At 72.5% G+C, this 223,814-nt stretch carries 233 protein-coding genes, 2 tRNA genes and 7 pseudogenes (2 of these 242 running past the window's edge); 78 read left to right on the forward strand and 164 right to left on the reverse strand.

From position 1 onward, the window contains the following. Both scpA and QE370_RS00895 read right to left on the reverse strand, forming a co-directional pair. Positions 1–1,386, reverse strand: a pseudogene (gene scpA, locus QE370_RS00890) (methylmalonyl-CoA mutase); its annotated part reaches 732 nt to the left of the window's first position; the annotation flags it as partial. 62 nt (positions 1,387–1,448) lie between these two features. Beyond that, positions 1,449–3,317 (reverse strand): methylmalonyl-CoA mutase family protein, encoded by a 1,869-nt coding sequence (locus QE370_RS00895; RefSeq protein ID WP_309633088.1) that lies wholly within the window; start codon positions 3,315–3,317, stop codon positions 1,449–1,451. A 101-nt stretch (positions 3,318–3,418) separates the two neighbouring features. Between QE370_RS00895 and serC the strand changes: the two are divergent. Both serC and QE370_RS00905 read left to right on the forward strand, forming a co-directional pair. Continuing rightward, positions 3,419–4,529 (forward strand): annotated as a pseudogene (gene serC / locus QE370_RS00900) (phosphoserine transaminase). A gap of 132 nt (positions 4,530–4,661) precedes the next feature. Then, positions 4,662–5,183, forward strand: coding sequence for a gamma carbonic anhydrase family protein (locus QE370_RS00905; RefSeq protein ID WP_253027281.1), 522 nt, complete (start codon positions 4,662–4,664; stop codon positions 5,181–5,183). Between the two features lie 93 nt (positions 5,184–5,276). Here QE370_RS00905 and QE370_RS00910 read toward each other — a convergent pair whose 3' ends face one another. Both QE370_RS00910 and QE370_RS00915 read right to left on the reverse strand, forming a co-directional pair. After that, a complete protein-coding gene (locus tag QE370_RS00910) occupies positions 5,277–6,716 on the reverse strand; it encodes an NCS2 family permease (RefSeq protein ID WP_253027282.1) in 1,440 nt (479 codons plus the stop codon). 77 nt (positions 6,717–6,793) lie between these two features. After that, positions 6,794–7,885 carry a hypothetical protein gene (locus QE370_RS00915; RefSeq protein ID WP_309633089.1) on the reverse strand — a complete coding sequence of 364 codons (1,092 nt, stop codon included), beginning with the start codon at positions 7,883–7,885 and terminating at the stop codon, positions 6,794–6,796. Positions 7,886–7,977: 92 nt separating this feature from the next. Here QE370_RS00915 and QE370_RS00920 point away from each other — a divergent pair, with 92 nt between their 5' ends. Then, the gene (locus QE370_RS00920; protein ID WP_236749741.1) at positions 7,978–8,382 is read left to right on the forward strand and encodes a DUF2530 domain-containing protein; all 405 of its coding nucleotides are present in this window, start codon (positions 7,978–7,980) and stop codon (positions 8,380–8,382) included. A gap of 16 nt (positions 8,383–8,398) precedes the next feature. Here the strand turns inward: QE370_RS00920 and QE370_RS00925 are convergent, their stop codons facing one another. Beyond that, complete coding sequence (locus tag QE370_RS00925) at positions 8,399–9,133, reverse strand: DUF3027 domain-containing protein (RefSeq protein WP_253027137.1); 735 nt, start codon at positions 9,131–9,133, stop codon at positions 8,399–8,401. Between the two features lie 103 nt (positions 9,134–9,236). Between QE370_RS00925 and QE370_RS00930 the strand changes: the two genes are divergently transcribed. Next, positions 9,237–10,760, forward strand: coding sequence for an MFS transporter (locus QE370_RS00930; RefSeq protein ID WP_309633090.1), 1,524 nt, complete (start codon positions 9,237–9,239; stop codon positions 10,758–10,760). Between the two features lie 2 nt (positions 10,761–10,762). Here the strand turns inward: QE370_RS00930 and QE370_RS00935 are convergent, their stop codons facing one another. From QE370_RS00935 to QE370_RS00990, 12 genes are all read right to left on the reverse strand, one after another. Next, positions 10,763–11,608, reverse strand: coding sequence for a class III extradiol ring-cleavage dioxygenase (locus QE370_RS00935; RefSeq protein WP_309633091.1), 846 nt, complete (start codon positions 11,606–11,608; stop codon positions 10,763–10,765). 79 nt (positions 11,609–11,687) lie between these two features. Further along, positions 11,688–12,683 carry an IS481 family transposase gene (locus tag QE370_RS00940; RefSeq protein WP_309632998.1) on the reverse strand — a complete coding sequence of 332 codons (996 nt, stop codon included), beginning with the start codon at positions 12,681–12,683 and terminating at the stop codon, positions 11,688–11,690. A 104-nt stretch (positions 12,684–12,787) separates the two neighbouring features. Continuing rightward, complete coding sequence (locus QE370_RS00945) at positions 12,788–13,183, reverse strand: cold-shock protein (RefSeq protein WP_309633092.1); 396 nt, start codon at positions 13,181–13,183, stop codon at positions 12,788–12,790. A 45-nt stretch (positions 13,184–13,228) separates the two neighbouring features. Next, complete coding sequence (locus QE370_RS00950; protein ID WP_253027133.1) at positions 13,229–14,230, reverse strand: YihY/virulence factor BrkB family protein; 1,002 nt, start codon at positions 14,228–14,230, stop codon at positions 13,229–13,231. Further along, positions 14,227–14,610: a type II toxin-antitoxin system PemK/MazF family toxin gene (locus QE370_RS00955; protein WP_309633093.1), complete on the reverse strand. Its 384-nt coding sequence runs from the start codon at positions 14,608–14,610 to the stop codon at positions 14,227–14,229. The genes QE370_RS00950 and QE370_RS00955 overlap by 4 nt, the downstream gene beginning before the upstream one ends. 760 nt (positions 14,611–15,370) lie before the next feature. After that, a complete protein-coding gene (locus tag QE370_RS00960; RefSeq protein ID WP_309633094.1) occupies positions 15,371–16,963 on the reverse strand; it encodes an AMP-binding protein in 1,593 nt (530 codons plus the stop codon). Positions 16,964–17,037: 74 nt separating this feature from the next. Further along, the gene (locus QE370_RS00965; RefSeq protein ID WP_309633095.1) at positions 17,038–18,978 is read right to left on the reverse strand and encodes an exopolysaccharide biosynthesis polyprenyl glycosylphosphotransferase; all 1,941 of its coding nucleotides are present in this window, start codon (positions 18,976–18,978) and stop codon (positions 17,038–17,040) included. Then, on the reverse strand, positions 18,975–19,424 hold the full coding sequence (locus QE370_RS00970; protein ID WP_067859612.1) for a UDP-N-acetylglucosamine--LPS N-acetylglucosamine transferase: 450 nt from the start codon (positions 19,422–19,424) through the stop codon (positions 18,975–18,977). The genes QE370_RS00965 and QE370_RS00970 overlap by 4 nt, the downstream gene beginning before the upstream one ends. Position 19,425: 1 nt before the next feature. Next, positions 19,426–20,385 carry a glycosyltransferase family 2 protein gene (locus QE370_RS00975; RefSeq protein WP_309633096.1) on the reverse strand — a complete coding sequence of 320 codons (960 nt, stop codon included), beginning with the start codon at positions 20,383–20,385 and terminating at the stop codon, positions 19,426–19,428. After that, positions 20,382–20,831 (reverse strand): adenylyltransferase/cytidyltransferase family protein, encoded by a 450-nt coding sequence (locus QE370_RS00980; protein WP_236749743.1) that lies wholly within the window; start codon positions 20,829–20,831, stop codon positions 20,382–20,384. Before QE370_RS00980 ends, QE370_RS00975 begins: the two co-directional genes overlap by 4 nt. A 117-nt stretch (positions 20,832–20,948) precedes the next feature. Then, positions 20,949–21,860, reverse strand: coding sequence for a glycoside hydrolase family 16 protein (locus tag QE370_RS00985; RefSeq protein WP_309633097.1), 912 nt, complete (start codon positions 21,858–21,860; stop codon positions 20,949–20,951). Between the two features lie 17 nt (positions 21,861–21,877). Continuing rightward, positions 21,878–22,645, reverse strand: a complete 768-nt coding sequence (locus QE370_RS00990; RefSeq protein WP_253022707.1) for an RNA polymerase sigma factor — start codon at positions 22,643–22,645, stop codon at positions 21,878–21,880. A gap of 242 nt (positions 22,646–22,887) precedes the next feature. Between QE370_RS00990 and QE370_RS00995 the strand changes: the two genes are divergently transcribed. Further along, positions 22,888–24,132, forward strand: coding sequence for a Wzz/FepE/Etk N-terminal domain-containing protein (locus QE370_RS00995; protein WP_309633098.1), 1,245 nt, complete (start codon positions 22,888–22,890; stop codon positions 24,130–24,132). A gap of 34 nt (positions 24,133–24,166) precedes the next feature. Here QE370_RS00995 and QE370_RS01000 read toward each other — a convergent pair whose 3' ends face one another. The 21 genes from QE370_RS01000 to glmS all read right to left on the reverse strand — a co-directional run bounded on the left by QE370_RS01000 (position 24,167) and on the right by glmS (position 50,254). After that, positions 24,167–25,663 (reverse strand): oligosaccharide flippase family protein, encoded by a 1,497-nt coding sequence (locus tag QE370_RS01000; protein ID WP_309633099.1) that lies wholly within the window; start codon positions 25,661–25,663, stop codon positions 24,167–24,169. Beyond that, positions 25,656–26,975, reverse strand: a complete 1,320-nt coding sequence (locus QE370_RS01005; RefSeq protein WP_309633100.1) for an O-antigen ligase family protein — start codon at positions 26,973–26,975, stop codon at positions 25,656–25,658. Before QE370_RS01005 ends, QE370_RS01000 begins: the two co-directional genes overlap by 8 nt. Continuing rightward, on the reverse strand, positions 26,972–27,676 hold the full coding sequence (locus QE370_RS01010; RefSeq protein WP_253022698.1) for a CDP-alcohol phosphatidyltransferase family protein: 705 nt from the start codon (positions 27,674–27,676) through the stop codon (positions 26,972–26,974). The genes QE370_RS01005 and QE370_RS01010 overlap by 4 nt, the downstream gene beginning before the upstream one ends. Before the next feature lie 10 nt (positions 27,677–27,686). After that, complete coding sequence (locus tag QE370_RS01015) at positions 27,687–30,512, reverse strand: fibrinogen-like YCDxxxxGGGW domain-containing protein (RefSeq protein WP_309633101.1); 2,826 nt, start codon at positions 30,510–30,512, stop codon at positions 27,687–27,689. Positions 30,513–30,673: 161 nt separating this feature from the next. Continuing rightward, entirely contained in the window at positions 30,674–32,992 is a 2,319-nt protein-coding gene (locus tag QE370_RS01020; RefSeq protein WP_309633102.1) for a fibrinogen-like YCDxxxxGGGW domain-containing protein, read from the reverse strand. Positions 32,993–33,105: 113 nt separating this feature from the next. Further along, a complete protein-coding gene (locus tag QE370_RS01025; RefSeq protein ID WP_309633103.1) occupies positions 33,106–33,519 on the reverse strand; it encodes a DUF779 domain-containing protein in 414 nt (137 codons plus the stop codon). A 109-nt stretch (positions 33,520–33,628) separates the two neighbouring features. Next, complete coding sequence (adh, locus tag QE370_RS01030; RefSeq protein ID WP_309633104.1) at positions 33,629–35,152, reverse strand: aldehyde dehydrogenase; 1,524 nt, start codon at positions 35,150–35,152, stop codon at positions 33,629–33,631. Between the two features lie 646 nt (positions 35,153–35,798). Further along, positions 35,799–37,112, reverse strand: coding sequence for a GAF domain-containing protein (locus QE370_RS01035; protein WP_309633105.1), 1,314 nt, complete (start codon positions 37,110–37,112; stop codon positions 35,799–35,801). Positions 37,113–37,179: 67 nt separating this feature from the next. Next, on the reverse strand, positions 37,180–37,998 hold the full coding sequence (locus QE370_RS01040) for an ABC transporter permease (RefSeq protein WP_253022677.1): 819 nt from the start codon (positions 37,996–37,998) through the stop codon (positions 37,180–37,182). Beyond that, positions 37,995–38,942: an ATP-binding cassette domain-containing protein gene (locus QE370_RS01045; protein WP_309633106.1), complete on the reverse strand. Its 948-nt coding sequence runs from the start codon at positions 38,940–38,942 to the stop codon at positions 37,995–37,997. Before QE370_RS01045 ends, QE370_RS01040 begins: the two co-directional genes overlap by 4 nt. 54 nt (positions 38,943–38,996) lie before the next feature. Next, positions 38,997–40,040 carry a tRNA (adenosine(37)-N6)-threonylcarbamoyltransferase complex transferase subunit TsaD gene (gene tsaD, locus QE370_RS01050; RefSeq protein WP_309633107.1) on the reverse strand — a complete coding sequence of 348 codons (1,044 nt, stop codon included), beginning with the start codon at positions 40,038–40,040 and terminating at the stop codon, positions 38,997–38,999. A 42-nt stretch (positions 40,041–40,082) separates the two neighbouring features. Next, on the reverse strand, positions 40,083–40,865 hold the full coding sequence (locus QE370_RS01055) for a lysophospholipid acyltransferase family protein (RefSeq protein ID WP_309633108.1): 783 nt from the start codon (positions 40,863–40,865) through the stop codon (positions 40,083–40,085). Positions 40,866–40,921: 56 nt separating this feature from the next. Further along, positions 40,922–41,398: a DUF5709 domain-containing protein gene (locus QE370_RS01060; RefSeq protein WP_309633109.1), complete on the reverse strand. Its 477-nt coding sequence runs from the start codon at positions 41,396–41,398 to the stop codon at positions 40,922–40,924. Next, on the reverse strand, positions 41,395–41,862 hold the full coding sequence (locus QE370_RS01065) for a DedA family protein (protein ID WP_253022658.1): 468 nt from the start codon (positions 41,860–41,862) through the stop codon (positions 41,395–41,397). The genes QE370_RS01060 and QE370_RS01065 overlap by 4 nt, the downstream gene beginning before the upstream one ends. Continuing rightward, positions 41,859–42,305 (reverse strand): ribosomal protein S18-alanine N-acetyltransferase, encoded by a 447-nt coding sequence (gene rimI, locus QE370_RS01070; protein ID WP_309633110.1) that lies wholly within the window; start codon positions 42,303–42,305, stop codon positions 41,859–41,861. Before rimI ends, QE370_RS01065 begins: the two co-directional genes overlap by 4 nt. After that, positions 42,302–42,943 carry a tRNA (adenosine(37)-N6)-threonylcarbamoyltransferase complex dimerization subunit type 1 TsaB gene (gene tsaB / locus QE370_RS01075; RefSeq protein WP_309633111.1) on the reverse strand — a complete coding sequence of 214 codons (642 nt, stop codon included), beginning with the start codon at positions 42,941–42,943 and terminating at the stop codon, positions 42,302–42,304. The genes rimI and tsaB overlap by 4 nt, the downstream gene beginning before the upstream one ends. Positions 42,944–43,723: 780 nt before the next feature. Beyond that, positions 43,724–44,692, reverse strand: coding sequence for a tRNA (adenosine(37)-N6)-threonylcarbamoyltransferase complex ATPase subunit type 1 TsaE (gene tsaE / locus QE370_RS01080; RefSeq protein WP_253022652.1), 969 nt, complete (start codon positions 44,690–44,692; stop codon positions 43,724–43,726). Then, a complete protein-coding gene (locus QE370_RS01085) occupies positions 44,692–45,720 on the reverse strand; it encodes an alpha/beta fold hydrolase (RefSeq protein ID WP_253022650.1) in 1,029 nt (342 codons plus the stop codon). The genes tsaE and QE370_RS01085 overlap by 1 nt, the downstream gene beginning before the upstream one ends. 31 nt (positions 45,721–45,751) lie before the next feature. After that, positions 45,752–46,867 (reverse strand): alanine racemase, encoded by a 1,116-nt coding sequence (gene alr, locus QE370_RS01090; RefSeq protein WP_309633112.1) that lies wholly within the window; start codon positions 46,865–46,867, stop codon positions 45,752–45,754. Beyond that, positions 46,861–48,279, reverse strand: coding sequence for an NAD(P)H-hydrate epimerase (locus QE370_RS01095; protein ID WP_309633113.1), 1,419 nt, complete (start codon positions 48,277–48,279; stop codon positions 46,861–46,863). The genes alr and QE370_RS01095 overlap by 7 nt, the downstream gene beginning before the upstream one ends. Before the next feature lie 124 nt (positions 48,280–48,403). After that, positions 48,404–50,254, reverse strand: coding sequence for a glutamine--fructose-6-phosphate transaminase (isomerizing) (glmS, locus tag QE370_RS01100; RefSeq protein WP_253022643.1), 1,851 nt, complete (start codon positions 50,252–50,254; stop codon positions 48,404–48,406). 55 nt (positions 50,255–50,309) lie between these two features. On the opposite strand from glmS, the gene coaA reads away from it, so the two are divergent. Further along, entirely contained in the window at positions 50,310–51,251 is a 942-nt protein-coding gene (gene coaA, locus QE370_RS01105; RefSeq protein ID WP_253022641.1) for a type I pantothenate kinase, read from the forward strand. A gap of 689 nt (positions 51,252–51,940) precedes the next feature. On the opposite strand, the gene QE370_RS01110 is transcribed toward coaA, so the two are convergent. From QE370_RS01110 to rplM, 4 genes are read right to left on the reverse strand one after another with little or no spacing between them, the layout of a single operon-like run. Beyond that, positions 51,941–52,906: a GNAT family N-acetyltransferase gene (locus tag QE370_RS01110; RefSeq protein WP_309633114.1), complete on the reverse strand. Its 966-nt coding sequence runs from the start codon at positions 52,904–52,906 to the stop codon at positions 51,941–51,943. Between the two features lie 33 nt (positions 52,907–52,939). Beyond that, entirely contained in the window at positions 52,940–54,283 is a 1,344-nt protein-coding gene (glmM, locus tag QE370_RS01115; protein WP_309633115.1) for a phosphoglucosamine mutase, read from the reverse strand. Between the two features lie 5 nt (positions 54,284–54,288). Beyond that, complete coding sequence (rpsI, locus tag QE370_RS01120; RefSeq protein ID WP_067859705.1) at positions 54,289–54,807, reverse strand: 30S ribosomal protein S9; 519 nt, start codon at positions 54,805–54,807, stop codon at positions 54,289–54,291. Further along, a complete protein-coding gene (gene rplM / locus QE370_RS01125) occupies positions 54,804–55,247 on the reverse strand; it encodes a 50S ribosomal protein L13 (protein WP_067859709.1) in 444 nt (147 codons plus the stop codon). Before rplM ends, rpsI begins: the two co-directional genes overlap by 4 nt. A 319-nt stretch (positions 55,248–55,566) precedes the next feature. On the opposite strand from rplM, the gene QE370_RS01130 reads away from it, so the two are divergent. The 3 genes from QE370_RS01130 (at position 55,567) to QE370_RS01140 (ending at position 59,102) form a co-directional block, all read left to right on the forward strand. After that, positions 55,567–56,859, forward strand: coding sequence for a citrate synthase (locus QE370_RS01130; protein WP_309633116.1), 1,293 nt, complete (start codon positions 55,567–55,569; stop codon positions 56,857–56,859). 171 nt (positions 56,860–57,030) lie between these two features. After that, positions 57,031–57,528, forward strand: coding sequence for a TadE/TadG family type IV pilus assembly protein (locus QE370_RS01135; RefSeq protein ID WP_309633117.1), 498 nt, complete (start codon positions 57,031–57,033; stop codon positions 57,526–57,528). Continuing rightward, positions 57,525–59,102 (forward strand): pilus assembly protein TadG-related protein, encoded by a 1,578-nt coding sequence (locus QE370_RS01140; protein WP_309633118.1) that lies wholly within the window; start codon positions 57,525–57,527, stop codon positions 59,100–59,102. Before QE370_RS01135 ends, QE370_RS01140 begins: the two co-directional genes overlap by 4 nt. A 7-nt stretch (positions 59,103–59,109) precedes the next feature. Here QE370_RS01140 and QE370_RS01145 read toward each other — a convergent pair whose 3' ends face one another. Continuing rightward, positions 59,110–60,393: a metallophosphoesterase family protein gene (locus QE370_RS01145; protein WP_309633119.1), complete on the reverse strand. Its 1,284-nt coding sequence runs from the start codon at positions 60,391–60,393 to the stop codon at positions 59,110–59,112. 29 nt (positions 60,394–60,422) lie between these two features. Between QE370_RS01145 and truA the strand changes: the two genes are divergently transcribed. Genes truA through QE370_RS01160 form a run of 3 tightly spaced genes read left to right on the forward strand, consistent with a single transcriptional unit; the run spans position 60,423 to position 62,710 of the window. Then, positions 60,423–61,244, forward strand: coding sequence for a tRNA pseudouridine(38-40) synthase TruA (gene truA / locus QE370_RS01150; RefSeq protein ID WP_309633120.1), 822 nt, complete (start codon positions 60,423–60,425; stop codon positions 61,242–61,244). A gap of 19 nt (positions 61,245–61,263) precedes the next feature. Then, positions 61,264–62,076, forward strand: coding sequence for an endo alpha-1,4 polygalactosaminidase (locus QE370_RS01155; RefSeq protein ID WP_309633121.1), 813 nt, complete (start codon positions 61,264–61,266; stop codon positions 62,074–62,076). A 25-nt stretch (positions 62,077–62,101) separates the two neighbouring features. Continuing rightward, on the forward strand, positions 62,102–62,710 hold the full coding sequence (locus tag QE370_RS01160) for a class I SAM-dependent methyltransferase (RefSeq protein ID WP_396127786.1): 609 nt from the start codon (positions 62,102–62,104) through the stop codon (positions 62,708–62,710). Positions 62,711–62,719: 9 nt separating this feature from the next. Here the strand turns inward: QE370_RS01160 and QE370_RS01165 are convergent, their stop codons facing one another. From QE370_RS01165 to infA, 8 genes are all read right to left on the reverse strand, one after another. Continuing rightward, positions 62,720–64,870, reverse strand: a complete 2,151-nt coding sequence (locus QE370_RS01165; protein WP_309633123.1) for a S8 family serine peptidase — start codon at positions 64,868–64,870, stop codon at positions 62,720–62,722. Between the two features lie 171 nt (positions 64,871–65,041). Beyond that, positions 65,042–65,635: a 50S ribosomal protein L17 gene (rplQ, locus tag QE370_RS01170; protein ID WP_309633124.1), complete on the reverse strand. Its 594-nt coding sequence runs from the start codon at positions 65,633–65,635 to the stop codon at positions 65,042–65,044. Positions 65,636–65,678: 43 nt separating this feature from the next. Continuing rightward, on the reverse strand, positions 65,679–66,689 hold the full coding sequence (locus QE370_RS01175; RefSeq protein WP_309633125.1) for a DNA-directed RNA polymerase subunit alpha: 1,011 nt from the start codon (positions 66,687–66,689) through the stop codon (positions 65,679–65,681). Between the two features lie 58 nt (positions 66,690–66,747). Further along, positions 66,748–67,356, reverse strand: a complete 609-nt coding sequence (rpsD, locus tag QE370_RS01180) for a 30S ribosomal protein S4 (protein WP_253022618.1) — start codon at positions 67,354–67,356, stop codon at positions 66,748–66,750. Positions 67,357–67,385: 29 nt separating this feature from the next. Beyond that, positions 67,386–67,784, reverse strand: a complete 399-nt coding sequence (gene rpsK, locus QE370_RS01185) for a 30S ribosomal protein S11 (RefSeq protein ID WP_067859747.1) — start codon at positions 67,782–67,784, stop codon at positions 67,386–67,388. A 5-nt stretch (positions 67,785–67,789) separates the two neighbouring features. Beyond that, a complete protein-coding gene (gene rpsM, locus QE370_RS01190; RefSeq protein WP_067859750.1) occupies positions 67,790–68,158 on the reverse strand; it encodes a 30S ribosomal protein S13 in 369 nt (122 codons plus the stop codon). A gap of 182 nt (positions 68,159–68,340) precedes the next feature. Next, a complete protein-coding gene (gene rpmJ / locus QE370_RS01195; protein ID WP_008361054.1) occupies positions 68,341–68,454 on the reverse strand; it encodes a 50S ribosomal protein L36 in 114 nt (37 codons plus the stop codon). Positions 68,455–68,536: 82 nt separating this feature from the next. Continuing rightward, a complete protein-coding gene (gene infA, locus QE370_RS01200) occupies positions 68,537–68,758 on the reverse strand; it encodes a translation initiation factor IF-1 (protein WP_007078610.1) in 222 nt (73 codons plus the stop codon). Positions 68,759–68,977: 219 nt separating this feature from the next. Between infA and QE370_RS01205 the strand changes: the two genes are divergently transcribed. Continuing rightward, positions 68,978–69,709, forward strand: coding sequence for a VOC family protein (locus QE370_RS01205; RefSeq protein WP_309633126.1), 732 nt, complete (start codon positions 68,978–68,980; stop codon positions 69,707–69,709). A 7-nt stretch (positions 69,710–69,716) separates the two neighbouring features. On the opposite strand, the gene QE370_RS01210 is transcribed toward QE370_RS01205, so the two are convergent. Then, entirely contained in the window at positions 69,717–70,157 is a 441-nt protein-coding gene (locus tag QE370_RS01210; protein ID WP_253022602.1) for an Lrp/AsnC family transcriptional regulator, read from the reverse strand. 152 nt (positions 70,158–70,309) lie between these two features. Between QE370_RS01210 and ddaH the strand changes: the two genes are divergently transcribed. Further along, a complete protein-coding gene (gene ddaH, locus QE370_RS01215) occupies positions 70,310–71,197 on the forward strand; it encodes a dimethylargininase (protein WP_309633127.1) in 888 nt (295 codons plus the stop codon). Between the two features lie 36 nt (positions 71,198–71,233). On the opposite strand, the gene QE370_RS01220 is transcribed toward ddaH, so the two are convergent. Beyond that, on the reverse strand, positions 71,234–71,881 hold the full coding sequence (locus QE370_RS01220; protein ID WP_309633128.1) for a biliverdin-producing heme oxygenase: 648 nt from the start codon (positions 71,879–71,881) through the stop codon (positions 71,234–71,236). A gap of 191 nt (positions 71,882–72,072) precedes the next feature. Between QE370_RS01220 and QE370_RS01225 the strand changes: the two genes are divergently transcribed. Beyond that, entirely contained in the window at positions 72,073–73,977 is a 1,905-nt protein-coding gene (locus tag QE370_RS01225; protein WP_309633129.1) for a CHAP domain-containing protein, read from the forward strand. Positions 73,978–73,987: 10 nt separating this feature from the next. On the opposite strand, the gene map is transcribed toward QE370_RS01225, so the two are convergent. The 37 genes from map to QE370_RS01410 form a co-directional block, all read right to left on the reverse strand. Next, positions 73,988–74,827, reverse strand: coding sequence for a type I methionyl aminopeptidase (gene map / locus QE370_RS01230; RefSeq protein ID WP_309633130.1), 840 nt, complete (start codon positions 74,825–74,827; stop codon positions 73,988–73,990). 19 nt (positions 74,828–74,846) lie between these two features. Then, positions 74,847–75,413, reverse strand: coding sequence for an adenylate kinase (locus QE370_RS01235; RefSeq protein WP_308207025.1), 567 nt, complete (start codon positions 75,411–75,413; stop codon positions 74,847–74,849). Then, positions 75,410–76,714 (reverse strand): preprotein translocase subunit SecY, encoded by a 1,305-nt coding sequence (gene secY, locus QE370_RS01240; RefSeq protein WP_067859763.1) that lies wholly within the window; start codon positions 76,712–76,714, stop codon positions 75,410–75,412. The genes QE370_RS01235 and secY overlap by 4 nt, the downstream gene beginning before the upstream one ends. A 212-nt stretch (positions 76,715–76,926) precedes the next feature. Next, positions 76,927–77,367: a 50S ribosomal protein L15 gene (gene rplO / locus QE370_RS01245; RefSeq protein ID WP_253022584.1), complete on the reverse strand. Its 441-nt coding sequence runs from the start codon at positions 77,365–77,367 to the stop codon at positions 76,927–76,929. Position 77,368: 1 nt separating this feature from the next. Next, a complete protein-coding gene (rpmD, locus tag QE370_RS01250; RefSeq protein WP_067859767.1) occupies positions 77,369–77,551 on the reverse strand; it encodes a 50S ribosomal protein L30 in 183 nt (60 codons plus the stop codon). After that, positions 77,551–78,174 carry a 30S ribosomal protein S5 gene (gene rpsE, locus QE370_RS01255; RefSeq protein ID WP_253022582.1) on the reverse strand — a complete coding sequence of 208 codons (624 nt, stop codon included), beginning with the start codon at positions 78,172–78,174 and terminating at the stop codon, positions 77,551–77,553. Before rpsE ends, rpmD begins: the two co-directional genes overlap by 1 nt. 40 nt (positions 78,175–78,214) lie before the next feature. Continuing rightward, a complete protein-coding gene (gene rplR / locus QE370_RS01260) occupies positions 78,215–78,598 on the reverse strand; it encodes a 50S ribosomal protein L18 (RefSeq protein ID WP_253022580.1) in 384 nt (127 codons plus the stop codon). Further along, positions 78,598–79,140: a 50S ribosomal protein L6 gene (rplF, locus tag QE370_RS01265; protein ID WP_067859773.1), complete on the reverse strand. Its 543-nt coding sequence runs from the start codon at positions 79,138–79,140 to the stop codon at positions 78,598–78,600. Before rplF ends, rplR begins: the two co-directional genes overlap by 1 nt. Positions 79,141–79,155: 15 nt before the next feature. After that, positions 79,156–79,563, reverse strand: a complete 408-nt coding sequence (gene rpsH, locus QE370_RS01270; RefSeq protein WP_067859776.1) for a 30S ribosomal protein S8 — start codon at positions 79,561–79,563, stop codon at positions 79,156–79,158. A gap of 126 nt (positions 79,564–79,689) precedes the next feature. Beyond that, a complete protein-coding gene (locus QE370_RS01275) occupies positions 79,690–79,875 on the reverse strand; it encodes a type Z 30S ribosomal protein S14 (protein ID WP_067859778.1) in 186 nt (61 codons plus the stop codon). 1 nt (position 79,876) lies between these two features. Continuing rightward, the gene (rplE, locus tag QE370_RS01280) at positions 79,877–80,437 is read right to left on the reverse strand and encodes a 50S ribosomal protein L5 (protein WP_067859780.1); all 561 of its coding nucleotides are present in this window, start codon (positions 80,435–80,437) and stop codon (positions 79,877–79,879) included. Positions 80,438–80,439: 2 nt separating this feature from the next. Next, positions 80,440–80,811 carry a 50S ribosomal protein L24 gene (gene rplX / locus QE370_RS01285; RefSeq protein ID WP_253022576.1) on the reverse strand — a complete coding sequence of 124 codons (372 nt, stop codon included), beginning with the start codon at positions 80,809–80,811 and terminating at the stop codon, positions 80,440–80,442. A gap of 1 nt (position 80,812) precedes the next feature. Further along, positions 80,813–81,181: a 50S ribosomal protein L14 gene (gene rplN / locus QE370_RS01290; protein ID WP_056209423.1), complete on the reverse strand. Its 369-nt coding sequence runs from the start codon at positions 81,179–81,181 to the stop codon at positions 80,813–80,815. A gap of 7 nt (positions 81,182–81,188) precedes the next feature. Further along, positions 81,189–81,485: a 30S ribosomal protein S17 gene (rpsQ, locus tag QE370_RS01295; RefSeq protein ID WP_253022574.1), complete on the reverse strand. Its 297-nt coding sequence runs from the start codon at positions 81,483–81,485 to the stop codon at positions 81,189–81,191. Further along, the gene (gene rpmC / locus QE370_RS01300; RefSeq protein ID WP_067859792.1) at positions 81,482–81,706 is read right to left on the reverse strand and encodes a 50S ribosomal protein L29; all 225 of its coding nucleotides are present in this window, start codon (positions 81,704–81,706) and stop codon (positions 81,482–81,484) included. The genes rpsQ and rpmC overlap by 4 nt, the downstream gene beginning before the upstream one ends. 2 nt (positions 81,707–81,708) lie before the next feature. Then, complete coding sequence (gene rplP / locus QE370_RS01305; protein WP_067859795.1) at positions 81,709–82,131, reverse strand: 50S ribosomal protein L16; 423 nt, start codon at positions 82,129–82,131, stop codon at positions 81,709–81,711. Next, positions 82,131–82,949 carry a 30S ribosomal protein S3 gene (gene rpsC, locus QE370_RS01310; RefSeq protein ID WP_067859801.1) on the reverse strand — a complete coding sequence of 273 codons (819 nt, stop codon included), beginning with the start codon at positions 82,947–82,949 and terminating at the stop codon, positions 82,131–82,133. The genes rplP and rpsC overlap by 1 nt, the downstream gene beginning before the upstream one ends. A 2-nt stretch (positions 82,950–82,951) precedes the next feature. Then, positions 82,952–83,389, reverse strand: a complete 438-nt coding sequence (rplV, locus tag QE370_RS01315; RefSeq protein ID WP_253023936.1) for a 50S ribosomal protein L22 — start codon at positions 83,387–83,389, stop codon at positions 82,952–82,954. Then, complete coding sequence (gene rpsS, locus QE370_RS01320) at positions 83,386–83,667, reverse strand: 30S ribosomal protein S19 (protein WP_067859804.1); 282 nt, start codon at positions 83,665–83,667, stop codon at positions 83,386–83,388. Before rpsS ends, rplV begins: the two co-directional genes overlap by 4 nt. Positions 83,668–83,700: 33 nt before the next feature. Continuing rightward, positions 83,701–84,528 (reverse strand): 50S ribosomal protein L2, encoded by an 828-nt coding sequence (gene rplB / locus QE370_RS01325; protein ID WP_067859807.1) that lies wholly within the window; start codon positions 84,526–84,528, stop codon positions 83,701–83,703. Positions 84,529–84,541: 13 nt separating this feature from the next. Continuing rightward, entirely contained in the window at positions 84,542–84,844 is a 303-nt protein-coding gene (gene rplW, locus QE370_RS01330) for a 50S ribosomal protein L23 (RefSeq protein ID WP_067859810.1), read from the reverse strand. 4 nt (positions 84,845–84,848) lie between these two features. Then, positions 84,849–85,820 (reverse strand): 50S ribosomal protein L4, encoded by a 972-nt coding sequence (gene rplD / locus QE370_RS01335; RefSeq protein WP_253023934.1) that lies wholly within the window; start codon positions 85,818–85,820, stop codon positions 84,849–84,851. 3 nt (positions 85,821–85,823) lie between these two features. Next, positions 85,824–86,450 (reverse strand): 50S ribosomal protein L3, encoded by a 627-nt coding sequence (rplC, locus tag QE370_RS01340; protein WP_309633131.1) that lies wholly within the window; start codon positions 86,448–86,450, stop codon positions 85,824–85,826. A gap of 72 nt (positions 86,451–86,522) precedes the next feature. Next, positions 86,523–86,831 carry a 30S ribosomal protein S10 gene (gene rpsJ, locus QE370_RS01345; RefSeq protein ID WP_067859819.1) on the reverse strand — a complete coding sequence of 103 codons (309 nt, stop codon included), beginning with the start codon at positions 86,829–86,831 and terminating at the stop codon, positions 86,523–86,525. Positions 86,832–87,274: 443 nt separating this feature from the next. Then, on the reverse strand, positions 87,275–88,246 hold the full coding sequence (locus tag QE370_RS01350) for a type IV toxin-antitoxin system AbiEi family antitoxin domain-containing protein (protein ID WP_309633132.1): 972 nt from the start codon (positions 88,244–88,246) through the stop codon (positions 87,275–87,277). 253 nt (positions 88,247–88,499) lie between these two features. Beyond that, positions 88,500–89,693 (reverse strand): elongation factor Tu, encoded by a 1,194-nt coding sequence (gene tuf, locus QE370_RS01355; RefSeq protein ID WP_067859832.1) that lies wholly within the window; start codon positions 89,691–89,693, stop codon positions 88,500–88,502. 108 nt (positions 89,694–89,801) lie between these two features. Next, entirely contained in the window at positions 89,802–91,913 is a 2,112-nt protein-coding gene (fusA, locus tag QE370_RS01360; protein ID WP_067859834.1) for an elongation factor G, read from the reverse strand. A 44-nt stretch (positions 91,914–91,957) separates the two neighbouring features. Then, positions 91,958–92,428, reverse strand: coding sequence for a 30S ribosomal protein S7 (gene rpsG, locus QE370_RS01365; RefSeq protein WP_067859836.1), 471 nt, complete (start codon positions 92,426–92,428; stop codon positions 91,958–91,960). Then, entirely contained in the window at positions 92,428–92,802 is a 375-nt protein-coding gene (rpsL, locus tag QE370_RS01370; RefSeq protein WP_067859838.1) for a 30S ribosomal protein S12, read from the reverse strand. The genes rpsG and rpsL overlap by 1 nt, the downstream gene beginning before the upstream one ends. Before the next feature lie 854 nt (positions 92,803–93,656). Further along, on the reverse strand, positions 93,657–94,676 hold the full coding sequence (gene fbaA / locus QE370_RS01375; protein WP_309633133.1) for a class II fructose-bisphosphate aldolase: 1,020 nt from the start codon (positions 94,674–94,676) through the stop codon (positions 93,657–93,659). Positions 94,677–94,717: 41 nt separating this feature from the next. After that, positions 94,718–96,094: an FAD-dependent oxidoreductase gene (locus QE370_RS01380; protein WP_253023926.1), complete on the reverse strand. Its 1,377-nt coding sequence runs from the start codon at positions 96,092–96,094 to the stop codon at positions 94,718–94,720. Positions 96,095–96,103: 9 nt separating this feature from the next. Beyond that, the gene (locus QE370_RS01385) at positions 96,104–96,616 is read right to left on the reverse strand and encodes a GNAT family N-acetyltransferase (RefSeq protein WP_309633134.1); all 513 of its coding nucleotides are present in this window, start codon (positions 96,614–96,616) and stop codon (positions 96,104–96,106) included. After that, a complete protein-coding gene (locus QE370_RS01390; RefSeq protein WP_253023922.1) occupies positions 96,613–97,242 on the reverse strand; it encodes a TrmH family RNA methyltransferase in 630 nt (209 codons plus the stop codon). The genes QE370_RS01385 and QE370_RS01390 overlap by 4 nt, the downstream gene beginning before the upstream one ends. Then, positions 97,239–97,880, reverse strand: coding sequence for an orotate phosphoribosyltransferase (gene pyrE, locus QE370_RS01395; RefSeq protein ID WP_309633135.1), 642 nt, complete (start codon positions 97,878–97,880; stop codon positions 97,239–97,241). Before pyrE ends, QE370_RS01390 begins: the two co-directional genes overlap by 4 nt. A gap of 14 nt (positions 97,881–97,894) precedes the next feature. Next, on the reverse strand, positions 97,895–98,599 hold the full coding sequence (locus tag QE370_RS01400) for a class E sortase (protein ID WP_309633136.1): 705 nt from the start codon (positions 98,597–98,599) through the stop codon (positions 97,895–97,897). 197 nt (positions 98,600–98,796) lie between these two features. Then, a complete protein-coding gene (locus QE370_RS01405) occupies positions 98,797–100,050 on the reverse strand; it encodes a DUF1501 domain-containing protein (protein WP_309633137.1) in 1,254 nt (417 codons plus the stop codon). After that, a complete protein-coding gene (locus tag QE370_RS01410) occupies positions 100,047–101,507 on the reverse strand; it encodes a DUF1800 domain-containing protein (protein WP_309633138.1) in 1,461 nt (486 codons plus the stop codon). Before QE370_RS01410 ends, QE370_RS01405 begins: the two co-directional genes overlap by 4 nt. A gap of 226 nt (positions 101,508–101,733) precedes the next feature. Here QE370_RS01410 and QE370_RS01415 point away from each other — a divergent pair. Beyond that, positions 101,734–102,408: pseudogene (locus tag QE370_RS01415) on the forward strand (aminotransferase class I/II-fold pyridoxal phosphate-dependent enzyme); the annotation flags it as partial. Between the two features lie 97 nt (positions 102,409–102,505). Continuing rightward, the gene (locus tag QE370_RS01420) at positions 102,506–102,850 is read left to right on the forward strand and encodes an aminotransferase class I/II-fold pyridoxal phosphate-dependent enzyme (RefSeq protein ID WP_309635220.1); all 345 of its coding nucleotides are present in this window, start codon (positions 102,506–102,508) and stop codon (positions 102,848–102,850) included. A gap of 100 nt (positions 102,851–102,950) precedes the next feature. On the opposite strand, the gene QE370_RS01425 is transcribed toward QE370_RS01420, so the two are convergent. Continuing rightward, positions 102,951–103,436, reverse strand: a complete 486-nt coding sequence (locus QE370_RS01425; protein WP_253023910.1) for an Lrp/AsnC family transcriptional regulator — start codon at positions 103,434–103,436, stop codon at positions 102,951–102,953. A 118-nt stretch (positions 103,437–103,554) separates the two neighbouring features. On the opposite strand from QE370_RS01425, the gene hppD reads away from it, so the two are divergent. From hppD to QE370_RS01465, 8 genes and pseudogenes are all read left to right on the forward strand, one after another. Further along, a complete protein-coding gene (hppD, locus tag QE370_RS01430; RefSeq protein ID WP_309633139.1) occupies positions 103,555–104,847 on the forward strand; it encodes a 4-hydroxyphenylpyruvate dioxygenase in 1,293 nt (430 codons plus the stop codon). Further along, positions 104,847–106,103 (forward strand): homogentisate 1,2-dioxygenase domain-containing protein, encoded by a 1,257-nt coding sequence (locus tag QE370_RS01435; protein WP_309633140.1) that lies wholly within the window; start codon positions 104,847–104,849, stop codon positions 106,101–106,103. Before hppD ends, QE370_RS01435 begins: the two co-directional genes overlap by 1 nt. Further along, positions 106,100–106,903 (forward strand): annotated as a pseudogene (locus QE370_RS01440) (fumarylacetoacetate hydrolase family protein); the annotation flags it as partial. The gene QE370_RS01435 and the pseudogene QE370_RS01440, both read left to right, overlap by 4 nt. A gap of 97 nt (positions 106,904–107,000) precedes the next feature. Further along, entirely contained in the window at positions 107,001–107,270 is a 270-nt protein-coding gene (locus QE370_RS01445; protein ID WP_309633141.1) for a fumarylacetoacetate hydrolase family protein, read from the forward strand. A gap of 104 nt (positions 107,271–107,374) precedes the next feature. Continuing rightward, positions 107,375–108,289 carry an acyl-CoA dehydrogenase gene (locus QE370_RS01450; RefSeq protein ID WP_253027347.1) on the forward strand — a complete coding sequence of 305 codons (915 nt, stop codon included), beginning with the start codon at positions 107,375–107,377 and terminating at the stop codon, positions 108,287–108,289. Next, entirely contained in the window at positions 108,286–108,999 is a 714-nt protein-coding gene (locus QE370_RS01455; RefSeq protein WP_309633142.1) for a PIG-L family deacetylase, read from the forward strand. The genes QE370_RS01450 and QE370_RS01455 overlap by 4 nt, the downstream gene beginning before the upstream one ends. Then, positions 108,996–109,550 (forward strand): bifunctional 2-polyprenyl-6-hydroxyphenol methylase/3-demethylubiquinol 3-O-methyltransferase UbiG, encoded by a 555-nt coding sequence (locus QE370_RS01460; RefSeq protein WP_253027345.1) that lies wholly within the window; start codon positions 108,996–108,998, stop codon positions 109,548–109,550. Before QE370_RS01455 ends, QE370_RS01460 begins: the two co-directional genes overlap by 4 nt. Continuing rightward, complete coding sequence (locus tag QE370_RS01465) at positions 109,543–110,265, forward strand: glycosyltransferase (protein ID WP_309633143.1); 723 nt, start codon at positions 109,543–109,545, stop codon at positions 110,263–110,265. The genes QE370_RS01460 and QE370_RS01465 overlap by 8 nt, the downstream gene beginning before the upstream one ends. Positions 110,266–110,269: 4 nt before the next feature. On the opposite strand, the gene QE370_RS01470 is transcribed toward QE370_RS01465, so the two are convergent. The 7 genes from QE370_RS01470 to QE370_RS01500 are packed head-to-tail and all read right to left on the reverse strand — an operon-like array spanning position 110,270 to position 113,132. Then, a complete protein-coding gene (locus QE370_RS01470) occupies positions 110,270–110,851 on the reverse strand; it encodes a hypothetical protein (protein WP_309633144.1) in 582 nt (193 codons plus the stop codon). Positions 110,852–110,856: 5 nt separating this feature from the next. Further along, on the reverse strand, positions 110,857–111,435 hold the full coding sequence (locus QE370_RS01475; RefSeq protein WP_253025136.1) for a DUF6286 domain-containing protein: 579 nt from the start codon (positions 111,433–111,435) through the stop codon (positions 110,857–110,859). 28 nt (positions 111,436–111,463) lie between these two features. Continuing rightward, complete coding sequence (locus QE370_RS01480; RefSeq protein ID WP_309633145.1) at positions 111,464–111,862, reverse strand: Asp23/Gls24 family envelope stress response protein; 399 nt, start codon at positions 111,860–111,862, stop codon at positions 111,464–111,466. Then, complete coding sequence (locus QE370_RS01485) at positions 111,855–112,034, reverse strand: DUF2273 domain-containing protein (protein ID WP_067859894.1); 180 nt, start codon at positions 112,032–112,034, stop codon at positions 111,855–111,857. Before QE370_RS01485 ends, QE370_RS01480 begins: the two co-directional genes overlap by 8 nt. Positions 112,035–112,075: 41 nt before the next feature. Beyond that, a complete protein-coding gene (locus QE370_RS01490) occupies positions 112,076–112,375 on the reverse strand; it encodes a hypothetical protein (RefSeq protein ID WP_253025132.1) in 300 nt (99 codons plus the stop codon). Continuing rightward, the gene (locus tag QE370_RS01495; RefSeq protein ID WP_253025130.1) at positions 112,372–112,695 is read right to left on the reverse strand and encodes a hypothetical protein; all 324 of its coding nucleotides are present in this window, start codon (positions 112,693–112,695) and stop codon (positions 112,372–112,374) included. Before QE370_RS01495 ends, QE370_RS01490 begins: the two co-directional genes overlap by 4 nt. Then, entirely contained in the window at positions 112,692–113,132 is a 441-nt protein-coding gene (locus QE370_RS01500; RefSeq protein WP_253025128.1) for an Asp23/Gls24 family envelope stress response protein, read from the reverse strand. The genes QE370_RS01495 and QE370_RS01500 overlap by 4 nt, the downstream gene beginning before the upstream one ends. Positions 113,133–113,282: 150 nt before the next feature. Between QE370_RS01500 and QE370_RS01505 the strand changes: the two genes are divergently transcribed. The 3 genes from QE370_RS01505 to QE370_RS01515 are packed head-to-tail and all read left to right on the forward strand — an operon-like array spanning position 113,283 to position 114,798. Then, complete coding sequence (locus QE370_RS01505) at positions 113,283–113,903, forward strand: RNA polymerase sigma factor (RefSeq protein ID WP_253025127.1); 621 nt, start codon at positions 113,283–113,285, stop codon at positions 113,901–113,903. Continuing rightward, entirely contained in the window at positions 113,900–114,418 is a 519-nt protein-coding gene (locus tag QE370_RS01510) for a hypothetical protein (RefSeq protein WP_309633146.1), read from the forward strand. The genes QE370_RS01505 and QE370_RS01510 overlap by 4 nt, the downstream gene beginning before the upstream one ends. Then, positions 114,415–114,798, forward strand: coding sequence for an SRPBCC family protein (locus QE370_RS01515; RefSeq protein ID WP_309633147.1), 384 nt, complete (start codon positions 114,415–114,417; stop codon positions 114,796–114,798). The genes QE370_RS01510 and QE370_RS01515 overlap by 4 nt, the downstream gene beginning before the upstream one ends. Before the next feature lie 37 nt (positions 114,799–114,835). On the opposite strand, the gene QE370_RS01520 is transcribed toward QE370_RS01515, so the two are convergent. Then, the gene (locus QE370_RS01520; RefSeq protein WP_309633148.1) at positions 114,836–115,438 is read right to left on the reverse strand and encodes an NAD(P)H-dependent oxidoreductase; all 603 of its coding nucleotides are present in this window, start codon (positions 115,436–115,438) and stop codon (positions 114,836–114,838) included. Positions 115,439–115,613: 175 nt separating this feature from the next. Here QE370_RS01520 and QE370_RS01525 point away from each other — a divergent pair, with 175 nt between their 5' ends. Both QE370_RS01525 and QE370_RS01530 read left to right on the forward strand, forming a co-directional pair. Next, positions 115,614–116,180, forward strand: coding sequence for a TetR/AcrR family transcriptional regulator (locus QE370_RS01525; RefSeq protein WP_067859913.1), 567 nt, complete (start codon positions 115,614–115,616; stop codon positions 116,178–116,180). A 79-nt stretch (positions 116,181–116,259) separates the two neighbouring features. Continuing rightward, on the forward strand, positions 116,260–117,747 hold the full coding sequence (locus QE370_RS01530; RefSeq protein WP_309633149.1) for an MFS transporter: 1,488 nt from the start codon (positions 116,260–116,262) through the stop codon (positions 117,745–117,747). Here QE370_RS01530 and QE370_RS01535 read toward each other — a convergent pair. Both QE370_RS01535 and QE370_RS01540 read right to left on the reverse strand, forming a co-directional pair. Continuing rightward, positions 117,744–118,739: an IS481 family transposase gene (locus QE370_RS01535; RefSeq protein ID WP_309632998.1), complete on the reverse strand. Its 996-nt coding sequence runs from the start codon at positions 118,737–118,739 to the stop codon at positions 117,744–117,746. The two genes, QE370_RS01530 and QE370_RS01535, sit on opposite strands and share 4 nt — an antisense overlap. A 119-nt stretch (positions 118,740–118,858) precedes the next feature. Further along, positions 118,859–120,031, reverse strand: a complete 1,173-nt coding sequence (locus QE370_RS01540; RefSeq protein ID WP_309633150.1) for a DUF4185 domain-containing protein — start codon at positions 120,029–120,031, stop codon at positions 118,859–118,861. Positions 120,032–120,086: 55 nt separating this feature from the next. Between QE370_RS01540 and QE370_RS01545 the strand changes: the two genes are divergently transcribed. Further along, a complete protein-coding gene (locus tag QE370_RS01545) occupies positions 120,087–121,037 on the forward strand; it encodes a hypothetical protein (RefSeq protein WP_309633151.1) in 951 nt (316 codons plus the stop codon). Between the two features lie 74 nt (positions 121,038–121,111). On the opposite strand, the gene QE370_RS01550 is transcribed toward QE370_RS01545, so the two are convergent. The 4 genes from QE370_RS01550 to QE370_RS01565 all read right to left on the reverse strand — a co-directional run bounded on the left by QE370_RS01550 (position 121,112) and on the right by QE370_RS01565 (position 123,675). Beyond that, positions 121,112–121,519, reverse strand: coding sequence for an ester cyclase (locus QE370_RS01550; RefSeq protein ID WP_309633152.1), 408 nt, complete (start codon positions 121,517–121,519; stop codon positions 121,112–121,114). Position 121,520: 1 nt separating this feature from the next. Beyond that, a complete protein-coding gene (locus QE370_RS01555) occupies positions 121,521–122,843 on the reverse strand; it encodes a glycosyltransferase (RefSeq protein WP_309633153.1) in 1,323 nt (440 codons plus the stop codon). A 46-nt stretch (positions 122,844–122,889) separates the two neighbouring features. Then, positions 122,890–123,522, reverse strand: coding sequence for a helix-turn-helix domain-containing protein (locus QE370_RS01560; RefSeq protein WP_309633154.1), 633 nt, complete (start codon positions 123,520–123,522; stop codon positions 122,890–122,892). Between the two features lie 77 nt (positions 123,523–123,599). Beyond that, a tRNA-Thr gene (locus tag QE370_RS01565) sits at positions 123,600–123,675 on the reverse strand. Positions 123,676–123,764: 89 nt separating this feature from the next. Between QE370_RS01565 and QE370_RS01570 the strand changes: the two genes are divergently transcribed. Then, the gene (locus QE370_RS01570; protein WP_083516457.1) at positions 123,765–124,061 is read left to right on the forward strand and encodes a chorismate mutase; all 297 of its coding nucleotides are present in this window, start codon (positions 123,765–123,767) and stop codon (positions 124,059–124,061) included. A 54-nt stretch (positions 124,062–124,115) separates the two neighbouring features. Here QE370_RS01570 and QE370_RS01575 read toward each other — a convergent pair whose 3' ends face one another. The 6 genes from QE370_RS01575 to QE370_RS01600 all read right to left on the reverse strand — a co-directional run bounded on the left by QE370_RS01575 (position 124,116) and on the right by QE370_RS01600 (position 132,976). After that, positions 124,116–125,657, reverse strand: a complete 1,542-nt coding sequence (locus QE370_RS01575) for an alpha/beta hydrolase (protein ID WP_309633155.1) — start codon at positions 125,655–125,657, stop codon at positions 124,116–124,118. After that, complete coding sequence (locus QE370_RS01580; RefSeq protein WP_253025110.1) at positions 125,654–126,802, reverse strand: DNA polymerase III subunit delta'; 1,149 nt, start codon at positions 126,800–126,802, stop codon at positions 125,654–125,656. The genes QE370_RS01575 and QE370_RS01580 overlap by 4 nt, the downstream gene beginning before the upstream one ends. Beyond that, positions 126,799–127,437, reverse strand: a complete 639-nt coding sequence (tmk, locus tag QE370_RS01585; RefSeq protein ID WP_309633156.1) for a dTMP kinase — start codon at positions 127,435–127,437, stop codon at positions 126,799–126,801. Before tmk ends, QE370_RS01580 begins: the two co-directional genes overlap by 4 nt. Positions 127,438–128,175: 738 nt before the next feature. After that, positions 128,176–130,986 carry a type I DNA topoisomerase gene (gene topA / locus QE370_RS01590; protein WP_309633157.1) on the reverse strand — a complete coding sequence of 937 codons (2,811 nt, stop codon included), beginning with the start codon at positions 130,984–130,986 and terminating at the stop codon, positions 128,176–128,178. A 132-nt stretch (positions 130,987–131,118) separates the two neighbouring features. Then, the gene (locus tag QE370_RS01595; RefSeq protein WP_309633158.1) at positions 131,119–132,585 is read right to left on the reverse strand and encodes a methyltransferase; all 1,467 of its coding nucleotides are present in this window, start codon (positions 132,583–132,585) and stop codon (positions 131,119–131,121) included. Positions 132,586–132,619: 34 nt separating this feature from the next. Next, positions 132,620–132,976: an STAS domain-containing protein gene (locus tag QE370_RS01600; RefSeq protein WP_067859950.1), complete on the reverse strand. Its 357-nt coding sequence runs from the start codon at positions 132,974–132,976 to the stop codon at positions 132,620–132,622. A gap of 97 nt (positions 132,977–133,073) precedes the next feature. Between QE370_RS01600 and QE370_RS01605 the strand changes: the two genes are divergently transcribed. Then, positions 133,074–135,377, forward strand: a complete 2,304-nt coding sequence (locus QE370_RS01605) for a DEAD/DEAH box helicase (RefSeq protein ID WP_309633159.1) — start codon at positions 133,074–133,076, stop codon at positions 135,375–135,377. An 8-nt stretch (positions 135,378–135,385) separates the two neighbouring features. On the opposite strand, the gene QE370_RS01610 is transcribed toward QE370_RS01605, so the two are convergent. The 9 genes from QE370_RS01610 to QE370_RS01650 form a co-directional block, all read right to left on the reverse strand. Then, the gene (locus tag QE370_RS01610) at positions 135,386–135,745 is read right to left on the reverse strand and encodes an Rv3654c family TadE-like protein (RefSeq protein WP_309633160.1); all 360 of its coding nucleotides are present in this window, start codon (positions 135,743–135,745) and stop codon (positions 135,386–135,388) included. Next, entirely contained in the window at positions 135,742–136,101 is a 360-nt protein-coding gene (locus QE370_RS01615) for a TadE family type IV pilus minor pilin (RefSeq protein ID WP_309633161.1), read from the reverse strand. The genes QE370_RS01610 and QE370_RS01615 overlap by 4 nt, the downstream gene beginning before the upstream one ends. Beyond that, positions 136,098–136,364 (reverse strand): DUF4244 domain-containing protein, encoded by a 267-nt coding sequence (locus QE370_RS01620; RefSeq protein ID WP_309633162.1) that lies wholly within the window; start codon positions 136,362–136,364, stop codon positions 136,098–136,100. The genes QE370_RS01615 and QE370_RS01620 overlap by 4 nt, the downstream gene beginning before the upstream one ends. A gap of 75 nt (positions 136,365–136,439) precedes the next feature. Further along, positions 136,440–136,715 carry a DUF4244 domain-containing protein gene (locus QE370_RS01625; RefSeq protein WP_286689866.1) on the reverse strand — a complete coding sequence of 92 codons (276 nt, stop codon included), beginning with the start codon at positions 136,713–136,715 and terminating at the stop codon, positions 136,440–136,442. A 137-nt stretch (positions 136,716–136,852) separates the two neighbouring features. Continuing rightward, a complete protein-coding gene (locus tag QE370_RS01630) occupies positions 136,853–137,566 on the reverse strand; it encodes a type II secretion system F family protein (RefSeq protein WP_309633163.1) in 714 nt (237 codons plus the stop codon). Further along, a complete protein-coding gene (locus QE370_RS01635) occupies positions 137,563–138,420 on the reverse strand; it encodes a type II secretion system F family protein (protein ID WP_309633164.1) in 858 nt (285 codons plus the stop codon). Before QE370_RS01635 ends, QE370_RS01630 begins: the two co-directional genes overlap by 4 nt. Next, positions 138,417–139,577, reverse strand: a complete 1,161-nt coding sequence (locus tag QE370_RS01640; protein WP_309633165.1) for a TadA family conjugal transfer-associated ATPase — start codon at positions 139,575–139,577, stop codon at positions 138,417–138,419. The genes QE370_RS01635 and QE370_RS01640 overlap by 4 nt, the downstream gene beginning before the upstream one ends. Further along, complete coding sequence (ssd, locus tag QE370_RS01645) at positions 139,574–140,470, reverse strand: septum site-determining protein Ssd (RefSeq protein ID WP_309633166.1); 897 nt, start codon at positions 140,468–140,470, stop codon at positions 139,574–139,576. Before ssd ends, QE370_RS01640 begins: the two co-directional genes overlap by 4 nt. After that, entirely contained in the window at positions 140,418–140,621 is a 204-nt protein-coding gene (locus QE370_RS01650) for a hypothetical protein (protein ID WP_309633167.1), read from the reverse strand. The genes ssd and QE370_RS01650 overlap by 53 nt, the downstream gene beginning before the upstream one ends. Before the next feature lie 133 nt (positions 140,622–140,754). Here QE370_RS01650 and QE370_RS01655 point away from each other — a divergent pair, with 133 nt between their 5' ends. Next, positions 140,755–141,579: an HAD-IB family hydrolase gene (locus tag QE370_RS01655; RefSeq protein ID WP_309633168.1), complete on the forward strand. Its 825-nt coding sequence runs from the start codon at positions 140,755–140,757 to the stop codon at positions 141,577–141,579. Positions 141,580–141,865: 286 nt separating this feature from the next. Here QE370_RS01655 and QE370_RS01660 read toward each other — a convergent pair whose 3' ends face one another. Genes QE370_RS01660 through QE370_RS01670 form a run of 3 tightly spaced genes read right to left on the reverse strand, consistent with a single transcriptional unit; the run spans position 141,866 to position 145,504 of the window. Further along, complete coding sequence (locus tag QE370_RS01660) at positions 141,866–142,672, reverse strand: FkbM family methyltransferase (protein ID WP_309633169.1); 807 nt, start codon at positions 142,670–142,672, stop codon at positions 141,866–141,868. Beyond that, positions 142,669–144,036: an O-antigen ligase family protein gene (locus QE370_RS01665; protein WP_309633170.1), complete on the reverse strand. Its 1,368-nt coding sequence runs from the start codon at positions 144,034–144,036 to the stop codon at positions 142,669–142,671. The genes QE370_RS01660 and QE370_RS01665 overlap by 4 nt, the downstream gene beginning before the upstream one ends. Positions 144,037–144,055: 19 nt before the next feature. Then, positions 144,056–145,504: a polysaccharide biosynthesis tyrosine autokinase gene (locus QE370_RS01670; protein WP_309633171.1), complete on the reverse strand. Its 1,449-nt coding sequence runs from the start codon at positions 145,502–145,504 to the stop codon at positions 144,056–144,058. 260 nt (positions 145,505–145,764) lie between these two features. Between QE370_RS01670 and QE370_RS01675 the strand changes: the two genes are divergently transcribed. After that, on the forward strand, positions 145,765–146,730 hold the full coding sequence (locus QE370_RS01675; RefSeq protein ID WP_253027124.1) for an NAD-dependent epimerase/dehydratase family protein: 966 nt from the start codon (positions 145,765–145,767) through the stop codon (positions 146,728–146,730). Positions 146,731–147,390: 660 nt separating this feature from the next. Here the strand turns inward: QE370_RS01675 and QE370_RS01680 are convergent. Beyond that, positions 147,391–148,155 (reverse strand): oxidoreductase, encoded by a 765-nt coding sequence (locus QE370_RS01680; protein ID WP_309633172.1) that lies wholly within the window; start codon positions 148,153–148,155, stop codon positions 147,391–147,393. Positions 148,156–148,203: 48 nt separating this feature from the next. Here QE370_RS01680 and QE370_RS01685 point away from each other — a divergent pair, with 48 nt between their 5' ends. The 7 genes from QE370_RS01685 to QE370_RS01715 are packed head-to-tail and all read left to right on the forward strand — an operon-like array spanning position 148,204 to position 154,723. After that, positions 148,204–148,926 carry a hypothetical protein gene (locus QE370_RS01685; RefSeq protein ID WP_253027327.1) on the forward strand — a complete coding sequence of 241 codons (723 nt, stop codon included), beginning with the start codon at positions 148,204–148,206 and terminating at the stop codon, positions 148,924–148,926. Beyond that, positions 148,923–150,050: a histidine kinase gene (locus QE370_RS01690; RefSeq protein ID WP_309633173.1), complete on the forward strand. Its 1,128-nt coding sequence runs from the start codon at positions 148,923–148,925 to the stop codon at positions 150,048–150,050. The genes QE370_RS01685 and QE370_RS01690 overlap by 4 nt, the downstream gene beginning before the upstream one ends. Before the next feature lie 54 nt (positions 150,051–150,104). Beyond that, complete coding sequence (locus QE370_RS01695; RefSeq protein WP_309633174.1) at positions 150,105–150,896, forward strand: FkbM family methyltransferase; 792 nt, start codon at positions 150,105–150,107, stop codon at positions 150,894–150,896. After that, positions 150,893–152,191: a glycosyltransferase family 61 protein gene (locus QE370_RS01700; RefSeq protein ID WP_309633175.1), complete on the forward strand. Its 1,299-nt coding sequence runs from the start codon at positions 150,893–150,895 to the stop codon at positions 152,189–152,191. The genes QE370_RS01695 and QE370_RS01700 overlap by 4 nt, the downstream gene beginning before the upstream one ends. After that, on the forward strand, positions 152,188–153,219 hold the full coding sequence (gene gmd, locus QE370_RS01705; protein ID WP_309633176.1) for a GDP-mannose 4,6-dehydratase: 1,032 nt from the start codon (positions 152,188–152,190) through the stop codon (positions 153,217–153,219). The genes QE370_RS01700 and gmd overlap by 4 nt, the downstream gene beginning before the upstream one ends. Next, positions 153,216–154,202, forward strand: coding sequence for a GDP-L-fucose synthase (locus tag QE370_RS01710; RefSeq protein ID WP_309633177.1), 987 nt, complete (start codon positions 153,216–153,218; stop codon positions 154,200–154,202). Before gmd ends, QE370_RS01710 begins: the two co-directional genes overlap by 4 nt. Further along, positions 154,199–154,723 (forward strand): DUF4916 domain-containing protein, encoded by a 525-nt coding sequence (locus tag QE370_RS01715; RefSeq protein WP_309633178.1) that lies wholly within the window; start codon positions 154,199–154,201, stop codon positions 154,721–154,723. Before QE370_RS01710 ends, QE370_RS01715 begins: the two co-directional genes overlap by 4 nt. Before the next feature lie 6 nt (positions 154,724–154,729). Here the strand turns inward: QE370_RS01715 and QE370_RS01720 are convergent, their stop codons facing one another. Beyond that, positions 154,730–155,269 carry a hypothetical protein gene (locus QE370_RS01720; RefSeq protein ID WP_309633179.1) on the reverse strand — a complete coding sequence of 180 codons (540 nt, stop codon included), beginning with the start codon at positions 155,267–155,269 and terminating at the stop codon, positions 154,730–154,732. 34 nt (positions 155,270–155,303) lie between these two features. Here QE370_RS01720 and QE370_RS01725 point away from each other — a divergent pair, with 34 nt between their 5' ends. Beyond that, a complete protein-coding gene (locus QE370_RS01725; RefSeq protein WP_309633180.1) occupies positions 155,304–156,113 on the forward strand; it encodes a hypothetical protein in 810 nt (269 codons plus the stop codon). On the opposite strand, the gene QE370_RS01730 is transcribed toward QE370_RS01725, so the two are convergent. Together QE370_RS01730 and QE370_RS01735 are read right to left on the reverse strand one after the other, a co-directional pair. After that, positions 156,091–157,350: an oligosaccharide flippase family protein gene (locus tag QE370_RS01730; protein ID WP_309633181.1), complete on the reverse strand. Its 1,260-nt coding sequence runs from the start codon at positions 157,348–157,350 to the stop codon at positions 156,091–156,093. The two genes, QE370_RS01725 and QE370_RS01730, sit on opposite strands and share 23 nt — an antisense overlap. Further along, positions 157,347–158,480 (reverse strand): hypothetical protein, encoded by a 1,134-nt coding sequence (locus QE370_RS01735; protein ID WP_309633182.1) that lies wholly within the window; start codon positions 158,478–158,480, stop codon positions 157,347–157,349. Before QE370_RS01735 ends, QE370_RS01730 begins: the two co-directional genes overlap by 4 nt. 131 nt (positions 158,481–158,611) lie before the next feature. On the opposite strand from QE370_RS01735, the gene QE370_RS01740 reads away from it, so the two are divergent. The 3 genes from QE370_RS01740 to QE370_RS01750 all read left to right on the forward strand — a co-directional run bounded on the left by QE370_RS01740 (position 158,612) and on the right by QE370_RS01750 (position 161,127). Beyond that, a complete protein-coding gene (locus QE370_RS01740; RefSeq protein ID WP_309633183.1) occupies positions 158,612–159,316 on the forward strand; it encodes an FkbM family methyltransferase in 705 nt (234 codons plus the stop codon). Positions 159,317–159,400: 84 nt separating this feature from the next. Next, a complete protein-coding gene (locus QE370_RS01745) occupies positions 159,401–160,054 on the forward strand; it encodes a methyltransferase domain-containing protein (RefSeq protein WP_309633184.1) in 654 nt (217 codons plus the stop codon). 5 nt (positions 160,055–160,059) lie between these two features. Further along, complete coding sequence (locus QE370_RS01750; protein ID WP_309633185.1) at positions 160,060–161,127, forward strand: glycosyltransferase family 4 protein; 1,068 nt, start codon at positions 160,060–160,062, stop codon at positions 161,125–161,127. Positions 161,128–161,145: 18 nt separating this feature from the next. Here QE370_RS01750 and QE370_RS01755 read toward each other — a convergent pair whose 3' ends face one another. After that, positions 161,146–162,180, reverse strand: coding sequence for a glycosyltransferase family 4 protein (locus QE370_RS01755; RefSeq protein WP_309633186.1), 1,035 nt, complete (start codon positions 162,178–162,180; stop codon positions 161,146–161,148). A 297-nt stretch (positions 162,181–162,477) separates the two neighbouring features. On the opposite strand from QE370_RS01755, the gene QE370_RS01760 reads away from it, so the two are divergent. Both QE370_RS01760 and QE370_RS01765 read left to right on the forward strand, forming a co-directional pair. Next, on the forward strand, positions 162,478–162,969 hold the full coding sequence (locus tag QE370_RS01760) for an acyltransferase (RefSeq protein WP_309633187.1): 492 nt from the start codon (positions 162,478–162,480) through the stop codon (positions 162,967–162,969). Between the two features lie 40 nt (positions 162,970–163,009). Beyond that, entirely contained in the window at positions 163,010–164,467 is a 1,458-nt protein-coding gene (locus QE370_RS01765) for a GuaB1 family IMP dehydrogenase-related protein (RefSeq protein ID WP_309633188.1), read from the forward strand. A gap of 30 nt (positions 164,468–164,497) precedes the next feature. Here the strand turns inward: QE370_RS01765 and QE370_RS01770 are convergent, their stop codons facing one another. Continuing rightward, the gene (locus QE370_RS01770; RefSeq protein WP_067860036.1) at positions 164,498–164,980 is read right to left on the reverse strand and encodes a TetR family transcriptional regulator; all 483 of its coding nucleotides are present in this window, start codon (positions 164,978–164,980) and stop codon (positions 164,498–164,500) included. 90 nt (positions 164,981–165,070) lie between these two features. On the opposite strand from QE370_RS01770, the gene QE370_RS01775 reads away from it, so the two are divergent. From QE370_RS01775 to QE370_RS01815, 9 genes and pseudogenes are all read left to right on the forward strand, one after another. Beyond that, on the forward strand, positions 165,071–165,658 hold the full coding sequence (locus QE370_RS01775; protein ID WP_309633189.1) for a biotin transporter BioY: 588 nt from the start codon (positions 165,071–165,073) through the stop codon (positions 165,656–165,658). A gap of 34 nt (positions 165,659–165,692) precedes the next feature. Further along, positions 165,693–166,388, forward strand: coding sequence for an ABC transporter ATP-binding protein (locus tag QE370_RS01780; protein ID WP_309633190.1), 696 nt, complete (start codon positions 165,693–165,695; stop codon positions 166,386–166,388). 746 nt (positions 166,389–167,134) lie between these two features. Beyond that, positions 167,135–167,887, forward strand: a complete 753-nt coding sequence (locus QE370_RS01785) for a LytTR family DNA-binding domain-containing protein (protein WP_067860048.1) — start codon at positions 167,135–167,137, stop codon at positions 167,885–167,887. 1 nt (position 167,888) lies between these two features. Next, on the forward strand, positions 167,889–168,296 hold the full coding sequence (locus tag QE370_RS01790) for a hypothetical protein (protein ID WP_309633191.1): 408 nt from the start codon (positions 167,889–167,891) through the stop codon (positions 168,294–168,296). Then, a complete protein-coding gene (locus QE370_RS01795) occupies positions 168,293–169,789 on the forward strand; it encodes a cation acetate symporter (RefSeq protein ID WP_253025035.1) in 1,497 nt (498 codons plus the stop codon). Before QE370_RS01790 ends, QE370_RS01795 begins: the two co-directional genes overlap by 4 nt. Before the next feature lie 277 nt (positions 169,790–170,066). Further along, positions 170,067–170,405, forward strand: coding sequence for a DUF485 domain-containing protein (locus QE370_RS01800; protein WP_309633192.1), 339 nt, complete (start codon positions 170,067–170,069; stop codon positions 170,403–170,405). Beyond that, a complete protein-coding gene (locus tag QE370_RS01805) occupies positions 170,402–172,033 on the forward strand; it encodes a cation acetate symporter (protein ID WP_309633193.1) in 1,632 nt (543 codons plus the stop codon). The genes QE370_RS01800 and QE370_RS01805 overlap by 4 nt, the downstream gene beginning before the upstream one ends. Positions 172,034–172,212: 179 nt before the next feature. Further along, positions 172,213–174,217: pseudogene (gene acs / locus QE370_RS01810) on the forward strand (acetate--CoA ligase). Between the two features lie 303 nt (positions 174,218–174,520). Further along, a complete protein-coding gene (locus tag QE370_RS01815) occupies positions 174,521–174,967 on the forward strand; it encodes a phage holin family protein (protein ID WP_253025044.1) in 447 nt (148 codons plus the stop codon). A 143-nt stretch (positions 174,968–175,110) separates the two neighbouring features. On the opposite strand, the gene QE370_RS01820 is transcribed toward QE370_RS01815, so the two are convergent. From QE370_RS01820 to nth, 5 genes are read right to left on the reverse strand one after another with little or no spacing between them, the layout of a single operon-like run. Then, entirely contained in the window at positions 175,111–175,929 is an 819-nt protein-coding gene (locus QE370_RS01820) for a hypothetical protein (RefSeq protein WP_309633194.1), read from the reverse strand. Next, positions 175,929–177,104: a MarP family serine protease gene (locus QE370_RS01825; protein ID WP_309633195.1), complete on the reverse strand. Its 1,176-nt coding sequence runs from the start codon at positions 177,102–177,104 to the stop codon at positions 175,929–175,931. The genes QE370_RS01820 and QE370_RS01825 overlap by 1 nt, the downstream gene beginning before the upstream one ends. Beyond that, positions 177,101–177,796, reverse strand: a complete 696-nt coding sequence (locus QE370_RS01830; RefSeq protein WP_309633196.1) for a CoA pyrophosphatase — start codon at positions 177,794–177,796, stop codon at positions 177,101–177,103. Before QE370_RS01830 ends, QE370_RS01825 begins: the two co-directional genes overlap by 4 nt. Further along, on the reverse strand, positions 177,793–178,422 hold the full coding sequence (locus QE370_RS01835) for a TlpA disulfide reductase family protein (RefSeq protein WP_253024182.1): 630 nt from the start codon (positions 178,420–178,422) through the stop codon (positions 177,793–177,795). The genes QE370_RS01830 and QE370_RS01835 overlap by 4 nt, the downstream gene beginning before the upstream one ends. After that, a complete protein-coding gene (nth, locus tag QE370_RS01840) occupies positions 178,419–179,150 on the reverse strand; it encodes an endonuclease III (protein ID WP_309633197.1) in 732 nt (243 codons plus the stop codon). Before nth ends, QE370_RS01835 begins: the two co-directional genes overlap by 4 nt. Before the next feature lie 95 nt (positions 179,151–179,245). Here nth and QE370_RS01845 point away from each other — a divergent pair, with 95 nt between their 5' ends. Further along, positions 179,246–179,929 (forward strand): Crp/Fnr family transcriptional regulator, encoded by a 684-nt coding sequence (locus QE370_RS01845; protein ID WP_253024178.1) that lies wholly within the window; start codon positions 179,246–179,248, stop codon positions 179,927–179,929. A gap of 667 nt (positions 179,930–180,596) precedes the next feature. On the opposite strand, the gene QE370_RS01850 is transcribed toward QE370_RS01845, so the two are convergent. Beyond that, positions 180,597–181,226 (reverse strand): alpha-ketoglutarate-dependent dioxygenase AlkB, encoded by a 630-nt coding sequence (locus tag QE370_RS01850; RefSeq protein WP_396127788.1) that lies wholly within the window; start codon positions 181,224–181,226, stop codon positions 180,597–180,599. 92 nt (positions 181,227–181,318) lie between these two features. Here QE370_RS01850 and QE370_RS01855 point away from each other — a divergent pair, with 92 nt between their 5' ends. Continuing rightward, positions 181,319–181,627: a hypothetical protein gene (locus QE370_RS01855; RefSeq protein WP_253024174.1), complete on the forward strand. Its 309-nt coding sequence runs from the start codon at positions 181,319–181,321 to the stop codon at positions 181,625–181,627. 94 nt (positions 181,628–181,721) lie between these two features. Here the strand turns inward: QE370_RS01855 and QE370_RS01860 are convergent, their stop codons facing one another. From QE370_RS01860 to QE370_RS01885, 6 genes and pseudogenes are all read right to left on the reverse strand, one after another. Further along, the gene (locus QE370_RS01860; protein WP_309633198.1) at positions 181,722–182,444 is read right to left on the reverse strand and encodes a BCCT family transporter; all 723 of its coding nucleotides are present in this window, start codon (positions 182,442–182,444) and stop codon (positions 181,722–181,724) included. Positions 182,445–182,526: 82 nt separating this feature from the next. Next, positions 182,527–183,411 (reverse strand): annotated as a pseudogene (locus tag QE370_RS01865) (BCCT family transporter); the annotation flags it as partial. 183 nt (positions 183,412–183,594) lie between these two features. After that, positions 183,595–183,858, reverse strand: a complete 264-nt coding sequence (locus QE370_RS01870; protein ID WP_067860083.1) for a DUF2516 family protein — start codon at positions 183,856–183,858, stop codon at positions 183,595–183,597. A gap of 79 nt (positions 183,859–183,937) precedes the next feature. Continuing rightward, on the reverse strand, positions 183,938–184,732 hold the full coding sequence (locus QE370_RS01875) for a hypothetical protein (protein ID WP_309633199.1): 795 nt from the start codon (positions 184,730–184,732) through the stop codon (positions 183,938–183,940). After that, positions 184,729–185,157 carry a helix-turn-helix domain-containing protein gene (locus tag QE370_RS01880; RefSeq protein ID WP_067860087.1) on the reverse strand — a complete coding sequence of 143 codons (429 nt, stop codon included), beginning with the start codon at positions 185,155–185,157 and terminating at the stop codon, positions 184,729–184,731. The genes QE370_RS01875 and QE370_RS01880 overlap by 4 nt, the downstream gene beginning before the upstream one ends. An 87-nt stretch (positions 185,158–185,244) precedes the next feature. Continuing rightward, a complete protein-coding gene (locus QE370_RS01885; protein WP_289017933.1) occupies positions 185,245–186,171 on the reverse strand; it encodes an asparaginase in 927 nt (308 codons plus the stop codon). A 152-nt stretch (positions 186,172–186,323) separates the two neighbouring features. Here QE370_RS01885 and QE370_RS01890 point away from each other — a divergent pair, with 152 nt between their 5' ends. Continuing rightward, positions 186,324–187,409, forward strand: coding sequence for a mannose-1-phosphate guanylyltransferase (locus tag QE370_RS01890; RefSeq protein ID WP_309633200.1), 1,086 nt, complete (start codon positions 186,324–186,326; stop codon positions 187,407–187,409). Between the two features lie 262 nt (positions 187,410–187,671). On the opposite strand, the gene manA is transcribed toward QE370_RS01890, so the two are convergent. Together manA and QE370_RS01900 are read right to left on the reverse strand one after the other, a co-directional pair. Then, the gene (gene manA / locus QE370_RS01895; protein WP_309633201.1) at positions 187,672–188,856 is read right to left on the reverse strand and encodes a mannose-6-phosphate isomerase, class I; all 1,185 of its coding nucleotides are present in this window, start codon (positions 188,854–188,856) and stop codon (positions 187,672–187,674) included. Between the two features lie 26 nt (positions 188,857–188,882). Beyond that, positions 188,883–190,751, reverse strand: a complete 1,869-nt coding sequence (locus QE370_RS01900; RefSeq protein ID WP_309633202.1) for a DEAD/DEAH box helicase — start codon at positions 190,749–190,751, stop codon at positions 188,883–188,885. 198 nt (positions 190,752–190,949) lie between these two features. Between QE370_RS01900 and QE370_RS01905 the strand changes: the two genes are divergently transcribed. Beyond that, a complete protein-coding gene (locus QE370_RS01905; protein ID WP_309633203.1) occupies positions 190,950–192,263 on the forward strand; it encodes a polysaccharide biosynthesis tyrosine autokinase in 1,314 nt (437 codons plus the stop codon). 14 nt (positions 192,264–192,277) lie between these two features. Here QE370_RS01905 and QE370_RS01910 read toward each other — a convergent pair whose 3' ends face one another. Genes QE370_RS01910 through QE370_RS01920 form a run of 3 tightly spaced genes read right to left on the reverse strand, consistent with a single transcriptional unit; the run spans position 192,278 to position 194,346 of the window. Next, the gene (locus QE370_RS01910; RefSeq protein ID WP_309633204.1) at positions 192,278–192,823 is read right to left on the reverse strand and encodes a hypothetical protein; all 546 of its coding nucleotides are present in this window, start codon (positions 192,821–192,823) and stop codon (positions 192,278–192,280) included. A 1-nt stretch (position 192,824) separates the two neighbouring features. After that, the gene (locus QE370_RS01915; RefSeq protein ID WP_309633205.1) at positions 192,825–193,841 is read right to left on the reverse strand and encodes a folate-binding protein; all 1,017 of its coding nucleotides are present in this window, start codon (positions 193,839–193,841) and stop codon (positions 192,825–192,827) included. Beyond that, positions 193,834–194,346 (reverse strand): FABP family protein, encoded by a 513-nt coding sequence (locus QE370_RS01920; protein WP_253024151.1) that lies wholly within the window; start codon positions 194,344–194,346, stop codon positions 193,834–193,836. Before QE370_RS01920 ends, QE370_RS01915 begins: the two co-directional genes overlap by 8 nt. 37 nt (positions 194,347–194,383) lie before the next feature. Here QE370_RS01920 and dtd point away from each other — a divergent pair, with 37 nt between their 5' ends. Beyond that, entirely contained in the window at positions 194,384–194,836 is a 453-nt protein-coding gene (dtd, locus tag QE370_RS01925) for a D-aminoacyl-tRNA deacylase (RefSeq protein WP_309633206.1), read from the forward strand. Between the two features lie 129 nt (positions 194,837–194,965). After that, positions 194,966–196,081 carry an LCP family protein gene (locus QE370_RS01930; RefSeq protein WP_253024147.1) on the forward strand — a complete coding sequence of 372 codons (1,116 nt, stop codon included), beginning with the start codon at positions 194,966–194,968 and terminating at the stop codon, positions 196,079–196,081. A gap of 33 nt (positions 196,082–196,114) precedes the next feature. Here QE370_RS01930 and QE370_RS01935 read toward each other — a convergent pair whose 3' ends face one another. The 7 genes from QE370_RS01935 to QE370_RS01965 form a co-directional block, all read right to left on the reverse strand. Then, positions 196,115–197,899, reverse strand: a complete 1,785-nt coding sequence (locus QE370_RS01935; RefSeq protein ID WP_309633207.1) for a DUF4012 domain-containing protein — start codon at positions 197,897–197,899, stop codon at positions 196,115–196,117. A 7-nt stretch (positions 197,900–197,906) separates the two neighbouring features. Next, positions 197,907–198,620 (reverse strand): LPXTG cell wall anchor domain-containing protein, encoded by a 714-nt coding sequence (locus QE370_RS01940; RefSeq protein ID WP_309633208.1) that lies wholly within the window; start codon positions 198,618–198,620, stop codon positions 197,907–197,909. Positions 198,621–198,784: 164 nt separating this feature from the next. Further along, positions 198,785–199,102, reverse strand: coding sequence for a DUF1416 domain-containing protein (locus QE370_RS01945; protein ID WP_067860108.1), 318 nt, complete (start codon positions 199,100–199,102; stop codon positions 198,785–198,787). 1 nt (position 199,103) lies between these two features. After that, the gene (locus QE370_RS01950; RefSeq protein WP_309633209.1) at positions 199,104–199,952 is read right to left on the reverse strand and encodes a sulfurtransferase; all 849 of its coding nucleotides are present in this window, start codon (positions 199,950–199,952) and stop codon (positions 199,104–199,106) included. A 61-nt stretch (positions 199,953–200,013) separates the two neighbouring features. After that, entirely contained in the window at positions 200,014–200,457 is a 444-nt protein-coding gene (locus QE370_RS01955; RefSeq protein WP_253024138.1) for a DUF4395 domain-containing protein, read from the reverse strand. A 389-nt stretch (positions 200,458–200,846) separates the two neighbouring features. Further along, positions 200,847–201,644, reverse strand: a complete 798-nt coding sequence (locus tag QE370_RS01960) for an alpha/beta fold hydrolase (RefSeq protein WP_309633210.1) — start codon at positions 201,642–201,644, stop codon at positions 200,847–200,849. Between the two features lie 2 nt (positions 201,645–201,646). Continuing rightward, a complete protein-coding gene (locus tag QE370_RS01965; protein WP_253024134.1) occupies positions 201,647–202,174 on the reverse strand; it encodes a phenolic acid decarboxylase in 528 nt (175 codons plus the stop codon). Positions 202,175–202,241: 67 nt separating this feature from the next. Here QE370_RS01965 and QE370_RS01970 point away from each other — a divergent pair, with 67 nt between their 5' ends. Beyond that, positions 202,242–202,739: a MarR family transcriptional regulator gene (locus tag QE370_RS01970; RefSeq protein WP_309633211.1), complete on the forward strand. Its 498-nt coding sequence runs from the start codon at positions 202,242–202,244 to the stop codon at positions 202,737–202,739. A 15-nt stretch (positions 202,740–202,754) separates the two neighbouring features. On the opposite strand, the gene QE370_RS01975 is transcribed toward QE370_RS01970, so the two are convergent. The 3 genes from QE370_RS01975 to QE370_RS01985 all read right to left on the reverse strand — a co-directional run bounded on the left by QE370_RS01975 (position 202,755) and on the right by QE370_RS01985 (position 204,402). Next, entirely contained in the window at positions 202,755–203,237 is a 483-nt protein-coding gene (locus QE370_RS01975) for a thioredoxin family protein (protein ID WP_309633212.1), read from the reverse strand. Between the two features lie 43 nt (positions 203,238–203,280). Then, entirely contained in the window at positions 203,281–204,081 is an 801-nt protein-coding gene (locus tag QE370_RS01980; RefSeq protein ID WP_309633213.1) for a hypothetical protein, read from the reverse strand. A gap of 66 nt (positions 204,082–204,147) precedes the next feature. After that, on the reverse strand, positions 204,148–204,402 hold the full coding sequence (locus QE370_RS01985) for a MoaD/ThiS family protein (protein ID WP_309633214.1): 255 nt from the start codon (positions 204,400–204,402) through the stop codon (positions 204,148–204,150). Between the two features lie 196 nt (positions 204,403–204,598). Between QE370_RS01985 and QE370_RS01990 the strand changes: the two genes are divergently transcribed. From QE370_RS01990 to mshD, 3 genes are read left to right on the forward strand one after another with little or no spacing between them, the layout of a single operon-like run. Then, positions 204,599–205,339 (forward strand): response regulator transcription factor, encoded by a 741-nt coding sequence (locus QE370_RS01990; protein ID WP_253024123.1) that lies wholly within the window; start codon positions 204,599–204,601, stop codon positions 205,337–205,339. A gap of 10 nt (positions 205,340–205,349) precedes the next feature. Continuing rightward, positions 205,350–206,816: a carboxyl transferase domain-containing protein gene (locus tag QE370_RS01995; protein WP_309633215.1), complete on the forward strand. Its 1,467-nt coding sequence runs from the start codon at positions 205,350–205,352 to the stop codon at positions 206,814–206,816. A 9-nt stretch (positions 206,817–206,825) separates the two neighbouring features. Continuing rightward, complete coding sequence (gene mshD / locus QE370_RS02000) at positions 206,826–207,866, forward strand: mycothiol synthase (RefSeq protein ID WP_309633216.1); 1,041 nt, start codon at positions 206,826–206,828, stop codon at positions 207,864–207,866. On the opposite strand, the gene QE370_RS02005 is transcribed toward mshD, so the two are convergent. After that, the gene (locus QE370_RS02005; RefSeq protein ID WP_253027221.1) at positions 207,859–208,905 is read right to left on the reverse strand and encodes an alpha/beta hydrolase; all 1,047 of its coding nucleotides are present in this window, start codon (positions 208,903–208,905) and stop codon (positions 207,859–207,861) included. The genes mshD and QE370_RS02005 overlap by 8 nt on opposite strands. Positions 208,906–209,041: 136 nt before the next feature. Here QE370_RS02005 and QE370_RS02010 point away from each other — a divergent pair, with 136 nt between their 5' ends. Further along, a complete protein-coding gene (locus QE370_RS02010) occupies positions 209,042–211,183 on the forward strand; it encodes an RNA degradosome polyphosphate kinase (RefSeq protein ID WP_309633217.1) in 2,142 nt (713 codons plus the stop codon). Between the two features lie 745 nt (positions 211,184–211,928). Here the strand turns inward: QE370_RS02010 and QE370_RS02015 are convergent. Beyond that, a complete protein-coding gene (locus tag QE370_RS02015) occupies positions 211,929–212,954 on the reverse strand; it encodes a hypothetical protein (RefSeq protein WP_309633218.1) in 1,026 nt (341 codons plus the stop codon). Between the two features lie 64 nt (positions 212,955–213,018). Between QE370_RS02015 and QE370_RS02020 the strand changes: the two genes are divergently transcribed. From QE370_RS02020 to pstB, 5 genes are all read left to right on the forward strand, one after another. Next, entirely contained in the window at positions 213,019–213,930 is a 912-nt protein-coding gene (locus QE370_RS02020; RefSeq protein WP_309633219.1) for an NUDIX hydrolase, read from the forward strand. 127 nt (positions 213,931–214,057) lie between these two features. After that, on the forward strand, positions 214,058–215,155 hold the full coding sequence (gene pstS, locus QE370_RS02025) for a phosphate ABC transporter substrate-binding protein PstS (RefSeq protein ID WP_253024942.1): 1,098 nt from the start codon (positions 214,058–214,060) through the stop codon (positions 215,153–215,155). A 94-nt stretch (positions 215,156–215,249) separates the two neighbouring features. Next, positions 215,250–216,200, forward strand: coding sequence for a phosphate ABC transporter permease subunit PstC (pstC, locus tag QE370_RS02030; protein ID WP_067860135.1), 951 nt, complete (start codon positions 215,250–215,252; stop codon positions 216,198–216,200). Further along, positions 216,200–217,279, forward strand: coding sequence for a phosphate ABC transporter permease PstA (gene pstA / locus QE370_RS02035; RefSeq protein WP_309633220.1), 1,080 nt, complete (start codon positions 216,200–216,202; stop codon positions 217,277–217,279). The genes pstC and pstA overlap by 1 nt, the downstream gene beginning before the upstream one ends. Positions 217,280–217,285: 6 nt before the next feature. Next, positions 217,286–218,065 carry a phosphate ABC transporter ATP-binding protein PstB gene (gene pstB / locus QE370_RS02040; protein ID WP_067860139.1) on the forward strand — a complete coding sequence of 260 codons (780 nt, stop codon included), beginning with the start codon at positions 217,286–217,288 and terminating at the stop codon, positions 218,063–218,065. A 390-nt stretch (positions 218,066–218,455) separates the two neighbouring features. Here pstB and QE370_RS02045 read toward each other — a convergent pair whose 3' ends face one another. From QE370_RS02045 to QE370_RS02055, 3 genes are all read right to left on the reverse strand, one after another. Then, the gene (locus QE370_RS02045) at positions 218,456–219,481 is read right to left on the reverse strand and encodes an inorganic phosphate transporter (RefSeq protein WP_067860141.1); all 1,026 of its coding nucleotides are present in this window, start codon (positions 219,479–219,481) and stop codon (positions 218,456–218,458) included. Between the two features lie 3 nt (positions 219,482–219,484). Continuing rightward, positions 219,485–220,102, reverse strand: a complete 618-nt coding sequence (locus QE370_RS02050; protein ID WP_067860143.1) for a DUF47 domain-containing protein — start codon at positions 220,100–220,102, stop codon at positions 219,485–219,487. Positions 220,103–220,192: 90 nt separating this feature from the next. Continuing rightward, positions 220,193–220,342 (reverse strand): hypothetical protein, encoded by a 150-nt coding sequence (locus QE370_RS02055; protein WP_169795973.1) that lies wholly within the window; start codon positions 220,340–220,342, stop codon positions 220,193–220,195. Between the two features lie 147 nt (positions 220,343–220,489). On the opposite strand from QE370_RS02055, the gene QE370_RS02060 reads away from it, so the two are divergent. Next, positions 220,490–220,562, forward strand: a tRNA-Lys gene (locus QE370_RS02060). A 169-nt stretch (positions 220,563–220,731) separates the two neighbouring features. On the opposite strand, the pseudogene QE370_RS18120 reads toward QE370_RS02060, so the two are convergent. From QE370_RS18120 to QE370_RS02075, 3 genes and pseudogenes are all read right to left on the reverse strand, one after another. Continuing rightward, positions 220,732–221,724: pseudogene (locus QE370_RS18120) on the reverse strand (tyrosine-type recombinase/integrase); the annotation flags it as partial. Continuing rightward, positions 221,724–222,176, reverse strand: coding sequence for an ImmA/IrrE family metallo-endopeptidase (locus QE370_RS02070; protein ID WP_309633222.1), 453 nt, complete (start codon positions 222,174–222,176; stop codon positions 221,724–221,726). The pseudogene QE370_RS18120 and the gene QE370_RS02070, both read right to left, overlap by 1 nt. Further along, on the reverse strand, positions 222,173–222,526 hold the full coding sequence (locus QE370_RS02075; protein WP_309633223.1) for a hypothetical protein: 354 nt from the start codon (positions 222,524–222,526) through the stop codon (positions 222,173–222,175). Before QE370_RS02075 ends, QE370_RS02070 begins: the two co-directional genes overlap by 4 nt. Positions 222,527–222,615: 89 nt before the next feature. Between QE370_RS02075 and QE370_RS02080 the strand changes: the two genes are divergently transcribed. The 4 genes from QE370_RS02080 to QE370_RS02095 all read left to right on the forward strand — a co-directional run. Beyond that, a complete protein-coding gene (locus QE370_RS02080; protein ID WP_309633224.1) occupies positions 222,616–222,876 on the forward strand; it encodes a helix-turn-helix transcriptional regulator in 261 nt (86 codons plus the stop codon). Continuing rightward, positions 222,873–223,070 (forward strand): helix-turn-helix domain-containing protein, encoded by a 198-nt coding sequence (locus QE370_RS02085; RefSeq protein WP_309633225.1) that lies wholly within the window; start codon positions 222,873–222,875, stop codon positions 223,068–223,070. Before QE370_RS02080 ends, QE370_RS02085 begins: the two co-directional genes overlap by 4 nt. Next, entirely contained in the window at positions 223,070–223,438 is a 369-nt protein-coding gene (locus tag QE370_RS02090; protein ID WP_309633226.1) for a hypothetical protein, read from the forward strand. Before QE370_RS02085 ends, QE370_RS02090 begins: the two co-directional genes overlap by 1 nt. A gap of 121 nt (positions 223,439–223,559) precedes the next feature. Beyond that, positions 223,560–223,814 carry the 5' portion of a hypothetical protein gene (locus tag QE370_RS02095; protein WP_309633227.1) on the forward strand. 186 nt of this gene lie beyond the right edge of the window, so only the first 255 of its 441 coding nucleotides appear in the window; it begins with the start codon at positions 223,560–223,562; its stop codon lies beyond the right edge, outside the window.

Below are 223,814 nucleotides of genomic sequence, written 5' to 3' on the forward strand. Positions count from 1 at the left end.
CGAGGCGTTGTCGACCTTGAGCACGTCGAGCGGGTCCTCATCGGCCAGCCGGTAGGTGTTGACGCCGATGACGGCCTGCTGGCCGGAGTCGATCCGTGCCTGGGTGCGGGCGGCCGCCTCCTCGACGCGCATCTTGGGGATGCCCGCCTCGATGGCCTTGGCCATGCCGCCGGCCTTCTCGACCTCCTGGATGTGCGCCCAGGCGCGGTTCGCGAGGTCGTGCGTCAGCTTCTCGACGTAGTAGGAGCCGCCCCACGGGTCGATGACGCCGGTGGTGCCCGACTCCTGCTGCAGCAGCAGCTGCGTGTTGCGGGCGATCCGCGCGCTGAAGTCGGTCGGCAGCGCGATCGCCTCGTCGAGCGCGTTCGTGTGCAGGCTCTGGGTGTGGCCCTGCGTGGCCGCCATCGCCTCGATGCAGGTGCGCTGCACGTTGTTGAACACGTCCTGCGCGGTGAGGCTCCAGCCCGACGTCTGGCTGTGCGTGCGCAGGCTCAGGCTCTTGGGGTTCTTCGGGTCGAAGTCGCGCACGAGCCGGGCCCACAGGGCACGGGCGGCGCGCATCTTCGCGATCTCCATGTAGAAGTTCATGCCGATCGCCCAGAAGAAGCTCAGCCGCGGCGCGAACGCGTCGATGTCGAGGCCGACGTCGAGCCCGGCGCGGATGTACTCCACACCGTCGGCGAGCGTGTAGGCGAGCTCGAGGTCGTTCGTCGCCCCGGCCTCCTGGATGTGGTACCCGGAGATGGAGATGGAGTTGAACCGCGGCATCTTCGCCGCCGTGTACGCGAAGATGTCGGAGATGATCCGCATCGACGGCGCCGGCGGGTAGATGTAGGTGTTGCGGACCATGAACTCCTTGAGGATGTCGTTCTGGATGGTCCCCGAGAGCTGCTCCGGCGTCACCCCCTGCTCCTCGGCCGCGACGATGTAGAGCGCCAGCACGGGCAGCACCGCGCCGTTCATCGTCATCGAGACGCTCATCTCGTCGAGCGGGATGCCGTCGAAGAGCTGGCGGGCGTCGTAGATGGAGTCGATCGCGACGCCGGCCATGCCGACGTCGCCCTTCACACGCGGGTGGTCGGAGTCGTAGCCGCGGTGCGTCGCGAGGTCGAAGGCGACCGAGAGGCCCTTCTGGCCGGCCGCGAGGTTGCGGCGGTAGAACGCGTTCGACTCCTCGGCGGTGGAGAACCCGGCGTACTGACGGATGGTCCACGGCTGGGTCGTGTACATGGCCGGGTAGGGGCCGCGCAGGAACGGCGCGAGGCCCGGGTAGGTGTCGAGGGCGTCGACGTCGGCGAGGTCGTCGGCGGTGTAGAGGTTCTTGACCGCGATGCCCTCGGGGGCGTCCCACGGCTCGGCGCCGTCGACCGCGGCCGCGTACGCGGCGGGGTCGGGCGTGGTGGGCTCGTCGGGGTCCAGCGGCAGTCCGGCGAACGAGGCGGGGATCGTCATGCCGTCACTTCCTCTCGGGTGCGGCGCAGGAAGGCCAGGGCGTCGAGCCCGGCCGCGCAGGAGTCGTCCACGTCGGCGTCGACGCTCTCGGGCTTGCCGGCGAGCACCACGTGGCGCGCGCCGGCCTCGCGCAGGGCCGCGACGAGGTCGCCACCCCACTCGGCGTACAGCGGGTCGGGGCCCGCGAGGCAGACGACGGCGGGGGCGTCGGCCTGCCGATAGGCCTCCACGACGGCCTCGACGCCGTCGGTCGCACCGGCGGTGACGGTGTCGATGCCGCCGGCGGCGAACAGGTTCGCCGCGAACGTCGCGCGCGCGGTGTGCTGCGCGACCCGGCCCAGGGTGGCCAGGAAGACGGGCTGCGCGGCGCGGTCGTCGCGCATGGCCTCGAACTCGCGGGCGTACCGCAGCACCGGCTGGGTGCGACCGTACGGGCGCCGCTGCGGCAGCTCCTCGTGCAGGTTCGGGAACTCCGAGACACCCGTGACGGGGCGCTTGCGTCGGGCGATGTCGAGGGCGCGGTCTGACACCGTCTGCTCGACCTTGGGCCGCAGGGCCTCCAGCGCCGCGACGTGTCCACCGTCGGACGCGGCGGCGTCGAGCTCGCCGAAGAGCTCCCAGGCGGACCGGGCGAGGTCGTCGGTGAGCTTCTCGACGGCGTGCGAGCCGCCGGCGGGGTCGGTCACCCGCGCCACGTGCGACTCGCTGATGAGCAGGCTGGAGGTGTTGCGGGCGATGCGCCGGCTGAACGCCTCGGGCAGGCCGAGCGGCTCGTCGAAGGGCAGCACGGTCACGCTCGTGGCACCGCCGACACCGGCCGCGAACGTCGCCACGCAGGTGCGCAGCATGTTCACGTACGGGTCGTAGGAGGCCATCATCGGCCGCGACGTGACCACGTGCTGACGCTGGCCGCGTCCGGTCTCGGCGACACCGCTCAGCTCGAGCAGCCGGGCCCAGGTGCGCCGGGCGGCGCGCAGCTTCGCGATGGTCGGGAACTGCTCGTCGGTGGCGGCGAGCCGCACGTCGAGCTGGTCGGCGGCGGCGTCGACGTCGAGGCCGGCCTCGACCAGGAGCCGCAGGTAGGCGGCACCGGCGAGCAGGCTGTAGGCCAGCTCCTGCACGTCCGACGCGCCGGCGTCGTGCACGGCGGTGGCGTCGACGACGATGCCGCGCGCGCCACGGCGCTGCGCGAGCTGCGCCACCTCGACGGCCACGGCGGGGTCGGTGACCGCGCCCTCCAGGCCGATGCCCAGCACGGTGCGGGCGTGCGCGCCGAGCGGGTCGGCGCCGTAGCTGGTGCCCGGCGCGGGCGCCACGGCCTTGTCGTCGAGCACGGCGTCGAGCGCCTGGGCGGCCGCGAGCGGGTCGGTCGGGTCCTCCACCACGACGGGCGCGAGGTCGACGAAGACCGGCTCCAGGACGCGGGCGAGCGCGCTGGTCGGGAGGGCGCCGTCGCCCACGCTGAGCCACAGCGAGTTGGCACCGTTCTCGAGGTCGGTGACGACCTGCTCGGCGGTGACGTCGGGGTCGGGGTCGGTGAACCAGGCCCGCACGTCCCAGCCGTCGAGCTCGCGGGTCGCCGCGCTGCCGCGCGTGAAGGGCGCCTGGCCCGGGAGCCCGGTCCCCGGCAGGTCGGCCGTGAGGGCCGGGGTGCCCAGCGGGGTCACGCCGATGCCGTCGAGCGTGCGGCGGGTCAGCAGACCCCACACGTCGGCGTCGGGGGCGTCGTCGGCGAGCTTCTTGGTCTTGCGCAGGACAGCAGCGGTGGCCTTCTCCCAGGCGGCGACGTCGGGGGCGACACCGTCGGCGAGGGGGACAGCGACCGTTGCCTCGGGGCCCACGCCGGAGCCGAGGTCGGATGCCATAGGGGGCATCGTAGGGCGGGCGTGTGAGCCCGGCCACCTCATGTGACGAACCCGACGGTGGGGGGCTGGAGCGACCCTGGGAGGGCTGAGAGGATGGGGTGGTGAAGATCCCCGCCAGGTTGCTGCCCCAGGACGGACGATTCGGCTCGGGCCCCCTCGAAGGTCCGCCCCGAGGCCCTCGCGGCGCTCGCGGCGACGGGGTCGTCGCTGCTCGGCACGTCGCACCGGGCGGCGCCGGTGAAGAACGTCGTCGCCTCCGTGCGACGCGGTCTCGGCGACCTGCTCGAGCTGCCCGACGGCTACGAGGTCGTGCTCGGCCTCGGCGGCTCGCACGCCTTCTTCGACGCCGCCGTGCACGGCTTGGTCGAGCGTCGCAGCCAGCACCTGGTGCACGGCGAGTTCAGCCGCAAGTTCGCGACGGCCGCCGCGCGGGCCCCGTTCCTCCAGGACCCCGACGTGCTCGAGTCGCCGCCGTCGACCCACCCCCTGCCCCGCGCGAACCCCGACGTCGACGTGTACGCCTGGGCCCACAACGAGACCTCCACCGGCGTCATGGTGCCGGTCGAGCGTGTGCCCGACGCCGACCCCGACGCCCTCGTGCTCGTCGACGCGACGTCGGCCGCGGGTGGGCTGTCGGTCGACCTCGCGCAGACCGACGTGTACTACTTCGCACCGCAGAAGTCGTTCGCGTCCGACGGCGGGCTGTGGATCGCGGTCATGTCGCCGGCCGCCGTCGAGCGGGCGGAGCGGATCGCCGCCTCGGGCCGCTACGTGCCCGCCTTCCTCGACCTCCCCACCGCGATCGAGAACTCGCGCAAGGACCAGACCTACAACACGCCCGCCGTGGCCACCCTCGTGCTGCTCGACGAGCAGGTGCGCTGGCTGAACGAGCAGGGCGGCATGGACTTCGCGGCACGGCGCGTCCGCGACTCCAGCGCCCGTCTGTACGAGTGGGCGGAGGCCTCGACCTTCGCGTCGCCGTTCGTGACCGCCCCCACCGAGCGCTCGTTCGTCGTGGGCACGATCGACCTCGACGCGTCGGTCCCCCAGAAGGACCTCACCGGCGTCCTCCGCGAGAACGGCGTCGTCGACCTCGACGGCTACCGCGGCCTCGGCCGCAACCAGCTGCGCGTCGGCATGTTCCCCGCCGTCGAGCCCGACGACGTCTCCGCCCTCACCGCCTGCATCGACTGGGTCGTCGAGCGTCTCTGACGTCCGAGCGGTTTACCACGGTCCCGTGGTGAACGTCGTCCTCCCGCGGCACGCTTCCCGGGGGAGGACGACCCTTGCCGCGGGGAGTCGCCGTACCGCAGGGGTCGACGACGGATCGATTAGTGTCGGCCCATGCTGATCGACCTGGGGGACGGCCGCCGTCCCGACGTCCCCGACTCCGCCTTCGTGGCGCCGAACGCGACGCTGGTCGGATCGGTGGTGCTCGGCGAGGGAGCCAGCGTCTGGTACTCCGCGGTGCTGCGGGCGGACAACGAGCCGATCACGATCGGCGCCCGCTCGAACGTCCAGGACGGGTGCGCGTTCCACGTCGACCGCGGGATGCCTGTGCTGCTGGGCGAGGGGGTCTCCGTGGGCCACAACGCCGTCGTGCACGGCGCGACCGTCGAGGACCACTGCCTCATCGGGATGGGCGCCGTGGTGATGAACGGCGCCGTCATCGGGCGTGAGTCCCTGGTCGCCGCGGGTGCTCTCGTGACGGCGGGTATGGAGGTGCCGCCACGGTCGCTCGTCGCCGGGGTGCCGGCCAAGGTGCGCCGTGAGCTCACCGACGACGAGGTGGAGGGACTTCACCGCAACGCGCGGATCTACGAGGAGCACCGCGAGCTCCACCGTCGCGGTCACGTCGTCGACTGACTGACCTGTCTTCCCTGGGCAGACGCCGTCCTCCCCCGGGAAGCATGCCGTGGGAGGACGACGTTTACCACGGGACCGTGGTAAACCGCCGACTCACGTCAGCCAGCGGGTGATCGGGTCGATGGCGAAGTAGATGACGAACAGCGCCGTCACGACCCACATCAGGGGGTGGATGGACGCGATCCGGCCGCGCGTCACCCGCAGCACCACCCAGGCGATGAAGCCGGCGCCGATGCCTGCGGTGATGGAGTAGGTGAACGGCATGAGGACGATGGTGAGGAAGGCCGGGATGGCGATGTCGGGGTCGTCCCAGCTGATGCCCGTCACCTGCGACATCATGAGGAAGCCGACGAGCACGAGGGCGGGGACGGCCGCCTCGTTCGGGATGTGCTGGACCAGTGGCGCGAAGAACGTGGCCAGCAGGAACAGCGCCCCGGTGACGATGCTCGCCAGACCGGTCCGCGCACCGTCGCCGACGCCGGCCGCGGACTCGATGTAGGACGTGTTCGACGAGACGCCTGCCGCGCCGCCGGCAGCCGCCGCGATGGAGTCGACGACGAGGATCCGCTGGGCGCCCTCGGGCGAGCCGCCCTCGTCGTTCAGGCCGGCCTCGGCGCCGATCGCCGTCATCGTGCCCATGGTGTCGAAGAAGTCGGCGAGCAGGAGGGTGAAGACCAGCAGCGACGCCGCGACGACGCCGACGCGCTCGAACGACCCCAGCAGGGAGAACTGCCCGAGCAGGCTGAAGTCGGGCGTCTGGACGATGGTGTCGGGCAGCGACGGGACGTTGAGGTTCCAGCCCTTGGAGGTGGGGTCGCCACCGCCGCCGGGGGTGTCGGTGATCGCCTGCACGACACCGGCGAGCACGGTGGTCGCGAGGATGCCGATGAGGATCGCGCCGGGCACGCCGCGCGCGTGCAGGGCGATCATGAGCAGCAGGCCGAGGCAGAAGACGAGCACGGGCCAGCCGGCCAGCTCGCCGCCGATGCCCAGCCCGATCGGCGGGGCGGCGTTGCCGGTGGTGCGCACGAACCCGGCGTCGACGAGGCCGATGAGCGTGATGAACAGGCCGATGCCGACGGCGATCGCCGTCTTGAGCTGCGCGGGGACGGCGTCGAAGACCGCCTTCCGGAAGCCCGTCAGCACGAGCAGGAGGATCACGAGACCCTCGATGACGACCAGGCCCATGGCGTCGGCCCACGTCATCTGCGACGCGACGGAGTAGGCGACGAACGCGTTGAGGCCGAGACCCGTGGCGATCGCCAGCGGGAAGTTCGCGACCGCGCCCATGAGGATGCTCAGCACGCCGGCGGCGAGCGCCGTGCACGCGGCGATGGTCGTGAAGCCCGACCCCGGCTCGCTGCCACCGCCGAGGAAGTTGCCGTCGGCGTCCGGGACGCCGGCGAGGATGATCGGGTTCAGCACGATGATGTAGGCCATCGTGAGGAACGTGACGACACCGCCACGCACCTCCCGGCCGACGCTGGAGCCGCGGGCGGCGATCTTGAAGTGGCGCTCGAGCACGGTCGTCATGGCCCGCAGCATGCCAGACCGCGACGTCCGGCCCGGAGCCGTCCCCGTCCCGTGGACGCCCGGTCGTCGGGGTCCGGTCAGTCGTCGTCGCGGCGCGTGATCCACACGCCGAACGCGGCGAGCAGGAGGACCGCGAGACCGCCGACGGCCACCGCGAACCACGGGCGGCCCAACTCGGTCGGCGCCGGGGCGCTCGGCGTGGTCGCGGCCGCGGGCGTCGTCGCCGTGGGGGTCGGCGTGGCCGACGGCACGGCGGCGCCGGCCCGATCCGCGGAGAAGCCGACGCGTTGGATCTGCCAGGGGCTGCCCTCGCTGCCGATGAGGTACGAGGCACCCGACGGCTCGAAGGCGAGCGTCTCGCCCTGGGGCTGCTCGGGCAGCGCCTCGGCGCGCACGAGGGACAGGTCCGAGGCGTCGAGGACGGCGGCGGCGATGTAGTTGCGGACGACGACGAAGCGGCCGTCGGGGCTGGTCGAGGCGTCGGTCGCCATGAGGAGCGTCGGGGCGCCGACGGGCTCGGGCACGTTGGTGCGCTGCGTCGAGAGCGGGTCCGGGAAGCGGAGCACCTGGCCCGACAGCAGGTCCTTCGTCACGAGCAGGAACCGGCCGTCACCGTCGACGGCGAGCGACTCGACGTCGTGCGGGCCGTCGGAGTAGCCCACCGGGTAGCGGGTCGAGCGGGCAGCGTGGGTGCCCGGCCCGGGCTCGTCGATGGCGTAGATCGCGGTGTCGCGGCGCTGGGCGGAGTTGTCGCCGACGTCGCCGATCCAGAGCTTCCCGTCGTGCAGCGTCATGGCCTCGGTGTCGACCCACGGGGTACCGCTGACCGTGGTCGTGCCGACGACCTCGCCCGTGGAGATGCGCACCGCGTAGACGACGTCGGCGTTGCCCGAGTCGTTGATGGTGTAGGCCAGGTCGTCGTGCACGGCGCTGACGGCCAGCCCGCTCGACTCGGAGATGCGAGGGTCGCGCACGGTGCTGACCACCCGGGCCGCCACCGCGGTCTCGTCGTCGGCGCGCGACAGCGTGGCGGGCGCCGGCAGGGCGCCCAGGCTGGAGGGACCCAGCGGGCGGGCGTCGGCGTCGCGCGCGAGCGAGACGACGGCGGCCACGACCAGCAGGACCACGAGGAGGGCCGGGAACAGCAGCCGGCGACGACGGGGGTTCATCGGCTCCATCCTCCCAGCGGCCCGCAGGGGACGCACGGGTGCGGTCCGTCACGGGCCGGCGGGCGCCCGGACGGGAACGCTACCCTGGTCCGGTGAGCGACGAGTCGGAGTGGACGCTGCGCGACGGCGACGGCCCGGAGACGGTCGAGCGCAAGCTCGGGCACCGCGAGCGCGAACGTCTCGAGCGCGCGGCACGCCGCCACGAGCTGGGTCGGCCGGAGGTCACCGAGCTCGAGATCGGCCGCACGACGCACAAGGTCGCCCAGGTCGAGCCGATGGACCTCGACGGCGTCCGCACGATGACGGTCGGCACGATCCTCTGGGGCGTGGTGGCCGTGGCGCTGGTGCCGTTCCTGGGCACGCTCGAGGAGCAGGGTCGCACCTGGTGGCTCTGGACGGCGATCGCCGGCTTCGGCCTCGGGCTGCTCGGCATCGAGTACTGCCGACTGCGTCGCAACGCCCTGCGTCACCAGCCGGGCCGACGCCGCGACGGCTGACGCGCGCGTCGGGCGACTAGAGCTCGTCGACGTCGACGGTGTCCCACACCGGCGGCGGCAGCTTCTGGGGACCGGCGGACCGGCTGAGTCGCGCGCCGGAGTGCGCGCCACAGCCGTGGTCGAGGGCGACGACGCGGCCGTCGTCGTTGGCCGAGCCGTTGGCGCACACGCCGAACCGGTCGGAGAGCGGCCCGGCGAGGCTGACGAGGAAGCCGCAGGAGTCGCACGTGCCCGGGGCCTGCTTGGTCATCGGGTTGTCGGGGCCCTGCTCGCCGTCGTTCCAGCGCTGCGCGGCGAGGTCGCGCCCCTCGAGGGAGAGCACCCAGGCGCGACCCAGGCCGACCTCGCGCGCGAAGGCGCGGTCGACGGTGTCGAGGTGGTCGCCGGCCGACCAGGCGGGCACGAGACGCGCGTCGTCCTCCTCGGGCGGCAGGACGTCGCCGGGGCTGAGGTCGCCCGGCTTGATGCGGTCGCGGTAGGGCGTCCAGGCGGGGGCGACCACGGCGTCGTCGCCGGGCAGCAGCACGACGTCGTTGACGGTGACCGCGTCGTCCTCCACGCCGGCGGACAGGCTGACCGCCCAGGTCCAGCCGCGGTAGCCCGGGCCGGTGCAGGCGAACAGGTGCGTGGCGAGCCGCTCACCGTCGTCGACGACCCTCAGGTGCTCGCCCACGGCCGACTCGTCGGTGGCCTCGAGCAGGGCGGCGCGGGCCACGTCGTGGGCGGCGCCCAGGGCGGGGTGGGTCGTCATGGCTCGATTGTCCCTCATGGGTCCAGCCGGCCGCCAACCCCCGTGCCCGACACGGGACGAGGCTCACCCGGTCGGGCGGGGCGGGGTGGGGCAGGATGTGGTCATGGCCCCGACGAGCGACGGAGACGATCGCACGCCCGGCCCCGACTGGCCGGGCCCTGCCGGCAGTCATGCCACCGGGGCGGCCGGCGACCGGGACACGCTCGACGACCTCGGACCCGACCCGGACGCACCGTCCGGCCCCGGTACCGGCGCGCCTCCGCCCCGACGCGGCGCCAAGGTCGCGTCGGGACTGCGACGCACCGGGCGCACGGTGGCCCGCGGTGGCGCCGGAGCCGTCGCGGGTGCGCGCCGCTTCACCCACGCGGGCGGCGCGGGCGAGTCGGGACTGTCGCGCCTGCTCGAGCTGCACGCCTTCAACACCGCCGGCGACGCGGCCGTCGCGGTCTCGCTGGCGGGCACCCTGTTCTTCACGGTGCCGACGGAGCAGGCGAGCGGCCAGGTGGCGCTCTTCCTCGTGCTGACGATGCTGCCGTTCGCGTTCGTCGCCCCGTTGATCGGCCCGTTCCTCGACCGGTTCCGTCGCGGCCGGCGGTGGGCCATCGGCGGCACGCTCGCGATCCGCGCCTTCTGCTGCTGGGTGCTGGCGGGGGCCGTGGCCGAGGAGTCGCCCGCGTTCTACCTGGCAGCGCTCGGCTGCCTGGTGGCGTCGAAGGCGTACGGCGTGACCCGCGCGTCGGCCGTCCCACGTCTCCTCCCCGAGGAGTTCACGCTGGTCAAGGCCAACTCCAGGATCTCGCTCACCGGAACGGCTGCCGCGGCGATCTCGGCACCGCTCGCGGTGGGTGCCGCAGCGGTCGGCGCCGAGTGGTCGCTGCGGTACGCGTTCGTCCTGTTCGTCGTGGGCACCGTGCTCGCGATCCTGCTGCCCCCGCGCGTCGACTCCAGCGAGGGCGAGGAGCAGGTCGACCTGTCCGACCTCAGTGGTCGGCCCGCCAAGCGCGGGATCACGGTGTCGCGCCACGTCGTCGACGCACTGCGGAGCAACGCCGGGCTGCGGCTCATCACGGGCTTCCTCACCATCTTCATGGCGTTCACGCTGCGCGAGCCTCCCGCCTCGCTGGGGTGGACCGGCAACGCGACGATCCTCATGGGCCTGGTGATCGGTGCGGCCGGCGCCGGCAACACCCTCGGCGTGGTCATCGGCTCGTGGACCCGCTCCCGCAGCCCTCACCGGGTGGTGCTGGCCGTGCTGCTCGTCGACATCGTGGCCCTGGCCGTGGCGGCGGCGTTCTTCCGCTGGCCCGTGGCCGCGCTGCTGGGCCTGACCGTCGGGCTCTGCCAGTCGCTCGGCAAGCTCAGCCTCGACGCCCTCATCCAGCGCGACATCGGCGAGGAGGTGCGCACGAGCATGTTCGCGCGCTCCGAGACGCTGCTGCAGCTGTCGTGGGTGATCGGCGGTCTCATCGGCATCGGCCTGTTCACCGTCGACGCCGACGTGGCGGTCGCGATGTTCGTGACGGCCGGCGTCGTGGTGGCGTGGGGCGTGTTCGTGCTGCGCCAGGCGCACCTGGCGCGAGGCCTTCCCACCGAGCCCGTGGGCCCGGTGCCGCCGCCTGCGCCCTGACCTCAGACGGTGACGAAGCTGCGCATCCCGATCGAGCCCATGTCGATGGAGGCGTTGAAGAAGCGGACCTCCTCCTCCGGGTGGAGCAGGCTGAGCGCCGCGACCATCGGCCGGTAGTGCTCGTCGGTGGGCACGGCGATCCGTGCCTCCCGCCAGGTCCCGTAGGGGTCGAGCAGCTGGTCGAGGCGTCTCTCGGTCAGTGCGGCGGCCGTGTCGGCGTCGAACTGCTCCGCCCAGTCCCAGGCCGGCGCCTCGGGCTCCCAGCGGGCGCGGCCGAGCGCGTGCACGATGTTGCCGCTGCCGATGAAGAGCACGCCCTGGTCGCGCAAGCGACGCAGCCGGCCGTACAGCTCGTGCAGCCGCGGCAGCGGCAGGGTGTCGTCGATGCTGATCTGCAGGACGGGGACCTGCGGTGCGGGCGCGAGGTACTTCAGCACCGACCAGGTGCCGTGGTCCAGGCCCCACTGGCTGTCGAGGGCGGCCTCGTACTCCGCGAGGCGGTGGGCAAGCACGCGGGCGACCTCGTGGTCGCCGACCGTGTCGTACTGGACGCGCGAGAGCTCCTCCGGGAAGCCGCCGAAGTCGTAGATGACGCGGTTGCGCGGTGCGTCGGTCACGTGCGTGCGGCCGGGCGTCAGCCAGTGCGCGCTCACGACGACGATCGCCTGGGGCTCCGGCAGTCGCTGCCCCTCCGCCGTCCAGGTGTGGGTGTAGTGGTTCTCGCGGATGGCGTGCATCGGGTTGCCGTGGCCCACGAAGAGCACGGGCATGCGCTCGCTGGGACGCAGCCGCTGCTCGAGGTCGCTCAGGCTGTGCTCGGCCCGCGGGCCCGAGGGAATGGTGGTCACGCGGTGCTCCCGTGCTCAGGTAGTAGATGCTTCAACTACCAGGGTACGCGGCGCGAGCCCCTCGCACCAGGGCCCGGGACTAGCTGTGATGTCCAGGCAGGTTGTTGATCCTGCTGATGGGCGGGCCGCCGATGGCGGAGTGGGTCCGGTGGTGATTGTAGGAGTGGATCCAGTGCGGGAGGGCTGAGCGGCGTTCGGTCTCGCTGGAGTAGTGCCGGGCGTAGGCCCAGCCGTCGGCGAGGGTGCGGTGGAAGCGTTCGATCTTGCCGTTGGTCTGGGGTCGGTAGGGCCGGGTCCGTTTGGGGGTGATCGCGAGGTCGGTGCAGGCCTGGGTCCAGGCGTGGGCGCGGTAGCAGCTGCCGTTGTCGGACAAGACGCGTTCGACGGTGACGCCGTGGTCGGCGAACCAGGCCACGGCCCGTTGCAGGACTCCGATCGCGGTGGCGGCTTTCTCGTCGGCGTGGATCTCGGCGTAGGCCAGGCGGGAGTAGTCATCGATGACGGTGTGCACGAACGCGGTGCCGATGACCGGGCGGTAGGTCGGGCTCCGCTCACCGGTTCTGGTCGCGGTGGCGATGGCGTTGACCCGCCCTTGCTGTCGCCCGACGAAGCGGTGGCCTCCGCCGTCGGGGATGTTCGCGAACTTGGTGACGTCGACGTGGATCATCGATCCTGGATGTGGGTGTTCGTAGCGGCGGATCGGTTCACCGGTGACCCGGTCGATGTGACGCAGCCGGTTGAGCCGACAACGCACCAGAACAGCGTGGACGGTCGACGGTGCCAGACCGAGCTGCCCGCCGATCTGCACCGGCCCGAGACGCTGACGCCACCGCAGAGCGACGATCTGGCGCTTCACCGCCTCGGACGTGCGATGTGGGCACGAGCGCGGCCGGCTCGAGCGGTCGACCATCCCGGCAGGCCCTTCCGTGCGGAACCTGCTCGCCCACTTGCGGGCGGTCGGGACAGAGACCATGAACATCTTCGCCGCCGCAGTCACGGGCCAGTCGTCCTCGACGATCAGTTTCGCGAGCCTCAACCGGGCGCGTGGGGTCAGAGCAGCGTTAGCGTGGGACACGAAGGCCTCCTGGTGCGTGAAGCGGTTCCTAGACAGCTCCACTCTCACCACAGGAGGCCTTCACCCTTCACCCAGGTCGACAACAACGTCCCTGGACATCACAACTAGCCGTCGAGCTCGGTGGCCAGCGCGCGCAGCAGCTGGGCCACCGGCTTGGCGGAGCGTGCGTCGGGGTGACGGCCGTGGCGGTACCCCTCCCCCAGTCCGTCGAGCAGGCGGATGAGGTCCTCCACGATCGTCACCATCTCCTCGGGCTTCTTGCGCCGGGCGCGCGCCTGCGTGCGCGAGACGGGTGCCGATGCCTCGAGCACGCGTACCTGGAGCGCCTGGTCGCCGCGACGGCCCTGCGCCACCCCGAACTCGACGCGCGTGCCCGACTTCAGGGCGGTGACGTCGGCGGGCAGCGCGTCGGAGCGGACGTAGACGTCGCCGCCCTCGTCGCTGCTGATGAAGCCGAAGCCCTTCTCGGTGTCGTACCACTTGACCTTGCCCGTGGGCATGCGCGTGTCCTTCTGTCGGGGGGATCGGAGAGGTGTGGGACCAGCCTAGGGCGTGGTGCCCTGCGGTTCGTCCTCGTCCTTCTCGAAACGAGCCTCGATCACCTGGAAGCCCTTGTGCCGCTGCGCCTTGGCGTAGGCCGTGTACGCGCGCTCGTCGGCCTCGGTGAGCTCGACGTTGTCGGTGAACGGCGTCAGCAGCGCCCGGGGGTAGAGGTGGCGGCGCAGCACCACGTTGACCTCGAGCGCCATGACGACGAGCACCGCCGCGACGAAGATGAACGCGAGCAGCCCGAGGACCAGCGCGAAGGTCTGGTTGACCGTCTGGCTCGCGCGGTTGATCACGCGCGTCACGTAGGAGTTGCCGGCCAGCTGCAGGAGCTGCCAGCCGACGGCGGCGAAGATCGCGCCGGGCAGCACCGAGCGGGTGTGCGCCCGTCCCGCGCTGACCAGGCGGAAGAGGCCGACGAAGATCGCGGCGGTGAGCACGAAGCCGGTACCGCGCACGATCCAGCCGGTGGCGGGCCCCACGAGTCCCCCGAACGCGTCGGGGTTGGCCAGCACCGACGTCGCGACGGCGAGCACGAGGATGCCGATGCCGGCGATGGCGAGGAAGATCAGGCTCCGCAGCCGCATGAGGAACGGGTTGGCGCGACTGTTGCGCGGAACCGACCACGCGATGTTCGCGGCGTTCTGCGCGGCCTGGCCGAGCCCCATCGCACCGTAGAGGGCCGCGATCGAACCCACGACGATCGCCGTCGTGCTGCCTTGCAGACCCTGCTCGCTGCCGAGCTGGTCGCCGACGATCGGGAACTGGCTCAGCGCCGTGTTCAGCAGGCTCTCGCGCAGCTGCGGGTCGCCCTGCAGCACGAAGCCCAGGATCGACGTCGAGATGAGCAGCAGCGGGAACACCGCGACGAACGCGTAGTACGTGACGATCGCCGCCAGGTAGGGGCCCTGGTCGTCGAAGTACTTGTAGACCACCGCCAGCGGCAGCCCGACGAACCGGTGCCGACGTTGGAAGCGGTCGACCTTGTCGACGACGCTCATGCCAGCTCGAGGTGCTCTGCCGCGGCCGCCAGCACGGCCGCGAAACGGGGCTCGTCGAGGACGGCCCCCTCGCGCCGCACCGCGTCGGGGTCGACGTCGACGAGCCGGTTCACGCGCACCTCGCTGGGCCGGCCCTGCGCGTCCCACGGCCCGGAGCCGATGTCGAGCCAGAAGCGACCGTCACGCGCCTCCTGGGCTGCGTCGCGGTCGTGGTCCTTCGAGGTGAGCATCAGTCCGACGAGCCGCGCGCCGTCGCGTCCGACGACCAGGACCGGGCGGTCCTTGCCCTGCGCGGGGTCGTCCTCGTACGGGACCCAGGTCCACACGATCTCCCCCGGGTCGGGCCGTCCGTCGGGCTTCGGCGCATACGTCAGGTCCACGGCGACAGCCTCCCACACGCCTGCACCACGGGCCGGGTGACGCGATCGGCGCGACGGTTCCCGCTGGTCGAGTAGCGGGACGCGCGACGAAGGAGCGCCGTACCGCGATGGAGCCGTCGCAACGGGCGTAGCCGCGACGGAGCGAGACCACCCGGCAACGACCCAGCGCGGACCAACCCCCAGCGACCGCCTGGAGCGGTCTCGACCTCCGCCAGCTCCTCCGTCGCGGCGTCGACGACTCGACCAGCGACACGTCCCGTTGGTCGAGTAGTCAGGACGAGCTTGCGAAGTCCTGACGTATCGAGACCACCCGGCAACAGCCCAGCGCGAGCCGACCCCCAGCGACCGCTTGGAGTGGTCTCGATACACCTCCCCTCGCTGGCGCTCGTGGAGGCACTCGACCAGCGGCATCGCTGGTCGAGTAGTCAGGACGGCGAGCGCCAGCGAGCACGTGCTGACGTATCGAGACCACCCGGCAACAGCCCAGCGCGAGCCGACCCCCAGGGACCGCTTGGAGTGGTCTCGATACACCTCCCCTCGCTGGCGCTCGTGGAGGCACTCGACCAGCGGCATCGCTGGTCGAGTAGTCAGGACGGCGAGCGCCAGCGAGCACGTGCTGACGTATCGAGACCACCCGGCAACAGCCCAGCGCGAGCGGACCCCCGGCGTCCGCCCGGCAGGTCTCGACACAGCGGGACCGGCTTCGCCGGTGCACCACTCGACCCGGCTGGACCGCTCGGCCGCTGGCGATCGCTCGGGTTCAGTCGAACTCGGGTAGCTCGCGCTTCATGACCTTGCCCGTGGGGTTGCGGGGCAGCTCGTCGAGGAACTTGGTCCGACGCGGCACGGCGAAGCGGGCGACCCGCTCCTTGGCGTAGGAGACGACCTCGTCCTCGTCGAGCGACGCGCCGTCCTTGACCACCACGTAGGCCGCCAGGCAGTGGCCCCAGTCGGGGTCGGGCACGCCGACGACCACGACGTCGGTGATGGAGGGGTGGCCGATGAGCGCGTCCTCCAGCTCACGGGGGAACACGTTCTCGCCGCCGGAGATGACCATGTCGTCGTCACGGCCGGCCACGAACAGTCGACCGTCCTCGTCGAAGTAGCCGAGGTCGCCCGTGTGCATGAGCCCGTCGCGGAAGTCCTTGGTGTTGCCGTCGGTGTAGCCACCGAACTGCATCTCGTTGCCGACGTAGATGACGCCCGTCTCGCCCGGCGGCAGCTCGTTGCCGTCGTTGTCGAGGATCTTCGCGACCGTGCGCCACGGCACCCGGCCCGCGGTGCCGGGCGCCGCGCGCAGATCCTCCGGCGAGGCGATGGACACCCAGCCGGTCTCGGTGGCGCCGTAGAAGTTGTAGACCGAGTCGGTGAAGCGGTCCATGAAGTCGATCGCCAGGTCACCGGCGAGCGCCGAGCCGCTCGACGCGGTGATGCGCAGGCTGGAGACGTCGTAGCGGTCGGCCACCTCGCGGTCGAGGTTCACCAGACGCTGCATCATGAGCGGCACGACGACGAGCACCTCGGCCTTGTACCGGTCGATGTCCTCGAGGACCTGCGCGGGATCGAACTTGCGGCGCAGCACGTAGGTGGGGACGGTCGAGAGGCCGAACCCGAAGTTGATGAGGCCCCACGAGTGGAACAGCGGCGCGGCCAGGACGACCGTGGAGTTGCCGTGGTACGGGATGGACCCGAAGAAGGTGAGGAGCGGGTCGAGGTTCTCCGGCTCCTTGCGGTTCGCGCCCTTCGGCAGGCCGGTGGTGCCCGAGGTGAAGATGACGATGCCGCCGGGCTTGGACGGCTTCTTGTGGTCGTCGGTCGGCTGACCCTGCGCAAGGCCCGACAGGGTCGGCAGGCCGTGGGAGTCGTCGTCGGACCACGCCACGACGACGAGGTCGCGGTCGATCTCGGACGTGACCTTGAGGAACTCCTGGTCGACGATGGCGAACTTGGCGCCCTCGCGTCGCGTGAGCTCGCCGAGCTGGGAGGCGCTGGCCATCGTGTTGAGCAGCAGCACCTTCGCGCCGATCTGCATGATCGAGACCATGGAGACCACCATCCAGCGGTGGTTGCGTCCCATGAGCGCGACGGCGTCGCCGACCTGCACCCCGCGGGCCTTCAGCGCGGCCGTCGTCTGGTTGATCTCGTCGCGCAGCTCGGCCCACGTGATCTCGCCGGCGTCGTCGATGATCGCGGTCTGGTGCGGGAAGCGAGCGGCCGCGGCCGCCACCGCCGACGGGAAGCCGGGGCCCCAGGTGGCGAGCTTGATGCCCGCCTTGAGGAGCCGGTGGGGCGGCTGGACCTTGAGGAGGCCGATCTGTCGCAGGACCTTCAGCTTGTAGGCGATGTCACTCATGCGGTCCGGCGGCTCCTCGGTCTCGTCACGTCAGGAAACGTCACAGTAACAGTGGGTGACACCGAGTGGCGGGTTCAGAGAGCGCCGTCACGTACGAGCACGGCGCGCACGGTGCGCAGCAGGATCCGGGCGTCGAGGCGCAGGCTCCAGGTGTTGACGTACTGCAGGTCGAGCCGGATCGACTCCTCCCAGCTGAGCTGCGACCGTCCGCTGACCTGCCACAGGCCCGTGAGCCCGGGGCGCACGTGCAGCCGTCGCCAGACCCACTGGCTGTACTGCGCCGTCTCGCGCGGCAGGGCGGGCCGGGGGCCGACGAGCGACATGTGGCCGAGCAGCACGTTGACCAGCTGCGGGAGCTCGTCGAGCGACGTGCGACGCAGGACGCGTCCGACGGACGTGACCCGGGGGTCGTCGTCGAGCTTGAACAGCGGACCGGCTCCCTCGTTGCGGACGACGAGCTCGTCGAGCCGCTCCTCGGCGTCGACGACCATGGTGCGGAACTTCAGCATCGTGAACGGTGTCCCGTCGCGTCCGGTGCGCTCCTGGCGGAAGATCACCGGTCCGGCCGACGTGAGCCGCACCGCGAGGGCGACGACGAGCATCACCGGCGACAGGACCACCAGGCCGAGGAGCGCGGCCGTGCGGTCGACGACCGACTTCACCGCGACCGAGACCAGGTGCTCGTTGGGAGGCCGCATGGTCAGCGCGAGCTGGTCGGCCACCATGCGCGGGCGCATGTACTCGACGTGGTCCTCCATGTCGGCGAGCACCAGGCACTCGACGTCGGCGCGCTGCAGCGCCCAGGCCAGGTGACGCAGCGCGGGGGTGGTGAGCGCGTGGTCGGAGGCGATGACGACGGACCGGGCGCGCTGGCGGTAGACGGTCGCCATGACGTCGGGCACGATCCGCGACAGCGACCCCGGCGAGCCGAGCGGCACGGACTCCGCGTCGCCGCGCCAGACGCACGAGGCCACGACGTCGACGTCGTGCCGACCGGACCACTGGTCCGTCAGCCGACGGACGCGACGCTCCTCGCCCACGAGGACGGTGGGCGTGCGCCGTCGGACGACGCGGTGCGCGACGCCGTAGCCGACGAACACGAGAGCGGCGGCCAGCACCGCGAGCAGGCCGCGACGCAGGTCGGGCGTGCTCTGGACGCCGAGCAGCAGACCGGCCACGACTGCGGCACCGACGACGCCGAGCAGACGGACGACGGGGGTGAGCGAGCTGGCCCGCTCGGCGGCGGGCTGCGCGAGCCAGCTGTAGACGAGCCACGCACCGACGCCGGCCACGACGGCGCGGCCGACGTCGCCGTCCAGCCCGAAGTGGACGGCGAGCGCGAGGGCCGTCGCGAAGGTCAGGAGGTAGCCGACCAGTCCTTGCCGCACGGCGTCGGCGACGGCCCGGACGACACCGCTGCGACGACGTTGGGCGCGGGCGGCCAGGAACTCCTCGCCGGCGGGGGCGCGGGTGCTGCGTGGGACGCCCAGGCGCGTGCGTCCCTCGGCGTCGCGGCGGGCCTCGGGCAGGTCGCCGAGCAGTCGGGTGGCCTCCAGCACGCCGGCCGTCGGCTGCAGCTCCTCCGACCGGGTGCGCAGGGTGCCGGCAGCGACCTCGTCGAGCAGCCGGTGCAGCTGCTCGCGCGACTCCGCGACGTGCACGAGCCCCATCTCGGCCAGCCGGCGGCTGAGCACGACCTGGTGGTCGTCGACGACCTCGTCGTCGACGGGCACGCGGGGCACGACGATCGGGATGCGACCGGCGCGGCGGGCGTCCATGACGCCGCCGGCACCGCCCTGGAGCACCACGACGTCGGCGCGCCGGTAGTGCTCGAGCAGCTCGTCCGGCGCCATCATGGTGCGGTTGTCGGCCCTCTCCAGCGGCCGGGTCGAGCCGTGCTGGAAGACCACGGCGGCCTCCTGCGCGTCGGCCCAGGGCTCGAGCCAGTCGACGAAGCGGTCGAACGGGTGGTGGTAGGTGCCGACGCTCGCGACGACGCTGAGCGGCTCGGTCACAGCACCAGGCCGACGGTCTGCGCGCGCGGCAGCTTCTCGGTGAGCTGGTCCCACTGCGTCAGGTACTCGTCGACGAACGGGTAGACCAGCCGGCCGGTCAGCGACGGCTTGTCGATGCGGTCGATCGTCTCCAGGAAGATCGACCGGGCGCCGACCCGGCGCGCCTGGCGCAGGAACGGCACGGCGACGGCGGCGCCGGTGCTGAAGACCACGTCGGGACGCCACTCGTCGATGACCCGGCGGGCCAGCACCATGTTGCGGGCCAGGTTCGGCAGGTTGCGCTGCGTCGGCCACGCGCACTCGATGACGCGCTCGTCGCGCAGCTTCAGCCGGGCGTCCTCGGTGGGACCGGTGACCCAGAGCCGCTCGTGCTCGCCCCACCAGGGCTCGAGGGCGAGGGCCTGGGCGAGGTGGCCGCCGGAGGAGCAGGCGATGAGGATGCGCATGTCAGATGCCCTTTCCGAAGCGTCGCGCGACGGTGACGACGGCGCCGGGCGTCAGCAGACGCAGACCGACGGCGAGCGCCAGCCAGGCGCGCAGGGTGGTCGGTCGCAGCCCCAGGGCCTGCCGGGCGTGCCGGCGGCCGGCCCGACGCTGGCCGGAGGAGACCTCGCCGAACGCGATCTGCGAGAGCATCCGCGCGTGCGCGGCGTCGTCGTCGGCGAACTGCGGGTGCTTGTGGAGGAGGTAGGTGAGCGCCGCGGCGTAGTCGGCCCAGCGCCCGAAGAAGTAGGACTGGCCCTGCCAGCGCACCCGCACGAGCGGCTCGTTCACGAGCCGCACGGGCGCGAGGCGCGAGGCCGCCAGGAGCACGTCGGTGTCCTCGGCGTAGCCGCGCGGCAGGTCCTCGTCGATCATGCCGATCTCGTCGACGAGCGCGTCGCGCCGGAACACGAAGCTGCTGGAGTGCAGGCCCCCGAACCGCTCGCGCACGAGCTCGGCGTGGGAGACGACGTCGGCGGGGACGAGCCGGTCGGTGAGGCGCTCGCCGTCGTCGACCTGCATCGCGGTGGCCACGAGCCGGGCGTCCGGGTGGTCGTGGAAGAGCGGCATCTGGGCGGCCAGCTTGCCCGGCAGCCAGGTGTCGTCGTCGTCCAGGAAGGCGACGAACGGGTGGCTCGCGGCCAGGATGCCGGTGTTGCGGGCGCCGGCGAGGCCGCGGACGCGGTCGTTGACCACGGCGCGCAGGCTCTGGCCCGGCAGCAGCGCGACGTCGGGCAGCACCGGCTCGCAGGCGTCGAAGACCACGACGACCTCGACCGGCCCGGCGTACTCCTGCAGCAGGACGCTGCGGACGGCCTCGGCCATGAGCGTCGGACGGTCGTGGGTGGGCACGACGACGGTGACGGGCGGCGCGTACGGGGTCGTGGCGGTGCCGACCACCTCGACCGCGCTGTCGACGCTCACGCGAGCCCCTCCAGCTCGGCACCGGTGAGGTGGGCACGCAGCATGGTGCTCGACGTCTGCCGCGTGTACGGGTAGTAGACGACGTCGACGCCGATCTCGCCCATCGTGCGCTCGAGCCGGTAGCCCTTGGGGGTGCCCTGCCAGTCGTCGCCCTTGAAGATCACGTCGAAGGGCCGCTGCTCCCACACCATGCGCTTGTCCTCGGAGCGGTCGATGACCACCTCGTCGACGATGCCGAGCGCGGAGATGATGTCGATGCGCTCGTCGCACGGGACGACGGGCTGGCGACCCTTGAGGATCTCGACGTACTCGTCGCTCGCGACCCCGACCACGAGGTGGCGGCACCGGTGCCGTGCCCGGCGGAGCAGGTTGAGGTGGCCGACGTGGAACATGTCGAACACGCCGCTGGCGTATCCCACCCCGTAGGTCGTGCGCGTGATGCTCACCGGTTCTCCGATCCCCTGGACGTTCGTGCATGCCTGGAGAGCGGAGGAGCGTGGACGCGTGACGCAGGACGAGGCCGAATCGGGCGTGTCTCAAGTCACGAACGCGAAGTCAGGACTTCAGTCCCGGGAAAGTCGAGGGCGGAAGACCCGGACGTGGTCGATCTCGAAGGTCGCCGGCAGCCGGGTGGTGCTCGGACGGTCGGGATCGAGGCGCCCCCAGTAGCTGCTGCCGACCTGCAGGTTGAGCCGGATGTCGACCGGACCGTCCAGTGCTCGGCGCAGGCGGGGCTCGCGGTCGAGGTCGACGAACCCGGTCGTGCGACCGTCGAGCGAGAACCGCAGGCAGCCGGGCGTCCAGTCGACGGCGTAGGTGTGGAAGCCGTCGGCGAGCGGCTCCGCGGCCCGTCCCCAGCCGCCGACCCGCCGGTACCCGGGTGGTGCGGTGGTGTCCTCATGGACGGTCCAGGCGTACTGCTCGGCCATCGCGGGGCGCTGGCGGGAGGTGGGGGTGCCCCACGCCTCGACGACGTCGATCTCGCCGGGCAGGTCGGAGGCCCGCAGCCAGAAGGCCGGCCAGAGCGCCCGCGAGCGGCCGGGCTCGACGGGGAGCCGGGCCCGCACCTCCCACCGTCCGTGCTGCTGGGCGAAGTGGCCGATCGTGTCGAGGTAGCCGGTGGTGACGGGACGCTCGCCGGCCGGGTCGGCGCGCGCGGTGATGCGCAGGCGCCCGCCGCGCACCTCGACGGCGTCGGCCCGGATGCGGGCCTGGTCGAAGGACAGCGTCGTGTCGTCGCGGACCGTCCAGCGGCCGGGGTCGACGCGGGCGCCGGAGAACTCGTCGTGCCACGCGAGCCGACCCTGGGCCGGGTCGGAGAGGTCGAGCCGGTCGACGTCACCGGCCCGGCACGGCACCGCGTCGGCGCTCGGTCCGTCGGCGCGGTCGCCTCCCCGCACGACCAGCCGCACCGTCACGAGGAGACCCGCCACGACGGCGACCCCCACGACGACGAGCAGGACCCTGCGACGCACCCCGCGGCCTGCGGACGTCAGGCGCGGACGCCGGCGACGGCCTGCTGCGGGGCGACGACGCGGGCGTTGACGTCCTCGAGCTCGAGGTAGCTGGCCATGCAGGACGGGCAGGCCTCGAGGTGCACGTGGATGCGCTTCTGCTCGCGCATGCCGACGGTGCGCCGCACGAGCGAGGCGAGTCGGGGGCGCAGCTGACGGCACTCGTCGCTGGCCTCGACACCGTCGGCGGCGACGTGCTGGGCGAGGTACGCCTCGCGGAGCCCGGCCCGGGCGCGGTAGACGAGCGCGGAGACGCCGTTGGCCGTGAGACCGAGCCGGTCGCTGACCTCGTGCGGCTTGAGTCCTTCGACGTCGAGGTACCAGAGCACGGTGCGCCAGCGCTCGGGCAGCGACGCGAACGCCGAGCGGACGAGGTCGCGCTCGAAGGTGTCGAGCTGGCCGTGGCCGAACGGCACCGCGGTGTCGATCGTCGCGAGGTCGTCGGTCGGCTGGACGCGCTGCCGCAGCCGCCCGCGCCGAGCGGCCTCGTGCCGCACCGAGGTCAGCACGTACGCGCGGAAGGCCCGGTCGGGACCGAGACCTCGACGGAGCTGGCCGAGCACCTGGGCGAAGGCCTCGGAGACGGTGTCCTCGGCCTCGCTCGGGGCGCCGAGGCGCCGCGCGAGGCGCAGGGCGACGGGCCGGTACCGGCGGAACAGCTCGGCGTAGGCGTCGTCGTCGCCGTCCCGCGCGAGGGACAGCAGGTGCGCGTCGTCCAGCTCTACGCCGGTCGTGCGCGCAGGCATGCGCGATTCATCGATGGACATCTGAACTTTCCCCTGGATCGTTCCCAGCCCTCCACCGTGGTGACGGTCTCCGGCCGGGCTGCCCGCATTCGTGACACAGGCAGTTGCAACTCGGCCATAGTAACCGGGTGAGACAGCGGGTCAATGGCCCAACTCACAGGCACGGACGCCGTCTCGCGGCGTCATGAACGAGGCCGTCGTCGCTCCCAGTGCATGACGTCCCGCACCCGAGGAGCTCCTGCATGCAGTCCGCACCACCCCAGCCCGCCCAGCTCAGCGAGCTCGCCGGCACCCTGCGCCGTCGCTGGCGCGTGCTCGCGCTGGGTGCCGTGGTGGGCCTCCTGCTCGGCGTGCTCGCCTGGGTGCTCCTCCCCGTCACCTACACGGCCACCACGTCGGTGCGGGTCGCGCCGGTCGACGTCAGCCCCTCCAGCGGGTCGAGCCCGACGCTCGACGTCGCCACCGACGCCCAGCTCGTCACGTCCGGCGACGTGCTGTCGGCCGCTGCCGACGACCTCGACACGTCGGCGGGCGCGCTGAGGAGCGGGGTGTCGGTGACGAACCCGCCCGACACGGCCGTCCTCGACATCGCCTACACGGCGTCGTCGCCGCGCGCCGCGGCGGCCGGGTCGCGCGCGGTGGCCGAGGCGTTCCTCACCGTGCGCGGCGAGGCCGCGGCGAAGACGGTGCAGGAGCTGCAGGAGGCCACCTGGGACCGCATCGACATGCTCGAGGACTCGGCGGACCGCTACCCGGACGACTCCCCCGCCCGCGAGTCGATCCTCACCGAGGCGAAGACGCTGGGCACCCGCGCCGCGGAGCTGGCCACGGTCGACACGTCACCGGGCCGGGTGCTCGGTGCACCGGCCACCCCGTCCGCGCCGTCGTCGCTGGGCGTGCTGCCTCTCGGGGTGGCCGGCCTCGCGCTCGGTCTCCTCGTCGCCGTCCCGGTGGCGCTGACCCGCAGGGACCGGGCGCCCGACCCCGGCATCATCGCCGGCCCGCAGGACCTCGGGTCGGGGCAGGGCTCGGCGGTGCTGGACGGCACGGCCGACGCCAGCCCGCACGACACCTGGGACGTCGCCGCCCTCATGCTCGACCTCCCGGCGACCGCCCCGGCCGACGGGCCCGTGACCCTGCTCGTCGACGGGTCCGTCGGCACCGAGTCGGGAGCGGGCCTCGCCGAGGCACTGCGACGCCGCGGCCTGCCGGTGCGGCACGTCGACGCGTCGGCCCTGCTCGAGAGCAAGATCGCCCGTGGTTGGCCGACGGACCGCAAGAAGGCGACCTGGGCGGGCGAGCTCGTCGTCATCGACTCCTCCGCGCTGGCCTCCGACGCCCTCGTCGCCACCCTCGGCACCCGTGTCGACCACGTGGTGCTGGCGCGGTCGGTCGACGACGACGCGGTAGCGGCACGTCGCGTGCGCAGCCTGCTGGCCGTGCAGGGCGTCGACGTCGCCCTCACGGTCCTGCTCCCGCGTCGCTGAGGAGCGCCGGCGGAGCCGGCAGCGCGGGGTGGCCTCAGACGGCTCGGAGCCGGGCGAGGGCGACGAGGCCGAGCCGCTCGCGCGCCGCGACCCCCACGACGACGTGGACGAGCGCGACCACGGCGGTCGTGGCGACGGCCACCGTCCACGACGTGCCCCACAGCAGCAGCGCGAACGCGCTCGGGACGAGGACGAGGACGACGGGCAGGGCGGCCGCCCACAGGATGGGTCGCCAGGGCGGACGCACGCCCATCAGCACCTGCACCTGGTAGCCCACGACGAGGGTGTCGACGACGATGGTCACCGCCCAGGCGACGGCCGCGCCCTCGATGCCCCACTGCGGGACGAGCAGCGCCAGCAGGACGAGGTCGAGCACGAGCGCCCCGGTCTTGTCGGCGAGCTGCCAGCTGCTGCGCCCGGCCATGAGCAGCACGCTCTGGACGGCGCCGGCGGCGGTGGCCACCGCCATCGCGACCGCCAGGACGCGCAGCGACGTCGCGCCCGCGGTGAAGTCGGGGCCGAAGATCGAGAGCACGGGCTCGGCGAACACCGCCAGCACGGCGTAGAACGGCCAGGCCGCCCACACCATGGCGGCGGTCACGACGCCGTACAGGCGCCCGACGAGCTCGGTGTCGCCGCGCGCCGACGCGCTGCTGATCGCCGGTCCGACCGCGATGCGCGCCGCCTGCTGCACGACCTCGCCCGCACGGGCGCAGCGCGTGACCACGGCGTACACGCCCGCCTCGGCCGGCGACGCGAGGACGCCGACGACCACGACGTCGGCCCACTCGAGGACGACCTCGACGCACGCCGTCGCGCCCCGTGCCGCGCTGAACCCCCAGAAGCCCGGGTAGCCGCGCCGCGGCGTCGGCCTCCGTGGCACGTGCCGCAGGGCGAGCGCGACGGCGACCACGAGCACGAGCGGCACGGGCAGCAACCAGGCCGCGACGACCTCGCTGACCCCCCAGCCGGCCAGCACGGCCACCCCGACCGCGACCACGCGCCCGGCGGGCAGCAGGACGTTCTGCAGCAGCGGGTAGGTCAGCGTGTCGCCGGCACCGCGGGAGACGCCGAGGGCGAGGGCCGTCAGCGAGGCCAGGACGGCGAGCGGGACGGCGGCGACGACCACCGCGGGGGCGAGGCCGTCGGGTGCGGCCGCGAGCGCGAGGGGGACCCCCACCAGCACGACGAGCCCACCGCCCACCAGCACGGGTCCGACGGCGGTGCGTACGACCCAGCCGGTGTCCTCCGGTCGGCCCCGGGCCCGGGTCGCCGCGACGAACCGGACGAGTCCGGTGTCGGCGCCGAGCTCGGCCGTGTTGGCCACGACGACGAACACCGCGACCACCAGGAAGTACACGCCCGACCCCTCGACGCCGAGGTGTCGGCCGACGAGGGCGGCGAGCACGAGGTTCACGACGGCGCCCAGCGCACCGCCCACCAGGTTGGCGACGGCTGCGGCGCCGAGCCCGGACCGCGCACGCACCGGCGCGACCCCTGTCGCGGACCGGCCGGCGATCGGCTCAGTCATCGGCGTCGAGACCGTAGCGCCGGCGCAGGAGGACGGCGGCGACGAGGGCGATCGCGAGCAGCTGCACGATGTCGAGGCCGTAGACCACGATCGCCAGGCTCGAGACGACGAGCGTGGCGTGCAGGGCCACGTCGACGTCGTCGCGGCAGGTGCGGGTGCGCCACGTCGAGCCCCAGAGGAACAGCAGGAACAGGCCGAGCCCCACGAAGCCGAAGCTGAACATGAGGGTCCACACGTACCCCTGGGTGCCGACCGAGAGCGCCTGCTCGGCCGACGGCCTGGGTGCTCCGTAGCCGAGCAGCGGGGACTGCAGCGTCCGCTGGACGGTCTCGGCGTACAGGGTGAACCGGGCGCCATTGGACTGGCCGTACTCCTGCCGGACCTCGAACTGCGTGAGGAGGCCCTGCCACAGGAGCACCGCGCCGGCGAGCAGCCCGAGCACGGCGAGGGCGAGCACGGGTGCCGCCCGGTCGCGCAGGGCGTACCGGACGAGCACGTAGGCCCCGGCGAGCGCGAGGGCCGCGAACATGCCGCGGTTCGACGTCGCCATGGCCGGCACGACCATGACGCCCGCGCCCACGAGGATCGCGGCGCGCAGCAGCAGCGACCGGGTGGAGAGGAAGCAGGCCAGGGCGACCGGGGTGAGGACGAGGATCGCGACCCCCCAGCTGTTCGCGTACGGGAACGGCGCGGACGGGCGGACGAAGGCCTCGGGGGCGCCCCACGGGTGCTGCACCTCGGCGAACGGCGGGAAGAAGAGGTCGCGGACGTAGGAGTTCTCGGCGATCGACCCGGGCAGCAGCATCCCCACCGGTGTCGTGAGGCGGGTCTCGGGCAGCAGCATGCCGAGCAGCCCGCCGACGATGACGAAGAACCACAGGAACGTCAGTCCGTCGACGATCCTCGCCCGGGTGAGCCGCGTGCGCGCCGCGAGGGCGTAGACGAAGGCGATCGCGACGAAGGCCATGATCGCGAGGCGGAACGCGAAGCCGAGCAGACGCGGGCCGGTGTCGATCATGACCGACGAGGCCAGCATCCAGAGGCAGAGTCCGACGATCGCGCCGACACCGTGGACCCAGATCGCGCACCGGCGGGTCAGCAGGAACCCGAGCATCACGAGCGCCAGGGTGACCGCCCCGGGCACGACGGTGACGCCGAGCAGCCACATGACGGGGAAGCCCCAGAGCATGGTCAGCAGCGGCCAGGCAGGGAGCGGGTCGGGCGGCAGCCGCGGCGCGCGGACGGCGTCGGGCAGGCTGCTCGGTGCGGCGCCGGCCGGTCCGTCGACGGGCGGGGCCGCCGGGCCGGTCACAGCGTCCGCAGCGCCCGGAGGCGCCGCTGCAACGTCATGACCATCAGCAGCAGGTTGGCCGCGGCCAGGAGGCCGTAGCCGAGCAGGAAGAGGGGGGTGACCGGCCACAGCAGGAACACCAGGTTCTGCACGCCGACGTCGGCGGGGAGCTGCACCACCGACGACCAGCGCCCGGCCGCCGCGGCACGGGCGCCCCGGTCGGGCACGAGCTGCTCGGCCAGGATCTGCGCGAAGAACCGCACCGACGCGACGAACGCGTAGCCGAGCGGCAGCAGGGCCCACGCGGGGTCGAGGTCGGTGTGCCGCAGGAGCGCCACGGCCACCACGAGGTGGACGGCGAGGGTGCGGGCCGCGTCCACGGTGTGGTCGAGCCACTCCCCCGCCCGCGACCCGCCGCCACGCAGCCGGGCCAGCTGGCCGTCGGCAGCGTCGAAGGCGAACGCGGCCTGCAGCAGCACCACCACGAGCACGGCCGACAGGAGCGTGGGCGCAGCTGCCACCAGCACCACGAGGGCAGCGGCCACGAGGCCCGCGCTCACGGCGGTGACCTGGTCGGGCGTGGCACCGACGCGGTGCGCGAGGGCCGCGACCCCGCGGCCGAGCCTGCGGTTGACCACCCGCATGTAGAAGGGCACGCCGGCACCGTCCTTCTGGGCCGCGGCGAGGCGGTCCCAGGAGGTGCGGACGTCGAGAGCGGTCACGGCGCGGACCTCAGCGCGACGCCACGACGGACGCGTCGAGGCTCGCGTTCGGCGTGGACCGGTAGTTGGAGTGGACCTCGACGGTGACGATGTTGGTCCCGTCGCGCAGCACCGAGAGCGGCAGGTCGACGCGTACGGGCGAGGCCGTCGCCGCCGTGGTGCTGGGCGCGGAGGTCGCGTAGGTGGTCGACGTCAGCGCGCCGCTGGGGAGGTTGACCCGCGCCACCTCCACGCCGTTCACGCGCACCAGCACGCCGTCGTCGGCGCGGGTGGTGAGCACGTAACGGGTGAACGCGTCGACGTCGGCGAGGTCGAAGCCGGTCCGGTAGTAGGCCGTGACCGCCCGCCGGGTGCCCGCGGGGACGTCGACGTCGGTCGCGATCGAGCTGCCGCCCCAGCCGAGCGGCGCGGGTCCGCGACGCCAGCCGGAGCTGTCGAAGCCGTCGCTCGTCCACGCCGGGTCGACGGCGTTCGCGTCGTCGAGCCAGTAGGCCCACGTGGAGCCGGCGGGCAGCACGGTGCTGCTCGCCGTCGGACGCACCACCGTCGTCGAGGCGGACCAGTTGCCCTGTCCGTCGCTCGCGCGCACGAAGAACCGGTCGTCGACGTCGGAGCCGGGCACCTGGACGGAGGTCGACGACGTCACGGCGACCACCCGGTCGTCGCGCAGGACCTCGTAGCGCACCCCGGTCGTGGAGGACGGCGACCACGAGACCGTCGCCGTCGAGCCCTCCAGCGAGACCGCCGGGCTCGACGGAGCGACAGGCGCCGTCGACGGTCGCTGCGCGAATCGGGCGAAACCGCCGGAGAACTGGTTGGAGCCGTTCTCGCGGACGCTCGTCTGGATCGACCCGCCGGCCCACAGGGTGCCGTCGCTGGCCACCTCGACGGCCCAGACGCCGTAGCCGCCGCGCGACTTCCACTGCGGGGCGAACGTGCTCACGAAGGCGCCCGACGCGGCGTCCCACGCCCCGAGCAGCGAGATCTTGCCCGCCTGGCGCCAGGGGACGGGGTTCTGCCCCACGCCCCAGGTGTCCCAGCTCGACGTGCCCTCGAACACCCAGTCGCCGCAGTGGCACCCGCCGTAGACCACCCGGCCGTTGCTGCCGATCGCCTGCAGGTCACCGCCGGACTTCGTGATGTTCGTGTCCTGCAGCGCCAGGGTGGAGCGGTCGTAGGAGAACATGCTGTGCTGCGAGCCGCCCAGCCACACCTTCGAGCCCACCTGCTCCACGGCCTGCTGGTACGTGGCTCCGGACGTGCTGAACGTCGGGTTCCACGCCGGGTCGGTGACGGGCGCCCCGGCTGCGGTGCTGATCGCGACCCCGTTCTTGACGGCCGTGGAGCCCGAGGCGGTCATGTACCCGGCGAGGTAGACGCGGCTGCCGTCGTCGTCGACGTCGAGCGACGCGACCGCGCCGTTGAGGTTGGGGTTCCACTGCCCGTCGCCGTTGCCGGTCGACAGGGCGATGCGTCCGGCGTTGCGCGCGAACCACGACGAGGTGCCCTTGACGAGGTGCGTGAAGCTGCCGCCGACGTAGAGCCGCCCGTCGGAGACGTCGAGGCTGCGCACGCTGACCTTCCCCGAGCTGCCACGGTTCTCGACGACGGTGCTCCAGGACGAGGAGAGCGCGCCGGCGGTGTCGAGCACGGCGAGGCCGGTGCGTTGCTGGCCGTTGACGGTGGTGAAGTCGCCGCCGACGGCGAGCCGGCCGTCCGGGAGAGCCTTCAGCGCGCGCACCTGGTTGTCGAAGGTCGGCCGGAACGAGGAGATCCATGCGCCGGTCGAGACGTCGAAGGCGGCGAGGTAGGACTGCGCCGCGCTCTGGGACCCGTCCTGGTTGCGCACGGTGGTGAAGTTGCCGCCCACGTACATGACGTTGCCGACCTGGGCGAAGGCCTGCACCTCGGTGGCCAGCTCGCCGGTGCCGGCGGCGCCGGTCCCGGTGACGCCCCACGGCTGGGCCAGGGAGCCGCTGCGGGCCACCGGCAGCGCCGTGACGGCCGCCGTCCCGCCGTCGGGCACCGCCGCGAACGACAGGTCGGCCTGGCGCAGCCGCGGCCGCAGGTAGACCTGCGTGAACGGCGTCGCGTCGCCCGTGCCCTTGGAGTACAGGTAGCTCGACGCGTCGGTGGTGCCCTGGACCGCAGAGTTGTAGTTGAAGCCGCGGACCCAGCCGTTGCCGCTGTACTCGTTCGTCCAGACCCGGCGGAAGTTCTGGCGGCCGCCGTCGTTCGTGCCGAAGTCGCGCGTGGTCTGGCCCGAGAACGGGACCCCGTCGAACGACGAGCCGGTCAGCGGGTGGCCGGCACCGAACGCCCACGACCACGCGGGGAGCGAGCGCAGGGAGAAGCGGACCTCCTGCCACGCGGTGCCCTGCGCGTCCTTGGCCCGTCGCAGACGGACGCCGTCGGGCAGCGCGTCGACGGCTCCACCTCCCAGGAGGGCGTCGATGGTGGCCGACGAGAGCCGGCGCGGCCGGAAGGCGGCCTGGCCGGTGACCGGCGAGGCGACCTGCGCGGTCGTCCCCTGCGCGTCACCGTCCCAGCTCCACCCGTCACGACCACGACCCACCAGCACCCAGCCGCCACCGTCCGTCGTCATGTCGCAGTAGAACTGCGTCGGCGTCCGCAGCTGCGGCGTCAACAACCAGTAGAGCCCGTCAGGAGACGACGGAGCCACCTGCTTGACCTCCCAGCACGACGCCGCCGCCGACCCAGCACTCGAGCCGTCCGGCACCACCGACGCCGCACTCGCCGCCGACGGCACCCCCACCAGGCTCGCGACGGTGGTGGCGGAGACGACCAGGGCCGTCAGGGAGGTCTTGAGGTGCACGACTGTCCTCGTGGGATCGAAGGGGGGACGAGAGGGCGTGGGCCGCAGGCTCACGGGGAGGGAGAGTGCGCGGGGCCTGCCTCATGACGCGGCACGGCCGACCGGTCGCGGTGGGTCGCCTCACACGCCGTGCCGGGCAGGTCGGGTCAGGACAGGACGGGTCAGGACCGGACGGCGCGCACCACACGGGTGGAGGCCGACCAGTTGCCCTGGCCGTCGCTCGCGCGCACGAAGAACCGGTCGTCGGGGCCCGAGTCGGGCACGCGCACCGAGGTCGTCCAGGAGACGGCCACGACCCGGTCGCCGCGCAGGACCTCGTACCGGACGCCGTCGCCCGCCGAGCCCGACCACGAGACCGTGGCCGTCGAGCCCTGCAGGGACACCGCCGGCGCCGTGGGGGCTGCCGGGGCCCGGGAGGGCCGGGCCGCGAACCGAGCGAAGCCGCCGGAGAACTGGTTGGAGCCGCCCTCGCGGATGCTCGTCTGGATCGACCCGCCGGCCCACAGGGTGCCGTCCTTGGCCACCTCGACGGCCCAGACGCCGTAGCCGCCGCGCGACTTCCACTGTGGTGCGAACGTGCTCACGAACGCACCCGACGCGGCGTCCCACGCCCCGAGCAGGGAGATCTTGCCGGCTTGACGCCAGGGCACCGGGTTCTGCCCGGTGGACCACGAGTCCCAGCTCGACGTGCCCTCGAACACCCAGTCGCCGCAGTGGCACCCGCCGTAGACCACCCGGCCGTTGCTGCCGATCGCCTGCAGGTCGCCGCCGGCCTTGGTGATGCTGGGGCTGCGCAGCGCGAGCGTGCGGACGTCGTAGGCGAACATGCTGTGCTGCGAGCCGCCGAGCCACACGAGCGACCCGACCTGCTGGACCGCCTGCTGGTAGGTCGCGGAGCCCTTGGTGCTGAACGTCGGGCTCCACGCCGGTGAGACGAGGCGCGCCGCCGAGGTCGTGACCGCCACCGCGTTGCGCACGGTCGCGCCGCCCTTGCGCGTCATGTAGCCGGCCAGGTAGACGCGCTGACCGTCGGTGGACACGTCGAGGTCGGCCACGGTGCCGTTCAGGTGCGGCTGCCACTGGCTGTCGCCACGCCCGCTCGGCAGCACGACCCGTGCGGCGTACGGAAGCGCCGCGGCACCCGTGCCACGCACGACGTGCGAGAAGCGTCCGCCCAGGTAGAGCCGCCCGCCGGCGACGTCGAGCGTGCGCACCGAGGCCCGACGGTCGCCGCCACGTCGCTCGACCCCGGTGGTCCACGTGCGGTCGAGGGTCCGCTTCGCGGTGAGGACGGCCAGGCCGGTGCGACGCTGACCGTCGACGCGCGTGAAGTCGCCGCCGACCGCGAGCCGGCCGTCGGGCAGCGCCTTCAACGCGCGCACCTGGCCGTTGAGCTTCGGCCTGAACGAGGAGATCCACTCGCCCGTCGAGGCCCGGAACGCGGCGAGGTAGGCCTGGGCGACCTTGCGCGACCCGTCCTGGTTGCGGACGGTGGTGAAGTTGCCGCCCACGTACATGACGTCGCCGACCTGGGCGAAGGCCTGCACCTCGGTGGCCAGCTCGCCCGTACCGCCCGCACCCGTGCCCGTCACGCCCCACGCCTGCGGCAGCGACCTGCTGCGGGCCACGGGCAGTGCCGTGACGGCCGCCGTCCCGCTGTCGGGCACCCCCGCGAACGACAGGTCGGCCTGGCGCAGCCGCGGCCGCACGAAGACCTGCGTGAACGGCGTCGCGTAGCCCGAGCGGGTCGCGTAGAGCGCGCTGCTCGACGAGGTCGAGCCCGTCACCGCGCTCCCGTAGCCGAAACCGCGCACCCAGCCGTTGTCGGCGGACTCGAAGGTCCACACGCGGCGCAGCCGCTCGGCCGCGGCCGTCGACGTCGTGCCGGCGTCGCGGGTGGTCTGGCCCGAGAACGGGACCCCGTCGAACGAGGAGCCGGTCAGCGGGTGGCCCGCACCGAACGCCCACGACCACGACCCCATCGACCGCAGCCGCCACCGCACTTCCTGCCACGCCGTGCCGCCGGTGTCCTTCGCGCGCCGCAGCCGCACCCCGTCCGTGAGCTGGTCGACCCGACCACCGCCCAGCAGCGCGTCGATGGTCGCCGAGGACAGCTTGCGCGGCGAGAACGCGGCCTGGCCGATGACCGGCGAGGCGACCTGCGCGGTCGTCCCCTGCGCGTCACCGTCCCAGCTCCACCCGTCGCGACCACGACCCACCAGCACCCAGCCGCCACCGTCGGTCGTCATGTCGCAGTAGAACTGCGTCGGCGTCCGCAGCTGCGGCGTCAACAACCAGTAGAGCCCGTCAGCAGACGACGGAGCCACCTGCTTGACCTCCCAGCACGACGCCGCCGCCGACCCAGCACTCGAGCCGTCCGGCACCACCGACGCCGCACTCGCCGCCGACGGCGCAGCCACCAGGCTGGCGACGACGAGGGTGCAGGTGAGCAGGGCTGAGCACGTGCGGGGGCGACGCATGGGGGTCCTCTCCGGCGGCACGGTCGTCGGGGGGGTGGGGGGACCGCGCTCCACGGGGGAGGAACCTCGAGCGCGTCGATCATGACGCGGGTGCGGACGTTCGTGCGTCGCGCTCAGTCGACGGGCGCGAGCGCGGCGGTCTCCTCCTCCGTGAACACCCGCGACCGGATGATGAAGCGGTGCCCCGTGGGGCCCTCCAGCGAGAAGCCAGCGCCGCGCCCCGGGACGACGTCGATGGTGATGTGCGTGTGCGACCAGTACCGGAACTGCTCGCGCGAGATCCACACCGGCACGAGACCGTCGGGGTCGACGTCGCTCGCGCCGATGTCGAGGTCGCCGAGGTGCACGTCGGACGGTCCCGTCAGGAAGAACCCCTGGGCGTAGCACATCGGCGCCGACCCGTCGCAGCACCCGCCGGACTGGTGGAACATGAGCGGCTTCGCCTGCTCGGCGCGGAGGGTGCGCAGCAGTGCGGCAGCGTCGGGGCTGACGTCGACGCGGGTGGCCGCGGTCGGGCGCTCGGTCATGGTGGTCACCTCTCGGGCGGGGCGGGCGGGGCGGGGGGCGGGCGCCGAGGCGGGAACGCCGGGAGCCCGACCCCTCGTGGAGGGGCCGGGCCGCGACGTCACCGTGGGCTCAGAAGAAGCCCTGGGCGTTCTGCGAGTACGAGACGAGCAGGTTCTTCGTCTGCTGGTAGTGGTCGAGCATCATCGAGTGGTTCTCGCGGCCGATGCCGGACGACTTGTACCCGCCGAACGCGGCGTGGGCCGGGTACGCGTGGTAGCAGTTGGTCCAGACGCGGCCCGCCTGGATGTCACGGCCCGCACGGTAGGCCGTGTTCGTGTCGCGCGACCACACGCCGGCACCGAGCCCGTAGAGCGTGTCGTTGGCGATGCTCATGGCGTCGTCGTAGTCCTCGAACCCGGTGACCGAGACCACCGGACCGAAGATCTCCTCCTGGAAGATCCGCATCTTGTTGTGGCCCTGGAAGATCGTCGGCGCCACGTAGTAGCCGCCCGAGAGGTCGCCGCCGAGGTCGACCCGCTCGCCGCCGGTGATCACGCGCGCACCCTCCTGCACGCCGATGTCGATGTAGGACAGGATCTTCTCGAGCTGGTCGTTGCTGGCCTGGGCACCGATCATCGTCTCGGTGTCGAGCGGGTTGCCCTGCTTGACCAGCTTGGTGCGCTCGGTCGCGGCGGGCAGGAACTGCTCGAGGATGGAGTTCTGGATGAGCGCGCGGCTCGGGCACGTGCACACCTCGCCCTGGTTGAGCGCGAACATCGTGAAGCCCTCGAGGGCCTTGTCGTAGAAGGCGTCGTCGGTGCGGGCGACGTCCTCGAAGAAGATGTTGGGGCTCTTGCCGCCGAGCTCGAGCGTGACGGGGATGAGGTTCTGGCTGGCCATCTGCATGATGAGCCGGCCCGTGGTCGTCTCGCCGGTGAACGCGATCTTGCGGATGCGGCTGCTGGACGCCAGCGGCGCGCCGGCCTCGGCACCGAAGCCGTTGACGACGTTGACGACGCCGGCCGGCAGCAGGTCGGCGACCAGCTCCATCAGCAGCATGATCGAGGCGGGCGTCTGCTCGGCGGGCTTCAGGACGACGGCGTTGCCGGCGGCCAGCGCCGGGGCGAGCTTCCACACGGCCATGAGCAGCGGGAAGTTCCACGGGATGATCTGGCCGACGACGCCCAGCGGCTCGTGGAAGTGGTAGGCGACGGTGTCGTCGTCGATCTGCGACAGGTGCCCCTCCTGCGCACGGATCGCGCCGGCGAAGTAGCGGAAGTGGTCGACGGCGAGGGGCAGGTCGGCCGCCAGGGTCTCGCGGACCGGCTTGCCGTTGTCCCAGGTCTCGCCGACGGCGAGCATCTCGAGGTTCTGCTCGATCCGGTCGGCGATCTTGTTGAGGATGTTGGCGCGCTCGGCGACCGACGTCTTGCCCCACGCGGGGGCGGCGGCGTGCGCGGCGTCGAGCGCCTTCTCGATGTCCTCGGCGTTGCCGCGCGCGATCTCGGTGAAGACCTTCCCGTTCACGGGCGAGACGTTCTCGAAGTACTGGCCGCTGGACGGGGCGACGTACTCGCCGCCGATCCAGTGGTCGTAGCGGGGCTTGTAGGAGACGACGGAACCGTCGGTCCCGGGCTGGGCGAACACGCTCATGGAAGTGACTCCTCGCGGGGTGGGATCTGGTGCGAGTGACGCTAGTCACAGCTTCGTTGCAACGACGTTGTCCCGACGTTGCAGCCGTTGCAACGTCGTCGGCACCGCTGGTCGCGCAGTCCGAGCGAGCGCGCGAGGTCCCTGCGCATCGAGACCACCCGGCAACAGCCCAGCGCGAGCCGGTCCCCAGCGACCGCTCAGAGTGGTCTCGCTCCGTCGCGGCTACGCCCCCCTGCGACGGCTCCAGCACCTCCCCTCGCTGGCGCTCGTGGAGGCACTCGACCAGCGAAACCTCCCGCTGGTCGAGTAGCGGCACGCGCGACGAAGGAGCGTCGTGCCGCGTATCGAGACCACCCGGCAGCGGCCCAGCGCGGGCCGACCCCCAGCGACTGCTTGGAGTGGTCTCGATACACCTCCCCTCGCTGGCGCTCGTGGAGGCACTCGACCAGCGGAACCCATCGCTGGTCGAGTAGTCCGAGCGAGCTTGCGAGGCTCGGACGTATCGAGACCACTCGGCAACGGCTCAGCGCGGCCCGGCTCCCAGCGTCTGCCCGCAGTGGTCTCGATACACCTCCCCTCGCTGGCGCTCGTGGAGGCACTCGACCAGCGGCACCTTCGGCTGCTCGAACAGCGGAACGCCGCGGGTTCAGCCGAAGGCGCGGTCGAGCTTCTCGACGTGGGCCGCGACCTGGGCGTGGCGGGGGGAGGAGACCGGGAGGATCTCGAGCGCCCGCGACCAGACGCCGAGGTCCTCGCGACCGTGCGGCGTGTCCGCGAACGACAGCAGCGCGTCGGCGTCGTCGCAGGCCAGGAGGGCGGAGACGAGCTCGAGGTGCAGGTCGTCGCGCAGCTCCTCGACGGCGGGCGCGGACGACGACGGCAGCACGGGGCCACGGTAGGCGGCGACGGCGCTGCGCAGACGTCCGTCCCGCAGCAGGTCGCGGACCTCGTCGACGTCGGTGCGCACCGCGCTGCGCAGGCGGTACGGCCGCGACGCGAGCTCGAGCGGCCCGAGCACCCCACGCAGCCTCGACAGCTCCGCGCGGATCGTCACGGGCGCTTGGTCGTCGTCGCTGAGCGCCACGCCCAGCTCCGCGGCCGTCATGCCGTCAGGGGCCCGCGACAGCAGCAGGAGGAGCTCGCTGTGCCGGCGGCTCAGCCGTGACGTGAGCGGACCGACCTGCAGCGTCGCGCCGTGCACGCCGAGGACGTCGAGGCGCGGTGCCGACCACCCGCTCGTCACGTGCAGCGGGGCTGTCGCCGGCTGCAGGCGGGCGATGCGCAGCTCGGCCTCGACCGCGGCCGCGGTCGCCCGCACGAACCCGAGTCCCTGCGCCGTCGCGACCTCGGGTCCGCCGGTCACGTCGAGGACGCCGAGCACGGCGCCGGTGTCGGGGTCGTGGATGGGCGCCGCCGAGCAGCTCCACGGCGTCACCTGGCGGCCGAGGTGCTCCGGGCCGAAGATCTGCACGGGTCGGTCGATCGCCAGGGCCGTGCCGGGGGCGTTCGTCCCGGCGCTCGTCTCGCTCCAGTCGGCACCCGGCACGAAGTGCATCGACTCGGCCCGCGAGCGCAGCGACGCCGCGCCCTCCACCCACAGCAGCTGGCCGGCGGCGTCGCTGACGGCGACGAGCAGGCCCGCCTCCCCCGCCGACTCGACCAGGAGCCGTCGGATGACCGGGAGGCCCGCGGCGAGGGGGTGGTGCTCGCGGATCTCGCGCAGGGCGTCGTCGTCGAGCGTGATGCGCGGCAGGTCGGTCTCGGGGTCGAGACCGTCGGCGAGGCTGCGCTCCCACGACTCCCGCACGACGTCGCGCAGCGGTGCGTCGGTGGCGCCGGAGGCCAGGAACTCCTCGTGGGCCCGCCGCAGCCGCCGCGAGAGGGCGTCGGGGTCCGAGCCCGGCGGCATCGCGAGGTCACGTCCGTGGTGCCTCGCGCGCGGCTCGGAGGTGCGTGCCATGCCGCGAGTGTACGTGACGCGGCTCACGCCCAGAAGGGTCGACGACGTGCGCCGGCCGACCAGGCCCTCAGGCGTCGCGGCGCTGGAAGGCCGCGGTGGCCAGGACGAGGAGCACGACGACGAACACGGCCATCGTGATGCCTCCCCCGACCGCGCCGAACGGCTTGTAGCCGAACACCTGGAACGCGTCGTTCAGCGAGACGCGCGTGTACATCTGTCCGCCTGCGTCGTACGGGAGGAACTTGAGGATGTCGACGATGCCGCCGCGGCTCGTCGGGTCGCCCGACGACGCCTTGATGGCCAGCACGACTGCCTTGACCAGGCCCTCGACGAGCGACGGGACGAGCAGGAGCAGCGCGACGGCGGCGGTCTGGTTGCGGGTGAGGGTCGCGAACGCCAGGCCGGAGAGCGAGAACAGCGTGGTGTAGAGGACGGTGCCGACGGTGATGTCGCGGAGCCCACCGACGCTCGGCAGCCCGACGCCGAAGGACACGGCGCTGAGCAACGCGATGCCGACGCAGACCAGGGCGGCCACGAGCGAGAGGACGGCCGTCGTGAGCACCTTGGCGAGCATGACGTGCAGACGGCTGGGCAGGGCGGTCAGCGTCGCACGGATCATGCCGTGGCGGTACTCGTGCCCCATGGAGAAGACGCCGAGCAGGCCGATCACGTAGGCGATGAACAGCGGCGCCACGCCGAGGGTGGCGCCGACGGTCACGAGGATCGCGAAGGTCTGGTCTCCCCCGGACAGCGGCCCCGTCTCGGGCAGGTTCCAGGCGATGAGCACGGTCAGCAGGAGCTGGAACCCGAAGGCGACGCCGAGGATCCAGTAGGTGGACCGGATGGTGCGCAGTCGGGTGATCTCGTAGCGGAGCGCGTCGGTCATCGGGCACCGCCCGTCTCCCCGGCCGGGCGGTCGGCGGTGATCGCCCCGCGGTACTCCTCGTCGAGGCCGGTGGCGTTGAGGAACGCCTCCTCGAGGGTGGCGCGTCGGACCGACAGCTCGTGCACCCGGGCGCCGTGCTCGTGCGCGAGGTCGCCCACGCGGGCGGCGTCGAGGCCCGTGACGCGCTGCAGACCGTCCGCGTCGGGGGTGAGGGTCCCGCCCGCGGCGACGATGGCCGGCGCGAGGACGCCGAGGTCGGGCGTGCGCAGCAGCACCTCGGCGGTGCCGCCGTGCTCGACGAAGTCCTTCACGGGGCCGCTCGTGAGGAGGCGCCCGCGGCCCACGACGACGACCTCGTCGGCGAGCTGCGCCATCTCCTGGAGCAGGTGGCTCGAGACGAACACCGAGCGGCCCTCCCCCGCGAGGTGGCGGAGCAGCTGACGCAGCCAGGTGATGCCCTGCGGGTCGAGCCCGTTGCTGGGCTCGTCGAGGATCAGCGTGTGCGGGTCGCCGAGGAGGGCGGCCGCGATGCCCAGCCGCTGGCCCATGCCGAGGCTGAACTTGCGCGGGCGGCCCTTCGCCTGGGCGGAGAGACCGACGAGCTCCAGCACCTCGTCGACGCGGCGCCGCTCGATGCGGTTGGCCACGGCGAGCATCTGCAGGTGGTGACGTGCCTGGCGCGTCGGGTGGAAGGGCTTGGCCTCCAGCAGCGCCCCGACGTGGCGCATCGGCTGCTCGAGCTCGGCGAACGTGCGTCCGTCGAACGTCGTACGACCGTCGCCGCGGTCGAGACCCAGCATGAGCCGCATGGTGGTGGACTTGCCCGACCCGTTGGGCCCGAGGAAGCCCGTGACGCTCCCCGGGTGCACCGTGAAGCTCAGGTCGTCGACCGCTCGCCGGGTGCCGTAGCTCTTGCCGAGCCCTCGTGCCTCGATGACTGCCACGGGCTCAGCCTGCCAGACGGCGGGGCGCGACGGCAGCGTTGCGCGCGCGTCGGGTCAGGCGACGATGCGGGTGACGGGCAGGCTGGAGTCGACGGGCAGGTCGAGCGACGACGGGGCCACGCCCCGCGCGACGACCTCGGCGCCCAGCGCCGCGACCATGGCGCCGTTGTCGGTGCAGAGGCCGGGTCGGGGGATGCGCACCTCGATGCCCGCCGCCTCGGCCCGGGCGAGCACCATCTCGCGCAGTCGTCCGTTGGCGGCCACGCCGCCGCCCACGACGAGCGTGTCGACGTCGTGGTCGCGGCAGGCCTGGACGGTCTTGCGGGTGAGCACGTCGACGACGGCGTCCTGGAAGGAGGCGGCGACGTCGGCGACGTCGACGTGGCGTCCCATGCGCTGCTCGTGCTGCACGTGCCGCGAGACGGCGCTCTTGAGGCCCGAGAAGGAGAAGTCGTAGCGGTAGCGCTCCGCGTCCTTCGCCGCGGTGAGGCCGCGTGGGAACGCGATGGCGGTGCCGTCGCCCTCGCGCGCCACCCGGTCGATGTGCGGACCACCCGGATAGGGCAGGCCGAGCAGGCGGGCGACCTTGTCGAACGCCTCGCCGGCGGCGTCGTCGATCGTGGTGCCGAGCATCGTGATGTCGGAGGCGATGTCGTCGACGAGGAGGATCTCGGTGTGGCCGCCGCTGACCAGCAGTGCGGCGACGCGACGGTCGAAGCGGCCGTGCTCCAGCTGGTCGACCGCCACGTGGGCGGCCAGGTGGTTGAGGCCGTAGAGCGGCTTGTCGTGCGCGACCGCGAGCGCCTTGGCCGCGGCGACGCCGACCAGGAGGGCACCGCTGAGACCCGGTCCGCAGGTGACCGCGATCGCGTCGACGTCGCGCACGTCGAGGCCGGCCTGCGCGTACGCCTGCTCGAGCGTGGGCACCATGGCCTCGAGGTGGGCCCGGCTGGCCACCTCGGGCACGACACCCCCGAAGCGCACGTGCTCCTCGACGCTGGACGCCACGGCGTGCGCGAGGAGCTCGGTGCCGCGGACGATGCCGACGCCCGTCTCGTCGCAGGACGACTCGATGCCGAGGACGAGGGGTTCGCTCACCGGCCCAGTGTCCCAGACCGGTCGACGCCGACGGCCCGCGGCTCAGGCCTGCGGGTCGGTCCCACGCTCGGCTGCACGGGCCGCGCGACGGGCCGCCTTTGCGGCCTTCTCCTCGGCGTCGAGGCGGGCGGCCTCCTCGGGCGTCGGCGCGAGACCGCCGTACCGCGCCGGTGCCCACCACTGCCCCTCCGGCGGCGTCGGGTACTCGCGGATGGCCTTGTCGAGCAGGGCCGTCATGGCCTCGCGCAGCTGCTGGGTCTCGGCGACCGGGTCCTCGCCCGTCACGGGGATCGGCTCGCCCACGTGCAGCGCGATGGTCTTGCCGCGGCCCCAGATGTCGGAGTCGTGGTCCTTCGTCTTGAGCAGCTGCGTGCCCCACGTGACCATGGGGATCAGGGGCACGCCCGCCTCGGCGGCCATCCGGACGGCGCCGGTCTTGAGCTCCTTGATCTCCATGGAGCGGCTGATGGTGGCCTCGGGGAAGATGCCGACGATCTCGCCGGAGCGCGCGTACTCGACGGCCTTGTCGTAGGACGCCTGGCCTGCGTCGCGGTCGACCTCGATGTGGTGGAACGAGCGCATCAGCGGCCCACCGATCGCGTGGTCGAAGGCCTCCTTCTTCGCCATGAAGCGCACGAGCCGCCCCGACGGCTGCGCGGCGAGGCCGTCGAAGACGAAGTCGACGTAGCCGATGTGGTTGGCGGCGAGGATGGCCCCGCCCTCGCGGGGGATGTGCTCCGTCCCCGACGTCTGGAACTTCATGCCGAGCACCTTGAACAGGGTCTTGGCGGTGACGATCACCGTCGGGTACGTGTAGTCGCGCATCGGTCCAGGGTAGTGCACAGGTGTGCACCCAGGGGGTCCGTGGACGGGGCCGTCGCTCAGAGGTCGGGCGTGCCGGCGCTGATGTCGTCGGGGTCGTCCTCGACGACGTGCACGGCGGCCTCCTCGGCGCTGGCGGCAGCGCCGTCGATGCCCACCTCGTCGCCGACGAGGGCCTTCTCGGTGTCCTCGGCCAGACCCTCGTCGGGCGCGACGAGACGGCCGGACCGGTCGTCGCCGATCTCGGGGTCGCCCAGCTCGTTGGCGTTGCCCTCGGGGTCGACGTCGGCGTACGGGTCGACGTCGGGCTCCTCCTGGGCCACGCGCTGGTCGAGCGTCTCGCCCTCCAGGGCCTCGTCCGCGGTGGTGCCGAAGCCCTCGCCGGGGCTCCACTTCTCGGCCGGCGAGTAGCCCTCGTCGAGCACGTCGTCGACACCGCGGTCGACGAGCGTGTCGTCGGGCTGCAGCTGGTCGAGCACCTCCGAGTCGTCGCGGTTCTCCTGGGTGTCGTCAAACTCGAGGGGTCCGTCAGTCATGCGTCCAGCCTTCCACGGCGTCGACGCGACGCAACCGCTGCGACGACCGCGACGAGCACGACCGCCGCGACGGCGACGGCGACGGCCTGGCCGCGGTCGGTGCCGCTGCGCAGCGCCGCGAGGAAGACACCCGCCCCGACGGTGCTCCACACCGTCGCCCAGAGGGCGGCGCCGGGCACGAGGCCGACGAGGTAGCGGGGCAGGGACATCCGAGCCAGGCCCGCACCGGCGTTGACGACCGTCTGCGCCCCGACGGTGAGGAAGCTCGCCGTGACGACCGGCGGCCCCCAACGCTCGACGCGGTCGACGGCGGCCTGGAGGCGCGGGCCGGGTGGTCGGCGACGCACGACGCCGGCGGCCACCAGACGACCGATCCCGTAGGTGGCGCCCGCGCGCAGCAGCACGATGACGAAGAGCGTCAGCCAGGCCCACGCCCATGGCCAGGAGCGGATCTGCTCGGTCATGCCCGCTCCCCCGTCAGCCCGACCTGCAGCACGAGGGCGTCGCGGCCGCCGGCGTAGTAGCCGCGGCGTCGGGACAGCTGCTCGAACCCGTGCGCCGCGTAGAGCGCGAGGGCGGCGGCGTTGTCGGCTGCCACCTCCAGCAGCATGCGGTCGGCACCGCGCTCGCGGGCGGCGTCGCGGCCGGCCTCGACGAGCTGCGACGCGAGGCCACGTCGGCGGTGCGTCGGCGCGACGGCCACGCGGTGCAGGTCGGCGACGTCGGCCACCACGCCGACGTCGACGTACCCGACCACGGTGGCGTCGCTCTCGACCACGAGCACCGTGCGACCGGGGTGGGCGATCTCCGCGCGCAGGGTCGGCTCGGACCAGGCGTCGGCCGCGAAGGCCTGCCCCTCCAGCGCGAGCAGGACGGGCAGGTCGGTCTCCAGCGCCGGCCGGATCACCGCACCGGGGCGGCGGGCTGCGCGTCGGGGCGGCGCAGGTAGAGCGGCTCGAGCCCCAGCACCTCGACGTGGCCCCGCACCACGCCCTCGGCGAGCGCGGCGGCGGAAGGGTCGAGCGGCCCGTCGGCGGCGTCGAGCACGTCGGCGTAGAGGGTGGCGCCGCGTCCGACGACGGGCAGGTCGGGGTGGAGCCGCGCGAGCTCGGCAGGCTTGTCGACGTGCGGTCCGTCGACCCGGCGCGCGACGCCGTCGGCGTCGGGCACGTAGCGCGCCCAGTAGACCTCCTTGCGCCGTGCGTCGATGGCGACGAGGTGCTCGCGGCCGAGGCCGGCGTCGAGGGCGAGGGCGTCGAGCGAGCAGACGCCGTGGCTCGTGAGGCCCAGCGTCGCGGCGAGGGTGCGGGCGGTGACGATCCCGACCCGCAGCCCGGTGAAGGGTCCGGGACCCACTCCGACGGCGACGTCGGTGAGGTCGGCGGCGCTGTGCCCGGCGTCGGCGAGGGCGTCGCGCACCGCCGGCGCAAGCAGCTCGCCGTGCGCCATCGTCCCCTCGCCCTGCGCCGTCCCGACGACCTGGTCACCGTCGTGCACGGCGACGCTCACCGCGGGTCCGGACGTGTCGATCGCGAGCAGCAGCACACGAGTGAGCCTACCCTCACCTCACGACGCGTCACGGGGGTCGGTGCGAGGACTCGCCGCTGCGTGGGTCTCGTTCGACTCGTCCTGCGGCTGCGTGGGTCTTGGTCGACTCGTCCTGCGGCTGCGTGCGCGCACGTTCTCGTCGACGCGGCGCTGCGCTGCCTCTGCCGTCGCTGGGGGTGGTCTCCGAAAGGGCTTCGACCGGGCCGCTGGGTGGCGCGCTGGGCTGGGGTCTCGGGCTGTGGCTCGCGCTGGACGCAAGGATCTGCGTTCGTGCGTCGGAGGGCCAAGGCTTCTGCGTTTGCTACGGGATCCCGTCGTGAACGCAGAAGCGTTCGGCCTCGCACGCGTGAATGAAGAATCTTGGGTGCACTTTGCGTTGGGGTGACGAGCGATTCTTCCTTGGTGTGGACCGTTCCACGCGAAGGACGAATCGTTCCGCCGCTCAGCCCGCCCTCGGTGGATCTGCAACCGCAGGAGCGCTCGTGCGGTTGCAGATCCACCGATAGGACGCGCAAACGCAGAACCTTGGCCCCTGAACGCAGAAACGAAGAATCGTGGATCCAAGGGCGGGCCCAGACCAGACCCCGAGACCCCAAGCCGCCTCCAGGCTCGCCGCCGGTCGAGGCCCTTGCGGAGACCAGACACAGCGAGAGCCGAGGCAGCGCACCAGCAAGGTCACGACGACCGCAGGCAGCTCAGCAGCAAGCCCCGACCCCCTGCGGCAGCGCACCCCAAGGTCACGCCCGCATACCACCACGCAGCGACGCGACCAGCCCCTCAGCCGAGGAGCGTGGAGCGCAACGGCACGTCGACCCAGCGGGGACCGTTCGGCTTGATGGTGACGACGCGCGGCTCGGCCTCGTCGGGGTGGTCGCCGTCGTGCTCGGTGCCGAGGGGGTCGATGGGGCGGGCGCCGCGGACCTCGATGCTCACCGAGAGCCAGCTGTCGTTGAGCTGCTCGGCCATCCCCTCGCCCCACTCGACCACGGTGACGGCCTCGTCGGAGGCGGTGTCGAGGTCGAGGTCGTCGACCTCCGCGGCGCTGCCGAGGCGGTAGGCGTCGACGTGGACGAGGGCGGGACCGTCGACGAGCGACGGGTGCGTGCGGGCGAGCACGAACGTCGGCGAGGTGACGGGTCCGCGCACCTGCAGCGCGTCGCCCAGGCCCTGGGTGAACGTCGTCTTGCCGGCGCCGAGGTCGCCCGAGAGGACCAGCAGGTCACCGGGACGCACCAGCTCGGCCACGCGCCCGGCGAGGTGCTGCATCGCGTCGGGCGTCGGCACCTCGCGGGCGAGCCACAAGGTCTTGCCGAGCACCAGCAGCGGCCCCTCCTGGCCCACCGGGTGGTACTTGCGGCGGGTCCAGAACCGCACCGTGTCCGGCAGCTCCTCGCGCACGTGGAGCCAGATGCCGTCCTTGCCGCGCTCCTCGGCCGTGTCCTCCGCGACGCCGACCATGGCCGACGCGACCCCGCGGGCCTGGATCTCCGGATCGACCGACACGCGACGCAGGCCGAGCTTGCCCGGCCGCGACTCGTCGAACAGCAGCGCGCCCATCGGCACGCCGCGACGTTCCACGAGCAGCCCGCCGGCCGTCGCGAGCACCTCCGAGACCGACTCGACGGTCTCGTCGAGGGCGGTCGACGGCGGGTCGAGGTCGGGCCGGACGCTGAACGAGCGGTGGATGATGTCGACGATCGCCTCGGCGTGCTCAGGGCCGGCGTCGAGGACGTCGAGCGCCCTCATCACCGGTCGCCCTCGCGCACGGGGTGCCCGATCCGGTCGAGCAGGTCCTCGATGATCCGGGTGACGGCCACGTTCTCCTCGAAGGGCACCATGTGCCCGGCGCCGCCGAGCGTCACGAGACGCGCGTCCTCGATGGTGCGCGCGAGGCGGCGGGCGTGCTTGATGGGCGTGAGCAGGTCGTGGTCGCCGCACGCGACGACGACGGGCACCCGACCCAGGCCTTCCGCGCCGCTGCGGACGTCGAGGTCCACGAACGCGGGGTAGAAGTCGAGCAGCACGTGCGTCTGGGCGCGCAGGATCATCTCGTCGGACATGTCGGCGTACTTGCGGGGCGCGTCGGGCCCGACCGCCCACCGTCGGATGACGCTGTAGCTGTTGAAGGTCCGGCCCCAGTCGAGCAGGGGCGCGCCGGCGCGCAGGAACGGCAGGATGCGGCGCAGGGCCGGGCTCTGCCGCACGAGCCGGTTGTCGCTGGTCGACAGCAGCACCGCACCCACGACCCTGTCGCCGAACAGCTCCGGCGACTCCGCCGCGAGCTGCTGCACCGTGATGCCGCCCATCGAGTGGCCGACGAGCACGACGGGCCCCTCGGGCACGACCTCGTCGAGGACGGTCCGCAGGTCGTCGGCGAGCTGGCTGAAGCTCGACCCCTGACGCGTCGAGCGACCGGAGCCACCGTGGGAGCGCTGGTCGTAGAACACCATCCGCACGAGTCCGCGCAGCGCGAGACGCTGGTAGTGCCAGGTGTCGAGCGTGCACACCCAGCCGTGCACGAAGACGACGGTGGGCGCCGCGCTGCCCGCGTGCACCTCGTCGGCCTCGTCGACCTCGACGTTGAGCGGGACGCCGTCGGAGGCGACGACGGTGCGGGCGGGGCTGTGCACGCTGCCGAACGGGACCTCCTCGCCGCGCTGCTCGCGCCGGTGCTCACGACGTCGGGTGTCGACGACCTTGGCGGTCACGCCGGCGGCCACGAAGGCTCCGGCGGTCGCGGCGAGTGCTGCCAGGCGGGAGGGGGCGGGGCTCATCACTGTCCTCGGTGGCGGGGCTCGGACGCCCTCAGCCTCGGTGGGTACGCACGACGCGGTCGCCGAGACGGGTGACGACCTCGTAGGCGATCGTACCGGCGGCGCTCGCCCAGTCCTGGGCGGTGGGGGCACCGGGGGCGGCGCCGAACAGGGTGACGACGTCGCCGCGTCGCGCCGGGCGGTCTCCGAGGTCGACGACCAGCTGGTCCATGCAGATGCGGCCGACGACCGGCACCCGCTCGCCGTCGTGGGCGGCCTCGGCGCGGCCGGACGCGGAGCGCAGGACACCGTCGCCGTACCCCAGCGGCACGAGGCCGAGGGTGGTCTCGCGGTCGGTGGTCCACGTGTGGCCGTAGGACACGGCGGTGCCGGCGGGGACCCGCTTGACCTGCGCGAGCCGGCCGCGCAGCGTCATGACCGGACGCAGGTCGACGATGCCCGCCACCGCGGGGTCGGGGTCGATGCCGTACGTGGCGATGCCCGGACGGACGAGGTCGAAGTGCGCGCTGGGGCGGGTCAGGAGGGCGGCGGAGTTGGCGAGGTGACGCCACTGCGGGTCGAGCCCGGCCGCGCCGGCGACGTCGAGCGCGGCCCGGAACACGGTCTCCTGCTGGTCGTTGGCGGGATGGTCCGGCTCGTCGGCGCACGCCAGGTGCGACCACACGCCGGTGACCTCGACCCGCCCTGCGGCCTGCGCTCGTCCGGCGGCGGCGACGAGCTCGTCCCACGCCGGACCGCGCGCACCGTTGCGCGAGAGGCCCGTGTCGACCTTGAGCTGCAGGCGGGGTCGTCGACCCGTCGGTGCGTCGTGGAGGATCTCGTCGAGCTGCTCGACGGACGACGCCGTCAGCTCGACGTCGTGCTCGACCGCGGCGCCGTAGGCGGCACCGGGTGCCGCGAGCCAGCACAGGACCGGCCCGGTGTCGCCGGCCTGGCGCAGCGCGAGCGCCTCCTCGACGGTGACGACGCCGAGCCACGACGCTCCCGCGTCGCGTGCGGCGCGTGCCACCGGTCGCAGTCCGTGGCCGTACGCGTCGGCCTTGACGACGGACATCAGCGCGGCACCGGGCGCGTGCGCCGCGAGGGTGGCCACGTTGTGCCGGTACGCCTCGAGGTCGACGACGGCCTCGGCCTGGGGGCTCACCACGCGCGCACCTGATCCAGCGAGCCGGCGAGGAACGCGGCCAGGGTCTGCGGGAGGGCGGCGGCGACGTCGGACGCCACGAACGGTCCGCCCGGGTTCGCGCGGACGCCCGCGACGCCGTGCAGGAACGCTGCGTGCCGGCCCGCGTCGAACGGGTCGAGCCCACCGGCGAGGAGCGACGCCGCGAACCCGGCGAGGACGTCGCCCGAGCCTGCGGTGCCGAGCCACGGGGTGCCGGACAGGTTGACGGCCACGCGTCCGTCAGGAGCCACGACGACCGTGCGGGCGCCCTTGAGCAGCACGGTCGCGTCCCAGTGCGCGGCGGCCCGCCGCGCGTGCTCCAGCGGGTCGGCCTCCACGGTCTCGCGCTCGACGTCGAGCAGCCGGGCGAGCTCTCCGGCGTGCGGCGTCAGGAGCGCGGGCACGCCGACGGGACGCGGCAGGTGCTCGAGCGCGCCGGCGTCGACGACGAGCGGCACGTCGTCGTCGAGGCAGGCGGCCAGCTGGTCGGCCACGTCGTCACCGGCGCCGGGTCCGACGACCCAGGCCTGCACCCGTCCGCGACCGTGCACGACCTCCGGGGCGCGGTCGACCACCCGCGCCGCGAGGGTGTCGCTGCCGACGAATCGCACCATCCCGGCCAGGCCCGACTGCGCGCCCGCGACGCACAGGTGGGCGGCACCGGCGTAGGCGTCGGAGCCGGCGTCGACCCCGACCACGCCGCGCGCGTACTTGTGCGAGGCGGCGCCGGGCACGTGCCGACGGAGGAGGTCGGCGTCGGTCGCCTCGAGCGACGTCACCGTCGGCGCGTCGAGGTGGGGGCCGAGACCGATGTCGACGAGCGTCGGCGGCTCCCCGCCACCGGCGTCGGCGGCGGGCCCGACGATCGAGCAGACCTTGAGGGTGCCGAACGTGACGGTGCGGTCGGCGCGGACGTGGCGGCCCGGCGTCGCGCCCGTGTCGACGGCCACGCCCGACGGGACGTCGACCGCGACGACGTGGGCATCGGTGTCGTGGGTCCAGTCCGCCCACTCCCCCGCTCGGCCCTCGAGGCCAGGACGCGCGCCGATGCCGAACAGCGCGTCGAGGCACCACCGCTGGTCGCCCGGCGACGACACGCGTCGGGCCCCGGCCGCCTCGGCCGCCGCCAGTCCCTCGGGGTGGACGGCATCGGGGTCGAGCAGCGCGAGGTCGACGGCGACGCCACGCGCTAGCAGGTGGGTGGCGGCGAAGAGCGCGTCGCCACCGTTGTTGCCGGGGCCGACCAGGACGAGGACCGTCTCGTCGGCCGGCACGGCGGCGAGGGCGTCGGCGAGACCGCGGGCGGCGCGCTGCATCAGCGCGTCCCAGCCGGTCTCGGCGGCCAGACGCTCCTCGGCGGCACGGACCTGGGCGACGGTGTGGGCGTTCAGCACGGGCTCAAGCCTCCGCCACGACGGGCGTCGTCGCCACCGACGTGTCGTGCGCCGACGCCCCGTGGACCCGCTCCCCTGCCACCGGGCGCACGTGCGCGCCGCCCCTGGTGCCGGCCACGACGGCCTACTCGACCGTGACGGACTTGGCGAGGTTCCGCGGCTGGTCGACGTCGTGGCCGAGCAGGCCGGCCAGCTCGCACGCGAAGATCTGCAGCGGCACCGTGGCGACGAGCGGCTGCAGCAGCGTCGGCACCTTCGGCAGCCGGATCAGGTGGTCGGCGTACGGCACGACGTCGTCGTCGCCGTCCTCCGCGAGGACGATGGTGAGCGCGCCCCGGGCCCGGATCTCCTGGATGTTGCTGACGATCTTCTCCTGCAGCTGGTCGCGAGCCTTCGGCGGCACGACGACGAACACCGGGATGCCGTCCTCGATGAGCGCGATCGGGCCGTGCTTCAGCTCGCCGGCCGCGAACCCCTCGGCGTGCAGGTACGCGAGCTCCTTGAGCTTCAGCGCACCCTCGAGCGCCACCGGGTAGCCGACGTGGCGGCCGAGGAACAGCACGGACCGCGTGTCGACGAGCTCGGCCGCGAGCTTGCGGACCTGCTCGCCCTCGTCGAGCATCCGCTGGATGCCGGCCGGCAGCTTCTCGAGCGCGGCCATGATGGCGTCGATCTCGTCGCCGTACTTCACGCCGCGCACCTGTGCCAGGTACAGGCCGAGCAGGTAGCAGGCGACGATCTGCGACAGGAAGCCCTTGGTCGACGCGACCGCCACCTCGGGGCCGGCGTGCGTGTAGATGACCGCGTCGGACTCGCGCGGGATCGTGGAGCCGTTGGTGTTGCAGATGCTGAGCACCCGCGCCCGCTGCTGCCGGGCGTAGCGGATCGCCATGAGCGTGTCCATCGTCTCGCCCGACTGGCTGATCGCCACGACGAGCGTCGACCGGTCGATGATCGGGTCGCGGTAGCGGAACTCCGACGCCAGCTCGACCTCGCACGGGATGCGCGTCCAGTGCTCGATCGCGTACTTGGCGACCAGACCGGCGTACGACGCGGTGCCGCAGGCGATGATGATGATCTTGTCGACGTCGCGCAGCTCGTCGTCGCTGAGGCGCATCTCGTCGAGCTGCAGGCGACCGGACCGGCCGTAGCGCCCGAGCAGCGTCTCCGCGACGGCCTGCGGCTGCTCGTCGATCTCCTTGAGCATGAACCAGTCGTAGCCGCCCTTCTCGGCGGCGGACACGTCCCAGTCGACGTGGTAGCTGGTCGTCTCGGCGGGCGCGCCGTCGAAGTCGGTGACCGTCATGGAGTCGCGCGTGATGGCGACGACCTGGTCCTGGCCGAGCTCGACGGCCTCGCGCGTGAACTCGATGAAGGCCGACACGTCGGAGCCGAGGAAGTTCTCACCGTCGCCGCGACCCACCACCAGCGGGGAGTTGCGTCGCGCGCCGACCACGACCTCGGGCTGCTGGGCGTCGGTGAAGACGAGGGTGAACGCGCCCTCCAGCCGCTGGCAGACGGCGCGGACGGCGTCGTCGAGGGCGGGGGTGCGCTGCAGCTCGTCGGAGAGCAGGTGCACGACCACCTCGGTGTCGGTCTCGGACTGCAGCTCGTGCCCGGCGGCCTCCAGCTCGGCCCGCAGCACCGCGAAGTTCTCGATGATGCCGTTGTGCACGACGGCCAGGCGACCGTCCTCGCTCAGGTGCGGGTGGGCGTTCCGGTCGTTCGGCGCACCGTGCGTCGCCCACCGGGTGTGGCCGATGCCGGTCGTCGTCTCCGGCATCGTCGTCTCGGCCAGGACGCCGTCGAGGTTGGCCAGCTTGCCGGCCTTCTTCGCCCAGGCGATCCGCCCGGTCGAGGGGTCGGGCAGGGCGACACCACCGGAGTCGTACCCGCGGTACTCGAGCCGTCGCAACCCGCCCATGACGACGTCGAGGGCGTTGCGGTGCCCGACGTATCCCACGATTCCGCACATGCGCTCCAGGGTACCCAGGAGCGCCCGTGGGCCCCGGTACCGGCAGGATGGCGTCATGGCCCGTGAGCTCTCGCCGTACGTCGAGATCGAGCGGTCGGCATGGGCCGACCTCGCCGACGACGTCCCCCAGCCCCTCACCGAGGACGACGTCCAACGTCTCAAGGGCCTCGGCGAGGAGCTCGACATCGACGAGGTGCGGCAGGTGTACCTGCCGCTGACCGAGCTGATCAGCCTGCGCGTGCGCGCAGCGACCCGCCTCTGGGAGGCCACCGAGTCGTTCCTGCGCGAGCCGCAGCCGCAGCGCACGCCGTTCGTCATCGGCGTCGCCGGGTCGGTCGCGGTCGGCAAGTCGACCACCGCCCGCCTGCTCCGCGAGCTGCTGTCGACGTCGCCCGAGCACCCGAACGTGAAGCTGGTGACCACCGACGGCTTCCTGTGGCCGAACGCCGAGCTGGAGCGCCGCGGGATCCTGCAGCGCAAGGGCTTCCCGGAGTCGTACGACCGCAAGGCGCTGCTGCGGTTCGTCATCGACGTGAAGTCGGGCGTCGAGCAGGTGACCGCCCCCGTCTACTCGCACCTGACCTACGACCGCACCGATGAGACGGTGGTCGTGGAGCGGCCCGACATCGTCATCGTCGAGGGTCTCAACGTGCTCGCCCCCGCGAAGGACCGCGGCGACGGCTCCCCCGGCCTGTCGGTCAGCGACTACTTCGACTTCTCGATCTACGTCGACGCGTCGAGCAAGGACATCCGCCGCTGGTACGTCGACCGATTCCTCGCCCTGCGCCGCACCGCCTTCGCCGACCCCGCCTCCTACTTCCACCGCTACAGCAGCCTCACCGACGACGAGGCCGTCGCCCGCGCCGAGGAGCTGTGGGACACCATCAACTGGCCGAACCTGCGCGAGAACATCCAGTCCACCCGCGGCCGCGCCGACCTCGTCCTCCGCAAGGGCAGCGACCACTCCGTCAAGTGGGTGCGGTTCCGCAAGATGTGACGTCGCGGGGGTTCTGCTGGGCGTCGTCCGGCGGCTGCGCTGCCGCAGGGGGTCCTCGATTGCTGGTGCGCTGCCTGCGGGAGTCTTGCCGTGCTCATGCGTCGCCGCAGGGGGTCTGGGGTTGCCGATGCGCTGCCTCGGCGTTCGCTGGGGTGGCCTCCGCAAGGGCCTCGACCGGGCGGCTGGGTGCCGCGCTGGGTGGGGTTCTCGGGCTGTGGCCTTCGTTGGACGCAAGACGCTGCGTTCGCGCGTCGGAGAGCCCAGGATGCTGCGTTTGCTCCGGGATCCCGTCACCAACGCAGAAGCGTTCGACCTCGAACGCGCAGATGAAGAATCGTGGGTGCCCTTGGGGATGGGGTGGGCAGCGCTTTCCCCTTCTCGTGGACCGTGCCACGAGAAGGGAGAAGCACTGCCACCTCTGACCCGCCCAGCGGTTGACCTGCCACCTGTCGAGCGTTGCGAAGGGTGGCAGACCCACCGCCGACGGCGATGCGGTGGCAGACCCACCGCTCAGCGGGCGGCAACGCAGAACATCGCGCCCCATGCGGCCCACAGCCCGAGAACCCGAGCCGCCGCCGCTCCCAACCGCCCGGTCGAAGCCCTTTCGGAGACCATCCCCACGACGAGCCGCGCCAACGCAGGCCCACCCGACCACGAAGCCGCGCCAGCGCAGCCGCAGGTCGAAACCCTCAGCGACCCAACGGCTTGACCAGCTCCGCCGCCCACGCCACCTGCCGGTAGCCGAGGGCCTCGTTGACCGCGATCATCGGCGTGTTCGAGGCGGCGTTCCAGGTGGTCACGCGGGCGCGGCCGGAGAGGAGGTCGGCGGCCTCGCCGAGGGCGGCGGTCTTCATCGCGAGGCCGAGGCCGTGGCCGCGGTGGGCTGGGAGGACGAGCGTGTCCCACTGGTAGGCGGTGTCGCCGTGGTCGGGCACCACGAGCTGCGTGTGGCCGGCGAGGGTGCCGTCGGGCGCGACGGCGGCGACCGTCTGCCCGACCCGGCCCTGCTCGGCCCAGCGGGCCTCCTCGTGACGCACCCGTTCCGCGTCGAAGTGCTCGGGCTCCAGCCCCACCTCCCCCGACGGCGCCTCCGCGAGGATCAGCGCCCGCAGGACGGCGTACTGGTCGAGCCACTCGTCGGGGCAGCGACGCCAGGCCACCGACGTGTACCCGTCGCGCCACACCGGCGGTGCGACCTCGGCGGGCAGCGGGAGTGCGCGGATCGCGTCGAGCAGGTCGACGGCGTACCCGTGCGCCAGCGCGAACGCCGACCCCGGCCCCTCGGACTGCTCCACCGGCCACGACGCCTCCGCGAACACGTTCGCCCGACCGCGCTCTGCCGCGAGCCGCTCGACCTCGCGCAGCAGCAGGCTCCCGTACCCGTGACGACGCTCCTCGGGCACGACGAAGACGTGCACGTACGCGAGCGTCCGGTTGTCCTGCTGCGGGAAGGACACCCACGCTCCCCCGACGACCTCGCCCTCGACCTCACCCGCCACGACGACGTGCTCGGCGTACGCGTCGCTCGTCAGGTTGGTGCGCTTCTCGGCGAACCCCCACGGCTCGTCGAAGCGCTCCGTGTGGGCGCGTGCGTAGACCGCGTGGAAGGCCGTGTAGGCAGCGTCGTCCCTCAGGTCGACCTCGGCGAGGCGCATGGCGACACCGTAACGAGGTCGCCGCGGACGTCCTCAGCCCAGCGTGCGACGCACGACGCCGGCGAGGTGCTCGGCCACCGACGTGGCCTCCTCGAGCGTCGGGGCCTCGACCATGACGCGGACCAGCGGCTCGGTGCCGGACGGGCGGAGCAGGATCCGGCCACGGCCCTCGAGGGCGCCGTTCGCGGCCACCAGCTCTCCCTGCAGCACCGGGTCGGCGTCGACCCGGCCCTTGTCGACGTCGGGCACGTTCACGAGCACCTGCGGGAGCCGTCGCATGACGCCGGCGAGGTCGGCGAGCGTGCGGCCGGTCTCGCTCATCCGGGCCGCGAGGTGCAGGGCGGTCAGCACCCCGTCGCCGGTGGTCGCGTGGTCGGCCATGATCACGTGCCCCGACTGCTCGCCACCGAGCGTGAAGCCCCCGGCACGCATGGCCTCGAGCACGTAGCGGTCGCCCACCGCGGTCTGCAGCACCGTGATCCCGGCGGCCTCCATGGCCTGCACGAACCCGAGGTTGCTCATGACCGTCGCGACGACCGTGTCGGCGTGCAGCAGGCCGCGCTCGAGCCGGGCGAGGGCGAGCACGGCGAGGATCTGGTCGCCGTCGACCACCTGACCCGACGCGTCGACCGCGAGGCACCGGTCGGCGTCGCCGTCGAACGCGAATCCGGCGTCGGCACCGTGACGCACGACGGCCGCCTGCAGGTCGTCGAGGTGGGTCGAGCCGCACGCCTCGTTGATGTTCAGGCCGTCGGGCTCGTCGTGGATCGCAACGACCTCGGCGCCGAGGCGTCGGAACGCCGCCGGCCCCACGTGGTACGCCGCGCCGTTCGCGCAGTCGAGCACGACCTTCAGGCCGGTGAGCGGTCCCGGCACGGTGCCGACGAGGTGCTTCACGTAGGCGTCGACGCCCACGTGGCTGTCGCCGACGCGACCGACGCCGATGCCGGTCGGCCGGTCCCACGGCTCACGCAGTCGCTGCTCGATGGCCACCTCGACGGCGTCGTCGAGCTTGTGGCCGCCGCGGGCGAGGAACTTGATGCCGTTGTCGGGCATCGCGTTGTGGCTGGCGGAGATCATCACGCCCATGTCGGCGTCGAGCTCGGCCGTCAGGTACGCCGCACCGGGCGTCGGGACGACGCCGAGCAGGTGGACGTCGACCCCGGCCGACGCCAGGCCGGCGACGATCGCGGCCTCGAGGAACTCCCCCGAAGCACGCGGGTCGCGGGCGACGACGGCCGTGGGCCGGCTGTCGGCGAACGCACCGGCCTCGCCCAGCACGTGGGCAGCAGCGACCGACAGGTCGAGCGCGAGCTCGGCCGTGAGGTCGCGGTTGGCGAGGCCGCGTACGCCGTCGGTGCCGAAGATCCGGCCCAACGGAGTCAGCGCTTGCTGTACTGAGGAGCCTTACGGGCCTTCTTGAGGCCGGCCTTCTTGCGCTCCTTGATGCGGGCGTCGCGGGTCAGCAGTCCGGCCTTCTTGAGGATCGGACGGTTGACCTCCTCGTCGACGCCGTTCAGGGCACGGGCGACGCCGAGGCGCAGCGCACCGGCCTGGCCGGTCATGCCACCGCCGGTGACACGGGCGACGACGTCGAAGCTGCCCTCGAGGCCGGTGGCCGCCAGGGCCTCCTTCGCGATCTGCTGGTGCAGCTTGTTCGGGAGGAACTCCTCGAGCGGCTTGCCGTTGACGGTCCACACGCCGGTGCCGGGCACGATGCGCACGCGGGCGACGGCCTCCTTGCGACGGCCGGTGGCCGCGCCGGGGGCGATGACCGAGTTGCTGGTCGCGATCTCCGAGGAGGGCGAGGTCTCGGTCGTGTAGACGCCGTCGGTGCTGGTGGGGACGTCGGTCTCGGTGGTGTCGGCCACGGTGCTCGTCTCTTCTGCTCGGGTGCTCACTGGGAGATCTGCTTGATCTCGTACGGCTGGGGCTGCTGCGCGGCGTGCGGGTGCTCCGGGCCGGCGTAGACCTTCAGCTTCTTGATGATCTGACGTCCGAGGCGGTTCTTCGGCAGCATGCCGGCCACGGACTTCTCGACGGCCTTGCGGGCGTCCTTGTCGAGGAGGTCGCCGTAGGCGATCGTCTTCAGGCCGCCCGGGTAGCCGCTGTGGCGGTAGACGTCCTTGTCGGAGCGCTTGTTGCCCGTCAGCGCGACCTTCTCGGCGTTGATGATGACGACGAAGTCACCACCGTCGACGTGCGGGGCGAACGTCGCCTTGTGCTTGCCGCGCAGCAGGTGCGCGGCCGAGACGGCGAGACGCCCGAGGACGACGTCCTGGGCATCGATGACGTGCCACTGACGGCTGATGTCAGCAGGCTTCGGGCTGTACGTGGGCACGGCGTGACCTTCTCGTTGTCGTTCTTGGCGTCGGTGTCGTTGCGCGGTCCCGTGCCGCGAGGTGGCGGCGTGAGGGACGTGGTTTCCCGCGTCGGCGCCGGACCGCCGGAGGGCGATCGCGCACGCAGGGCACAACGACGTCCAAGAGTAACCGGCCCGCCCCAGCCGGGTCAAAACGGGGTGCGGAGCACGACGTCGGGCCCCGCCGTGGGTCCGGTCCCCGAGACCCAGCCTCGCGCACCGCGGGGGGCCGCACTAGGTTGGAAGTGAGTCCGGGACCACATCAACGACCCGTACAGCACGTCACAGGAGACCCATCGTGACCGACCAGACCCTGACCGTCCGCGACAACCGCACGGGCGAGGAGTACGAGCTCGAGATCACGGACGGCACCGTCCGCGCCTCCGACCTCGGCAAGATCGGCAGGACCGAGGACGAGCCCGGCATCGCCGTGTACGACCCCGGCTTCACCAACACCGCGTCCACGCGCAGCTCGATCACCTACATCGACGGCGACAAGGGCATCCTCGAGTACCGCGGGTACCCGATCGAGCAGCTGGCCGAGTCCTCGACCTTCCTCGAGGTGGCCTACCTGCTCATCCACGGCGAGCTGCCGACGAAGGACCAGCACGACGCGTGGGTGCACGAGATCACCTTCCACACCTTCGTGCACGAGAACCTCAAGAGCCTCATGCAGGGCTTCCGCTACGACGCGCACCCCATGGGCATGCTGCTGTCGAGCGTCGGCGCGCTGTCGACCTTCTACCCCGAGGCCCGGGCGATCACCGACGAGAAGGTGCGTCACGACCAGGTCGTGCGCCTCATCGCCAAGATGCCGACGCTCGGCGCGTGGGCGTTCCGCCACGCCCAGGGCAAGCCGTACGTCTACCCCGACAACGACCTCTCCTACACGGAGAACTTCCTGTCGATGCTGTTCAAGATGAGCGAGCAGAAGTACGACCCCGACCCGCGGCTGTCGAAGGCGCTCGAGGTGCTGTTCATCCTGCACGCCGACCACGAGCAGAACTGCTCGACGAACGCGGTCCGCTCGGTCGGCTCCAGCGACGTCGACCCGTACTCGGCGGTCAGCGCGGGCATCGCGGCCCTGTACGGTCCGCTGCACGGTGGCGCCAACGAGGCCGTCCTGCGCATGCTGAAGCGGATCGGCAGCAAGGACAACATCCCCAGCTTCATCGAGGGCGTGAAGAAGGGCGAGGAGCGCCTGATGGGCTTCGGCCACCGGGTCTACAAGAACTACGACCCGCGCGCGAGGATCATCAAGAAGGCCGTCGACGACGTCTTCGAGGTCACGGGCGTCAACCCGCTGCTGGAGATCGCGCAGGAGCTGGAGCGGATCGCCCTGGAGGACGAGTACTTCGTGCAGCGCAAGCTGTACCCGAACGTCGACTTCTACTCGGGCCTCATCTACGAGGCGCTGCAGTTCCCGCCGGAGATGTTCACGGTGCTGTTCGCCATCCCCCGCACCGCCGGCTGGCTGGCGCAGTGGATCGAGCTCGTGGACGACAAGGAGCAGAAGATCGCCCGCCCGAAGCAGATCTACACCGGGGCGCGCACGCTCGACTTCGTCCCGGCGGAGCAGCGCTGGGCCTGACCCCCGCACCGCTCGACGGCCCTCTGTCCTGGTTCCACGGACAGGGGGCCGTTTTCGCGCTATGTTGCGGGACGAAAGACCTTTCCGGTGTGGGAGCGCCGGAGGGGAGGGAGCTTTCACGCCGGCTCTGCACACGGCAGAACCGACGGTCACGACTGAGGGAGCATCGTGATGGTCGGACGACGACACCGACGCGTCCAGGGACGCACCACGCACCAGCGCCGCCGTGAGGACGGTGCGGCAGCCGTCGAGTTCGCGCTCGTGCTGCCCATCTTCGTGGCGCTGCTGTTCGGCATCATCAGCTACGGCTGGATGCTGAGCTACCGGCAGGGGATCAGCCAGGCCGCGGCCGAGGGGGCGCGGGTGCTCGCGGTCGCACCCAGTGGCTCGACGACGTCGCTGTCCGACGCCCGCGCGGCCGTCAACCGGTCGCTCGGCTCCTACGGCGTCACGTGCACGTCCGCGGGCACGCTCACCCGCGGCAGCGAGGTGGTCGGCACCTGCGTCATCACGCCGTCGATGACCTGCACCGGCTCGACGTCGAAGTGCGCGAAGGTCGCGATCTCCCACCTCTACCGCGACCACCCCCTGCTGCCGTCGTTCCCGGGGCTCGGGGTGGTCCTGCCGTCCAAGGTCTCCTACGAGACGACGGCGGAGATCAGCTCGTGACCGGGCGGTGGGCGCGTCTCGCGCTGCGGGGCGACGGCCGCCGGCCCTCGCGTCGGCGCGACGAGCGCGGCTCGATCCTGCCGCTGACCATCCTCACGATGACGATCCTGCTGGGCTTCACGGCGTTCGCGGCCGACCTCGGCCTCCAGCGGGTGGCGGTCCGCGACATGCAGTCGGTCGCCGACGTCGTCGCGCTCGACGCCGCGCGCAAGCTCCCGACCTGCGACGCCACGGCGCTCACCACCGCGGCGAACGCGAGCCTCGCCCGCCAGAACCGTCGCATCGGCCGGACGTCGCCGCTCGTGGTGACGCCGGGCCACCTCGACACGGTGACGAAGACGTTCGTGGCGGGTGCGGCCAACGGCGTCTGCGACGCGGTGAAGGTCGAGTCCAGCACCACGGTCGACTTCGCCTTCGCGCCGGTCATCGGTCGCAGCTCGGGCAGCGCGGCACGCAGCGCCGTCGGCGCCCGCGCCCAACCCGCCGTCTGCTTCTCCGCCGGCACCAAGTCGCTCGTGCTCAACTCCTCGCAGAGCGCCCTGAGCCCGCTGCTCGACCGGATCCTCCGGGTGAACCTGGGGCTCGTGGGCTACTCCGGCATCGTCGACCTCAAGACGCTCTCCGTCCGACTGGGTGACGTGGCCGCCGAGCTCGGCGTCGGCACGACGCAGCAGCTCGCGACCGCGACGGTGACGCTGCGCCAGCTGATGGTGGCGACCGCGACGGTCCTGCAGCGCCAGGGCAACACGGCCCAGGCGACCCTGCTGAACACCATCGGCGGGCAGGTCGGCGCGCTGAACGTGGACCTCGGACGCTTCCTGTCGGTCGGCACGGGTGGGGAGTCCGGTCTGGACGCCCAGCTGAACGCCCTCGACCTCATCGGCACCGCCGCCGTCTCCGCCGCGGTCGCGAACGGCAAGAACGCGGTCGCGATCGGCACCGACCTCGGCGTGCCGCTGGACCTCGTCACCGCGAACACGCAGCTGACGATCATCGAACCGCCGGTCATCGCCTGCGGCGGCGTGGGGGCGCAGGCACGCACCGCCCAGGTCCGCCTCGACGTCAAGACCGGGGTGAGCGTCCTCGGGATCGCCGGCATCGGCAACATCTCGCTGGGCGTGCAGGTCGGCAAGGGCACCGCCACGCTGACCAGCGTCACGTGCGCGTCCAGCGGTGTGCAGGCCTCCACGACCGTGCGCGGCGACACCTCGCTCGCGACGCTCAGCGGGCCCGGCGGCACGGGCAGCGCCACGGTCACCCCGCTGTCGCTGCTGGGGATCCCGCTCGCCGGCGTCGTGCGGATCACCGGGACGGTCGGCGCGAAGACCACCACCCAGCAGTTCCCCTACCCACCCGCACCTGATCTCACGCAGATCTACGGCGGCGGCGAACGGATCGTCCTGAGCAGCGTCGACAGCACCACGAACTCCGTGCTCGACGCCATCAACAAGCTCACCGGCACGCTCGACCTGCTGGTCCAGCCGCTGCTGAAGATGCTCGGCATCCAGCTCGGGATCATGGAGGTCCGCATGCTGGGCACGCCGTCCTGCTCGGCGACCCGGCTCGCCGGCTGACGACAGGTCAGCGGCGGGTGACGGTCTTCGTCCCCCGTGCGTCCTTGCGGATCGTCACGTCGTCGAGGACGGTCCCCGGTCGCAGCCGCGGCTGCGCGGCGGCACCGTTGGCGGCGACGACCGCCCGGTAGTGCAGCGCGTCGGGCCCGACGTCGACGACCTGGTAGGTGCTCACCTGCTTCGCCCAGCGCGTGCGCGTGGCCCCTCGACGGGTCCAGTCCTCCCCGGAGATCTGGTAGTACTTCGGCCCGGAGTCCGAGACCGCGAAGACCGTGCCGTCCGGGTCGCCGTGGTAGCCGCTCGTGTAGACGTGGTCGTGGCCGTTGAGGAAGAGGTCGACGTCGTGCTTCTCCACCACCGGCAGGATCGTCGAGAACACCTCGGTGTTCGTGCGGTACACGCGCGACGCGAACGGCCCCGCGTGCATGAGCACGACGCTCCACCGGTCCGGGTTGTCCGCGAGCCGCTCGTCGAGGAAGCGGGCCTGGGCCTCGAGGTCCGTGCCGAAGGAGTCGAGCACGACGAACCGGACGCCCTGCTGGTCGAAGCTGTACCAGGTCGGCTGCTGGCCGTCGACGTCGTTGCTGGGGTCGGTGAAGTAGGTGCGGAAGCCCTCGGCTCCACCGGAACGGCACCCCCGCACGAGGATGCACCGCTCGTGGTTGCCGATCGACACCGCGAGGTTGCGGCTGGTCCGCACGGGCGCGAGCGCCTTCATCAGGTCGACCCACTCGCCGTGCCGCCACGGCTCGTTGACGACGTCGCCGGCGTGCAGGACGAGGTTGGCCTCGGGGTGCTCGTCGACGGCCTCGCGCACGATCCGTGCGGGGACGTCGGCGTTGTCGACCTGGGTGTCGCCGAGGGCGAGGAACGTCCACGGGGCGTCGTCGTCGCGGGGCGTGCGGAACGTGTACGGGCCGGCCGTGCCGCCGGCGTTCTCGACGCGGTAGCGGTAGCGCGTGCCGGGCTGCAGCCCGCGCAGGGTGGCCGTGTAGGCGGGCAGCGCCGAGCCGCTGTCGCGCACGCTCGTCGCCGCCTTGCGGGTCGCGTCGGCGCGGACCTGCGGGCCGCCGCCGACGGGACGCGCGACGACCCGTTGGTCGTCGAACGCCTCCCGCGACCGCCAGGTGACGGTCTGCGACGTCGCGGGGTCGGGGGTCGGGTTGAGGACGACGAACGTCGGCGTCGTCCCCGTGCCCTTCTCCGGCGGAGCGGTCTCCTGCGGGGTGCTCGGGGAGCACGCCGCGAGGACGAGGGCTGCACAGGTGGAGGCCACGAGTCCGCGCTTCACGGGACCAGCGTAGGGACTACCGTGTCGGGGTGCGCCTGCGACTCGACCTCTCCTACGACGGGGCCGGCTTCCGGGGATGGGCGACGCAGCCGGGACTGCGCAGCGTGCAGGAGACCGTCGAGCAGGCCATCGCCACCGTGCTGCGCCTGGAGGAGCGGCCGGGCCTGACCTGCGCCGGCCGCACCGATGCCGGCGTGCACGCCCGCGGCCAGGTGGCGCACGTCGACCTCGACGTCGACGTCGACCCCGAGGTGCTGGCCCGGCGGCTGCGCCGACTGCTGCCCGACGACGTCGTCGTCCACCGGGTCCGCCTCGCACCCGAGGGGTTCGACGCGCGCTTCGCTGCGCTGGAGCGTCGCTACGCGTACCGGATCCAGGACGACCCGGCCCGCGTCGACCCGCTGCACCGCAGCACCGTGGTCGCCTGGCCGCGGGCGCTCGACGCGGCGGCGATGTCCGCGGCTGGTGGCCTGCTCGTGGGCGAGCACGACTTCGCGGCCTTCTGCCGGCGACGTCAGGGCGCGACGACCATCCGCACACTCCTCGAGCTCAGCACGGTCCGCTCCCCCGCCGACGGGCTGCTCGTCACCGCGGTGCGGGCCGACGCCTTCTGCCACTCCATGGTGCGGGCGCTCATGGGCGCGCTGGTCGCGGTCGGCGAGGGACGGCACCCGGCGTCGTGGGCGCGGGAGGTCCTGCTGGCCGGTGCCCGCGACCCTCGCGTCAAGGTGATGCCGGCACACGGCCTGGTCCTGGAGGAGGTCGTGTACCCCGACGACGCCGGGCTCGCCACCAGGGTCGGCCAGGCGCGACGACGTCGTGACGAGGGGCCCGGCACCCGCACGCCGTAGCCTGGGGCGGTGACGTCCCGTGCGCGCGCCCTGCGGCTCTGCCTCCTGCTCGTCGCGGCCGTCCTCGTCGCGTCGGCCTGCTCCGCGGCCGCCGACCAGGCCCCGCCCGAGGTACGGCCGTTCCCGACCGACGCCGTCGCCGACTACCAGCTGGGCGGCGCCTACCGCCCGGCGGACGACGTCACCGTCGTCGTCCGCGACCGGACGGCTCCGGCAGACCCGGACGCGGTACTCGGTCTGCTACGTCAACGCCTTCCAGACGCAGCCAGGCGACCTCGGCTGGTGGAAGAAGCACCACCCCACGCTGCTGCTGCGGCAGGGTGGACGTCTGGTGCGCGATCCCGGCTGGCCGGACGAGGTGCTGCTGGACCAGCGCACCGCGGCACGTCGGGCCGCCGTCGTCGCCGTCGTGGCGCGCTGGTTCCGCGCGTGTGCCCGCGACGGCTACGCCGCGGTCGAGCCCGACAACCTCGATGCCTGGACACGGTCGAGGGGCCTGATGACGCGCCGCCAGACGGAGGCGACGGCCCGTGCCCTCGTGCGCGCCGCGCACGACGCCGGGCTCGCGATCGCACAGAAGAACACCCCCGAGCTGGACGGCAGGGCGCTCGGCTTCGACTTCGCGGTGGCCGAGGAGTGCGAGGTCTACCGCGAGTGCGCTGCCTACACCGACGTGTACGGCTCGGCCGTCGTGGAGGTCGAGTACACCGACAACGGCCGCCGGGCCTACGCCCGCGCCTGCAAGGAGCGAGCCGGCGAGCACCCCATCCAGCTGCGTGACCGCGACGTGCTGCCGCGCGGTGCCCGCGGGCACGTCTCACGACACTGCTGAGCCGCTCCCCCGAGCCGCTGGGAGGATGGTGCGCGTGAGCGGCCACTACTTCGACGACCGTCCCGACGGATCCGACCAGCGCCGCACCGTCGCGGTCGAGGCCTGGGGACACCGGCTCACCTGCACCACGAGCACGGGCGTGTTCTCCGGCGACCACCTCGACCACGCCACGCGGGTCCTGCTGGAGTCCGCCGACCCTCCCACGGGCACGGTCCTCGACCTCGGGTGCGGCTGGGGCCCGATCGCCTGCGCGGTCGCGGCCGCGTCACCCGCTGCGCGGGTGTGGGCCGTCGACGTGAACGAGCGGGCGCGCGAGCTGACCCGGCTCAACGCCGACGCGCTGCCGGCGGACGGCGGGGCGCGGGTCCAGGTCGCCGCACCGGACGACGTGCCCGACGACGTGAGGTTCGACGCGATCTGGTCGAACCCCCCGATCCGGATCGGCAAGGACGCCCTGCACGCGCTGCTCCTGCACTGGCTCGACCGGCTCGCCGACGACGGCCACGCCCGGCTGGTCGTCGGCAAGAACCTGGGCGCCGACAGCCTGCAGCGTTGGCTGGTCGGGCAGGGCTGGCCGACCGAGCGCACGGCCAGCAGCAAGGGCTTCCGCGTGCTGACCGTGCGCCGGGGCTGAGGGCCCGACCTACTTCGACGTGATCGTCCGGGCGCGGGACGAGCCCTTGAGCAGCGAGCTCCCCGAGTAAACGGCCTTGATGGTGTGCCGGCCCTTCGAGAGTCGCGGCAGCAGCACCGTCGCCCGGCCGCGCGCGAGGGTCACGGTGGTCACGCGGCGGCGGCCGTCGTAGACCTGCACGGTGCCCGTCGCGCCCACGGGTCCGGAGACCCGCACCTTCAACGTCGCGCGCTTGGTCCGCGAGACCGACGTCCCGAGCGCCGTGGAGGTGGTGCTGGTCGACTTGCCGACGGTGGGCGTGCCGACGATCGTGTCGCCCTGGCCGGGCACCGTGACCTTGACGGCCAGCGAACGGCCCAGTGCCGAGGTGGGCACGGTGAAGGTGCGGCCGCGGCCGAGGACCTGCGTGGGGTCGCCCATGAACCACTCGTAGGCGACGTCGCTGCGGCTGGTCTGCCAGCCCTCGAAGGAGACCGTCCGCCCGACGGTGGCGGTGCCAGCGGTCCGGGGCGCGAACCGCTCGAGGTTCAGCATCCCGGTGCCGCAGCGCGACGTCGTGCAGTTCAGGTCGAACAGCCGGTAGTTCTTCCGCCCGTCGCTGACCACGACCGACGCGTACCGCTTGTCGCGGGCCGGGAAGCGGCTGACGGACCGCTCGAGCGTCTCCTCGACCTTGGCGGGCGACGTCGCGCCCTGGGAGTAGAGCAGCGCCGCGGCCGCGGCGACGTGGGGAGCCGCCATGCTGGTGCCCTCGTACTGACGAGCGACGTAGCCGGTGTTCGGGCGGGTCGTGGCGGTGATCACGCTGGACCAGATGCCGCCGTGGCCCCGCCCGTCGCTCTCGTCGCTCCGGGCGTCCATGATCGTGTCACCCCCGGGTGCCGAGAGGTCGACGGTGGAGCCGGCCTGGGAGTAGTACGACCGGTGCCCCGTGCGGCTGGTCGCGCCCACCGAGATCACCCCGGGGCACGCCGCCGGGACCGAGAGGTTGGCGCTGACGTTCTTGGTGAAGCTGTCGTTGCCCGCCGCCGCGACCACGGTGGCTCCCCGGGACCGCGCGAACGCCAGCGGCTTCGCGTAGGCCTTGCAGGCCTGGCGACGCTGCGCCTCCGTGCGCATCGTGCTGCCGAGCGACATGTTCAGCACCTTCGCCGGCGTCGGGTTCACCGGCGTGCCGGCGAACTCCTTGTCCTCGACCGTGCCGAGGTCCGCGCCGGCTGCCCAGTAGATGCCGTGCATGATGCCCCAGGTGTCGCCTCCGCAGTGGCCGAGGACGCGCACGGGCTGCACCCGGACGCCGGGGGCGACGCCGGCGGTGCCGCGTCCGTTGTCCGCCTTGGCCGCGACGATGCCGGCCACGTGGGTGCCGTGCCACGAGCTGGCGTAGCTCGTCCCCTTCGGCGCGCCACACTTCTTCGCCCACGTCGCGTCCATCCAGTCACCCGGGTCGGACGGGTCGGGGTCGAGGGCGTCGCCGTCGTCGGCGTTGGTGAACGTCCCGCGCGTGCTGCACACCTGCGAGCCCGACGGGCAGACGTACTCGTCGGTCACCAGGTCGTAGCCCGGGACCAGCTGTCCTGCGAGGTCGGCGTGGTTCGCCACGATGCCGGTGTCGAGCACGGCCACCACGGTGTCGCTGCTGCCGCGCGTGGTCTGCCAGAAGGACGGGGCGCGCACGCTGTAGCCGCCCCGCGAGCGGGAGCGGTCCCAGAGGTTGTGCTGGTCGCCGAAGAACGTGTCGTCGGTCGACACGGGCGGCGTGGAGAAGGCACGGACCCGGTAGTTCGGGGTCGCGAACGTGACGTCGCTGCGCTGCTCGATCGCGTCGGCGACCTCGCTGGCCGTGTCGCCCTCGAGCGTCCCGTCGAGCTCCACGAGCGACAGGCCGCCGGCGCCGTCGACCGTGTCACGCACCGCGACGTCGGACGGGAGCGCGTCGTCGACCGCGGCCTCGACCCTCTGCGGCGACGCGGTGCTCTGCACGATGATGCCCACGGCCTCGGGCTCGACCGACGGCGCCTGCGCCTCGGCCAGCGCGGCAGTGGCGACGGGTGCCGGGTCGGTGGTCGCGGTCGGGGTCGGGGCGGCGACCGCCGCGGCCGGGAGCAGTGCTGCGAGCACCGCTCCGGTGGTGAGCATGACGACTCCGGACCTGACCACGACGACTCCTCGGTGCAGACGACGAGCGCCCCCGAGTGACACGCCCGGGCCGACCCTATCGGCCCTCGGCCGCCGGCCCGACCAGTATCGGGAATCTCGTCCCGTTCCGGGACGCACGCACGAGGGCCCCCACCGCTGGTGCGGTGGGGGCCCTCGTGACGGGACCTGGGGTCAGGCCTTGGTGGTGTCCTCGTCGGTCGCACCCTCGACGGCCTCGGCCGCTGCCTCGACGTCGGCCTCGGTGGCCGGCTCGGTCTCGACCTCCGTGGCGGGCGCACCCGCGACGACGTCGGTCTCGACCTCGGCGGAGTCGTCGGCCGCGTTCACCGCGGGCGTCTCCTCGGCCGTCGGCTCCTCGACGGGAGCCGCGCTGCTCGTCGCCGGAGCGGTCGCCTGCGCCGTGAAGGACTTCTCCTCGACGATCTCGATGACGGCCATGGGGGCGTTGTCGCCCTTGCGCGGACCGATCTTCGTGATGCGCGTGTACCCGCCGGGACGGCTCGCCATGGCGGGGCCGATCTCGGTGAACAGCGTGTGCAGGACGCTCTTGTCACGCACGACCTTCACGACCTGGCGGCGGTTCGCCACCGTGTCGGTCTTGGCCTTCGTGATGAGCTGCTCGGCGTAGGGCCGCAGACGGCGGGCCTTGGCCTCGGTGGTGGTGATGCGGCCGTGCTCGAACAGCGCCGTCGCGAGGTTCGCCAGGATCAGGCGCTGGTGCGACGGGCTGCCGCCGAGGCGGGCTCCCTTGGTGGGCGTGGGCATGTGTCTGTCTCCAGGTCAGTAATACGGTCGATGAGCGAGCAGCTCAGTACTGCTCGTCCTCGGCGAAGCTGGCGTCGTCGTCGTAGGAGTCGAGGACGGCCGACGGGTCGAAACCGGCCGGGCTGTCCTTGAGGGCCAGGCCCATCTCGGCCAGCTTGGCCTTGACCTCGTCGATCGACTTCGAGCCGAAGTTGCGGATGTCGAGCAGGTCCTGCTCCGAGCGCGTGATGAGCTCACCCACGGAGTGGATGCCCTCGCGCTTGAGGCAGTTGTACGAGCGGACCGTGAAGTTGAGCTCCTCGATCGGCAGGGCGAGGTCGGCGGCGAGCTGCTCGTCGACCGGCGACGGGCCGATGTCGATGCCCTCGGCCTCGACGTTGAGCTCACGGGCCAGGCCGAAGAGCTCGACGAGGGTCGAACCGGCCGACGCGATCGCGTCACGCGGCAGGATCGAGGACTTCGTCTCGACGTCGATGATCAGCTTGTCGAAGTCGGTGCGCTGCTCGACTCGGGTGGCCTCGACCTTGTACGTGACCTTGAGGACCGGGCTGTAGATCGAGTCGACCGGCATGCGCCCGATCTCCTCGTCGCCGGTCTTGTTCTGCACCGCCGAGACGTAGCCGCGGCCGCGCTCGACGACGAGCTCGATCTCCAGGCTGCCCTTCTCGTTCAGCGTGGCGATGTGCAGGTCCTTGTTGTAGACCTCGACGCCCGCGGGGGCCTCGATGTCGCCCGCGGTGGCGACACCGGGGCCCTGCGCGCGCAGGTACATGACGAACGGCTCGTCGTGCTCGGAGGAGACGACGAGGCTCTTCAGGTTGAGGATGATCTCGGTGACGTCCTCGGTCACGCCGGGGACGGTCGAGAACTCGTGCTGGATGCCGTCGATCTTGATCGACGTGACCGACGCGCCCGGGATGGAGCTGAGGAGCGTGCGGCGCAGCGAGTTGCCGAGGGTGTACCCGAAGCCGGGCTCGAGGGGCTCGATGACGAACCGCGAACGGTTGTCGGCGACGACCTCTTCGGTCAGGACGGGGCGCTGTGCGATGAGCATGGAACTTCCTTTCCGGCCCTCCCGCTATTTGAAGGGCCGGCTCGGTGGAACAGGACGATCAGATCTTGGAGTAGTACTCCACGATCAGCTGCTCCTGGATGGGGACGGTGATCTGCTCGCGGACCGGGCGCTGGTGCACCAGGATGCGGCCGCGGTCGGCGTCGACGTCGATCCAGCCGGGGACGGTGTCCCGGTCGTGGGTCTCGCGCGCGACGATGAACGGCGTCGTCTCCAGGCTCTTCTGCTTGACATCGATGATGTCGTGCTTGCTGATCTGGAAGGACGGGATGTTCGTCTTCACGCCGTTGACGACGAAGTGACCGTGCGTCACGAGCTGACGCGCGTGGCGGCGCGTGCGGGCGAGGCCGGCACGGTAGACCACGTTGTCGAGACGGCTCTCGAGCAGGATGAGCAGGTTGTCACCCGTCTTGCCCGGCTTGCGGTGAGCGGTCTCGTAGTACTTGCGGAACTGCTTCTCGAGGACGCCGTAGGTGTAGCGCGCCTTCTGCTTCTCCTGCAGCTGGGTGCGGTACTCCGACTCCTTGATGCGGGCACGACCGTGCATGCCCGGGGGGTACGGACGACGCTCGAACGCGGCGTCGCCACCGACGAGGTCGACGCCGAGGCGGCGCGACTTCTTGGTGAGAGGTCCGGTGTAACGGGCCATGATTCAGACTCCTGAGTTCTTCCCGTCCGTCACAGACGACGGTGCTTGGGCGGGCGGCAGCCGTTGTGCGGGCTGGGGGTGACGTCGGAGATGGTGCCGACCTCGATGCCGACGCCGCTCAGCGACCGGATCGCCGTCTCGCGACCCGAGCCCGGGCCCTTCACGAAGACGTCGACCTTCTTCATCCCGTGCTCCATCGCCTGGCGACCGGCGGCCTCGGCCGCCATGCCCGCCGCGAAGGGCGTGGACTTGCGCGAGCCCTTGAAGCCGACGGTTCCGCCGGAGGCCCACGCGATCACGGCGCCCGAGGGGTCCGTGATCGTCACGTGCGTGTTGTTGAACGTGCTCTTGATGTGGGCCTGGCCCTGAACGACGTTCTTCTTCTCCTTGCGGCGCACCTTCTTGGCGCCCGTGTTCTTCGGAGGCATCTAGATCACTTCTTCTTTCCGGCGACGGTGCGCTTCGGACCCTTGCGGGTGCGCGCGTTGGTCTTCGTGCGCTGGCCGCGGACGGGCAGGTGCGCACGGTGGCGACGGCCCTGGTACGAACCGATCTCCATCTTGCGACGGATGTCGGCCGTGACCTCACGGCGCAGGTCGCCCTCGACCTGGTAGTTGGCCTCGATGTGGTCACGCAGCGCGACGAGGTGGTCGTCGGTCAGCTCGTGGACCCGCAGGTCGGGGCTGATGCCGGTGGCGGCGAGGGTGTCGGTGGCGCGGGTGCGCCCGACGCCGAAGATGTAGGTGAGTGCGATCTCGATGCGCTTGTCGCGCGGGAGATCGACTCCGACGAGGCGTGCCATGGTGGCAGTTCCTTCCGGTACGGCAGAGGTGTCGTCACCTGAGGCGCCCCGGCTGCCTCCAGGACCCGTTCCTTGGGGGGTCCTGAGCCGGGCCCCGGCCTCTGCGCCGGGGGTGACCCGCCGCCCTGGTGGGCGACGGGAGCCGTCAGATGTTCAGTGTGGTCGCGGTGAAGAGGGTGCGATCAGCCCTGGCGCTGCTTGTGCCGGGGGTTCTCGCAGATCACCATGACGCGGCCGTGGCGACGGATCACCTTGCACTTGTCACAGATCTTCTTCACGCTCGGGTTGACCTTCATCGAGAAGCTCTCTCTTCTTCAGTCTGAACGTGTTCGGTGTGCAGTTGTGGCGTGCTCGACGGTGTCGTTCCCGACGTGTCGATCACTTGTAGCGGTAGACGATCCGTCCACGGCTGAGGTCGTACGGCGACAGCTCCACCACGACCCGGTCCTCGGGGAGGATGCGGATGTAGTGCTGGCGCATCTTGCCGCTGATGTGCGCCAGGACCTTGTGGCCGTTGGCCAGCTCGACCCGGAACATCGCGTTCGGGAGTGCCTCGACGACAGCACCCTCCATCTCGATGACGCCTTCTTTTTTCGCCATGGACCTCAGCTTCTCGGTTGATCGTCAGGGACGGCCCGGGCACGCGCGAGGACCCGCGACTCCGAGGAGCCGCTTCCGACGAGGGGTGAACCACGAGGGCAGGGGTCGATGCGCCCGACATAGGCCGACAGGGAAGTCTACGTCGGTCGGGGCACTCGTTTCAAATCGAGGGTCGGCGGGCTCTGGCACCGCACCGCCGACACGCGCCAGGATGGGCCGATGAGGCTGGAGAACGTCGTCTGGGCGTGCCGCGACCCACACGCCCTGGGGCGGTTCTGGGCGGCCGCGCTGGACGCCGAGGTGCTCGTGGAGTCCGACGACCAGCTCGAGGCGCGCGTGCTGTTCGGAGCCGACGTGTTCCTCGACGTCTGCTTCGGCCCGCCCAGCGACCCGCCTCGAGGCCCGCAGCGCCTGCACCTCGACCTGCGCGGCGGTCGGGCCCAGGAGGCCGTGGTGCGGCGGCTGCTCTCGCTCGGCGCGCGCCGTGCCGACATCGGACAGGGCGACGTCCCGTGGGTGGTGCTCGCCGATCCTGCCGGCAACGCGTTCTGCGTCATGGAGGACCGCGCCGCCTACGCGACGGGCACGGGCCCCGTGGCCGCGCTTCCGCTCGACAGCGCCGACCCCGACCGCGACGCGGTCTTCTGGGCCGCGATCACCGGCTGGGTCCCGACGACCGACGACCCGCACGCGCTGCAGCACCCGTCGGGAGCCGGGCCGCTCCTCGAGCTCTGCCCGGAGCCCGAGCCCCGGCGCACGCCGTCGGTGCTGCACCTCGACGTCCGACCGGACCCCGCCGACGTCGCTGCGTCGCCGACCGCGCCGCTCGACCTGGTGCGCGACCTCGGCGGCTCCGTCGTGGAGCAGCCCGCAGCAGGGCTGCCGTGGACGGTCTGCGCCGACCCGTCGGGGAACGCCGTCTGCGTGCTCGGCGTCCGGCCGCCGACGTGAACGGCGCTCAGCCGGTGTAGCGGTCGATCAGGCGCGAGAGCACGATCGCGGTGTCGGTGTGGTCGACGTTGTCGACCTCGGTGCGCACCCGCTCGAGCGCTCGCTCCAGGTCGCGCACGTCGCGTGCGACGATCCGCAGGATCGCGTCCGCCTGGCCCGACACGGTCGCCGCCGCGTGGATCTCGGGGACCTTCGCGAAGGCGGACCCGAGGGCCTCGGGCGTGATCGTGCCTCGACAGTGGACCTCCACGTACGCCTCGACCGCCCATCCCATGAGGTCGGGGTCGACCACTGCGGTGAACCCCTTCACCACGCCGTCGGCGACGAGCCGGTCGACCCGGCGCTTGACCGCCGGGGCCGAGAGGCCGACGTCGGCGGCGATCCGGGCGTAGCCGGCCCGGCCGTCGCGCACGAGGTGGTCGATGATGCGGCGGTCGAGGTCGTCCATGCACCCATCGTGCAACGAATCGCCGCCCATGGCGCCAGAACGCCAGGATCCTGCGCGAGCACGTGCAGTTTCGAACTCTCGGTCCGCGTGGAGGGCGAACTACGATGGATTCGTTGCGTCGCAGGGGTGACGCCACTGACCAGGAGGTCGCCGTGACCGTGCTCGAGACCCGTCCCGCCACCCACGTCCCGGTGAGTCCCTCGCCCGCACGGCAGGTGACCCGGTCCGCCCGGACCCGTACGTACCTCATGTGCGCGCCGACCCACTTCGACGTCACCTACGCGATCAACGCGTGGATGCGACCCGGGGTGGCCGTCGACCGCCAGCGCGCCCTCGTCCAGTGGGAGGTGCTGCGCCAGACGTACAGCGCGCTGGGCCACCGGGTGCACGTGCTCGACGGGGTGCCCGGCCTGCCCGACATGGTGTTCGCCGCCAACGGCGCGACCGTCGTCGGCGGCCGCGCCTACGGCGCTCGGTTCCGCCACCCCGAGCGCGCCGCCGAGGCCGTCGAGCACGCCGCCTGGCTCCGGGGGCAGGGCGTCGCCGTCACCGACCCCACGCAGACCAACGAGGGCGAGGGCGACTTCCTCGTGCTCGGTTCCATGATCCTGGCAGGAACGGGCTTCCGGACGAGCCTGCACGCGCACGTCGAGGCGGCTCGCGTGCTCGACCGTCCGGTCGTCAGCCTGCAGCTCGTCGACCCGCGCTTCTACCACCTCGACACCGCCCTGGCCGTGCTCGACGACGGCAACGGCGACGCCCCGGCCGACATCGCCTACCTGCCGTCGGCGTTCTCCGAGCACAGCCGTCGCACGCTGCGCGAGCTGTTCCCGGACGCGGTGGAGTGCACCGAGGACGACGCCCTCGTGCTCGGGCTCAACGCCGTGAGCGACGGACGCCACGTCGTCGTGCCCGTGCAGGCGCGCACCCTGACCCGTCAGCTCGAGGAGCGGGGCTACGTCCCGGTCCCCGTTGACGTGAGCGAGCTGCTCAAGGCCGGCGGCAGCGTCAAGTGCTGCACCCAGGAGCACCACTCCTGAGCACGGGACACGCGACACCTCCCGTCGGCGGCGCCGTCAGGGGCGGTAGGCGTCGAGGTCGGCGGACAGCTCGGCGAACAGGGCCTCGTTGAGCCCGAAGACGAGACGCACCTCGGCGAGGACGTCCAGCCGCTCCTGCGTGGTGAGGTCGAGCGCGTCGAGGCGTTCGCGGTAGGCGTCCTTGTACGGCTTCGGCTTCGGCACGTCGACGAACGCGTAGAAGGCGAGACCGTCGTGGTCGAGGTCGAAGGTCCGAGCCAGCACCCGGCCGATCGCACGCCCGCCCGAGAGGTCGCCCAGGTACCGCGTGTAGTGGTGCGCCACGAACCGCGCAGGGTGGTCACGGGTGGTCTCGATCCGCGCGACGTAGGCGTCGGTCGCCGGCGTCGCGGCGTCGCCGGTCCCCCAGTGCGCCACGTCGTCGAGGATCGCCGACGACCGCTCCAGGGCGGGGTCGAGGACCGCGTCGACCGCCGGGTGCCCGGCGAGCGTCCGTCCTGCGGCCTCCAGCGCCGCGTACACCCGCTGCAGCCGCGCCAGGTAGTCCGCGTACCCACGGGGCGACACCCGGCCGGCGAGCAGCTCGCTCATGAAGGCCGATCCTTCCGCGGACTCGTGCTCACGTCGGGAGCCGTCGCGCAGCAGGCGCGACAACGAGGAGGTGTCCGGCTCGATGATCGTCATGTCTGCCTCTCGTCCGCCCCGACCGTCCGGGTCGGCCGACCCGTGCTCAGAGCATAGGCTAGGCAACCCTAAGCAGTCCACGGGGGTCCACGGCGTGGTCGCTCTACCTCCGCCCCTTCGACGGGGTCCGAGAGCGACCACTTCGGTCACACAGGTCCCACGCGCCCCCGAAATCCCGTACGCTGCTCGGCGTGTCGCGTTCTCGGGTGCTCTCAGCGCTGCTATCTTCCCTCGCCGCCGTCCTGGTGGCCGGGACGCTGGTCGCTGCGCCCAGCGCGCAGGCCGCCTCCACCCTGCTGTGCTCGGGCTACGCGAACTGCCTGCGCGCCGGGTACGACCACCACGGCTACGAGCAGAACCAGCGCACCAGCTACTGGAACATGTACGGCGGCACGAACTGCACGAACTACGTCGCGTACCGCCTCGTCACCACCAACGGCATGGCGAACCGACGTCCGGCCTCCGGCGTCGGCAACGCCCGCGACTGGGGCACGACGATGGCGTCCATCACCGACACCACGCCCGCGGTCGGCTCGGTCGCCTGGTGGGGCCGCACCGGCAACCACGTCGCGTACGTCGAGCGGGTCGCCTCCCCCACCGAGATCATCGTCTCGGAGTCGAACTGGGGTCGCGACTTCGACCACCGGCGGATCACGAAGTCCGGGTCCGGCTGGCCGGACGGCTTCATCCACTTCGCCGACCCGGACGTCACCCCCCGCTTCACCTCGGCCCCACGACCGACGTTCGCCGGTGCCGAGAAGGTCGGCAGCCTGCTGACCGCGCGTGCGGGCTCCTGGTCGCCGACGGCCACCCTGAGCTACCAGTGGGTCGCCGACGGGACGCCGATCCGCGGCGCCACCGCGTCGACGTACCGGTTGACCGCGGCCGAGCGCGGCCGCAAGGTCCACGTCGTCGTCACCGGACGGCGCGCCGGGTACCCGGCGACGGCCTCCACGTCGGCGCGCACGTCCAAGCCGATCGCGGCAGGCGACTTCGGCACGACCGCACGCCCGACGCTGACGGGCACCGAGCGCGTGGGCGCCCAGCTCGTCGCGTCCGCACCCACCTGGAAGCCTGCGGCCACGCTCGACTACCAGTGGTACGCCGACGACGAGATCATCCCCGGAGCCACGAGCAGCACCCTTCCGCTCGACGCCGACCTGCTCGGCCAGCGCATCGGCGTGGTCGCCACGGGCTCACGCCCGGGCTACAACACGCAGGTGCTGGAGTCCGCGACCGTGACCGACCCCGTCGCCCCAGGCGTCTTCGACCTCGCGCCGGCGCCGGTCGTCGCGGGCACGTCCGCGGTCGGGTCGGTCCTCACCGCGAGCACGGCCGCGTGGTCGCCGACGGCCACGCTCGCCTACCAGTGGTTCTCCGACGACACCCCCATCGCCGGCGCCACCACGGCGCGCTACACCGTGACCCCGGACGACCGAGGGCACCGGCTGCACGTCGTCGTCACCGGCTCCCGCACGGCCTACACGACGACGCAGGTCGCGTCCCAGCCGACGGACGCCGTCGCGCCCGGGCAGTTCACGACGACGGCGCGACCGGTGCTGTCCGGCGCGGCCCAGGTCGGCACCACGCTGCAGGTCCGCACCGACGCCTGGTCGCCGGTCGCCACCTTCACCTACCAGTGGTTCGCCGACGGGCGGCCGATCCCCGGCGCCACGGGCACCAGCTACCGCCTGACGTCGGCGGACCGCGGCAAGCGCATCCGCGTCGGCGTCACGGGCACGCGCGACGGCTACGTCACCCGCACCCTGTCGTCGAGCCGCACCACGCCCCCCGTCCAGGCGGAACCCGTGGCGTTCAGGACGGTGCACCGGCCGGTCCTCTCCGGTGCGGCCCAGGTGGGCACGGTCCTGCGGGCGAGCACGCCAGCCTGGTCGCCCGTCGCGACCTTCGGCTACCGCTGGTACGCCGACGGCCGGCTCATCGCCGGCGCGACCGGCAGCGCCTACCGACCGGTGGCCGCCGACCGTGGCAAGCGGATCCACGTGACGGTCACGGGCAGCCGCAGCGGGTACGTCGCCCGCACGATCGCCTCGACCCGCACGACCGCGCCGGTCGCCGCCGCGCCACGTCGCTGAACCTCGACGGCTACGACGCGTCGTCGCCCGCGTACGGCACGCCGAGCTCGGCGAGCCGCGCACGCCCGCCGTCGAGCGCCGTCAGCACCCAGGCGCCGTCGGCCGTCCAGGTGACCGTGTGCTCCCAGTGGGCCGCCCAGGACCCGTCGTCGGACACGACCGTCCAGTGGTCGTCGAGGGTGCGGGTGTCGGGCGAGCCGAGCGTGACCATCGGCTCGACGGCCAGCACGAGGCCGGGCACGATGCGCGGGCCCTTGCCGGCTCGCCCCACGTTCGGCACGTCGGGCGCCTGGTGCATGGCCGTGCCGATGCCGTGTCCCGTGTAGCCGTCGGCGATCCCGTAGTCACCGGACGAGCGCACGCTGCGCTCGATCGCCTGGCTCACGTCGCCGACCCGCCGGCCGACGCCGCCGGCCGCGATACCGGCCCAGAGGGCCCGCTCGGTGTCGTCGACGAGCTGCTGCACCTCGGGGGCGACCTCCCCGACCGTGACCGTCACGGCCGCGTCGCCGTGCCATCCGTCGACGATCGCGCCGCAGTCGATGGAGACCACGTCGCCCTCGCGCAGCTCGCGGGACCCGGGGATGCCGTGCACGACCTCGTCGTTGACCGACGCGCAGATGACGCCGGGGAAGCCGGGCACACCGGGTTCGGCACCGTAGTGCAGGAAGTTCGACGTCGCCCCGTGCGCGCGGATCGTGTCGTGCGCGACCGCGTCGAGCTCGGCCGTCGTCACCCCTGGCGCGACGGTCTCGCGGACCGCCTCGAGGGCGTGCGCGACGACGAGACCGGCGCGGCGCATGAGCGCCACCTGCTCGGGTGTCTTGATCTCGATGCCGCGACCGAACACGGTCTCCCCCGGCCTCCGGTCAGAGGCCGAGTGCGGCGTCGATGCGCGCCTCGACCTCGTCGACCGTGCCCATGCCGTCGACCTCGCGCAGCAGGCCACGCTCGCGGTACACCGGCAGCAACGGCGCCGTCTCCGCGATGTAGACCTCCTGGCGGTGCCGGATGACGTCCTCGGTGTCGTCGGCGCGGCCGCTGGTCTCGGCCCGCTTCAGCAGCCGGGCGATCAGCTCCTCGTGGTCGACCGTCAGCACGAGCACGTGGTCGAGCTCGGAGCCGAGGTCGGCGAGGATCCGGTCGAGCGTCGAGACCTGCTCGAGCGTGCGCGGGTACCCGTCGAGGATGAAGGACTCGCGGGCGTCCTCCTGGGCGAGGCGGTCCTGCACCATCGCGTTCGTGACCTCGTCGGGCACGTACTCGCCCGCGTCCATGTAGCGCTGCGCGGTCCGGCCGAGCTCGGTCTGCTGCTGGACGTTGGCCCGGAAGATGTCGCCGGTCGAGACGTGCGCGCCCTCGATCCGCTGCGCGAGCGTCGCCGCCTGCGTGCCCTTGCCGGCACCGGGCGGACCCATGATGAGGAGACGAGTCACCGCAGGAACCCTTCGTAGTTGCGCTGCTGGAGCTGGCTCTCGATCTGCTTCACCGTGTCGAGGCCGACGCCCACGATGATGAGGATCGAGGTGCCGCCGAACGGGAAGTTCTGGCTGGCGCCGAGCAGCGCCACGGCCACCATCGGGATGAGGGCGATGAAGCCCAGGTACACGGCGCCCGGAGCCGTGATGCGGCTCAGGACGTACGCCAGGTAGTCCTGCGTCGGACGGCCGGCACGGATGCCCGGGATGAAGCCGCCGTACTTGCGCATGTTGTCGGCGACCTCCTCCGGGTTGAAGGTGATCGCCACGTAGAAGTAGGCGAAGAACACGATCAGCGCGAAGTACGTGATCATGTAGTACGGGTGGTCACCACGCACGAAGTGGTCGGTGATGAACACCGCGCCCGGTCCGTCGGGCCGGAACTGCGCGTACAGCGCCGGCAGGTAGAGCAGGCTCGAGGCGAAGATGACCGGGATGATGCCGGCCTGGTTGACCTTGAGCGGGATGTAGGTCGAGGAGCCGCCGAACATCCGGCGCCCGACCATGCGCTTGGCGTACTGGACCGGGATCCGGCGCTGCGCCTGCTCGATGAGGATGACGGCCGCGACGATGACGAGACCGACGAGCACCACGACGGAGAACGTCGCCCAGCCCTTCTGCTCCTTGATCAGCCACATGGCGCCGGGGAACGTCGCGACGACCTGCGTGAAGATCAGGATCGACATGCCGTTGCCGACGCCGCGGTCGGTCACGAGCTCGCCGAGCCACATGATGACGGCGGTGCCGGCGACCATGGTGAGGACGATCAGCAGGAAGGCGGGGATGCTGTCGGGGCGGTAGAGCAGCTGGCCGCAGTCGACGCCGCCGAACAGCTGGCCGCTGCGCGCGAGCGCCACGATGCCGGTCGCCTGCAGGACGGCGAGCCCGAGCGTCAGGTAGCGGGTGTACTGCGTGATCTTCGCCTGGCCGGACTGACCCTCCTTCTTGAGGGCCTCCAGCCGCGGGATGACGACGACGAGCAGCTGCAGGATGATGCTCGCGGTGATGTAGGGCATGATGCCCAGCGCGAACACGGTCAGCTGCAGGAGCGCACCGCCGGAGAAGACGTTGATGAGCGCGAAGAGGCTGCTGTTCTCGCCCTGCGAGGCGAGGTCGACGCAGCGCTGGACGTTGCTCACGTTGATGCCGGGGGCCGGCAGGGTCGAGCCGAACCGGAACAGCACGATCACGGCGAGCACGAACAGCAGCTTGCGTCGAAGGTCAGGCGTCTTGAACGCGTTGACGAAGGCGCTGAGCACCGGGTGTCCTCCTCGATCGTGGGCCCCTGGCGGGACCTCGGCGACTCTAACAGTCAGTTCTCGCAGATCGGCCGTTGCCCGGTCGTTGCACCCCGCACGTGGGGCGGGCGCCCGGGACGGGCCTCGGCCTGCGAGGGCCGGACGACGAACGACGGCGAGGTCCGGTGGCCGCTAGGGCCACGAACCTCGCCGTCGTCTCGTCAGAGCGTCATTCAGAGCTCGGTCACGCTGCCACCGGCGGCCTCGATCTTGCTGCGGGCCGAGCCGGAGAACTTGTGGGCGGTCACCTGGACGGCCACGGAGAGGTCACCCTCGCCGAGCACCTTGACCAGCTGGCCCTTGCGGACCGCGCCCTTCGCGACCAGCGCGTCGACGTCGATGGCGCCACCCTCGGGGAAGAGGGTGCCGATGCGCTCGACGTTGACGACCTGGTACTCCTCACGGAACGGGTTCTTGAACCCCTTCAGCTTGGGCAGACGCATGTGGAGCGGGATCTGTCCACCCTCGAAGCCGGCGGACACCTGGTAGCGGGCCTTGGTGCCCTTGGTGCCGCGACCGGCGGTCTTGCCCTTGGAGCCCTCACCGCGACCCACGCGGGTCTTCGCGGTCTTGGCACCGGGGGCGGGGCGCAGGTGGTGAAGCTTCAGCGCCATGTCAGTCAACCTCCTTGACGGCCACGAGGTGCGGGATGGTGTTCGCCATGCCGCGGATCTCGGGGCGGTCCTCCTTGACGACGACGTCGCCGATGCGCTTCAGACCCAGCGACCGCAGCGTGTGGTGCTGGTTCTGCGGGCGACCGATCGCCGAACGAACCTGGGTGATCTCGAGGCGCGCCATCAGACACCCACCTCGGCGGGCGCGTTCTGCGCCTCCTTGATGCCCTCGGCCTGAGCCTTGAGCAGGGCCGACGGGGCGACGTCCTCGACCGCGAGGCCGCGACGCTGCGCGACCGCCTCGGGCGACTCCAGGCCCTTGAGGGCCTCCACCGTCGCGTGGACGATGTTGATGGAGTTCGACGAGCCGAGCGACTTGCTCAGGACGTCGTGGACACCGGCGGCCTCGAGCACTGCACGCACCGGGCCACCGGCGATGACGCCGGTACCGGGCGACGCGGGACGCAGGAAGACGACACCGGCCGCCTTCTCGCCCTGCACCGGGTGCGGGATGGTGCCCTGGATGCGCGGGACGCGGAAGAAGTTCTTCTTCGCCTCCTCGACACCCTTGGAGATCGCCGTGGGGACCTCCTTGGCCTTGCCGTAGCCGATACCGACCTGGCCGTCACCGTCGCCGACGATCACGAGGGCGGTGAAGCTGAAGCGACGACCACCCTTCACGACCTTGGCGACACGGTTGATCGTGACGACCTTCTCGATGTAGTTGGACTTGTCGCCGCCGCGGTCGCCTCGACCACCGCGACGGTCTCCGCCTCCGCGGCGGTTACCACTCTGCTGGGCGCTCATGCGGCACTCCCCATGTCGTAGTTGTTCGTCTTGGTGGACATCAGAACTCCAGCCCACCCTCGCGCGCGCCGTCGGCCAGGGCGGCCACGCGACCCGCGTAACGGTTGCCCGCGCGGTCGAAGACGACGGCCTCGATGCCGGCGGCCTTCGCCCGGTCGGCGACGAGCTCGCCGACCTTCTTCGCCTTGGCGGTCTTGTCGCCGTCGAAGGCGCGCAGGTCGGCCTCGAGGGTCGAGGCCGAGGCCAGCGTGTGTCCCTCGAGGTCGTTCACGACCTGGGCCACGATGTGCTTGCTGGAGCGGGTCACGACGAGACGAGGACGCTCGGGCGAGCCGTGCAGCTTCTTGCGACCACGGATCTGGCGACGCGCGCGCGACGTGGCGCGGGCGGAGCGACCCTTGGACTGCTTGATGGAGACGGCCATCACTTACCAGCCTTTCCAGCCTTGCGCAGCACGCGCTCGCCGGCGTAACGGACACCCTTGCCCTTGTAGGGCTCGGGCTTGCGGATCTTGCGGATGTTCGCGGCGACCTCGCCGACCGACTGCTTGTCGATGCCGATGACCGAGAACTTGGTGGGAGCCTCCACGTTGAACGTGATGCCCTCGGGGGCCTTGACGATCACGGGGTGGCTGAAGCCGAGCGCGAACTCGAGCTCCGTCGGGCCCTTGGACAGGACGCGGTAGCCGACGCCCACGATCTCGAGCTTCTTCTCGTAGCCGTCGGTGACGCCGACGACCATGTTGCTGATGAGCGTGCGGCTCAGGCCGTGGAGGGCCTTGCTGCGACGCTCGTCGTCGGGACGCTGGACCTCGAGGCTGCCGTCCTCACCACGGTTGACCGTGATGGGCTCGGCGACGCGGTGCGAGAGCTCGCCCTTGGGGCCCTTGACGCGGACGTCCTGACCTTCGATGGTGACCTCGACGCCGTTCGGGACGGCGACGGGAAGCTTGCCGATGCGCGACATGTGTGTGCTCCTCCCTCACCAGACGTAGGCGAGGACTTCTCCGCCTACACCCTTGGTCGTGGCCTGACGATCGGTCAGCAGGCCCTGGCTGGTCGAGATGATGGCGACGCCCAGTCCACCGAGCACCTTCGGGAGGTTCGTGGACTTGGCGTACACCCGCAGGCCCGGCTTGCTGATGCGGCGGATGCCGGCGATCGAGCGCTCGCGCTGGGGGCCGTACTTGAGGGTCACGTGGAGGGACTTGCCCACCTCGCCCTCGGCGGGCTCGACGACCTTGTAGTCGGTGATGTACCCCTCCTGCTTCAGCAGGGCGAGCACGCCCTCCTTCAGCTTGGAGTAGGGCGCCGACACGTCGTCGTGGTACGCCTGGTTGCCGTTGCGGATCCGCGTGAGCAGGTCCGCGATCGGGTCGGTCATGGTCATGTGGTGTTTCCGTTCCTGCCGTGGTTTCGCATCCCGTCCCCGGGCCCGGGGTTCCGGACGGGTGAGGGAGGACCTGCGACGGTCGTGGTGGAAGGGGTGGTGGTCAGCGGCACGAGGCCGACGAGGTCACCAGGAGGACTTGGTCACTCCGGGCAGCTCGCCGCGGTGGGCCATCTCGCGCAGGCAGATCCGGCACAGGCCGAACTTGCGGTACACGGACTTCGGACGGCCGCAGCGCTGGCAGCGCGTGTAGCCACGGACCGCGAACTTGGGCTTGCGGGCCGCCTTGATCTTGAGGCCGGTCTTCGCCATGTCAGTTCTCCTTGAAGGGGAAGCCCAGCTGCTTCAGCAGCGCGCGACCCTCGTCGTCGTTGGTGGCGGTGGTGACGATGGTGATGTCCATGCCCCGCGACCGGTCGATCTTGTCCTGGTCGATCTCGTGGAACATGACCTGCTCGGTCAGACCGAACGTGTAGTTGCCGCGGCCGTCGAACTGCTTGCCGTTGAGACCGCGGAAGTCGCGAATACGGGGCAGCGCCAGCGTGAGCAGACGGTCGAGGAACTCCCACATGCGGTCGCCGCGCAGCGTGACGTGCGCACCGATCGGCATGCCCTCGCGCAGCTTGAACTGCGCGATGGACTTGCGAGCCTTGGTGACCTGCGGCTTCTGGCCGGTGATCGCCGTGAGGTCGCGGATGGCGCCCTCGATGAGCTTGCCGTCGCGGGCAGCCTCGCCGACACCCATGTTGACGACGATCTTCGTCAGTCCGGGCACCTGCATGACGTTCGCGTGGTCGAACTCCTCGCGCAGCGCCGGGAGGATCTCCTCGCGGTACTTGGCCTTCAGCCGCGGAGCGGTGGTCGTCTCGGCCATGCTCAGATCTCCTTTCCGGTCTTGGAGGACACGCGCACGGAACGCTGCGCCTCGTAGCTGGAACCGTCGGGACGGTTCTTGGTGACGTCGTCGCGGCGGTGCGAGACGCGCGTCGTGGTCTTGTCGCCGTCGACGTCGACGACGAGCATCACGTTGGAGACGTGGATGGGGGCCTCACGCGTGATGATGCCGCCCTGCGTGCCGTCGGCACCGGCGCGGGTGTGGCGCTTGATGCGGTTCACGCCCTCGACGATGACGCGCTCACGCTCGGCGAGCACCTCGATGACCTTGCCCTCGACGCCCTTGTCGGCACCCGCGATGACCTTGACCTGGTCACCCTTGCGGATCGACAGCGTTCGCTTGTTGCTGGTCATGTCAGAGCACCTCCGGGGCGAGCGAGATGATCCGCATGAACTTCTTGTCGCGCAGCTCGCGGCCCACGGGGCCGAAGATGCGCGTTCCACGCGGGTCGCCGTCGGCCTTGAGGATGACGGCGGCGTTCTCGTCGAACTTGATGTACGAGCCGTCCGGACGGCGGCGCTCCTTGACGGTGCGCACGACCACGGCCTTGACGACGTCGCCCTTCTTGACGTTGCCGCCGGGGATGGCGTCCTTGACGGTGGCGACGATGGTGTCGCCGATACCGGCGTAGCGTCGACCCGAGCCGCCGAGCACGCGGATGCAGAGGATCTCCTTCGCACCGGTGTTGTCGGCGACCTTGAGTCGCGACTCCTGCTGAATCATCTGTCTCTCACTTCGCCTTCTCGAGGATCTCCACGACGCGCCAGCGCTTGGTGGCCGACAGCGGGCGGGTCTCCTGGATGAGCACACGGTCGCCGATGCCGGCCGCGTTGGCCTCGTCGTGCGCCTTGAGCTTCACGTTGCGTCGCAGCACCTTGCCGTACAGCGGGTGCTTCACGCGGTCCTCGACAATGACGACGACGGTCTTGTCCATCTTGTCGCTCGTGACGAGGCCCTCGCGCACCTTGCGGTAGTTGCGGGTGGTGTCGGTGTTCGTGGTCACGGTGTCCTTCTCGCTGGTGCTCATGCCTCGACCGCCTCGATGATGCCCAGCTCGCGCTCGGTCAGCACCGTGTAGATGCGGGCGATCTCGCGGCGGACCGTCTTCAGACGAGCCGTGTTGTCGAGCTGTCCCGTGGCGTTCTGGAAGCGCAGGTTGAACAGCTCTTCCTTGGCCTCGCGCAGCTTGGTCTCCAGAGCCTCGGCATCGAGGCCGCGCAGCTCTGCGGCAGTGGTCTTCGCAGCCATGCTCAGAACCCTCCCTCGGTGTCGCGGGTGATGAAGCGCGCCTTCATGGGCAGCTTGTGGATGGCGCGACGCATCGCCTCGCGCGCGACGTCCTCGGAGACACCCGAGAGCTCGAACATGACGCGTCCGGGCTTGACGTTCGCGACCCACCACTCGGGCGAGCCCTTGCCGGAGCCCATGCGGGTCTCGGCCGGCTTCTTGGTCAGCGGGCGGTCGGGGTAGATGTTGATCCACACCTTGCCGCCACGCTTGATGTGACGCGTCATGGCGATACGAGCGGACTCAATCTGACGGTTGGTCACGTAGTGACCCTCGACCGCCTGGATGCCGAAGTCGCCGAACGCCAGCTCCGTGCCGCCCTTCGCCATGCCGCGGCGCTTGGGGTGGTGCTGCTTGCGGTACTTGACCCTACGAGGCATCAACATCAGGACTGCCCTCCTTCGGTGGCAGCGCCGGCGCCGGCCGTGGCGGGAGCCTCGGCGGCGGGAGCGGCCTGCTCGGCCTGGGGAGCACCCTGGCCGGCCTGGTCGTCACGAGCGGGACGGCGCCCGCGCTGGGGGCGACGGCTGCCGGGGGCGGCGGCGCGACGCGCGGCCTCGGCCTCGCGCTCGGCGCGCGTGCCCGCGACCTCGCCCTTGTAGATCCACACCTTGACGCCGATGCGACCGAAGGTGGTCTTGGCCTCGTAGAAGCCGTAGTCGACGTCGGCGCGGAGCGTGTGCAGGGGCACGCGGCCCTCGCGGTAGAACTCCGAGCGGCTCATCTCGGCACCGCCGAGACGGCCCGAGCACTGGATGCGGATGCCCTTGGCGCCGGAGCGCATGGTCGTCTGCATCGCCTTGCGCATCGCGCGACGGAACTGCACGCGACCGCTCAGCTGCTCGGCCACGCCCTGCGCGACGAGCTGTGCGTCGAGCTCGGGCTGCTTGACCTCGAGGATGTTGAGCTGCACCTGCTTGCCGGTGAGCTTCTCCAGCTCGCCGCGGATGCGGTCGGCCTCGGCGCCACGGCGACCGATGACGATGCCCGGACGCGCGGTGTGGATGTCGACGCGGACGCGGTCACGCGTGCGCTCGATCTCCACGCGGCTGATGCCGGCGCGGTCCATGCCCTTGGTCAGGAGCTTGCGGATCTTGACGTCCTCGCCGACGTAGCTGCTGTACAGCTTGTCGGCGTACCAGCGGCTCTTGTGGTCGGTGGAGATGCCCAGGCGGAAGCCGTGCGGGTTGATCTTCTGGCCCATGGTCAGCGACCGCCCTTCTTCGTGTTCTTGCGCGACTGCGGCACGTCGGCGGACGGCTGCACGACGACGGTGAGGTGGCTGGTGCGCTTGAGGATGCGGTTGGCCGCACCCTTCGCGCGCGGACGCCACCGCTTCATCGTCGGGCCCTCCTCGACGAGCACCGTGGAGATCACGAGGTCGGACGCGTCCAGACCCTCGGTGGTCACGGCGTTCGCGACGGCGGACTCGACCAGCTTGTAGAAGTTGGACGCGACGGCCTGCGGGGCGAACTGCAGGATGGCGAGCGCCTCCTGCGTGTCCATGCCGCGGACCAGGTCGCCGACGCGGCGCGCCTTCTGCGGGGTGACCCGCACGAAGCGGGCCACGGCGAACGCGCCCGCGGCGTCGCCGAGCAGGCGCTCGCGGCGCGCGCTGACGTTCTCTCGGGTAGCTGCACTCATCGCCTCTTGGCCTTTCGGTCGTCCTTCTCGTGACCGCGGAAGGTGCGGGTGGGGGCGAACTCGCCCAGCTTGTGCCCGACCATCGCGTCGGTGATGAACACCGGGACGTGCTTGCGGCCGTCGTGCACGGCGATCGTGTGTCCGATGAAGGACGGCAGGATCATCGAGCGACGCGACCAGGTCTTGATCACGGTGTGGGTTCCGGCATCGTTCTGAGCGTCCACCTTCTTCTCGAGGTGGCCGTCGACGAAGGGACCCTTCTTCAAACTACGGGGCATTCTCTACTCCTGGATTCCTGAGCTCGTCGAGGCTCAGCGGCCGGACTTGCGGCGGCGGACGATCATCTGGTCACTGGCCTTGCGCTTGCGCGTACGGCCCTCGGGCTTGCCCCAGGGCGAGACCGGGTGGCGACCACCCGAGGTCTTGCCCTCACCGCCACCGTGCGGGTGGTCGATCGGGTTCATGGCCACACCACGGACGGTCGGGCGCTTGCCCTTCCAGCGGTTGCGACCGGCCTTGCCCCAGTTGATGTTGGACTGCTCGGCGTTGCCGACCTCGCCGATGGTGGCGCGGCAGCGGACGTCGACGTAGCGCATCTCGCCGGAGGGCAGACGCAGCTGGGCGCGCGAGCCCTCCTTGGCGACGAGCTGCACGCGCACACCGGCGGAGCGGCCCATCTTGGCGCCACCACCCGGACGCAGCTCGACGGCGTGGATCTGCGTGCCGACGGGGATGTTGCGCAGCGGCAGGTTGTTGCCGACCTTGATGTCCGCGGTCGGGCCGGCCTCGATGGCCTGGCCCTGGCGGATGCCGTCGGGCGCGATGATGTAGCGCTTCTCGCCGTCGGCGTAGTGCAGGAGCGCGATGCGCGCCGTGCGGTTGGGGTCGTACTCGATGTGAGCGACCTTGGCCGGCACGCCGTCCTTGTCGTAGCGCTTGAAGTCGATCACGCGGTAGGCGCGCTTGTGACCGCCACCCTGGTGACGCGTGGTGATGCGACCCTGGTTGTTGCGGCCACCCTTCTTGGGCAGCGGCTCGACGAGGGACTTCTCCGGCGTGGTCCGGGTGATCTCGGCGAAGTCGGCGACGCTGGAGCCACGACGGCCCGGCGTGGTCGGCTTGTACTTACGGATAGCCATGTCTGATCAGTCCTCAGCTCGGGCTCGAGAAGATGTCGATGCTCTGGCCGGCGGCGACGCTCACGATGGCCCGCTTGGTGTCCTTGCGCTTGCCGAGCCCGTTGCGGGTGCGGCGCGTCTTGCCCTTGCGGTTCAGCGTGTTCACGGCCGTCACCTTGACGCCGAACACGTTCTCGACGGCGATCTTGATCTCCGTCTTGTTCGCGTCGGGGTGAACCAGGAACGTGTACTTGTTGTCGTCGATGAGCGCGTACGTCTTCTCGGAGACGACGGGCGCGATCAGGACGTCGCGGTGGTCCTTGTGCAGGGTGCTCATGCGGTCACTCACCAGCCTTCTCGAAACCGGCGGCCTGCGCGGTCTCCTCGGTGTCGAACCAGACCTCGGCGACCGTCTGGTCGTACCAGGGGCTGTCCGGCGTGTGGAACTTCATCGAGTCGACGTTGCCCTTGATCTCGTGACCCTTGGGCGCGTTGCCGCTCTTGAGCGGGGCCTTGGAGCCGGGGCCGTAGGGCTGCGTCTTGGTCGCGCCCTCCGCGCCGGACTCCTCGGTCGCCGGGGCGGCCTCGGCCTGCGCCGGAGCCTCCTGGGCGGCCGGAGCCTTCTTCGCGGACGCCTTCTTCGCCGGCTTCGCGGCGGGCTTGGCGTCGGCCTCGACGACGGCCGCGCTGAGCGCGATCGTCTCGGCACCCTCGGTGGAGCGCGCCTCGACGAAGGCCTCGAAGGCCTCCTGCGTGAAGATCACGTCGTCGCTGAGCACGACGTCGTAGGTGTTCAGCTGGTCGAAGGTCAGCACGACGAGGTCGGTGACGTTGCGCAGGCTGAGGGCCGTGACGGCGTCCTCACGACGCACGACGACGAGCACCCGGCGACGCGTGGTCAGCTCCGCGATCGCGGCGACGGCGGCCTTGGTGGAGGGCGCCTCGCCCGTGACGAGCGACTCGACGACGTGCAGGCGACCCGAGCGGGCCCGGTCCGAGAGGGCTCCGCGCAGGGCGGCGGCCTTCATCTTCTTGGGCGTGCGCTGGTCGTAGCTGCGCGGCGTCGGGCCGTGCACGACACCACCGCCGGTGTAGTGCGGGGCGCGGATCGAGCCCTGGCGGGCGCGGCCGGTGCCCTTCTGGCGGTACGGCTTCTTGCCACCGCCGCGGACCTCGCCGCGCGACTTGACGTCGTGCGTGCCCTGACGGGCGGCGGCGAGCTGCGCGGTGACGACCTGGTGGATCAGGGGGATGTTCGTCTGCACGCCGAAGATGTCGACGGGCAGCGCGGCATCGATGGTCTTGACAGCCATGGATCAGGCTCCCTTCGCGCCGGTGCTGGAGGCGGACTTGGCCGCGGAGCGGACCACGACGAGTCCACCCTTCGGGCCGGGGACCGCACCCTTCACGAGGATGACGCCCTTGGCGGCATCCACGGCGTGGACGGTCAGGTTCTGGGTGGTGACGGTCTCGGCGCCCATGTGGCCGGCCATGCGCAGACCCTTGAAGACGCGACCCGGGGTGGCGCAGCCACCGATCGAGCCGGGCTTGCGGTGGTTGCGGTGCGCGCCGTGCGAGGCGGAGACACCGGCGAAGCCGTGACGCTTCATGACGCCGGCGAAGCCCTTGCCCTTGCTGGTGGCGGTCACGTCGATCTCGTCGCCGGCGGCGAAGATCTCCGGGGAGATCTCCTGGCCGAGCGTGTAGTCACCGATCGCCTCGGTGCGGATCTCGACGACGTGACGACGCGGCGTGACGCCGGCCTTCGCGAAGTGGCCGGCCTGCGGCTTGGTGATCTTGCGGCCATCGATCTCGCCGAAGCCGATCTGGACGGCGGTGTAGCCGTCGGTCTCGGCGGTGCGGATCTGCGTGACCACGTTCGTCTCGGCGGCGAGGACGGTGACGGGCACGATCTTGCCCTCGTCGTCCCAGACCTGCGTCATGCCGAGCTTGCGGCCGAGGAGGGCCGCGCGCGTTGACGGTGGAGGAGGTGCTCATGGTGTTCTCGTCCTCCCTCAGAGCTTGATCTCGATGTCGACACCGGCCGGCAGGTCGAGTCGCATGAGCGAGTCGACGGTCTTCGGCGTCGGGTCGATGATGTCGATGAGCCGCTTGTGCGTACGCATCTCGAAGTGCTCGCGGCTGTCCTTGTACTTGTGCGGCGACCGGATCACGCAGAACACGTTCTTCTCGGTCGGCAGGGGCACGGGGCCGGCCACGGAGGCTCCGGTGCGCGTGACCGTGTCGACGATCTTGCGCGCCGAGGTGTCGATCACCTCGTGGTCATAGGCCTTGAGCCGGATACGGATCTTCTGTCCCGCCATGCTCTGGTCGTCCTTACTCTTCGTCAGCTTGGTGTGCCCCTGGGGCTTGTTCTCCCTGGAGGGGATCGCTCCCCTCCGCCCCCCGAGGTCGGGCGTGTCGCGGTGGTGACCACGAGCGTGCGCGAACCTTCTGGAGTTGGGTGGTTGGACTTCCGGTCGCGGGCCGCGGCCTCCAGGGAGTCCGCGTCACGTCGCTTCCAGCAGTCAGGCCGGACACCGTGCAGCGCGCTCGTCGACCCCGGCGTGAGTTCCGGGCGGGCACGCCCCAGCGATCCGGCCGGAGCAACCGCACTAGTCTGACAGACTCCCCCGCCGGAACACAAATCGGCCCCTGGCGCGGACCTGCGGTTTACCACGGGACCGTGGTAAACGTCGTCCGCCCACGGCAAACTTCCCGCGGGACGACGACCGTTGCCGCGGGAAGTGGGCGCTCGCGCCGTCGCTCAGCGGGCGGCGAGAGGCACGTAGAGCCGTCTCGACTGCGCGAGACCCTCGAGGATCATGCGCGCGGTCGCCGCGCGTCGGGCCGGACCCAGGTCGACCCATCCCCACCTCGACATGCCCCACCGCCTGTCCCTCACGGCGTCCTCGCGCTGCTTCTCCTGGACGAGCGCGCGCACGTCGCCGTCCCCGAACGGGTTGAGCCTGCCGAGCTTGACCATCCCGTCGAACTCGCCGCAGTGCCGACTCTCCTCCCACAGGAAGTCGAGCCGCGCCGAGCGACCGTCCCTCAGGACCAGCGTGCGCTGCAGCTCGGGGCGCGGCAGGTCGAAGCGCCACATGAGGTACAACGAGCGCACCTCGCCCACCGTCTCGGCGCGCCCGTCGCTCATCCGCAACGACAGCCGAGCGTGCCGGGCACCCGGCCAGTGCCCGATCTCCTCCAGACGCGGCTCGAGCTCGACGTCGACGACGGCCGAGCGGAGTCCGCTCGACGCGATCACCATGCCCTCCTCGATGCCGACCGTGCAGGCGCACTCGAGCACGGTGCGCGTCGGAGCCGTGACCAGCCGGCCGTCCACCTCCACGACGTCGGCGTCCTCGAGCCGGTTCTCATGGAACACCACACCGGCCTCCCGTCGCCCGCCTCCCCCGTCGACGCGCGTCAGGTGGACGAGTCCGAGGTCCACGTTCCAGACGTCGAGCCCGTGGAGGACGGCGGCCGTCACGTGGGACGCGGCGACGGTCGGCCCGAGCTTGTCGAGCACCGCCTTGGCGACGATGGCATGCCTCTCGACGGCGTCCGCGAGCTGCCAGAGGTCGTAGGGGACGTAGGTGCCGTGCCGCACCCGTGCGAGGAGACGGCTCGCGCAGGCCTGCCGGATCTGGGCGTCGGAGACACCTGAAGCGTTGAGCTGGTGCCGGAACAGGTACCCACCCTGAGCGGTCGCGATGGTCACGAGGTCGTCGAGCATGGTTCGACACTCGTCGACCTGGCCACGTCAGGACAGCACCCGACGCCGGCCTGTGCACGAACGCGGGGCGAGGCGCTGGTCCGAGGCAGGCCTGTGGACACGCTTCCCTGGGCAAAGGTCGTCCTCCCGCGGCAAGCATGCCGCGGGAGGACGACGTTCACCACGGTCCCGTGGTAAACCGCAGAACACGACGAAGCCCCTCGGACCCGAAGGTCCGAGGGGCTTCGCTCAGCAGTGCTGGTGTGTCGTCAGATCACTTGTTGATCTTGGTGACACGGCCGGCGCCGACGGTACGGCCGCCCTCGCGGATGGCGAAGCGCAGGCCCTCCTCCATGGCGATCGGCTGGATGAGCTGGACGCTCATCTCGGTGTTGTCGCCGGGCATGACCATCTCGGTGCCCTCGGGCAGCGTGACGACGCCGGTGACGTCCGTGGTCCGGAAGTAGAACTGCGGACGGTAGTTGTTGAAGAACGGCGTGTGACGGCCACCCTCCTCCTTGGACAGGATGTAGACCTGGCCCTCGAACTCCGTGTGCGGGGTGGTCGAGCCGGGGGCGATGATGACCATGCCGCGCTCGACGTCCTCGCGCTTCGTACCACGGAGCAGGAGGCCGACGTTCTCGCCCGCCTGGCCCTCGTCGAGGAGCTTGCGGAACATCTCGATGCCGGTGACCGTCGTGGTCTGCTTGGTCTCACGGATGCCGACGATGTCGACGGTCTCGTTGACCTTGATGATGCCGCGCTCGATACGACCGGTGATGACGGTGCCACGACCGGTGATCGTGAAGACGTCCTCGACCGGCATGAGGAACGGCTTGTCCGTCTCACGCGGGGGCAGCGGGATGTACTCGTCGACCGCGTTCATGAGCTCGAGGATCGACTCGCCCCACTTGGCGTCACCCTGCAGCGCGGGGTGGGCCGCGACCTTGACGACGGGGACGTTGTCGCCGTCGAACTCCTGGTCGGAGAGCAGCTCACGGACCTCGAGCTCGACGAGCTCCAGGATCTCCTCGTCGTCGACCATGTCGCACTTGTTGAGCGCGACGACCATGGCCGGGACGCCGACCTGGCGGGCCAGGAGGACGTGCTCACGCGTCTGCGGCATGGGGCCGTCGGTGGCGGCGACCACGAGGATCGCGCCGTCCATCTGCGCCGCACCCGTGATCATGTTCTTCACGTAGTCGGCGTGGCCGGGGCAGTCGACGTGGGCGTAGTGACGGTTCTCCGTCTGGTACTCCACGTGCGCGATCGAGATCGTGATGCCGCGCTGACGCTCCTCGGGAGCCTTGTCGATCTGGTCGAAGGCCGAGGCCTCGTTCAGGTCGGGGTACTTGTCGTGCAGCACCTTGGTGATCGCCGCCGTGAGCGTCGTCTTACCGTGGTCGATGTGACCGATGGTGCCGATGTTCATGTGCGGCTTGGTCCGCTCGAACTTCGCCTTAGCCACTGTGGGCTCCTCCTGGGTTGAGTGTTGCGCTGTCTGATGTGGTGCTGGGTCTGAAAGCCGTCGGGTCCCGCTGGGAGACCTAGGCCACCTTACCGATGACGCCGTTGGTTACTCGCCGCGGGCCTTCTTGATGATCTCCTCCGCGACGGCCTTGGGGACCTCGGCATAGGAGTCGAACTGCATCGAGTACGACGCGCGGCCGGAGGTCTTGGACCTCAGGTCGCCCACGTAGCCGAACATCTCCGAGAGCGGGACCAGGGCCTTGATGACCTTGGCTCCGCCGTAGCCCTCCTCCATCGCCTGGACCTGTCCACGGCGGGAGTTGAGGTCGCCGATCACGTCGCCCATGTAGTCCTCGGGCGTCGTGACCTCGACGGCGAACATCGGCTCGAGCAGGGCCGGGTCGGCCTTGCGCGCGGCCTCCTTGAAGGCCATGTTGCCGGCCAGCTTGAACGCCAGCTCGCTGGAGTCGACGTCGTGGTAGGCGCCGTCCTCGAGGGTGAACTTGACGTCGACCATCGGGTAGCCGGCGAGGACGCCGAACTCCATGGCCGCCTGTCCACCGGCGTCGACCGAGGGGATGTACTCCTTCGGCACGCGGCCACCGGTGACCTCGTTGACGAACTCGTAGCCGCCCTCGCCACCGGCGTCGGGGCCGTTGGGGGCCACGCCGATGACGACCTTGGCGAACTGGCCCGAACCACCGGTCTGCTTCTTGTGCGTGTAGCTGTGACCCGTGACGGCGCGCTTGATGGTCTCGCGGTACGCGACCTGCGGCTTGCCGACGTTGGCCTCGACCTTGAACTCGCGCTTCATGCGGTCGACCAGGATGTCGAGGTGCAGCTCGCCCATGCCGGCGATGATCGTCTGACCGGTCTCCTCGTCGGTGTGGACCTGGAACGTCGGGTCCTCCTCGGCGAGCTTCTGGATCGCGACGCCGAGCTTCTCCTGGTCGCTCTTCGTCTTCGGCTCGATGGCGACCTGGATGACCGGGTCGGGGAACGTCATCGACTCGAGGACGATCGGGCTCGCCGAGTCCGCCAGGGTCTCGCCCGTGGTGGTGTCCTTGAGGCCCATGACGGCCACGATCTGGCCGGCGCCGACCGACGCGATCTCCTCACGCTTGTTGGCGTGCATCTGGTAGACCTTGCCGATCCGCTCCTTGCGGCCCTTGGTGACGTTCAGCACCTGGGTGCCCGCCTCCAGACGACCGGAGTAGACGCGCACGAAGGTCAGCTTGCCCAGGTGCGGGTCGGTCGCGATCTTGAACGCCAGACCGGCGAACGGCGCGTCCTCCGACGGCGGACGGGTGGCCTCGACCGACTCGTCCTTCGCGTCGTGGCCCTTGACGTCACCGACGTCGATGGGCGACGGCAGGAAGTCGACGACGGCGTCGAGCAGGGGCTGGACGCCCTTGTTCTTGAACGCCGTGCCGCACAGGACCGGGTTGAGCTGTGCCGCGAGCGTCGCGCGACGGATGGCCGCCTTCAGCTCCTCGACGGAGATGTCCTCGCCCTCGAGGTACTTCTCGGCGATCTCGTCGTCGACGTCGGACAGCGTCTCCAGCAGGGCCTCGCGACCCTCGGCGGCGGCGTCGGCCAGGTCGGCGGGGATGTCCTCGACGGTGTAGTCCTCACCGATCGTGGTCTCGCCGCGCCAGGTGAGCGCGCGCATGCCGACGAGGTCGACGACACCGAGGAAGTCGCTCTCGGCGCCGATCGGGATCTGCAGCACCAGCGGCGTGGCGCCGAGGCGCTCGCGGATGGTCTTGACGCAGAAGTCGAACGAGGCGCCCGTGCGGTCGAGCTTGTTGACGAAGCACATGCGCGGCACGCCGTACTTGTCGGCCTGACGCCACACGGTCTCGGACTGGGGCTCGACACCGGCGACACCGTCGAAGACGGCGACGGCACCGTCGAGGACGCGCAGCGAGCGCTCGACCTCGACCGTGAAGTCGACGTGCCCGGGGGTGTCGATGATGTTGATCTGGTGGTCCTTCCACCAGCAGGTGGTGGCGGCGGACGTGATCGTGATGCCGCGCTCCTGCTCCTGCTCCATCCAGTCCATGGTGGCGCCACCGTCGTGGACCTCACCGATCTTGTACGTGATCCCGGTGTAGAAGAGGATCCGCTCGGTGGTGGTGGTCTTGCCGGCATCGATGTGCGCCATGATGCCGATGTTGCGGACGCGGGTGAGGTCCGTCGTGATGTCGGTTGCCACGGTGAGCTACCAGTTCCTTACGTCGAAGATGGATGCTGCTGGAATCACCAGCGGTAGTGGGCGAAGGCGCGGTTGGCCTCGGCCATCTTGTGCGTGTCCTCGCGCTTCTTGACGCTGCCGCCGAGGCCGTTGCTGGCGTCGAGGAGCTCGTTCATGAGGCGCTCGGCCATGGTCTTCTCGCGACGCTCGCCGGCGTACTTGACCAGCCAGCGCAGCGCGAGGGTGGTCTGACGCGCGGGGCGCACCTCGATCGGGACCTGGTAGGTCGCACCGCCGACACGACGGGACTTGACCTCCAGGGCCGGCTTGACGTTGTCGAGCGCACGCTTGAGCGTGACGACCGGGTCGGTGCCGGACTTGTCGCGGGTGCCCTCGAGCGCGGTGTAGACGATGCGCTGCGCGGTCTGCTTCTTGCCGTCCACGAGGATCTTGTTGATCAGCTGCGTGACGAGCTGGTTGTTGTAGACCGGGTCGGTCTCGGGAATCCGCTTCGGCGCGGGGCCCTTGCGAGGCATCAGCTCTTCTCCTTCTTCGCGCCGTAACGGCTGCGAGCCTGCTTGCGGCCCTTGACACCCTGGGTGTCGAGGGAGCCGCGGACGATCTTGTAGCGCACACCCGGGAGGTCCTTCACACGACCACCACGCACGAGCACGATGGAGTGCTCCTGGAGGTTGTGACCCTCACCGGGGATGTAGGCCGTGACCTCGGTGCCCGAGGACAGGCGCACGCGAGCAACCTTGCGCAGCGCGGAGTTCGGCTTCTTCGGCGTGGTGGTGTACACGCGGGTGCACACACCGCGGCGCTGCGGCGAGCCCTTGAGGGCCGGCGTGCTGGTCTTGGTCACCTTGCTCTGGCGACCCTTGCGGACCAACTGGTTGATCGTGGGCACTACGAACTTCTTTCTTCAGGCGAGAAGGACTCTGAGTCGTGCTGCACTCGCCGCCGGAACTGGTGCGAGGTGGCGGGATGCGCGCAGCGTCCTGGACAATCCAGGCACAGCACTCAACAGTACCTCCCGGCACCAGCCCGGGCAAATTCCGGGGTGCGCGGTCGCCGTCGTCGTGCTGGTGGGCTCGGGCTGTGGTGGGGGTGGGCTGCGGGCGCCTCGGGCTGGCTGAGCGCTCGGCTGCGGCTGCGTCGGTGCGGTTTCCCTCTCGGGTGGGGCTGCGTCGGCACGGCTCGTCGTGGCGGCGGGTTCCGCAAGGGCCTCGACCGGGCGGCTGGCGACCGCGCTGGTCTGGGGTCTCGGGCTGCCGGTTTGTGCCGGGGTGGACGCAGGAACCTGCGTTGGCGCGTCCCATCGGTGGACCTGCCACCTTCTGAGCGCCCTTCAGGTGGTGGATCCACCGCTGAGCGGGTCGGACGGGGCAGTGCTTCTCCCTTCTCGTGGACCGTGCCACGAGAAGGGAGAAGCGCTGCCCACCCCACCCCGAGCGCACCCACGATTCTTCCTTCGTGCGCTGAAGCCCGGATGCTTCTGCGACTGCTACGGGATCCCGGAGCAATCGCAGCATCCTTGGCCCTCCCGCACACGAACGCCGAATCCTGCGTCCACAGCACGGGCCACAGCCCGAGGACCCAGCCCACGGGCCCGCCCGGCCGCCCGGTCGAGGCCCTTGCGGAGGCCACCCCCAGCGCCAGCCGAGGCAGCGCACCAGCAAGTCCGGACGTCCTGCGGCGGCGCACCCCCCGACGTACCGCAGCCCCGACCTCGGCGAGGTCGGGGCTGCGGTGCGGGGTGGCTCAGAGGGTGGTGCCGGCGGAGCGGAGGTTCTGGCAGGCCTCGACGACGCGGGCGGCCATGCCGGCCTCGGCGGCCTTGCCCCAGGCGCGCGGGTCGTAGGCCTTCTTGTTGCCGACCTCGCCGTCGACCTTGAGCACGCCGTCGTAGTTGCTGAACATGTGGTCGGCGACGGGGCGCGTGAACGCGTACTGGGTGTCGGTGTCGACGTTCATCTTGACGACGCCGTAGTCGACGGCGGCGGAGATCTCCTCGGGCAGGGAGCCGGAGCCGCCGTGGAAGACGAAGTCGAACGCGTCCTCCTTGCCGTACTTGGCGGCGACGGCCTCCTGCGCGGCCTTCAGCACCTCGGGGCGCAGCTTGACGTTGCCGGGCTTGTACACGCCGTGCACGTTGCCGAACGTGAGCGCGGTCAGGTAGCGGCCCTTCTCGCCGAGGCCGAGCGCCTCGACCGTGGCCAGGGCGTCCTCGGGGGTCGTGTAGAGGTGCTCGCCCATCCCGCCCTCGACGCCGTCCTCCTCGCCGCCGACGACACCGATCTCGACCTCGAGGATGATGTGCGCGGCAGCGGCCTTGGCGAGCAGCTCCTGCGCGATGACGAGGTTCTCGTCGAGCGGCACGGCCGAGCCGTCCCACATGTGCGACTGGAAGTACGGCAGGCCGCCGCCCTTCACGCGCTCCGTGGAGGCCTCGATGAGCGGGCGGACGAAGCCGTCGAGCTTGTCCTTCGGGCAGTGGTCGGTGTGCAGGGCGACATTGATCGGGTACTTCTTGGCGACCTCGTGCGCGAACGCCGCGAACCCGAGCGAGCCGGAGACCATGTTCTTGACCGTGGGGCCCGAGAAGTAGTCGGCGCCGCCGGTGGAGACCTGGATGATGCCGTCGGACTCGGCCTCGGCGAAGCCGGCGAGGGCGGCGTTGAGCGTCTGCGACGACGACACGTTGATGGCCGGGAAGGCGAACGACTCGCTCTTGGCCTTGTCGAGCATCGCGGCGTAGGTCTCGGGGGTGGCGACGGGCATGGAGTCTCCTTGCAGGGCGGCCGGACGGCGGTGCGCCCAGCCTACTGGTCGAGCTGCTTCACGAGCGCACGGGCGAGGACCTGCACCTGGCTCCACACCGACGAGAACGGCGGCGCGTACGACAGGTCGGTCATGACGAGCTCGTCGACGGTCATCCCCGACCAGAGGGCCATCGCGGCGGTGTCGATGCGCACCGCTCCCCCGCGACCGACGAGCTGCACGCCGAGCAGCCGCCGGGTGCCGCGCTCGGCGAGACCCCAGAGGGTCATCGGCTCCGCGCCGGGGTAGTAGCCGGCGACGGTCGTCGTCTCGACGTCGGCGCTCACGGTGTCCAGGCCCGCGTCGTCGGCCTGGGCGCGGCCGAGGCCGGCGCGGGCGATCTCGAGGTCGCAGAACTTGGTGATGGCGGTCTGCACGACGCCGGGGAAGGTCCGCCCCGACCAGTCCGCACCGAGCGACGCGGCGATCGACTCGCCGGCGACCATGCCCTGCTTGTTCGCGTGCGTGCCGAGGGGCAGGTGGATCAGGGACGACGTGAGCCGGTCGTGGGTGACGACGCAGTCACCCGCCGACCACACGTCGGCGACGAGCGAGCCGTCGGGCGCGAGCACGCGCTGCTGGTCGTCGGTGACGATGCCGTCCTTCGTGCCGAGGTCGGCGACGTCGGCGAGCAGCTCGCTGCGGGGGACGACGCCGAAGGCCGCCACGACGAGGTCGGCCGCGAACGTGTCCTCGTCGGTGCGCACGGCGGTCACCGCACCGTCGTCGCCGACGTCGAAGCCGGTGACCGCGGCCTCGGTGACCATGTGCGCACCCTTCTCGCGCATCGCGTCGGCGATGACCTCGCCGATCTCGTCCTCGACGATGGGCAGCGGTGTCGACTCGCGCTCGACGACCGTCACGTCGAGTCCTCGTGCCAGGCAGGCCTCGGCCATCTCGATGCCGATGTAGCCGCTGCCGACGACGACGGCCCGCCGGGCGCCGGCGTGGATGCGGTCGATGACCTGCTGGCCGTCGACGAGGTCCTTGACGCTCATGACGCCGGGCGCGTGGACGCCCGGGAGGTCCGGCCGGATCGAGCCGGCCCCCGTCGCGACGAGCAGGCGGTCGTAGCCGAGCGTGTGCTCGCCCGCCAGGTCGCGGTAGCGCACCTCGTGGGCGTCGACGTCGACCGCCACCACCTCGCTGCCGAGGCGCACGTCGATGCCGCGCTCGCGGTGCTCCTCGGGCGAGCGGGCCACGAGGCCGTCCGGTCCGTCGATCTCGCCGGCCACCCAGTAGGGCACGCCGCACGCGGAGTAGGACGTGTGGTGGCCCCGCTCGAGGACGACGACCTCGACGTCCGGGAGGAGGCGGTGGACGGCGGACGCGCCGGTCATCCCGGCCGCGTCACCCCCGACGACGACGACGCGAGTCATGGCTCGAGCCTAAAGTCGGTCCGCGTCGTCCGCAGTCCCGAACGCCTTCTCGAACCAGTGCCGGGCGTGGGGGTTGTCGTTGTAGCGCTCGATCTCCGCGTACCCGGCGGAGCGGTACAGGGTCAGGGCGGCGACGAGCTGGTCGTTGGTGTCGAGCCGCACGCGCCGGTAGCCGAGGGCGCGGGCGTGCTCCTCGAGCCTCGCCAGCAGCCGACGCCCCAGGCCGGTGCCGCGCGCCCGCGCGTCGACCCACATGCGCTTCACCTCGGCCGACCCGTCGCCGAGGTCGCGCAGCGCCCCGCAGCCGAGCACCTCGCCGTCGAGCTCGCCGCCCCCGGCCGTGGCGAGCAGGAAGACGCCCGTCGGCTCGCGGTAGGGGTCGAGGTCGTCGGGCCCCGGCGCGTAGCCGTCCGCGAGGGTGGCGTCGACCTCGCCCAGGTACGACGTCAGCGCGGCGTGGGCGCGCGGGTCGTCGGGGTCGACGACGTCGAGGCGGACGGACGGGACGGTGGGGGCGGTCAAGGCGACTCCTCGGCGTGCTCACGGATCCAGGCGTGCATGGCGATGGCGGCGGCCGCTCCGGCGTTGATCGAGCGGGTCGAGCCGAACTGGGCGATGGAGAGGGTGGTGGCGCAGGCCTCGCGGGCAGCGTCGCTCAGGCCGGGGCCCTCCTGGCCGAAGAGCAGGACGCAGGCACGCGGCAGCGAGGTCGTCTCGAGCGGCACCGCACCGGGCAGGTTGTCGACGCCCAGCAGCGGCAGGCCACGCGTCGCCGCCCAGGAGGCGAGGTCGGCTGCGTCGGCGTGGTGCTCGACGTGCAGGTAGCGGTCGGTGACCATCGCGCCCCGACGGTTCCACCGACGCCGGCCGACGACGTGGACGGCCGCGACGTTGAACGCGTTCGCCGTGCGCACGACGGAGCCGATGTTGAAGTCGTGCTGCCAGTTCTCGACGGCCACGTGCAACGGGTGACGACGGGTGTCGAGGTCGGCGACGATCGCGTCGACGGTCCAGTAGCGGTAGCGGTCGACCACGTTGCGGCGGTCGCCGTCGGCGAGCAGCGCAGGGTCGAGGCGTGGGTCGTCGGGGACGGGTCCCACCCAGGGGCCGACGCCGACCTCGTCGCTGCGCTCGTGCTGCTCGCTCACGCGCCGTACTGGTCGCGGTACGCCCGGGCCGCCTGCAGGTGCTCGGCGTGCCGGCCGGACTCCTCGAGGTACTCGATGACGTGGTCGAAGGTCACGATCGCCTCGACCGGGACGCCGAGGTCGCGGCGCACCTCGTCGACCGCCGACAGCTCGCCCGTGCCGCGCTCCTGGCGGTCGACGGCGACGACGATGCCGGCCAGCTCGGCGCCGGCGGCCTCCACGATCGGCACGACCTCGCGGATCGCCTTGCCCGAGGTGATGACGTCGTCGACGAGCAGCACCCGGCCGCGCAGCGGGGCGCCGACCACGACACCGCCCTCCCCGTGGTCCTTCGCCTCCTTGCGGTTGAAGCTCCAGGGGACGTCGCGGTCGTGCGCCTCGGCGAGCTGCACGGCCGTGGCCGCCGCGATCGGGATGCCCTTGTAGGCGGGGCCGAGCAGGACGTCGAACGCCGGGGCACGCTCGGTGATCGCCGCGGCGTAGAAGCGTCCGAGACCCGCGAGCCGGGCGCCGGTGTCGAAGCCGCCGGCGTTGAAGAAGTAGGGCGACGTGCGGCCGGACTTCAGCGTGAACGAGCCGAAGCGCAGGACGTCGTGACCGATCGCGAACTCGACGAACGCGCGCTGGTAGTCGTGCATCGGGGCAGGGGCTCCTAGGCGCTGGGAAGCGGGATCTTGCGCTCCGGGTCCGACTTGTCGACGATCCGGACGAGGTCGCCGACCACGACGTTGCGGTTGTCGGTGTGGAACAGCTCCGAGCAGGTGAGCATGGTCAGGACGTTCTTGGTGGGCGGCTCGCCGCGCAGCGCCGGGTCGGGCACCTGCTGCAGCGGCCAGCCCTCGGTGAAGTCGACCGTGATCGAGTCGCCCGCGTTGCGCAGGACGTAGGTGAAGACGGCCGTGCGCGTCTCGACGTACACGCGGTCGCCCTTGCGCAGCTTGAGGAAGTCGCGGAACGGCTCGCCGTGCGTGACCCGGTGGCCGGCGATGGCGAAGTTGCCGAGCTCGCCCGGCAGGTCGCCCTTGGGGTAGAAGCCGACGCCCTTCGCGAGCGAGCCGGGGTCGAAGCCCTTGACGATGGGGACCTCGTAGTCCTTGCCGAAGCGGGGCACGCGCAGCAGACCGATGTTCTTGCCGTCGGTGCCGTTCTTCCAGTCCTCGGAGATCGCCTCGCGCACCTGGGCCTGCTGCTGCTTGGAGACGATGTTGGTGCCCCAGTACTGCCAGGCGACGTAGCCGAGCACGCTCAGCCCGGCGAGCACGAGGACGAGGCCGATCGCCCCGACGACCGAGAACCGGCGCCGCGGACCCCGACGTCCACCGCCGGGGGCGGGGCGCGGAGGGGCCACGGTGCTCATGTCGGAGATTGTGTCATCCCCTGCCTGATGCCCCGACCGATCGTCGATGTGACCCACATCTCAGCCCGCGAGCGGACATTTCTGGCCGTTCCGGTGGAGACGCTCGCGGCGCGTGCCTATAGTGAAGTCGCTGCCCCGCCGTTTCACCCCCCGAGAACGGCGGGGCAGCTTCATGCCTCCACGCCTCGACGCTGCCCTCAGGCCATGATGCCGAGCGGCCGCTGCACCAGCCCCGGGAAGACCGCGGAGACGTCGACCTCCGGGAAGCGCGAGCGCAGCACCTCGGCCACGACGTCGCGGTAGTCGGTGGTGACGGCCAGGTCGCCGTCGACCTGCTGCTCCGTGCCGAGCCCGGGCCACCGGGCGTGCACGCGACCGCCCCTGACTCCCGCGCCCATGAGCAGGGCGCAGCTGCCGTACCCGTGGTCGACGCCGTTGGCGCCGTTCTCGCGCAGCCGACGTCCGAACTCGCTCATCGTCACGAGCGTGACGCGGTCGGCCGCCGGCCCGAGGTCGGTGAAGAACGCGGCCAGGTTCGTGGCGAGCTCCTCGATGCGGGCCGCCACGTTCCAGCGCAGACCGATGTGGTGGTCCCACCCGCCGGCGTCGATGGCGATGGCGCGCACGCCGAGGCCCGATGTGACGAGGCCGGCGGCGTGCGTCATGGCGCGGCCCGTGTCGCCGGAGGCGTAGCGCGCACCGTTGGCGGGCGGTCTCCGCGCGGCGTCGGCGATGCTGCGGGTGCGTCGGGACAGGGTGTAGGCGTCGAGTCCCGCGGAGCCGACGACGCCGCCACGGCGGCCGTAGGTCGTCTGCAGGAAGCTGCCCAGGGCGCCGCTCAGCCGCGCGTCGTCGGCGAACGGCAGACCGAGGTCGTCGACCGTCTCGGTGGCGACGGCCGGCGCGGGACCGAGCAGCGACGTCGGCATGGTCGTGCTGCCGAGCTGCATCGCGTCGAGCACGTCGGGCTGCGTGCCGAGCCCGGTGATCATGCGGTTGATCCAGCCCACGCGGGCGCTGCTGCCGGGGTCGGCGTCCTCGAGCTCCTCCATCGCCTCGAAGTGGCTGCGGTTGGGGGCCGGGAGCCCGACGGCGTGCACCGCGGCGAGGCTGCCGGCCTGCCACCAGCGCGACAGCGGCGCGAACTTCGGGTGCAGGCCGAACGTGGCGTCGGCGTGCAGCAGCTCGGTGGCCTTGAGCGCCGTGGTCGGGCGGGCGGCGTGGTAGGCCGCCTCCGCGTGCGGCACCACCATCGACAGGCCGTCGGCCCCACCGCGCAGCGACAGCACGACGAGGACGTTCCCGCCGGTGGCGCCGTAGACGGCCGACGTCAGGACGTCGCCGACCATCGACGTGACGACCCCGCCGAGCCCGAGGGCCGCGCCGGAGGCGAGGAGCGAGCGTCGGGTGAGGCCGTAGTCGACGCACCCGCAGTCGTCGGTGCCGGTCATCGCAGCATCCCCTCCGGGGTGTTGAGCACGGTGCCGCGGATGAGGGTCAGGTGCCAGCCCGACACGTCGGCCACGGTCTTGTAGACCGACCCCGAGGCACGGTTGAGCATGGTCGCGACCGCGGCCTGGGTGGTGGCGTCGGCGGGTCGGCCCACGAGCAGCCGCGACTGGTGGTCGACGATCTCCGCGAGCGTGCGCGGGAAGGCGGTCGGGAGCACCGAGGCGGGGGCGGGGAACGCCTGTCCGTCGGCGGAGTTCCAGCGCCCCGCCAGGCTGTAGTGCTGGTTCCAGGCGCCGAGCATGCGCGACGGCGAGGCCCACCTCGTGGACCCTTCCGGGTAGCCGTCGGGGCGCGGCCAGCCGTACGGCTCCTGGCCGAGGCGGCCCGCGGCCCACACGAGGTTGGCGGGGAACGCGTCCTTGCCCCGGAAGCGGACCGGGCGGATGCCGAGCGCCCGCACCGACGCCACGACGTCCTCGACCGGCGCCCGCAGCGTGCGGCGCCGGGCCGCGAGGAACTCCGGGTGGGTCCGGAGCGCCTTGAGCGTCGCGCGGACGTCGCTGCGCGAGGCCCGGTAGGCGGCGGTCACGCTGCGCACGAGCGACGGCGACGGGTCGTCGCCGACGAGCCGGACGCACAGCCGGCGCGCCACCCGCTCGGCGGTGGCGGGGTGCAGCGCCAGGTGGTCGAGGTAGGCCGCCAGGGCCGGTCGACCGTCGGCGGCGGCGTTCGCGTGGGTGAAGCCGAGCACGCGCACGCGACCCGTCCAGTGGTCCTCCGGCGCGTAGGAGGCCGCGAAGGTGTCGAACACCTTGACCTTGTGACCCGTGAGCAGACGGGCGGAGTCCTTCACGTCGTCCTCGGTGTAGCCCGACGCGCGCCCGACCGTGTACAGCTCGAGGAGCTCACGGCCGAGGTTCTCGTTGATGCCGCGCTTGGTGTTGAGGTCGTTGTTGAGCCAGCCCGACATGGCCGGGTGCACGACCGCCGCGCGCAGCAGCTGCCGGTAGCTCGTCAGGGCGAGGCCGCGCAGGGTCTGGTCGTAGTGGAAGCGCCACGGGAAGCTGCGGTCGTGGCCGACCGGCACGTACAGCAGGTTCGACCACACGTCGTGCAGCACCTCCTGCAGCTGCCGGCGCGTGAGGATCTTCTGCACCATCGAGTACTGCGCGAGGTCGAAGCCGTACTGCCAGGCGCCCGACCGTCCGGACTTGACCTCGGCCCAGGCCTTCGCGGGCGTGTGCCCGAGCCGCGGCCACCAGGTGTGCACGGTGGCGGACGGGTCGGCGACCGACGTCGGGGTCAGCTGCGTCGCGAACCAGCGCTCGGCGCCCCCGGCCGCGCGCACCGCGGCGGTGAGCTGCTCGTCGACGCCGAAGGAGAAGCGGGTCACGAGGTGACGGTCGCGCTCGGTCAGCGTGTACGGCCGCACCGACGCGGAGATGCGCGTGGCCATGGTCCCCCTCTCCCTCGGACGTCGAGGACGTCCGACCCGGACCGGCTCCCCCCGGTCCGCGGGCCGCTCCCTCGACCCACGCACCATCATGGGACCAAAGTCCCTGGTCGTCAGGGAAACGCGTCAAATGGTGCCCGGCTCGCCGTCCCGCGGGCGCGTAGGGTCGCGAGGGATGAGGACGCAGAGCAGCCGGATCGACGGCCTGGGCACCACGATCTTCGCGCGGATGAGCGCGCTCGCCGCCGCGACGGGCGCCGTGAACCTCGGTCAGGGCTTCCCCGACACCGACGGGCCCGACGTCGTGCGCGAGGCAGCGGTCGAGGCGCTGCGCGGCGGCGCGAACCAGTACGCGCCCGGGGTCGGCGTGCCCGCCCTGCGCGAGGCCGTCGCCGAGCACCAGCGCCGCTGGTACGGCCTCGACGTCGATCCCGACACCGAGGTCGTCGTGACGACCGGCGCCACCGAGGCGATCGCCGCCGCGGTGCTGGGCATCGTCGAGCCCGGCGACGAGGTCGTCGTGCTCGAGCCGTACTACGACTCCTACGTCGCGGTGCTCCAGATGGCCGGCGCGGTGCGTCGACCCGTGACGCTGCGCGCGCCCGACTTCCGGCTCCCGCTCGAGCAGCTGCGCGCCGCCGTGACGCCACGGACGACCGCGATCCTGCTGAACACGCCGCACAACCCGACCGGCACCGTGCTGACCCCGGACGAGCTCGCGGCCGTCGCGCAGGTGGCGCGCGAGCACGACCTCGTCGTCATCAGCGACGAGGTGTACGAGCACCTCACCTTCGACGTCCCCCACGTGCCGATCGCGACGCTGCCGGGCATGTGGGAGCGGACGCTCACGATCTCCAGCGGCGGCAAGACGTTCTCCTTCACCGGCTGGAAGGTCGGGTGGGCGAGCGGGCCGGCGCCCCTCGTCGCGTCGGTGCTCGGCGCCAAGCAGTTCCTCACCTTCACGTCGGGGGTCGCCGCTGCAGCCCGCCGTCGCCGCGGCCCTGCGGCTCGACGACGACTACTTCGCGGACTTCCGCGCGGGGATGCGCGCACGTCGCGACCGGCTCTGCGCGGGGCTGGCCGACGTCGGCCTCGGCGTCGTCGTGCCCGACGGCACGTACTTCGCCACCACCGACATCCGCCCGCTCGGGTTCGAGGACGGCCTCGACTTCTGCCTGCGCCTGCCCGAGCTGGCCGGGGTCGTCGCCGTCCCCCACCAGGTGTTCCACGACCCCGACACCCCCCTCGAGGACAACCCCGGCCGCCCCTACGTCCGGTGGGCGTTCTGCAAGCGTCCCGAGGTGATCGACGAGGCCGTGCGTCGGCTCGGGTCGCTGCGGGTCTGACGGTGTACCACGGTCCCGTGGTGAACGTCGTCCTCCCTCGGGAAGCTTGCCTCGGGGGGACGGGGTCTACCACGGGACCGTGGTAAACCGCGCCGGGCGGTCAGCGGTAGCGGGGGGCGCGGCCGCCAGCCTGGACGTCGCGGGCGAGGACGGGGAGGACGCGGGGGGCGACGAGCTCGCTGAGCACGACGATGCTGGTGGAGCGGACGATCGAGCCCGAGGTGCTCATGTGGAGGAGCACGTCCTGCAGGTCGGCGTGCGACGACGCGGCGATCTTGCAGACCACGTCGGCGGTGCCGCTCGTGACGTAGGCCTCGAGCACGTTCGGCAGCGACTCGAGCTCGGCGCGCACGTCGTCGAGGCGGCCCTGCGCGATCTCCAGCGTCGCGAAGGCAAGGACGGTGTGGCCGGCGGCGGCGAGGTCGACGTCGGGGCCGTAGCCCGTGATGACGCCCGACGCCTCCATCTTCGCCAGCCGCGACTGCACGGTCGCGCGGGCGACGCCGACGACCCGCGACAGCTCGAGGTCACCGGCGCGCGGGTGCTCACGCAGCGCCTCGACGAGGGCGAGGTCGAGAGCATCCACGGCGACTCCTGGGCAGATCGACTAGTCCACAGCCAGCCTACTCGGCAGAGGTGGCCGACCTGACCAGGACGAGACGGGCAGGTTGCCAAGACGCGACCCAGCAGGTGACCTGGGGCACATGACGACCACGCCGACGCACGCCCCGACGACCGACCAGACCGCCGCCCTCACCGGCAGCGAGCGGCTCGCCCAGCTCGACCTCGACCAGCTCCGCCAGCTCGTGGGCCTCGTCGAGTACGACGCCTCGCACGACCCGTTCCCCGTCACCGGCTGGGACGCGGTCGTGTGGGCGGTCGGCAACGCGACGCAGGCCGCCGGCTACTACGAGAACGTCTACGGCATGGAGGTCGTCGCCTACTCGGGCCCGGAGACCGGCAACCGCGACCACCACGCCTACGTGCTCCAGGGCGGCGCCGTCCGGTTCGTGCTGTGCGGTGCCGTCGACCCCGACTCGACGATCGCCGACCACCACCGCGCGCACGGCGACGGCGTCGTCGACATCGCCCTCGAGGTGCCCGACGTCGACCGCTGCGTCGAGCACGCCCGCGCGCAGGGCGCCACGGTGCTCGAGGAGCCGCACGACGTGACCGACGAGCACGGCACCGTCCGCCGGGCGGCGATCGCGACGTACGGCGACACGCGCCACTCCCTCGTCGACCGCAGCAGGTACTCCGGTCCGTACCTGCCCGGCTTCGTCGAGCGCCGCACCACCGCGCGCCCCGCCACGGCGGGGGTGCCGGGCCACGGGCGGCAGGACAGCACGGCGGGGGTGCCGGGCCACGGGCGGCAGAACGACGCCGTGTTCCAGGCGCTCGACCACGTCGTCGGCAACGTCGAGCTGGGTCACATGGACGAGTGGGTCGACTTCTACCACCGGGTCATGGGCTTCACGAACATGGCCGAGTTCATCGGCGACGACATCGCGACCGACTACTCGGCGCTGATGAGCAAGGTCGTGGCCAGCGGCAACCACCGGGTGAAGTTCCCGCTCAACGAGCCGGCGGTCGCGAGGAAGAAGTCGCAGATCGACGAGTACCTGGAGTTCTACCGCGGGCCCGGCGCGCAGCACCTCGCGCTCGCGACGGCCGACATCCTGGCCGCCGTCGACGTCCTCCGCGAGCGCGGCGTGGAGTTCCTGGCGACCCCCGACAGCTACTACACCGACCCGGAGCTGCGGGCCCGCATCGGCGAGGTGCGGGTGCCGATCGAGGAGCTGCAGCGTCGCGGCATCCTGGTCGACCGCGACGAGGACGGCTACCTGCTGCAGATCTTCACCAAGCCCGTGGGCGACCGTCCGACCGTGTTCTTCGAGCTGATCGAGCGGCACGGCTCGCTCGGGTTCGGCAAGGGCAACTTCCAGGCGCTGTTCGAGGCCATCGAGCGCGAGCAGGCCAAGCGCGGGAACTTCTGATGGCCCACTACCGGCGCGCCGGGTCGGTGCCGCCGAAGCGCCACACCCAGCACCGCTCCCCCGACGGCCGGCTCTACCGCGAGGAGCTGATGGGCGAGGAGGGCTTCAGCTCCGACTCCTCGCTGCTCTACCACGTGGGCGTGCCGTCGGCGGTGCTCGAGGCGCGCCGGTGGGAGCTGCCCGACCAGTCGACGACGCCCAACGAGCCGCTGCTCCCCCGGCACCTGCGGCTGCACGACCTCTTCACCGACGACCCGGCCGGCGCCGCCGACGGGGGTGCCGGGCCGTGGGCGGCGAAGGAATCGAACCCGGTCGAGCACCGACGGCTGGTGCTGGCCAACGGGGACGTGCGGATCTCCTACGTGGTGGCGGGCGCGGCGTCGCCGCTGTACCGCAACGCCACGGGCGACGAGATCGTGTTCGTCGAGGCCGGCACGGGCGTGCTCGAGACCGTCTTCGGCCACCTGACCTACGGGCCGGGCGACTACCTGGTCGTGCCCCGCGCGACGACGCACCGCTACGTCCCGGACTCGTCGCGCCGCCCAGGGCCCGGCACCCCTGCCGCGGAGCCGTCGCGCCTGTACTGCATCGAGGCGAACGGCCACGTGGCCCCGCCGAGGCGCTACCTGTCGCGCTACGGCCAGCTGCTGGAGCACGCGCCCTACTGCGAGCGCGACCTGCGCGGCCCGGGCGAGCCCGAGGTCCGCCAGGAGACCGAGGTCGAGGTGCTCGTGAAGCACCGCGGCAGCGGACCCGGAGGCCTCGCAGGCACCGTGCACGTGGTGCCGGAGCACCCGTTCGACGTGGTCGGCTGGGACGGCTGCCTGTACCCCTACGCGCTCAGCGTGCACGACTTCGAGCCGATCACGGGCCGCATCCACCAGCCGCCGCCGGTGCACCAGGTCTTCGAGGGGAACAGCTTCGTGGTCTGCAACTTCGTGCCCCGCAAGGTCGACTACCACCCCCTCGCGATCCCCGTGCCGTACTACCACGCGAACGTCGACAGCGACGAGATCATGTTCTACGTGGACGGCGACTACGAGGCCCGCAAGGGCTCCGGCATCGGCAGGGGCTCGGTCAGCGTGCACCCCGGCGGGCACTCGCACGGTCCGGTCCCCGCGGCGATCGAGGCGAGCCTCGGCGCGGAGTCCTTCGACGAGCTGGCCGTCATGGTCGACACGTTCCGGCCGCTCGAGCTGGGCGAGGGCGGGCGCGCGGTCGACGACGGCGTCTACCACCGCTCCTGGTCGCGATGACGTCGGCGGCGCCGGACTGGGGCACGACGACGTTGCCCTGGTGCTCGTTCAGCGTCGACGACGGCCCGCGCCGGGTCGGCGTCGGCGTGGGCCGCTCGGTGCTCGACGTCGGCGCGGCGCTGCCGTGGCTCGCCGACGAGGTGGCCGACGGCACGCTCGACGCGCTGCTGGCACACGGCCCCGACCGCCGCGACGAGGTACGTCGGGAGGTCGCCGACCTGGTGGGCACGCGGACCGACGACCTCCCTCTCGTGCCGGTGGCCGACGCGACCCTGCACCTGCCGTGGACGGTGCGCGACTACGTCGACTTCTACGCGTCCGAGCACCACGCCGCCGCGGTCGGCCGGCTCTTCCGCCCCGGCGCCGATCCGCTGCCGGCGGCCTGGAAGCACCTGCCGATCGGCTACCACGGGCGTGCGGGCACCGTCGTCGTCTCGGGCACCGACGTCCGTCGTCCGAGCGGCCAGCGTCGCGAGCCCGACGGCGCCGTGACGTTCGGCCCCTCGACGCGGCTCGACCTGGAGGCCGAGGTCGGGTTCGTCGTCGCCGGGCCGGCCACCCGAGGCCCGCTCACGCTGGCCGAGGCCGAGGACCGGCTGTTCGGCGTGGTGCTGGTGAACGACTGGTCGGCGCGCGACCTGCAGGCGTGGGAGTACGTGCCGCTCGGACCGTTCCTGGGCAAGTCGTTCGCGACGTCGGTCTCGGCCTGGGTCGTCCCGATGCAGGCGCTGCGGCACGCCCGGACCGCACCACCACCGCGCGACGTCCCGCTGCTGCCCTACCTCGACGACACGTCGGTGCCGGCGGGCGCGCTCGATCTCGCGCTCGAGGTGCGGATCGACGACGAGGTCGTGTCGCGGCCGCCGTACCCGCGCGATGTACTGGACCCCGGCCCAGATGCTGGCGCACCTGTGCGTCAACGGTGCGTCGGTGCGCCCGGGCGACCTGTTCGCGTCGGGCACCGTGAGCGGACCGGCACGCGGGGAGAGCGGCGCGCTCATCGAGCTCACCGCGAACGGTGCCGAGCCGGTCGTGCTGCGTGACGGCTCCACCCGCGCGTTCCTGCACGACGGCGACGAGGTCACCGTCAGCGCGACGGCACCGGGGCCGGACGGCGGGCGGGTGCCGCTCGGCGAGGTGCGCGGCCGCGTCGTCGCCGGCTCCTGACACCACCCGTCGTCCGCCGGGTGGGAGCGGACGTTTGGCGGGGTCGGGACGGGGTACGGGGACCGCGCGGCCGCCCGGCCGCGACGCCCGACCCGAGGACGGCGATGCACCTCACGGCCGACGTGCTGCGCGAGCGGACCCGAGGGGCCCTGCCGCTGCCCGGGTCCGGCCGGACGCAGGAGCGGCTCGACGCCCTCCGCGAGCTGGGCCGCGAGGACCTCGCCCTGGCCAAGCTGGTCGAGCCCCACCACGACGCGCTCGCGATCGCCGCGGAGCTCGACCACGCCGTCGACCACGACGGCGTGTGGGCGGTCTGGGCCGCGGAGCCGCCCTTCGCCCAGGTGCGGGCAGCGGCGGGCGGTGGACGCTGGCGGCTGCAGGGGCGCAAGGCCTTCTGCTCCGGCGCCGACCTCGTGACGCACGCCCTCGTGACCGCGGACGACGACGGGCGCCCGAGGCTGTTCGCGGTCGACCTCGACCAGCCGGGCCTCTCCCCCGACCCGGACGGCCCGGCGTGGGTGGGCCCGGGGATGGCGGGAGCGCGCACCACGACGCTGCGGCTCGACGACGTCGAGGCTGAGCCCGTCGGCGAGGCGGGCGCCTACGTGGACCGTCCTGGCTTCTGGCACGGCGGCGTCGGGATCGCCGCGGTCTGGGCCGGCGGCGCCGACCGCGTCGCCGAGACGCTCGAGCGGTCGTCGCGGCTCGACGACCACGGCCTGGCCCACCGCGGCCACGTCCGCGTGGCTCTCGCCGGGCTGACCGCCCTCCTGGCGGAGGCGGCGGCCGCCTTCGACGCCGAGCCAGGACGTCGCGACGAGCACCGCGCCCTCGTCGTGCGCGCCGCCGCGGCCCGCGCGGTCGACGACGTCGTCGCCCACGTGGGCCGCGCGACCGGTCCGGGCCCCCTCGCCTTCGACGCGGCGCACGCCCAGCACGTCGCCGACCTGCAGGTCTTCGTGCGCCAGCACCACGCCGAGCGCGACCTCGCCCGCCTCGGCTCACTCGGGGCGACATGACCGCCTCCACGTCGCCGGCCCGCTGGGACGCCACCCTGCGCGACGCGGCGCTGCCCACCGTCGACGACCCGGGCGGCCCGGTCGTCGTGCTCTCCGCGCACCCGGACGACGAGGTCCTCGGCGTCGGGGCGTGGCTCGCCGGACAGGTCGGCCGCCGTCTGCACCTCGTCGTCGCGACCGACGGCGAGCAGTCCCACCCCGGGAGCCCGACGGTCACGCCCGACCAGCTGCGCACCGTGCGGCGCAGGGAGCTGGCCGAGGCACTCGCGGTGCTCGGGCACCCGCAGGTGCGCACGACCCACCTCGGGCTGCGCGACGCCGCCCTGCCCGACGACCGCGAGCCGCTCGTCCGTCTCCTGCGCCCGCTGCTGCGGGCCTCGGCCATCGTGCTCGCGCCGTACGAGCACGACGGGCACGGCGACCACGACGTGCTGGGTGCGGTGGCGCGCGAGCTGGTCCCCGCCGGGACGACGCTGTGGCGCTACCCGGTCTGGCGGTGGACGCGCAGCACGCCCGACGCCGGCGCGGACTGGCTGGAGGGTGCCGCGCTGCTGCCCTCGCCCCCCGGCGCGGCGGAGCGGAAGGCGGCCGCCCTGCGCGCCTTCCGGTCGCAGCTGGAGCCGTGGTCGGACCATCCCGCCGACCAGGTCGTCGTCACCCCGGCGCTGCTCGAGCACGCGCTCACGGCCCCGGAGGTGGTGCTCACGTGACCGACCCGGCCTACTTCGAGGACCTCTACCGGACCGACCCGGACCCCTGGCGCCTCGACACCGCACCCTACGAGGAGCGCAAGCGGGCCCTGACGCTCGCGAGCCTGCCGCGCCCCCGCTACGCCCGCGCGTTCGAGCCCGCGTGCGCGCGGGGCCAGATCACCGCCCTGCTGGCAGAGCGCTGCGACGAGGTCGTCGCGCTCGACCCCGTCGAGGCGGCCCTGGAGCGGGTGCGTGAGCGCGGGCTCACCGGGGTGGGCGTGCAGCGCGGGACGATCCCGGACGACTGGCCCGCCGGGACCTTCGACCTCGTCGTCCTCTCGGAGGTGCTCTACTTCCTCACCGAGGAGCAGCGCGCCAGGTGCGCGGAGCTGACGGTCGCCGGCCTGCGTCCCGGTGGCCACGTCGTCGCCGTCCACTGGCGCCACTCCTTCACCGAGGCGGCGTCGGTGCCCGACGAGGCGCACGTCGACCTGCACACCCCGGCACTGCGCCCGGTGTCCGGCTACCTCGACGACGACGTCCGGCTCGAGGTGCTCGAACGTGCGTGACCCGGACGTCGACGGCGTGGGCGTCGTCGTCCCTGCGCGCGACGAGGAGGACTCGCTGGCGCGGTGCCTGGCCGCGCTGGGCCGGGCCGCCGGCGCCGTCGCCGTCCCCGTGGAGATCGTCGTGGCGGTCAACGCGACGCGGGACCGCAGCGCCGACGTCGCGCGGGCCTGGGGCGCCATCGTCGTCGAGCTGCCGCTGCCCGGGGTGGGCGCCGCCCGCGCCGCGGGGGCGTCGAGGCTGCTCCAGGGCCGCGACGCCGCCCGCACGTGGCTGGCGACGACCGACGCCGACTCCGTGGTGCCGCCGGGCTGGCTGGCCCACCACCTCGCCCTGGCGGCCGACGGCGCGGACGCGGTGGTCGGGACGATCCGTCTCGACGACGCGGAGCTGGGCCACCACACGACCTGGTGGCGGCGCTACCGGGGCGGGCTGGCCAGGACACCGCACGCCCACGTGCACGGGGCCAACCTCGCGGTCCGCGGCAGCCTCTACCTGCAGGTCGGTGGCTTCGCGGCCGTGCCGGCACACGAGGACCGCGACCTGGTGACCCGCCTGGACACCGCGACCGACCGCGTCGTCCGCACGGTCGCGGAGCCGGTGCTGACCTCCGGGCGGACAGAGGGACGGACGCCGAGCGGCGTCGCGCACGACCTGCGCGCAGCCCGTGCGGCCCCTCCGGCGGTGCCGTCGACGCCGTGCCCCGTGGAGGGCTGAGCCCTCAGTGCACGCGTGACAGGCTGCGTCCGCGGGCGGCGACCCGCAGTCGGACGGCGGCCCGCAGGTCGTCGCGTCCGAGCACGTCGTGCAGCTGCGCCGACACCTCGTCGGCGCGCTGCGCCACGTGCGTCAGGTCGGCCTCCGGCTCGATCGTGGCATCGATCCGGGCCACGAGCTCACCGCGGTCGCGGACGACGGACCCACGGGCCGAGCGCACGCCCTCCGTCGCGGCGAACGCGTCGGCGGCAGCGGAGAGGACCTTGCCGGCGAGCGCCTCGCTGCGTCCGTCGTCGCCGCTGCCCTCCAGCCGGAGTCGCGAGACGGTCGGGCGGGTCAGGTGGGCGAGGATCCAGCGCAGCGCCACCAGCGCGACGACGACCGCGACGGCTGCGGTCCCCCACGCCACCGCGGGGTTCTCGAGAGCGTCGGCGACGCGCGCGGTGCTGCTGGTCTCGGGGAGCGTGCTGCCCGAGACCTCGCGGCCGGACCACCACCACAGGCCGGCGAGGCCGGCGACCGCCAGCAGCGCGACGAGCACGAGGGTGGCGAGTCGGTCGACGAGGAGCGTGGTGCGACTGACCATGGTGCTCAGCCCTTCTCGGGTCGGATGGTGACGTCGACCCGCGGGGTGGGGTCGACGGCGGAGCAGACCCGCTCCGCGCGGGCACGGACGGCGCCCTCGAGCTCGCTCTCCCGGTCGGCGGTGGCGACGGACCGAGCCACCACCTTCACGCGCCGGCGCCGGACCGAGACGTCGGCCTCGGTGACGCCGTCGGTGCCGTCGATGGCGGCGCGGACGACCCGCACGAGGTCCTGGCGACGCAGGTGCACGCCGCTGCTGGCGCGCAGCGCCAGGGTGCGGCGCGGGCGGGGCTTGAGCGCCACCGGCAGCAGCAGCACCGCGACGACGAGGGCGACGACGGCAGCGGCGAGCACCGCCGAGGTGCGACCGTCGATCCCGTCGGCCGCGTCGACGACCGTCAGCAGCCACGAGCTGCCCGACACCGAGCCGAGCTGCACGAGGAGGTGCTGGACGGCGACGACGGCCAGGCCGACGAGGGCGAGGGCGATCAGCTGGGCGACGAGCGGCGACGCGCCCGTGCCGGCGGGCGACTTCGCCGCCGCGAGCGGGCGGGTGCCCGTCGAGGGGGTGGTCTCGGAGGTCATGCGGGGTCCTTCGGTCGGGTGGGAGGGGTCAGACGACGCGGCGGGCGGGGGCGTCGAGGTGCACGACGTCGGCGACCGTGACGTCGACACGGCTCACGGTGACGCCGACGAGGGTGTCGACGCGCTCGGTGACGTGCGCGCGGACCCGCTCGACGAGCGGCGCGAGCGGCGTCGGCCACGTCGCCGCGACCTCCACTCTGATCGACGACGTCTCGCCGGCGACCGTGGCCTCGGCGTGCGGCAGGCCCTTGCGGACGAGCTTCGTCCAGCCCTTGCGGGTGTCGACGACGGCCTCGACCTCCGACGCCGCGATCGACGCCACGCGGCTCACGACGCCGTCGGCGATGGTCGTGCGTCCGCGGTCCTCGGGGGCGGGCAGCGGCACCCGCTCTGGCGCGACAGGGGCGAGGGTGGCCGTGTCAGCCACGGTCGCGCCGTCCGAGCAGGCCGGACAGGTCGACCTCCCCGTCGACGTGACCGCCGACGAGGTACCCCGCCCCGCCCAGGACGAGGGCGAGCAGGAAGCCGAGGAAGCCGCCGGTCGCGATGGCGATGGCGAGCAGGAGGCCGGCGATGAGGCCGACGGTGGAGGTGGTCATGGGGTGTCTCCTTGGTGCCGGGATGGGGGTCGTGCGAGGGGTCAGAGGTCGATGTAGCGGCGACGGCGCAGGCGCCGCGCCGGGCGCCGCAACGCCGAGCGGATCCGCGTCAGGGGCGACCGGGGCGGGGGACCCGCGGGTCGGCCCGTCCGCTCCAGGAAGACGTACCGACGGTCCAGCGCCGCGAGCCGGTCCTGCAGCTGCTCGGCGTCGCCGCCGGCGTCGGGGTGGTGGCGACGCACCAGGGCGCGACGTTCCCGACGCCACTGCTCGCGCAGTGCGGCGTCGGCCGGACCCGTGAAGGGGGGTCCGGTCGGTCGCGCCCCGGTGCTGCCGCTCACGACGCGGCCGTGCCGTCCGGGACGACGTCCTCGACGACGACGCGCACGGGCGTGTCGACGAGGGGCGACACCGCCGCGCGGACGGAGTCGGCGAGGTCGCGCAGCCGGGTGCCCATCGTCGCGACGACGTGCACCTCGGTGTCGCCGTCGCGCAGCCGGACCCCGGTGACGCGACGCCCGGGCAGGTAGGTCGCCACCTCGCCGAACGATCCGGCGTGCAGCCCCGCGACCCCGGGCACGCCCAGGGTCGCGGACGCCACCTGCTCGGCCACCGTCGTTGCGGTGTCGGCGGGCTCGGGCGTGTCGGCGGGGGTGGTCACTGGACCCGCGGCTCGCTGGCGGTGTCGTCGGCGCCCTCGTCGGACTCGATGTGGATGTCCTGCACCTCGATGTTCACCTCGACGACGTTGAGGCCGACCATGCGCTCGACCGCGTTGATCACGTTGGTGCGGATGCCGTTGGCGAGGTCGGCGATCGAGACGCCGTACTCCGCGACGAGCTGGATGTCGATGGCGGCCTCCTTCTCGCCCACCTCGACCGAGATGCCCTGCGAGTGGTTGGTGGAGGAGCCCGGGATGCGCTCGCGGATGGCGCCGACGGCGCGGGCGGTGTTGCCACCCAGCGCGTACACGCCGGAGACCTCGCGGGTCGCGATGCCGGCGATCTTCGACACGACGGTGTCGGCGATGGAGGTGCGACCCTGCGTGCTGTCCAGGTCGCTGGAGGTGGTGGTCTTGGCGACGGCCTTCTCGCTCACGTCATCAGTCCTGTTCTGTGTGGTGGGGTGGATCGATCGAACAACCGTGAGAGTCCACCCGCACGCCGAACGTCACGGTGACGTGACCGACGTCACAGTGCGAGCCAGTTCGAGGTGCGCACCCTCCCACCCGGTGGCACGGTCGGAGCGATGACCAGGGGGACGGACGACGAGCAGGTGCCGGGCACCGACGACGGGGGCGCCCGTCCGTCCGACAACGCCCTCGCCCGCCGCGCCGGCCTGGGCGACCGGGCAGCGTTCGAGGAGCTCTTCGCCCGGCTCTTCCCCGCGACGCTGCGCTACGCGACACGTCTGCTCGACGGCGACGAGCGGTCCGCGGAGGACGCCGTGCAGGACGCGTGGATCACCGCGTGGCGCGCGCTGCCGGACTTCGAGGGTCGCTCGAAGGTGCAGACGTGGCTGTTCACGATCGTGCAGCGCGAGGTCTACCGACGCCGTCGCCGCACCCGCCCCCTGGCGGTCGACGACCGCATCCTCGAGCCTCTCGGCCGCGACGACGCCGACCGGCTCGGCGCCGCACGTCGTATCGACCCCGAGCAGGAGGCCGAGCTCGGCGACCTCTGGCGCACGCTGGACCTGGCCCTGGGGGAGCTACCGTGGACCCAGCGCGCGGCATGGGCCCTCCGTGAGCTGGAGGGCTTCTCCTACGCGGAGATCGCCCAGGTGCTCGACACGACTCCGACCGTGGTCCGCGGACAGCTGCACCGCGCCCGACGAAGTCTCGCGATCCGGATGGAGCAGTGGCGATGACGAACCCCGACGTGCCCGACCTCGACCGCTCGAGCGGCGAGCGTGCCCTCGACGTGGCGACCGACCAGCTCCGCCACCAGCCGGCCAGCCCGCACGTCGCGCAGGCTGCCGGCCGCGTCCTCGCCCGGGCCCTCGCCGCCCCCCGACGGGCGACCACGATCGAGACCGCCGACCCGCTGCTGCAGGTCTCCTCGGTCGCGCTCGTGGCGCTGCTGCGTTCGGCGCTCGCCGACGAGGTGGCCGATGCGGCGGTGCGCCGCATCCGGCTCGACGTCCGCGACCGCGGCCGCCTGCACGCCGTGCACCTGGAGCTCGTGGCGCGCTACGGGACGTCGGTCCCGGAGTCCACCGAGGCGACGCACGCGGTGACCCGCCGCGTCCTGGCCCGGACGCTCGGGACGGGGCCGGCGCCGGGCGCCGACGACGTCACCCGCCACGTGCACGTCAGCGACGTCACCCACGGCGACCCGCACCTGGCGGAGCCGCTCGACGAGGACCAGGTGGGCGACGCGTGAGACAGCTGACCGTGCACCGCCACGTCGACGCCGAGCCCGACGTCGTGTGGTCGCTGCTCGTCGACCTCGACGCGTGGCCTCGCTGGGGCCCGTCGGTGCAGCACGCGACCCTCGACGACGAGGCGCCGCTCGGCCTCGGCAGCACGGGCCACGTCCGCACGGCCGTGGGTCTCTCGCTCCCCTTCGCGATCACGTCGTTCGAGCCGGGACGCGCCTGGGCCTGGGCGGTGGCCGGCGTGCCCGCGACGACGCACGCGGTGCGCCCGGAGCCCGACGGCTGCCGACTGTCGATGGGTGCCCCGCTGTGGGCGCCCGCGTACCTGCCCGTGCTGGCCGCGGCGCTCGTGCGGATCGACCGACTCGCCACCACCCTGCGCTGACCAGGGCTCAGCGGGGCACCCCTCGGACGCTCGGGCGTCAGGCGGGGTACGGCTCGCGGGAGAGCAGCCGGGCGAGGTGCGCGGCGTTCGCGGCCGCCGTGCGCAGCGTGCTGAGCGTGGCCTCGGGGGTCTCGTCGAGGTCGCGGTAGTCGACCGTGTGCATGGCCTCGCCGTTCCAGTACGTGCCGCCCTGCGCGGGGATCGTCAGGCCGCAGTCGTCGAGCGCCTGGTACAGGTCGGCCGTGATCTTGTGCGCACCGTCCTCGTTGCCGACGACCCCCACCAGCGCGACCTTGCCGTAGAGGATCGGGTTCCCGTCGTCGCGTGTCTCGGACAGCTCGGCGTCCAGCCGCTCGAGGACCCGGTTCGTGACGCTCGACATCTGCCCCACCCACGTCGGCGTGACCACGACGAGCACGTCGGCGTCGAGCAGCTGTCGACGGATCGCCGGCCACTCGTCGCCGTCGCCCATGTCGGTCTCGACACCTGGCTTGACGTCGAGGTCGACGACCCGCACGGCGGTGCCGACGACGTCGTGCTCGGCGAGGGCGTCGAGGTACTGCTGTGCCATCAGGGCACTGCTCGACGGCGCGTCGCCGGGCTTGAGGGTGCAGTTCAGTGCGAGGGCGGTGAGGGGCACGGGGACTCCATCGGTCGAGGGAGCCGACGTCAAGCCGGCTCCCTCCCGACGTACCCGCCCCGTGCGGGACGAACCGTCACGGGACGGCCGACCCTCGCACCCGGCCGCCCCCGCGGGGTGAGACATTGTGGTCTCATGTGAGACACTACTGTCTCACGACGACCCGGGGAGTGCGATGACACCCGACGAGATCCTGGCTGTCGCCCAACGGCAGCTCAACGCCGACCCCACGTCGTCGATGGCCGACATCGCCCGAGCCGCCCACATCGGCCGCGCGACGCTGCACCGCTACTTCGCCGGACGCGACGAGCTGCTCCTCGAGATCGGCACTCGCTCCCTCGACCGCTGGGAGCAGCGTCTCGACGAGGCAGCGGTCGAGGACGTGGCCGCCGGCGGCGACGGCGGCCTCATCCGGAGCACCGTCGAGCAGCTGCTCGAGCGCTTCACCGACGACTCCGACGACTTCGGCTTCGCCCTCACCGACCACTTCCTGACCGTCGAGCCGGGACTCGCCGCCCGCGCCGAGGCCCTCCACCGGCGCGAGGTCGTGCTCTTCGCCGCCGGACAACGGGCGGGCGTGCTGCGCGACGACGTCAGCGCCGCCTGGCTGTCGACCGCCGGCTACGGCCTTCTCGTCGCCGCGCGCGAGGCCATCCGGGTCGGCGACGTGCCGCGACGCGGCCTTGGCGCCCTCGTCTCCTCCTTCTTCCTCGACGGAGCCTCTGCCCGTCAGCACGACTGAGGCTCCGCACTCCCCACCACGAAGCCTCCGCACTCCGCCACCACGAAGCCTCCGGCTTCGGGAAAGCCTCGGTGACACCGTGACCACCTCTCCCTCCCCCACGACCCCCGCCGTCGACCACCCGCGCCGCTGGGCCGGTCTGGCCGTGCTCGCCGCCAGCCTCCTCGTGGTGGTCATGGACATGACGATCCTCAACGTCGCGCTGCCGGACCTGGCCGCCGAGACCGGCGCCAGCGCTCTGCAGCAGCTGTGGATCGTCGACGCGTACGCCCTCGTCCTGGCCGGCCTGCTCGTGCCCGTCACCGCCCTTGCCGACCGCGTCGGTCGCAAGCGCATGCTGCTCACCGGCTTCACGATCTTCGCCGTCGCCTCCACGGCCGTGCTCTGGGTCGACGACGCATCGGCCGTCATCGCGCTGCGTGTGGCCCTCGGCCTGGGCGGCGCCATGATCATGCCGTCGACCCTGTCGCTCATCCGCACGCTCTTCACCGACCCGCGCGAACGCGCCTACGCGCTCGGCATCTGGGCCGCGATGGCCTCCCTGGGAGCGGCCGTCGGCCCGGTCGTCGGAGGCGCGCTGCTCCAGGCGTGGAGCTGGCACGCGGCCTTCCTCGTGAACGTGCCCGTCATGGTCCTCGGCGTCGCGTTCGGCGTGTGGCTGCTGCCGGAGAGCCGCTCGGCGCGACCCGGCCGCATCGACCCGTTCGGCGTGGTCCTCACGGTCGCCGGCATGGTCACGATGGTCTACGGCGTCAAGGAGCTCGGCAAGGACGGGTTCAGTGGAGTCACCCTGGTCTGCGTCGTCGCGGGCATGACGATGCTGGCCCTCTTCGTGCGACGCAGCCTGCGCCAGGACGCCCCCATGCTCGCGGTCTCGCTGTTCCGCAGTCGCACCTTCCGCGGCGGGGTGGTCGCCGCGCTGGCGAGCAGCATCGCCATGATGGCGCTGCTCTTCGTCGGCTCGCAGTGGCTCCAGCTCGTGGAGGGCCACGGTCCGCTCCTGGCGGGCGTCGCGCTGCTGCCGCTCGCCGTCGGCGGCCTGGTCGCCTCCCCGCTCGCCCCGCGGATCGCCGCCCGCATCGGCGCCCGACGGGCGGTGGTGCTGGGCATGGTCCTGCTCGGCGCAGGACCGCTCCTCATCTTCGCGGCGCCGCAACCGCTCTCCTACGTCGTGGTCGGCCCGGCACTGCTCGTGGTCGGCGTGGGGACGGGTGCGCTCGCGCTAGCCTCGGCCCTCATCATCGGCAGCGCACCACGCGACCAGGTCGGCTCGGCGTCCGCCGTCGAGGAGATCTGCTACGAGTTCGGCGCGGTCATCAGCATCAGCGTGCTCGGCGGCCTCGTCGCCGCGCTCTACCGCAGCGGGCTGCCCGGCGACTCCACCGACGCGACCCGCGAGTCGCTCGCCCTCGCGCTCGACACGCCGGTCGCCGCAGCCGCCCGGGCCTCCTACGCCGAGGCGTTCGGCTGGGTCGGCCTCGCCGCCGGGCTCGTCATGCTCGCGGCAGCGTGGCTCGTGCACCGGCTGCTCCCCGCCGACCTCGACCTCGACGCGCTCGAGCACTAGCTGTGATGTCCAGGCAGGTTGTTGATCCTGCTGATGGGCGGGCCGCCGATGGCGGAGTGGGTCCGGTGGTGATTGTAGGAGTGGATCCAGTGCGGGAGGGCTGAGCGGCGTTCGGTCTCGCTGGAGTAGTGCCGGGCGTAGGCCCAGCCGTCGGCGAGGGTGCGGTGGAAGCGTTCGATCTTGCCGTTGGTCTGGGGTCGGTAGGGCCGGGTCCGTTTGGGGGTGATCGCGAGGTCGGTGCAGGCCTGGGTCCAGGCGTGGGCGCGGTAGCAGCTGCCGTTGTCGGACAAGACGCGTTCGACGGTGACGCCGTGGTCGGCGAACCAGGCCACGGCCCGTTGCAGGACTCCGATCGCGGTGGCGGCTTTCTCGTCGGCGTGGATCTCGGCGTAGGCCAGGCGGGAGTAGTCATCGATGACGGTGTGCACGAACGCGGTGCCGATGACCGGGCGGTAGGTCGGGCTCCGCTCACCGGTTCTGGTCGCGGTGGCGATGGCGTTGACCCGCCCTTGCTGTCGCCCGACGAAGCGGTGGCCTCCGCCGTCGGGGATGTTCGCGAACTTGGTGACGTCGACGTGGATCATCGATCCTGGATGTGGGTGTTCGTAGCGGCGGATCGGTTCACCGGTGACCCGGTCGATGTGACGCAGCCGGTTGAGCCGACAACGCACCAGAACAGCGTGGACGGTCGACGGTGCCAGACCGAGCTGCCCGCCGATCTGCACCGGCCCGAGACGCTGACGCCACCGCAGAGCGACGATCTGGCGCTTCACCGCCTCGGACGTGCGATGTGGGCACGAGCGCGGCCGGCTCGAGCGGTCGACCATCCCGGCAGGCCCTTCCGTGCGGAACCTGCTCGCCCACTTGCGGGCGGTCGGGACAGAGACCATGAACATCTTCGCCGCCGCAGTCACGGGCCAGTCGTCCTCGACGATCAGTTTCGCGAGCCTCAACCGGGCGCGTGGGGTCAGAGCAGCGTTAGCGTGGGACACGAAGGCCTCCTGGTGCGTGAAGCGGTTCCTAGACAGCTCCACTCTCACCACAGGAGGCCTTCACCCTTCACCCAGGTCGACAACAACGTCCCTGGACATCACAACTAGCGGGGCGGACGTCAGCGCGGCAGCGGGATCCGCAGGAACCGCGGGCGGTAGACGAACGGGTCGCGCGCGACCTCCGCGAGGTCGGTGTCGTTCTGGCTGTAGGAGACGACGACCGACCCTCGCTCGGGCAGCAGGTCGGGGTGGGCCAGCGGCATGTACCGCAGGCGCCCGTCGGGCTCGCTGGGGATCTGGGCGACCGGGGCGCTCGGGGTGAACGGCCCTGTCGGCCGCGACGCCGACCACACGACGAGGTCCTTGCCGAGGAACTCGTCGCGCTTGCTCACCGCGTACCAGCGGCCGTCCCGCTCGAAGACGCTGAGCGTCTGCGAGACCCCGCCCTCGGCGGGGATCAGGGTGGCCAGGTCGGAGGCGTCGCGGGTCCACGCCCGACCGTTCCAGTAGCGGTAGCGGTCGGGGCGCAACACGTCGTCGGGCCGCACCCGCGCCACGTGCAGGCTGAACCCGAACACCAGGCCGCGACCGGGACGCGCCGTCCCGTAGAGGTAGACCCAGCCGTCGGACACGGCCGTCGCGGCGCCCCACGTCGGACGACGGGGGTCGTCGTCGTCCGGGCCGACGTCGCGCACCCCGAGCAGCTGGGGCGTCCGCCCGCGCTCCACGACGAACAGCGCGAGCGCGGGCCCCAGGTTGTCGAACGCGAGCGGGCCGTCGGGAGCGTCGGCGCCCTTGACGCGCTGCGCCGACACACCCACCAGGTCGTAGCCCGGTCGCTCGATCTTGGCGACCGACATCGGCCAGTAGCCGACGCCGTCGGCCCGGTCGGGGATGAGCGCGCCGTGGTCGGCGGGCAGCACGACCTGCGCGCAGCCCGGCTCGAACACGAGCATCGAGTTGCGCACGAAGCGCTGGCCGTCGAAGTCAACCGACCGGAGGGTGTCGCCGAAGAGCCAGAGCCGCCGCCCGTCCTGCAGGGTCACGTCGGCGCCGACGTCGGCGCCCTGGAACGCCCCCGAGCCACGGACCTGCGTGACGAGCCGGTTGAGGTCGGGTACCGAGCGGACAGGCTCGATCGGCAGGCAGCGGGTCTCGCTCGCCTCGGGCACCGTCGGCGCCGACGGCGGGTCGGCCCGGCCCGAGAAGGCGACGAGGGACAGCATGAGCAGGAGCGCCGGCCCGGTGACGGCCGCCACCCGGATCCGCCACGGCACGCGCTGCACTCCCACGGCACCACGATGTCACGGCGACGGGGCGGGCCCTGGCGTGACCTACAGTCGGCGCGTGAGGGGTCGCGTCTGGGTGCCGCTGGTGGTCGCCGTCGCCGTGCAGCTGGCCGGCGTGGTCGCGGTCTTCGCCTGGGTCGCGGGCGACGACCTGCACGAGGCGCCGCTCGGCGTGGTCGCCCCGGCCGTGGTCGGCCAGACGCTCGCCGACCGCGCTGCCGCCGATCCCGACAGCCCGTTCACGGTCGTGCGACCGCCGTCGGCCGCAGCAGCCCGTGGGCTCGTCGACGACGGCACGCTGGTGGGCGCTGCGGTGGTCGACCTCGCTCGCTCCGACGACGTCCTGCTCCTGCCACGGCGGGCCTCGCCGGACCAGCGGGCGGCGGTCGAGGCAGCCGTCCGGGTCACGTCGGCGCGGCTGGGTCGGGGCGTGGAGGTCGAGCTGGTCGGGCCGTCGCTGTCGGCGGGCGGACGCGCCGCCGTCACCTGGCTCCCGGTCCTGGCCGTGGGCGCTGGCATCGTCACCTCCGGCGTGCTCACGGTCCGCTCCGGCCGGTTGCCGCGGACGTGGCCGGGCGCCCTGCGACGTCTGCGCGTGATCGGGGCGGTGGCGGTGCTGGTCGGCGGCGTCGGCGGCCTGGTCGGCGCACTGCTCGCGACGGGACCGGTGCTCCTGTGGTGGCCGGCGCTCTCCCTGCTGGTGCTGACCGGCGCGCTCGTGTCGCAGGCGCTCGAGCACCTGATGGACGCGTGGGGCTGGGGGCTCGCCGTCACCCTCCTCGTCCTCACGGCGCTACCCGACCTCGCCGGCACGGGCACCTGGATGCAGCCGGTCGTGTGGCGCGAGGTCACGACGCTGCTGCCGCACGCGGCCGGCATCGAGATCCTGCAGCAGCTCACCGGCGGCACGGCCGGCGCGCTCTGGCGCCCGTGGGCGGTGCTCGCCGTCTGGTGTGCCGTGGGTGGCGCCACGTCGACGCTCGCCCGGCGCGAGCGCTCGGCTGGCTGAGCAGACCGCCCTGCCGACCGCAGGCACCAGGCCGCCGTGCCCGTCGTAAATCAGTCGGCGGATCAGCCAGCGGATCAGTCGGCGAGCGCGCCGACCTGCGACAGCAGCTCGACCTGGTCGAAGTACAGGTGCTCCGACCGCAGTCGGCTGCCGTCGACCTCGTAGACGGCGGCCCACCGGAAGGACACCTCGCGCCCGGTCGGCGCGAGGCTGCCGCCGGCACCGCGCAGGGTGCCTGTGTGCGTGCCGACGAAGCGGCCCTCCGCCGCCACGCGTGACCCGCTTCCGAGCACGGAGATCAGCTCGAGGCGGCCGTCCGGGAAGCCGTCGTGGAAGACCCGGAGGAAGGCGAGCACGGCCTCCCGGCCCGAGGCCGACGCCCCGGGCGCGATGATCTCCGCGTCCTCGGACCAGGGCTCGGCGGCCTCGTCGCGGGCGTTGAACGCGTCGACGTGACGTCGGACGACCTCGTGGCTCGACATCTCACGACTCCTTCGTCAGGGGCGGGTGGGGAACCTGCTGGAGGACCAGGGCCTCCACGTCGTCGACCAGCCCGACCACCCCGCTGGACCGGGCGATCGCGACGCCGACCTCGTGCGCTCGGCGGGCGTACGCACCGTCGTCGAGCACCGCCCGCACGGCACGCCCCACGGCGGCCGGGGTCGGGCGGCCGGTCCGCAGGTTGATGCCGACCCCGGCGTGCTGCACGCGGGTCGACGTCTCGACCTTGTCCTCGGAGTCCCCGGCGATGACGATCGGGACACCGTGGCGCATCGCGTGGTGCAGCCCACCGTAGCCACCGTTCGTGACGAGCACGTCGGTGCGGGCCAGCAGCTCGTCGTAGGGCAGGTAGCTGGCGACGAAGACGTTCGCGGGCAGCGGGCCGAGGTCGTCCAGCGCGGACGTCGGGCGACCGCCGGTCGTCACGGCGACCTGCACGTCACGGTCCGCCAGGGCCTCGACGGTCGGCCCGACGACCTCGGTGAAGTCGGTGTTGGCGACCGTCCCTTGGGTCACGTGCACGAGCGGGAGGTGCGGGTCGAGGTCGTCGAACCAAGCGGGTGTCGCGACGTCGGCGACCTCGGCTGCCGGCGGGACCATCGGGCCGTAGAAGCGCAGGCCTGCCGGCGCGTCGGAGCGTGCGTACTCGAACTCGGGGACGGTGAACTGGGCGAGCAGGTCGCTGCGGTCGAGTACGTCCATGAAGAAGGCGCCGTCGAGCCCCGGCGCGCCGACGTCGGCGAGGAAGCGGTCGAGGCTGCGGTGGACGGGCCGGAGCACCACGCGCGACGTGCGGTACAGCAGGCGGTTGCGGAGCCGGTTCGGCACCGTCCGTCGCCACGGCACGAGTCCGAGTCCGTAGGGCGCGGTGTCGACGCTGCTGAACCCGGCCGGACCGATCCCGCACAGCACGGTCGCGGGACGCTGGTCACGGGGGCGCGAGAAGAGCGTCTGCACACCCAGGAAGGTCATGTCGTGGAGGACGACGTCGGCGGGCTCGTCGGCGAGCATCTGCTCGAGTGCCTGTCCGGCCGGCGCAGCTGGGGCGACGAAGGCCTGTTCCACGCCGTGGTTGATGGTGGCGAGGCCACGGGTGCGCTCCCCCGCCCCGATGGAGTCGAGCGTGTCGGCCTCGGCCGGCAGCGCCACGAACTCCGCTCCGCTCGCGCGCACGGGAGCCTCGTAGCCAGCTCCCGTGAGCATCCTCACCCGCCATCCGCGGCGGACGAGCTCGCCGGCCACCACGGACAGCGGTCCGACGTGTCCGGTCGCCGGCATGCTGCACAGCACCGCGCTGCGGCTCATGGGCGTCTCCCTCAATTGACTAGAGTGAGACTAACCCCAATATGGGTCACCCGTCGAGCGCCGCCCCCAGCTCGTCCAGCTGGCGACGCAGCCACACGCCGTAGCGCGTCGGCGTCCACCCTCTCTCGCGGACGAGGTGGATCCACGGCTCGGGGCCGACGACCAGCCCGAGCAGGTCGGCCGCCTCGGACGCCTGCTCGGCGCGGAGCCGTCCGCGCCCGACGAACCACCCGGCGGCGATGGTCATGTCGCGGTGCCGGCGCTCCTCCAGGTCCTGCACCGCGGAACGCACCCGCGCGTCGGCGCCCGCGGCGGACACCATGGCGTGCACGAGCGCCGCGGACCTCAGGTTCGCCCGCACGAGGAAGTCGACGTACCGCTGGATCGCCACGTCCGTGTCGGGCTCGGACATGATGTCGACCAGCTCTGGCCGCTCGGCGAGCGGGTGTCGACCTTCGTCGCCGGCCAGCGTCAGCTCGTGCGCCGCGACGAGCAGTGCGTGCTTGGGGCCGTGCGCGTGCACCGTCTGCACCGACGTGCCCGCCTCCGCCGCGATCGCCTGCATGGACGTCGCCGCGTAGCCGTCGCGCACGAAGAGCCTCCCCGCCGCCTCGACGATCCTGCGGCGCGTGGCCGCGGCGACGGCGTCGCGGGTCGGTGAGCGGTACGCACGCGGCATGCCTCGCACCGTAGCGGACCTGTCGGGCACCTTCAGCACGACGAGGGCCCGGTCCGCTGCTGCGTGACCGGGCCTGGTGGAGCCGCCTGTCGGAATCGAACCGACGACCTTTTCATTACGAGTGAAACGCTCTACCGACTGAGCTAAGGCGGCGAAGGTCCCGCGAGGATCGCCCGCAGAACCTCGTACAGCCTACCCCTGCCCCTCCAGAACGACACACGGGCCCCCCTAGACTCGACCCCGTGACCGGGACAGAGGACGTGCGGGCCGAGCTGGACGACATGCGCTCCAGCATCGACAACATCGACGCCGCCCTCGTGCACCTGCTGGCAGAGCGGTTCAAGTGCACCCAGCGGGTGGGCCGGCTGAAGGCGACGCACGACCTGCCGGCCTCCGACCCCGACCGCGAGGCACGCCAGATCGAGCGGCTCCGCTCGCTCGCCGTCGAGTCCGACCTCGACCCCGCGTTCGCCGAGAAGTTCCTGACCTTCATCATCGACGAGGTCATCCGCCACCACGAGGCCATCCGCTCGGCCTGACCCCACCCCGTCGGTCCGCACCGCCGGGCGGTGCGAGGCCGGACTGCTGACGGACTACTCGTCGGGGCAGGTCGTGCCGTCGCGCGGGACGGTGCCGTCGACGAGGTAGGCGTCGACCGCCTTGACGATGCAGCGGTTGCCGGAGCTGTAGGCCGTGTGGCCGTCGCCCTCACGGGTGAGCAGCACGCCCTCGCGGTCGCCCAGCTGGTCGGCCAGCGCCTTGGCGTTCTCGTACGGCGTCGCCGGGTCGCGGGTGGTGCCGATGACGACGATCGGCGAGGCGCCCTCGGCGTCGATCTCCACCTGCGGACGCTCGGCGGGCTCGGGCCAGTCGGTGCAGCCGAGGGTGCCCCAGCCGAGCGCGGCACCGAAGACCGGCGACACCTTCTCGAAGCGTGGCAGCTCGGCCTCCACCTCGGCGACGCTCGGCCGCTCGCGGTTGTCGAGGCAGTTGACTGCGATGTTGGCCCAGCCGATGTTGCCGTCGTAGCTGCCGTTGCTCTGCCGGGAGAAGTAGAGGTCGTTCAGGCGCAGCAGCAGCGACCCGTCACCCTGCAGGGCGGCGGTGAGCGCCTGCGACAGGACGGGCCACGCCGCCTTGTCGTAGAGGGTGACAGCCACGCCGTAGAACGCACGTCCCTTGGTCAGCTCGCGGTCGGTGCCGGTGGGCAGCGGCCGGTCCTCGAGCCGCGACATGAACGTCGCTAGCGCACGGTTGGCCGCGTTGGGATCCTGGCCGAGCGGGCACGACTCGAGCTTCGCGCACGCGTCGAGGTAGGCGTCGAGCGCGCGCTGGAAGCCGGTGGCCTGCCCGAAGGCGGACCCGAACACGTCCTGCGCGGGGTCGACGGCACCGTCGAGCACCATGGCGCCGACCTTCTGCGGGAACAGCGTCGCGTACGTGGCGCCGAGCTGGGTGCCGTACGACGCGCCGAACCAGTCGAGCTTCTGCTGGCCCATCGCGGCACGTGCGACGTCCATGTCGCGGGCAGCCTCCTCGGTGGAGACGTGCCCGGCGAGCTCGCCGGAGTTCTTGGCGCACGCCTCGCCGAGCTCGCGGACGCCGGCGCGCAGCTCGCGCACCTCGGCCGGAGTGCTCGGGTCGGGGTCGCTCGCGGCATAGGCGTCGAACTGGGCGTCGGGCAGGCACGTCAGGGGCGAGCTCTCGCCCACGCCGCGCGGGTCGATGCCGACGATCGTGAAGGCGTCGCGCACGGTCGGCGCCATGCTGCCCGCCAGGCTCGCGGCGAAGTCGATCGCCGACCCGCCCGGACCGCCGGGGTTGACGAACAGCACGCGCGTGCCGTCGCCGGTGCTCAGGTAGCGCGCGGCCTTGAGCGTCGTGGTGGCACCGTCGGGCTCGTCGTAGTCGATGGGGACGGTGATCGTGGCGCACTCGGAGTCGCCGCCGCAGCCCTTCCAGGTCAGCTTCTGGTCGTAGAAGCGCTGCAGGCCGTCGGGAGCCTGCTCGCCGGTGGGCTGGATCGCCTGGGCGGCGGGCGAGTCGTCGGACGCGCCGTCGCCGTCGCGGACCACGAGCAGGACGCCCGCGACCACAGCGGCCACCGCGGCGAGGGCGATCAGAGGTCGTTTCATCGGCTCCGGAATCCCATCATCATGCGTTCGAGGGTGAGCAGCGGTGCTGCGTTCGCGGTGAGCGCCTCGCGCGCCTCGACGATCGCACCGATCCGGCTCAGCGTCGACTCGGGCGTCCACAGACGGGCCGCCTCACGCACCTCGTCGGCGACGTCGGCGTTCACGAGGGGCGCACCGGGCGCGGTCTGCACGGCGACGACGTCGCGGCAGAACGACAGCAGGTCGAGCAGCACCCCGTCGATGGAGTCGCGCGCCAGCCGGGTGCGGCGTCGCTTCTGGTCCTTCTCGAGCGAGGAGACCGCGCCGGCGTAGCCGGCAGGGCGACGGCCGCGGTCCTCCACGCCCCACGACTGCTTGAGGTCGGCGCTCTCGCGCTCGTCGGCGACGTCGGCGATCACGGCGGCACGTGCGGTGGCCTCGTCGTTGATGCGCTGCGCCGCCACCAGGCAGTCGCCGAGGGACCGCAGCGACGTGGGCAGCGACAGGATCTCGCGGCGCCGCTCCCGCGCCTGGGGGTCGCGCGCGAGGCCACGAGCGCGACCGATGTGGCCCTGCGACGCGGCCGCCACCTCGTGCGCCAGCTGCGGCTCCACCCCGTCGCGCTCGACGAGCAGCCGGGCGATGGCGTCGACCGGTGGCGTGCGCAGCAGCACCGGCCGGCACCGCGAGCGGATCGTGACGATCACGTCCTCCGTGGCCGGCGCGCACAGCATCCACACGGTGAACGGCGACGGCTCCTCCACCGCCTTCAGCAGCGCGTTGGCGGCCTGCTCGGTGAGCCGGTCGGCGTCCTCGACGACGAGCACCTGCCAGCGCCCGAGGGCCGGGCTGAGCGCGGACTTGCGGACGTACTCGCGGGCGACGTCGGTGCCGATCGAGAGCCCGTCGGTGCGGATGACGGTGATGTCGGGGTGGCTGCCCGCCGCCGCCGTGGTGCACGAGCGGCACTCGCCGCAGCCGCCACGCTCGCACTGCAGCGCAGCGGCGAACGCCTTCGCCGCGTTCGAGCGTCCCGAGCCCGGTGGGCCCGTGAACAGCCAGGCGTGGGTCATCGAGCGACCGTCGCCGCCGGCCGACCGGACCGCGGCCGACAACGTGTCGACGACCGGGGCCTGTCCGACGAGCTCGTCCCAGACGCTGGTCACCGCGCCTGCCCCAGCCACGGCTCGACCGCGGCCCGCACGGCGGCGTGGACGACGTCCGGCGACTGGTCGGCGTCGACGACGAGGTAGTGCGCGGGGTCGGCGGCGGCCAGCGCCAGGAAGTGGCCCCGGACCCGCTGGTGGAAGTCGAGCGGCTCGGCCTCGATGCGGTCGGGCTCCCCCGCCCGCGCGAGCCCGACGACGGGGTCGAGGTCGAGCACGACGGTCAGGTGCGGACGCAGGTCGGCCGTCGCCCACCGTGCCACGTGCTCCAGCTCGGCGGCGTCGAGGGCACGTCCGGCGCCCTGGTAGGCCAGCGTCGAGTCGACGTAGCGGTCGGTGACGACCACCTCGCCGCGGGCCAGCGCCGGGAGGACGACGGCGTCGACGTGCTCGGCCTTGTCGGCGGCGTAGACCAGCGCCTCCGTGCGCGGCGACAGGTGGCCCGTGGCGGGATCGAGCACGATGCCCCGCAACCGCGCCCCCACCTCCGTGCCACCGGGCTCACGCGTGAGCAGCACCTCGTGGCCGGCTGCCCCGAGCCAGTCGGCGAGGAGCCGCGCCTGCGTCGACTTCCCGCCCCCCTCACCGCCCTCCAGCGCGACGAAGACGCCCGAGTCGGTGTAGCGCGGCTGCATGGGGCCGATCCTAGGGGGCGGGTACGACGGGGTGGGGTGCTGGTTGTGGGGGGCGTGTGGTTGCCGGGGTGCTGCAGGTGACCGTCGCGACTTGGCAGGTGCGCTGCCGCAGGACACCGGTGCTTGCTGGTGCGCTGCCGCAGGACACCGGTGCTTGCTGGTGCGCTGCCGCAGGAGGTCTGTGCTTGCCGGTGCGCTGCCTCGGCTGGCGCTGTGTCTGGTCTCCGAAATGGCCTCGACCGGCAGCGGGTCTGAGGGCGGCTTCGGGTCTCGGGGTCTGGTCTGGGCCCGTGAGTGACGCACGATTCGTCGTTTCAGCGTTCTCGGGCCAAGGTTCTGCGTTCGCGCGGCCTATCGGTGGATCAGCAACCGCAGGAGCGCTCCTGCGGTTGCCGATCCACCGATGGAGGGCTGAGCGGCGGAAGGATTCTGCGTTTGCGACGGGATCCCGTCGCAAACGCAGAAGCGTTGGCCGCCAGTGCACCAACGCAGAATCTTGAGCCCACCCTCAGCACCAACCCACAGCCCGAGACCCCAGACCAGCGCCGCCGCCAACCGCCCGGTCGAGGCCCTTTCGGAGACCACCCCCAGCGCGAGCCGAGGCAGCGCACCAGCAACCCAAGACCCCCACGGCAGCGCAGCACCAGGACGAGACCCCCTGCGGCAACGCACCAGCAAGGTCACGACGACCCCAGCCGGCGAACCAGCCAGGTCACGCCGAACGAAGCCCGAAGGACCTCAGCTCTTCTTCGCTGCCGACGACTTCGTCGCCGTCGCCGTCTTCTTGGCCGCCGTCTTCGCCGCCGTCTTCTTCGCAGCGGTCTTCTTGGCAGCCGTCTTCTTGGTGGCCGTCTTCTTGGTGGCCGTCTTCTTCGCAGCGGTCTTCTTCGTCGTGGTCTTCTTCGCCGTGGTCTTCTTGGCGCTCTTCTTCGCCGTCTTCTTGACCGGACCACGGGCGCGACGCTCGGCGAGGAGCTCCTGGGCACGCTCCTCGGTGAGGGTCTCGAGGTCGTCGTCCTTGCGCAGCGAGGCGTTGGTCTCGCCGTCGGTCACGTAGACGCCGAACCGGCCGTCCTTCGCGACGATCGGCTTCTCGCTGACCGGGTCGACGCCGAGCTCCTTGAGCGGGGGCTTGGCGGTGCCGCGGCGACCGTAGGTCTTCGGCTGCGCGTAGATGGCGCGCGCCTGCTCCTCGGTGAGCGTGAACAGCTGGTCCTCGGACTCGAGCGAGCGCGAGTCGGTGCCCTTCTTGAGGTAGGGGCCGTAGCGACCGTTCTGGGCGGTGATCTCGGTGCCGTCGACGTCGGTGCCGACGACGCGCGGGAGAGTGAGGAGCTGCACGGCGTCGTCGATGCCGATCGCGTCCATGCTCATCGTGCGGAAGAGGCTCGCGGTGCGCGGCTTCTCGCCCTTCGGGGCGTCCTCCGGCAGCAGCTCCTGCACGTAGGGACCGAAGCGACCGTTCTTCACGACGAGGTCGAGCCCCGTCTCCGGGTGGGTGCCGAGCATCTTCTCGGCTCCGGCCGGGTTCGCCAGCAGCTCCTTCGCCTTCTCGAGCGTCAGCTCGTCCGGCGGCAGGTCCTCGGGCACGTTGCCGCGCGTCGGGACGTCGACGCCGTCCTTGCCGGGGACCATCGGCGGGCCCTCGACGTACGGCCCGTACCGCCCGACGCGCACCGCGACGCCGTCACCGAGCTCGAACGTGGCGAGACCGCGGGCGTCGATGTCGGGGAGGTTCTCGATGAGCCGCTTGAGGCCGGTGTCCTTCTCGCCGCTGCCGGCCCAGAACCCTTCCAGCACGCGCTGACGCTCCTCGCGTCCGTGCGACACCTGGTCGAGGACGTCCTCCAGCTCGGCGGTGAAGGAGTAGTCGACCAGACGGGGGAAGTGCTGCTCCATCAGCCGCACCACGCTGAACGCGATCCACGCCGGCACCAGCGCGGTGCCCTTCTTGAACACGTACCCGCGGTTCTGGATGGTGCCGATGATCGACGCGTACGTCGACGGGCGACCGATCTCCCGGTCCTCCAGCTCCTTGATGAGCGAGGCCTCGGTGTAGCGGGCGGGTGGCTTCGTCTCGTGGCCGGCGGGCGTCAGCTCGTGCGCCGTCACGGTGTCGCCCTGGGCGAGCGCCGGGAGCTTCGTCTGCTGGTCGTCGCCCTGGCCGTTGTCCTCGCGGGACTCCACGTACGCCTTCAGGAAGCCGTGGAACGTGATGGTGCGGCCCGAGGCGGTCAGCTCGACCGGTGCGCCCGCGTCGGCACCCGCCGCGTCGGAGGCGGTGGCGGTCAGGCGGATCGACACCTGCTCGCCGCGGGCGTCCTTCATCTGCGACGCGAGCGTGCGCTTCCAGATCAGTTCGTACAGCCGGAGCTCGTCGCCGCGCAGGCCCGTGGCCTGCGGCGTCTTGAACGTCTCCCCCGCGGGCCGGATCGCCTCGTGCGCCTCCTGGGCGTTCTTGACCTTGCCGGCGTAGGTGCGGGGCTTGTCGGGCAGGTACTCCGCGCCGTACAGCTCCTTCACCTGGGCGCGCGAGGCGTTCAGCGCGGTCTGCGACAGCGTGATCGAGTCGGTGCGCATGTAGGTGATGTGCCCGCCCTCGTACAGGCGCTGCGCGACCTGCATCGTGCGGGCGGCGCCGAAGCCGAACTTGCGCGAGGCCTCCTGCTGCATCGTCGTGGTGCGGAACGGGGCGTACGGCTTGCGGGTGTAGGGCTTCGCGTCGACGCCGGCGACCGTGAACGTCTCGTCGCGCAGACCCGCCGCGAGGGCGGTCACACGAGCCTCGTCGAGGTGCGCGACGTCGGCGTTCTTGAGGGTGCCGTCGTCGGCGAAGGCCGACCCGTTCGCCACGCGCTTGCCGCCGACCGTCACCAGACGGGCCGGGAACAGGCGCGCGTCCTCGTGCTGCTCGCCGGCGTCGAAGGTGGCGTCGAGGTCCCAGTAGGACGCGGAGCGGAACGCCATGCGCTCCCGCTCGCGCTCGACCACGAGGCGCGTCGCGACCGACTGCACGCGGCCCGCGGACAGGCCCGACATGACCTTCTTCCACAGGACGGGGCTGACCTCGTACCCGTACAGACGGTCGAGGATGCGGCGGGTCTCCTGCGCGTCGACGAGGTCCATGTCGATGTCGCGCGGGTTCTCGACCGCCCGCGTGATCGCTTCCTTGGTGATCTCGTTGAAGACGATGCGCTTGACGGGCACCTTCGGCTTCAGCTCGTCGAAGAGGTGCCAGGCGATGGCCTCGCCCTCGCGGTCCTCATCGGTCGCGAGCACGAGCTCGTCGGCCTCCTTGAGGAGCTTCTTGAGCTTGGTGATCTGCGGCTTCTTCTCGGCGGCGACGACGTAGACGGGGTCGAAGCCGTTCTCGATGTCGACGCCCAGGCGCGCCCAGGGCAGCCCCTTGTACTTGGCGGGGACCTGGTCGGCACCCTTCGGGAGGTCGCGGATGTGGCCCACGCTGGAGTCGACGACGTACCCGTCACCCAGGTACGACTGGATGCTGCGCACCTTGTTCGGCGACTCGACGATGACGAGCGTGGTCACGGTGTTACTCCCTCGTGGACGGTCCGGGCGCTCGGACAGCGGGCCGGACGCGGCATACGCTAACGCGCCTTGTCAAGGAACATCGTGCCCCGGGCCCGCAGGTGGCGCGCGCCACACGGCCCCGGCCGATGGTCAGGGAACGAGCAGGCCGTCGGCGACGAGCTCGTGGACGACGGGACGGTACTGCTCGCGCAGGGCTCCGGGATCGCGCTCCAGCAGACGGGCGAGCGCGTCGAGCACCTGCCCGGCCGTCAGGTCGCCGTCGAGTGCGCCGACGAGCCCCGCCTGGACGGTGTCGACCTGCGCGGCCCGGCGCAGGCCCTCCCCCAGGCGCAGCACGATCGCCTCCGGGTCCTCCTCGCCGGCGCGGCCGAACGTCTCCTGCGTCAGCGTGGGCGCCTGGCGCCACCGGACGTCGAGCACGTCGTCGGCCGCGGCCAGGGCGTCGACGCGCTCGCCCCAGGACAGGACCGCCGCGCCGACGGGCGGCACGACCTCGTGGCGCCACTCCTCCAGCCGCAGCACCGGCACGTCGCGGTGCGCCGCACGCAGGCTGATCCAGCCGAACGCCATGGCCTGGACGCCCTGGTCGTCGAACCAGTCGAGCCAGGCGTCGTAGCGAGCCGTGTAGTCGGGCCGGTGCCGGACGCCCGCGTCGGCGAGCCACATCTCGACGTACGCCGACAGGTCGACGACCTCGCGCTGGACCACCCACGCGTCGAGCCCGGTGGCGCCGACCCACCCGCCCAGGCGGTCCTGCCACGGCTCGTCGGTGTGCACCCAGCTGCCGAGCACCTGGCACCACCCGCCGGGCACGAGGTGGTCGGCCGCGCCGGCCACGACGGTGCGGACGACGCCGTCGGTCTCGAGGGACCCCTCGCGGTAGACGAGCCGGTCGCCGGTGGGCGGGGAGACGACGAACGGCGGGTTCGTGGCGATGGTGTCGAAGCGCTCGCCCGCGACCGGATCCCAGAAGGAGCCGTCGCGCACGTCGACGTCGACGCCGTTGAGCTCCGCCGTGAGCCGTGCCGCCCAGAGGGCACGGGGGTTGACGTCGGTCGCGACGACGCGGTCGTGCCCCTGCGCGAGGTGCAGGGCCTGCACGCCGCACCCCGTCCCGAGGTCGAGCGCGCGCGTCGACCCGCCGCCGGGCAGGAGGCGTGAGGAGGGGACGGTGAGCTGGGCGAGCGAGGAGGACGCCTCGCTGATGCCGAGGACGTGCTCGGGCCCGACCTCGATCGGGCGCGTGTCGAGCCCGGGCGTCAGGTCGCAGACCACCCACCAGTCGTGCGTCTCGTCGCCGTACGGGCGGACGTCGACCACGGCTCGCACCGCGTCACCGTCCCGGGCGAGCACACCCCGGCCCACGAGGTCGTCCACCTGCCCCGGCAGCGCGGCCTCGACCGCCGCCGCGGGCTCGGGTCGCTGCAGGGAGAAGAGCCGCACCAGGGTCGAGAGGGGCGAGCCGTCGCGGGTCGCGCGCTCCGCCGGGGTCGTCTCGTTGCGCAGCAGCGCGCCCTGGGCCTCGGGCCCCAGCAGGGCCTGCACCCGCTCGACGGTGAAGCCGACGTCGGTCAGGCGGGCGCGTAGTCGTTCCATGGCGTCAGCGTGTCACGCCGACGTCGGGCCGGCGTCAGGCGAGGCCGGCGGTGTCGTGCGCGGCGCGCGCCGCCTCGACGGAGTCGTGCAGGCCGAAGACCTTGTCGAGGCCCGTGATCTCGAAGATCTTGAGCAGCCGCGGGTGCGTGCAGACGATGTCGAGCGAGCCCCCGCCCGCCCGGACCTTCTTGAGGGCGCCGACGAGGACGCCCAGACCGGTCGAGTCGAGGAAGTCGACACGCTGCACGTCGACGACGAGGCGCAGGTGACCGGCGTCGATCGCCTCCACGATCGCCTCCCGCAGCCGCGGGGCGGTGTACACGTCGATCTCGCCGCCGACCTCGATGATCTCGAAGGGCTCGTCGGTGCGGGTGGTCAGCAGGAGCTCCATCAACATCCTTCCTCGGAGGTACGCCAAGTCAACCACGCCGGACGCCTCGACGCCCCGTCGTCCGCGCCCCCGACGGGGGCCCTGGGATGATGGCACCGTGGAACCGGACCGAGTGCTGACGCGCTACGCCGACCGGATCCTGCACCTGCACGAGGTCCCCGCCCGCGACGCCGTCGTGGAGCCCTGGCCGGAGTGGGTGGACCCGCGCGTGCGCACGGCCTTCGCGGCGCAGGGCGTCACCCACCTCTGGGCGCACCAGGCCGAGGCGCTCGCGCACGTGCACGCGGGTCGGCACGTCGTCGTGTCCACGGGCACGGCCTCGGGGAAGTCGCTGACCTACCAGGTCCCTGCGCTCGACGCGCTCGTCCGGGGTCGGGCGGGCGACGCGATCCGTGGGCACCGCGCCCCCACCGCGCTCTACCTGGCGCCCACGAAGGCGCTCGCCGCCGACCAGCTGCGCCGTCTGCCCCGCGACGAGGACGGCGCACCGCTCGTCCGGGCGACCACCGTCGACGGCGACAGCTCGCTCGACGAGAGGTCGTGGGCGCGCGACCACGCGCAGCTCGTGCTCACCAACCCGGACACGGTGCACCACACGCTCCTGCCCGGCCACGAGCGCTGGGCACGGCTGTTCGCAGGACTGCGGATCGTCGTCGTGGACGAGTGCCACCACTACCGGGGCGTGTTCGGCGCGCACGTCGCGCACGTGCTGCGCCGGCTGCTGCGCGTGTGCGCGCACCACGGGTCGCAGCCCGTCGTGGTGCTCTCGTCGGCCACGGTGAGCGAGCCGGAGGCGTCGGCGCGGCGGCTCACCGGGCTCGACGTGGTGGCCGTGACCGACGACGCCTCGCCGCACGGGCCGCGGACGATCGCGCTCTGGGAGCCGCCGCTCGTCGGCGCCGCGCACCCGTCGCAGCCGCCGAGCCGGCGGTCCGCGGGCCGGGAGGCGGCCGACGTGCTCACCGACCTGGTGCTGGACCGCACCCGCACCCTCGTCTTCTCCCGGTCCAGGCGTGGGGCCGAGTCCATCGCCCGGGGAGCGCAGGAGCGCCTCGGCGAGGTCGCGCCCGAGCTGCCCGCCCGGGTGGCCACCTACCGCGGCGGGTACCTGCCCGAGGAACGGCGGGCCTTGGAGGACCGGCTCCGCTCGGGCGACCTGCTCGGCCTGGCCGCGACGAACGCGCTCGAGCTGGGTGTCGACGTCAGCGGGCTCGACGCCGTCGTCAGCGTGGGCTTCCCCGGCACGCGGGCGGCGTTCTGGCAGCAGGTGGGACGCGCCGGTCGCGACGGCCAGCCGTCGCTCGGCGTGCTCGTGGCGCGCGACGAGCCGATCGACACCTTCCTCGTGCACCACCCCGACGCCTGGCTCGGCGCGCCCGTGGAGGCGACGGTGTTCGACCCGGACAACCCGTACGTGCTGGGTCCGCACCTGGCCGCCGCGGCGCAGGAGCTGCCGCTGACGGAGGCCGACCTGGAGCTGTTCGGACCACGCGCCCGCGAGGGGGTCGACGCCCTGGAGGCGGCGGGCTGGCTGCGTCGCAGGACGGCGGGCTGGTTCTGGACCCGCCGCGACCGCGCCGCAGCGCTGGCCGACCTGCGCGGCAGCGGTGGCGCGCCCGTGCAGATCGTCGACGGGCCGACCGGGCGGCTGGTGGGCACCGTCGACGCCGGCTCCGCCGACGGCGAGGTGCACGAGGGTGCGGTGTACGTGCACCAGGGCCAGGTGCACGTGGTCGACGAGTACGACGTGGACGACGGCGTCGCGGTGGTGCACGCCGAGGACCCCGGCTGGTCGACGTCGGCGCGCTCGACCACGGAGGTCTCGATCGTCTCGACGCGGCGCACGCGACGCTGGGGTGCCACGACCGTCCACCTCGGCGAGGTCGACGTGACGAGCCAGGTGGTCTCGTTCAGCCGTCGACGCCACGACGGGAGCCTGGTCGGCGAGGAGCCGCTCGACCTGCCGTCGCGCACGCTCCGCACCGTCGCGACCTGGTGGACGCTCCCGCCGGACGTGGTGGAGCGGGTGCTGGAGCGCACCGACGTGCCCGGCGCGGCGCACGCGGCGGAGCACGCCGCCATCGGCCTGCTGCCGCTGCTGGCCACGTGCGACCGCTGGGACCTCGGCGGGCTCTCCACCGCCGTCCACGCCGACACGGGGACGCTGACGATCTTCGTGCACGACGGGCACCCGGGCGGGGCCGGCTTCGCCGAGCGCGGCTACGAGGTGGTCGAGCGGTGGCTGAGGGTCACCCGCGCCACGATCGACGACTGCGAGTGCCGCGACGGGTGCCCCTCGTGCGTGGTCTCGCCGAAGTGCGGGAACTTCAACGAGCCGCTCGACAAGGCCGGCGCCGTGCGGCTGCTCGACGCGCTGCTCGACGGCGCGCCGGAGGACTGAGCCGCCCCTCACCGCTCGTACCAGGCCGGGGCCGCCCGCGCCTGCACGCGAGCCCTCCAGGTGCCGCCCCACCACGGCCTGGCCGCCGCGGTGGCGGTGACCGTGACGACGTCGAGGTCGGCACGGCACCGCTCGAGCGTGGCGTCGTTGCGGCGCGCCACCTGCCGAGCCGCGGTGCACGGGTCGGCACCCTCGGTGGCCGCGCGGCTGCCGGCCAGCGCAGCCAGGTCGGCAGCGGCCGACACACGGTGGCGCAGGGCGACGAGCGCGGTCACCTGGAGGCCGAGGGCGACGACGGTCACGAGGGCGGCGCCCACCCATAGGGCGTGCACCGTGACCGAGCCCCGCTCCACCGGTGGCGCGCTCACGGCACCTCCACGGCCGCCACCGCGCTCGCGTCGAGCTGGACGGAGCCCACCGTGGACGCGAAGCCGAGGGGTGCTCGTGCACGCACCCGCACCGTGACCGCGACGGTCCCGTCGGCGCCCTCGGCGACGTCGACCATGGATCCGGCTGGAGCCAGCCGCCGCACGACGGCGACCGCGTCGGCCTCGGGCTCGCCGCGCGCGACCAGGCGGGCCCCCTCCCGCGCCGCGTCGACGAGCCGCACCTGCGTCAGGCCGAGCGACGCGACCCAGACCAGCAGCACGACCAGCACGAGCGCGAACGGCGCGAGGACGGCCAGCTCGGCCGTGGCCGTGCCCTGCTCGCCGCGTCGTCTCATCGCAGCGGCGCGAACGGGCGGCCGTGCCACAGCAGCTCCAGGAGCGAGCGCGGCTCCAACGCCCGCCGCAGCAGCGCGGCGACGTGATCGAGGAACCAGCCGTCGGCGCCGAGCCGCAGCAGCACGGCCGCGCAGGTGACGGCGCCGAGGGTGCCGACGGCGTACTCGGCCGTCGTGGCGCCGCGGTCGACGCGCGGACGGACGCGCCGCCGGACGTCCGGCGTGGCGGTGGAGCGGACGTCGGGACGGGTCGGACGCGGCACGGTGACCTCCTCGGGTCGGGTCCGGGCCGGCTGCCCGCGCGGGACGGAACGTCCGCCCGGGCAGCCGGCGCCTGGTCAGAACAGGTTCGGCAGGACGTTCGGGATGTTGTCGATGACGTCCTTGACCAGGTCGCCGAACCACTCCGACTGGCCGATCTTCACGAGCACGCCACCGACGGTGCAGGCGCCGAGCGTGCCGACGGCGTACTCCGCCGTGGTCATGCCGTCCTGCCGCCGGCCGCGGCGGGACGCGCGGGCGACGAGCGAGGCGCCCCGCGGGCGGGTCGTGGAGGGGTCCGTCCGGGAGGAGGAGCGACGAGACGAGGCGGGACGGGAGGTGGAGAGGTGCATGGTTGTCCTTTCGTGGAACGGGCTGACACCGAGGAGATGGCGTCGGCGGTGGGCCGGACGCCCACCTGTCCGCGCGATGTGGACGCAGGGACTCGCCCGACCGGGCAGCAGGGCTGCTTGTGGACGGCGACGGGGCCTCAGCCCGCGAGGAGGTCGAGACCCGACGCCACGCCCAGCAGCGAGGGCACGATGCCGACCAGGAGGAACGCGGGCAGGAAGCAGAGGCCGAGCGGGGCCGCGGTCCGGACCGCCACCGCACGGGCCCGCTCGCGCGACCTCGCCGCCGCGTCGCGGCGCACGTCGGCCGCCGTGGCAGCCAGGACGGCAGCCACGGGGGCGCCCGACTGCTCGGCGCGGCGGAAGGCCCGGGCCAGCACGCCGAGCGTGGCGTGGCCGAGCAGCACGTCCCACACGGCGCCGGCGTCGGCGCCGGAGCGCAGCCGACCCACCACCTCCTGGAGCTCCTGCTGCAACGGCGTGGGGACGGCACCGGCCACCACGTCGAGCGCGACCACGACCGGCCGGCCCGACGCCAGCACCGCCACGAGGAGGTCGAGCGCAGCGGGCAGCTGCAACGCCGCCAGCTCGCGACGACGACGCTCGGCTGCGGACACCCGGGTGGCGACCGCGGCGCGCGCGACCGGGGTCGCCACGAGCGCGACGACCGCGCCCGGCGCGGGACCGAGCACGACGAGGCTGGCCACGGGCACGAGGACCGTGACCGCCAGCCGAGGCGACGGTCGTCGTCGCGACGGCGGAGCACCGATCAGCGCGCGGTGCCGGTCCAGCGCAGGTGCGGGCAGCACCAGCCACATGGCCACTGCGGCGCACAGGCACGCGGCAAGGTTCACGTCCGGGCCTCGGCGGTGGCGACGATCCGCTCGACCCAGGCGAGCCCGAGAAGCGCCAGGGCGCAGCCGGCGGCAAGACAGGTCGCGCCGGGCAAGGTCGCCGTGAGCACGTGCACCGGCTCGCCGCCGAGCCCCGACCCCAGCCCCAGTCCGAGCACGGGGAGCACCGCGAGCAGACGGGCGGTCGCCCGCGACGAGGCGACCTCGGCCCGCACCTCGCGGCCGAGGTCGCGCTCGGAGCGCACCGCGTCGACCACGCGGTCGAGGACGTCGGCGACGGGCGCACCGGACCGCTCCGCCACGCGCCAGGCCGCCGCGACCTGCACGAGGTCGTCAGCCCCGGGACGCCGCGCGACGATGTCGAGCGCGGCCGCCACGTCGCCACCGCGCCGTGCAGCGTCGGCGACGCGCCGGAGCTCGGGCAGGTCGTCGCCGGCGTTCCGCAAGGCCTCGACGGGCAGGACGCCGGCGCGGAGCTCGGCGGCGAGCAGCTCGAGCGTCGCCGCCACGCGCGTGCCCAGCTCGGCCGCGACGCGACGTCCGCGGGCCTGCGCGACGAGCCGCCACCCGGCGAGGGCGCAGCCGGCCGCGGTCGCGAGGAGGACGGCGGGCACGGGCGACGTCGCGACCCAGGGCGCCACCGCGCCGGCGAGCACGACGGGGAGCCAGCCGCCCCAGCCCGAGCGCAGCCGACGCCCGGCCCCCGCGGCGAGCCGGCGCACCGTGTCGCCGTCGACGACCGCATCCGGTCCGAGGCGTGCGGCCAGCAGCCATCGCGCGGGCGGCCACCAGAGCAGCACCGCTCCGGCGGCGCACCCGGCGCTCAGCAACGGCAGGCCGGTCGTCAGGGTCACGCCCCGCCCTCGACGAGGCCGACCCAGCGCTCGTGCGCGGGGCCCGCGACCCAGCGTCCGTCGACGAGGCCGGCCGCGCGCACGCAGCCCACCCGCCCGGACGCACCGTCCGCGAGGAGGACGCCGACCTCGTGGACCCGACGCACGCCGTCGCGCCCTCGCCTCAGGTGCACGACGGCCTGCACCCCGGCCGCCAGCTGGCTGTGCACCGCGTCGCGGGCCAGCCCGCCGGCGACACCCAAGGCCTCGAACCGGGCCGGCACGTCGGCCGCGGAGTTGGCGTGCAGCGTGCCGCAGCCGCCCTCGTGGCCGGTGTTCAGCGCGGCCAGCAGGTCGACGACCTCACCGCCGCGCACCTCGCCCACCACCAGGCGGTCCGGCCGCATCCGCAGCGCCTGGCGCACGAGGTCGCGCAACGTCACGCGACCCGCACCCTCGACGTTGGCCGGACGCGCCTCGAGCGCCACGACGTGCGGGTGCTCCGGCACCAGCTCGGCCGCGTCCTCGACGAGCACGAGCCGCTCCTGCCGTGGGACCAGGCCGAGGAGCGTCGACAGCAGCGTCGTCTTGCCGGTCCCGGTGCCGCCGCTGACGACGAAGGCCGCCCGTGCCGCGACGAGGCGGCGCAGGACCTCCGCCGCCTCGGGATGCACCCCGCCCGCAGCCACGAGCGCCTCGAGCGTGAAGGAGCGGCGGGCCGGGACGCGCAGGCTGATGCTCGTCCCCGGCCGCACCAAAGGAGCGAGCACGGCGTGCAGCCGGGTGCCGTCGGGCAGCCGGGCGTCGACCCAGGGACTGGCGTCGTCGAGCCGCCGGCCGGCCTGGGTCGCGAGACGTCGGGCCAGCCGCTGGACCGCGACGTCGTCGGCGAAGTCGAGGTCGACGCGCTCGAGACCGTGGCCGCGGTCGACGTGCACCGCGTGCGGCCCGTTGACGACGACGTCGGTGACCTGCGGGTCGTCGAGCAGCGGCTGGAGCTCACCGGCCCCGCGACGCTCGCGCTGCAAGGCGTCGACGACACCGAGCACGGTGGCGCTGCCCCGCAGCCCCGCCTCGAGGCCCAGCGCCTCCGCCACGGCCTGCGGCGTGGGTTCGCGGACCTCGACGGCCAGCCGCGCGCGCACCCGCGCGACGAGAGCGGCGTCGACGTCGGTCATGCCACCGTTCCCAGCCCGAGCAGGTCGAGCACCTGGCCCGACGCGCGACGCAGGGTCCGGGAACGGCCCGGGCCCCGCCCGTGGTCGACGTCGCCGCGCAGCCGCCGGTCGTGGCCGAGCCGTGCGACCACCGGGAGCCGCAGCGCCTCCGCCACCGGGCCGGAGCCGAGCCCGCCCGGTCGACGGACGGTCACGAGCAGGACCCGCGGCACGTGCGCCCGGACCCGGGCCAGCGCGATCCGGCCGGCGGCCACGCAGCGGACGTCCTCGGGCACCACCAGGACCGCTCCCTCGCAACGCTGCAGCGCCGCGGTGCCGAGCCCGTCGAGGTGTCGGGGCACGTCAGCGACGACGACGTCGTAGGCACGGGCCGCGGCGGCGAGCACGTCGGGCGCGACGTCGGCGGGCACCGCGGCACCGTCGCGCGGGCAGGCCAGCACCGCGACCCCGCGGTGCTCGGGCAGCAGCCGAGAGAGGCGGGTGGCGCCGACGTGCCCGTCGGCGCCACCCAGGGCGGACCAGCGCACGCCCTCGACCCGTTCGGCGCCGAGGACGAGGTCGACGCCGGCTCCCCTGGTGTCGGCGTCGACCAGCACCGGCCGATGACCACGACGTGCCGCCTCGAGCGCGACTGCGGTGGCCAGCGTCGACGCACCCGCTCCGCCCACCGCTCCGACGACGGCGAGGCTGGCTGCCTCGCCGTCGCCGTCGAGCAGCGCACCGAGCCGGTCGAGCACGACCGGCTCGTCGCGCGCGTCGAGGACGGCCTCCGCGCCGAGCGCCACCGCGTGGCGCCACACCGACCCCTCGGCCGTCCCCGGATCCACCAGCAGCACGCCCTCACGACGCGGGGGCGCCGTGCCGGCGAGCGGGCCGGCGAGGTCGGCGGCCACGACGCACCGCCCGGGCCGCCGACCAGGACCTCCGCGCCGCCACGGCGTCCGACGCGACCTCGGGGGTGACGCCCACGGCCGCGCACCAGCGCAGCGCGTCGTCCAGCGCGTCGGGGTCGGCCGTGGCCACGAGCAGGGGCGCGGTGTCCATGACGGCCACGCAACCAGGAGGCGCCGGCCGGCGGAAGCGTGCTCCGCCGGCCTGTGGACGGACGGACCCCGCGCGACCCACCGGCGTGCGCACCTGTGGACGCCGGTTCCGCGAGCGGGCCTATCCTGGCCGGGTGAGCCCCCGTTCGGCCGCGTTCTTCGACCTGGACAAGACGATCATCGCCCGGTCCAGCGCCCTGGCCTTCAGCAAGCCGTTCTTCGAGGGCGGGCTGCTGACCCGGCGCGCCGTGCTCCGCAGCGCCTACGCGAACTTCATGTTCGGGCTCAACGGCGCCGACCACGACCAGCTGGAGAAGATGCGCCAGCAGATGACGTCGCTCATCGCCGGGTGGGACGTGGAGGTCGTCCGCGACGCCGTGCGCCGCACGCTCCGCGACGTCATCGACCCGATCGTGTACGCCGAGGCCGTCGACCTCGTCCAGCACCACCAGCGGGCCGGGCGCGACGTCGTCATCGTCTCCGCGTCGGGCTCGGAGGTCGTCGGTCCGGTCGGCGAGCTGCTGGGCGTGCACGACGTCATCGCCACCCGGTTGGTCGAGCGCGACGGTCGCTACACCGGCGAGGTCGACTTCTACGCCTACGGCCCGCACAAGGCGACGGCCATGCGCCGGCTCGCCGAGGAGCGCGGCTACGACCTCGACGCCTGCTTCGCGTACTCCGACTCCGAGACCGACGTGCCGATGCTCGAGGCCGTCGGCCACCCGTTCGCCGTCAACCCCGACAAGGCGCTGCGGCGGATCGCAGCCGAGCGCGAGTGGCCGGTGCTGGTGTTCGACCGTCCGGTGGCGCTGCGCAGCCGTCTGGGCCTGCACAGCACGACGGGCCGCGCGTTCTGGGCGCTGGTCGGTGCCGGCGCCGCTGCGGGCACCGCGCTGCTCGTGCAGCGAGGCCTGCGCGCCCGGCGCACGCCCGGTCGGCGCCTGCTCGTGCGCTCGTGAAACCGGGCACGTGAGGTTACGTCCGCGTAGGGGTTCCGTCGTCCCGTCGGCGGGCGTACAAAGGGAAGCAGCAGGACAACTCCACAGACGGCCCAGCACCCAGTACCCACGCGGCGATCACCCGTCCCACTGGGTTGTCGAGACTCCGGGACACCCGTCACCGCCGGCGGACCCGGGCCGACGATACGAGGAAGTGCACGCCTGGTAGCTGATGCGTTGCTGGACCCCCTGGACGGCGCCACCCACCCCGGTGGCGCCGTCCTCCTGCGTCGGGAGCCGACGCGGCTCAGCCGGCGGCGGGCAGCGGGTCGCGCGAGAACCACGCGAGTCCGAATCCCGGTCCGCCGGTCTCGTGACGCACGAGGGCGAGCCCGGCGGCCTCGAGGAAGGTCCGCAGCTCGCCGAAGTCGTGGTTGTCGGAGTGGTGGTACTCCATGACGACGCGACGGACCCCGGACCAGAGCGCCGGGTCGGACTCGAGCACGATGCCGTACTCGGCGCCCTCGGCGTCCATCTTGAGCAGGTCGACGCGACCGCCGGAGGCCGCGAAGGCGTCGGCGATGCTCTCGCACACCACCTCGATCTCCGTGGCGCCCGACTCGCCCAGGTGCAGCACGCCGTTGTGGCCGCTGCCGGGTCCGTTGTCGGCCATGACGAGCGTGCCCGCGCGCGCACCCACGGCTGCGCGGTGGACCGTGATGCGGTCGCCGAGGCGGTTGGACTCCACGTTGCGGACCGTGTAGGCGCCCGTGGAGGGGGTCGGCTCGTAGGAGTGCACCGACGCGCCCGGGAACCGTCGCACCAGGTCGGTGGAGAAGCAGCCGATGTGCGCGCCGATGTCGACCACGTGCACGTCGGCGGGCAGCCCCTGCGCGAACCAGTCGAGCGAGTACTCGTCCTCGGCGAACACCTCGTAGACGGGCACCCGGGCCCCGGGTGCGTTCGGGCAGTGGATCGTCAGGCCGTCGACCTCGAAGGCCAGCTCGTCGGCACCGGTCGCCATGTGGCGCAGCACCGTCCAGCCGTTGTCGAACACCGAGACCGTCTGACGGGTGCGGCGGGCCACCCACGTGGCGCGGTCGAGGACGGTCATGGGGCCTCCGGTGATGTCGGGATGGGGAGGGGATCGTTCGACGCGACGTCCGCGTCGGCGACGGCCCGGTCGGTGGCGAACGCCGCCGACGCGAGGAACGGGAGGGCGAGGACCGCCCAGACGTAACGGTCCCAGAGGATCGTCGTCATGAAGCCGATCATCAGGTAGCCCAGGCAGGGCAGGACGAGGAGCCAGCCGACGCGGTCGAGGCTGAGCGAGCGGACCACCGTGGAGCCCAGCATCACGACGAAGAACGCGAAGCCGACGATGCCCACGGCCGCCGCGACCTGCAGGTAGATGTTGTGCGCCTTGAGCACGTCGGACAGGCCGTTGCCGAGGATCGGGTGGCTGAGGAAGACCTCCCACGCCTCGCGGGCGATCACCTCGCGCTCGGCGTTGGAGCCCTGCGACGAGCCGCCGCCGAGCAGCCGCCCGAGCGCGTTGTCGCTGGCGGCGAGGTTCGAGATGTTCACGCCGACGTAGTACAGCGGCACCAGGCCCAGCCCGAAGAGGGTCAGCGCGACGGTGACCGAGCGGCTGACCAGCACCCAGAGCACGAGCACCGCCCCCGCCGCCACGAGCGCCGCACGGCTCCCGCTGATCCACACGCCCCAGGCGCAGACGGCCGTCGCGGCCACGACCACCGGGCGCCACCCGCGGGGCACCGCGGCCAGCAGGAACGGCAGCAGGGCGATCGCGAGCATCGCGCACAAACCCATGACGTTCGGGTGCGTCGAGTACCCGATGCGACGACCACCGTCGCCGACACCGCCGACCGTGTAGGCGGCGACGACGTTCGCGACGTTGCCGGCGACGTAGGCCAGCGCGAGCGAGACGACCACGCCACGCGGGGGCCGCCAGGCCATGTAGAAGATCGGCAGCAGCAGCGCCCCGACCACCAGGCGCAGCAGGTTGTTCAGGCTCGTCCCGGGGTCGGCCGCCAGGGCCGACGTGAACAGGCCCACCACGACGAACGCCGCGCCGGCCCCGAGGAAGAGCGGGTCGATGACGAGCCGCCGACCGATGAGCACCGGCACGAGGGCGAACACGCCGAGCAGCAGGATGATGTCGGACGTCGACGCGAACGCCAGGGCCGCGACGGGGCGGAGGTTGTCCAGCGGTGACAGCGCCGTGCCGAGCACCAGGAAGCCGATGGCGGCGCCCTCGAAGCCCACGACGGCCAGTACCGCCACGCCGGTCAGGACGAGCAGGAGCACGACGCCGACCACGACCGACGATGCCGCTCGCGGCACGAGCAGCACGAGGGCGAGCCCCGTGACGATGGCGGGCACGGCCGACCGGACCTGCTCCACCCACTCGGGGCGCAGCGTCCCGTTCGACCGCTGCCGCGTCACGCCGCTCATGCCGGGGTGCCCACCCTGCTCACCGCCGGACGCGTCGTCCGCGCGTCGTGAGGCCGCGGAGCTTCTCCTCGACCACGGTGGCACGCGGCTCGGGCTCGGGGTCGGGCTGCGGGGAGTACCCGTACCCGTACCCGTGGCCGTACCCGTAGCCGTAGCCGTCCGCGTCGCCCGAACGGCGCGGGGTGCGGTTCAGGACCGTGCCGAAGAGACGACCACCGATCGTCTGGATGCGGCCGACGGCGAGGCGCAGCTGCTCGCGGGTCGTGGAGCCGTGGCGGACCAGCAGCAGCACACCGTCGACCTCCGGGAGCAGGATCGAGGCGTCGGCGACCGGCAGCATCGGCGGCGCGTCGATGATGACCGCGTCGTACTGCTCACGGACCCGCGTGAGGAGGTCGCGCATGGCCTGCGTGTCGAGCACCTCCGCCGGGTTCGGCGGCGCGGGGCCGGTGCCCATGAAGCTGATGCCGCTGACGTGCGGCTGCGTGGCCTCCTCCAGCGACGTGCGGCCGACGAGGACCGTGACGACCCCGACGGAGTTCTCGAGCCCCAGCAGCTCGGCGACGTTGGGGTTGCGCATGTCGGCGTCGATGAGCAGCACCGAGCGGCCCGACTGCGCCATCGACAGCGCCAGGTTGGTGGCGACCAGGGTCTTGCCCTCGTTCGGCAGCGCGCTGGAGACGAGGATCGCGTGGCTCTCGCCGTCGATGTCGGAGAACTGCAGGTTCGTGCGCAGCACCCGGAACGCCTCGGCCAGGCTGCCGCCGGTCTCGGTCATGAGCGGCGTGCGCTTGACGAGCGGGTCGAAGGGCAGCGTCGCGAGGACGGCCTGCTCGCTGATGCGCTCGACGTCCTGGCGCGACTTGACCGTGCGGTCGAAGAGGTCGCGCAGCAGTGCCCCGACGATCGCCAGGAACAGGCTCACGAGCAGGCCGATGCCGATGTTGAGGGGGATGTTCGGCGACACCGGGACGTCGCTGATGCTCGGCTCGGCGGCGATGCGTGCGGCGATGGCGGGCGCCTCGTCGCGGATCGAGGGGCGCTCCAGCTGCTCGACGAGGTCGACGAGCTGGTCGGCCGTGGCACCGGCGATGCGCTGCGCACCCTCGGGCGTGTCGGCCGTGACCTGCAGGTCGATGGTCTGCGTGTTCGTGATGACCGTCGCCGACACGTGCTTCTCGAGGTCCTCGACCGACTCGTCGAGGTTCAGGTCGTCGACGACGCGCTGCAGCAGCGACGGGTCCGTCGCGAGCTCGGCGTACGAGGCGACGCGCTGGGTGACGATGAACGAGGCTGCGTACTCGGCGGAGCCGCCCGACGGCGTCGAGATGAAGACCTTCACGGACGAGCCGTACTGCGGCGAGGACAGCAGCACCACGGCGACCGTGATGATCGCCCCCACCACGAACGTGACGGTGCTGAAGATCCAGCGCGCGCGCAGGGCGCCGACGAACTGCCGCAGGTCCACGGCTCTCCCTCCTGCTCCCGCCCTCGGCGGGTCGATGCGAAGTCTAGGCCAGCGACCATCTCTCCCTCGGCCCTTCTCGCGTTCCAACGACGCGGGGGCGTCCGGGTCACGGCGCGGGCCACTGCACACGTCGGGGAGCCTGTCTGCGGCGTCCGTCACGCCCGCACCCGTAACGTCCTCGCGCCCGGTCGTTGTACAGGCGTACGGACACACGCCGCGGCCGACGTCGCGGGCGACTTCCCACGGAGGGCGGACGAGGCATGACGGTTCTGGTGACGGGTGCGGGCGGCTTCATCGGCGGACATCTCGCCGCCGACCTGCTGGCGCAGGGCCTGCAGGTCCGCGCGGTCGACAAGAAGCCGGTCGAGGAGTGGTACCAGGTCCACGCCGACGCCGAGAACGTCGTCGCCGACTGCTCCGACATGGGCGACGCGCACAAGATGGCCGTGGGCACCCAGGCGATCTACAACCTCGCCGCCGACATGGGCGGCATGGGCTTCATCGAGAACAACAAGGCCGAGTGCATGCTGTCGGTGCTGACCAGCACGAACATGCTCGTCGCCGCGCGCGACGCCGGCACGGAGCAGTTCTTCTACAGCAGCTCGGCCTGCGTCTACAACGGCACCAAGCAGACCGACCCCGACGTCACCGCCCTCACGGAGTCCGACGCCTACCCGGCGGACCCCGAGGACGGCTACGGCTGGGAGAAGCTGTTCAGCGAGCGCATGGCGCGCCACTTCCGCGAGGACTTCGGCCTGCACACCCGCGTCGCCCGCTACCACAACGTCTACGGCCCCGAGGGCACGTTCGAGGGCGGCCGCGAGAAGGCCCCCGCGGCACTGTCGCGCAAGATCGCGTGGGCCAAGCTCACCGGCGAGCACACGATCGACGTGTGGGGCGACGGCGAGCAGAGCCGCAGCTTCATGTACATCGACGACTGCGTCCGCGGCACCCAGGAGATCCTCGCCGGCGAGAACGTCGAGCCGGTCAACCTGGGCTCGTCCGAGCTCGTCACCATCAACCAGATGATCGGCATCCTCGAGGACATCGCCGGCATCACCGTGCAGAAGCAGCACGACCTGACCGCGCCGCAGGGCGTCCGCGGCCGCAACAGCGACAACACGATGTTCCACGAGCTGTACGGCTGGGAGCCGTCGATCTCCCTGCGCGACGGCCTGGAGAAGACGTACGCCTGGATCTACGACCAGCTGGCTCCGCGGGTCTGACGGGCTTCTCGTCGACCTGCGGGTGCGCTGGCGGGGGTCCTCGTCGACCTGCGGCTGCGCTGGCGCGGTTCTCGTTCGGGTGGGGCTGCGTCGGCGCGGCTTGCTGCTCGGGTGGGGCTGCGTCGGCGCGGCTTCGCGCTCGGGTGGGGCTGCGTCCGCGCGGCTCAGTGTGGGTGTGGTCTCCGAAAGGGCCTCGACCGGGCGGCTGGCGGGCGCGCTGGTCTGGGGTCTCGGGCTGTGGCCTCCGTTGGACGCAAGAATCTGCGTTCGTGCGCTGGGACTCCAAGGCTGCTGCGTTTCCTACGGGATCCCGTCGCCAACGCAGAAGCGTTCGATCCCGGGCGCGTGAATGGCGAATCGTGGGTGCCCTTGAGGGTGGGGTGGGCACCGCTCGACCCTCAACACCAACCCGCAGCCCGAGATCCCGGACCAGTGCGCCACCCAGCCGCCCGGTCGAGGCCCTTGCGGAGCGCAGGACGAGTCGAAGCCGCGCCAGCGCAGCCCCACCCGTGCAGAGAGCCGCGCCGACGCAGCCGCAGGACACCAAGAAGCCGCGCCGGCGCAGCCGCAGGACACCAAGAAGCCGCGCCGGCGCAGCCGCAGGTCACCAAGAAGCCGCGCCGACGCAGCCCCAGGACAAGGACAGCAGCAGGCAGAGCCTTAGCGCCGACCCTGCGCGACGGGGGACGCCTCGGCGCCCCGCGCCTGGGCCTGGGAGGCGTACTGGAGCCACTGCTGGATGCCGGTGGCGTCGCCGCGGGCGTAGGCGGTGAGGGCGGCGGCGTAGCCGGCGGGCTCGGCGGCGTGGCCGGCCTCGGGGACGACGACGGAGGCGGGGTCGACGCCCTTCACGACGAGCACGAGACGCTCGGCCGCGCGCGCGACCATGCCGCCGTGCGCGGCGAACGCGCCCGACGTGGCCACCTCGGCGTGCACGAGGGCGGCGACGACGAGTCCAGGGGCCTCCGTGGGGCGGGCGGCGAGCCGCGCCAGCTCCGCCAGCCGCGCCGCGCCGCCGGCGTCGGCGGGGCGACCCAGCTCGTCGTCCGGCACGCTCCCCGACGCGGCCAGGGCGTGCAGACGGGCGAGCGCCTGCAACGGGGAACGACTCCACACCGGCACGAGACCCAGCAGCTCGACGTTCAGGCGCACCGCCGAGCGCGCCACGACGTCGCCTCCCCCGCCGGCGAGCAGCTCCACCGCGGGGTCGTCGCCGTCGTCGGCGACCGGCGGCAGCTCGCTGCCCTCCAGCCGCGCCGTGGCGACCGCGCCGAGCAGCAGCGAGCGCGCCGTGTCCTCCGGCGTCGTCCGACGCAGGCCCCGGTCGCGCAGCAGGGCGTCGATGCCGTCACGCGTCGCCGCGAACGCCGAGGGCACCCCCTCGAGGGACGCCGCGGGCAGGAACGGGTCGACGGGCTCTGACACGCCCCGAAGCGTACCGAGCGGACGTCCGCGGACCGGTAGCCTGCGGGTGTGAGCGAGCTGTTCGACCAGGCGGCACGGTCCGCCCCCGGCACCGACGAGGCGCACGACCGCCTCGTCAAGTGGCTGGTGGGCGACCGACTCGCGTGCGTGCTGCTGCTCGAGGACTCCTCGCTCGCCTTCCGGCTCGCCGAGCAGGGCCACGAGGTCGTCGTCGCGGGCGAGGACGTGCGCACCGTCCGGTCGCCCGACGTGCTCTACGTGCGGACCGTCGGCCCCCGCCTGCCGTTCGTGGCCGACGCGTTCGACGCGGTCGTCACGCCGCAGCTGCACGACGACCAGACCGTGCTGGCCGAGCAGGCCCGCGTGCTGCGCGCGGGTGGCGTGCTCTCGAGCCTCGCGCGCGACCACGACGAGACGCTGCCGTGGGTCCGACGCCTGCGCGAGGTCGCAGGACGTCGTCCGACGCCACCCGCACCGGCCACCGGCACCGTCGAGGCCTCCGGGCTCTTCCACCCCCTCGAGACGACCGAGCACGCCACGTGGGAGGAGCTCGACCTCCCTGCGCTGCTGCAGTACGCCCGCGAGACCGGACGCCAGCCCGTCGAGGACGCGACACTGTCGCGCGTGCGGGAGCTGTTCGACCAGAACACCGCGCAGAGCGGCAGCCTGCGGCTGCGTCACCTGCTGCGCGGCACCCGGGCCCGCGTGCGCAAGGAGCCGCGCTCGCAGGGACCCCAGCCGCCGGACACGCTGCTGCTCGAGCTGCGGTGAGCCCCCTCCTCGCGGCCCTGCTCGGCGTCCTGCTGGGCGGGCTCGGCCACGCCGTGCTGCGTCGACGCCGGCTGCGCGGCACCCCGCTCGGGTCGCCCGAGGAGCGCGCCACCTACGAGGCGCTGCACCGCACCGCCCTGGCGGCACCGGCCCTGCGGCAGGGGCTCGACCGCTCCAGCGCCCTCGAGACCCTGCCCCACGTGCGCGCCCTGCTCGGCACGCCGACGGTGGGTCTGACCGACACCACCACGCACCTCGCCTGGGACGGACCCCACGACCCGACCGACCCGGGTCTGGCCGACGTCGTCGCGGCGACGTTGCGCACCGGCCGCACCCAGGCCGCCGGGCCGGCCGTCGCCGCGCCCCTCGTGGTCGACGAGCGGGTCATCGGCGCGCTCGTGGTGGTGGCCGAGCAGCCGTCGGCCGGGCTGCTGCGGGCGACCGCCGAGGTCGCGGCGTGGATGTCGGGCCAGCTCGAGCTGGCCGAGCTCGACAAGTCCCGCACCGCGCTCATGGCGGCCGAGCTGCGGGCGCTGCGCGCGCAGATCTCGCCGCACTTCGTCTACAACTCCCTCGGCGCGATCGCGTCGTTCGTGCGCACCGACCCCGAGCGGGCGCGCGAGCTGCTGCTGGAGTTCGCCGACTTCACGCGCTACTCCTTCCGCCAGCACGGCGACTTCACCACGCTGGCGGAGGAGCTGCGCTCGATCGAGCGCTACCTGGTGCTCGAGAAGGCCCGCTTCGGCGACCGGCTGCGCGTGGTCACGCGGGTGGCGCCGGAGGTGCTCAACGTCCGGCTGCCGTTCCTGGCGGTCCAGCCGTTGGTCGAGAACGCCGTGCGGCACGGGCTGGAGGGTCAGCAGGGCGCCGGCACCGTCACCCTCGTGGCCCTCGACGAGGGCGCCGACTGCGTCATCTCCATCGAGGACGACGGCGTCGGCAGCGATCCGGAGACCGTCCGGGCCGTGCTGTCGGGCGACACGTCGTCGGCGTCCGTGGGCCTCGCGAACGTCGACGAGCGGCTGCGCACGGTCTACGGCAACGACCGGGGCATCGTGGTCGAGACGGCTCCGGGGCTGGGCACGAAGGTCACGCTGCGGATCCCCAAGTTCGCACCCCCGTGACCTTCGGCGTCCACGACGGTTGATGGGGTCGAAGGTCCACGTGGGAGGAGCAACATGGCAGTGCGCGGTGCGGGGTACGCGGTCCGGCGGGTGCGTCAGTCGTTCACGCACTTCCGCAACGGGCCCCAGCTGCTGCTGGCGATGGCCCGAGGCGGCGAGGTGACGTTCCGGACCCGCTCGGGCCTGACCATCCACACGCCGAACTCCCCCGGCGCCCGGTTCCCCGTCTACGAGATCACGGCCGACGACGTGTACCGCGTCGACGAGCTGCTGGTCGGGCTCCGTCCGGACTTCGTCGCGATCGACGTCGGCGCCCACATCGGCAGCTTCTCGACGGCGGTCTGCGCCCGCGCCCCCCGCGCGACCGTGCACGCGTACGAGGCGTCGCCCTCGACGGCGGCCTGGACGCGCCGCAACGCCGAGGCCAACGGCTTCGCCGACCGGCTGCACGTGCACGCCGAGGCGGTCTCCGACCACCGCGGCACGCTGCGCTTCGTCGACAACGGCGAGGCCAGCGCGCACAACGGCATGACCGCGCCCGACGGGCTCGGGGGCGAGGTCGAGGTGCCGTGCGTGACGTTCGCCGACGCCCACGCGGCGGCCGGCGGGCGGGTCGACCTGCTCAAGAGCGACGCGGAGGGTGCCGAGTACGGCTACATCCTCGGCAGCGACCCCGCCCTCTGGGCCGACGTGCAGCGGGTCGTCATGGAGTACCACCCCGTCGACGGCTACGCCCTGGCCGACCTCGTCACCTACCTCGCGGGCGTCGGGCTCGACCTCGTGCGGGACGAGCCGTCACCGGACAAGCCCGGCCTCGGGAACGCCTGGTTCGCCCGCGCCGCATGACCCGGCTCCCCCCGGCCCTGATGCCGCTGTGGCCCGTGGCCAAGCGGGCCCACCGCGCCGCGACCCGCACGGTCGGCGTGGCGGCCCGTGCCGTCGGCGACGGCGGTCCGCGGTCGGTGCCCGCGCGCGTCAGCCCGACGTCGCGCGCCACGGCCACGGCCGAGCCCGACCGCGTCCGCCTGCACGCCCTCGGCCCCCCGCTGGACCTGCTGCGCCCCCTCCCCGCCGGCCGACCGGGCGGCCTGCGCTTCTGGGACGACGTGCGCGTCCTGCGCCGGCCCCCGCGCTCGGTGCTCGAGGTCGAGGACGGACGTCTGGTCGGCGAGGCCGCCGCGACGGTCACGCCCGCGGGCACGCTGGACCGGGAGACGAGCCCGTACTTCGGCATCCGCCGTCCCACCGAGCACCCGGTGCACCTGCGGCTGCGCTATCCCGAGCCGGAGCACGTGGCCGGCACGGTCGTCTCGCTCGCGTCGCACGCCTCGGCGCGCAACTACTACCACTCGCTGATGGACGCCCTGCCCCGATGGGGGCTCCTGCAGGAGCTGTTCCCCGACGAGCGCCCCGACCGCGTCGTCGTCGGGCACACCACCCGCTGGGACCGTCAGCTCGTCGCCATGGTCGGGCTCGACGCCCTGCCGCTCGTGGAGCCGACCCACGCCCTCCACCTGCGCGCCGACCGGCTCCTCGTGCCGGCGATCGACAACCAGACGACGCTCGCGCCCCCGTGGGTGACCGCGTGGCTGCGCGCGCACCTGCCGGCCCGCGACGTCCGCGACAAGCCGCGTCGGCTGTACGTCACGCGGGGCGACCGCCCGAACACCCGCCGCTACGTGCAGGAGGAGGCGCTGCTGCCGCATCTCGAGCGCCAGGGCTTCGTGCGGGTCGACCCCGGAACGATGACCGTGCAGGAGCAGATCGACCACTTCGCGGCCGCGGAGGTCGTCGTCGCCCCGCACGGCGCCGGGCTCGTGAACCTGACGTTCGCCCCGCCCGGGGTCCGCGTGCTCGAGCTGTTCGCGCCGCGCTACCTCAACCCCGGCTACTGGGCGATCGTCGACAACGTCCCCGACTCGCGCTACCGCTACGTCGTGGCGGAGCCGGTCGACCGGCTGCGGTCCGAGCGCGCCATGCAGGGCGTGCAGGACGACGTCGACCTTCCCCCCGCCGTGGTGCTGGAGGAGCTCGAGCACCTGCTGGCGCAGGGCGACGACGGACAGGAGGCCCCGGGTCGCACCGACGCCGGGCAGGATGGGGCCGAGCACCCTCGGTCCCCGGAGAGAGGCACCCCGTGACGAAGCGCGCGCTGATCACCGGCATCACCGGTCAGGACGGGTCGTACCTGGCTGAGCTGCTGCTGGGCAAGGGCTATGAGGTCCATGGCCTGATCCGTCGGGCGTCGACGTTCAACACGTCGCGCATCGACCACCTGTACCAGGACCCGCACGTGGACGGCACGAGGCTGTTCCTGCACTACGGGGACCAGTCCGACGGGGCCCGGCTGGTGTCGTTGATGTACGAGATCGCGCCTGATGAGGTGTACAACCTCGCGGCGCAGTCGCACGTGCGGGTCTCCTTCGACGAGCCCGAGCACACCGCCGACACCACCGGCACGGGCACGGTGCGGCTGCTGGAGGCGGTCCGCGCGGCCGGGATCCGTCCGCGGTTCTACCAGGCCTCGAGCAGCGAGCTGTACGGCGCGACCCCGCCGCCGCAGGATGAGGACACGCCCTTCTACCCACGCTCCCCGTACGCGGCGGCGAAGCTGTACTCGTACTGGATCACCAAGAACTACCGCGAGGCCTACGACATGTTCGCGGTCAACGGGATCCTGTTCAACCACGAGTCGCCCCGCCGCGGCGAGACGTTCGTGACCCGCAAGATCACCCGCGCCGTCGCGGCGATCAAGGCCGGCAAGCAGGACCTGCTCTACATGGGCAACCTCGACGCGGTGCGCGACTGGGGCTACGCCGCGGAGTACGTCGAGGGCATGTGGCGCATGCTGCAGGCCGACCAGCCCGAGGACTTCGTCCTGGCCACCGGCGTCGGGATCACCGTGCGCGACTTCCTGCAGATCTCCTTCGAGCACGCCGGCCTCGACTGGGAGAAGCACGTCCGCTTCGACGAGCGCTACCTGCGCCCCACCGAGGTCGACGCGCTCATCGGCGACCCCGCCAAGGCCGCCACGAAGCTCGACTGGGTCCCCACCGTCGACGGCCGCGAGCTCGCCCGCCTCATGGTCGACGCCGACGTCGAGGCCCTCACCCACGAGGGCACCCCCTGGCACGACGAGGTCCGGCTCGCCTCCTGGGGCACCGCATGAGCCTGCGCACCAGCGACGACGTCGACTACACCCCCGGCCCCCTGGACCGCGACGCCACCTTCTACGTCGCCGGGCACGCCGGCATGGTCGGCTCCGCGCTCGTGCGACGACTCCACGCCGCCGGCTTCACCGACGTCGTCGGCCGCACCTCCGCCGAGCTCGACCTCACCGACCGCGCCGCCGTCCACGCCTTCTTCGAGACCACCCGCCCCACCTACGTCGCCCTCGCCGCGGCCAAGGTCGGCGGCATCCTCGCCAACGACACCTACCCCGTGGACTTCCTCAGCGTGAACCTGCAGATCCAGGTCAACGTCATGGACGCCGCGCTCGCCACCGGCGTCCAGCGCCTGGTCTTCCTCGGCTCCTCCTGCATCTACCCCAAGCACGCCCCCCAACCCATCACCGAGGACGCCCTGCTCACCGGCCACCTCGAACCCACCAACGACGCCTACGCCATCGCCAAGATCGCCGGCATCCTGCACGTGCAGTCCGTGCGCCGCCAGCACGGCCTGCCCTGGATCTCCGCGATGCCCACCAACCTCTACGGACCGAACGACAACTTCTCCCCCACCGGCTCCCACGTCCTGCCCGCCCTCATCCGCCGCTACCACCAAGCCACCCGCGACGGCGCCACCGAGGTCACCAACTGGGGCACCGGCACCCCCCGCCGCGAGCTCCTGCACGTCGACGACCTCGCCGACGCCCTCCTGCACCTCCTGGAGCACCACGACGGACCCCAGCAGGTCAACGTCGGCACCGGCACCGACGTCACCATCGCCGAGATCGCCGCCACCGTCGCCGAGGTCACCGGCTACACCGGCACCACCACCTGGGACACCACCAAGCCCGACGGCACCCCCCAGAAGCTCCTCGACGTCACCCAGCTCGCCCACGCCGGCTGGACCGCCCGCACCAGCCTGCGCGACGGCCTCGCCGCCACCTACGACTGGTACCTCCAGAACGCCGACCACCTCCGCTCATGACCTCCTTGCCCGACGACCTCTGGGCCACGGTGCAGGCGTCCGTGCCGGTGCTGTGCGTCGACGTCGTCCCGGTGCGGGGCGATGGCGACCGGCTCGAGGTCGGGCTGATCCGCCGCCGGTTCGCGGACACCGGCGCCCCCGTGTGGTGCCACCTCGGCGGGCGCGTCCGGCACGGCGAGACGACCGACGAGGCCGTCGCCCGCCACGTGCACGACACGCTCGTGGGCGCGGACCTGGACCTGCCCACCGACCCGCAGCCCCACCACGTCGTGCAGTGGTTCCCTCCGGACGTGCGCACGGGTGACACGTTCGGTCGCGACCCGCGCAAGCACGCCGTCAGCCTGTGCTGGGCGCTGCCGCTCGGCCCCGACGTCACCGCACGCCAGGGCGGCGAGGGCTCCGAGCTGCGCTGGTTCGGCCACGACCTCGCGGACCTCGCGGACGACGGGCTCTGGCCAGGGACCCGTCACCTGGTCGCCGCCACCCTCCGCGGCGCGGGGCTGCCCGGACGGGGAGCCTGACGTGGTTCAGCCGACGGGACGTGCGGGCGTGCCCATCACGGTGGCGCCAGGAGCCACGTCGTCGAGCACGAGCGAGTGGGCCGCGACCACGGCGCCGTCGCCGACCGTCACGGCACCCAGGACCGAGGCCCGCGCACCGATGAACACGCCGTCACCCACCACGGGGAAGTCGGCCGCCGACGTCGCGAGCGAGTGGCGCACCCCGAGGGTCACGCCCTGCGCGACCGAGACGCCCGACCCCAGCACCACGCCGCTGCCGATCACGACGCCCACCGGGTGCTCGAACCACACCCCGGGGCCGATCTGTGCGCCGGCGTCGACGTCGACGCCCACGGTCACGACGCCGATCCCGCGCAGCATGCTCGCGGCGCGCACGTGGCCCCGCGCGCGCAGCCGCTGCTGGGCCCGCACGACGAGGGTCGCCCACAGCCCCGGACGGCTGAAGCCGCGCGGTATCGCGGTCCACCAGCGTCCCGGACGGCCGGTGTAGCGTGCGACGTCGGACGAGACCAGGGCCCCGAACGTGGGCTCGGCGGCAGCAGGCATGGGGGTCATCGTAGTGGCATCGGAGGAGGACGAGATGGACCACGGCGTGCTGCCCATCCGCATCCTGTACAAGGGCGCGTCGACCGTCATGTGGCAGTCGCACGGCGACCGCCGCGCGCCCGGTCTCCTGCCCTACCCGAGGGTGGTCGAGCAGGAGCTCCGTGCCCGCGGGCACGACGTGCACACCAGCGTGGACGCGATGTCGGCGCAGCGCGTCTACGACCTCATGGACCGCTGGGAGCGGCAGGCGACGAGCGAGTTCCCGGACGTCGTCGTGCTCCACCACGGTCACATGGAGACCGTCCACGCCCTCATCCCCCGCTTCGTCGAACGCCACGCACGGGCCGGTCGCGAACGGCCGGGCCCGGTGCGCCGCCGCTACCGCTCGGTCCTGGTGCGACCGCTGTGGAAGGGGCTGGCCGTCCTGCAGCAGCGCGTCGACCGGGCGCTCCCGGCACCGCTGGCCCGCGCCCTGGCCCGACGTCGCGCACGCCGCACCGTCGCCCACCTCGAGCAGTACCTGTTCTGCATCGACCGGCTCTCGAGCCCCCTGGTCGTGGTGGTCGGCCTGCTGTCGTCCGGCCGCGTCTACGCGGACTGGTTCCCCGGCTCGGTGCTGCGCACCGAGGTGATCGACCGCGCGCTGCGCGACATGGTGGCCCGACGCGCGTCACCGCGACTGCGCTACCTCGACCTGTGGGACGAGGGTGCGGCGTGGGACGCCCGCGGCGAGGATCCCCGACCGGACGGCGCGCACTACACCGAGGCGTTCCACCGCCGGGTGGGCGAGCTGCTGGCCGGGACGATCGAGGACTGGGCCGCTACCCAGCCGCACCTGCGCTGACGGTCGTCCGTCGCGACGGGGCCGTCCGGCGCAGCGCCACGGCCAGCGAGGTCACGCTCGCCACGGCCGTCGCGAGCATGGCCATGCCGACGGCCTCGACGGCGTCGGCGCGGGCGGCGAGCACGATGGCGACCACCAGCACGGGGGTCAGCGCCAGCTCGATCCACGAGGCCACGGCGCCGCGGTCGCGACCCTGCAGCACGGCCACCAATACCCGGCGCAGCCCCAGCAGCCCGCTGGCGGCCACGAGCCAGTGCGCGACGGCGACCGCCGACTCGAACTCGCGTCCGAACGCGAGCACGATGATCCAGTCGGCCGCGAGCACGAGGACGGCGGTGAGCACGCCGAGCACCAGGACCGCCCCGCCGATCCAGCGCCGGACGACCTGTCGCTCCAGGACCGGGTCGGACTGGGCGGCGGCGACGCGCGGCAGCAGGACGGCGGCGACACCGGTGCCCATCATCGCCGGCAGCGACGCGAGCGCGGCGGCCGCGGAGTACAGGCCGAGCGCGACCGTGCCCATGATCGCGCCGACGAGCGTGCGGTCGAGCGCCAGGCCGTCGATCGGGCCGATGCTGCCGACGTAGGTGGCGCGGGTGAGCCGCCAGAGGTCGCGACCCTCGAGCCGCCCGCGCGCGTCGCCCGGTCGGGCGAGCAGGCCGACGGAGACGACCATGCCGACGGCGAAGGACACGATCATGACGAGCGACAGCACGAGCGGGGTCGTGCTGTCGACGACGACGAAGAGCCCCACCATCACGAGGGTCACCAGGGTCTGCGGCAGGAGGGTAGCCACGGCGATGCGCGGCATCGGCGCGCCCTCCCCGAGCAGCCCGCCGAGCACCAGGCGGTAGCCCATGTTGAGCAGGGCCAGGGCGACGACCGCGGCAGCCAGGTACCAGACGCCCGGGTCGCCGACCTCGCCGTGCAGCACGGCGAAGAGCACGCCGAACGGCAGCGCGACGGCCACGGCGAGCGCCGTCCACGGACGCACGAGGTGGCCCACCCCGTCCCGCGCGGTGAGCCGCTGCGCTGCCAGACGTGCGGTGAGCGCGTTCGGGAGGCTGCCGCCCAGGGTCAGCTGCGCGGCCATCGCCGACAGCGCCACCACGAGCGCCAGCTCGCCGCGCCCCTCCACGCCGAGCAGCCGTGCGGAGATGACCCCCGTGATCGTCAGCAGGCCCTGGACGACGAAGCCGCCGCCGACGACGAAGAGCGCCGCGATGCGCTGCGTCACGGACGCTCTCCGAGCAGCGTGCGGCAGTAGCGCTCGACGGCGTCCCAACGGTCGGCCGTGCCCGTCCGCAGCACGACCTCGCCCGCGAGGACCGTCCGCATCGCCTCGGCGAGCGCGGGCACGCTCAGCTCGCACGCCAGGCCGCCGCCGAGCGCCTCCACCTCGCGGGCCCGCACCGTCGAGCCGGCCGTCACGACCGCGACGCCGGCGGCCTCGGCCTTGCCCATGATGCCGCTGGGGCCGTTGTTGGTCAGGGGCACGGGGATGACGTCGACGGCCGCGACGAGCTGGTCGAGCGTGTCGTTGTCGAGGTAGGTGTCGCGCGCGAGCACCCGGGCGCGGCGCTCGGGCTCCAGGCCGTCGACCCAGGCGCGCACCTCCGGCGAGAACGCGCCAGCGACCACGAGCCGGGCGTCGATCCCGCCCGTCTCGAGCGCCTCCAGCACCATCGGGGCGTTGCGTCGCTCGGAGATGAGGCCGAACACCCCCACGAGCGCCTCGTCGCGGGGCAGGTCGTGCTGCTCGCGCCAGCGGTCGCGGTCGCGCGCGTGCGCCGTGCAGAACTCCGGGTCGTTGACCCGGGTGACGACCCAGCCGCGCTGGGTGTCGCCACGGCCCTTGTAGCCGACGACGCGCTGGAGGGCGCCCGTGAGCCGCCCGGCCACCACGAGCAGCGCCTTGGAGACGCGCAGCCGCCAGCCCGTGCGGTCGAGCAGCGGCACGCGCGCCGGGTAGCGCGTCAGCATGAACACCACGCGCGGCCGGACGGGCAGGCGGCGCAGCGCCGGTGGCGCGGCGTACCACCAGCGCTTGAGCGCCTGGTCGCCGTCGAGGTGCACGACGGTGCGCACCGGGACCGTCTGCTCGGCGCGGCAGCGCGCCTCGACCTCGCGGACGAGGTCGGCCGTGCTCGGGCTCGAGCCGTCGAAGACCTCCGCGACGGCGAGACGTCCGGCCGCGAGGTCGTCGCCCAGGTACTCCGCGTAGGCGGGGTCGTCGGACGCACCGCGGCGGGTCAGCAGGACGACCGGTCCCGAAGGCGCCAGGTGACGGGTCAGCCACGACACCGACTGCAGGTGGTGCCCGTCGCTGCTCGGGTCGACCAGCAACGTCGTGGAGCGCTCGCCCACCGTGCATCACTCCCGTCGCGCGCCGCCTGACCACCGGTCCGTCCACCGGGGAAACGACGAGCGCCAGCCTAGGTCACGCGCCACGCGCGGAACCGTCCCCGAGCCGTTCCCGACCGCGGTACGGTTCCCCCGTGTCAGGGATCAGCCACGTGGTGATGCGCCAGCTGGCGCGCCGGGGACTCGTCGTGCGCCGCCACCCCGCGGCCCGGCGGCAGCGTCTGCTCGTCGACCGCGGCGTCGACCTCGTGCTCGACGTGGGAGCGGCGCGCGGCGGCTATGCCACCGAGCTGCGCGAGTTCGGGTACACCGGCCGCATCGTGTCGTTCGAGCCCCTCGCGGCCGCGCACGCCGACCTGGTCCGCGTCGCCGCGTCCGACCCGCGGTGGGAGACCCGGCACACGGCGCTCGGCGACACCACCGGCCGCCAGGAGATCCACGTCGCCTCCAACAGCGACAGCAGCTCGCTGCTGCCCATGGCCGACCAGCACCGCGCCTCGAGCCCGGACATCCAGATGGTCGGCACCGAGACGATCGAGGTCAGCCGGCTCGACGACGTCGCCGCTGACGTGCTGGGCGAGGCCCGCACGCCGTTCCTCAAGATCGACACGCAGGGCTTCGAGCGCGCCGTCCTCGAGGGTGCCGAGACCACCGTGCCCCGCCTCGTCGGCCTCCAGCTGGAGCTCTCGTTCGTCACGCTCTACGAGGGCGGGATGCTCGCGGACGAGGCCATCTCGTGGGCCTACGACCACGGCTTCGTGCTGGTCGGGCTCGACCAGGGCTTCACCGACCCGGGCGGCGCCGTGCTCCAGGCCGACGGAGTCTTCCTGAGGCCGTGACCCGCACCACCGTCCGGTCGTTGTGGCAGCTGACCAGCCCTTCCCCGCTCCTCCTCCCCGAGCCCTAGCCCCGAGAGGCGTGACGTGAACCGTCGTCTGAAGGCCGCGATCCGACCCGCGGTCCTCGCCGCCAACACCCCCGTCGCACGCCGTCGCGCCCTGAAGGAGCTGGCAGACGCACCGCGGCCGCTGCGGCTCGAGCTGGGCGGCAACGCGCCGCGGGAGGGCTGGGTCGTCACCAACGTCGGCCCCACGACCCGCCTGTACATGGACGCGACGGAACCCTGGCCGCTCGGCGACGGCGAGGTCGAGGCGATCTACTCCGACAACGTCATCGAGCACATCCCGCTCCACCCGGCCCGCACCCTCTTCGCCGAGGCGTACCGGTGCCTGCAGCCCGGCGGCGCGATCCGCTTCGTCACGCCCGACCTTCGGGCGCACGTCGAGCGCTACCTCGCAGGCAGCGCGCCCAAGGGCGACCCCGAGGCGAAGGTCTACGAGGACTGCGGCCTCGTGGTCGAGCACCCGGTCGACTGGGTGCAGATCCCGATCGCCTCCTTCGAGCACCACCTCGGCTACGTCTACGACTTCGAGACGCTCGAGGCGGAGCTGCGCCGCGCGGGCTTCTCCGAGGTGCACCGGCGCGAGCTGAACGAGAGCCCCGTGCCGCACCTCGCCGGCCTCGACCTGCGCGCCGCCGAGGGTGGCGCGCAGATGGCCGTCGAGGCCGTGCGCTGACGTCGATGCGCGTCGCCATCCTCGCCACCGGCTGGGCCGGCTTCAACGACGCCGCCTGCCGCGAGCTCGCCGCCCGCGGCGTCGAGCTGCTGGTGGTCACCGAGAGCGAGACGTCCGACACCGCGTACACGTCGCACCGCTTCCGCGAGTACGCCCAGGTCCACCTGTGGCACGAGGCCCCGGCCGACGGGGAGGTGCGCGACGTGGTGCGCGCCTTCGCCCCCGACGCCGTGCTCATGCACTCCTGGCACTACGGCCCCTACCGTGAGGCCGTCAAGGCACTGCCGCCCGGGACCCTGCGGGTGCTCTGGATGGACAACGTCTGGCGCAACATCCCCAAGCAGTGGCTCGGCCGCGCGGTCGCGCCCTGGTGGGTGCGCTCCCTCTTCGACTGCGTGATGGTCCCGAGCGACCGCACCGAGTTCTTCGCCCGCCGGCTCGGCTTCGGCGAGGGCGACGTGATCCGCGGGTCGCTCAGCGCGGACACCACTGTGTTCGGCTCGCCCGCCCGCTCGGGCGAGGAGGTCGCCGGACGTCGCCGGTTCCTCGCGGCGCTCCGCCTGGTGCACCACAAGGGCGCCGACGTGCTCGCGGAGGCCTACCGCCTCTACCGCAGTCGCTCGGAGGATCCGTGGGACCTCGACGTCGCCGGCATCGGACCGCTCGCCGGGGCGTTCGACGGTCTCGAGGGCGTCACCCTGCTCGGCTTCCAGCAGCCCGCCGAGGTGGCCGAGCACATGCGTGCCTCGTCGTGCCTGGTCGTGCCCTCGAGGGAGGAGCCGTACGGGGTCACGCTGCACGAGGGCGCGCTCAGCGGGCTCCCGATCATCACCACCTACTTCGTGGGCGCGGCGCCGCCGTTCGTGCAGGACGGGCAGAACGGCTGGACCGTGCCCGGCGGCGACGCCGAGGCCCTGGCGGAGCGGATGCTGCAGGTGGCCTCGCTCGACCCGTGGCGGCTCGAGCAGATGTCGGCCGTCAGCGTCGGCCTCGGCATGCGCACCAGCTCCAGGGGCTGGGCCGTCAACCTGCACGAGGAGCTGCAGCGGCGCCACCGGGCGCTCAGCCGCTGAGCGAGCCCCGCAGGACGCTCAACCGCCGAGCAGGTGCTCCACGACGGCGGCGCGCACCTCGAGGGCGCGCTCGCGGCGGGCGGTGAACCGCTGCTGCACGTCGACACCGTCGGGCAGCCCCCGCCGCAGCACGTCGAGCACCACCGCCCCGACGTCGCCCTCGAGGGGGACCAGGAGCGACGCCGGAACGAGCTCGGCGAGGCAGCCGACGTCGACGGCGACCGAGGGCACGCCGTGGCGCATCGCGTCGAGCACGACGAGCGGCTCGGCCTCGTTGCGGTAGCGGCTGGGGAACACGAACAGGTCGACGTCGGCGTAGAAGCGCTCGACACCGTCCTGGTCGAGCGGGCCCGTGACCACGAGGGCGTCGCCGAGGCGCTCCCGTGCGGACGCGACCACCGCGGCGGCCGCCTCGTCCGCGCACGGGCCGGCGAGCACGAGCGTGCAGTCGAGCCCCGCGTCGCGCGCCCGGACCGCCGCGTCGACGACGTCCTGCAGCCCCTTCTCGAGCGTGAGGTTGCTCAGGTGGCCGAGCACGACCCTGCCGTGCGGGGGGTGCGGCGGCCCGTCGACCGGGGCGAGGAGCGCGGCGTTGGAGCAGACCACGACGTCCTGCGCGAGCGGGTAGGTGCGCCGCAGCCGCTCGGCCATGACGTCGCCGAGCACGACGTGGCGCACTGCGGCGCCGCCCCAGCGCACCAGTCGATCCATCGCCGGCACGGGCTGGTCCAGGTAGCTGGAGTTGTGGTGGTGGAAGACGACGCGCAGCCCTCGCCGACGGGCGAGCCCCACCACGAGGGCCTGGTAGTGCAGCAGCTCCCCGCCCGCGCCGCCCACATACACGGACCCACGCCGCGCCACGCAGAGGCGCAGCAGGCCCCGCACCAGCCGACCGACGCGACGCAGCGGGCCGACCGCGTCGTTGGAGTCGTTCAGCTCCAGCCGGGCGCCGCGGGAGCGCAGCTCTGCGGCCATCAGGTCCGTCACCCGTGCCGCGCCGGTCACGGGCGGGGGCAGGGGGCCGTGCACGCGGACACGGGCCGTGCTCGCCATCGCTGCTCCGATCCTGGGGTCGGGCCCGAGGATACGACGGCCCGGCGCCGCTCGGCGGATCCGCCTCCGGCCACCTCGCCGATGTCCTAGGGTGGGCGGGCCAGACCCCCGCCCGCCCGGGCCACCGGAAGGACGTCCGCCATCCGCTCCACCGTCCTCGGCCTGCTCGTCGGCCCCTTCCGCGCGTCCCTGGTCCGCACGCTGCGCGCGACGCTGCGTCACCGCACCCCCGTCGTCGTCGGAGGTCGCTTCCGCATCGTCGGCGCCTCGCGGCTCACCGTCCGGCGCGGCTCCCGCGTGTTCCTCGGCGCCGGTTTCTACGGCTTCCTGCACGGTCGGGAGCGGTCGGTCCTGCGGCTGCGCGGGCGCCTGACGTTCGAGGGCAACGCCGCGATCGCAGCAGGCAACCGGTGGGACGTCGGGCCCGACGCGGTGGTCACGGTCGGGCCGCGCACCTACGTCTCCCCCGACTGCACGGTCGTCAGCACCCAGGGCGTGAGCATCGGGGCGGACTGCGCGATCGGCTGGGGCGTGCAGATCGTCGACGACGACTTCCACCGCCACGGCAGCGGCGGCGGCCACGTGCCCGACGGTCCGTCCGGCGCACCGATCACGATCGGCGACCACGTGTGGGTCGGCAGCCGCGCGATGATCTTCAAGGGCGTGACGATCGCCGACGGCTGCATCGTCGCGGGCGGGGCCGTCGTCACCCGCTCGGTCGAGGAGCCGCGGTCGATGGTCGCGGGCTCCCCGGCCCGCGTGGTGCGCTCGGACGTCGACTGGACCTGAGCGGCGAACCGCCCGCGAGCCCGCCCGTACACTTCGGGGAGTGGAGTTCCTGAACGGCCTGCAGCCGACGCACGACCTGACGTACAACGACGTGTTCATGGTGCCGCGGCACTCGGCGGTGACCTCGCGGTTCGACGTCGACCTCTCGACGAGCGACGGCACGGGCACGACCGTCCCGCTCGTGGTGGCGAACATGACCGCCGTGTCGGGGCGGCGCATGGCCGAGACGATCGCGCGCCGCGGCGGCATCGCGATCATCCCGCAGGACATCCCCGCCGACGTCGTCGCCTCGACCGTCGCCCGGGTCAAGGCCGCCCACACCCTCTACGACACGCCGGTCACGGTCCCGCCGAGCACCACCGTCGGCGAGGCGCTGAGCCTGCTCCCCAAGCGCTCGCACGGCGCGGTGGTCGTGGTCGAGGACGGCAAGCCGCTCGGCGTCGTCACCGAGCGCGACGGCGCCGAGGTCGACCGGTTCGCGCAGGTGCACGAGATCATGTCGACCGACGTCCGCACGGTCGAGGCCGGGCTCGAGGCGCGCGAGTACTTCGACGTCCTCGCCGGCAACCACCTCTCGCTGGCCCCCGTGCTGGACGGTGGCGAGCTCGTCGGCGTCGTCACGCGCAAGGGCGCGCTGCGCTCCACCATCTACACGCCGGCCGTCGACCCGGACGGACGTCTGGTCGTCGGCGCGGCCGTCGGCATCAACGGCGACGTGCGCGCCAAGACCGAGGCGCTGCTCGCGACGGGCGTCGACGTGCTCGTCGTCGACACCGCGCACGGCCACCAGCAGAAGATGCTCGACGCCCTGCCCCTCGTCCGGGCCGCCCGCGACGCCCACGAGGCCGCGACCGGCCGACGTGTCCCGATCGCGGCCGGCAACGTCGTCTCGGCCGACGGCGTGCGCGACCTCGCCGCGGCGGGTGCCGACATCCTCAAGGTCGGCGTCGGGCCGGGCGCCATGTGCACCACCCGGATGATGACCGGCGTCGGACGCCCGCAGCTCTCGGCCGTGCTCGAGTGCGCGGCGGCCGCGGCCCAGGTCGGCGCCCACGTGTGGGCCGACGGCGGCGTGCGCTACCCGCGCGACGTCGCGCTCGCGCTCGCGGCCGGCGCCGCGAGCGTCATGATCGGCTCCTGGTTCGCGGGCACGCACGAGAGCCCGGGCGACCTGCGCCACGACGCCGACGGACGCGCCTACAAGGAGTCCTTCGGCATGGCCAGCTCGCGCGCCGTCGCGAACCGCACCCGCGACGCCGCCGGCTTCGAGAAGGCGCGCATGGCGTTGTTCGAGGAGGGCATCTCGACGTCGCGCATGTACCTCGACCCGGAGCGTCCCGGCGTGGAGGACCTCGTCGACGGCATCACCGCCGGGGTGCGCTCGAGCTTCACCTACGCCGGCGCCCGCAGCCTGGCCGAGTTCGCCGAGCGGGCCGTCGTCGGCCTGCAGAGCACCGCCGGGTACGACGAGGGACGCCCGCTGCACCGCTCCTGGTGACGTCCCTCCTCCGCCGGAGGTGCTGACCGCTCAGCGCAGGATGATCGCGAGGCCGCGCTCGAAGGAGGCGTCGAGATCGGGGTCGGCCTCGACGATCCCGACGGCGGCGGCCTGGCGGTGCAGCTGTGTGGCCTGCGTGTGCCCGACGACGTAGAGCAGCAGCGTGCGCGCGACGTCGCGGTCGCTGTGGTCGGCCAGCGCGGTCTCGAGCGCGAACTGGCCGAGCCGGAAGGCCGCCGTCGTGGCCACGACCTCCGCGCCGTCGCGGACGGCGAGCATGGCGGTGCGCAGTCGCTGCGACGTGGCGGCGAGGTCGGCGTCGACCTCGACCGGCGCCACGACACGGTCGGCCATGAGGCCGAGCAGGGTCTGCTTGTCGGCGACGTGGTGGTACAGCGCGCTGGGCTGCACGCCGAGCTCGCCGGCCACGCGGCGCATCGTGCAGTACTCCAGGCCGTAGGCGTCGAGCACCCGCAGCGCGCCGGACACGACGTCGTCCAGGCTGTTCGCCACGTGGTTCCCCTCCCGCTCGGTCGACCGGTGTGCCACACTACCGAACGGCGTTCACCTGAACGTCGTTCAGGAACGAAGGACCGTCCCTCCATGAGCAGCACCACGACCGCGCGCCGCCGCGGCCTCACCACCACCGACCTCGCCCTCGTCGCGGTGTTCGCCGCGCTCGTCGCGGTGTGCTCCGTCGTCGCGGCGCTGCCGTTCGGCGTCAACGGGGTGCCCGTCACGCTGCAGCTCTTCGGCGTCTTCCTCGCCGGCGCCGTGCTCGGACCGGTGCGCGGCTTCCTCGCCGTCGCCCTCTACCTCGCGGTCGGGGCGGTCGGCGTGCCCGTCTTCGCCGGACCGGTCGGCGGCCTTGCCCCGTTCGCCGGACCGACGGCCGGCTACCTGGTCTCCTTCCCTCTCGTCGCCCTCGTCGTCGGGCTCGCGGTGCAGCGCGCCCGCGCCGCAGGACTCGCCGTGACGACGGCGGTCGTGCTGGTCGGCGGGCTCGTGGGCGAGGTCGTCTGCTGGCTCGTCGGCGCCCTCGGCATCGCCCTCTACAGCGACACGCCCTACCTGCCCACCGTCAAGGCGACCGCCGTCTACGTCCCGGCCGACCTCGTGAAGCTGGTGCTGGCCGCCGTCGTCGCGGCTGCCGTGCACCGCGCGTTCCCGCAGCTGCTGACCCGTCGCTGAGCGGCCCCGCCCCAGGGTGGGCGAGACTGGCGCCATGGCGACCATCGAGCTCGACGACGTCACCGTCTCCGCCCCGACGGCGGACGGCGAGGTCGTGCTCCTGCGCGACGTCACCGCGCGCCTGACGGAGCGTCGCGTCGTCGTCGTGGGCGCCAACGGCTCGGGCAAGTCGACGCTCGCCCGGCTGGTCAACGGGCTCGTCGCCGCGGCGTCGGGCACGGTCCGCGTCGACGGCCTCGACGTCGCGACCGACGGCCCCGCGGTGCGCCGCCGGGTCGGGTTCGTGTTCACCCAGCCGGCGGCCCAGCTCGTCATGCCGACCGTGCTGGAGGACGTCGCCCTGTCGCTGCGTCGGCACGTGAAGGACAAGCGCGAGCGGGAGGCACGGGCCCGGGCGGTGCTGGCCGACATCGGGCTCGCCGACCGCGCCGACACCTCCGTGCACGCCCTCTCCGGCGGCCAGCAGCAGCTGCTGGCGATCGCGGGCGTGCTCGCCTGCGAGCCCACGGTCGTGGTCGCCGACGAGCCGACGACGCTGCTCGACCTGCGCAACGCCCGCGCGGTGCAGGAGCGCCTGCTGTCGATGGAGCAGCAGCTGCTGCTCGTCACGCACGACCTCGACCTGGCGCGGCGCTGCGACCGGGCGCTGGTCGTCGAGGACGGCCGCGTGACGTGCGACGACGACCCCGAGCGCGCGGTCGCGCACTACGTCGAGAGCGCCCTGTCGTGAGGAGCGGGTCGTGAGGCCGCGAGCGTGAGGAGCCTGCCGCTCGGCCTGCAGGTCCCCGGCGACACCGTCTGGCACCGCCTGCCCACGGGCCGCAAGCTGCTGGGTCTTGTGCTGCTCGGCGTCGGGGTCGTCGCCCTACAGGGTCCGTGGCTCCCGCTGCTCGCCCTCGCGGCCGCCCTGGGCGTCGCGCTGCACGCCGGGGTGCCCGCGCGCAGCCTGGCGCTCGGCGTCCGGCCCCTGCTCGTGCTGCTGGCGGTCGTGGCGGCGCTGCAGACGTGGCAGCGGGGCTGGCCGGTGGCGGTCGAGGTCGTGGCCACCACCCTCACGTTGGTCGTGCTCGCGACGACGTTCACCGCGACGACGCCGACCGACGACCTGCTCGACGCCGTCGTCCGAGCCGCTCGCGTGCTGCGTCCCTTCGGCGTCGACCCCGAGCGCGTCGCGCTGACCTTCTCCCTCGCGATCTCCTCGATCCCCGTGGTGACGACCTTGTTCACGCAGACGCGTGAGGCGGCCAAGGCTCGCGGCCTCGAGCGCAGCCCGCGGGCGACCCTGACCCCCTTCGCCGTGCGCACGGTCGCCCACGGCGCACGCCGTCGGCGACGCCCTCGCCGCCCGCGGCCTCGGCGACCCCGACTGACCCTCCACCCGTCCCCGCGTTTTGTGGACCTGGTGACGGAATCCGGCGAGGAGACCGTCGTCAGGTCCACAGAACGCGGGGAGGGGCGGGGCCTACACTCCCCCGCATGGACGACGTCGCGCCCGAGCCCGCTGCCGCGCTGCGGACCCTCGTCGTCGACGACGAGCAGCCGGTGCTCGACGAGCTCGTCTACCTCCTCGAGCGCGACCCGCGGGTCGGCGCCGTGCATACCGCCCGCTCCGGCGCCGAGGCGCTGCGCCGGCTGGAGGGCGGCGCCGTCGACCTCCTCTTCCTCGACATCGCCATGCCCGGGCTCTCGGGCATCGACATCGCGCGGGTCGTCGGGCAGTTCCGCACGCCGCCGCGCGTCGTCTTCGTCACCGCGCACGAGGGTCACGCGCTCGAGGCGTTCGAGCTGGGCGCCCTCGACTACCTCCTCAAGCCCATCCGGGAGGAGCGGCTGCGCGAGAGCATCCGGCGCGCGGTCGACCAGGGCGACCCCGCCCCGGAGGCCGACGAGACGATCGCCGTCGAGCTCGGCGGCGTCACCCGGTTCGTCCGGCGGTCCACGGTGACCCACGTGGAGGCCCAGGGCGACTACGTCCGGCTGCACACCGCGGACGGCGCCGGGCACCTGGTCCGCACGCCGCTCACCGGCCTCGTCTCCGACTGGGAGGACGTCGGCTTCGTGCGGATCCACCGCAGCAGCGCCGTGAACCTGGCGCACGTGCGCGAGGTGCGCATGCAGGCGGGCCGCTGCAGCGTGGTGGTGCCGCACGGCGACGGCGTCGTCGAGCTGCAGGTCTCGCGACGCCACACGCCCACCCTGCGCGACCTGATCCACGAGCGGAGCCGGTGAGGTGCCCGAGCGAGGCGACGGGCCCGGTAGCCGCGTCCGCGTCACGAGCCCGCTGACGTCGGCCGCCGCGCCGCACGGACGACGCAGCGCCCGGCAGGAGATCGACGAGGAGACCGGCGTCGGCGACGTCTACGTGCGCTCGCTCGTGTCGACCCAGCTGCGGTCGGCCCTGGCGGTCGTCGCCGCCCTCGCGCTCGGCCTCGGGAGCCTGCCGCTCGTCTTCGCCCTCGTGCCCGACGTCGCCGACGCCCGCCTCGGACCGGTCCCGCTGCCGTGGCTGCTGCTCGGCGTCGTCGTGTACCCGGCGCTCCTCGCGCTCGGCTGGGTGTACGTCCGACGCTCCGAGCGCGCGGAGGCCGACTTCACGGACCTGGTCGACCCGCGGTCGGTCGAGGACGTGCCCCGGTGAGCACGACGCACGCCGCCGTGGCCGTCGCGCTGGTCTCGCTCGCCACGCTCGGCATCGGCGCCTTCGGGCTGCGGGTGAGCCGCACGACCAGCGACTTCTACGTGGCCTCGCGGTCGGTGTCGCCGTCGCTCAACAGCTCGGCCATCGGCGGCGAGTACCTGTCGGCGGCCTCGTTCCTCGGGGTGGCGGGGCTCGTCCTCACCTCCGGGCCCGACGTGCTCTGGTACCCGATCGGGTGGACCGCCGGCTACCTGCTGCTGCTCGTGCTCGTGGCGGCACCCCTGCGCCGCTCGGGCGCCTACACGATCCCCGACTTCGCCCAGGTGCGGCTGCAGTCGGTCGCGGTGCGCCGGGCGGCCACGCTGCTCGTCGTCGGCGTCGGCTGGCTCTACCTCATGCCGCAGTTCCAGGGCGCCGGCCTGACGCTGCGGACGGTCTCGGGCAGCCCCGGCTGGGTCGGCATGGTGCTCGTGGCCGGCATCGTCGTCGTGAACGTCGTGGCCGGCGGCATGCGCAGCATCACCTTCGTGCAGGCGTTCCAGTACTGGCTGAAGCTGACCGCCCTGCTCGTGCCGGCCGTCTTCCTGCTGCGGGCGTGGGCGCTCGACGGCACACCCTCGCCGGTGGCGCCCGACGCGTGGTTCGCGCCGTGGAGCACGACCGACGCACAGGGCCTCTACACGACCTACTCCGTGCTCGTGGCCACCTTCCTCGGCACCATGGGACTCCCGCACGTCGTGGTGCGGTTCTACACCAACCCCGACGGCCACGCCGCCCGCCGCACGACCCTCATCGTGCTGGCCCTCATCGGCGGGTTCTACCTCCTGCCGACGGTCTACGGAGTGCTCGGTCGGGTGTACGCCTCCGACCTCGTCGCGGCCGGCCGGGCCGACACGGTCGTGCTCGAGCTGCCGGCCCGGGTCCTCGGCGGCGGGCTCGGCGACGTGCTCTCGGCCTTCGTCACCGCCGGCGCGTTCGCGGCCTTCCTGTCGACGTCGTCCGGGCTCACCATGGCGATCGCGGGCGTCGTCGGGCAGAGCCTCTCGGCCGGCCCACTCGCGGGGCGCCTGTCACCCATCTCCTCGCTGCGGCTCGCGGCCGCCGGCTGCGTCCTCGTCCCGCTGGGCCTGGCGCTCGCCGCCGAGCCGATCCCCGTGGCCAGCTCGGTGACCTTCGCGTTCGCGCTCGCAGCGTCGACGTTCTGCCCGCTGCTGGTGCTGGGCATCTGGTGGCGCGGCCTCACCGCGCCGGGCGCACTCGCCGGCATGGCCGGGGGCGGGCTCGCGGCGCTGCTCGCCACGGTCGTCGCCATCTCCGACCGCCCCACCGGCTGGGTCGGCACCCTCGTCGGCCAGCCGGCGCTGTGGAGCGTGCCCCTCGGCTTCGGCCTCATGGTCGGCGTCTCCCTGCTGACCCGCTCGCGCGTCCCGACCACCGTCGCCCGGACGATGGTCCGGCTCCACACCCCCGAGCGCGTCGACGTCCGCCGCTGACGGTTTACCACGGTCCCGTGGTGAACATCGTCCTCCCTCGGCAAACTTCTCTGGGGAGGACGACCTCTACCACGGGACCGTGGTAAACCGCAGCGCCGCTCGTCGCGCCGCACCGACCGCTCGTCGAGGGCGGCCCGCCGCACGGCGCAGCCAGCGGCGCCCCGGGCGCACCGCCGGCGTTGTGACCTGGCGCACAGTGCTTGGCGCTTCTAGCGTCCTGCGGTGGGACGCGCGTCACACCCGGTGCGCGCCGGTCCCGAGAAGCGAGGTGTCCCCCGTGGCCGAGAAGCTCACGCCCGAGGTCCATGCGGCCTACGAGCGCATCCACGACTCCGAGGAGTTCACGCAGCTCCGCAGCAACTACCTGAGGTTCGTCGTCCCGATGACGGTCGGCTTCATGCTCTGGTACCTCTTGTACGTCGTGTGCTCGAACTGGGCGCCCGGCGTGATGGGCACCCAGGTGTTCGGGACGATCAACGTGGCGCTGCTGTTCGGGCTGCTGCAGTTCGTCACGACCTTCGGCATCGCCTGGGTCTACGCGCGCTACTCCGCGCGGGCGATGGACCCGATCGCCGCCGGCCTCCTCGACGACTTCGAGCGGGAGGTCGGACGGTGAACCGAACCGACGCGCTCCTCGCGGCGTCCGCCTCCGGCAACCACCAGGCGCTCACCGCCACGCTGTTCGTCCTCGTGGTGCTCCTGACCGTCGGCATCACCTTCTGGGCGAGCCGCAACACCAAGACCGCCGCCGACTACTACGCGGGCGGCCGGTCGTTCAGCGGCTTCCAGAACGGCTTCGCCATCGGCGGCGACTACATGTCGGCGGCGTCGTTCCTCGGCATCTCCGGCGCGATCGCGCTGTCCGGCTACGACGGCTTCCTGTACTCGATCGGCTTCCTCGTGGCCTGGCTGGTGGCCCTGCTGCTCATCGCCGAGCTGCTGCGCAACTCCGGCCGGTTCACGATGGCCGACCAGCTCGCCTACCGCATGCGCCAGACGCCCGTGCGCACCGCCGCCGCGACGTCGACCATCGTGGTCTCGATCTTCTACCTGCTCGCGCAGATGGTCGGCGCGGGCGCCCTCGTGGCGCTGCTGCTCGGCGTCGACTCCGCCGCGGCGAAGAACCTGACGATCGCCGGCGTCGGCGTGCTGATGATCGTGTACGTCGTCTTCGGCGGCATGAAGGGCACCACGTGGGTGCAGATCGTCAAGGCCGTGCTGCTGATGTTCGGCACGATCCTCATCTCGGCACTCGTGCTGGCGAAGTTCGACTTCAACCTCTCCGACCTGCTCGGGACCGCTGCGGAGAACAGCGGGCAGGGCAGCGCCTTCCTCGAGCCCGGCCTCAAGTACGGCGTGAGCCTCACGAGCAAGATCGACTTCGTCTCGCTCGGCATCGCCCTCGTGCTCGGCACCGCGGGCCTGCCGCACATCCTCGTGCGGTTCTACACCGTCCCCACCGCCAAGCAGGCCCGCGTCTCGGTGCTGTGGGCCATCGGCATCATCGGCACGTTCTACCTGCTGACGCTCATCCTCGGCTTCGGCGCCGCGGCGCTCGTCACGGGCGACGCGAAGGAGCGTGTCGTCGAGTCGGGCGGCAACCTGGCCTCGCCGCTGCTGGCCGAGGCCGTGGGCGGCGGGTCCGGCACGACCGGGGGTGCGATCCTGCTCGCGCTGATCTCGGCCGTGGCGTTCGCGACGATCCTCGCCGTGGTTGCCGGGCTCACGCTGACGTCCGCCTCCTCGGTAGCGCACGACCTCTACGCCAGCGTCATCAAGAAGGGCGACGTCACGGGCGAGCAGGAGGTCAAGGTGGCCCGCATCGCGGCGTTCGTCATCGGCGGCGTCGCGATCGCCCTGGCCATCCCGGGACAGAGCCTGAACGTCGCGTTCCTCGTGGCGCTCGCGTTCGCGGTGGCGGCGTCGGCGAACCTGCCGGCCCTGCTCTACAACCTGTTCTGGAAGCGCTTCAACACCCGCGGCGCCACGTGGAGCATCTACGGCGGCCTCGTGTCGGCGGTCGGCCTGGTGATCTTCAGCCCGGTCGTGTCGGGCTCGGAGACCGCCCTGCTGACGGACGTCGACTTCGCGTGGTTCCCGCTGCAGAACCCGGGCATCGTGTCGATCCCCTTCGGCTTCCTCATGGGCTGGCTGGGCACCGTGACGTCGAAGGAGACCGAGAGCGAGGCACGCTTCGCGGAGCTGCAGGTGCGCTCGCTGACCGGCGCGGGCGCCGAGAAGTGAGCCGCCGACCCTGAGGCGCGGGCCGACGCCGGCACCGGGACGCACCAGCGCTCCCGGCGCCGGCGCCGGCCGACGTCGAGCGTCCGGCGCGCGGCGGGACCAACCTCGCCGCAACCCCAGTTGAACGACCCTGTGACGTGCGCAACGATGCAGAGGTATCCCCCACCCGAGGAGAAGTAGTGAGCGAGCACGGCATCAGCAACCTGTCCCGCGAGGACCGCGTCTTCGAGCCGCCGGCCGAGCTGGCCGCGCAGGCCAACGTCACCGCCGACGTCTACGACCGTGCCGCGCAGGACCGGCTCGGCTTCTGGGCCGACGCCGCGCACCGCCTGACCTGGGGCACCGACTTCGAGGAGGTGCTCGACTGGACCAACCCGCCGTTCGCGCGGTGGTTCGTCGGCGGCCGGCTGAACGTCGCCTACAACTGCGTCGACCGCCACGTCGAGGCCGGCCGCGGCGACAAGGTCGCGATCCACTTCGTCGGCGAGCCCGGCGACACCCGCGACCTCACCTACGCCGAGCTCAAGGACGAGGTGTCCAAGGCCGCCAACGCGATCACCGAGCTCGGCGTGCAGGCCGGCGACCGCATCGCCATCTACATGCCGATGATCCCCGAGGCCGTGATCGCCATGCTCGCGTCGGCCCGGGTGGGCGCCGTGCACACCGTGGTCTTCGGCGGGTTCTCCTCCGACGCGCTCGCCAGCCGCGTCGAGGACTGCGAGGCCAAGCTCGTCATCACCGCCGACGGCGGCTACCGACGCGGGAAGCCGTCGTCGCTCAAGCCGGCCGTCGACGAGGCCCTGGCGAAGCTCGGCGACGCCTCGCCCGTCGAGCACGTGCTGGTGGTGCGACGCACCGGGCGGTCCGAGGAGGGGGACGAGGTCGACCTCACCGAGGGCCGCGACGTGTGGTGGCACGACGTCGTCGACGCCGCCTCGACCGAGCACGCGTACACCGAGTTCGACAGCGAGCACCCGCTGTTCGTCATGTACACCTCCGGCACCACCGGCAAGCCCAAGGGAATCCTGCACACGTCGGCCGGCTACCTGACCCAGGCGGCCTACACGTTCTGGGCGACCTTCGACCACAAGGACGACGACGTCTACTGGTGCACCGCCGACGTCGGCTGGATCACCGGCCACTCCTACATCACCTACGGCCCGACGGCCAACGGCGCCACGCAGGTGCTCTACGAGGGCACGCCCGACACCCCGCACAAGGGTCGCTGGTGGGAGATCATCGCCGACAAGAAGGTCTCGCTGTTCTACACGGCGCCCACCGCCATCCGCACGTGCATGAAGTGGGGCGAGCAGATCCCCGCCGAGCACGACCTCTCGAGCCTGCGCGTGCTCGGCACCGTGGGTGAGTCGATCAACCCCGAGGCCTACGTCTGGTACCGCGAGAACATCGGCGGCGGCAGCGCCCCGATCGTCGACACCTGGTGGCAGACCGAGACCGGCGCCCACATGATCACGCCACTGCCCGGCGTCACCGCCGCCAAGCCCGGCTCCGCCATGACCGCCTTCCCGGGCGTCAGCGCCGAGGTCGTCGACGACGCCGGCGAGCCCGTCGGCAACGGCGAGGGCGGCTACCTCGTGATCACCGAGCCGTGGCCATCGATGCTGCGCACCATCTGGGGCGACGACGACCGCTACGTCGACACGTACTGGTCGCGGTTCAAGGCCCAGGGCTACTACTTCGCCGGCGACGGCGCGAAGAAGGACGACGACGGCGCCATCTGGCTGCTCGGACGCGTCGACGACGTCATGAACGTCTCGGGCCACCGGCTGTCGACGACCGAGATCGAGTCGGCGCTCGTCTCGCACCCGAAGGTGGCCGAGGCGGCCGTCGTGGGCGCGGCCGACGAGACGACCGGTCAGGCCGTGTGCGCGTTCGTCATCCTGCGCGAGTCCGCGGGCGACGGTACTGGTCCGGATGGGGGGTGAGGACGTGGTGGCCGAGCTGCGCAACCACGTCGGCAAGGAGATCGGCCCGATCGCCAAGCCGCGGCAGGTCATGGTCGTGCCGGAGCTGCCCAAGACCCGCTCGGGCAAGATCATGCGCCGCCTGCTGCGCGACGTCGCCGAGAACCGCGAGGTCGGCGACGCGACGACGCTGGCCGACTCCTCCGTCATGGACCTCATCACGGCCGGCATGAGCGGCGCGAAGGCCGACGACGACTGAGGCACGCCTCCCGACGCCCCGCGACCCCCGGGTCGCGGGGCGTCGTGCGTGCGCGGGCGTCCTCCAGGTGTCCTCGGACCGACAGGTGACGGCCAGGTTCCGTTCAGCGTCCTCTCACCCGGCCCGGACACGCTGGAGCCATGGACACCACCACCCGCCTCGACCTCGTGTTCTCCGCCTCCGTCATCGCCGGCGCCTCCGTGGCCGGCGTGCTCCTGCGTCTGCTCGGCGCCTGACCGCCCACGGCGTCGCCGGCCCCGGTGGCCGCGCGCACCACCGGCTCCCGCTTGTAGGCTCGGCTCCATGAGCGACCGTCAGCGAGCGAACCGCGAGCCCGTGCGACCGATGCTGCCCGAGCAGGACGAGCCCACGGTCGGCCGGCTGGTCGCCGACGCCAGCCGCGACATCTCCGCCCTCGTCCAGGCCGAGGTCGCCCTCGCCAAGAGCGAGCTCGTGGTGAGCGCGAAGGCCGGCGGCGTGGGCGCGGCCCTGTTCGCCGTGGCCGGCTTCCTCGGCCTGCTCGTCCTGATCTTCGTCTCGATCGCGTTCGCGTTCTTCCTCAGCATGACCGGCCTGCACCCCGCATGGTGCTTCCTCATCGTCGCCGGCGTCTACGTCCTGCTGGCCGTCGTGCTCGTGCTCGTCGGCGTGCGGCTCATCAAGAAGATCCGTGCGCCGCAGAAGACCATCGACACGGCCAAGAAGATCCCCAGCGCCCTGAAGGGCCAGCACGCCGCTCCCCGGCGCTGACCCGCTGGCCCCCTCACCCGGGGGCCGGAACCGGTCGCGGAGCACGGGAATCCCAGCGATACCCGGAAAGCTTTCCGGGCCTGCGTGAGATTCCCACGCTCGGTGGAGATTCCCAGGTCGACCTGGGAATCTCGCGACGGGGGTCAGGCGGTGCGTCGCCCGACGAGGGCGACGACCACGCCGAGCACGGCGAGCACGGCGCCGCCGAGCGCCGTCCACACGAGCCAGCCGTCGAACGACGTGACGCCGACGTCGGCGAGCGCGCGCACCAGCGCGGTCTGCAGGCCGTCGCCGGTGGAGGCGTCGACCGTCCGCTCACGGGCCAGGCGCGCGAGGCCCGCGTCGAGCCCTGCGGCAGCCGCGGCGCCCACGCCGAGCCACACCAGCGCCACACCACGACGCCGGGCCACGAGCACCGCCACCAGCGCCCCGACCGCCGCGACAAGGCCGGCGGCCAGCGCGATTCCCGGGGACCGGTCGACCAGACGCAGCGCCCGCGCGTCGGGTCCGCCGGGCAGCTCGACCACGAGCCGGTCGGGGGCGTCGACGAGGCCGTCGGTGCGCTCGGCGGCGAGCCGTGCCAGGGGCGCGAGGTCGAGGGGGACGGGCACCTGGCCCGAGCCCGCGGAGGGGTCGTCGAGCAGCGCGGCGTGGGTGCGGCGCAGCGTCTGCGCCCACGCACCGGACAGCTGCTGGTCGTCGAAGACGCGGTCGGTGGCCCGTTCGAGCAGCCGGCGCCCGGTCTCGGCCAGCTGCGGCGGCAGGCCGGCCTCGCGCTCGAGCCGCGTCGTCAGCAGGTCCGAGGCCGCGTCCTGCACCGCACGGTCGGTGACCACGTCGCGCGACAGGGAGACGAACCCGTCCTCGTCGGCCACCGACGCCGCCACCCACGCGGACGGCAGCGTCACCGCGAGCGCGACGACCGCCACGAGCCCGGACACCGCCGCCAGGAACCCGCGCATCACGCACACCGCCCGGTGTCGACCTGCTGGGTCGCCGAGCGGCCGGCGCGTGCGTCGTCCTGCGCCTGCTCCGCGGTGACCGCGTAGCCGGTGGAGCTGTCGGAGATCGACGCCGCGAAGATGACGCCCAGCACCGTGCCGTCGGTCGAGACCAGCGGGCCGCCGGAGTTGCCGGAGCGGACGAGGCTGCGCACGGAGAACGCCTCGCGCAGCACCTGACCCCGGTCGTAGATGTCGGGGCTGCGCAGCGTGAGCTGGGAGCGGATGCGGGCCGCCCGTGCGTCGAAGGGCCCGTTCTCGGGGTAGCCGAGCACGGCCGCCTCCTGGCCCGCCGTCCCCTGGGTGTCGAACCGCAGCGCCGGCACGCCGAGGTCGTCGGTGGCGATGACGGCGAGGTCGAGCTCGGGGTCGAACACGACGACCCGACCGTCGAGGCGACGCTCGCCCTCCACGGTGACCACCGGCTGGTCGACGCCCGCGACGACGTGCGCGTTGGTCATGACCCGGCCGGGCGCGTACACGAAGCCCGACCCCTCGATCCCCCGGCCGCACTCGGCGGAGCCCACGATCTTCACGACGCTGCGTGAGGCCTGCTGCACGCCCGGCTGGGACAGGGTGGCTGCGTCGGGCGGGCCGACGGCGGCGATCTTCTCGTCGGCGAACGGGTCGATGTAGCGCGGGAAGAGGTTGGCGTCGAGCGTGCGGCTGAACGCACGCAGCGTGTCGGTGGCGGTCGACGGCATGACGTCGTTGACCTTCGCGAGCACGGTCGAGTCGCGTGCGGCCTTCGCCAGCCACGGGATCGAGGTGCCGCTGACCGCGTAGCCGAGCGCCCACGACGCGATGAGCACGCCGACGACGCTCAGCGCGGCCCCGCCGACGGCGTCGACCGTGCGCAGCGGACCCGCGGTGAGCCCCCCGCGCAGGTCGGTGCCGATGTAGGTGCCGATGGCCTGACCGATCGCCGCGGCGCCGATGACCAGGCCGAGCGCCAGCAGCGACGTCGTCAGGGTGCCGTTCTGCCGGTCGAGCAGGTGCGGCACGACCCAGATGGCGCCGAGCCCGCCGAGGACGAGACCGGCCGTGGCCACCAGGTTGACGACGAAGCCCTGCAGGTAGCCGGAGACGGCGTACGCCACCACGACGACGGCGATGACGAGGTCGAGCGAGCTCACGGGCGCTCCTGGGGTGGGGTGGGCAGCGGGTGGACGACCGACTCGTCCCAGGGCTGGGCCCAGCCGAGCCGCTCGAACAGACGGGAGATGATGCCGGCGGTGAACCCCCACAGCGGCATCTCGGTGCCGATCTCGAAGGCCGGGCCGCGCCATCCGGACGGGTGCTCCACGCTGAACCGCCGCTCGGGGTCGACCAGCAGGTGCAGCGGGTGGTGCAGGACGCGTCCCACCTCGGCCGCCGAGACGGCGGCGAGTCGTCGGGGGCTGCGCCAGTAGCCGAGGACGGGGGTGACCGCGAAGTTGCTCGGCGGGAGCCAGAGCGTCGGCAGGGTGCCGAACACCGTCACCTCGGCCGGGTCGAGCCCGACCTCCTCGTGGGCCTCGCGCAGCGCCGTGGCGGCCGCGTCGGCGTCGCCGGGGTCGCACGCACCACCGGGGAACGAGATCTGACCGGCGTGGTTGCGCAGCGTCGGCGCCCGCTCGGTGAGCAGCAGCTCGGGGCCGTCGGGCCCCTCGGCGAAGCAGATGAGGACGGCGGCCGGGCGGGCGTCGGCCGGCGGGTGCGGGAAGCGGGGCGCGAGCTGCTCGGCCTGCACGGAGCCGGCGAGCTCGGCGAGCGGGCGCAGCCACTCCGGCAGGCCGTCGGCCACGCCACCGGGCGACGACGAGCCGGCGGAGGACTCAGGACTCACGGCTGCACCTCCAGGTGTCGACGGACGGCACCGGTCAGGTCGGCGTAGGAGGTGTACGGCACCCGCTCGGTGGCGACCATCCTGCCCTGCGCGTCGACGAAGACCGTCTGCGGCAGTCCGAGCACCCGGAACGCGCCGCGGGTGCGGAACGTCGGGTCGGACAGCTGCGGGTAGGTGACGCCCGAGCGTCGCGCGAGCGCGACCGCGGCGTCGGGGTCGGCGTCGCGCACGTCGAGGCCGACGACCGTCAGCCGGTCGCCGGTGTCGCGGTCCAGCCGCGCGAGCAGGGGCAGCTCCTCGCGGCACGGCTTGCAGTTGCTCGCCCAGAAGTTGACGACCGCCGGTCCGCGCAGCCGGGAGAGGTCGACGCTGCCGTCGCCGCCCAGGCAGGGCAGCTCGAGCGTCGGCAGCGCACCGTCGCCCTCGGCGCTCGCGTCGGCGAGCGGGAGGTCGCTGCACGGACGCACGCCCGCGTCCTGCACGGCGCTGCGTACCGACGCGGACTGCGGGTCGCCGCCGTCGAGGGAGCCGCCGCCGAACGTCGGCTTGCCGCTGCTCGTCTCGACGTCGGAGCAGCCGGCCAGGAGCAGCGCGAGCGCGGCGACCGCGACGGCGAGGCGTCTCACGCGCGACCCTGCGTGGTGACGAGCCGCGCAGCCTCCACGGGATCGGTGGGACCCGTGCCGTAGGCCGGGCACCAGTGCGCCACCGGGCACGCACCGCAGGCGGGCTTCCGCGCGTGGCAGCGGCGTCGGCCGTGCCAGATCAGGCGGTGGCTGAGCATCGTCCAGTCGCGGCGCGGGAACAGCGCACCCACCGCGTGCTCGATCTTGACCGGGTCCTTCGCGACGTCGTCGTCGACCCACTCGAACCGACGCACGAGCCGGGCGAAGTGGGTGTCGACGGTGAGGCCGGGAACGTCGAAGGCGTTGCCCAGCACCACGTTCGCCGTCTTGCGACCGACGCCCGGCAGCGTGACGAGGTCGCGCAGCCGGGCCGGCACCTCGCCGTCGTACCGCTCGACGAGCGCGGCGGACAGCCCGAGCACGCTGTCGGTCTTCGCCCGGTAGAAGCCGGTGGAGCGGATGATCTCCTCGACCGCCGTACGATCGGCCGCCGCCAGCGCCGCGGCGTCGGGGTAGGCGGCGAACAGGACGGGGGTGACGGCGTTGACCCGTCGGTCGGTGGTCTGGGCGGAGAGTACGGTGGCCACGAGCAGCTCGAAGGGAGTGCGGAAGTCGAGCTCGCAGCCGGCCTCCGGATAGGTCTCGGCGAGCACCCGGTGGATCTTGCGCGCCCGGCGCACGAGACTCGTCGGCGGCTTCACGGGAGCCTCGGGGGCGGCAGGTGGCACGCCGTCAGAGTACGTGGCGGCACCGACACCGGCCCGGCGTGTGGCGTTCGAGCTCCTGGTAGGACAGACTGTGACCGAATCAACAGCCGAAAAGGATGCCCGTGAACGACGACGTGCTGCGCCAAGCGCCGCTCTTCTCCGGTCTCGACGACGACGCCGCAGGAGCCCTCGAGGCCTCGATGTCCCCGCTGAGCCTGAAGCGTGGCGAGGTCCTCTTCAACGAGGGTGACGACGGCAACCAGCTGTACGTCGTCACCGAGGGCAAGATCAAGCTCGGACGCACGTCGCCCGACGGTCGCGAGAACCTGCTCGCCATCCTCGGCCCCGGCCAGATGTTCGGCGAGCTGTCGTTCTTCGACCCCGGACCCCGCTCGGCCACGGCGACGTCGGTCACCGACGTCACCGTCCAGAGCCTGAGCCACGAGGCGCTCACGCCGGTGCTGTCCAGCCACGCCGAGGTCGCCCTGGCGCTGCTGAACCAGCTCGCCGGTCGCCTGCGTCGCACCAACGAGGTCGTCGGCGACCTGGTGTTCTCCGACGTGCCCGGTCGCGTCGCGAAGGCCCTCCTGGACCTCGCGAGCCGTTTCGGTCGCAAGGCCGAGGACGGCGTGCACGTGAACCACGACCTCACCCAGGAGGAGCTGGCCCAGCTCGTCGGCGCCTCCCGCGAGACCGTCAACAAGGCACTCGCCGACTTCGCGTCCCGCGGCTGGCTGCGCCTCGAGCCCCGCTCGGTCGTCATCCTCGACCTCGAACGTCTCCAGCGCCGCGCGCGCTGAGCCCGTCGCGACGAGCCCCCGACCGTGTGGTCGGGGGCTCGTGGCGTTGAGGGGTCCTGCAGGTGCGGGGCGGCTTCTCGCTCGGGTGGGGCTGCGTCGGCGCGGCTTCTCGTTGGGGTGGGGTTGCGCTGGCGCGGCTTGTCGTCGACCTGCGCTCCGAAAGGGCCTCGACCGGGCGGCTGGGAGCGGCGGCGGCTCTGGTTCTCGGGCTGTGGCTCGCGGTAAGCGCAAGATTCTGCGTTTGCGCGGGCCATCGGTGGATCTGCCACCTTCTGAGCGCTCTACAGGTGGCAGATCCACCGCCGACCGGGCTAGACGTGGCAACGATGCTTCCTTCTCGTGGACCGTGCCACGAGAAGGGAGAAGCGCTGCCCACCCCACCCCCAAGTGCACCCACGATGCTTCCTTCACGCGCTTGAGGCCGAACGCTTCTGCATTGGCGACGGGATCCCGTAGCAAACGCAGAACCCTTGGAGTCCCACGCACGAACGCAGAAGCTTGCGTCCACAGCGAGAGCCACAGCCCGAGAACCAGAGCCGCCGCCCCCGCCCAGCCGTCCGGTCGAGGCCCTTTCGGAGACCACCCCCAGCGCCAGTCGAGGCAGCGCACCAGCAAGCCCAGACCCCCGACAGCAGCGCAGCAGCAGCCCCCCGCCGAGCCCCAGCCCCTACAACACCCCCCGCGGCCTGAACTGGACGCTGATGCGCGGACCGACAGGCTTGGCGGTCTTGAGGACGGCGTGCTCCCAGGTGCGTTGGCAGGAGCCGCCCATGACGAGGAGGTCGCCGTGGCCGACGACGAAGCCGATGGTGTCGCCGGCGCCGTGGTCGACGGGCCGCAGGCTGAGGCGGCGGGGTGCGCCGAGCGACAGGATGGCGACCATGGTGTCCTCGGCCCGACCTCGACCGATGCGGTCGCCGTGCCAGGCGACGCTGTCGCGGCCGTCGCGGTAGTAGCACAGGCCGGCGGTGACGAACTCCTCGCCGAGCTCGTCGGCGTAGTGCACGTTCAGGGCGTCGCGTGCGGCGACGAGCGCCGGGTGCGGAAGGGTGTCAGCGGCGCCGAAGTGCGCGAGCAGACGCGGGACGTCGACCGTCTCGTCGTACATCTGGCGACGTTCGGCCCGCCAGCGCACCTCCGTCTGCAAGGAGAGGAACAGCGGGTCGGCGCCCTGCACCCAGCCGGGACGGACGTCGACCCAGGCGCCGTGCGTCAGCTCGCGACGCTGCACCGCCGGGCCCAACGAGCCGACGACCGCCTCGTCGCCGACGTCGAGCAGCGAACCCTGGAACCACACCCCAGCAGGATAGGCCGGTTCGAACAGATGTTCTAGGTGCGACGCGCGCGACGCGGTCCGATCCGCTGCGCAGGGCCCACTAGGCTGCTCCCATGAGCGCCTGGGACGCCCTGCTGGACCGGGTCGACGAGATCGTCGACACCCGCGCCACCGTCGACGCCGGGGTGCAGTCCGAGCTCACCGAGCTGCTCCTCGGGGCCATGCGCGACGGCACCGCCGACCGCGAGCTCGACCCCGGCGAGGCCGGCCTCTGGCTCGCCGCGCTGCTGCGGACGCACGCCGACGTGCAGGACGCCGGTGAGCGCCGCGCCGACGACGCCCTGAGCACCCTGCGGGTCATCATCACCCGCTGGCTGCACCCCGGACGTCTCGACCAGGCTCCCCCGACCTTCGGCGCCTGAGTCCGAGCAGTCCACCAGCGGCCGGCACCCGCCCCGACAGCCCGCCCGACGTGACGACGTCCCGGACCCATCGGTCCGGGACGTCGTCACACGGTCACTGCTGCTTCTCGTCCGAGGCCGGCTCGGCACCGCTGTCGGTCGGCTCGACGACGAGCGCGAAGTCGCCGTCGTGCTCCTCCACGCCGACGACCACCGCACCCTCGACCGCCTCCTGGCCGAGGCGGTGGCGCACGACCACCGGGTCGCTCTGCAGGTCCTTCCACAGCGAGACGCAGAGCGCGACCATGACGAACACGAACGGCACCGACGCGACGATGGTGATGTTCTGCAGGCCTGTCAACGCGTCCGACCCGCCGATCACGAGCATGATCGCGGCCACCGCGCCCGTCAGCGCACCCCAGAAGATGACCGAGACCCGGCTCGGCTCGGTGGCGCCGCGCTCGCTGAGCGTGCCCATGACGATCGAGGCGGCGTCGGCGCCGGAGACGAAGAAGATGCCCACGAGGACCATGACGAGCACCGACGTGATGCCGGCTGCGGGGTACTTCTCCAGCAGCTGGAAGAGCGCGAAGTCCGAGGCGACGGAGCCGTCGGACCCGATGAGTCCGCCGCTGGCGCGCTGCTCGAAGATGGCGGACCCGCCGAAGACCGCGAACCAGACGAGGCTCACGAGCGTGGGCACGAGCAGCACGCCGGTCACGAACTCGCGGATCGTGCGACCGCGGCTGATGCGCGCGATGAACATGCCGACGAACGGCGTCCACGAGACCCACCAGGCCCAGTAGAAGATGGTCCAGCTCGACAGCCACGCCTCCATCGCCTGGTCGCCGCTGGCGGCCGTGCGCGACGGCCATCTCCGTCATCTGGGAGGCGTAGTCGCCCAGCGTGGTCGGCAGCATGTTGAGGATGAAAAGCGTCGGTCCGACGACGAACACGAACACCGCGAGGGCGAGCGCCAGCACCATGTTGGTGTTCGACAGCCACTGGATGCCGCGCTCGATGCCGGAGACGGCCGACAGGATGAACAGCACCGTCAGCACGGTGATGATGGCGACGAGGGCGATCTTGCCGGGCTGGTCGATCCAGCCGTTGAACTGCAGGCCGGCGCCGATCTGCAGGGCGCCGAGGCCGAGGCTCGCGGCGGAGCCGAACAGCGTCGCGAAGATGGCCAGGATGTCGATGACGCGTCCGGCCGGGCCCTCGGCGCGGCGCCCGATGAGCGGGCGGAAGGCCGAGGAGATGAGCTGCGAGCGGCCCTTGCGGAAGGTGCCGTAGGCGATGGCGATGCCCACCACGGCGTAGATGGCCCACGGGTGCAGGCCCCAGTGGAACATCGTCGAGGCCATGGCGCTCTGCAGCGCCTCCTCGCTCTGCGGCTCTCCGGTGCCCGGAGGCGGCGAGGCGTAGTGCGACAGCGGCTCGGCGACGCCCCAGAACATCAGGCCGATGCCCATGCCGGCGCTGAACATCATGGCGATCCAGGAGACCGTGCGGAACTCCGGCTTCTCGTCGTCCTCGCCGAGCGGGACCCGACCGTACTTGGAGGCGGCGAGCCACAGCACGAAGAGGACGAAGAACGACGCCACCAGCACGAAGAACCAGCCGGTGTTGACGATCACCCAGGAGCGGGAGGCGTCGGAGGCCGCCTTGAGGCCGTCGGTGCTCACCAGGCCCCAGACGACGAAGGCGATGGCGACCACGCCCGTCACCCCGAAGACCACGGGGTCGATCCTGCGTCGCCACCCTGCCTCGGGTGCATGCTCGTGCTCGGTGCGGGTACTCATGAGGCACCACCTCTTCCATCGGTGAAGTCGTCGTCAGCTCGGTCGTCGTGCGTTCGTCCGGTCGCCCCGCGGGGTAGGTGCGTGGGAAAACCTTTCGACCATAGCGAGGACGCCGCCCGATGGCGAACCTGCACGGTGTCTCGTGGCGGGCGTCACGCCCCGACGGGCGGCTGACGGCAGGCGTCAGACGTGGCTGCCGCGCAGCTGAGCGAGGTAGACCAGCGCCGCGACCGTCCCGGCGAGGTTGAGCAGCGAGAGCGGCGCCCAGAACACGGCGTGCGCGACGACGGCGAGGCCCAGGATCACGAGCCAGGTGTTCTTGGGCAGCGAGTCGGCGACGCTGAAGCGTCCGGCGTCGCGCAGCACGCAGTCGACGAGCGCGAACGCCTTCACGGCGAACAGCACGAGCGACAGCAGGAGCATCAGGCTGGACTGGACCTCGAACACGTCTGGACCCTATCGGAGACGCAGAACGGCGGGCTCCCGTCGCCGGGAGCCCGCCGTCGCGGGTGGTGCTGGTGTCGGATCAGGACTGCGTGCTGCTGCTGTCGCTGGAGCCCGTGCTGCTGGACGTCGTCTTCTTCGCGGGCGCCTTCTTCGCGGGCGCCTTCTTGGCCGTCGACGTGGTCTTCTTGGCGGCCGTCGACGTCTTCTTGGCCGGCGTCGACGTGGTCTTCTTGGCCGTCGAGCTGGTCTTCTTGGCCGCGGTCGAGGTCTTCTTCGCCGGCGTCGACTTCTTGGCCGCCGAGGTCTTCGCGGCGGTCGTCTTCTTGGCCGTCGACGTCTTCTTGGCGGCGGTCTTCTTGGCGGTGCTCGCGGTCGAGGTCGTCTTCGCGGGCGCCTTCTTGGCGGTCTCGGTGGCCTTCGTGGCGGTGGAGCGTGCGGCGGCCGACGTCTTGGCCGGAGCCTTCTTGGCCTGCTCCTTGGTGGTCGGGGCCTTCTTCGTCACCTTGGCGACCGTGGCCTGGGCGTCGGCGACGATGTCCTCGGCGCGCTTCTGCACGTCCTCGGCGACGTCCTCGGCGGCCTTGCGGGCCTCCTTGATGTTCTTCTTGGCGTCCTTGCGCAGCGCGTCGAGCAGCTTCTCGCCGCGCTTCTGGACGTCCTCGAGCTTCAGGGCGCGCGCCTGGGCGACGAACTCCTCGCCCTTCTGCACGAGCTCGGCGTAGCCCTCCTGGACCTCGGCGCGGGCGGAGCCGACGAGGCCGGTGGCCTGCGAGCGGAGGTCGTCGAGCTCGACCTTGCGGAGGGTCTCGGTGAGGTTCTTGACCTCGTCGACGAGAGTCTTGACCTGGGCGTTGATCTGGTCGGTGATGCTCATGGGGGTGTCTCCTCGGATGAAGTGTCGGAGTTGGCTTCGGTGACCGTCTCGGCCAGCGTCTCGTCGGTCGCCACGTCGGCGCCGACGAACGAGCGGTAGATGTCCAGCAGTGCCGTCTTCTGCCGCTCGGTCAGGCGCGGGTCGAGGGCGATGGCGTCCTCGACCATGCGCGCGCCGGACTCGTCGACGTCGATGAGCCCCGCTCGTACGTAGAGCGACTCGGCCGAGATGCGCAGTGCCTTCGCGATCTGCTGGAGGACCTCCGCCGAGGGTCGGCGCACGCCCCGCTCGATCTGGCTGAGGTACGGGTTCGAGACCTCGGACTTCTCCGCCAGCTGTCGCAGGGACATCTGTGCCTGGCGTCGCTGCTCGCGCAGGTAGTCGCCGAGGGTCTCGACGGCTCCTCCCACGTGCAGCTTGGCCATGTCTCCAGTCTGCTTGCAAATGCAAGCATCTGCAAGCAGGGTTGCATGCGAGACGTCTCACACGCCGTCGCCCACGGTCCGGTCAGGTCAGAGGACGGGGCGCACCTCGCCGACGGGACGTCCACCGCCCAGGACGACCGGACGCTCGCGGAGCAGGTCGGCATCGACCCCCGCCAGCTCCAGGGCGCGGTGCAGCACGACGAACAGCGGCCGCTCGCCGCCGTCCTCGATCTTCACCGCGAGAGCGGAGCCGTCGGCGAGGCCCGCGACGACGACGCTCTCCGCGCCGGACTTCACGAGCGAGCCCGGCACGGCCCGCGCCAGGGCGAGGTCGGGGCGTCGCGTGCCGCTGACCTGCTCGGGGTGCGCGACCATCGCGTCGGCCACCCGGCGCTCGGCGCTGCCCGGCTCGGCCCTCATGAGCCGGCCGACCCCGCGGGCCAGCCGCTCGAGCGACGTCGCCAGCAGGGGCGCGCCGCAGCCGTCGACGCCGACCACGTCGGGCGGCCCGACGAGCTCGGTGAAGGTCGCCGTGATCGCCCGCTGCACCGGGTGGTCGGGGTCGAGGTAGTCGTGGGTGGACCAGCCGCGCTGGACGCAGGTCAACAGCATCGCCGCGTGCTTGCCCGAGCAGTCCATCCGGATCGGCAGCCGGCCCTCGCCGGCCCGCAGCACGGCGGCGTGCTCGTGCGGGTCGACCGGGTACGACGGCGGGGTCTGCAGCGCCGACTCGTCGAGGTCGCCGCGCGCCAGGATCTCGCGGACGCCCTCGAGGTGGAACGGCTCGGCGGAGTGGCTCGCGGCGGCCAGGGCCAGCAGTCGCGGCTCCAGGTCGAGACCCTCCCGCACGAGACCAGCGGCCTGGAACGGTTTGTTCGTCGACCGGGGGAACACGACGGTGCCGGGGTCGCCGATCGACCACACGGTCTGCCCGTCCGGGTCGACCCGCACGGCCGTCCCCCGATGACGGCTCTCCACGAGCCCTGACCGCACGACCTCGGCGACGACGTCCATCGCCCCAGCCTAGGTCCATCCCGCGACGCCGAAGCGCCCCGGGACGGCGTCGCGCGCCGCTAGACTCGCCGCGTCATCACGGTGACGTGCCGCCCCTGCCGACCGACGATCGCGAGCCCCCACGATGAGCCCCCGACGATGAGCCCCCGACGATGAGTACAGCACCCTCGGACCTCGACGACCTGCACGTCATCATCCCGGCCGGTGGCGCAGGCACGCGGCTGTGGCCGCTGTCGCGGGCTGGTCGCCCGAAGTTCCTGCTCGACCTGACCGGCTCGGGCCGCACGCTGCTGCAGCAGACGTGGGACCGTGTGACGAAGCTGGTGCCGCCCGAGCGGGTGCACGTCGTGACCGGGCCACGGCACGCCGACGCCGTGCGGGCCCAGCTGCCTGGGCTGACGAGCGTCTTCGTCGAGCCGTCGCCGCGCGACTCGATGCCGGCCATCGGGCTCGCCACCGCCGTCGTGCTCGCCCGGCACCCCGACGCCGTCGTCGCGTCGTTCGCGGCCGACCACGTCATCACCGGCGAGGACCGCTTCGCCGACGCCGTCGCGCAGGCCGTCCGCACCGCCCGCACCGGAGCGGTGACGACGATCGGCATCGCTCCGCGCTCACCGTCGACCGCGTTCGGCTACGTCGAGTCGGGCGCGCCGCTCGCGGTCGACGGCGCACCGAGCGCGCGGACCGTGGTGCGCTTCGTCGAGAAGCCCGACGAGGAGACCGCGCGGGCCTACCTGCGCGCCGGCACCTTCAGCTGGAATGCGGGGATGTTCGTCACCCGCGCCGACGTCCTCCTCGACCACCTCGCGCGCCTGCAGCCGACCCTGCACGCCGGTCTGCAGCGCATCGCCGCCGCGTGGGACGGCCCGGCCGCACAGACCGAGCTCGAGACCGTCTGGCCGACGCTGACCCGCATCGCGATCGACCACGCCGTCGCCGAGCCGGTGTCGCTCACCGGCGGCATCGCGACCGTGCCCGGCCGCTTCGGGTGGGACGACATCGGCGACTTCGCCGCCCTGCACGAGCTCGGCGTCAGCGGCGACACCGGCGTCGTCTGGGTGGAAGCCGACGGCCTCGTGCGCACCACCGGAGGCGTCACCGTCGCCGTCGTCGGCATCCCCGGCGCCGTCGTGGTGCAGACCGACGACGCCCTCCTCGTGACCACCGTCGAGCACGCGCAGCGCGTCAAGGAGGTCCCCGCCGCCCTCGCCGCCTCGGGTCGGACCGACCTCGTCTGACGTCCGCCGGGCAGCTCGTCTCGTCCTGCGGGCGCGCTGGTCTGGGCCCACGAGCTGCGGCCTGCGCGGGACGCGGGACGCTCGCCTCGCCTCGCCTGGAGGTAGGTAGAACGCGTCACCAGCGCCCAGTAGCGCGTGTCACCTACCTCTGACCCGCATTCCGCATCTCACCTACCGCTGAGGGAGCGAGAACGCAGGATCCTGTGTCCACTGCGAGCACGACCCGCTGCCCCGAGGCCCCAGGCCGACGCCCGCCCAGCCGTCAGACGAGGTCGGTGAGCTCGGTGGGCGGCAGGTCGGGGGCGGGGGTGTAGGCCTGCGCGACCTCGCCGGTGCCGACGGCGTGCAGGACGCCGTCGGACTCGTCGGCGAACACCGCCTCGCCGCGGGCGAGGTGCTCGCGCTCGCCGGCCTCGTTCACCACCTCGACCTCGCCGCCCAGGCAGACGACGATGCGACGGCCGTCGTCGGGGAGGCGGGCGCCGTCGGGCTCGGCCGAGGAGCACTGCGTCACCGAGAGCGCGAACTCGTGCAGGCCGGGGCTGTAGACGTCGGTGGAGAACCCGAACTGGTCGGCGTCGACGCGGGCCAGTCGCGACATGCCGCGGTCGAGGCAGCGGACGAGGCCCTGGGGGTCGAGGTGCTTGCCGGTGAGCCCGCCGCGCAGCACGTTGTCGGAGGAGACCATCACCTCGACGCACAGGCCGCTGAGGTGCGCGTGGATGATGCCCGCGCCGAGGTAGGCGGCCTCGCCGGGCTGCAGCGTCAACCGGTTGAGCAGCAGCGACATGACGACCCCGACGTCGCCCGGGTGGTGCTCGTCGACGAGCACGGCCGTCGCGTACGCGCGCTTGATGTCGATGCCGCGCTCGACGCCCGCGCGGCAGGCGGCCACGACCGCCGCCACCTCCTCGGGGGACGGACGGTCCGTGAGCAGGTCCTCGACGATGCGCACGATGCCGAGGAAGCCGGGCTGGCGACGCAGGCTCTCGACGAGCTGGTGCACGCGGGGCACGTCGATCGCGGCGAGCACCCGGAGGATCTCGGCCGTCGGGCGGAAGCCGACGAGCGTGTCGAACGCGGTCAGCGCGTAGACCATCTCCGGCTTCGGGTGCGGGTCCTTGTACACGCGGTGCGGCGCGTCCAGCGGCACGCCCGCCGCCTCCTCGGCCTCGAACCCCTCCTGCGCGAGGACGGCGTTCGGGTGCACCTGGATCGACAGCGGGCGGTCGGCGGCCAGGATCTTGAGCATGAACGGCAGCTCGCCGGCGACCTCCCGCAACGAGACCGGACCGTCGGCACCCTGCACCGTCGAGGGGTTCAGTGGGTGCGTGCCCATCCAGATCTCCGCCACGGGAGCGCCGTCCGGCGTGCGGCCGAGGAAGCGCGGGATGGCGTCAGGAGAGCCCCAGTCGTAGTCGCGGTCGGGGTTGTCCAGTCGTCGCATCTCGTCCTCTCCTCGGCCGACGGCCGTCAGTGACCCTTGGGGTGGCGCGGCTTGCGGGGCGACTCGCCGTCCTTCGACCAGCTGCCGCGCTGACCGCCCTTGCCCTTGCCGCCCGGTCCGCCCGAACCCTTGCGGTGCGCGGTCGGCCGGTCGTCGCGCGAGGACCGCCCGACCCGGGCGCCGCGGTCGGCCTGCAGCTCGATACGACGTCCGGAGATCCGCGTGTCGGCGAGCGCCTCGAACACCGCCGGGGGCAGGTCCTGCGGGAGCTCGACGACGGCGTGGTCGATGCCGAGCGTGATCTTGCCGAAGTCGGCACGACGCAGACCGCCCTCGTTGGCGAGCGCGCCGACGATCATCGACGGCGTCACCTTGTGCCGCTTGCCGACGGCGATCCGGTACGGCGCCCAGCCGTCCCTCGACGGACGCGGCGGCCGGTCACCGGCGTCGCGCACCGGCCGGTCCTGCCGCTCCGGACGCTCGCGACGCTCCTTCTTCGGCGGGTCCGGACGCAGGAAGAACTCCTTGTCGTCGGTGCTCATCACCGCGAGCGCCGCGGCCACGTCGAGCATCTCGACGTCGTGCTCGCGCACGTAGTCCTCCACGAGGCCCCGGAACGCGTGGAACTGGGCGGAGCCCATGCTGTCGGTGATCGCCTGCGCGAACTTCGCGGTGCGCCGCGCGTTGACCTCGTCGACGCTGGGCACGCCGGTCTCCTCGACCGGCCGTCCCGAGACCTTCTCGATCGCCGACAGGAGCCGACGCTCGCGCGGGGTGACGAACAGGATGGCCTCGCCGCTGCGACCGGCGCGGCCCGTGCGACCGACCCGGTGCACGTACGCCTCGGGGTCGTGCGGGATGTCGTAGTTGACGACGTGGGTGATGCGGTCGACGTCGAGCCCGCGCGCAGCCACGTCGGTCGCGACGAGGATGTCGAGGGAGCCGTTCTTCAGCGCCGTCACCGTCCGCTCGCGCTGCGCCTGCACGAGGTCGCCGTTGATGGCGGCGGCCGAGAACCCGCGCGACCGCAGTCGCTCCGCGAGCTCCTCGGTGGCCGACTTCGTGCGGACGAAGATGATCATGGCGTCGCCGCTCTCCACCTCGAGCAGACGCGTGAGCGCGTCGAGCTTCGCGTGGTGCGAGACGGGGATCCAGCGCTGGCGCACGGTGCTCGTCGACGAGCGGGCCTGCGGCGTCGCGATGTCGGCGGGGTCGTGCAGGTAGCGCTTCGCGAGGCGGCGGATGGCCGGCGGCATGGTGGCCGAGAACAGCGCGACCTGCTTGTACTCGGGGGTGTCGGCGAGGATCCGCTCGACGTCCTCCGCGAACCCCATCGCGAGCATCTCGTCGGCCTCGTCGAGCACGAGGTGGTCGAGCCCGGAGAGGTCGAGGCTGCCACGGTCGAGGTGGTCCATGACGCGACCGGGCGTGCCGACGACGACGTGGGCGCCGCGCTCGAGCCCGGCCAGCTGGGCGCCGTAGCCCTGCCCGCCGTAGACGGGCAGCACGCGGATGCGGCGCGACCGCGGCGTGTACGACGTCATCGCCTCGCAGACCTGCAGGGCCAGCTCACGCGTGGGAGCGAGCACGAGCGCCTGCGTGGAGGCGCGGTCGGGGTCGATCTTCTCGAGGATCGGCAGGGCGAACGCGGCCGTCTTGCCGGTGCCCGTCTGCGCGAGCCCGACGACGTCGCGGCCGGCGAGCAGCGCCGGCACCGCCGCCTCCTGGATGGGGGTGGGTGCCTCGTAGCCGAGCCGACCGAGCACCTCCACCAGCTCGTCACCGAGGCCCAGGGCAGCGAAGCGGGCGCCGGGGGCCGTCGCCTCCGGGGCGTTCGACGCCTCCTGGTCGGGGGTCTGGTCGGACAGGTCGGACGCGGGACGGTCGTCGGTCATGAAGCTCCTGGTGCTGACTGCGAGACGGGGGAACCCCGTCGTGACGCAGGGTGCAACCGCTAGTGTTCCGTACCGACGGCCCCGAGACCAACCTCGGCGAGCCCGGCCTCCCTCCCCCGTGTGGCCCGAGACCGAAGGAGACGGTGCCCGATGCCGAGCCCGACCCCCCGTCGAACGCTCGGATCACGCTGGCTCCTGGTGGTGCTGCTGGGTCTGCTCGGTGCGCTCGCGGGACAGCTGGTCGTGTCGGGCCTCACACCGCGGTACGAGGCGTCGGCCGAGGTCCTCGTCTCCTCCCCGCCGGCGAGCGTCGACGGTTCGGCCCGCGCGGTCACCGCCCGCACCGTCGAGTCGTACGGCCGTCTGCTCTCCCAGCCCTACCTGCTCGACCGCGCCGCGCGGGCGCTCGACGAGTCGTCGCTGCCCGCCGACTCCGTGCGCTCGGGCGTCGTCGGCGACAGCGACGTCCTGCGCGTGACGGTCCGCGACGGCAGCCTCGACGTGGCCCGCGAGCGCGCCGGCGCGATCGCCGAGGCGTTCACCGCGTGGCTCGAGGACAGCCAGCAGGCGCTGCGCCCGAACCAGCAGGTCACGGGGCTGGTCATCGATCCCGGCACCGGCTCGACGGGTCCCGTCTCGCCGCGCCGCTGGCCCTACCTGCTCGGCGGCCTGCTGGTCGGGCTGCTGCTCGGTCTCGGCGTCGCGCGCTGGCGTCAGCTCGCCGACCGCGGGGTCGCGTCGGCGGACGAGCTCGAGGCGACCACCGAGGCACCCCTGCTGGGCGCCGTCGCCTACGACCGCAGCGTGCAGGACGCGCCGCTGCTCACGTCGTTGTCTCCGCAGCACCCGCGCGCGGAGTCCATCCGCATCCTGCGCACGAACCTGCAGTTCGTCGACGTCGACCACGACCGCACGGTCATCACCGTCACGAGTGCGGTGGAGGCCGAGGGCAAGACGTCCACGGCCTGCAACCTGGCCATCGCGCTCGCGCAGTCGGGCCTGCGGGTCGCGCTCGTGGAGGGCGACCTGCGCCGGCCGCAGCTCGCCGAGCAGTTCGGCCTCGAGAGCACGGTCGGCCTGACCACGGTGCTCGTCGGCCGGGTCGAGCTCGACGAGGCGATGCAGGAGACCGAGATCCCCGGCCTCGACGTGCTCACGAGCGGCGCCCGACCGCCGAACCCGGCCGAGATCGTGCAGACCGGCGCCATGGAGCAGCTCGTCGCCGACCTGCGTCGCGCCTACGACATCGTGCTCATCGACGCGCCGCCGCTGCTGCCCGTCACCGACGCGACGATCCTGGCCCTGCTGTCCGACGGCGCTCTGCTCGTCGTGCGCCACGGCCGCACCGGCCACGACCAGGTGCGCGCTGCCGTCGAGCGGCTGCAGACCGTCGGCGCGACGCTCTTCGGCACGGTGCTCTCGATGTCGCCGCGCCGCGCCGCAGGACGCTTCGGCTACGGGTACGAGTACGCGACGCAGTCGACGCGACGTCGTCCCCGCCGCGGCCGCTAGCCGCCCGGGACCGCTCAGCCGAGGGTGGCGAAGGTCCGGGCGAGCCGCTCGGTCGCGTCGTCGATGAGGTCGGCGGTGCTGCGGTGCACCTCCGGCGCGCGACGGAACGGGTCGGGCACGTCGAGCAGGCTGGGCGCGGTGCTGCGACGGCGCGCAGCGTCGGCGACGAGCTCGGGCAGGCTGTCGGCCGTGTGGTCCTCCACGAGGGCGGCGAGCTCGAGCAGCGTGAACGTCTTGCGCAGCGCCCCGGGGTCGAGCTCGAGCACGGAGGCGCGGTGCTCCTTCGTCGCGGTGAGCACGACGTCGGCGGCCTTGACGTGGGCGGGGTGCAGCGGCCTCGACCGGAACTCCGAGCCGTCGAGGCCGAGCCGGGCCAGCTCGAGCCGCACCATGCTGTCGACCGGTGCGTCGCGCCAGCCCATCACGCCGGCGCTCGCGATCTCGAACCGCGCAGGGTCCAGCCGCTCGCGCAGCAGCAGCTCCATCAGCGGCGAGCGGCAGACGTTCGCGGTGCAGACGGTGAGGATGCTCCAGCGGGCCGGCTCGGGCCGCGCCCCCACCTCAGCCACCGGACCGGGGACGCACGTGCAGGCCCACGTCGGGGTCGACGACGAGCTCCTGCGCGGCGGCGACGCCGTCGACGACGAGGGTCGCGTCGGTGGGCACCGAGCGCTTCAGCAGTGCGAGGCCGATCGGGCCGAGCTCGTGGTGCAGACCTCGCGACCCGAGCACGCCCACCGCCTGGCCGGGTGCGTCGGCCCGCTCGACCGGTGAACCGGGCGCCGGCAGCCGGTCGGCCGAGCCGTCGAGGTGCAGCAGCGTGAGCCGGCGCGGAGGACGGCCGAGGTTGTGCACCCGCGCCACCGTCTCCTGCCCGCGGTAGCAGCCCTTGTCGAGGTGCACGGCGCGCTCGAGCAGCCCCACCTCGTTCGGGATGGTCCGGTCGTCGGTGTCGAGGCCGAGGCGCGGGGTGCCGGCGGCGATCCGCAGCGCCTCCCAGGCCCACGTGCCCGCAGGCCGCCCGTGACGCTCGGGCCACGACGCGACGTCGGCGCGCGGCTCGATCGCCCAGACCGACCGTCCGGGCGTCCCGTCGGCGCCGGGCTCGACCCGGCCGAGCACGGCGTGCGTGTCGCTCACGTCGGCCACCTCGACGCGCATCATGAAGCGCATCCGGTCGAGGAACGTGACGAGAGCGGCCCCGGCGCCGGGCTCCGTGTGGGCCCAGAAGGTGGTGCCGTCGTCGATGCCCTCGAAGGCGTGCTCGATGCGCCCCTGCGGGGTGAGCACCAGCACCTCGGTGGGCACGCCCGGCGGCAGCGACTCCAGGTGCTGGGTGGTCAGCGAGTGCAGCCACGTGAGCCGGTCGGGCCCGGTGACCGTCAGCACGTCGCGGTGCGACAGGTCGACGAACCCCTCGCCGCGCTCCAGCCGGCGCTGCTCGACGGTGAGCTCGCCGTAGTGGGCGGCGACGCCGGAGTCGGGCGGGTCGGCCTCGACGGCGCCCTCGACGTCGAGCAGCGGGCTGCGTCGTGCCGGGGCGGCCTCGTCGGGCGTGGACGCGGGATGCTCAGACACGGGCGAGCTTCCCCCACAGGTGCGACTGCATGCCCTGGCCCTCGGCGGCCTTGTCGACGGCGTACATGAGCGCCCCCTCGACCAGCCCGTACATGCGCTGCCCGGCGGTGTACTCGACCGCCGTCTGGGTGCGGGCGACGACGTCGGTGCCGAGCGTGATCCGCGGGCCCTCCGCCACGCCGTACCAGATCTCGGCGTAGCCGGTGGGGTGGGCGAGCACGAGCTCGACGTTGATGCCCTTGCCGCCCTCGACCAGGCCGGCGGGCCGCAGGAAGCCGGTCTCGAGGTCGCCGGGTCCGGTGCGGTTGCCCTCCTCGTCGGTCGTCCAGGAGCGGCTGAAGTAGTGCAGGAACGGACGCGTGTCGTGGGCGAAGACCACGTCCTGCTCGAACGCGTACGGCTCGATCGTCGGGTAGTCACCCCGCCCGTTGCCGTGCCACGTGCCGAGCAGCCACGCGAGCGGGGCCACGTCGGGGTGCAGGTCTGCCGGGATCTCGAAGGCCATGCTGCCCATCGTATCGACGGCGCGCTAGCCTGCCGCCGTGCGTGCAGTGGTGCAGCGGGTGACCCAGGCGTCCGTCGTCGTCGACGGCGAGGTCGTCGGCTCCGTGGGCGGCGGTGACGAGGGCGAGACCGAGGACGGGGGCCACCTCCTCGTCCTGCTCGGGGTCACCCACGACGACACCGTGCAGAAGGCCGACGCCCTGGCCCGGAAGGTGCACGGGCTGCGGGTGCTGCGCGAGGAGCGGTCGGTCGCCGACACCGGCGGTTCCGTGCTGGTCGTCAGCCAGTTCACGCTCTACGGCGACGCCCGCAAGGGTCGCCGTCCGAGCTGGACGGCGGCCGCTCCCGGAGCCGTCGCCGAGCCGCTGTACGAGGAGTTCTGCGCCGCCCTCCGCGCGCTGGGCACCGACGTGCCCACCGGACGCTTCGGCGCCGACATGCAGGTCGCGTCGGTCAACGACGGACCCGTCACGATCCTGCTGGAGCTGTGAACGACGCTGTCGCGGTCGCCGCGGGTCCGGCGTTCTGACCGTCCTTTCAGGTGGGCCGCGTAGGATCACGCGTGGTCGTCCGTGGTCCGGTGCGGCCGGCGCCCCGCCCCCCACCGAACGGACGTGTCCATGTCGCGACGCCTCAAGCGTGAGCGTCGTGCCGTCGCGGGCAAGCGTCGTGCGGGCGGGACACCCTGGCACCGCCGCCATCGGAGACTGCTCGTCGGCGTGGTGGGCGTGCTCGTGCTGGTGCTCGGCACCGCCAGCGGCTACGCCTACTACCTCAACTCCCAGCTGGACAACGTCGGTCGCGTCGACACCCAGCTGAAGGAGAAGGACCGGCCCGACCCCGACCGCGGCAGGGCGCTGAACATCCTGCTGCTCGGCTCGGACAAGGGCAAGGAGGAGCCGGGGGCCCGCGACACCACGCTCGCGGAGGACGCTGCGGCGTCGCGCTGGCCGGCGGGCAAGTACCGCAGCGACACGCTGATGATCGCCCACATCACGTCCGACCGGCGCAAGGTCTACCTCGTCTCCATCCCGCGCGACACGTTCACCGACATCCACGACCAGACGGGCGCGGTGCGCTCGAAGCAGAAGATCAACGACGCGTTCTCCGAGTACGGGCCCGACGGGGCGATCTCGACCGTCGAGAACCTCACGAACCTGCGGATGCGCCACCTGGCGATCATCGACTGGGACGGCTTCGAGTCGCTCTCCTCGGCCGTCGGCGGCGTGCCCGTGTTCATCCCCCGCGCCTTCTACGACCCGAAGCAGGAGGTGCAGTGGCAGGCGGGCCAGCAGACGCTGGAGGGCAAGAAGGCCCTCGCGTACGTGCGCACCCGCTACGGCCTCGTCCGCGGCGACTTCGACCGGATCGCGCGGCAGCAGAACTTCCTGCGCTCGCTCATGAAGAAGATGCTGGCGCGTGACACGCTCAGCAACCCGATCAAGCTCACCCGCACCCTCACCGCGGTGACGAAGAACCTCACGGTCGACGCCGACTGGGACCCGGGCGACATGCGTGCGCTCGCACTGTCGCTGCGCGGGGTCCGCTCCGACGACGTCACCTTCCTGACCGCGCCCGTCGCCGGGACCGAGCTGGACCCGACGTACGGCGACGTCGTCGTGCTCGACCAGGCCAAGTGCGCGGAGCTGTTCGACGCCCTGCGCAACGACCGCATGGACGCCTACCTGCGCAAGTACCCCGACGACCGGCTCGCCGACGAGCGTCAGATCGGCTGACCGCCCGGACGGTGTGCGACGGAGCGGTCGGTGTCAGCCGCAGGCCGAGCGCACGCGCACGTCGTTCGGCTCCGCGCGGATGCCGGGCGTGCTCGTCAGCACGGGATCGCCCGTCTGCCCGTCGCCCGTGCGCATCGTGACGGTCAGGTCGACCGACTCCCCCGCTCGCAGCGTCAGCGGCACGACGGTGACCCGACGGTCGCCGAGCCGTCCACCGACCGGCTGACGGTCGACGTCGCCGAGCCGGACCTGCTGCAGGACGCCCCCGGCAGGGGCCACGACCCGCACCGAGAGCCGCTGGTCCGTGGCGGACAGGCCGGGCAGCCGGAAGCCGGTGATAGAGACGGGCAGGCCCGACCTCGGCACGACGGAGCTCAGACGGGTGCGCAGCGTGAGCTCCTGGCTGCGGTCGTCGACGCAGCGCGACGACGTCAGCGTGTGCGACGTCTCGAGGTAGTACTGCAGCTTCGAGCCCTTGCTGTCGTCCACGAACACGCCGACGCGCGCCCGGTCGGTGTCCTGCGACAGGACGCCCGAGACGCCCGTGGTGCGGATGCGGCGCTGCTCCGACCGGTCGGCCGACCAGACCATCACCCGGTTGTCGACGGCCGCGCGCACCAGCGCCTCGAGGACGGGCTGGGTCGCCCCGCGTCCACCGACGAAGGCGTCGAAGATGCTGCGCGCGGCGTCCTCGAACACGGCGTCCTGAGCGAGCGGGTCGGTCGTGTAGCGGCGGTAGACGCCGTTGAGCAGCTCGTCCACGGCGTTCTCGCTGGTCAGCCGCGTGCCGTCGCCGAGGGTGACCGGGCCCAGCCCCTGCAGCAGGTAGCCGAGCGTCACGGGGTCGACCGACACGACGCCGTCGAACCGGGTGTCGGTCGCCTCGCCGACCAGCGACCCCGCGAACCGTGCCGCCTCCGGGAAGTCCGGGACCGAGGTGGTGTTGCGCAGGTCCTCGGCCGCCGACACCGGGACGGCACCGTACTGCGACGCCGGCACCGCCAGGCGCGGGTCGTCGACGGGCGGGACGTCGATCGCGGAGCCCTGCTCGGTCATGCGCACCCGGCCACGGTCGGCCTCGATGACCGCCCAGGAGCCGGGGATGCCGCCGAGGGAGCGCACCTCGGCGTTGTTCTGGATGAGCAGCAGGTACCGGCGACGCTCCTGCGCGCCGAGCATGTCGGGCAGCAGCGTCGCGGCGGTGTCGGCGACCCGGGCTGCCGACGCGGCGCCCGTCAGCACGTCCTGCAGGCGTCGGACCGGCACCTGCAGCCGGCCGACGACGTCCTCCGGGCGGATGTCGCCCACGTTGCGCGCGGCCTCGTCGAGCGCTCGGCGCGGCGCACCCAGCCGGGGTGCGACGCTCTCGAGGTTCGCGATGTCGATGCGACCGTCGCGCGGCGAGAACGCGTCCAGGCCGACCTGGGCGGTCACGTCGACGACCGTGGGGACCGCCCGGGTCGCGACCCGGTCGACCTCACGGCTGACCACCCGCACCGCGTCGACGTCGTCACCGACGACCGGCAGCCAGGAGGCCACCGCCCACAGGGGACCGTCCGTCGAGTCGTGGGAGCGTCGCGCGGCGTCCTCGAGCACCTCGGCGGTGCGCCGAGCGCCGTCGGCGTCACCTTGGGCCACCTGCGCGAGCAGCACCTGCGACGCGTCGCTGGCTCGTTGCAGGAGGATGGCCGCGCGGACGCCCTGCCAGGCGAGCACGACCCCGCACACCAGCACGACACCCCCGACGACGGAGAGCACCAGCCGGGCCCAGCCGGCCCGGTCCCAGCGTTCGGGCAGGAACCGCCGAGGCGGCCTCACGGTCGGGTCAGCCGTCGCGGCGGCGACGGGCGACCACGGCGCCGACGCCGGCGAGGACGAGCAGCGCGCCGAGGACGAGCAGCCAGAAGTCGGTGCCGCCGGTGCCGGGCAGGATGCCGTTGCGGTCCTCCGTGCCGGCGTCGGCGTCGGCCACGCCGTCCGTGCCGGCACCGCCCGCGTTCACGTCGGCGTCGCCCTGCGAGCCACCGTCGGCGCTGACGTCGGCGTCACCCTGGGAGCCGCCGTCGGCGTCGGCGTCGCCCTGCGAGCCACCGTCGGCGCTGACGTCGGCGTCACCCTGGGAGCCGCCGTCGGCGTCCGCGTCACCCTGCGCGCCGCCGTCGCCGTCGGAGCCGCCCGAGGGGGCCACGATGACCTCGGCGCCCGAGCCGGCCTTGTCGCCGCAGAGGGCGCGCACGGTGGTCGAGGTGCTCCGCGTGACCTGGGGGGCGGTGAACGTCGCGACCAGCTTCTTGGTGTTGCTGGCGGTGCGCGTCTGGCCCTCGTAGGTGGCGGTGATCGTCGTCGGGACGTCGGCCGTGACGGTCGCCGTGAACGTCTCACCGGGGGCGACGCGGGTCTTCGAGACCTGGATGTCGCACACCAGCACGGGGTACGGCACGGTGGCTCCCTGGGCGGGGGCGAGCGTCGCGGAGGGCAGCGCCACCAGTCCGACGGCGGCGACGACCGAGGCGACGAGTGCCGCAAGGTGCTTCTTCATGAGACTCCCTCACAAGATCTGACATGAGCGCGACGTCCGGGCGCGAGCGTGCTCGCCTCTAGAACGAGCGAGACGGCGGGGGGTCACGTCCTTCCTGCGCGAGATGCCCGGAAAAGACGACGAGACCCCGGACCGTGACGGTCCGGGGTCTCGCGAGGTGGTGCTCAGGCGGTGGCGGGCACCCGGTCGATGTCGACGACCACGTCGGCGACCACGCCGATCGCCGCGGCCACGGCGAGGTCGACGGCCTCGGCGCGCGGCGCGAGCGTGCGCAGCGTCCACTCACCGGGTCCGGCGAAGAACCGGAACTGGCCGGTCGCCGAGGTCGGGACCTCGGCCGTGAACTCACCGGTGCGGTCGAGCAGACGCACGTACGCGTTGCCGACGGGCTCGTCGCCACGCACGACGACACCCTGGATGACGGCCTGGTTGGCGACGTCGACGCCCTCGAGGCTCGGTCCGCCCTTGACGGCTCCGCACATGTCAGGCCTCCCCGCGCTCGTCGCCGACCGCGACCGGCACGCCACGCAGCGAGCCGTACTCGCTCCACGAGCCGTCGTAGTTCTTGACGTTCGGGTAGCCGAGGATCTCGTTGAGCACGAACCACGTGTGCGAGCTGCGCTCGCCGATGCGGCAGTAGGCGATGGTGTCCTTGCCCTCGTCGAGGCCGGCGTCGGCGTAGAGGGCCTTGAGCTCCTCGTCCTTGCGGAAGGTGCCGTCGTCGTTGGCGGCCTTGCTCCACGGCACGTTGCCCGCGGTGGGGATGTGGCCGGCGATCTGGGCGGCCTCCTGCGGCAGGTGCGCGGGGGCGAGCAGGCGACCGGCGTACTCGTCAGGGCTGCGGACGTCGATGAGGTTCTTCGTGCCGATGGCCTCGACGACCTCGTCGCGGTAGGCGCGGACGGCCTCGTTCGGCTCCTGGGCCGTGTAGGTCGTGGCCGGACGGTCCGGGACGTCGGCGGACAGCTCGCGGCTGTCGAGCTCCCACTTCTTGCGGCCACCGTCGAGCAGACGCAGGTTCTCGTGGCCGTAGTAGGTCAGGTACCAGTAGGCGTAGGCCGCGAACCAGTTGTTGTTGCCGCCGTAGAAGACGACCGTGTCGTCGTTGGCGACACCCTTCTCCGAGAGCAGCTTCTCGAGCTTCTCCTTGGAGATGAAGTCGTGGCGGACGCCGTCCTGGAGGTCCTTCTTCCAGTCGAGCTTGATCGCGCCGGGGATGTGGCCCTTGTCGTAGGCCTCGACGTCCTCGTCGACCTCGATGAGGACGACCTTCGGGTCGTCGAGGTGCTCCTCGACCCAGTCGGCGGTGACGAGCGCGGTGTCGCGGCTCATGTGGATACCTCCATGTGTGGTCCCACGCGGTGGTGGGGTCGGGTGGGCGTGCAGGTGGTGGTCAGGCGTGCGCGCGGGACGCGGTGGCGCGTCGCGCGAGCAGGTACAGCTCGCAGCCGAGGCAGAAGCCGACGGCAGCGTTGAGCAGGGCAGCCACGAGCGCGAACGCCGTGGCGACGTAGCCGAGTGCCGGGATGCCGACGCCGAAGCCCACGAGGGCGACGACGACGAAGCCGAGTCCGACGGTCTGCGCGAACCGCGGCGGTCGCGCGTCCTCCGGCTCGGCCGGCGGACCGATCCTCGGTCGCACCAGACGGGCGAAGAGGATCGCGTACGGCGACGTGTCGAGGTGACCGCTGGCGCCGATCGCGAACACGACGCCCTGGACGGCCAGCAGCACCAGCGCGACCGAGGTCGGCACGACCAGCGCGACGGCCAGGACGACGGACGTCAGGGCAGCCGCGAAGCGCATGCCGCGCGGGTCGACGTGGGTGGGACGGGCCATGGGACGGTCTCCTGGACGGGCCGGCGCGACGCAGGGTCGTCGCTCGGCGGACTGACGGGCGGGCTCGGGACCGCGGGCGGGTGGCCGGTGCGGTCGATCAGGAGCGACGACACAGCGCGGAACGCGTGCGGCAGTTGTCCACCGCGAGGCGCCGCGTCAGGTACGTCGAGCCGGTCATGCGCCCACTGTAGGTCGGTCCGCGCGCGACGCCCGAGGATCGTCTCGCATGCTGGATGGTCGTCTCATCATTCAAGACGCCCCTGCGTGGCAGCCCGGACGCGGGCCAGCGGTAGGTGAGTTGCGGAATGCGGGCCAGCGGTAGGTGGCGCGCGTCACTGGGGCTTGTTGACGCGTGCCACCTACCGCTGAGAGGGCGAGCCGCGCGCCACCTACCGCCGACGCCGCTGCTCCGGCACCAGCCCGAGGAACGACACGAGGCCGTCGACCAGGCCCTCGCGGAGGGCGCGGGACGACCAGGCGTGGTCGGCGCCGGCGACCTCCGTGAACGCGCCCTGCGGGAGGAGCTCCGCGTAGCGGCGTCCGTACCCCGGCGGCACGATCTCGTCGGCCGCGCCGTGGACGACCTGGACGGGGCCGGGGTACCCGGCCGCCTCCGCGTACACGTCGAGGTCGTCGCGCACGTCGTCGATGAACGCCTGGCCGAGCCACATGCCGCCGACGTCGAAGCCGCCGTCCTCCTCGACGGTGGCGAGCGACCGGCCCTGGATCTCGTTCTTCACGACGATGTCGTCGACGACGACGCCGGCGGGCGACCACAGCGTGAGGCTGGCCACGAGGTGGGGCAGCCGAGCGGCGACGATGGCCGACTCCACCGCGCCGAGGCTGTGCGCCACGACGTGGACGGGCGCGGAGCGGTCGGCCGCGAGCTCGCGGACCATCGACGACACCTGGTCGACCTCGTCACGCAGCGTGACGTCCTCGAACTCGCCGTCGCTGACGCCCTGACCGAGACGGTCGTACGCGCGGACGACCGCACCGAGGGCCGTCAGCCGCCGGGCGACCTGCACGAAGAGGCGTCGCGGCCCGGTGCTGGAGTCGCTGAACCCGTGCACGAGCAGGACGGAGGGTGCGCCCTCGGCGGCCACCGGCCTGAGCTCGTGGCCCCTGAGCGTACGGCCGCCGTGCGACAACGTGAGCGGCACCACGTCGGGCTCCCTCGGCCCCATGGTCAGTTCCTCCGGTCCGCGAAACCGGCGGGCAGGTCGCCCGGCGCGGTGTCGATCACGGTCTCGTCGTCGGTGCCGACGTGCTCGAGGAGGGTGATGTGCGCGAACTCCGGCACGACGTAGATCGGGTAGGTGGGGCCCTCGTCGCGGAACCGGCGCATCTCGTCGAGGTGGTCGTTCTGGAACAGGACCGTCCTCGACCCGTCCTGCTCGACCCAGTGCGGGAAGAAGATGGTGCCGTGCAGGACCCGGTCCTCGGGCACGATGTTCACGACGACGCTCGTGCCGGTCGGCTCGTTCCACGAGATCTTGAAGACCCCGCGGCCCAGCCCGACGAGGTCGACCTCCTGGTCCTTCACCCAGCGGCCACCGACCATCCCGGTGTGGATGCGGTAGTCGATCGTCGTGGCGTTCTTGACGTACATCTCGTACTGCCAGCCGTTGGCGTAGGTGTAGATGAGTCGGTGGCCGACGATGGCGTCGAGCTCCTGCTCGGGGACGGGCTGGTCGATGCTGGTGGGAGTGCTCATGCCTCCACTATGACAAGAAATGCGTTTGTTGCAAACGCATCAGTCGCCCATCGCATAGTCTGGAGCCGTGCACGACACCACGAGCCAGGATGCTCTCGGGACTCTCGCCCGAGGCCTGAGCGAGGAGGTCGGCCCCCTGCGTCGGTCGATCCTCAACGCCTCCCGTGCCCGCGCCGGCCTGCCGTCGCTCCCGGACGCCCAGATCGAGGTGCTGCGTCGCCTCCACCCCGACCGCCGGGAGAGCCCGACGGCGCTCGGTCGGCGGCTCGGGCTCGCCCGACCCACGGTCAGCAACCTCGTCTCGGCCATGGAGAGGACCGGGCTCGTGACGAGGAGGGCCGACGACGCCGACGCCCGCAGCGTCCAGGTGGGTCTCACCGACCTGGCGCGCGAGCAGCTGCGCGTCTACGACGAGGCCGCGGAGAGCCTCCTCGTCGAGATCCTCCGCGACCTCGACCCGGCACAGCGCAGGACGCTGGACGACGCCCTCCCCGTGCTCGCCCAGGTCCGCGCAGCCCTCGACGAGGGCGGACGCCGACACCCCGCCCCCACGTCCGGCACCTAGCCGGGCAGAGCGCGCTCAGGCGTCGAGGACGGCGAGCACCTGGTCGCGGCGCGGCAGGCCCGAGGCCCGGCTGAGCACCGTCCCGTCAGGGCCGACGACCAGGACCGTGGGGGTGCGCAGGATGTTCAGCCGACGCACCAGGTGGAGGTGCGACTCGGCGTCGACCTCGACGTGGACCACGTCGGGACGGGTCGCCACGACGTCGCTCAGCAGCGCGCGTGTGGCACGACAGGGGCTGCAGAAGGCGCTGGAGAACTGGACGAAGGTCAGCCGGTCGCCCAGCGGGCCGCCGATCTCCTCCGCCGTGAGCACCTCGCGCGACTCCGCGGCCATGGCGGACGACGCACCCGGGTCGGGCTCCTGCGCTCCGTCGACGGCCACCGACGACGCCGACGCCGCGGGAACCGGGGTGGAGAACCGACCGTCACGACGGCGCAGCAGCAGGGCCACGACGCCGGTCGCCGCGAGGGCGACGAGGAGGACGATCACACCGGTCACGTCCCCAGGCTACGACGGGGCCGGTCGCGCGCCCCGCGAGCGGCTAGACCGTGAGCACCGCCAGCGACGCCCCGACGTGCACCGCAGGCCCGACCAGGGCCACCGACACCGCGGCGGGGAAGGCCCACGTCTGCGGACCGGGCAGGGCCCCGATGCTCCAGGCACGCCCCAGCACCTGCCCGAGCAGCGCGCACCCGGCCGCGGCGCCACCGACCGCGAGACCCAGGACCCACGTCCCGGTCCCCTCGACCGTCGCGGAGACGAGCACGCCGGTGAGTGCACCAGCCGTCACCGCACCCGACCCGAGCAGCACCCGGTCACCGGGCACCGACCACACCAGGAGGGCCACGGAGAGCGCTGCGGCGGCCATCGCGACGACGTCGATGGAGGCCGACTCGCCCGACGCGGCCACCCAACCGGCCGCGCACGTGGCGACGACGCCGACGAGCACGGTGGCGGCCACGGCCCGCACGAGGTCCTGCCGGCCGTCGCGGCGCAGCATCTGCCCCACCAGTCCGGCGAACACGACGACGGCCGACCCGAGCATGACGCCGGAGAACACGCCGGCGGAGATCAGGGCGTCCTCGGTGGCCACGGTGCCGTCGGTGCCCCGCAGCAGCTGCGGGTCCCAGGCGACGGCAGTGGCGACGACGCTGCCCGCGACGACGGGCACGAAGGTCGTCGGGCGCGGACGCTCGCCCGCGCCGTGGGCAGGCGCCGTGGCGACCAGCACCTGCACGACGAGGACGCCGACCGCGACGAGCCACAGCTCGCCCGTGGCGACCGCGAGCGCGAGCAGCCCCGCCAGGGCGGCCGAGAGCAGGGACGGGACGAGTCGAGGCACCCTCGCATGATGCCAGGCGTCGGGGTGCGCCCCGCTCGGCTCGGCCCCCGCGCTCGACCGCCGGGCTCAGCCGCCGGCGAACGGCGGCAGGAACTCCACGAGAGCCCCGTCGTCGAGACCCACCTGGGTGCGGTCGCGCCGTCCGACGGGCACCTCCCCCACGAGGACGGAGCACATGTCGAGCACGGCGCGCAGCCGCTGGTCGCCGTCGTGGCGGCGCACGGCCTCGTCGACGGCCTCGGCGAGGGTCCCGGCGGGCACCTGCTCGCTCTCCACCCCGGCGGCGGCCCGTGCCGCAGCCCAGTAGCGCACCGTCACCACGGGCGTCGACGTCCCGTCCGCCTCCCGGCCACCTGCCGGTGTGACGTCGTTCTCTTTCGCGACACCTCGTGGTGATTCGTCCGACACATGCACTAGTCTGGGCCATGCAACGAGGCCACGGTGATTTCACCTGGCCTCTTGTCATAAGTGCGAGCCGCGGGCACGGCGCCCGGGGCGGACCGACGGAGGGACCGCAGTGTCACACCTCTTGCTCCTGACCAAGAGCACCCAGTCCTCGGTGGAGGTGCTGCCCGCCCTCGCGCTGCTGCCCCACCACGTCAAGATCCTCCCGGCGGAGGCCAGCGCGCTCATCGACGCACCGCCCTCCGACGCCGTCCTCGTCGACGGCCGCCACGACCTCGCGCAGGTCCGCAGCCTCACCCGCGTCATCCGCAGCACGGGGATCGAGTGCCCCCTGGTGCTGATCCTCACCGAGGGTGGGCTCGCCGTCGCCGCCTCCGACTGGGGCATGGACGACGTCATCCTCACGACCGCCGGCCCGGCGGAGCTCGAGGCGCGGCTGCGGCTGGCCATCGGCCGCGTGGCTGCCGGCCAGGGCGCCGAGGACGACTCGCACGTCATCGCCTCCAGCGGTCTCGTCGTCGACGAGGCCACCTACACGGCCAAGCTCGAGAACCGCACGCTCGACCTCACGTTCAAGGAGTTCGAGCTCCTGAAGTTCCTCGCCCAGCACCCGGGCCGCGTCTTCACCCGCCAGCAGCTGCTGCAGGAGGTGTGGGGCTACGACTACTTCGGCGGCACCCGCACCGTCGACGTCCACGTCCGACGGCTGCGCGCCAAGCTGGGCACCGAGCACGAGACGCTGATCGGCACCGTGCGCAACGTCGGCTACCGCTTCGTCGCGACGGCGGCGGAGGCCGACGAGCCGGCCGCGCGCCGCAGCGCGTCGGTCCCCGGGCCGGGCGCACGCGCCTAGCGGCCGCCGGATGGACCGCATCAGCGCGCTGGACCTGGTCGCGCTGGTCCTCGACGAGGGCACGTACGAGTCCTGGGACCAGCCGATCGACGTCTCCGGGTACCCGCCGGACTACCGCGCGGCCGTCGAGAAGGCGGCAGCGCGGTCGGGCTGCGACGAGTCGATCATCACCGGTCGCGGTCTCGTCCGCGGCCGCCCCGTCGCGTTCGTCCTGAACGAGTTCGGGTTCCTCGCCGGCTCGATCGGGCGTGCCGCGGCCCAGCGCATCGTCGCCGCCGTCCGGCGTGCCACGGCCGAGGGCCTGCCGCTGCTCGCCTCCACCGCCTCGGGCGGCACGCGCATGCAGGAGGGGACGCCCGCGTTCGTGCACATGGTCGACATCTCCCGCGCGATCATGGACCACCGCGCCGCCGGACTGCCGTACCTCGTGCACCTGCGGCACCCGACCACGGGCGGCGTGTTCGCGTCGTGGGGGTCGCTGGGCCACATCACCGTGGCCGAGCCCGGCGCCCTCGTCGGGTTCCTCGGGCCGAAGGTCTACGAGCTGCTGGAGGGCCGACCGTTCCCGTCGGGGGTCCAGGTCAGCGAGAACCTCGCCCGACGCGGGATCGTCGACTCCGTGGTCCTGCACGAGGAGCTGCCGTCCGTCGTCGACCGCGCGCTCGGTCTGCTCGTCGACCCCGTCACCGACGCGACCCGCACCCGACGTCCCGGGGTCGAGCCGGGCACGCCCCGCCGTCACGGCACGTGGGAGTCGATCGAGATCACCCGCGCCGAGCCGCGCGTGGGTGCGCGGGACGTGCTGCGCCATGGCAGCGACGCCACGGTGCGCCTGCAGGGCACCGAGGAGGGCGAGCGCGACACGGCGATGCTGGTGGCGTTCGCCAGGCTCGACGGCGTGCCCTGCGTCGTCGTCGGGCAGGACCGCACCACGCAGACCCCGGCCAACCCGATGGGTCCGGCAGCACTGCGCGAGGCGCGGCGCGGCATGCGCCTGGCAGCCGAGCTGGGCCTGCCGCTGGTCTCCCTCATCGACACCCCGGGCGCGGAGCTGTCGCCGGGCGCCGAGGAGGGGGCGATCGCCGGCGAGATCGCCCGCTGCATCGCCGCCATGTCGACGCTGGAGGTGCCGTCGGTCTCCGTGCTCCTCGGCCAGGGCAGCGGCGGCGGAGCCCTCGCCCTGCTCCCGGCCGACGTCGTGGTCGCCACCGAGAACGCGTGGCTGTCGCCGCTGCCGCCCGAGGGCGCCAGCGCCATCGTGCACGGCGACGTCGACCACGCCCCTCAGATGGCCCAGCAGCAGCGCGTCTCGGCCCTCGACCTGCAGGAGACCGGCACCGTGCACCACGTCGTGCCCGAGCCGGAGGACGACTCCCCCGAGGCCCTGGCGCGTGCGGTCGCGGCGGAGGTCGGCCACCAGCTGCGCGGGCTGCTCGACGCCCGCGGCGCGAACGGGCTCCCCTCGACCCACGCCTAGGCTGGGCGGGTGAAGAACTCTCGCGACCGTCGGTACGGCGGCATGGTGCTCGTCTGGACGGTCGTCGGCGTCCTGTTCACGTTCGTCACCGGCAACCCGGTCTGGGCCGGTGCGTTCCTGGCCATCGGCGTGGCGCTCGCCGAGTCCCGGCGCGGCGAGGTCGAGCCCCCGACCTCCGCCGCGGCAGCACCCGCCACCGCCGGCGAGGAGCCCGCGGACGACCACGGGCTGCTGGCCCTGAACCACGCCGCGCACCAGGTCGACGGCGTGGAGCCGTTCAACGAGGCCACCCGCCTCGCCGTCGCCGCCGGCGACCCGCTGCGCGTCGGCCGGGTGCTCGACGGCGGCGTCACGGCCGCAGTCGCCGTCGGTGACGCGCCCGTGGAGCTCGCGGTGCACCCCGACCACCGTCGCCAGGGTCGTGGTCGCGCCCTCGCGGTCGAGCTGCTCGACGCCGGGGAGCATCGGTTCTGGGCGCACGGCGACCTGCCCGGGGCGCAGGCGCTCGCGTCGTCGCTCGGGCTCGAGCCGGTCCGCACCCTGCTCGTGCTGCGCCGCGCGGGCGGCGAGCCCGTCGTCGAGCAGGTCCCCGACGGGATCAGGATCCGCACGTTCCGACCCGACGATGCCGACGCCGTCGTCCGCGTCAACGGTCGCGCGTTCGCCGACCACCCGGAGCAGGGTGCGATGGACCGCGCCGACTTCGACCGCCGCGCGGCCAGCGACTGGTTCGACCCCGAGGGCCTCTTCGTCGCCGAGGACCAGCAGGGGCAGGTGGTCGGCTTCCACTGGACGAAGGTCGAGGCTCCCGGCTGGGGCGAGCCGCCGGTCGGCGAGGTGTACGTGGTCGGCGTCGACCCCGACCACCACGGCGGCGGGCTCGGCACGGCGCTGACCGCCCGCGGGCTCCGACACCTGGCCGAGTCGGGCGTGGACGTCGTCGACCTCTACGTCGAGGGCGACAACGCCCCCGCGCTCGCGGTGTACCGCAGGCTCGGCTTCGTCGAGCGGGCGCGCGACGTGCTCTACGCGCGGCCCTCCGCTAGCTGAGCCCGCGCTGCAGGGCGGCCGCCGCACGACGCATGGCGCGCGGAGCCGACCTCCCGATGCCGACCATGTTGGCGAAGCCGTGGATGAGCCCGCTCTCCTCCGCGTGCTCGACCCGCACGCCCGCCGCGCGCAGGTGCTCGGCGTAGGCCGTGCCCTCGTCGCGCAGCGGGTCGAAGCCGGCGGTCACGAGGTACGCGGGCGCCACCCCGTGCGCGTCCTGACGCAGGGGCGAGAGCCGGTCGTCGGCGCGGTCCTCGTCGCCCGCGAGGTAGTTCTCCTCGCACAGGTCCATGAACGCCTTGGTGAGCAGGAAGCCCTCGCCGAGACGGGTCCGGCTCGGCCGCTCCTCGACGAAGTCGGTGGCCGGGTAGATCAGCAGCTGGAACGCGGGCGCGACGACGTCGTCGGAGCGGGCCGCGTGCTGCGCGACGAGCGCCGACAGGTTGCCGCCGGCGCTGTCGCCGCCGATCGCGATCGCGCCCGGCTCGATGCCGAGGCCCGGTGCGTGCTCGGTGACCCACCGCCACGCTGCCCAGGCGTCGTCGAACCCGGCGGGGAACTGCGCCTCGGGAGCCAACCGGTAGTCGACCGAGACGACCCGGACCTGCGCCTCCTCGGCGAGGAAGGAGCACACGGCGTCGTAGGCGTCGAGGTCGCCGTAGACCCAGCCGCCGCCGTGCAGGTAGACGAGCGCCGGCGACCGGCCACTGAGCCCGCGCGGCGTGTAGAAGCGCAGGCCGACCGGACCCTCCGGCCCGTCGATCGTCCGGTCGGTGACCGCGCCGACGGGCTGACGTCCGCCGAGCATCCGGAACGCCTCGGTGTACACGCGACGGCCGCGGGTGATCGACAGCGTCTCCACCGCCGGTCCGTTGAGACCCATCACCCGCAGCAGCAGCTGCATCTCGGGGTCGAGCGTGCGTCCGTCGACCTGGACCGGGCGGCCGGCGAGGCGTCGGACGACCGGGGTCGGGAGGGAGAAGAGGGCCTGCGCACCCTTGGCCTGCACCAGCGCCACCAGGTCGGACGTCGTCACCATGCGCGCAACATAGCGCGCCACCGCCCGCCGCGGAGCGCTTCGCCACGCAACTCTGCGACCACGTGCGCCACGACCCCAGGAGGCGGACAGCCGCGTCGTTCAGACGACGTTCACGTCGTCTTGCCACAATGTCCGCGTGGACACCACCGATCTGGACCTTCCTGCGGTCGAGAACCCCTCGTCGCCCGACGAGTTCGACGTCGACCCGCCGTACGAGCCCGTCGACGACGCGCTGCCGGCCGACCGGTTCCTCGACCGGGAGCTGTCGTGGATCGCGTTCAACGCACGCGTGCTGGAGCTCGCCCAGGACCCCCACCTGCCCCTGCTCGAGCGGGTGCGGTTCCTGTCGATCTTCGGCAGCAACCTCGACGAGTTCTTCATGGTCCGCATCGCCGGCCTCAAGCGCCGGATCGCGGCCGGGGTCGCCGTGCCGTCGGCGAGCGGCTTCCACCCCAAGGACGTGCTGGCCAACAGCCTCGAGGCCAGCCACCGGTTGATGGTCGAGCAGGCGCGGACCTTCGTCGACGACGTCGTGCCCGCCCTCGCCGACGCCGGCATCCACCTCGTCCGCTGGGACGACCTCGACCCGCAGGAGCGCGAGGAGGTCGCCGCCACCTACCGCGAGCGCGTGTTCCCCGTGCTCACCCCGCTGGCCGTCGACCCCGCGCACCCGTTCCCGTACATCTCGGGCCTGTCGCTGAACCTCGCCCTCGTCCTGCGCAACCCCGAGACGAACAAGCAGCACTTCGCGCGCGTCAAGGTGCCGCCCATCATCGACCGCTGGATGGTCACGAGCGCAGGTCGGCACGTGCCGCTCGAGGACGTCATCGCCGCGCACCTCGACCTGCTGTTCCCCGGCATGGAGATCGTCGCGCACCACGTCTTCCGCGTGACCCGCAACGAGGACCTCGAGGTCGAGGAGGACGACGCGGAGAACCTCCTCAAGGCTCTCGAGAAGGAGCTGCTGCGCCGTCGCTTCGGCCCGCCGGTGCGCCTGGAGGTCGAGGAGTCGATCGACGAGGAGGTGCTCGACCTGCTCGTCACCGAGCTCGGCATCCGCCACGGCGAGGTGTTCCGCCTGCAGGGTCCGCTCGACCTGCGCAGCCTCGGCGAGATCGCCGACCTCGACCGTCCTGAGCTCAAGTTCGACCCCTTCGTGCCCGGCACCCACGAGCACCTGGCCGAGGTCGAGACCGCCAGCCCGGCCGACCTGTTCGGCACGCTGCGCCGCCGCGACGTCCTCGTGCACCACCCGTACGACTCGTTCGCGACGAGCGTGCAGCGCTTCATCGAGCAGGCCGCCGCCGACCCGCACGTGCTCGCGATCAAGCAGACCCTCTACCGCACGTCGGGCGACTCCCCCATCATCGACTCGCTCGTCGACGCGGCCCGCGCCGGCAAGCAGGTGCTCGTGCTGGTCGAGATCAAGGCCCGTTTCGACGAGCAGGCCAACATCCGCTGGGCCCGCAAGCTCGAGCGCGCGGGCTGCCACGTCGTGTACGGGCTCGTCGGGCTGAAGACGCACTGCAAGCTGGCGCTGGTCGTGCGCGCCGAGCCTGACGGACTGCGCCGCTACGCCCACCTCGGCACCGGCAACTACAACCCGAAGACGGCGCGCGTGTACGAGGACTTCGGGCTCCTCACGAGCGACCCCGACATCACCAACGACCTGCTCGAGCTGTTCAACTCGCTCTCCGGGTTCGCGCAGCAGGGCGACTACCGCAGCCTCATGGTGGCGCCGTCGGGCCTGCGCGACGGTCTGCTCGAGCGCATCCGCCAGGAGATCGCCCACCACCGGGCGGGGCGACCTGCGGGCATCGCGTTCAAGGTGAACTCGCTCGTCGACGAGGCCGTCATCGACGGGCTGTACGAGGCGTCGCGCGCGGGCGTGCCCGTCCGTCTGGTCATCCGCGGGATCTGCACGCTGCGTCCGGGCGTGCCGGGTCTGAGCGAGAACATCGAGGTCCGCAGCGTCCTCGGTCGTTTCCTCGAGCACAGCCGCGTGTACTGGTTCGGCGGCGGGGGCGAGCCGGAGGCCTGGATCGGTTCGGCCGACCTGATGCACCGCAACCTCGACCGTCGCGTCGAGGTGCTGGTGCGGGTGCCGAGCGAGCAGCACACGCAGGTGCTCGGCGACCTCCTCGAGCGCATGGCCGACGACGAGACGAGCTCCTGGCACCTCGGCCCCGACGGCACCTGGACCCGCCACCCCTCGGGTCGCGACGTCCAGGCCGACCTCATCGCCCGCGCGAAGAAGCGCCGCAGCCGCCTCTCCTGACCCACCCCCAGCGACCGCCCAGAGTGGTCTCGACACACCTCCCCTCGCTGGCGCTCGTGGAGGCACTCGACCAGCGGGGGGCTCCGCTGGTCGAGTAGTCCGAGCGAGCTTGCGAGGCTCGGACGTATCGAGACCACCCGGCAACGGATCAGCGCCGGCCAACCCCCAGCGCCCGCCTGGAGTGGTCTCGATACACCTCCCCTCGCAGGCGCTCGTGGAGGCACTCGACCAGCGAGGGGTTCCGCTGGTCGAGTAGTCCGAGCGAGCTTGCGAAGCTCGGACGTATCGAGACCACCCGGCAACGGACCAGCGCCGGCCAACCCCCAGCGTCTGCCCACCATGGTCTCGATACGTCTCCGCCCCCTCCTTCGTCGCGGCGTCGACTACTCGACCAGCGGAACGCTCCGCTGGTCGAGCAGCGGCGACGGCGAGCACCAGCGAGCACGTCGGTGCGTGTCGAGACCACCCCGCAACGACTCAGCGCGAGCCAACCCCCAGCGCCCGCCTGGAATGGTCTCGATACACCTCCCCTCGCTGGCGCTCGTGGAGGCACTCGACCAGCGGCAGGTTCCGCTGGTCGAGTAGCGGCCACGCGCGACGAAGGAGCGCCGTGGACGCGTATCGAGACCACCCCGCAACAGCCCAGCGCGAACCAACCCCCAGCGAACGCCCAGAGTGGTCTCGATACACCTCCCCTCGCTGGCGCTCGTGGAGGCACTCGACCAGCGGGACCCACCGCTGGTCGTCAGCAGGCGGCGAAGAGGAGGGCGCCGGTGCCGAGCATGAGGACGGTGCCGTCGGCGGAGCGGTCGAACGACAGGCTCACGGTGGCCTGGTCGACGGCGACCTCGGGGTCGCGCAGCTCGTCCTCGACCTGGCCGGAGCGGCCGACGAACGGCCCGGTGGCGAGCCGCTCGCGGACCGTTGCCTGCCGACGGGCGCGGGCGACGTCGTCGAACGTCATCGCGAACGTCGCGGTCTGCGCACTCGGGCCGGAGCCGCCGCGGTCGGTCAGCGCCCGGCCGCTGTAGACGTAGCCGGCGAGCCGTCCGGCGCGCGCCTGGGCGGCCTCCGCCTCGTCCGACGCCTCGGCGGGGACGGCCGCGTCCTCGCACCCGAGGGAACCAGCCTGCAGCAGCACCGTGTCGGCGTCAGACAAGGGGCCGGCGGTGTCGACAGCGCGCCGCACCGACGTCAGCGCGGGCGCGCGACCCGTCGCGGCACGCACGACCTTCTCGACCGCCGCGGAGTCCGACCCCGCGACCAGGAGCCCGGCGCGCCGCAGGAGTCGGACGTCGGCCAGCTGGTCGCCCAGCCCCGTCGTCCCCAGCACCTCGGCCGTCGCGGTCCAGCGACCGCCGCCCGCGTCGTCGAAGCCGGCCCGCCGGAACCCCGCCTCGAGCCGACCCCAGGACAGGTCCGGACCCGGCGCGACGACGAGCACGCCCGCGGCTGTCGGGTCCTGCACGTACGCCTCCCAGCTCACGTCGTCGCTCGACCAGCCGAGTGCGCTCGGGACGGCGTCGCCGAGGTCGTCGAGCACCGAGCGGGTGGTCAGGTCGCGCACACCGGGGTCGTCCGACCCGACGGCGCGCACGCGCTGCCAGTCCGTGAGGCCGAGGACGGTCGTGCCCGCTGGGGCGGCGGCGAGCGCGGCGGCGAGCGGGCTGCGCACCTCGGCCCGTGCGGTGCCGGAGACCCACCAGCCCGCGCCGAGCGCGACGGCCAGCACCACGACCGCGACCAGCGGGTCGCGCACCCGTCGGAGCACCGCACACCTCCTCGCGCATCGGCCCGTCACCGTCCGGACACCTAGGACGTGAACAATACGAGGCATGGCACGTGAACGTCCGCTGACCGCCGCCGGAGCCGTCACCTGGAGGCGCTGCGCGCCGCGTCCGGGCTCGTCGGGGAAGCGGGGCGTCGAGGTGCTCCTCGTCCACCGACCGCGCTACGACGACTGGACCTTCCCCAAGGGCAAGCCCGACCCGGGCGAGGACCTCGTCGCCACCGCCGTGCGCGAGGTGGCCGAGGAGACCGCCCAGCTCGTCCGGCTCGGCCACCCGCTCCCCGACACCCGCTACCGCGTGGCCGGCGGACCGAAGCGGGTGAGCTACTGGGCGGCCCGCGTGGTCGGCGAGACCGCGACGCCCTTCACGCCGAACCGCGAGATCGACGACCTGCGCTGGGTGCGCCCGGGCGACGCCCGCAGGCTGCTGAGCTACGAGCACGACCTCGACCTCCTCGACGCGTTCCTGGCGCTGCGCGACGTGAAGGCGCACCGGACCCGCACGCTCGTGGTGGTGCGCCACGGCAAGGCGAAGGCGCGCGAGCACTGGCGTCGCGACGACCTGCTGCGTCCGCTCACGCCGAGCGGCCGGGGCCGTGCCGAGGCCCTCGTGCCGCTGCTCGAGGCCTACGGCGTGCGCCGGGTCGTGTCGAGCCCGGCGCGACGCTGCGTCGACACCGTCGCGCCGTACGCCGAGCACCGCGGCCTCGATCTGCGGCCCGACCCCCGGCTGTCGGAGGAGACGACGGAGGACGACGTGCGTCGCGCGGTCGCCGACGTGCTCGCCGAGAAGTCGCCGGCCGTCGTCTGCGGACACCGGCCGACCCTGCCCTGGGTCTTCGAGGCGCTCGGGCTGGACGCTCCGGAGCTGGCTCCGGGCGAGGGCGTCGTGCTGCACCTGCGTCGGGGCGTCGTCGTGGCAGATGAACCGCTGGGGAGACCTGCATCACCCCGCTGACCTGCGACGGGAGCCCATCCTTCGCTCGTCGTTCACCCTGCGTTCACCCGCGGAGGGCCCCCGATACACCTCTGCTCCCTAGCGTCGCCGACGACAGAAGCCTGTGATCATCGAAGGGACACCCCCTGTGAACCGCACCACGCTGCGCGTCGCCGCCCCCGCGGCGCTCGCTCTCACCCTCGCACTCGGACTCTCCGCCTGCGGCGCGTCCAACGAGGGCGGCTCGGGCTCCGGCTCCGACTCCTCGCTCTCCGGCACCCTCAACGGCGCCGGCGCCAGCTCGCAGGAGGCCGCCGTCGACGCCTGGACCGCCGCGTTCCAGACCGCCAACAGCGACGTGACCGTCAACTACGACCCGGCCGGCTCCGGCGCGGGCCGCGAGCAGTTCATCGCCGGCGGTGTCGACTTCGCCGGCTCCGACGCCTACCTGGACGACGACGAGCTGGCGCAGGCCAAGGAGCGTTGCAACGGTCCGGTCGTCGAGGTCCCCACCTACGTCAGCCCGATCGCGGTCATCTACAACCTCGACGGCGTCGACGACCTGCAGCTCTCCCCCGCCACCATCGGCGGCATCTTCGAGGGCAAGATCACCAAGTGGAACGACGCGGCCATCAAGGCCGACAACCCCGACGCCACGCTCCCGGACACCGACATCACGCCGGTGCACCGCTCGGACGACTCGGGCACCACAAAGAACTTCACCGCCTACCTCGACGCCGCCTCCGGTGGCTCGTGGACCGGCGGCGAGGTCGAGACCTGGCCGATCAAGGGTGGCGAGGCCGCCCAGGGCACGTCGGGCGTCGTCCAGTCCGTCACCAACGGCTCCGGCACGATCGGCTACGCCGACGAGTCGCAGGCCGGCGACCTGGACAAGGCCAAGGTGAAGGTCGGCGACGAGTACACCGAGGTCACCCCCGAGGCCGCCGCCAAGGTGCTCGACACCGCCACCCAGGTCGAGGGCCGCGACGCCACCGACATCGCGCTCGACATCGACCGCAAGACGGAGGAGTCCGGGGTCTACCCGATCGTCCTCGTGTCGTACATGATCGGTTGTGAGTCCTACGACGACGCCGCGAAGGCCGACCTCGTCAAGGGCTGGCTCGAGTACGTCACCAGCGAGGAGGGTCAGAAGGAGGCCGCCGACAAGGCCGGCTCCGCCCCGCTGACGTCGGAGTTCTCGGGCAAGGTCGCCGAGGCCGTCAAGACCATCAAGGCCGCCAGCTGATCGGATCCGGTCCCCGCCGCCCGTTCCTTCGAGGACGGGGGCGGGGACCGGACCTGCTCCACCCCCACCCCTCCAAGCACTGGGAAGGACCGTCGTGACCTCGCAGCTCGCCCCCGAGCCCGCCAAGGCCCGCCGAACCCCGACGCGCCCCGGCGACCGAGTGTTCTTCGGCATCTCCTTCGGCGCCGCCCTCGTCATCCTGCTGACGCTCGCGGGCGTCGCCATCTTCCTGACCGCCGAGGGCATCCCCGGCGTCACCGCCTCGGCCGACGAGGTCAAGAGCGGGCTCTCGTTCCCCGCGTACGTCGGCCCCCTGATCTACGGCACGCTGCTGGCGGCCGTCATCGCGCTCGTGCTGGCCGTCCCCGTGGCCATCGGCGTGGCGCTGTTCATCTCCCACTTCTCCCCGCGGCGCCTCAGCGCCGTGTTCGGGTACGTGATCGACCTGCTCGCGGCCGTGCCGAGCGTCGTCTACGGCGCCTGGGGCATCATCTTCCTCGCGCCGACGATCGTGCCGTTCTACCGCTGGCTGTTCGAGAACCTCGGCTTCATCCCGCTGTTCGCGGGCCCGCCGTCGGCCACCGGCAGCACGATCCTGACCGCGGGCATCGTGCTCGCGATCATGGTCCTGCCGATCGTGACCGCCATCTGCCGCGAGATCTTCCTGCAGACGCCGCGCCTGCACCAGGAGGCCGCGCTCGCGCTCGGCGCCACCCGCTGGGAGATGGTCCGCATGGCCGTCTTCCCGTACGCCCGCTCGGGCATCGTGTCGGCGTCGATGCTCGGCCTCGGCCGTGCGCTCGGCGAGACGATGGCCGTCGCCATGGTGCTGTCGCCCGCGCTGGTCGTCACGCCGAACCTCATCAGCTCGACCAACCCGAACACGATCGCGTCCAACATCGCGCTCAGCTTCCCCGAGGCCAGCGGACTCACGGTCAACGCGCTGATCGCCTCCGGTCTCGTCCTGTTCGTCATCACCTTCGCCGTCAACTTCGCCGCCCGCGCGATCGTGGACCGGCGCAAGGACTTCTCGGGAGCCAACTGATGACCACCACCGACCCCCGTCCCCAGCGTGACCGCGACGCCGAGGAGCTGCTGAGCTCCCTGCGCGGCAACACGCTGCCCCTGTGGGCGCCCCGTGTCGTCGTGGGCATCGCCGCCACCGTGGCGGTGCTGGGCGCCCTGAGCAGCCTCGGCGTCGTCCGCGGCGTGCTGCTGGGCTGGCTGCTCACGTTCGCCCTGCCGATCTGGTCGCGCGTCGTCGAGGGCTCGCGCAAGGCGACCGACCGGCTCGTCACGCTGCTCGTCTACTCGGCGTTCGGCCTGGCGCTCATCCCGCTCGGCAGCATCATCTGGACCGTCTTCTCGCGCGGCCTGTCGGTCATGTCGGGCGAGTTCCTGACCTTCTCGATGCGCAACGTCGTCGGCGAGGGCGGCGGCATCTACCACGCGATCATGGGCACCCTGCTGATCACGGGCGCCGCGACCCTGATCAGCGTCCCGATCGGCCTGTTCACGGCGATCTACATCGTCGAGTACGGCGACGGGAACCGGGTGTCCAAGGGCATCCGCTTCCTCGTCGACGTGATGACCGGCATCCCCTCGATCGTGGCCGGTCTGTTCGCCTACGCCCTGTTCGTCCTGTTCTTCGGCGAGGGCGTCCGCATGGGCATCGGCGGCTCGGTGGCCCTCTCGGTGCTGATGATCCCCGTGGTCGTCCGCTCGAGCGAGGAGATGCTCAAGCTGGTGCCCAACGAGCTGCGCGAGGCGTCGCTGGCGCTCGGTGTGCCCCAGTGGCGCACGATCGCCAAGGTCGTGGTGCCCACGGCGCTCGCCGGTATCGTCACCGGCGTGACCCTCGCGATCGCGCGCGTGATCGGCGAGACCGCTCCCCTGCTGATCATCGCCGGCGCCACGGACTCCACGAACTTCAACCTGTTCGACGGACGCATGGCCACCCTGCCGGTGTTCGCCTACACCTCCATCCGCTTCCCGGGCGTCCCCCCGGAGTTCAGCATCGACCGAGGGTGGGGCGCCGCGCTCACGCTGCTCGTCATCGTGATGCTGCTGAACCTCGTCGCCCGGCTCGTGTCCTTCTTCTTCTCTCCCAAGGGCGAAAGGTAAACCCCGATGGCCAAGAGCATCGACGTCTCCGACCTCAACATCTACTACGGCGACTTCCTCGCCGTGGAGGGCGTCAACATCGCCATCCCGGCGCGGTCGGTGACCGCCTTCATCGGCCCGTCGGGCTGCGGCAAGTCGACCTTCCTGCGGTCGCTGAACCGCATGCACGAGGTCATCCCCGGCGCGCACGTGCAGGGCAAGGTGCTGATCGACGGCGAGGACCTCTACGCCGACGAGATGGACCCGGTGAACGTGCGTCGCATGGTCGGCATGGTCTTCCAGCGCCCGAACCCGTTCCCGACGATGTCGATCTACGACAACGTCCTCGCGGGCCAGAAGCTCAACAGCAAGCGGATGAAGAAGTCCGAGTCCGACGCGATCGTCGAGCGCTCGCTGCGCAGCGCCGGCCTCTGGGCCGAGGTCAAGGACCGCCTGTCGCGTCCCGGCTCGGGCCTGTCGGGTGGTCAGCAGCAGCGTCTGTGCATCGCGCGCGCCATCTCGGTCGAGCCCGAGGTGCTGCTGATGGACGAGCCGTGCTCGGCCCTCGACCCGATCTCGACGAGCGTCATCGAGGACCTGATCCACGAGCTCAAGGAGAAGTACACGATCGTCATCGTCACGCACAACATGCAGCAGGCTGCTCGCGTGTCCGACGAGACGGCGTTCTTCAACCTCTCCGGTGTCGGCAAGCCGGGCAAGCTGGTCGAGTCGGGCCGCACGGAGAAGATCTTCTCCAACCCCGACGAGGAGGCCACCGAGGCCTACATCCAGGGGCGGTTTGGCTGAGCCCGACCGAGCGCAGCGAGGGAGCGGCGAAGCCAGGTCGAGTGGTCTCACCGGCGAAGCCGGTCCCCTCTGTATCGAGACCTAGCAAGAGTCCAGACCCCCGCACGACGCACGTCCACGACGAACGCCCGCTCCCCAGGAGCGGGCGTTTGTCGCGTTGAAGGGTGAGATTCCCAGGTCGACCTGGGAATCTCCGCTGACGCACGGGTTCCTCACTCGAACACGGAAAAGAAGCCGTGCGTGTCACGGATGACCAGGTCCACCGGGAAGCACCACCGGCAGAGTCCTACGTCGACCACTATGCACGGTTTCCTCAGCCGAGCACGGAGAGCAAGCCGTGCTCATCACCGATTCCCAGGTCGACCTGGGAATCACCGGCCAGCCGGCCGCTCAGGGCAGGAAGAGGCGGGCGATGAAGTAGAACACCGCCGCCACGGCCGCGGCGGCCGGGATGGTGACGATCCAGGCGGTGACGATCCCCTTGGCCACGCCCCACCGGACGGCGCTGAACCGCTTGGTGGCGCCGGAGCCCATGATCGCCGAGGTGATCGTGTGGGTGGTCGAGACGGGGGCGTGCAGGCCGATGGCCATGACGTAGAGGACGGTCGCGGCCACGCCCTCGGCGGCGAACCCGCGGGGCGGGTCGAGGTCGATGATGCGTCGGCCGAGGGTGCGCATGATGCGCCAGCCGCCGGAGTAGGTGCCGGCTGCGATGGCGGAGGCGGCGGCGACGATGACCCACAGGGGCACGTCGGAGCCGTCCTCGAACCCACCGGCGACCAGGGCGAGGACGATGACGCCCATCGTCTTCTGCGCGTCCTGCAGGCCGTGGCCGAGCGACATGCCGGCGGCGGAGACGGTCTGCGCGTGCCGGAACCCGCGGCTGACCTTGCCGGGGTTGGCTCGACGGAAGATCCACATGATGGCGGTCATCAGGGCGAACGCCCCGACGAAACCGATGAGCGGCGAGGCGACCATCGGGATGGCGACCTTCTCCACCAGCGTGCCCCAGTCGACGGTCGTCGACGACGCCGCACCGGCACCGACGATGCCTCCGATGAGGGCGTGCGACGACGACGACGGGATGCCGAAGTACCAGGTGATGAGGTTCCAGGTGATGGCGCCGACGAGCGCGGCCAGCACGATCGTCAGGCCGTGGGCGCGGTCGATGGACACGCCCGACGACACCTGGGAGTCGATGTCGATGATGCCTTGGATGGTCTGCGCGACTCCGACGCCGAGCAGCGCGCCGACGAAGTTGAGGACGGCGGCCATGGCCAGCGCGATGCGCGGTGTGAGGGCGCGCGTGGAGATCGAGGTGGCGATCGCGTTGGCGGCGTCGTGGAACCCGTTCGTGTAGTCGAAGACGAGCGCGATGACGACGACGGCGATCACCATCGCCAGGACGAGGTCCATGGCTCAGGACTCCTTGACGGCGATCTGCTCCACCGTGTTGGCGACCGACTCGAGCGCGTCGATGGCGTGCTCCAGGGAGTCGACGACGTCCTTGAGCTTGAGCACCTCGAGCGACTTGTAGCCGCCGCCGAACAGGTCGGCGAGGATGCGTCGGTAGGAGCGGTCGCCCTGGTTCTCGAGCCGGTTGATCTCGATCCAGTACTCCTCGAGGTCCTTCATGGTGCGCAGGCGCGGCATGGCCTCGGCGGTGAGCTGGCAGGCGCGCTGGAGCACCTCGACCTGCGCGGCGAACTGCGCGGGCAGCTCCTTGATCTCGTAGAGCCCGATGAGGTCGACGGTCTCCTCCATGAAGTCCATGACGTCGTCGAGGCTGCTCGCGAGGCGGTAGATGTCCTCACGGTCGAACGGGGTCACGAACGTGGAGTTGACCCGCTTGACGATCTTGTGGGTCGTCTCGTCGGCCTGGTGCTCGGCGTCGCGCATCTGCTCGGCGAGGGCGGTGCGGTCGACGTCGGGGTCGAGCACCTGCGCGAGCAGGTTGGCCCCGTCGACCAGGTGCGACGCCGACTCGGCGAAGAGGTCGTAGAAGGTGGTCTCCACCGGACGGATGCGGAATCGCACTCCAAGGCTCCTGTCGGGTCGGTTCAAGCCGAGACAACTGTAGGTGCTGGCGTTCACCGGGTGTCAATCGGCCGGACCCCGCGCAGCCGGTCAGTGGACGTCGAGGCCGAGGAACGCGTCGATCTCTGCCTGCGACATGGGCGTCTCGCGCCCGGACGCGGCGATGATGAGCCGGCTGGTCAGCTCGATCTCGTCGAGCACGTCGTCGTCACGGAGACGATCGTCGAGGGGCTCGAGCACGAGAAGCTCCACTGCTGGCAGGGGTGGGGGACCGCCGGGGGACGGTGCCTCCAGGGTAACGCGCCGTCTCACCCGCCGGGCCGGCTTCGCACGATTGGGGCGCCCGCCCCACGTCCCGTCCCGACGCTGGCAGACTGGGCCTCGCCAGGGCCTCTAGCTCAACTGGCAGAGCAGCGGACTTTTAATCCGCGGGTTGTGGGTTCGAGTCCCACGGGGCCTACCTCATCTGACCTCGTCAGACTCCTGAGACCGCCACTCTCCGAACCCCTGTCGTGGGGCAGAAATGGGGCAGCGCTACCCAGTGCGGCCAGGACACGGCTCGCGTCCTGCGGGGCCAGGTGCGCGTAGCGCTGCGTAGTCGCGGGCGACACGTGGCCAGCCAGGCGACCGATCTCGAGTAGAGGGACGCCTGCCTGCGCGAGCCAGGAGCAGTACGTGTGCCGCAGGTCGTGCAGCGTCACGTGCTCGACCTCGATCGGCTCCTCCGCTGTGCCCAGGTTCGTCGCCTCGACCGCGGCGCGGAAGACGTTGTCCCAGTTCGAGCGGCGCAGCACGCCGCCGGCCGGCGCGGTGAACACGAGGTCTTGCGGTCGCGGCCGGTCGCGCAGGCGCTTGGCGCGGAGCTGCTCGACCAGCCCGGGAGGGATCGGCACGCTGCGCGACTTCTTGCCCTTCGGGAACGGCGCGTGCAGCCCGGTGGCGTCGTCGAAGGAGGCGGCGACCGTCAGCCAGCCGCTGTCGAGGTCGAGCCGTCGCCAGCGCAGCGCCGAGAGCTCGCCGAAACGCAGCCCGGTGTACACGAGCGTCATGGCCACGAGCTGGTCGTCGATCGACGGCAGGCTCTCCAGGATCGCGCCGAACTCCTCGCGCTCGAGGAACCGGTCCTTCGCCGCTGACACGGTCGGGAGCTTGAGCCGGGCGGCGGGGTTGGCCCGCAGGATCTCCGCGTCGACTGCTGCTACGAGCGAGGCGGAGAACAGGTGCACGATGCGCTGCACCGACGCGTTCGACAGCGGCTTCGTGCTCCACTTGCCGCGCGCCAGCTCGGCGGTCCAGGCTCGGACGTCGTGACGGGTGATTTGCCCGAGGGGCACCGCGCCCCACTTCGGGATCAGGTACTGGTCGCGTCGCGAGGCGTCGCGCTTGAGCGTGCCGGCCCCGACAGTGCGCGAGGCCCACCACGTCGGCTCCCACTCCCCCCATGTCTGACGGTGGGCGTCGGCGTCCCTGACGAGCGATGCCCTGACCTCGTCCTCCTTCGCCGCGGCGTCGCGCAGCGCCTTCGCCTTGTGCGGGCGGGTGCCCACCGAACGCTGCTTGCCGTAGGCGTCGCGGTATAGGCCGCGGTACCGCCCGCTCGGCAGCTTCTCTGCCCAGGCCATCAGGCACCGACCCCCTCGTGGATGGACCAGACGGTCCGGTCGACGTGCTCGCGTTCCTCGCGCGTGAGAGTCGCGAGTCGCACGTCGAGCAGGTCGCAGATGACCCCGAGGTGCGCTGCGGCGTGCCCGTGGTGCGCGGTGGTCGCGATCTCTCGCGCCACGACGTCGAGGTCGGGGAGCAGGATGAGTGCGGCAAGCATGTCGGCCTCGATCTCGACGCGCTGGTCGAAGAAGTCGTTCCCGCACGGCGCCGGGTGGTCGAGGATCGCGTGGGCGAGCTCGTGGACGATCGAGCAGCGCCACCGCTTGCCGCGCAGGTCGGTGTGCATGGCGATGATCCGGTGCTGCGGGTACCACTGCGCGTTCCGGCCTTTGAGCACGGCCTGGTCGCGCGTGTAGCGGACCTCGACGTCGGGCACGGAGGCGAGGAGCTCCCGGGCGCTGATCGTCATTCGCTGGTCCCGTCGTCCCGTCGCTGAGGCTCTGCGGCCGACGGCAGGGCTGCCAGGTCGGCGTCGCTGATGGACGAGACGTTAGCCGCGCGCTCCGACTCTTCGGCGACCCTCTTCGCTCGCACGATCAGCTCCACGGGGGACATGTCGAACGCGTGAGCCAGTGCGCCGATGTCGCGCGCGTTGAAGACGACCTGCCCGGACATGCGCGCGTTGAGCGACGTGTGCGTCATGTCGGCCCGCGCCGCGAGCTCGCGCACGCTCTTGATCTTCGCTTCCCAGCGCGCGGCCTCGACGACCTGGATCAACGCGTGGGCCAGGCGCTCGCCGGACTCTCCTGCTGTGCTCATGCGCCCACGCTCCCACACTCGTGGAACGTTTGTAAACAATCTGGATCGAATACTTGACACTGGAACGAACTCGTTCCATGGTTATTGGCATGACTTCGTTCCACAGCGCAGCGAGTGCAGGCTCCGCAGCCGCGTCCCACGCGGCAGCCGAACTGCGGGCCGAGATGGCCCGTCAGGGCAAGCGGAAGAACGACCTCGCTGGCGCGCTCGGAGTCACCGCGCACACCGCGGCGCGGCGGTTCCACGGCGACGTCCCGCTCGACGTCGCCGAGCTCGTCTGCGTCGCCGAGTGGCTCGGCGTGCCGGTCGAGCGCTTCTACTCCGCCAGCGGAGAGGTGGCGACGGCATGACCACCGTGCGCACCGACTGGACCGGTCAGATCTGGTTCACGACCAAGCAGGCCGGCGCCTACGCGACCTACTCCCCCACCACCGTCCTGCGGGCGTGCGAGTCGGGCGAGCTGAAGGCGTACCAGAAGAGCCCCGGCTCGCGCTGGCGCATCCACCGCGACGACCTCGACGCGTGGATGCGGGGTGGCTCGTGATGACCGCCGCCGTCGACTTCCCCTCGATCGACCAGGAGCACCGCGAGCGCGCCGCGTCCGTCGCGGGCGACTGGTTCCACGGCGACGACGACTACCAGCGATTCGTCGGGGCGCTCATGCAGGCCCGCCGTGGCCCGCTCGACGACATCAGCCAGAACGACGTCCGACCACTGCTGACCGAGGCCACCGTCGCCGGACGTCGCATCGCGATGAACCCCCGCCGCTACTCCGCGCTCTGGGCGCGGGCCGTCTCCGACGGGTTCCTCACCGTGCGCGGCTTCGACACCTGCACGACGTCGACCAGCGGCAACAACGGGAAGTGGCAGCGCAGGTACCGGTGGGCCGGCGGTCCGCCGCCCGCGACGTAGCCCCGGTGACGGCCGGTGCAGCCACTGCGGCGGCGCCACCGGGTTCCACCACAACGACCGACGGGTCCCACGCCTACCACGACCGGGACCCGTCAGACACAACGAACAGGAGCAGCATCCCATGAGCGACCGACAGCTCGCCGTCGACACGGCGCCCACCATCGCCTGTGACCAGTGCACGGGCAATCTGATCTACCGCGTGAAGCTCGAGGACTTCGCGGCAGAGCAGGACAACTTCGACCAGCTCTCCGACCACCGCCCGGGCATGTTCACCAACACCCAATGGCTGGCCCAGGTCGCCAGGGGGCGCGGCGGCAAGGTGACCGTCTGGCGCCTCGCCGACGCCGACCGCGGCGGCGACTGGGCCGAGGACGTC

The organism is Aeromicrobium sp. SORGH_AS_0981, from assembly GCF_031453195.1.
Taxonomy (GTDB): domain Bacteria; phylum Actinomycetota; class Actinomycetes; order Propionibacteriales; family Nocardioidaceae; genus Aeromicrobium.

What these genes read in the sequence shown, in the direction of transcription:
- QE370_RS00905 (WP_253027281.1), top strand. Translation starts at nt 4,662, where the DNA reads ATGCTGATCGACCTGGGGGACGGCCGCCGTCCCGACGTCCCCGACTCC.
- rpsS (WP_067859804.1), bottom strand. Translation starts at nt 83,667, where the DNA reads ATGCCCCGTAGTTTGAAGAAGGGTCCCTTCGTCGACGGCCACCTCGAG.
- QE370_RS01875 (WP_309633199.1), bottom strand. Translation starts at nt 184,732, where the DNA reads ATGAGCATCACCGACCAGATCAACGCCCAGGTCAAGACTCTCGTCGAC.
- QE370_RS01380 (WP_253023926.1), bottom strand. Translation starts at nt 96,094, where the DNA reads ATGACTCGCGTCGTCGTCGTCGGGGGTGACGCGGCCGGGATGACCGGC.
- QE370_RS01900 (WP_309633202.1), bottom strand. Translation starts at nt 190,751, where the DNA reads ATGACCGACGACCGTCCCGCGTCCGACCTGTCCGACCAGACCCCCGAC.
- fbaA (WP_309633133.1), bottom strand. Translation starts at nt 94,676, where the DNA reads ATGCCCGTCGCCACCCCCGAGACCTACGCCGCGATGCTCGACAAGGCC.
- rpmJ (WP_008361054.1), bottom strand. Translation starts at nt 68,454, where the DNA reads ATGAAGGTCAACCCGAGCGTGAAGAAGATCTGTGACAAGTGCAAGGTG.
- pstB (WP_067860139.1), top strand. Translation starts at nt 217,286, where the DNA reads ATGGCCAAGAGCATCGACGTCTCCGACCTCAACATCTACTACGGCGAC.
- QE370_RS01665 (WP_309633170.1), bottom strand. Translation starts at nt 144,036, where the DNA reads ATGAGCGGCGTGACGCGGCAGCGGTCGAACGGGACGCTGCGCCCCGAG.
- QE370_RS01930 (WP_253024147.1), top strand. Translation starts at nt 194,966, where the DNA reads ATGTCGCGACGCCTCAAGCGTGAGCGTCGTGCCGTCGCGGGCAAGCGT.
- rpsQ (WP_253022574.1), bottom strand. Translation starts at nt 81,485, where the DNA reads ATGAGCACCAGCGAGAAGGACACCGTGACCACGAACACCGACACCACC.
- QE370_RS01060 (WP_309633109.1), bottom strand. Translation starts at nt 41,398, where the DNA reads ATGACTGACGGACCCCTCGAGTTTGACGACACCCAGGAGAACCGCGAC.
- QE370_RS01995 (WP_309633215.1), top strand. Translation starts at nt 205,350, where the DNA reads ATGGACCGCATCAGCGCGCTGGACCTGGTCGCGCTGGTCCTCGACGAG.
- QE370_RS01025 (WP_309633103.1), bottom strand. Translation starts at nt 33,519, where the DNA reads ATGACCGAGCGCCCGACCGCGGCCACCCGCGTCGACGTCAGCCCCGAC.
- QE370_RS01175 (WP_309633125.1), bottom strand. Translation starts at nt 66,689, where the DNA reads ATGCTCATCGCACAGCGCCCCGTCCTGACCGAAGAGGTCGTCGCCGAC.
- QE370_RS01860 (WP_309633198.1), bottom strand. Translation starts at nt 182,444, where the DNA reads ATGGAGGCGTGGCTGTCGAGCTGGACCATCTTCTACTGGGCCTGGTGG.
- adh (WP_309633104.1), bottom strand. Translation starts at nt 35,152, where the DNA reads ATGAGCGTGTTCGCCCAGCCCGGGACCGACGGTTCCGTCGTCTCCTAC.
- pyrE (WP_309633135.1), bottom strand. Translation starts at nt 97,880, where the DNA reads ATGCACGACTACCAGCGCGCGTTCGTCGAGTTCGCGATCGGTCACGAC.
- QE370_RS01600 (WP_067859950.1), bottom strand. Translation starts at nt 132,976, where the DNA reads ATGGAGCTCCTGCTGACCACCCGCACCGACGAGCCCTTCGAGATCATC.
- QE370_RS01085 (WP_253022650.1), bottom strand. Translation starts at nt 45,720, where the DNA reads ATGAGCCCCGCCCCCTCCCGCCTGGCAGCACTCGCCGCGACCGCCGGA.
- QE370_RS01965 (WP_253024134.1), bottom strand. Translation starts at nt 202,174, where the DNA reads ATGAGCACTCCCACCAGCATCGACCAGCCCGTCCCCGAGCAGGAGCTC.
- rplW (WP_067859810.1), bottom strand. Translation starts at nt 84,844, where the DNA reads ATGAGCACCCTGCACAAGGACCACCGCGACGTCCTGATCGCGCCCGTC.
- rplB (WP_067859807.1), bottom strand. Translation starts at nt 84,528, where the DNA reads ATGGCTATCCGTAAGTACAAGCCGACCACGCCGGGCCGTCGTGGCTCC.
- QE370_RS01940 (WP_309633208.1), bottom strand. Translation starts at nt 198,620, where the DNA reads ATGAAGAAGCACCTTGCGGCACTCGTCGCCTCGGTCGTCGCCGCCGTC.
- QE370_RS00915 (WP_309633089.1), bottom strand. Translation starts at nt 7,885, where the DNA reads ATGAACCCCCGTCGTCGCCGGCTGCTGTTCCCGGCCCTCCTCGTGGTC.
- rpsJ (WP_067859819.1), bottom strand. Translation starts at nt 86,831, where the DNA reads ATGGCGGGACAGAAGATCCGTATCCGGCTCAAGGCCTATGACCACGAG.
- QE370_RS00910 (WP_253027282.1), bottom strand. Translation starts at nt 6,716, where the DNA reads ATGACGACCGTGCTCGAGCGCCACTTCAAGATCGCCGCCCGCGGCTCC.
- rplQ (WP_309633124.1), bottom strand. Translation starts at nt 65,635, where the DNA reads ATGCCCACGCCCACCAAGGGAGCCCGCCTCGGCGGCAGCCCGTCGCAC.
- QE370_RS01650 (WP_309633167.1), bottom strand. Translation starts at nt 140,621, where the DNA reads ATGGACACCGCGCCCCTGCTCGTGGCCACGGCCGACCCCGACGCGCTG.
- QE370_RS00995 (WP_309633098.1), top strand. Translation starts at nt 22,888, where the DNA reads ATGCAGTCCGCACCACCCCAGCCCGCCCAGCTCAGCGAGCTCGCCGGC.
- glmS (WP_253022643.1), bottom strand. Translation starts at nt 50,254, where the DNA reads ATGTGCGGAATCGTGGGATACGTCGGGCACCGCAACGCCCTCGACGTC.
- QE370_RS01615 (WP_309633161.1), bottom strand. Translation starts at nt 136,101, where the DNA reads ATGAGACGACGCGGCGAGCAGGGCACGGCCACGGCCGAGCTGGCCGTC.
- QE370_RS01220 (WP_309633128.1), bottom strand. Translation starts at nt 71,881, where the DNA reads ATGACGATCATCGAGCCGGACACCTCCTCGTTGTCGCGCCTGCTGCGC.
- QE370_RS01035 (WP_309633105.1), bottom strand. Translation starts at nt 37,112, where the DNA reads ATGGCACGCACCTCCGAGCCGCGCGCGAGGCACCACGGACGTGACCTC.
- QE370_RS01960 (WP_309633210.1), bottom strand. Translation starts at nt 201,644, where the DNA reads ATGGGGCCGAGGGAGCCCGACGTGGTGCCGCTCACGTTGTCGCACGGC.
- QE370_RS01640 (WP_309633165.1), bottom strand. Translation starts at nt 139,577, where the DNA reads ATGACCGACGTCGACGCCGCTCTCGTCGCGCGGGTGCGCGCGCGGCTG.
- QE370_RS01725 (WP_309633180.1), top strand. Translation starts at nt 155,304, where the DNA reads ATGGACCACGGCGTGCTGCCCATCCGCATCCTGTACAAGGGCGCGTCG.
- QE370_RS01350 (WP_309633132.1), bottom strand. Translation starts at nt 88,246, where the DNA reads ATGCTCGACGACCTCGTGACCATCGCGACCGCTCAGGGTGGGTACCTG.
- infA (WP_007078610.1), bottom strand. Translation starts at nt 68,758, where the DNA reads ATGGCGAAAAAAGAAGGCGTCATCGAGATGGAGGGTGCTGTCGTCGAG.
- QE370_RS00945 (WP_309633092.1), bottom strand. Translation starts at nt 13,183, where the DNA reads ATGCCCACGGGCAAGGTCAAGTGGTACGACACCGAGAAGGGCTTCGGC.
- hppD (WP_309633139.1), top strand. Translation starts at nt 103,555, where the DNA reads ATGACGACCACGCCGACGCACGCCCCGACGACCGACCAGACCGCCGCC.
- QE370_RS01205 (WP_309633126.1), top strand. Translation starts at nt 68,978, where the DNA reads ATGAGGCTGGAGAACGTCGTCTGGGCGTGCCGCGACCCACACGCCCTG.
- QE370_RS02045 (WP_067860141.1), bottom strand. Translation starts at nt 219,481, where the DNA reads ATGGACCTCGTCCTGGCGATGGTGATCGCCGTCGTCGTCATCGCGCTC.
- QE370_RS01525 (WP_067859913.1), top strand. Translation starts at nt 115,614, where the DNA reads ATGACACCCGACGAGATCCTGGCTGTCGCCCAACGGCAGCTCAACGCC.
- QE370_RS01450 (WP_253027347.1), top strand. Translation starts at nt 107,375, where the DNA reads ATGCACCTCACGGCCGACGTGCTGCGCGAGCGGACCCGAGGGGCCCTG.
- pstA (WP_309633220.1), top strand. Translation starts at nt 216,200, where the DNA reads ATGACCACCACCGACCCCCGTCCCCAGCGTGACCGCGACGCCGAGGAG.
- QE370_RS01755 (WP_309633186.1), bottom strand. Translation starts at nt 162,180, where the DNA reads ATGGCGAGCACGGCCCGTGTCCGCGTGCACGGCCCCCTGCCCCCGCCC.
- rpsC (WP_067859801.1), bottom strand. Translation starts at nt 82,949, where the DNA reads ATGGGCCAGAAGATCAACCCGCACGGCTTCCGCCTGGGCATCTCCACC.
- QE370_RS01815 (WP_253025044.1), top strand. Translation starts at nt 174,521, where the DNA reads ATGAGCGACCGTCAGCGAGCGAACCGCGAGCCCGTGCGACCGATGCTG.
- QE370_RS01880 (WP_067860087.1), bottom strand. Translation starts at nt 185,157, where the DNA reads ATGGCCAAGCTGCACGTGGGAGGAGCCGTCGAGACCCTCGGCGACTAC.
- rplP (WP_067859795.1), bottom strand. Translation starts at nt 82,131, where the DNA reads ATGTTGATGCCTCGTAGGGTCAAGTACCGCAAGCAGCACCACCCCAAG.
- QE370_RS02080 (WP_309633224.1), top strand. Translation starts at nt 222,616, where the DNA reads ATGACTTCGTTCCACAGCGCAGCGAGTGCAGGCTCCGCAGCCGCGTCC.
- QE370_RS01555 (WP_309633153.1), bottom strand. Translation starts at nt 122,843, where the DNA reads ATGAGCCGCAGCGCGGTGCTGTGCAGCATGCCGGCGACCGGACACGTC.
- rpsE (WP_253022582.1), bottom strand. Translation starts at nt 78,174, where the DNA reads ATGAGCGCCCAGCAGAGTGGTAACCGCCGCGGAGGCGGAGACCGTCGC.
- QE370_RS01400 (WP_309633136.1), bottom strand. Translation starts at nt 98,599, where the DNA reads ATGAGCACCGTGGCCCCTCCGCGCCCCGCCCCCGGCGGTGGACGTCGG.
- QE370_RS01210 (WP_253022602.1), bottom strand. Translation starts at nt 70,157, where the DNA reads ATGGACGACCTCGACCGCCGCATCATCGACCACCTCGTGCGCGACGGC.
- QE370_RS01695 (WP_309633174.1), top strand. Translation starts at nt 150,105, where the DNA reads ATGGCAGTGCGCGGTGCGGGGTACGCGGTCCGGCGGGTGCGTCAGTCG.
- QE370_RS01950 (WP_309633209.1), bottom strand. Translation starts at nt 199,952, where the DNA reads ATGAGCCGCGACACCGCGCTCGTCACCGCCGACTGGGTCGAGGAGCAC.
- coaA (WP_253022641.1), top strand. Translation starts at nt 50,310, where the DNA reads ATGGCCCGTGAGCTCTCGCCGTACGTCGAGATCGAGCGGTCGGCATGG.
- rpsG (WP_067859836.1), bottom strand. Translation starts at nt 92,428, where the DNA reads ATGCCTCGCAAGGGCCCCGCGCCGAAGCGGATTCCCGAGACCGACCCG.
- QE370_RS02020 (WP_309633219.1), top strand. Translation starts at nt 213,019, where the DNA reads ATGGCACGTGAACGTCCGCTGACCGCCGCCGGAGCCGTCACCTGGAGG.
- rpsM (WP_067859750.1), bottom strand. Translation starts at nt 68,158, where the DNA reads ATGGCACGCCTCGTCGGAGTCGATCTCCCGCGCGACAAGCGCATCGAG.
- QE370_RS01275 (WP_067859778.1), bottom strand. Translation starts at nt 79,875, where the DNA reads ATGGCGAAGACCGGCCTCAAGATCAAGGCGGCCCGCAAGCCCAAGTTC.
- QE370_RS01505 (WP_253025127.1), top strand. Translation starts at nt 113,283, where the DNA reads ATGACCAGGGGGACGGACGACGAGCAGGTGCCGGGCACCGACGACGGG.
- QE370_RS01945 (WP_067860108.1), bottom strand. Translation starts at nt 199,102, where the DNA reads ATGTGCGGAGCCGTCAAGGGCGGACCGAGCCTCGAGGGCGTCGACGTC.
- QE370_RS01675 (WP_253027124.1), top strand. Translation starts at nt 145,765, where the DNA reads ATGACGGTTCTGGTGACGGGTGCGGGCGGCTTCATCGGCGGACATCTC.
- QE370_RS02085 (WP_309633225.1), top strand. Translation starts at nt 222,873, where the DNA reads ATGACCACCGTGCGCACCGACTGGACCGGTCAGATCTGGTTCACGACC.
- rplV (WP_253023936.1), bottom strand. Translation starts at nt 83,389, where the DNA reads ATGAGTGCAGCTACCCGAGAGAACGTCAGCGCGCGCCGCGAGCGCCTG.
- QE370_RS01055 (WP_309633108.1), bottom strand. Translation starts at nt 40,865, where the DNA reads ATGCGCGACTACACGTACCCGACGGTGATCGTCACCGCCAAGACCCTG.
- QE370_RS01885 (WP_289017933.1), bottom strand. Translation starts at nt 186,171, where the DNA reads ATGGACGTCGTCGCCGAGGTCGTGCGGTCAGGGCTCGTGGAGAGCCGT.
- rpmD (WP_067859767.1), bottom strand. Translation starts at nt 77,551, where the DNA reads ATGGCGCGCCTCGAGATCACCCAGGTTCGTTCGGCGATCGGTCGCCCG.
- rplN (WP_056209423.1), bottom strand. Translation starts at nt 81,181, where the DNA reads ATGATTCAGCAGGAGTCGCGACTCAAGGTCGCCGACAACACCGGTGCG.
- rpsD (WP_253022618.1), bottom strand. Translation starts at nt 67,356, where the DNA reads ATGGCCCGTTACACCGGACCTCTCACCAAGAAGTCGCGCCGCCTCGGC.
- QE370_RS01470 (WP_309633144.1), bottom strand. Translation starts at nt 110,851, where the DNA reads ATGGTCAGTCGCACCACGCTCCTCGTCGACCGACTCGCCACCCTCGTG.
- QE370_RS01445 (WP_309633141.1), top strand. Translation starts at nt 107,001, where the DNA reads ATGCTGGCGCACCTGTGCGTCAACGGTGCGTCGGTGCGCCCGGGCGAC.
- rplD (WP_253023934.1), bottom strand. Translation starts at nt 85,820, where the DNA reads ATGGCTGTCAAGACCATCGATGCCGCGCTGCCCGTCGACATCTTCGGC.
- tsaE (WP_253022652.1), bottom strand. Translation starts at nt 44,692, where the DNA reads ATGAGGGCGCTCGACGTCCTCGACGCCGGCCCTGAGCACGCCGAGGCG.
- QE370_RS00895 (WP_309633088.1), bottom strand. Translation starts at nt 3,317, where the DNA reads ATGGCATCCGACCTCGGCTCCGGCGTGGGCCCCGAGGCAACGGTCGCT.
- rplR (WP_253022580.1), bottom strand. Translation starts at nt 78,598, where the DNA reads ATGGCCGTCTCCATCAAGCAGTCCAAGGGTCGCTCCGCCCGCGCCACG.
- QE370_RS01955 (WP_253024138.1), bottom strand. Translation starts at nt 200,457, where the DNA reads ATGGCCCGTCCCACCCACGTCGACCCGCGCGGCATGCGCTTCGCGGCT.
- QE370_RS01625 (WP_286689866.1), bottom strand. Translation starts at nt 136,715, where the DNA reads ATGCACCTCTCCACCTCCCGTCCCGCCTCGTCTCGTCGCTCCTCCTCC.
- QE370_RS01595 (WP_309633158.1), bottom strand. Translation starts at nt 132,585, where the DNA reads ATGGAACGACTACGCGCCCGCCTGACCGACGTCGGCTTCACCGTCGAG.
- rplX (WP_253022576.1), bottom strand. Translation starts at nt 80,811, where the DNA reads ATGACCAGCAACAAGCGAACGCTGTCGATCCGCAAGGGTGACCAGGTC.
- QE370_RS01510 (WP_309633146.1), top strand. Translation starts at nt 113,900, where the DNA reads ATGACGAACCCCGACGTGCCCGACCTCGACCGCTCGAGCGGCGAGCGT.
- QE370_RS01855 (WP_253024174.1), top strand. Translation starts at nt 181,319, where the DNA reads ATGAGCGCCTGGGACGCCCTGCTGGACCGGGTCGACGAGATCGTCGAC.
- QE370_RS00960 (WP_309633094.1), bottom strand. Translation starts at nt 16,963, where the DNA reads ATGAGTGACATCGCCTACAAGCTGAAGGTCCTGCGACAGATCGGCCTC.
- QE370_RS01485 (WP_067859894.1), bottom strand. Translation starts at nt 112,034, where the DNA reads ATGACCACCTCCACCGTCGGCCTCATCGCCGGCCTCCTGCTCGCCATC.
- QE370_RS01040 (WP_253022677.1), bottom strand. Translation starts at nt 37,998, where the DNA reads ATGACCGACGCGCTCCGCTACGAGATCACCCGACTGCGCACCATCCGG.
- QE370_RS01575 (WP_309633155.1), bottom strand. Translation starts at nt 125,657, where the DNA reads ATGAAACGACCTCTGATCGCCCTCGCCGCGGTGGCCGCTGTGGTCGCG.
- QE370_RS01785 (WP_067860048.1), top strand. Translation starts at nt 167,135, where the DNA reads ATGGACGACGTCGCGCCCGAGCCCGCTGCCGCGCTGCGGACCCTCGTC.
- QE370_RS01700 (WP_309633175.1), top strand. Translation starts at nt 150,893, where the DNA reads ATGACCCGGCTCCCCCCGGCCCTGATGCCGCTGTGGCCCGTGGCCAAG.
- QE370_RS01780 (WP_309633190.1), top strand. Translation starts at nt 165,693, where the DNA reads ATGGCGACCATCGAGCTCGACGACGTCACCGTCTCCGCCCCGACGGCG.
- QE370_RS01820 (WP_309633194.1), bottom strand. Translation starts at nt 175,929, where the DNA reads ATGCGCGGGTTCCTGGCGGCGGTGTCCGGGCTCGTGGCGGTCGTCGCG.
- QE370_RS01845 (WP_253024178.1), top strand. Translation starts at nt 179,246, where the DNA reads ATGCCCGTGAACGACGACGTGCTGCGCCAAGCGCCGCTCTTCTCCGGT.
- QE370_RS01410 (WP_309633138.1), bottom strand. Translation starts at nt 101,507, where the DNA reads ATGGCCACGCGCATCTCCGCGTCGGTGCGGCCGTACACGCTGACCGAG.
- QE370_RS01455 (WP_309633142.1), top strand. Translation starts at nt 108,286, where the DNA reads ATGACCGCCTCCACGTCGCCGGCCCGCTGGGACGCCACCCTGCGCGAC.
- QE370_RS01920 (WP_253024151.1), bottom strand. Translation starts at nt 194,346, where the DNA reads ATGGCCTTCGAGATCCCGGCAGACCTGCACCCCGACGTGGCCCCGCTC.
- rplF (WP_067859773.1), bottom strand. Translation starts at nt 79,140, where the DNA reads ATGTCGCGCATCGGCAAGCTTCCCGTCGCCGTCCCGAACGGCGTCGAG.
- QE370_RS00990 (WP_253022707.1), bottom strand. Translation starts at nt 22,645, where the DNA reads ATGCCTGCGCGCACGACCGGCGTAGAGCTGGACGACGCGCACCTGCTG.
- QE370_RS02070 (WP_309633222.1), bottom strand. Translation starts at nt 222,176, where the DNA reads ATGACGATCAGCGCCCGGGAGCTCCTCGCCTCCGTGCCCGACGTCGAG.
- QE370_RS00925 (WP_253027137.1), bottom strand. Translation starts at nt 9,133, where the DNA reads ATGACGACCCACCCCGCCCTGGGCGCCGCCCACGACGTGGCCCGCGCC.
- QE370_RS01160 (WP_396127786.1), top strand. Translation starts at nt 62,102, where the DNA reads ATGGTGCGCGTGAGCGGCCACTACTTCGACGACCGTCCCGACGGATCC.
- QE370_RS01715 (WP_309633178.1), top strand. Translation starts at nt 154,199, where the DNA reads ATGACCTCCTTGCCCGACGACCTCTGGGCCACGGTGCAGGCGTCCGTG.
- QE370_RS01435 (WP_309633140.1), top strand. Translation starts at nt 104,847, where the DNA reads ATGGCCCACTACCGGCGCGCCGGGTCGGTGCCGCCGAAGCGCCACACC.
- QE370_RS01405 (WP_309633137.1), bottom strand. Translation starts at nt 100,050, where the DNA reads ATGACCGGCACCGACGACTGCGGGTGCGTCGACTACGGCCTCACCCGA.
- QE370_RS02075 (WP_309633223.1), bottom strand. Translation starts at nt 222,526, where the DNA reads ATGAGCACAGCAGGAGAGTCCGGCGAGCGCCTGGCCCACGCGTTGATC.
- QE370_RS01020 (WP_309633102.1), bottom strand. Translation starts at nt 32,992, where the DNA reads ATGCGTCGCCCCCGCACGTGCTCAGCCCTGCTCACCTGCACCCTCGTC.
- QE370_RS00970 (WP_067859612.1), bottom strand. Translation starts at nt 19,424, where the DNA reads ATGCGCATCCTCATCGCCTGCTCCTCCGGCGGCCACCTCGCCCAGGCC.
- QE370_RS01750 (WP_309633185.1), top strand. Translation starts at nt 160,060, where the DNA reads ATGCGCGTCGCCATCCTCGCCACCGGCTGGGCCGGCTTCAACGACGCC.
- QE370_RS01550 (WP_309633152.1), bottom strand. Translation starts at nt 121,519, where the DNA reads ATGTCGAGCCACGAGGTCGTCCGACGTCACGTCGACGCGTTCAACGCC.
- QE370_RS01065 (WP_253022658.1), bottom strand. Translation starts at nt 41,862, where the DNA reads ATGACCGAGCAGATCCGCTCCTGGCCATGGGCGTGGGCCTGGCTGACG.
- rpmC (WP_067859792.1), bottom strand. Translation starts at nt 81,706, where the DNA reads ATGGCTGCGAAGACCACTGCCGCAGAGCTGCGCGGCCTCGATGCCGAG.
- QE370_RS02090 (WP_309633226.1), top strand. Translation starts at nt 223,070, where the DNA reads ATGACCGCCGCCGTCGACTTCCCCTCGATCGACCAGGAGCACCGCGAG.
- rplO (WP_253022584.1), bottom strand. Translation starts at nt 77,367, where the DNA reads ATGGCGCTGAAGCTTCACCACCTGCGCCCCGCCCCCGGTGCCAAGACC.
- QE370_RS01110 (WP_309633114.1), bottom strand. Translation starts at nt 52,906, where the DNA reads ATGCGCCTCGCCGAGGTCGACCTGAGGGACGACGCTGCCTACACGGCC.
- QE370_RS01720 (WP_309633179.1), bottom strand. Translation starts at nt 155,269, where the DNA reads ATGCCTGCTGCCGCCGAGCCCACGTTCGGGGCCCTGGTCTCGTCCGAC.
- QE370_RS01560 (WP_309633154.1), bottom strand. Translation starts at nt 123,522, where the DNA reads ATGCCGCGTGCGTACCGCTCACCGACCCGCGACGCCGTCGCCGCGGCC.
- QE370_RS01710 (WP_309633177.1), top strand. Translation starts at nt 153,216, where the DNA reads ATGAGCCTGCGCACCAGCGACGACGTCGACTACACCCCCGGCCCCCTG.
- QE370_RS00950 (WP_253027133.1), bottom strand. Translation starts at nt 14,230, where the DNA reads ATGAGCGTCGTCGACAAGGTCGACCGCTTCCAACGTCGGCACCGGTTC.
- QE370_RS01000 (WP_309633099.1), bottom strand. Translation starts at nt 25,663, where the DNA reads ATGACTGAGCCGATCGCCGGCCGGTCCGCGACAGGGGTCGCGCCGGTG.
- rpsH (WP_067859776.1), bottom strand. Translation starts at nt 79,563, where the DNA reads ATGACCATGACCGACCCGATCGCGGACCTGCTCACGCGGATCCGCAAC.
- rpsK (WP_067859747.1), bottom strand. Translation starts at nt 67,784, where the DNA reads ATGCCTCCGAAGAACACGGGCGCCAAGAAGGTGCGCCGCAAGGAGAAG.
- tmk (WP_309633156.1), bottom strand. Translation starts at nt 127,437, where the DNA reads ATGCAGCCGCGCTACACCGACTCGGGCGTCTTCGTCGCGCTGGAGGGC.
- QE370_RS00930 (WP_309633090.1), top strand. Translation starts at nt 9,237, where the DNA reads ATGGCCCCGACGAGCGACGGAGACGATCGCACGCCCGGCCCCGACTGG.
- QE370_RS01775 (WP_309633189.1), top strand. Translation starts at nt 165,071, where the DNA reads ATGAGCAGCACCACGACCGCGCGCCGCCGCGGCCTCACCACCACCGAC.
- rplE (WP_067859780.1), bottom strand. Translation starts at nt 80,437, where the DNA reads ATGGCCGAGACGACCACCGCTCCGCGGCTGAAGGCCAAGTACCGCGAG.
- manA (WP_309633201.1), bottom strand. Translation starts at nt 188,856, where the DNA reads ATGCGACGACTGGACAACCCCGACCGCGACTACGACTGGGGCTCTCCT.
- QE370_RS01135 (WP_309633117.1), top strand. Translation starts at nt 57,031, where the DNA reads ATGGTCGGACGACGACACCGACGCGTCCAGGGACGCACCACGCACCAG.
- QE370_RS01890 (WP_309633200.1), top strand. Translation starts at nt 186,324, where the DNA reads ATGAGTACAGCACCCTCGGACCTCGACGACCTGCACGTCATCATCCCG.
- QE370_RS02005 (WP_253027221.1), bottom strand. Translation starts at nt 208,905, where the DNA reads ATGGTGACGACGTCCGACCTGGTGGCGCTGGTGCAGGCCAAGGGTGCG.
- QE370_RS01475 (WP_253025136.1), bottom strand. Translation starts at nt 111,435, where the DNA reads ATGACCTCCGAGACCACCCCCTCGACGGGCACCCGCCCGCTCGCGGCG.
- QE370_RS01660 (WP_309633169.1), bottom strand. Translation starts at nt 142,672, where the DNA reads ATGACCGTCCTCGACCGCGCCACGTGGGTGGCCCGCCGCACCCGTCAG.
- rplC (WP_309633131.1), bottom strand. Translation starts at nt 86,450, where the DNA reads ATGACGCAGGTCTGGGACGACGAGGGCAAGATCGTGCCCGTCACCGTC.